This is a genomic window from Pseudomonas sp. S30_BP2TU TE3576, from assembly GCF_050436025.1.
GTDB lineage: Bacteria > Pseudomonadota > Gammaproteobacteria > Pseudomonadales > Pseudomonadaceae > Aquipseudomonas.
Window position 1 is genome coordinate 5280515 of the sequence record NZ_JBNDLK010000001.1, and the last position, 227137, is coordinate 5507651.

Here is a 227137-nt window from a genome sequence, read left to right on the forward strand (position 1 = left end):
GAAGTCTATATAGTTCGATTGCGGGCTCAATAATTGTTATAAAAAGTCAATTAACACCCTGGTCAAGTTGGTCTTCGCGCTAGCAGGTGTAATGTTATCTGGCAGAAGTTTTGGTCGTTAGAATACGTCCAGTACAAATATAAAATAAAGTGTAATGTAATAATTGGGAGTGTGTGTTTGTAGAAATAACTTCACAACGTGAAGAGGTATATGTGTTTGGATGCGTTTGATGATTTGATGCTTGGCTATGCACTAAAAAAATTGACCGACGTATTTGAAGAAATCGTGGAGGTTTCGAAAAACACCGCTTCGGACAAGGCGACGTGCTTGCTGGATATCAGACAATCCAAAACCGCAAAAAAAATCCCCGTCTGGCTGCGGCGTCTGCGAGGCAATACCCCATATCAAGTGACCCATGTCCTGATCGATCAGATGCACGCCTCTCGAAAACTCAAGCGCAACCAGCGTTTCGCGGCACAAGTTGCCTTGCTGGAAGCGCTGGTAGAGGACGGACTGGCAATGCACATCGCCAGTTATTCGGTGGTTGTCGTAGAGAATCGTCTGAAGTGCTTTGTTGATCAATGAGCGTTGTATCTACTGAACACGCACCCAGTGTCCATTGCACTGGAAAATTGCATGAGGCGGTGAGGAAGTAGATTGGAGTCAAAACTGTACATCGCTCAATACGCCGGAATCACCGTCATGCTTCCAGCGGCCATGGTCGTCGCAGGTTGGTTATGGTGCATGGCATCCAGAAAACTCGCCGTTCTTTGGCTAGGCGTACTGTTCGTAGCCTATTTCGTCGTAGGTCTCAGTAAAGTGCTGTTCAAGGGCTGGGGAATCGGCCTGGAAAGCCTGAATATCGCGGTCATCAGCGGCCACGCAATGAACGCCTGCCTGGTGTCGACCGTTGTACTGAGTTTGCTGTTTCGCCAACTGGATCATCGGCTTCGATGGCTGGCATTGGGGGCGGGGCTGCTGTCGACCTGGTGGTTCAGCATCCAGTATGTCGGGCAGACAATTCATCCTCTGCCGGAAGCCATTGCCGGAGCGGTTGTGGGCTCAGCCGCGGCGTGCGTATTTCTTTTCAGGCTGGAGAGAAAGGAAATCCGCAAAATTCCCCGGCAGGCGCTGGTGCTGGGGTTGGCGGTAATTCTAATGAGTACGAGCATTCCCAAGTACACCGCAGAGGGGGTCTTGAACTCGCTAGCGGTGACCCTGTCGGGGGCGGAAAAGGCTTTTATGCAGCCTCATTGGCGCACCTCTGACAGGGCGTCACGGTTATAGAGGTTGGCTTGATTTTGAGTCCTGGCAAGAATGCGGGGGCTAGGACTCACTACTGTTTTTCTCTTCAATCCGGGCCAACAACTCTGCAGTTTTCAACTGCATCAGGGCTACATCGCCGCGACTCTCAACGGTTAGCAGGATTTCAGATTCGGTCTCCGAAAGGTGGACTTTGAAACGCCACTCAGTGAACGTCAGGCTTAGGCCATTGCTCTCGTCCATGTCCAGTGCCTTACCGGCATACAGGGAACAGAGATGTTCTAGTACGTCAGTCGGATTGCGGACTGCACATCGAATTTCCCCGGAGGAGGGGAAGAGCCCAATGCGTTCCACCAGTAATCTGGGTTGAGTGGAGTTTGCGGAGGGTGCTCTTTCGTACGTCCGCAACCAGGCCATCAATCCACTGTTGCCCTCGGTGAACTTCTGCCCAAAAACCATATTGCCCGGTGCAAAAGGGTCCAGCGATGTATAGACAGAGTCGATAGGTGATCTGGAAGCGTTCATAGTGGTCTGCCTTGCAAAAGGTTTATGGCCGCTCAGAAATGCGGCACCCAAGCGCTAAAAAAATACCGATTACAGGCCTTGCTTATACAAACTCTCATAACAGAAATTGGTCGCAGCGATATAGCCTTCGGCGCCACCGCAGTCGAAACGCGTGCCCTGGAACTTATACGCCAGTACACAACCATTCTGGGCCTGCTTCATCAGCGCATCGGTGATCTGAATCTCGCCACCCTTGCCCGGCTCGGTATCCTCGATCAGGTCGAAGATATCCGCCGTCAGGATGTACCGGCCGATGATTGCCAGGTTGGACGGTGCATCTTCCGGCTGTGGCTTCTCGACCATGCTGTTAACACGGTAAATCCCTTCCCTAATCTGCTCGCCCGCAATAATCCCGTACTTGCTAGTCTGATCCATAGGCACTTCCTGGATCGCTACGATCGAGCACCGGAACTGCTTGTACAGCTTGATCATCTGGGTAAGCACACCATCGCCATCCAGGTTCAAGCACAAGTCGTCTGCCAGCACCACCGCGAACGGCTCATCGCCGATCAGCGAACGGCCGGAGAGAATCGCATGCCCCAACCCCTTCATCTCTACCTGGCGGGTATAGGAAAAGGTGCACGTATCCATCAACTCGCGGGTACCGTTGAGAAAGTTCTCCTTGTCGGTACCACGAATCTGATGCTCCAGTTCGTAGCTGATATCGAAATGGTCTTCCAGCGCCCGCTTGCCGCGCCCGGTGACGATCGCCATGTGCTGCAGGCCGGCATCCCGTGCTTCCTCAACTCCGTACTGGATCAACGGCTTGTTGACGATCGGCAGCATTTCCTTTGGCATCGACTTGGTAGCGGGCAGAAAGCGCGTGCCATAGCCGGCAGCAGGGAACAGACATTTACGGATCATAGAAGCGTCCTTTACTCCAATGTATAAGAGAAACCATCATTTACTGCGGACAGCACTAAGTTGTCCCCGCCAATGGGCAGTGCCTCCCAATTCTCGTTATGCTCACGGACGAAGCCATGGTCTTAAGTATCCGTGAGCTCAACGGATTGTTTGACTGGCTGCTTACAACGCCACACAATCAAACCGATCAACACACCGACAGTATTGGCCAAGGCGTCGTAAGGTGATGCCGTGCGCAGCGGCATCAGTGCTTGTGCATATTCGATCAGGATCCCCGTCAGCAGACAGCCCAAGGCGATCCAGCGCGCTTTGACCCGCAGGAAGGCCAACTGGCAACTAAAAGACAATGCGAAAAAACCAACCAGGTGATGCAGCTTGTCTTCCTGGGCAAAGGCTTCGGGAATCGGTTGCGCTCGCAAAGCGGCGGTCAGCAAGACCACACTGACGATGATGAAAAACAGCGTGCGTATCCATTGGGAAAGTTGTGTGACACCCAGGAGTAACGAACTCATTCGGTGATCTTCTCAAAGTTTTTATAGAACGCATCTTTGTCGCGGCCATTGGTCATTGTGTACAGCGAATACTGGCGGTTAAGACGCGCGCCACCATCGCGGGTCAACGGAGCCCAGACCAGATTGGCACGACGCATCGTGGAAACGCTCATCAACTCGTCGAAGGGGACCGAGATATAGATACCTTTGTCGAAGCTACCCTCGCCGAACTCTTCTGACGTGGCCGTGGTGCGGGTGACCCAGCCACCGAACTTCACGCCGTTACTGAACTCATGCGACAGATCGAACGTGGCACCCCAATCGCGCGCCAGGTAACGCCCGACACTGACCGCCGCCTGCAAATCGAAAGGCAGTTCGGTATAGGTGGTGATGTGACCGGTCGCGGTCTTGTAATCGCGCAGACCAAAACCCTGGTCAAATTCGCGCTGGCGTACATAGTTCAAGTCTGCACCCACGGCCCAGCGCTCGCCCATGGGGCGGTACAGCAATTCACCGCCGACCCCGGCGAACATTGACTCCAGATAACCGCCATACACCATGCCAAACAAGTCTTGATCCAGTTGCTTGGCATGGTTGAGCTGAAATGTCGGCATTGTTACATCAGAGGTGATGACGTACTTGCGCAAATCGGTCCGCACTCGGGGCAGGTTGCTCGGCGCGTCGTACTTGAACTTATCAAAGTTGTTCAGCAGATTGGTGCTTATGACCCCGCTCGTCCACGTACTGCGGGTAAAGCGGTATTCTGCGTCCACATCAGCAGTCAGTTGGTACAGCATGCCGTCGGGACCGCCAACGTTTTGCTTGTAACCCAAGCCAATACCATAGGTGAAACGATCGAGAGCCTGGGTGTACAGTGTGTTTTCAATGTGCGGCGTGGCCCGGTTCAATTCGGTGGTGCGGTGCAGGTCTGTAAGGTCTTGTTGGTTGTTCACCACGGCCCGGAAGGTTTCGCGCGGCACACTGGTTTCTTCCACAGGCATGTCGTAACGCTTGTTCACCATCGTGAACCAGTCGATTTCGTCATTCGCGCTGTTGTCCAGAATCCGGCTGGCCCGGCCCACGCCTTTGGCTGAGTAGAAATAGCGCGACTGCTCGCCATACACAATCAGCTCGGAATCGCGCTGAGCAATGCGCTCGACCTTATAACCTGCGTTGTTTTCCAGTCGTTTGGAAACCCCAGCCCAGTCGACCTGATCGAGCGGAGTCGTTGGCTCGTGTGCCGGCAGCGCTTCGACAGCGGGGTCGTAGCGCTTGGCCGGCGCCTTGCGGCTGGCGAAATTGGTATGAAAAGTGATGCCGAACAACGCGGTGTTGCCGCGCTCCCAACCGGCGGTCAAATCGACTGAGTCAGTTAGCTTGAACACCGCCCCGATGTTTATGGGCGTGTCCTGCTTCAGACTACTCTTTAGCGGCTCGTGCTTGTAGTCGTTACCGTCGAACTCGAGTTTCAAGCTCAGGGGCGACCAGGGCGTCTGATAGGCTACGCCGCCAAACAACGCGGGCGAGCCTCGAAAATACGAGCCGGTATTGACGTTGCCCGCGTCTGCGCCCGTGTTTACCGGGCGTGTATCAAAGCGCTCATCGAGGTACCCCAGCGGGTTTTCGAAATCCCCGCGGTTACCGATGTAGCCCCAAGCAACGCCCAGGCTGAAATCCAGATCGTAGTAACGTTTGTTTGCCACAAAGTATTCGCTGGAGAACAGGCCGGTGCCCCCGACATCCCGAAAGCCGAGCGCGACCTCGGGCAACCAGTGGCTTTCTTGCCAGAGGCGGGCTTTGACATCGACCGCCTTGTCTTTATAACTCTGGTCGCCACTGAATGATTCGGCCCCGTATTTACGGTTGCTGATAGCGGTATAACGAAAACTGCCTTCCAGCCAGTCAAGGGGCTGTATTGAAATGCTATAGCGAGAATATGGCTCTGTCCGGTTGGCGTTCAGGCTGAATTCGCCAGCAGGCGCCATCCGTGCGGTGGGGGTTTGCAACAAACCCACGCCACCGAAATCATTCTGGGTAAAACGCGGCTCAGCATGAGCCAAGCTGTAGGGCAACAACACTACGGCGGCAAAACGTAACTTCAAGGGGCCACCTCGGGCAGCGGTTGGGTGGCGAGAAACTGGGCAAGCTGCTCGTTCAAGTCGGGGGTGGGCAGGTCCGGATCATCGTTGCGCACGGGCACCAGAATTGTGCTGCCTGCGGCGACAAACACCCCATCTTCGCGGTTCCAGCCAGCGATACCGACTCGCTTGACCTGGCCGTCGGGATTAATCAGCCACACGTAATCAGCATCTGCGTCGGTCACTGGCAGACAGCTTTTGAGATATTCATGGGCTTGTTGCGGGGCGCGATACGGCAGCGTGCAGGACTTTTCCACTGCGCCCAGGACGGTGACCGTAGACGGGCGTCGGGGGTAGATCAGATGGTCGCCGTCATTGAGCGAGTAATTGAGGGCGAACGCGACTTCCAGCGCCACGGGGTCGAGCGCCGCGACTTTTCGGCCGGTGACGGGTAGTCGGCTGACCTCTTCAAACAGGCGCGCAGCCAGAGCTGCAAGGCTGTTGTTGTCTTCCAGCAGGGCGCCACGTTGAAGCAATTTCAGATCGAACAGCACCCCGGCTTTAAGGCGGGTTTGCTGCTCCATCAATGGCTGGTGCAGCCAGGCGGCGGCCAGCCAGTAACTTTCGGGGTTCGGACGTCCCTGGCTGACGGCATCGAGCAGGCGTGCACCTGGCACGAACGTGAAGGATCCGGCGTTTAGTACGTCACCCGTGACTGTGACAGCGGCCTGAGTCATCGCAGAACTTGCCAGCAACAGGCAAGCCGACAGCGTTTTCGAATATCTCACCGAGCCGTCTCCCGGTCAGGGCGCAATTGCACAATCTTCAAGAAAAGTTCCGGCGTGAGATGTTGTTCGCTCTGCAGGATCAAGCCATCGGCAGGCCTGACCCAAAAACGGTTGGTGGCCTTGAATCCCAGCTCGGGTATGTCGATGCGTTCGTCTATGCGCTGCAACGCATAGTCCTTGTCCAGGATGGTGACGGTTTCGATGGCCTCTCGACTGAATCGACTGTTAACCGCCAGTCCGACCCGCGGACCCTGATAGGTATCTATCCAGCGAGTACTGCTGTAACCATCGGGCAATCGCTGCAAGCCAAGCTTGAACGGCGACTCGCCGTTGAAGCGCGTGCCATCGAGATTAATGCCCAGGCCGACAGTGCGCACGACCAGACCATCTCGCATCAACAACACTTGCTTGCCGGAGGCGACCCAGAACTCCAGGTCGTCCTGCTGACGAAGCTTGGCCAACACACCTTCGCTGGCGTCCGTGGTGACCTTTATCTGCGCATAGGGCAGGGCCTCCACTTGCGCCGCAGTCACTTCCAGCGGCTGGACGCCCAGTGTGGAGGCTTTAAAGGTATCCAGGGACGCCTGCATCAAGGGATTACAGCCACACAGCAGTAAACCCACCGCCAGGCATGAGCTGTTACGCAAAGTTTTCAAAGCGGCTCAAACCTTATCGACTGCTGGCTTCACTGAGATTATTTTGAGCCGCTGCTCCGGTACCCAGGATAAGAGCCGAGGGCAGCAATTGACTGATCAAGCGGTTCCAGCGGGTCACGCCTGCAGGGCCGACGTAGACAATGTCCTGGGGTTGCAGATCGAAGCGGCTGGCGATAGCAAACGCGGTAGGCGATTCGGCGTCCAGTTGAAAGACTTTTGCCGGCTCGGTTTCAAGGTTCTCGGCACCTCGAATGACATACAGCGCATTGCCATTGGAGGTGGTCTGGTTCAGTCCACCGACCGTTCCGATCGCATCGGCCAGATTCATCCGATTGATTTTGAACGTGAGCGCCCGAGGCTGGCTGACCTCACCCATGACGTAGATCTTTTTCCGGTCGTTGTAGGGCAGGTACAACTGATCGCCGTCTTTCAAATAGACGTTATGCAACTGCGAGCCTTTGCTGTTAAGCGAGTCCAAGTCGAGCGGATACTCACGTCCGTCCCGGGTCAGTGTCAGGCCGGCAAGGTCGGCATTCAATGGATCGACAGTAGCAGTACCCATGGCTTCGACGACACTGAGCGGCGAAGTGGTAATGGGTTGTTGACCGGCTTTCAAAATAGCACCGGAAACAACTACTTTTTGACTGGCAAAGCGCAAAACACTCAAGTCAACCTGGGGGCTGTCGACGAATTGCGTCAGGCGCTCGGCAATAAAACCGCGTAGCTCCTCGATGGTTTTGCCGGCGGCATGAATATTGCCGATATAGGGATAAAACATGGTGCCGTCCGGGCGTACCAGACGGCCGTTCGCATCAATTTGCTGTTGTGCACCCGATGGTGCAGTCAACTCAGGATGGTCCCACACAGTGATGTACAACACATCATTGGCGCCAATCCGGTAAGCACCCGGCTTGTACGCCAGCAACTCGGCGGGCACCGAGGCTTGCATTTTTGTCGCCGCGTTCTGGGCAATCAGTTTGGGCGTTATCGGAATCAACTCGATCCGACTGCTTTCCGGTGAGCCATCACGGCCGACCTGGCTGGTATCCAGGTGTTGACCGGGCGAGAACATACAGCCTTGCAGGGCAACACCTGCAAGCACAGCGAGCGACAAACTACGAATCATGATTGAGGACACTTGTGGAGGGAACACATCAGAACGGAACCACCCGGATTGCTCCGGGTGGTAGAAGGCTATCGACCTCGCGGTGCGCTTAGCGTGTACCGGTGGTGCCTGTGGTGCCGGTAGTGCCGGTAGTGCCACCGTCATTGTTGTTTCCGCCACCACTGGATGACAGCGCTGCGGCTCCGGCTATAACCGCGGCGCCGATGCCGAGAGCAGTCCCTGTGGTCAGGCTGCCCACGAGAGGGGTGTTCAGACTCAAAGGAGCGTTTGCTGCGGGTTTTGCAGGTGTGCCTGGAGCAGAAGACGCTGCTGGAGGCTCAGCGGCCATAACAGAGGCACTCAAAGAAAGCATTAGAACGGAAGCAAGTAGTTTGGTCATGGTAGATTCCTTTTTGATGCATCGTCGGTATTGGCGGTGAAACGAAGAAGCGAGCGTGCAAGGCCAAAAACGCTGAGCGTCCAGTAACGTTAAGGATAGTATCGATTCGAACTCGATGAGAGTGGACCTTTGGGTCATTCCTCAGTGAGATTTATCTTGCGATTATTGCCTCAAGAATACCTGCGTAGGACGTCTAACGGGTCTGACGTTTTATAACGCGACCGCTGTTTCTAACAATTGTTATCGGGTATGTGGTGCAAATGTCGTGCTTCGCACCTGATTTCCACGCCATACAAGTGATGAGCAGTGGCACTGGCCATAGCGTTGTGGGTTAGCGGCTTGCCAGTGCGAAGTATCGGCCATCATTTTCGGCAAGCCACACGTGGTTTTCCAATCCAACTAATGGGCGACCTTTTTTGGGGCGACCCAGCATTACGCTAATGGTTTTCCAAACCGACTGATTTAGCTCTCGCCGCACAGTAAAAATAATCAACTACCGAAAAGCTGTGTGCGATTTTTGATTTTTCGGGAAGTCTTCGCTATTTTTCGTAAGCGCACAGTATTGAAAATTACGAATTCTAATTGCTGTTAAGTGATCTCTATACTCTAAGTCGCTAAAGTCATTGTTTTTGAACGCTCTATCATGCCCTAGATCCCTCGTCTGCATTGCAAGGTTTATAGACTGGCTGAGAAGCTCGGTATGATTATAGAGTGTTATAGTACGACTACTTCGGCCTCTAGGGAGATATTGAATTTCGATTTAATATCATGCTGTATTTGGCTCATAACATGCAGCACGTCCTCTCCGGTAGCACTTCCGGCATTTAATAAAACGACAGGACGTTTTGTATCGGTAAGTACGTTATTGGCTTTTTTTCCGGCCCAATTGGTGTTTTTCATAAGCCAGCAAGCCGATATTTTAACCGATTGTTTGTCGTGCTCAAACCATTCGATTTCTGGGAACTGATTTCTTAAGTCCTCAAACTCTGCATTAGGTAAAATAGGGCATTTAAAAAAACAACCGCAATTTCCTATTTTGTCAGGGTTGTGAAGGGTCTTGGTCCTAATAACACTTACAATCTTGCGCTTGATTTTAGCTGGGAGAATGCAAAGCGTTAAAATATCCCGAATGCAAGAGAAGCTAAATTTGATTTTTGGTCGAGGGGAAAATTTAAGCGTTATACTTTTAAAGGAGAGACGTATTAGGCGAAAGGTGTCCTTCAGAAATTCGAGCTTTGAATATTTTGTTGAGTTGATCAACTCTTTTACTGATAAGTTTGATTTGCATAGTCTAAAGGTAACATAGCAAATGAAAAGTTCAGGTTTGGATTTGAAATGACTAGTTCGATAGCCAAACTCGCATTCGTCTTTACTTAAATCACTGAAAATCCCAGTTTTTAAGTTGTAGCAATGAACCGTTTGAATGAATGTAGAAGCTTCCGCACCGTATGCACCAATATTTTGCACCGGTGCCGCGCCAACCGAACCTGGAATTAAGGATAGATTTTCCAACCCGAGATAGCCTTTGCTAACAGTAAAGCCTACAAGGTCATCCCAAACAACACCAGAGCCAACTTTAACTAGTACATGGCTGTTGTCGTCTTCAGTCGTTTCTATGGTGCTTAGATTGGACTGCACTACTAGGCCGTCTACAAAACTTCTAGGGATAATGTTATATCCACCACCTACGATTGAGGTCTTTGAAGTGAAAAGTCCACCTTTTCCTTTACTGACCAAGCTATCGACAGTGTGCACTTTAAAAATTTCAGTGCAATGTGATTTAACTTTGAATGAGTTTTGGATTTTATTACTCAGGTTCATAGTATTGACTTCGTGATCTAGATGGGCGGGTGGTTGATTTGAGTGAGTTATAAAGCAGAGCCTTGGAGGGGTAGTGCTTCTAGCTACTTCTGCTATGATTTAGTCTCTAGTTTCCTCTGAATTAACATTTTCAGGAAGGCAAAGTTTGACGTTAAATACCTTTTCCACATGCGTCGCGGCTCTTGATAAATCCTGAATGCCCATTCCAATCCGGAATTTTGCATCCATCTAGGAGCACGTTTAACTTTTCCAGAAACGACATCAAAACTACCACCGACGCCCATGACAAATTCGACGTTAAGTTTCGGAGCCCACTTGTAGATAAACATCTCTTTCTCAGGCGACTTGATACCTATAAAAAGCATATTCGCACCCGATGCATTGATCTGATCGACTATTTCAGCCTCCCTTCCCCAAAAATAGCCATCGTTATATCCTGCTATTTTGAGATTGGTTAATCGGCTCGAAACGTTTTCAATCATGTTCGCTAGTACTAGACTAGTAGCGCCGAGAAAATACACAGAGTACTTGTTTTTTTCTGCAACTTCTAATAGTTCAGTGAACAAATCTACACCAGCTACCCGTTCGGGAATTGCGAGTTTTAGTAGTTTCGCCCCCCATAACGCACCCATCCCGTCGATATTAATAAGATGAGAGCTGTTGACTGCCTTTAAAAGTATTGGATCTTTTTGGCAGTTTACAATAGTTGCAACGTTTAAGTCGCTTCGAACAAAACACTTTCGCCCGCTGTCTATAGATGCACAGATTTTTGAAATGGTCTCTGCTTTTGAATCAAGTTCGTAACGGAGGCCGAATAGATTGTTGTCGTTCATTTAGCATGCACCTTTAAAGCTGTTTTATATCTTGATAGCATTTCATCTACTGTAAAAAAGTCATGCCGCTTTGTGGAAGTGTTATTGTTGTCTAGCCATTTTTTTTGGTTCTTGTAACATGTGGTTATTTTTTCAACCAAGTCTATTAGATCATTGGGTGTGAAAAAATACACTCCTGCATCGTTATCCTTTTTTCGGAATACTGGGATGTTGGATGCTAACACCATATGTCGTCTTTCCAATGCCTCATAAAAAACCAGCCCAAAACCCTCGTATTGAGAAGGGACAACTAATAGATCTATATTTTTGAGTGTAGTAAATGGCGTTTCAGAATAACCATGAAGTACAATGGTTCCCTCCATTTGTTCTGATTGGATTTTTGCTAATAGTAATGACTCAAGCTCTCCTGAACCGACGATGTGTAGTTTGGTTTTAATATGACTATTTTGCTTTGAAAATATAATAAAGGCATCAAGTAGGATATCAATTCCTTTTTCAACACCCAGGCGTCCAATATATCCAACTTCAAATAGGTCGTTGTCTAGGTGCTCAAAGTTTTCTGATGGATTACTCGATACCCCATTAGAAATAGTCACGACATTGAGTTTTGGGTTTAAATCGAGCAGATAGTTTTTGACTTCGGGTGATACTGCAATGCATTTAGTATTGCTCAGGAGGCTGAATATATAATTTTTATTAGGAAAAATACTATGGCATACGAATATAACATTGATTCTTCTGGCAAGTATAAAGGGTAGAAGAAACATGCGGTGGTGAATAATAAATGTGTTGTTTGGGTTTTTGATTAATTCGATAGCAAATAATAAGAAGGCATAGAGAACGCTCGATCGCCGTTGACCATTTTTATCTAGGATATAGTCAAATGAAATGATTTTTGATTCTTCTGCGTTGTCGTCATAAAGAAGCTTTAATATTTTTTGCGCGCCTCCTAATTCCTTGGAAGAATGGTTAATTAAGTGGATTAGCATTCTGTTGTCCTCTGAATATTCCACATCTGATTACCATTAGGGGAATAAGGTACATGATAAAGCCGTAAATCGGATAGAATAAAGATGAGAGATATAAGCAAGCTACAAATATTGGTGGGGATAATGTTCTGGATTTTTTTCCTATGTTAAATAAATCATATGCGAAAATCGCAAAAGAAATTGCTCCCATCTCAAATAAATATACATATATTTCAGCGTTGTCACGTCTGGTTAGTGCTTGGTCAAAAGTGTAGTTACTCCTACTGAACTCTAAAATGTTGGAGTAGTAACCCCAGTTAGAGAGTCCGTGGCCAATCATTTTTGTGACTAGGTTATCGGTTAACCAAATGTTGATAATGTTTGCTGCGGTGTAGGTCCTGGCCATGGCCGACCTATCATCAAAGTCATTTACAGCTACGGAGAAATAAAAATAGATAATGGCGGCAGTAGCAACGATAGCGATTGGGATTATTCGTCGGAATGATTTTAAGTGCCGCTCAGCGTAAATGCTAAACACACAAATAGCTAAGAGTATGAAGATGGTTCTATTTTCACTCAGATACAGACAAAGGATTGATAAGGAAGCCAATCCATAATCAGTCCATTTTTTTTGTTGTTGATGATAATAGTATAAAAAAAGCCAAGAAAATAAAGCAAGTCCATACCAGTTAGGCTCTAAAAAAAAGCCTCGCATACGGGTCCCTAAATTTCCTTTGTTTGCGTAGTAGCTGGAGTCCAGTCCCCGGAGTTCTAATTGAATATTAAATACGTTAATAAAAAGATATTGTATGAGTCCCGTCGAAACCAATGTAACAACTGCAAGTTTAGAGAGTTTGCTCCAGTTAACGTAAGCGTACACATGGTTTATGAATATATACATCAGCGCATAGATGGCTAAATAAGACAGTATGGAAAAGTACACGTCTAAGTTCTTTGCCAAGGCTATGTGAGCTATTGAGTATATAAGTAAGATTGATGTGGGCTTGTCTAGAAGGTTTCTAGTCAGAAAGGGTTTATTTGAATTGATGTTGTTTAGAGTGATTAATAGTAATGTTAGTAGCCCAATAAGTATGCCGGGCTGCATAAATATTGGGCCGACAGGGATTTTAAGTACGCTGTCAAAACATAACAAAAAAACCATTGTGTATACAATATGACTCAGTTTGAGCTTCATTCTTATCCCTTGTGGATAATACCCTCCTTTATTCATGTCTGCGCCTAGGAATTATGGTCATGTTATTAGATAGTGTCGCGCCATCGGATAGTGATCTGCTAGTTCGGCTATACACGATTTTAATAAGCGCGATGGTCATCCTAATCATTGTAGTGCTCGGTCTAAAAAATTTTGAGAATATTTAATAAAGTCTAACAGTTTAGATTTGTCGTATTTCTGCCAAATGTTTCTACTCTTAAGCTCGTCGATATTGTCGTAAGCGACACAGCTTAAGTCTGTTTTATTTAGCAGGCTTAAAGGCCTAGCGTTTTTTTCATCCTCTAGGTGCGTTACAAATACTAATGGTTTCTCAAAGTTGAGCGATAGTGCGGTGCCGTGGAACGAGTTGGTGCAAACTAATGTTGCTGATTGAACTATGCCTACCCAGTCACTGGGTGAAATATCCAATAAACAATGATCTGCTGCATCGATGGGTTTGTCACCAATGTGGTATACAGGTAAACCCGTCATGTTCTTTAGGGCGATTATAAAATCATTTAGTTTGCTTCGGGTGCTCTCAGAACTGACCTCGTATGAAACTATATATTTCCCAACAGGGACACGCTTGTAGCTCGCAATACTGTCATATTTGCTAATTAGGAACGTTGGATCAATAACTAACTCAGGAGAGTGGTGGAGTTTATTTTCAAGAAGGTCTAGTTTGAGATGTTGTTCCCTAACTCCAATGCTATCAAACGACCTGGTATACTGGCTTAGTTGTGTATGGTCTTGTGATAGCGCGTTTCCACCTGCGCTTGCCGCATACGCTATTTTTCGTGCGTTGTTAGGTGCGAAGTTTAAAAAGAAAGCAGGGTCGTATTTTTTTCCTGTGATGAACTTATTCCATATTTGATCGCTACCGCAAACTACTGCAAAATAATTGTTAAGTTTGCGAAAGTCTTTTTGGCTCGTTACGCTATGCGTGGTTAGCGCTAGATGTTTTTTTGTGAATTGTCTGAATAAATACAATCTTTTGTACTTGAGGATTGTCTTGCCTATGCCTTTGGCTGGGCGAAGAATTTGGTAGGATAAGTACCATGGCTTGTAGTTGATAATTTCAGAATTAAATCCTTTGCTTAGAATGTAACTTTGAAGGGCGTAGGCTTGCAATACAGCACCATGATTTAATACCCCGTGAAATGTTAGGGTGTATACAGCTTTAGCGGTCATTGTTTACTGTCCTTGAGGAAAATTGCATCGCACTGTAGGTGCCATATGTATTTGTATTTTTTTATAAATATGTTGGAGGCGACATTGCTTAGTAGCATCGCTGAAAGCGTGGATATTGCTGCGCCTTCTATTCCCATTAATGGGATTAATATGAAATTTAGAGTGGCTCCTAAGATTAAGGCCATGATCGACTTGTAGAACACAATGCTTGAATTGTTATCGGCTATAATTATTTGCGAGCTGGCTGCCCCTAGAGCTATTACAAATGGAGTCAAGAAAGAAATTTTTAAAATGCTTTCGGCCTCCGCATATGCCTCGCCATAAAGTATGCTTATGATGTATTTGCTCGCACCTAATAAAATGAGTGACATTGCCAGCCCAAGAAATGCAATGTTACGTATGTATTTCATTCGCGTGTTTTGATATTCAATACTATCTTTCGTTAAGCGGAATATGGATGGGGAGTTGGTTTGGCTAATGAGCATTGGGGCTATAGAGAAAACAGTGATAATGTTGGCGGCAGAGCTGTAGATTCCAAGTTCGTAATTGCCAAGCATATACTTTATCATTATTTGGTCTATTCTCTGAAGAAGTATGACCACGAAGCCAGATAGTACAAGCGGCCCAGACTCTATGATGATTGATCGTATGCTAACGAGGTCTGGTTTTGTAAGCTTGAATCTATAAGCGACTTTGTACATGGTAAAGCCTAGTATAGAAACCATTGCTGCATCAAATATTCTTATGTATATATATGAGTTTATTGTTAGGTTTTCGTTAAAGAGCCAAAGAAAAAAGGCGAATGAAGCAATAAGAGAGATGGCCTCAACCGCACAGTTGGCTATGTTGTTTCTATTTGCTATGAACGCATACTTGAATACTTTTAGGCTGGAGGCGATAAATATAACGGAGTACAAAGCCAAGTAATTTTTCCAACTGATGTTGGTGTCTGTAACGCATGAAAAAAATGTTGTGATTAAAAAACCAGCTGTACTGAAAGAAAGGCAAATGGCTATGGCATTTATTATGATTTTATTTTCATTTTCTCCCATTGAGATTTTTTTTATCATCACGTCTTGAACTCTAAATTCAGTTATTACACCCATAACTGTTGCTACTGATATTATAAAAGAAAGAGTTCCGAAGTCTTCCGCACCTAACGACCTTGCACTAATAACATTAAGTATGAATATTTTACCTAGCTCAATGCCCTTCGATACTAAAGAACATAGTTGGTTAATTATTCGGTTGCCGATTAGCATGTGATGGCAGACTCTTCAATTTGATTTTTTGCGGCCGCCAAAGAGATAGTGTCCAGGTGGACGCAAAGGAATATTTTATTGCCCGACAACTGTTTACGGTTTGCTAGATGTCTTTTTTAAGTGAGATAACCGCTGAGCAAAGCAACAGCGGCTAAGCGGCTTAATGATTGAGCAGCGCTTCAAGAATGCGCTGGCAGGCATTCCCGTCTCCATAAGGATTATGGGCGTAACTCATGGTGCGGTAGGCGACCGTATCGGTGAGCAAGCGGTTCAGTTCGCGGGCGATATCCGCGGTTTCGGTGCCGACCAGTTTCACCGTGCCTGCGGCAACAGCCTCTGGGCGTTCTGTGGTATCGCGCATCACCAGCACGGGTTTGCCCAGGGACGGCGCTTCCTCCTGGATGCCACCGGAGTCGGTCAAGATGATGTGCGCACGGCTCATCATGTGGACGAAAGGCAGGTAGTCCAGGGGTTCGATCAGGTAGATGTTGTCAATGCCGGTCAGTAGTCGATTGACGGGCTCGCGCACATTGGGATTGAGGTGCACGGGATAGACGATATCAACCTCTGGGTGCTGCTGGGCAACCTCCATCAATGCCTGACAAATGCGTTCGAAGCCGTCACCGAAACTTTCCCGGCGATGGCCGGTAACGAGGATCAGTTTTCGAGCTGGGTTCAGGAAGGCCGCCGGTGCCGAGGCTTGGGCAAGCAGTGCCTGGTCCTGATCGAGACGCTTGACGACATCCAGCAGGGCATCGATCACTGTGTTGCCAGTGACGACGATAGTGTCCGGATTAATGCCCTCACGTAGCAGATTGGCTTTTGAAGTTTCGGTTGGCGCGAAGTGCAGGTTGGCCAACGCGCCCGTGAGTTTACGATTGCCTTCTTCCGGCCATGGAGAGTAGAGGTTACCCGTGCGCAAACCCGCTTCTACGTGTGCAACCGGAATCTGCTGGTAGTAGGCCGCGAGGCTGGCAGCAAAGGTGGTGGCGGTATCTCCGTGAACCAACACAATATCGGGTTTGAATTCTGCCAGGACTTTCTTCAGCCCTTGCAGGATGGCGCTGGTGACATCGGTCAGGTCCTGGCCGGGTTTCATGATGTTCAGGTCGAAGTCCGGCTCAATGGCAAACAACCCCAACACTTGATCGAGCATTTCACGGTGTTGGCCGGTGACGCAGACTTTCGCCTCAAAGCGTTCATCTGCCGCCAATGCCAACGCAAGTGGAGCCATTTTAATGGCCTCAGGACGGGTACCAAAAATGCATAGGGTCTTCATAGGGCGATCCATTGCTATGTTCGTAGCTGAAGGTGGAGGTTTGTTTGGCATGACATAACAAATGTCGTTTCAATCTATGCTGTATATAGGACCTGTAACTCGGCCTTTATTGATCCAGAGAAATACGCCGTATTAACGGAAACCATCGATGTGAGGCAGCACGAATTTGATTTTCCACGCTACCGCCCCAGGATTAATTGCCAGTCCCTGAAAGCCGTCTTATTTATTAATGTCTGCGTCTCTTTTCAGCTGCAGGTAGCAAGGCGGAATTGACGTTGCCACCGCCATGCACTTCTGCTCGGCGGTAGCGGGATATTCATAACATTTAGCGAACTAAACGCTTTCTGACTTATATTCGTAGTTGTAGTAACCATAATCGGCATAGCCATATTTGGCCGAGGCACGCTTTTCAACGCCATTGAAAATGGCGCCTTTCAAATCAATGCCATTTTGTGCAAAGCGGCGCATGGTTAATTCAATTTCACGAACCGGGTTAAGTGCAAAACGCGTCACAATCAAGCTGGTGCCCGACTGACGGCCGACAATTGCCGCATCCGTCACCGCCAGCAACGGTGGAGTATCCAGAATCACCAGGTCGTACTGGGCGCTGACTTGGTCCAGAAAGGCACTGAAGTTCGCGTGCATTAGTAGTTCTGAAGGGTTGGGCGGTATTTGCCCGCGGCCGATAACGTCAAGGTGCTCGAATTCAGTTTTATTGATCGCGGTTGCCAGGTCGCAGCGCTTGACCAGTAAATCTGAAAGCCCGTTTTCAGCGGGGGTTCCGAACACTTTATGCAAATACCCTTTGCGCATATCCACGTCGATCAGCAATACACGCTGGCCGGTCTGAGCGATGACGGCAGCGAGGTTGGCGGAAACGAAGGTTTTACCTACCTTGGGGCTCGGACCGGAAATCATCAGACGGTTATTGCTGGCTTCGAGCATGGCGAAGTGCAGACTGGTGCGCAGGCTGCGCAACGCTTCTATGGCCAGGTCGGTTGGGTGACTGCCGGCCAGTATAGGGGCGGCGTTGTTAGCGCGACCTCGGCCACTTCGCAGGGTTTTGCTTTCCTCGCCTTTTTGCAATGCACTGAAAGGAATGGATGCGTACACCGGCAACCCCAGCTGTTCAATTTGATCTGGATTTTCCACGCCGCGGTTAAGGGCTTTGCGAAACAATACCACTGCAATAGCGAGGGAAGCACCGAGCAGTGTGGCGATGATTACTATCAGGGGCTTCTTGGGTTTAACGGGCTTTTTCAGATCGACATCGGCAGTATCGATCAAGCGCACGTTGCCCACGGTGCCGGCGCGCATTACATCCAGTTCCTGGGATTTATTCAGGAGCTGGGTATAAATTTCGGTGCTGACTTTTACATCGCGGGTGAGGCTAAGCAGTTCTTGCTGTGTTGAAGGCAGGCCCTCGACTTTTTTGGCCAAGCCATCCTGCTTGGCTGTCAGCTCGCCTAATTGGCTGAGTAAGGCCCGATAGGCGGGATGCTGACGGGTAAACTTGCGATCCATTTCCGCTTGCTGCAATTTCAGTTCGGAGATGCTGGTATCAAGCGCCACGATCTGATCGAGAATGGCTTTGGCTTCCAGGCTGATATCGATGGATTTACTGCGAATTTGATACTTGTTCAGGGCGTTTTCGGCTTTTTCCAGGTCTTTACGGACCTGAGGCAGTTGATCCTTTAGAAACTCCAGGCTTTGAGCGGCTTCGGCCGATGTCCGCTCGACATTTTGCCGTACATAGAGCTTGGCGATTTCATTCAGGATTTGAATGGCTTTAGCCGGTTCCTCGCTCTCAAGAGCAAGCCCGATCATGCCGGATTCTTTACCACGCTCCGATACATCAAGTACCTTTTGGTACTTCAAAATACTGGTCAGGCGTGGGTCACGCACAATGCTGAACGTTGTGCCAGGGTTGGCCTGCAACACTTCGACCTGCAGTTTAATGCCGTCCTGGTCATAGGCTTGGCCCACTTGGCCTTCGACCAGGACATTATCGTCTTCATCCAGCAAAGTGAAGTGACCACTTTCGCCGCTGACGAGAGTTAGTTCCTCACCCAGAAGCTTTTGTGGGAGTTCGAACTGAAATATTTTCAGGGTTTCACCACCCCAGGCAAAACTGTTCATGCCAAACCAAGGCGTTGCAACCGTATTAATATCGTCCGGTTTGAAATGACGAGCAATAAACTCGCCGATCACTGGAAAACGGTTCGGCTCGACAGTGATATCCAGGGATAGATTGTCGACAACCTTGCCGATGATGGCACGCGATTTGATTAATTCGATTTCTGTGGTTGAAGGTGATTCTTTACCCAGCATGCTGTTGATATCGGAGAAGCCGAGCATGTCATTCTTTTTTGCCTCCACCTGTATCAAGGCCGTTGCCTGGTAAACAGGAGTGGCCAACAACGCATACGCCGTGCCAACGGCCATAGAGGCAGCAGTGATCCCGGCAATCAACCATTTATGATCGACCAGTGTCCCGAGTAGGCCCATCAAGTCGATTTCATCATCATCGTCATGTGAGGTTAATGCTGGAGTTTGCTGCATAAGTGGGTTCTTTTTTAACAGATATTCGAGGAGTGGTTTAGCGTGCGAGACGCCGTGCCCAGGCGGTTACTGCTTCTTCAATCAACGCATATGCATGCACAAAAGCAGGTTTGCCTTGACGGTAGGGGTCGCTGATTTCGCGGTTGTTCTGCCACTTGCCCAACAAGAAGACCTTGCCTCGCGCTTCAGGCGCGATTTTGAGAACACGGTCTATATGGGACTGTTCCATCACCAGGATCAGATCCGATTCGCTGATGGTGGCGTGGGTCAGTTGATTGGCTTTGTGCTCATTTGGCAGATGGCCATGCTCTTCCAGTACGGCCCGGGCGGTGGACTCGATAGGGTGGTCCTGTAGCGCACCAAGGCCCGCGGAGCTGACTTCGATGTCGGACCGGCCCAGTGCATCCCGCAACAAATGTTCTGCAGTGGGGCTTCGGCAAATGTTGCCAATGCAAACGATGAGAATCTTGTTAAACAAGGCAACCTCCCTGGAAATTCCACACTTGCGGTGATGGTGCAATTGGAAAGACTGAAATACTGTTTTTCTTCAATGGCACTTTTGTGACGGCTTGCAGCTATTGGGTGTGTGCCTCTTTCCGTGAGGAGTTACCGAGCTGGATGAAACTTTTCACTGCAAAGACTCTGGTCTGCTGGAATCTGGACCTGGAGCGTGCTTGACAGTTGCTATGCTAAAAATCATAACTGGCAACCCACGACAAACTCAACCATTAAATGCCACATGGTTATTCAGTGCGCGCGGAAAAAAAATATCAATATATAAAGTCAGATATTAAATAACATCACTAACTCTTAAAATAACACTTCTTGGTGTTGTCAGACAAATATTAACATTTTCGGCTTTTTTGTGTTGTTCAGGACTGGGCTGTGTTAAATAGCGTGAGGTGCAGTTTGATGATAAGTATAGGGAATTGCTTCGTGTAAAGCTTTCTCCGGCATTCGTTTATTGCCAATGAGTTTCGCGTGTTTTTAAAGAGCACAGTTTCCATGATCGGCTAGCTCCGTTTGCCAGCTGCGCTTCCAGCCTTGGGAGAAATCCGTCGCAAGGTCGAGGAGAGAGCCACGGAGCTACTTGACCACATAGGCAGAGAAGGGGCTGATTGTGTCCATCCATAGTGCTTCGGCTGTTCAAGCGAACTTGCCTGAGAGTCTCACCGCTAGCGCCTGGTATTTGGTTCAATGCAAGGCGAACCAGGACGAGCGCGCAGAGATCAATCTGGTTAACCAGGGGTATGCCTGTTTTCGCCCTACGCACCGGCGCGAACGTGATTTACAGGGGCGCAGGAGGATTGTTCGCGAATCGCTGTTTCCGGGTTATCTGTTTATCCAGCTAGGTTCGGGTGAGAGCTGGGCGCCTTTGCGTTCTACCCGCGGTGTATTGCGAGTTGTCAGCTTTGGGGGCAAGCCGTTGCCCGTGGGTGATGACTTGATCGCCCGACTTTATGAGCATGATAGCGGAGCCCCTGTGGAGGCTCGGTTTGCCTGTGGCGAGCGGGTACGTATCAATGAAGGGCCTTTTGTCGATGTGGAAGCGATCTTCCTGGCGATGGAGGGAGAGCAGCGTGTGTTGCTCCTGATGACACTGCTGCAACGTGAGCAAAGAATCAGCATCCCCCTGGTTAATATCAGTAAGCATTGACACGGCGCGTTGGTCCCGGCCCGCCAATCAACGAGCAGATACCATTCTGGCAACAAAATTGGTTGCTCTCGTCTTCGCTCCCCCCCCCCCTCAGTAGGCATTAAGCTTTTTTCGCAGCGCCGGGAAGGTAGCGGTCTCAGTCAGGACCGCATCTTTATGGCGTAGCTGACGTTCCGGCTCGCGAACAGATTTATGCCGTCACGTGATTGCCCGATATCCACTTTTTTGCGGTCAACTACCGCCGTTGCGCTTGCCTGATGATAAGTCCGGGCATGCCGATATTGCCCTGAATCTGCTCAGCAGGCTGTACGGTATCGAGCGGAGATTTAAAAGAAGTTGGCGATGAACATCGCCAGGAAAGTCGACAGCAGAACAACCTGTCGCTGCAGTTGCAGGCGTGGCTGGTGAAAGATCCAGCCACGAGTGACGAGGCTAACGCAGTGCGCAAATGGCTTGCTTCTCCTGGTTAGCCTGCAGATGCACCATCAATAAATGTCTTTCGACAGCAAGGTGAACGGCGTCTTCAGCAGGATTTTCACATCCAGCCACAACGACCAGTTATTGATGTACTTAAGGTCGATCTCGACGCGCTTCTGCATCTTGTCGATGGTGTCGGTCTCGCCGCGGCAACCGTTGATTTGAGCCAGCCCGGTGATCCCCGGTTTGATTCGGTGGCGCGCCATGTAGGCGAGAATCTTGCCGGAGTAGTAGTTATTGTGCGCAACGGCATGAGGGCGTGGCCCGACCAGCGCCATATGACCCTGCAAGACGTTGAACAATTGCGGCAACTCATCGATGGAAGTGCGACGGATAAAGCGCCCGATCGGGGTGATCCGCGAGTCGTTACGACTGGCTTGTTTGACCTCGTGATCGTCGTGCACGCGCATGGAGCGAAACTTCCAGACCTTGATGACCTTCCCGTTCCACCCGTGACGGTCCTGTTTGAAAAATACCGGACCATGGGAGGTGAGTTTGACGGCCAGGCCAATGATCAACAGTAGCGGGCTTAGAGCGATAATGGCCATCAGCGCCACGCTTTTATCGAGCAGGCTTTTGCTTAGTGCGGCAGTGGGTTGGCTGGTCAGCGGGCATTCAATCAAATGGATTGCCGGCATGCCATCCACATCGCTGACCGAGTGATTGAGCAGCGTCAGGCTGTTCAAGCCCGGGACCCAGACCACATCTACGTTGGCATCCAGCAAGTCGACATACATTTCTTCGATTTGTGCCGCTTCGCTCAGGGGGAGCGTGATGTACAGGCGTCGGATGTCATGAGTCTTGATCAGTTCGAGTAGTTCCTCTTGCGGGCCTACGACAGGTGGCGCGCCTGTCTCCAGCAAAGGGGGGGTGTCGGAGCTTACCAGGCCGACCAATGGGAAGTGTTCGAGAGCACGAAGCTTGTTAGCCAGTCCCAGCGCCAACTCGCCAGTACCAACAATCAGCGTTCTACGCTCAATTTGAAGCGTCCGTTGGTAGTACTTCGAAAAACCATGCAGCGGGATGTACAGCAGCGCCTGCCCGATGTAGCTGCAGACAGCCCATATCAGAATGATTTGACGAGAAAACAGCTCATTGGCCTTGCAGAGAAAGGCGACAATAGCTAACGCTGCCAGTGTCATTGACCAACCCATCAGGAGTCTTACTAAGCCCTCCAGGAAATTGTCTTTCTTTGCGTAGACACCACACCAGGAATAGGCTGGAACCGATGCAAGCACAGTAAGCGTTGCGCATACTCGATAATAGAACTCAACCGTACCCGTGTGGTAATAAACCAATATTAATAACAGGGCAACAACAAGGCCTTGGCCAAGTGCCCACTGTCCCCAGAAGGTCAGTCCTTTGAGGGTGGTATTTCGATTGATACGAAGATTGTTAACCATACGATATCCCCAAAATACGTCCATTCGTGTTTCGACAGACAAGAGCCAAAATTAATGCAGTAAGAGTTGTTTTTGATGTTAGATGGCGGAGCATTGATGATCGAAACGCCAAGAGGGCGGCGTCGTCATCAATGCATAGGTTAATTTATTAGTGCAAGCACTGTCTGACGACTTTTAACGAGTGGGTGGTGTATGGGGTTGATATATCTGGGCGAGAAGCGCGTTAGAAATAGTCTGGCTTCAGCTTTTTTAACGCAGCTTTATAGAGGGGGCGGTGAGGCAGATACGGGGGAGTAAAATGGCGTGCTTTTTTATTGTTGTATTGCACTGCCGGGGCGAACAATCTTAATTGCTCAGACTAGATTTTCACGCGTACGATTTTCTGTATCAGGCAGTACCCGCGATTCCTGACGGCACGAAAAAGACGCTCACCATTACTGGCATTTTTAAACTTTTCCTGTAATCGACTTAGACACATTTCGAGACCCCGATAATGTTCAGGTTCTCTGCCGATGCTGCGGATAAGGTCGTCCTTGCTGACCACGCGATCATCATGGTGCAGCATTTTTTTAAGCAACGCGGCCTCCAGGCCAGTCAAGACAATCTCCACGTCATCTTTGATCAGTGCGTCGCTGCCATCGCTCAGTCGCCAGGTTTCAGTCAGTGGCGTGTGCGGTATGGCCGTCTGAGGGGCGTATTCCTGGGTGTCTTCTCTGGAGTTGCCCACAGTTGATGTGAAGTGAGTGAATTTCGTTACGGATTGGGCAGCTTGCCATTCGGACTTGAACGTCGAAAGGATGCGCTGAGTATCATGCTTGATAACCGGCGGGACCATTCTGGCCACATGCGGGGAAATGAATTCCATTAGCTTGGGGGCAGAAGTGGGTGGCGCAACACCTTCAAAAAACATCTTTGCCTGTGACGTGCCATAAGTGTTATATCGCTTGCTGGACAGTAATGCCTCAAGTTCCAGTTGTAGTGCGGGGTTGTGAGTAACTACCACAAAGTATTTTCTGGGGAGGGTTGTGCTGCTATCCATGGCTCTCTCCTGTGTTGCACGTCTGGGTGTCGATTTAAAGGTTGTCGGCAGGGGAGTAATAACTCCCTTGGAAGTAATCAAAGGGCAGCGCGCGTGCCAGTATATGGCTGGCAGCATGCTCGACTCTGTCCGCTATAAAGGAGACTTTAGTGTTGTGACTGAGCATGGTCATACGTTCGTGGAGACGATTGAACAACTCTGGATTGCCACTGAGCTTGAGGCTCAAGTCTAGAGAGGAAATGGAAATCTTTATATAGTCGAATAGATTCATGGTTGTAAAGATTTCGATACGTTCATCGTCGATGTTGTAGTCGTCGAGTGCGATTTCTATACCGTGATCTTTCAATAGATATACGTTGTGAAGGATTTTCTTTTTTTCTGCGAAACTGATCGCCGAGAGGGGTAGCTCATTGAGTGCGATAACGAGTGTCTGGCCCAATTCGCGCAGAGTGGCGCCGGCCTGTATCAACTCTTCTGTGAGCGCAGTGTTGGCGAGATCTGACTGTCCTACGCAAACAAATCTACGGCTTAAGTATTTGTTTCCGTTAGTGGTGTTGCGATCTTTTAGCGAGAAGGCAATGAGCCTGGTTTGCATCAGTACTTCACTGTAGATCCCACTCATCTGATACGCCTCTGGCGCGCAGGACGCGGAAGTAGAGTCGTCAAAATGTATTCTGATCTCGCTGCCAAACGGGCAGTCATCCCGAGTGAGGATCAATTGTCGAGACAGGTAATGCTCAGCGTGATCGTAAAGTGGCACGCTCCCTGTTGCGTTCATAATACAGAAACTCCCTTCTACATTAAAAATCAGGTTGTCGAGATCAGACCCCTGATTAATCGATATCCATGCCCGCGAATACTTTGTATGGCGTTGGTGCCGTACATGCCTTTTATTTTGCCGCGAAGGCGGCTGATGGATTTTTCCAAGGCTCTTGGATCATAAAAATTAATATTGAGGCCCATGACGTTGGCGATTTCATCATGGCTTAATATATGGTTTTTTGTTTGCGAAAAAGCCTCAAGAATTCTCATTTCTGCAAACGATACGTCAAGTCTTTTATAGTCCCCAATAAGGCACATGCGAGTGGGGTCTAAAAACAGGCTGTTTTTCCTCTGCCATTCCGGACTGTCAAAAAACTCGGAAAGTACCTCGGCATTTTCGTCGGGGGTACTGTTGAGATTTATGCAGTAATCGGCTCCCGCAAGATAGTACTTCATCTTGTTGAAGGTGCCTGGGCCCATGATGGCTGCAGAAATTATTGACGCCAGATTGTCGGCACGAAGACCTTCGATCAAGGTGAGGCTTTCAGCAATCGCTTGAGGGCTGTCAATAACGATAAAGATCGCACGGTATGAACTAGGACTCTTGTTCCTATTGAATGAGTTGCTGTAGCACATTGCATCAACGGCAATATCCTTGCCTACGTGGCTTGCGACTAATTCCCTAAAGCCCTCAGCTAGCGTATGGGTTCGACCGATGGTGAGAATACCTGTCTCCTCCTTCACTTCGCTGTGGCCTGAAGTCGTTATTTTCCCTATAAGCATCATGCTTTGACTCGGATGGGTGCTGGCATTCGAATGTTAAAGCACCCATTCTCAATTGTGACTGACAATTGGTAACATTTCATCGGAATTTGAAGCGGTCGACACGTTTTTTCTAACATTGTTGATGAATCTGACGTGATCGCTTGCTCTTTCGCGGTATGGGCGGGGGAATGCCCGGGACACTTTGTGCCAGGTAGGGCATAGCATTATGCCATCTTTTGCGGCGGCGTCCCGATTTTTCGAGCCCATAGGCTGTACATGTGGTTGAAGGTTGTATCGCGTTTCGTTTCATATCCAGGGAGTATCAAGTCTTGAAAATTTCTTGATTGCCAGATGCACTCAAGCTTTTTTTGTGGGGATATATCAATTGATAACTGATCTATAACTTTTTTCGGGTCAGTGCTGGTGGTGGACATTTGATAACGACCGGTTTTAATGCGCGGCTTAATGCGTTTTAATCTCGTGTTGCCCAAATGGGTTTCATCAGGGCTAACTAACGTCAGGTCTGATATTTTTCTTATCTGGATGCGCATTGTTACGATGAAGTCCAAATGTTCGAACAGTCAACAGACCCTTCACACGAGTACTACAAGGGTCTAAACGGGGGATAAATGGATTTTTGGACAACCTTCACAGTGTTGATTTTAGGTATGGTCGAAGGGCTCACGGAGTTTCTGCCCATATCAAGTACCGGGCACCAGATCATTGTGGCGGACTTGCTCGACTTCGATGGCGAGCGGGCGATGGCCTTTAACATCATTATTCAACTGGGGGCGATTCTGGCGGTGGTCTGGGAGTTCCGACGCAAGATCCTCGAGATCGTCAGCGGTTTGCCAACCCAACGCAATGCACAACGTTTTACCTTGAATCTATTGATTGGCTTTATACCGGCCGTTGTCCTGGGTGTCCTGTTCGCCGACAAGATTCACGAGTACCTGTTCAACCCGATCACCGTGGCAATGGCACTGGTTGTGGGTGGCATCATCATGTTGTGGGCCGAGCGGCGTGAACATGTGGTGTACGTTGATCACGTCGACGATATGCGCTGGACGGACGCCCTCAAAGTCGGTTTCGCGCAGTGTCTGGCGATGATTCCCGGCACTTCACGCTCGGGATCGACCATTATCGGGGGGCTGTTGTTTGGTTTGTCGCGCAAGGCGGCGACCGAGTTTTCCTTCTTTCTGGCCATGCCGACCATGGTCGGCGCCGCGGTCTACTCGGGGTACAAGTACCGCGACCTGTTCCAGGCCAGCGACCTGCCGGTCTTTGCGCTGGGCTTCGTGACAGCATTCGTGTTCGCCATGATTGCCGTACGGGGTCTGCTCAAGTTCATCGCCAGCCACAGTTACGCTGTGTTCGCCTGGTATCGCATTGCCTTCGGTTTACTGATCCTGGCGACCTGGGTATTCGGTTGGGTCAACTGGACTGAAGCGGCGGCGCTCTGAACAACGGCACCAGGTTGCGTGGCTTGCAACTTGGTGCTTCATGCTGATGCTTCTTAATGTCCTTCCAGCAACTGCGCCGCCTGATCCAGCAAGGCCAACGGCTCCCTGGCTTTGTGGATATCCACCGACAACAACTGCCGAAATTTGCGTGCCCCCGGAAACCCGGTGCCCAGCCCAAGTACATGCCGGGTGATGTGGTGCATCGAACCACCTGTAGCGATATGCGCCGCTATATAAGGACGCAACTGCGCCAGCGCCTCAGCCCGGCTGATCACCGGCGCCGAACTGCCGAACAACTGCTGATCCACCTCGGCCATCACATAAGGGTTGTGATACGCCTCACGGCCCAGCATCACGCCATCGAATGTCTGCAAATGCTCATGGCAGGCTTCCAGTGTCTTGATCCCGCCGTTCAGAATAATCTCCAGCTCCGGAAAATCCGTCTTCAACCGCGCGGCCACGTCATAGCGCAGAGGCGGAATGTCGCGGTTTTCCTTCGGTGACAACCCTTCCAGAATCGCGATCCGCGCATGCACCGTAAAACTCGTGCACCCGGCATCCCGTACCGTGCCGACGAAATCACACAACTGCTCGTAACTGTCCCGGCCATTAATGCCGATCCGATGCTTGACCGTTACCGGAATCGACACCGCATCGCGCATCGCCTTCACGCAATCGGCCACCAACTGCGGATGCCCCATCAGGCACGCGCCGATCATATTGTTCTGCACCCGATCACTCGGGCAGCCGACATTCAGATTGACTTCATCGTATCCATGGTCTTGCGCCATGCGTGCGCAGGCAGCCAAGTCCAGTGGGACACTGCCGCCGAGTTGCAGGGCGAGCGGGTGTTCGGCTTCGTTGTGACGCAGGAAGCGGTCGTGGTCGCCGTTGAGCAGTGCACCGGTGGTGACCATTTCGGTGTAGAGCAGGGCGTTTTTCGACAATAGGCGCAGGAAAAAACGGCAGTGTCTATCGGTCCAATCCATCATGGGCGCGACGGAAAAACGGCGAGAGAGCGGGGCGGGTGTGGCGGTGGTTACGGGCATGGGGGATCTGGAATCGGTGAGGCTGGGAGGTGGGAGAGTTTATCAGGATTGGGGCTTGTGGGGTTTGAGTGAGTCCGGATACGCCAAAGTACACGCGCAACCTGAACCAATGCTGTTGCCTCGCAAAATTTCATGATGTCCGGCGCAGACGAGGCTTAGGATGAACACCTAAGGTCACATCACCGCGTCTCACTCCCACAGGAAGAAAAAAATGATCGCAAACCTCGTCAAAGTCTCGCTGATGGCCGGTGCTTTGTTGTTGAGCGCCTGTTCGGGTGTGAGCACCCATAGCGATTATTCGACCGACTCGGTGCAGCCGGTCGGCTTTGGTCCGGGGCCGACCAACAGCAGCCCCGACAAGATGAATTTCCATGGCAGCGCACTCGGCAATAGCTTCGGCGAATACGGTTCAGGTTTGCTGCACGACGATTGATACGCGGTCCGCAATGAAAAAGGGCGCTCCTTTGGGAGTAGTGCCAGTCAGTAAAGCAGTAATGCGATCTGTAGCAGCTGCCGAGGCTGCGAGGCTGCGTTCGGCTGCGAAGCAGTCGTGAGTCCAGCTGACGCGACCTGCCTGACGTACCGCAATGACTGATTTTACGACTGCTTCGCAGCCGAACGCAGCCTCGCGGGCTCGGCAGCTGCTACAAAGTATCTGACTGGCGTTACTCCTTTATTTCGTGTCAGGCACCGCCAGCCACTGCCGCAGAATCTTCTGGTAATTGCCCGTCGCCTTGGCCAGGTGCAGCCACTGGTCGACGTACTGTTGCCAGGTGATGTCGTCGCGGGGCAGCAGGTAAGCTTTTTCACCGTATTGCATGTAGTGCGTGGGGTTGACTGCGCACAGGCCCGGTTTGAGTTTCTGCTGATACAGCGCCTCCGATGCGTCGGTGATCATTACGTCAGCCTTTTTATCCAGCAGTTGCTGGAAGATGCTCACGTTATCGTGCAGTTGCAATTGCGCTTGGGGCAGGTAGGCGTGAACGAACGCTTCGTTGGTGCCGCCGGCGGGTTCGACCAGGCGAACCGAGGGCTGGTTGATCTGTTCGACGGTCTGGTACAGCGCCTGGTCTTCGCAACGCACCAGCGGGATTTTGCCGTCGACGTCCAGGATGCTGCTGAAGAAGGCTTTTTTCTGGCGTTCCAGGGTGACCGAGATGCCGCCCATGGCAATGTCGCACTTGCCGGCGAGCATGTCGGGCATCAGGGTTTTCCAGGTGGTGGGCACCCACTCGACCTTGACGCCAAGGCTGTCGGCCAGAGTGCGGGCCATGGCGATGTCGATGCCGGAATACTCGCCGTCCTCGGATTTGAACGTGTAGGGCTTGTAGTCACCGGTGGTGCACACGCGCAGTTGCCCCTGTTGCATGACGCTGTCCAGATGCGAAGGTTCTGCCTGGGCACCAAGGGAGAGTGCGAGCAAACCGCCGAGCATCATTGCTCTTTTGATTTTCTTCATTGTTATCGGGCTTTTGTACATAAGTGGTTTTGAAGCAGGGGAGTGTAGTGAAACATTCACCGCTGTGAAAAATGAATGCCCTCTAAAGATGGCTCATTTCCACTTCCGGACTCAACGTCCCCAACCACGCCACCAGCCCCACAATCACTACCGCAGCGGCCATTTCCAGCACCACGCTGCGCCGAAGTGCGTTAGCCGCCGCGCGATATTGGCCCACCCGCAACGCCCGCTCCAGCAAGGGCCCAAGATGAAAGCGGTTCAACGCCGCCAGCACCAGCATTCCGGCAAACAGCAGCACTTTGATAGCCAGTAAAGTTCCGTAAATGCTGAGTAATGCCTCGTCGAGTTTCGGCCCGACGATGAACAGGTAGTTCACGACTCCCGTCACGGTGATGATCACAACAATCACCGCACCGATAAGTTCGAATCGCTTAACAGCGTGAGCCAGCAAGCGTATGTGTGCTTCGGTTTGCTGCGCCATCAACGCAAACGCAAGCAGGGCGCCGAGCCAGGCCCCCGCCGCCAACAGGTGCAGGATGTCCGATGCAAAGTGCCAGTAACGGCGATTGCCTTCGTCCATGGCGCCATGTCCGCTCCAGGCCAGGCTGGCGAGGGCGATACCGCTGGCAGTGGCGGCGATCGACAGGCTGATGCCGGGTGCTCGTGGATTGAGCATCACCGCCAACCCCGCGACCGCCAACGCAATCATCCGCACAGCCCAGGCCAACCCCATTTCTGTCTCGAACAGCATCATCTCGAGGTGAGGACGCAACTCGGCAATGTCTGACTCACCGCTCATGGCGCGGACCATCAATACCATGCCAGCGATGGACAGCAGCGCGCCGAGCACGACTGTTCCCGTCAACAATCGGCGCAAAGGCAACACCGTCCCGGATAGCCGTTGCTGTCCCTTAAGGCTGTAAAGCCCGAACAGCGCTACGCCAAACAACAGCATCAAATCCACATACAACACTAACCGCAGAAAGACGTTGGCCGAGTCGCTCATCGATCATTTCACTTTGAACGTAACGTTGCCGGTGATCGGGTGGGTGTCCGACGACACCGCGCGCCATTCGACTTTGTAGGTGCCGGGAGTCAATGAGGCTGTCGGGGTGATGAACATGGTTTTCGGATCACTGCCGCCGCTGACCTTGGCCTTGACCGGCATCGGGGCGTGGGCCATGCCGGACATTTCGGTCATCAGCAGTTTTGCACCGGAAAACTGGGTGACGAGATTTTCGGAAAAGTGCAGTTCGATCTTGTCGGGTGGCGCGCCTGCTGCGCCTTCCGCTGGGGTGGAGGAGAGCAGTTTGGGGTGCGCTTGAGCGAGGGTGCTAATAAGCAGGCCGCTGAGCAACGCGATTGCGACGGCGGTGGGTTTGATGATGCGCATGCAAGGTCCTTTACCGCTTGAAGCGGTTGTTGTTGGTTTGAGGTAAGTCTGTTCAGAACCACAGCCGAACACCGAGCACGAGGCGTGCTTCGCTGCGGTCCTCGCCTTCGTCGTTGGCGTAGTCGGCGGTATTGCCGTAGGTGCGGTTCCAGGTCACACCGAGGTAGGGCGCGAATTCCCGGCGGATTTCGTAGCGCAGGCGCAGGCCGGCTTCGGTGTTGGACAGCCCCGCGCCGACGCCCCGTTGCGGGTCGTTTTTGCCGTAGGCGTTGAGTTCGATGGTCGGTTGCAGGATCAGCCGATTGGTCAGCAGGATGTCGTAGTCGCCTTCCAGGCGCACGGCGCTCTGGCCGCCTTCGCCAATGAAGGCCGTGGCTTCGGCTTCGAAGTTGTACAGCGCCATGCCTTGCACGCCGAACGCGGCCCAGGTTTGCGCGGCGCCGGGTTTGAAGTCCTGGCGCACGCCGCTGACCACGTCCCACCACGGGGAAATGGCGTGGCCCCACAGGGCCTGGATTTCCGCGTCCTCGGTCACGCCGTTGGTGCGCTCGCCTTCGGAGCGCAGCCACAGGCGATCGATGTCGCCGCCGACCCAGCCGGATAAATCCCAGGCCAGGGTGCTGCCGTCATCGGCGTCCTGCCACTCGAGTTTGTCGGCGAGGAAAAATGAATTGAGCGTGCTGTCGTGTACGTGGTGACCGGCGGGATCGGCATACACCGCAGCGCGATCGGCATCGGTCAGCATCGGGATCGGCGTGCGACTTTCGCTGGGTGCGGCAGGCTGCATCTGGCCTTCGTCCATGCTTTGCATCTGACTGTGGTCCATCTGGCTATGATCCATGCCTTGCATCTGGCCGTGGTCCATCTGGCTATGATCCATGCCTTGCATGTCATCGCTGGCGGCCATCGCCGTCGAAGTCACTAGTGCGAAAAAAAACGGGGTGAATCGAATCATGGGGTGCGCCTCATTCTTCCACGCGAACTTCACGGAACATGCCCATTTCCATGTGGTACAGGAGATGGCAGTGATAGGCCCAACGGCCGAGCGCATCGGCGGTGACCCGATAGCTGCGCCGGGAGCCGGGTGGCATATCGATGGTGTGTTTGCGCACCATGAATTGGCCGTTCTCGTCTTCGAGGTCGCTCCACATTCCGTGCAGGTGGATGGGGTGCATCATCATCGTGTCGTTGACCAAAACGATCCGCACGCGCTCGCCGTACTTGAGGCGCAGTGGTTGTGCATCAGAAAACTTCACGCCGTTGAACGACCAGGCGAATTTTTCCATGTGCCCGGTCAGGTGCAGTTCGAGGGTGCGGCCAGGTTCGCGGCCGTCCGGGTCTTCGAAGGTGCTGCGCAGGTCGGAATAGGTGAGCACGCGGCGCCCGTTGTGGCGCAGGCCCATGCCGGGGTCATCGAGTTTCGGTGAGGTAGACATGGCTTGCATGTCGACTAGCGGGTTGGCGGTTTCCGAGGCCGGGTGGGATTGCATGCCAGGCATGTCGCCCATGGCCATGTTGCTGTGATCCATGCCCGCCATGCTGCCGTGGTCCATGCCACCCATGCCCATGTCATCCATGGTCACCAGAGGGCGCGGGTCCAGTGGCGGCAGCGGCGCAACCCGTCCGGGCTTCACTGCGAGAGTGCCGCGTGCGTAACCGGTGCGATCCATCGCCTGGGCGAACAGGGTGTAGGCCTCTTCGGTCGGCTCGACGATAACGTCGAAGGTTTCCGCAACGGCAATGCGGAATTCGTCGACGCTCACCGGTTTGACATGCAGGCCATCGGCGGCGACCACGGTCATTTTCAGGCCGGGGATGCGCACGTCGAAGTAGGTCATGGCGGAACCGTTGATGAAGCGCAGCCGCAGCTTTTCCCCCGGGCGGAACACCCCGGTCCAGTTCATGTCCGGCGCCTGGCCGTTCAACAGGTAGGTGTAAGTGGCGCCACCGACGTCCGCCAGGTCGGTAGGGTTCATCTTCATTTCGGCCCACATCGTACGGTCGGCGACAGTCGGTCCCCAACCTTTCTCGCTGACGTCGTGGATGAAGTCGCCCACGGTGCGCTTGTGGAAGTTGTAGTAATCGGACTGCTTCTTCAGCGTCTTCATCAGGCCGGTCGGGTCTTCGTCGGTCCAGTCGCTGAGCATCACCACGTAGTCGCGATCGTACTGGAACGGCTCCGGGTCCTTGGCGTCGATCACCAGTGGCCCGTAGACGCCGGATTGCTCCTGAAAGCCCGAATGGCTGTGATACCAGTAGGTGCCGTGCTGCCGCACGGTGAACTGGTAGACGTACAAACCGCCCGGCTCGATGCCCTTGAAGCTCAGCCCCGGCACGCCGTCCATGTTGGCCGGCAGCAAGATGCCGTGCCAGTGAATGGAGGTGCTGTCCTTGAGTTTGTTGCGCACCCGCAGTGTCACCGTATCGCCTTCACGCCAGCGCAGCAGCGGGCCGGGAATGCCGCCGTTGATGGTCAGTGCGGTGCGCGGGGTGCCGGTGAAGTTGACCGGGGATTCGCCGATGAACAGGTCGAAATCTTTACCGGCCAGCACCTGCGGTTCACCGGGACTGCTGATCGCCCAGACAGGCGTGCGCCATAACCCGAGGCCGCCGAACAGCCCGCCGATGGCCAACCCTTTGACGAAGGTGCGTCTTGAAGTGTGGGAGTGCATGCCGTGTGTTCCGCCCGTCAGCCTGTTGAACTTGTCGACGAGGCTAGAGGGCGGTGCCTTTCAGCAGGCTGAGGTGGAGATTACAGTTTTGACAGGTGGGGGCGTTGCTTACTGGCGTGACGTGGACTTTTCCCTCGAGGCCACAGTATCGCTGCCGCAGTTGATGTAGGAAGACGACTTCAACCAGCGCTGGTCCGGGTAGTAGGAAAACAACAACTGGCCGTCCTTCATCGAATCGATCAGCCGATGGGCAATCGCCGGTCTGACGGCCGGGCAACCCAGGCTGCGGCCGATCCGGCCATTGGCGCGGGCCAGCACCGGGCTCACGTAGGGCGCGCCGTGAATGACGATGGCCCGGTCATAGGCGTTGTCGTTGAAACCGGGCTCCAGGCCTTCCATGCGCAATGAGTATCCGTTCTGGCCGCGGTAGCTTTCCTGAGTGCGGAACAGGCCAAGGCTGGTGGCGTAGCTTTCATTCTGGTTGGAGAACAGCGTCGCCATGTTTTCGCCGCTGTTGCGGCCATGGGCGACCAGTTCGTGAAACAGCAACTTGCGCCGTTTAAGATCGAAGACCCACAGACGTTGTTCGGTCGAGGGCAGGGAGTAATCGATCACCGCCAGTCTTTGGGCTGGGGCGATGCCTTGGGCGCGGCTGCATTGGGTGGCACGAACGGCCAGGGCAATCACTTTGGCGTCGGCGCCTGGTGCTGCTTTGATCAGCGCGTTTTCAAGCGAATCGGCGTAGGCTGACGTTACTGAAAGGCACGTCAGTAAAATGGCAAATAAAAGGCCAAAGCGGTTTAGCGCCATAGTCGGGTCTCATCATGATAATTTCGAGTCTAGCAGCGCGCGGGAAGCTAGCCGCTTGAAACGGGAGATTAAGGATTATCCATGGTGCAATTAACAAGGTCATTCGTCATAAGCCGCATCTTTTTTATGGGCTTTCTGATCAGTGGTGCAGCGTTTGCGCAAACTTCGCCGATCGAGCCGGTATCTGCTGTGAACAGCACCATTGATGCCGCGGCGCCCGATGATGCGGTTGGCCAGGCGATTCAGGCGACGCTGGAGCCGCTGCGAACGGCATTTCCACCGTTACTCACGTCCAGGCGCCATCAGCGTGTGGATGTCAGCCGGGTGGTGCTGGATTTCTATATGCATCGCAACTATCGCGCCGCATGGACCGATGATCGTGATGTAGCCCAGTTACTCAAGAGCCTCGAAGACACCCGGATCGACGGCTTGAATCCGGCGGATTTTCGCATCACCGAACTGGCACAGGCCCATGAATCGCTGGTAGCGGCCGCGCCTTCCACGGCGCAACGGGCGATGTTCGACATGGCGGCGACCCGCACGTTCATCACCGCGCTGCTGCAACTGCGACGGGGTAAAGTCGATCCGGCGCGGCTGGACATTCACTGGAATTTCAATCCTGCCAGCGGTGATGCCCGCGAGGACATGAACAACCTGTTTGCCGCCCTCGATGCCCACGACGTGGCGCGTGCATTCGCCGAGGCGCCTCCTCAGGAAGAGATTTACCGCAATTTGCGTGAGGGCCTGGCCCGGTTGCGCCAGGTCCGTGATGCGGGCGGCTGGCCGAAAGTCACTGAAGGGCAATCGCTCAAGCCCGGCATGGATGGGGTGGCGGTCGCACAATTGCGTGCGCGTCTGGTGGCGGGCGGTTACCTGGACCCGCGCCTGTCGAAAAAAGCCGGTTACGACGACAAGGTCATTGCCGCGGTGAAGAAGTATCAGGCCGAGCAATACCTGGGGGCCGATGGCGTGGCGGGGGCGGCGACGCTGGCGGCGCTGAACGTGCCTGTCGAGGCGCGGATCGATCAGGTGCGGGTCAACATGGAGCGCGCCCGGTGGCTGTTGTACAAACTTCAGGGCACGTTCGTGATCGTCGATATCGCCGGATATAAGGTGGCGATGTACCGCGACGGTCTGCCGATCTGGCGTTCACGGGTGCAAGTCGGTAAACCGGTGCGCAGTACGCCGGTGTTCCAGGCCGAAATCACCTACATCACGTTCAACCCCACCTGGACCGTGCCGCCGACCATCCTCAAACAGGACGTGATTCCAAAAATCCAGAACGATCCTGGCTATCTGGAGGCCAACCGGATTCGCGTGATTGATCGCGAAGGCAATGTGCTCGATCCGTCGAGCGTTGACTGGAGCAATCCGCGAGGCATCCACCTGCGTCAGGATGCCGGCCCCGACAGTTCGCTGGGGCAGGTGGTGATCCGCTTTCCCAACGACTATGCGATTTACCTGCATGACACGCCGCACCGCGAGTTGTTTGCCAAAACGGTTCGGGCCACCAGTTCAGGCTGCATCCGCGTAGAAAACCCGTTGCAACTGGTCGAGCTGTTGTTCAACGACCCGGTGCGCTGGAATAGCGCCGGCATTCAGAAGCAGTTGGCCAATGGCAAGACCGAGAACATCCTGTTGCCGGTGAAAGTGCCAGTGCTGTTGGCCTATTGGACCGTGGACCTGAGCAAAGACGGGCGGGTGACGTTCAAGCCCGACATTTATGATTACGATGCCAGGGTGCTGCAAGGCTTGAGTCAGCCTGTGAAGATGCCGGCTCTGGACTTGCGACGTGCAGAGATACCGCGGGTGGTGACGGGGCAGAACCAACTGTAACGAATAACACCGGGCATTGTGGGAGCGGGCTTGCTCGCGAAAGCGGTGTGTCAGCGCGCCCTGGGGCGATTGACACGACGCCTTCGCGAGCAAGCCCGCTCCCACAGGAATTGCGTTGGGTGCCCTTTTTACAGCGCCAACCCTTGTTGCACCACTGTCAGCAGATCGGTTTCCGTCAGCGCCACCGCGTCCAGTTGCGCTGTGGCCTGCTCGATCGTTTGTAGCCACCAGTGTGTTTCACCATGTTCGTCCACGGTGCGCAACAGGGCGAACTCGTTGCCCGGGGAGTGAATCGCTACGCGCCCCTCGCCATCTGCTGTGAAGCGCGCAACAGGATCAAAGGTGAGGCTGCGTTCATTGCCGGCGATCACCAACTGGTCAATGGCGTAATTGAAAGAATCACCATTGGGGTGACTCTCGATCACGTGGGTGGGGTTGCGCCGCAGGACCAGGCCGGCTTCGGTCAAGGGCTGCAGCCAGGCCTCTATGCGTTGATACAGTTCGTAGACCTGGCCCGGCCAGCTATCGATCGCCTGATCCGTGCCGGTATGCCGTGTTTGTTTCAGTTTTGCCGCGAGTTCGTCTGCCTTGCTCATGTCGATTCCCTGTATTGAGGTCAGACTAATCGTAGCTCGTTGACGCGGATGCCGCGGTTGTCCTGGGTCATGTTTGCAGCACCGGCAGGGTGCAGATGTTGTGCCCGGGCAGGACTACCGGGCGGGTGTAAGACCGCTGGGCAAGTGGCCACCCATTTGTCCTGGATAACCCCGTAAACTACGGCCCACAAAAATTGAGGGTTTTGGGTCGCTCCCCATGCCTTGCCCCGACAGGATGAACTTTTGCCCACACGCTTGAACGACCCGGACCATGCCCCAGGCGTCGCATTGAAACGCATACCGCTGCGCAAGGCTGCGGTACTGTTCATTGCCACGGTGTGTCTGTGCCTGTGCGGTTTGCTCTACCTGCAACTGGAACAGTCCCGTCGCCATGATCTGAGCCTGGCGCAAGTGGCGTCTTCGAACCTGACGCGGGCCATGGCGCAGCAAGCCGAAGACACCTTCATGAAGGCCGACCTGGTGCTGACCAGTCTGGTGGACTGGATTCAGGTCGACGGTTTCGGCCCGGATCAACGACCACGCTTGCAGGAGACCTTCGCCCGGCGGGTGCTGGCGCTGGATCAATTGCACGGCATCCTGCTGTTCGACCAGAAGGGCCAGTGGGTGGTGACCTCGTTTGAAAACCTGCCCCGGGGTGCCGGGGTGGCGGATCGTGAGTACTTCAAGTTTCACCAGCAGAACGTATCGTCGGTGGCGCATATCGGCGCGGCCATCCGCAGCCGGGAAAACGGCGAGTGGATCATCCCGATTTCCAAACGGGTCAACGACAAGAACGGCCATTTCCAGGGCGTGTTGCTGGCCGGCATCAAGATGTCGTACTTCGACCAGTTCTTCAAAAGCTTCAGCCTCGACGACAACGGCACGATGTTTCTCGGCCTGACCGATGGCACGTTGTTGGCGCGTCGACCTTTTGTAGAGGCGCAGATCGGCGCGTCGCTGGCCCAGGGCGAGATTTTCCAGAAGTCCCTGCCGCTGGCCACCTCCGGCAATGTGATGTTCACGTCGATCATCGATGGTGTGACGCGCATGTACGGTTACCGCCAGCTGGAGGCGTATCCGCTGGTGGTCGCTGCGGCGTCGTCCACGGAGTCCATTCTCGCGGGCTGGTACGACACGGCGTTTCGCTCCAGCCTCATCGTTGCCCTGGTGTTGCTGGGCGTAGGGTTGTTCGGTTGGGTGTTCATTCATCAAGTGCGTGTTGGCGAGCGGGTCGAGGCGGATTTGCGCAGGGCCCAGGAAGCGCTGGAGCTGATTGCCACCCACGACAGCCTGACCGGGCTGGCCAACCGCCGGTTGTTCGAGCGGGCGCTGGAAATCGAGTTCGGGCGCGGCGCCCGGCAGGCGAGCCCCTTGAGCCTGATCATGCTCGATATCGATTACTTCAAGCGCTACAACGACACCTACGGCCACGTGATGGGGGACCATTGCCTGGCCGAAGTAGCCCGTGCGCTGAAGAGTTGCTGCCACCGCAAGGCCGATCTGGCGGTGCGTTACGGCGGTGAAGAGTTTGCGGTGCTGCTGCCGGACACCGACATCCACGGCGCCATGACGATTGCCGAGCAGATCCGCCGTAGCGTCATCGACAAGCACATCAATCACACCGGCTCGCCCAACGGTTACGTGACGGTCAGTCTGGGTTGCTACTCGTTTGTGCCATCGGGACGTGACAGCATGGACGTGTTCGTTGAGCGGGCGGATGCGGCGCTGTATCAGGCCAAGCATTCGGGGCGAAACCGCGTGGCAACGTTGTCGATGGCTGGTGGTGTCGAAGCCTTGATGCGTTCCGATCGTTGAAGTGCTTTTCCTGCCGGTGGTCCATCTCTCGGCCCCGGCTGAATTGATCGTCTAGAGTTCCGTTAGCTCTGCCGAACCAGGCAGGCTTCCCTTCGCACGGACGATCGCCAACATGTTGATACCTCCAGCGTTGACAGCCGTTGCTCTGACCGTTGCAACCATTGTCGTTTTGCCGCTGACCAGCCAGGCACAATCGAAAATCACTGCCGAAGAAGCTCACGCGATCGGTGTGGATGCCGATCTGTATTTTTACCCACTGCCGAGCATGAACCTCACTCGCAAGCAATTCACCAGCAGCGAGCCGGGCAAGGAATTCGGCAAAGACCCGATGAACATGTTTGTGAGTGTGCCGCAGTACCCGCCCGCCGATTTCAATGAGGCAGTGCGCTCCAATTCCGACACGTTGTATTCGATTGCCTGGCTTGATTTGACCAACGAGCCGCTGGTGATCACCGCGCCGGATACAAAAGGGCGTTTCTACCTGTTACCGATGCTCGATATGTGGACTGACGTGTTCGCTTCGCCGGGCTGGCTCACCACGGACACCGAGGCCGGACAATTGCTGGTGACGCCGCCGGGGTGGACCGGCGCGGTGCCCGCCGGGATGGGGCACCTGCCGGCGTCAACCCCCTTTGTCTGGGTCATCGGCCAAACCAGGACTGACGGCGCGGCGGATTACGCGGCGGTGCACAAGATCCAGGCCGGTTACACGGTGACGCCACTGTCCCGGTCGGGCAAGGAACCTGAAGCCGTCACCGTGAGCGTCGACGCGGCAGTGGACAGGCAAATGCCGCCGAAGGTTCAGGTCGATTCCATGTCGGCTGTCACGGGCGTCTACGGCAACTACCACCTCAAGCGCGCCATCGTTACGCAGGTGGGGCACGGTACCAACCTGCCCAATGAGGCGATTTATCCATTGAACATCGGCGACAGCAACGGCAAGCCACTCGGCAGGACGCACTGATACGTGCTGCATTTCGGCAAGGGCAATGCCGATAGTTCGCTGTGCCTCTACCCCAGGCGACAATAAGCAGCCACTGACAGCCCGTCATCGGCTGCTTTTGCCAGTCCAGCTCCCCGTTCCGCCGCCAGCGCCCCCGGTTCCACCTCCGGGGGCGCCGGTCCCGCCACCCGCGCCACTGCCCGGACCATTGACGCCGGTGCTGCCGATTGACGAACTGGGGCCACGACCGCGGCCGTTGTCGCTCGAGGGGGCGCTGGGCCTGTTGTTGTCTGGCAGTACGGTTGAGTTGCGGCTTGCGCCCGATGTCGTACCCGTTGCGTCAGCGCCATTGCCGGACGCCGCAAGCGTGGCCAGGGGCATTGTCGACAACAATCCTGTCAGCAGCAGCGAAGTCATTCTGATGTTCATCATGGTCGTCTCCCGGGATGAGTCGTTACCTGATGTGGGTGTGAAGGGGCGCGCGGTGGGTGCCGGACGATTGAACAGTGGCACGGATTTGACCGTGACCGGCACTGGGCCGCAGAGGATCACCGATCCATGGTCAAGTGAGAACCCTGTGGGAGCAACTGTTTTCACCATGCCACTCGTCACCGCCACTCGGTGCCATCGCACAACATGGCATTCAGCTTGATCAGTAGGGCCTGCACAGGGCGATTGGCGAAATCAATTGTCGGCCGTACCGGTTCATCCCTTATACATAACGCCCATCGGCGGAGTGATCCGCAGCGAACGTGCAAAAGGATTGAACGATGAGCGAGCCACGCCTGACTGACCGTGCTTTGTACCTGCAACGCCTGGGCTTCGATGCACCTCCGGCGCCGACCCTGGAAACCCTGCGCCAACTGCAATTGCGCCACACTGGCGTTTTTCCGTTTGAAAACCTCACCACGTTATCCGGCGAACCGGTGTTGATCGATTTGCCGTCCATCGAGCAGAAAGTCTTGCACAGTGGTCGTGGCGGTTACTGCTACGAACTCAACAACCTGTTTCTGGCCCTGCTTCAAGAGTTGGGTTTCGACGCCCGTGCCATCAGCGGCCGGGTGGTAATGGGCCAGCCGGAGGGCGCCTGGACTGCCCGGACCCATCGCCTGAGCCTGGTCATCATCGATGACGTGCGCTACATCACCGACGTCGGCTTCGGCGGCATGGTGCCGACCGCGCCACTGTTGCTCGATTCCCGCGCCGAACAACTCACCCCGCACGAGTTGTATCGCATCGACCTGCACGTCGACGGTTTTACCCTGCGCGCCAACGTTGCGAGCGAGTGGCGAGCGATGTACATCTTCGACCTGCAACGCCAGGAAGATATCGATTTCGCTGTGGGTAACTGGTACGTCTCGACTCACCCCGAGTCGCCTTTCGCCATGCAATTGATGGTGGCGCGCACCGGGGAGGGGTGGCGTCGTACGCTCAACAATGGCAGCTTCGCGATTCACCGGATTGGCCACGACAGCGAGCGGCGGCAGGTGTCTGATGTTCAGGAGTTGATTGGCTTGCTGGACAGCGAGTTCGGCATTCACGTACCGGAACATGCGCAATTGGCGCGGACTCTGGAGCGATTGATCGCAGCACCGCAATAACTGGCGGATCGAAAACATCACAAAGGGCTGGTCTGATTGATCAGCCCTTTGTGTTTCAGGGCCGAACACCCGGCTCCATCACCCGTTGGATTTCGCGCAAGGCCTCCGCCAGTTTTTGCTCCAGGCCCTTGAGTTCGGCAGGGGTGAGTGTTGGTTTCAGTTGTGTGCTCTTGCCTTCGTTGAGCAGGGCCCGGCGCAACGTATTGTTGATCGCTGTCTGGTAGCCGTACCCCTCGCTTTCTGCCAGTGCCCGAGCGGCTTCGATGACGGCGTCATCGAGCATGATGGTGATGCGGGTCTTGCCTTTGGCGGGTGCCACGGCCCCGCGCCTGGCGTTACTGAAATCGTATTCGTCTTTCATCGGTCATGCCTCCAGATACTGACGGTGTTCGCTTTTGGTTGCGATGCGCGCGGAAATGATTCGAACGAAATTCGGATCGCAGAGTGTGTACGCGACGACCAGCAAACGGCCTTTGCCATCCAGCCCCAAGGTGACCCAGCGTTGTTCATCATGGTGGTTGTCCTCGATGGTCAGCGCTCGTTCGTCATGAAACGCCGGTTCGGTCTCGGCGAGGCTGATGCCCTGGTGCTTGAGTTTGTTGGCTGCGTTCTTTGCCTTGTGAAACTGAATTTCGAATGGCTTCATTATGCATACTTTATATGTATAAAAAAGAGGCGAGCCTTACCGATGGTCGCCAGGAATTCAAAAGACTAGTCAGCGCGAGAGGTTGGACAGGGAGGGATGTATTTCAAGGTTTTTGGCGGGGCCAGAAGGGTGAGTGGCAGGCGGGAATGGACAGGTATCCATTTTGTGACTGACAAGTTGTATACAACTCTATAGACATTTGTCCTGAGTCTTGCATACAGTGTGCGCATAACAAAAACCAGGGAACCCCCTAACATGAAAACGCCCCATGTTTCACACCAACGGCCCGAGGACGAAAACCTAGGGATCGGCGCGAATATGGCTTATGGCCTGCAACATGTTCTGACCATGTATGGCGGTATCGTCGCGGTACCATTGATCATCGGCCAGGCTGCCGGGCTTTCGCCGGCGGACATCGGTTTGTTGATTGCTGCTTCATTGTTTGCGGGGGGGCTGGCAACGCTGCTGCAAACCCTGGGTTTACCGTTTTTTGGTTGTCAATTGCCGCTGGTGCAGGGCGTGTCCTTCTCCGGCGTCGCGACCATGGTGGCGATTGTCAGCAGTGGTGGGGAGGGCGGGTTTCAGTCGGTGCTGGGCGCGGTAATAGCCGCGTCCCTGATCGGTTTGCTGATAACCCCGGTGTTCTCGCGTATCACCAGGTTCTTCCCGCCGCTGGTGACTGGCATCGTGATTACCACCATCGGCCTGACGCTGATGCCGGTAGCCGCACGTTGGGCCATGGGCGGCAACAGCCATGCGCCGGACTTCGGCAGCATGGCGAACATCGGCCTGGCGGCGGTGACGCTGGTACTGGTTTTACTGCTGAGTAAAATCGGCAGTGCGACCATCTCCCGCCTGTCGATTCTGCTGGCCATGGTCATCGGTACGATCATTGCGGTGTTCCTCGGCATGGCGGATTTTTCGTCCGTCACCCAAGGCCCGATGTTCGGCTTCCCGACGCCGTTCCACTTCGGCATGCCGACCTTCCACTTCGCGGCGATCCTGTCGATGTGCATCGTGGTGATGGTGACGCTGGTGGAAACTTCGGCGGACATTCTTGCCGTCGGTGAGATCATCGGCACCAAGGTTGATTCCAGGCGCCTGGGCAACGGTCTGCGTGCCGACATGTTGTCGAGCATGTTCGCGCCGATCTTCGGCTCCTTCACCCAAAGCGCCTTCGCCCAGAACGTCGGGCTGGTGGCGGTCACCGGCATCAAGAGCCGCTACGTGGTGGCCACCGGCGGTCTGTTCCTGGTGATCCTCGGCCTGCTGCCATTCATGGGCCGGGTCATCGCCGCCGTGCCGACCTCGGTTCTCGGCGGGGCCGGTATCGTGCTGTTCGGCACCGTCGCGGCCAGTGGCATTCGTACCTTGTCCAAGGTCGACTACCGCAACAACGTCAATCTGATAATCGTCGCTACCTCGATTGGCTTCGGCATGATCCCGATCGCTGCGCCGAGCTTCTACGACCACTTCCCAAGCTGGTTCGCGACTATTTTCCATTCGGGCATCAGTTCTTCCGCGATCATGGCTATCGTGCTGAACCTGACGTTCAACCATCTCACTGCCGGTAACTCCGATCAGCAATCGGTCTTTGCGGCTGGTACCGAGCGGGTACTGCGTTATCAGGATCTGGCGGCGTTGCGCGAAGGGGACTACTTCAGCGACGGCAAACTGCATGATTGCGACGGCAAAGAGATTCCGGTGCTGGAATCGGAACATGGCGTGGCAGAACCACGGGCGGCACACTTGAAAAGCAGTGAGCATGTCTGACGTTCACGACGACTGAAAAAAGGGCCGATCTGTTGAATAGACAGATCGGCCCTTTTCTTTTCAAGGGGCGGCTTTTCAATCGTGTCTGTATTTTAAGGACAGGTGTGTGACGTTCTAAGGTACTTACAGTACCGTTGAGACAACGCGAGCATCTGAGTCGTCTCGCTGCCAACCGCCGCCCAATGCTTTGAACGTGGCCACTGCAGCGCGAGCCGATTCAGTTTGTGCCTGGGCTCTGCCATCAGATGCCGCTAAAAGGTGTTCATCGGCATCCAGTACTTCGATCAGGCTGACCACGCCTTTTTCATAGGCGACAAACGACGTCGCTCGGGCTTTCGCATACGCCGACTCGCCCTGGGCGAGTTGTGTCGACTGTTGCTCGCGGTTGATGAGCGCCGAAAAAGCGCTTTCGACATCTTCGCAGGCCCGCAGAACGGACTGGCGGTAAGCGGCTAAGGCTTCGGCTTCTTGGCCTTTCGCCAAATCAATTTGAGCGTTGATGCGACCAAAATCGAACAGCCTCCAGCGTAATCCCAGTGCCGCCGAAGCCTGACTGGCGCCGTTGCTGAACAGGTTTGCGCTGGATACCGAGGTAGCACTGCCGAGCAGCGCCCCTACAGACAGTTTGGGGTAGTACTCGGACATGGCTTCGCCAATGCGTGCGTTGGATGCCGCAAGCCGGCGCTCAGCGACGATCAAGTCTGGGCGCCGACGCAGCAGGTCGGCCGGAGCGCCCATGTCCGAGAGGCCTGGCACATCAGGGATGGGCGCCGGTTTAGTCAACTGCGCGCTATAAGTGCCCGGCGCTTTGCCCAACATGACATCCAGCGCATTCATTGACGCGTCAAGGCCGGCTTGCAGTACCGGAACGTTAGCCTGCGCTTGATTCAGCGCGCCTTGGGTCTGGTTCAACTGCAGTTCAGCTGCCAGTCCTTTTGCATAGAGGTGTTCGATGGTGGTGAGCAGTTGTTGTCGCGTGTCTACTTGATGCCGGGCAATTTCCAGGCGTGCTTGAAGGCCACGGATGCTGATGTAAAGATCGGCTGTCTGCGCGACCACTGCCAGGCGTGTGGCAATCGCTCCGGCTTGCGAGGCCTGATAATCGGCCAAGGCGGCTTCTTTACCTCGGCGCAGCCCGCCAAACACATCCAGCTCCCAGCTGGCATTCAAATTCGCCTCATAGGCACTGCCGTAGCGATTATGGGAAGGGTCTGAATTGAGCACTTGGCCCAACGGAGTCTCCAATGACTGACGGGCTCGGGCCGCTTGAGCGTTGACGGTAGCCGACGGCAGGAGGGCTGCGTTAGCTGCACCCAAACCGGCACGAGCCTGCTCGATCCTTGCGCTTGCCTGGGCTAAATCGAGGTTCTGTTCAAGTGCTCGATTTATCAGCTGACTGAGTATTGGGTCATTAAATGCGTTCCACCAAGCGGCGAGATCGGCATTTGCGGCGCCCACTTGTCGTGCCTTGGACGTTTGCGCCGAGAAATGCTCGGGCAATTCCACACTGGGTTTTGAGTAGTCGGGGCCCACTGCGCAACCTGCAACCATACCCAAACACAGTAAGGCGGCGAAACGAGGAGAAGGGTGCATGCGATACCTGCGAAAGGGTCGGTTTGTGACGATATTACAATTTGGTCACAAGTTGTCAACCACCTTTGGGATGAGTAAGCTGCTCGCATGAATCAGCCATCAGTTTCTTCGCCCAGCGCCCGTGGCCCAGCCGATCACGACATTCGAGACCAGATTGTTGCGGCGGCCAACGAACATTTCAGTCAGTACGGTTATGGCAAAACAACGGTTTCTGACCTAGCCAAGGCCATTGGTTTTTCCAAGGCTTACATCTACAAATTCTTTGAATCCAAGCAGGCGATTGGTGAAGCAATCTGTACAAACTGCCTGACTGAAATCGTTGCAGCAGTGGAGCAAGCCATCAATGTAGACGGCATCTCGCCGACTGAACGTTTTCGGCGCCTGGTCAAAACCTTAATCGCTACAGGTGTGAGCCTGTTCTTTAACGACCGTAAACTCTACGACATCGCAGCGTTCGCCGCGTCGGAGCGGTGGCCCAGCTCACAAGTCTATGACGCTCGGATCAAGAGCTTCGTGTTGCAAATCGTGCGTGAGGGGCGAGAGCTCGGCGAGTTTGAACGCAAGACACCGCTGGATGAGACGGTAGAGGCGATTCATCTCGCTCTGCGGCCCTTCATCAATCCTCTGCTATTGCAGTACAACCTCGATTTTGTTGAAGAAGCCCCTTCTCTCATCTCCAATCTTGTTCTGCGCAGCCTGATGCCTTAAACCGTCCGCTGACGGATGCGCTGTGCATCCGTATCAGCGTGTGCGCCTGAAAAAACCAGATATCGAGCCTCTTTGCTTTGCTTTGCTCTGATCAAGTGGGTAATGTTCATTCGTCTCGGTGGTGACTATTGACAGAAATAGTCACTTGAATAAGCATGGTGCATCCGCTACCGAGAGGTCTTTATGATCCAGCGCCACCGCATGTCACCCATTTTCATTGTCTTGTTGCCGTTTGCCCTGGCGGCCTGCAACGAGGTCACGCCTGCCGATCCTCGCCTTCAAGTGCCCTTGGTGCGCATCGGCGTGGTTCAGCCCTCCACACCTGCGGCACGGGTATTCACCGGTATCGTCGCGGCTCGAGTTCAGAGCGATCTTGGTTTTCGGGTACCTGGGAAGGTCTTGGAGCGTTTGGTGGATGCGGGACAGAGTGTCAAGCGCGGGCAGCCCCTCATGCGCATCGATGCCAACGACCTGACGCTGACCGCGCGGGCACAGCAGGAAGCGGTACTGGCCGCCATGGCCCGAGCTCGGCAGGCCTCCGATGACGAGCTTCGCTACCGTGATCTGGTGTCCGTCGGAGCGGTATCTGCTTCAGCTTACGCAGGGATCAAAGCCGCCGCCGACTCGGCGAAAGCCCAACTCAACGCTGCCCAGGCCGAGGCTGATGTGGCGAAAAACGCGACCGGTTATTCGACGTTGCTGGCGGATGCAGACGGGGTGGTAGTGGATACCTTGGCGGAGCCGGGGCAGGTCGTTGGCGCAGGGCAGGTGGTGGTACGCGTTGCCCATTCAGGGCAGCGCGAGGCCGTGATCCAGTTACCCGAGACGTTACGTCCTGCGCTGGGCTCGGCGGCGACGGTTGAGCTATACGGCCAGCACCAGACAGCAGGTAAAGCGCGTTTACGCCAGTTGTCCGACTCTGCCGACCGACAGACCCGAACGTTTGAAGCGCGTTATGTGCTGGAGGGGGCGCTCTCCAACGCCACCCTGGGTTCGACGATCTCAGTGGTTATCGCTGACACGGATGTTGCTGATGCCAAGGAATTACAGGTGCCCATGGGGGCCCTCTACGACACCGGTAACGGCCCGGGGGTCTGGGTGGTGGGCGGGGAGCCTGAGCAGGTCGCATGGCGCCCGATCAAGGTTCGCGGCCTGAATAATGAGGCCAGCGTGCGCGTGACGGGTGATCTGCAGGTGGGTGATCGTGTTGTCGCATTGGGTGCTCACTTGCTGAGCGAGGGAGAGAAGGTCAGGACTGAACTCGCCGATGCTCCGCAAAATTCAGTGGTTGAGGTCAGTCGATGAGCGGCTTCAATCTTTCGGCGCTGGCTGTACGCGAGCGCTCAATCACCCTGTTTTTGATCTTGCTGATTGCTGTGGGTGGGTTGTACGCCTTCTTCAAACTGGGGCGTGCGGAAGACCCCGCATTCACCATTAAACAAATGACGGTGGTCACCGCGTGGCCAGGGGCGACGGCCCAGGAGATGCAAGACCAGGTGGTAGAAAAGCTGGAAAAACGCATGCAGGAACTGCGTTGGTACGATCGGACCGAGACCTTTACCCGGCCCGGCTTGGCATTCACAACGGTGTACCTGCTCGACAGCACGCCGCCCTCAGCCGTCCAGGAAGAGTTTTACCAGGCGCGCAAGAAAATTCTGGATGAGCAGAAGGGGTTGCCGCCTGGGGTGATCGGCCCGATGGTCAATGACGAGTATTCCGATGTCACCTTCGCGCTCTATGCGCTCAAGGCCAAGGGCGAGCCGCAACGTCTGTTGGTGCGCGAAGCCGAGAGCTTGCGCCAGCGTCTGCTGCATGTGGCGGGTGTGAAGAAGGTCAACATCATCGGTGAACAGGCCGAGCGCATTTTTGTCGAGCTGTCCTACGAGCGTTTGGCGACACTGGGCATTTCCGCACGCGACATCTTCAGTGCGTTGAACGCGCAAAACATGATAACCCCGGCAGGTTCGGTAGAAGCGAAGGGTCCACAGGTTTTCATCCGCCTGGATGGCGCGTTTGATGACCTGCAGAAGATTCGTAATACCCCACTGACGGTGCAGGGCAGAACCCTCAAGTTGTCCGATGTGGCTGAGGTCAAGCGCGGTTATGAGGACCCCGCGACGTTCCTGGTACGCAACAACGGCGAGCCGGCACTGTTGCTCGGCGTGGTCATGCGCGACGGCTGGAACGGCCTGGATTTGGGGAAGTCGCTGGACGCTGAGGCCACAGCGATCAACGAGCAGATGCCTTTGGGCATGAGCCTGACCAAGGTCACGGATCAGGCGGTGAATATTGGCGCCTCCGTCAACGAGTTCATGGTGAAATTCTTTGCTGCCTTGGGCGTGGTGCTGCTGGTGTGTTTTCTCAGCATGGGCTGGCGTGTCGGCGTTGTGGTTGCCGCGGCGGTGCCGCTGACCCTGGCGGCCGTGTTCATTGTCATGGCGGCCACGGGCAAGGACTTCGATCGAATTACCCTGGGCTCGTTGATTCTGGCGCTGGGGCTGCTGGTGGACGATGCAATCATTGCCATTGAAATGATGGTGGTGAAGATGGAGGAGGGCTACGACCGAATCAAGGCCTCCGCTTATGCCTGGAGCCACACGGCCGCGCCGATGTTGTCGGGAACGTTGGTGACGGCGATCGGCTTTATGCCCAACGGTTTTGCCAAGTCGACCGCTGGTGAGTACACCGCGAACATGTTCTGGATCGTTGGCATTGCGCTGATCACTTCCTGGGTGGTGGCCGTGGTGTTTACACCTTACCTGGGCGTCAAACTGCTACCGCAGATCAAGGTGCCTGAAGGCGGGCATATGGCGATTTACGGTACGCCGAACTACCAGCGTTTCAGGCGTCTGCTGGGCAGTGTGATCCGCCGCAAAGGCCTGGTGGCGACATCCGTCGCGGGCTTGTTTGTTGTTGCGATTCTGGGCATGGGCGTGGTCAACAAGCAGTTCTTCCCAACGTCCGACCGACCTGAGGTGCTGGTTGAGGTGCAGATGCCTTACGGCACCTCTATCGAACAGACTGATGTGGCGGCGGCCAAGGTCGAGGCGTGGTTGGCTCAGCAGCCGGAGGCCAAGATCGTCACCGCTTACATTGGCCAGGGCGCGCCGCGCTTCTACTTGGCGATGGCCCCTGAACTACCCGATCCATCCTTCGCAAAAATCGTCGTCCTGACCGCGAATCAGCAAGAGCGCGAGGCGCTCAAGCTCCGCCTCAGACAAGCCGCGGCCGATGGCTTGGCGCCTGAAGCTCGGGTGCGGGTGACGCAGTTGGTATTTGGTCCTTATTCACCGTATCCGGTGGCCTTCCGGGTGATGGGCGCCGACCCCGCGATGTTACGAGATATCGCCGCGCAGGTGCGTGCGGTCATGAGCGTCAGCCCCCTGATGAGGACCGTCAACACCGACTTGGGCGAGCGCACACCGGCGCTTCATCTCACGCTGGATCAGGATCGCCTGCAAGCATTCGGCTTGACCTCGACCGATGTCGCACAACAGCTGCAATTCCTGCTCACGGGGGTGCCTGTCACCGAGGTGCGTGAAGACATTCGTGCGGTTCAGGTGGTGGCTCGCTCCGCTGGGGAGACGCGTCTGGATCCATCGAAAATTGCCGCCTTCACGCTGACCGGCGCCCAAGGCCAGCGGGTGTCGCTGTCCCAGGTAGGGGCGGTGGATGTGCGCATGGAGGAGCCCATCCTGCGGCGTCGTGATCGGACGCCGACCATCACCGTGCGCGGTGACGTGGCTGAAGGTCTTCAGCCTCCCGATGTCTCCAGCGCCTTGATAACGCAGTTGCAGCCCATCATCGAAAAACTGCCGACGGGCTACCGGATTGAGATTGCCGGCGCGATCGAGGAGTCGGGTAAGGCGAACAAGGCATTGCTGCCGTTGTTCCCGATCATGATCGCGCTGATGTTGCTGACCATCATCATTCAGGTGCGCTCGATGTCGGCAATGATGATGGTGTTCGCCACCGCGCCTTTGGGCCTGATTGGTGTGGTGCCAATTCTGCTGCTGTTCCAGCAGCCGTTCGGGATCAACGCCTTGGTGGGATTGATTGCCTTGTCAGGGATTCTGATGCGCAACGCGCTGATCCTCATTGGCCAGATTCACTCCAATGAGCAAGCCGGCCTGTCGCCTTACAACGCCGTGGTCGAAGCCACCGTGCAGCGCGCGAGGCCCGTGATTCTCACGGCGTTGGCGGCGATGTTGGCGTTCATTCCGCTGACCCATTCGGTGTTCTGGGGAACGCTGGCCTACACCCTGATTGGCGGTACGTTTGCCGGCACCGTGCTGACCCTGGTGTTCCTGCCAGCGATGTACGCCCTCTGGTTCAAGATCAAGCCTGAGCCCCAGCCCCGGCATGAGCTTGCAGCGAACACTCATGTTGCTTGATATCTGCGTACCCGGGTCACCGGTGGGCGGGTGGAGGCTGCATTGGCTGACGAAACCAGTGCCGCGAGATTCTGAGTTGGGTGAAGGCAGGGATGCGATGACCGGGGCAAACGCTACCCTTAAAATGGCTGGCATCCACCGGAATCCGACGGAACGCCAAAACGAAAAAACCCGCCAGAAGGCGGGTTTTTCGGGGTTCTCAGAGATTTTTGAAGCCTTCTCTGGAACGTTGTATGGCTCCACGACCTGGACTCGAACCAGGGACCCAGTGATTAACAGTCACTTGCTCTACCAACTGAGCTATCGCGGAATGGCGCGTATCTTACTGATTCAAAAAGAGAAGTCAAGCATCGAATAACAATTGGAGCGAATTATCGGGGCGGGCGGTGGTTTAGCGGCGATTGGCGGTTACCAGGATCAGCCCAGAGGTCTACCATGGCCGCCCGGAAGTGGTGACACGCGCTGCCGGCCATTCGCCGAAAAGGTACGCGCCATGAATCATTCGACCCTCACACCTCGACACCACGGGGTGCGCCCATGAGCATCTCTCAGATCAGCCTGCCCAAGGGCGTCGGTCCCCATGCCGAAAAGTTGTTCGACGCCATCACTCAGGCCGGCACCGCTGAAGCATTGAACCGCGCGGGTGGCAAGGCCGAAGGTTTCGTCCTGGGGCTGGAAAGCACCAAGGCGATCAAGAGTCAGATCGCCGAATCGCTGTATGTCGCCTACGACGACGCTGCCAGCCAGCGTGCGACCGAACTGGCTTAACCGCCGAAGGTAATCGTGGCAACCATCAGTTTGGCGTAGAGCGCTGTGGCACCCAATTGCACCAGCCACAGGGCCAGGCCACCGAGGAATACACCGGCAGCGACTTGCATTACCAGGTTGTTGCCGCGTTTTGTCGGGGCGCGGGGGATGAAGTGATCCAGGTCGTCCAGGTCATCGCGGTCGGCGCGCAGGTCATCGTTTTTCATGTGGGTTCTCATCGGAATTACAGAGTGTACGCATAACCTGTGGGAGCGGGCTTGCTCGCGAAAGCGGTGGACCAGTTTATACAAGTACTGAATGTGCCGCCGTCTTCGCGAGCAAGCCCGCTCCCACATTTGTATTTGTGTGCAGTTTAGAGGGCTCAGTCGGCCCATCGGGAAATATCTGAGACAAATAAAAACGGGAAGCCCGAAGGCTTCCCGTTTTCATTTCAAGGTGTTATCAGATGACTTGGACAATCGCGTCCGTCACCACCTTGATGTTGCTCTGGTTCAGCGCGGCCACGCAGATGCGGCCAGTGTCCAGGGCATAGATGCCGAACTCGTTACGCAGACGGTGAACCTGCTCAACGCTCAGACCGGAGTACGAGAACATGCCGCACTGACGACCGACGAAGCTGAAATCGCGCTGAGGCGCTTTTTGAGCCAGCAGGTCGACCATCTGGGTCCGCATGCCACGAATGCGCAAGCGCATTTCGGCCAGTTCGGCTTCCCACTGGGCGCGCAGTTCCGGGCTGTTCAGCACTGCAGCGACAACGCTGGCACCGTGGGTCGGCGGGTTGGAGTAGTTGGTGCGGATCACGCGTTTGACTTGCGACAGCACGCGCGCGCTTTCTTCTTTCGATTCGCTGACGATCGACAGGGCACCCACGCGCTCGCCGTACAGCGAGAACGACTTGGAGAACGAGCTGGAAGCGAAGAAAGTCAGGCCCGACTCAGCGAACATGCGCACGGCAGCGGCGTCTTCATCGATGCCATCGCCGAAACCTTGATACGCCATGTCGAGGAATGGCACGTGGCCTTTGGCTTTAACGACTTCCAGGACGTTTTTCCAGTCCGCCGGGCTCAGGTCCACGCCGGTCGGGTTGTGGCAGCAGGCGTGCAGCACAATGATCGAACCGTTCGGCAGCGCGTTCAGGTCTTCCAGCATGCCGGTACGGTTCACGTCGTGGGTCGCGGCGTCGTAGTAACGGTAGTTCTGCACCGGGAAACCGGCGGTTTCGAACAGGGCACGGTGGTTTTCCCAGCTCGGGTCGCTGATCGCCACAACGGCGTTCGGCAGCAGTTGCTTGAGGAAGTCGGCACCGATTTTCAGTGCGCCAGTACCGCCAACGGCCTGGGTGGTGATTACACGGCCGGCAGCGATCAGCGGCGAATCATTGCCGAACAGCAGTTTTTGCACAGCCTGGTCGTAGGCGGCAATGCCGTCGATTGGCAGGTAGCCACGGGAAACGTGTTGAGCGGCGCGAATGGTTTCGGCTTCGACAACGGCGCGCAGGAGTGGAATTCGCCCCTCCTCGTTGCAGTAAACACCGACCCCCAGGTTGACTTTGTTGGTCCGGGTATCGGCGTTGAATGCTTCGTTGAGGCCCAGGATTGGATCGCGTGGTGCCATTTCGACAGCGGAGAACAGGCTCATTATTGCGGCGGCTCTGAATGGAGAGTGGAGGGACGTGTCGCGCTCCAGCCGAATGCACTAGAGCGGTGCACAAACGGGGAGCTAGTATAGAGGCCATCGGCGATTGCTGGCGACAGGCGAATCAGTATTTCGGGCAAGTTTTTCCGATTATTTCTCGACCGGTAGTCGAATGGCGTCGGCAAAGGTTTTGCGCGATGTAGGACGTTTACCTTGAAAGCGCTGGCAATCGGCTCCACATTGAGCACAATCCAGTTTTTTCCTCGGGCGACACCGGTCGTTTGCGGTCTTTCTCGTTCGTGTCGGTTTTACCGGCAAGAGTGATCCAGAGGTATTTCATGTCTGAATTCCAGCTAGTCACCCGTTTCGAGCCCGCCGGCGATCAGCCGGAAGCCATCCGCCTGATGGTCGAAGGTATCGAGGCCGGGCTGGCGCACCAGACGCTGCTTGGTGTGACCGGCTCGGGCAAGACGTTCAGCATCGCCAACGTGATCGCCCAAGTGCAGCGCCCGACGCTGGTGCTGGCACCGAACAAGACCCTGGCGGCGCAGTTGTACGGCGAGTTCAAGGCGTTTTTCCCGAACAACGCGGTGGAATATTTCGTTTCCTACTACGACTACTACCAGCCTGAAGCCTACGTGCCGTCCTCGGACACCTTCATCGAGAAAGACGCCTCGATCAACGATCACATCGAACAAATGCGATTGTCCGCGACCAAGGCGTTGCTCGAGCGCAAGGACGCGATCATCGTCACCACGGTGTCGTGCATCTACGGTCTGGGCAGCCCGGAAACCTATCTGAAGATGGTGTTGCACGTGGATCGCGGCGACCGGCTCGATCAGCGTGAATTGCTGCGACGCCTGGCCGACCTGCAATACACCCGCAACGACATGGATTTTGCCCGGGCGACCTTCCGCGTGCGTGGCGATGTGATCGATGTCCACCCGGCGGAATCCGATTTTGAAGCGATCCGCATCGAGCTTTTCGACGATGAAGTGGAAAGCCTGTCGGCGTTCGATCCGCTGACCGGCGAAGTCATTCGCAAACTGCCGCGCTTCACCTTCTACCCGAAAAGCCACTACGTGACGCCGCGGGAAACCCTGATGGGCGCGGTCGAAGGCATCAAGGTCGAGTTGCAGGAGCGCCTGGAGTACCTGCGCTCCAACAACAAACTGGTGGAAGCCCAGCGTCTTGAGCAGCGCACCCGTTTCGATCTGGAAATGATCCTCGAACTGGGTTACTGCAACGGCATCGAAAACTACTCACGCTATCTGTCCGGTCGCGAAGCCGGCGCGCCGCCGCCGACGCTTTACGACTATCTGCCGCCGGATGCCTTGCTGGTGATTGACGAATCCCACGTCAGCGTTCCTCAGGTTGGCGCCATGTACAAAGGCGACCGTTCGCGTAAAGAGACGCTGGTCGAGTATGGCTTCCGCCTGCCATCGGCCCTGGACAACCGGCCGATGCGTTTCGACGAGTGGGAAAGCATCAGCCCGCAGACGATTTTCGTTTCGGCGACGCCGGGCAACTATGAAGCCGAGCACGCGGGGCGCGTCATTGACATGGTGGTGCGCCCGACCGGGCTGGTGGACCCGCAAATCGAGATCCGCCCGGCACTGACCCAGGTCGACGACTTGCTGTCGGAAATCACCAAGCGTGTCGCTCTGGAAGAGCGAGTGCTGGTCACCACGTTGACCAAGCGCATGGCCGAGGATTTGACCGATTACCTGGCCGACCACGGCGTACGCGTACGATATCTGCACTCGGACATCGACACCGTGGAGCGGGTCGAAATCATCCGCGATCTGCGCCTCGGTACTTTCGATGTGCTGGTGGGGATCAACCTGTTGCGTGAAGGTCTGGACATGCCGGAAGTTTCGCTGGTAGCGATCCTCGATGCCGACAAAGAAGGCTTCCTGCGTTCCGAGCGTTCGCTGATCCAGACCATCGGCCGCGCGGCACGTAACCTCAATGGCCGGGCGATTCTGTACGCCGACCGCATCACAGGCTCCATGGAGCGCGCGATCGGCGAAACCGAGCGTCGTCGTGACAAGCAAATCGCGTTCAACCTGGCCAATGGCATCACGCCCAAAGGCGTGTTCAAGGACGTTGCCGACATCATGGAAGGCGCCACGGTGCCCGGTTCGCGCAGCAAGAAACGCAAAGGTATGGCCAAGGCGGCCGAAGAGAACGCCAGATACGAAGCCGAATTGCGCACGCCGGGTGAAATCGCCAAGCGTATCAAGGCCCTGGAAGAGAAGATGTATGCGTTGGCGCGTGATCTGGAGTTTGAAGCAGCGGCGCAGATGCGCGATGAGATTGGCAAATTGCGCGAGCGGTTGATCACTGTTTGAGATTTGCAGTGCTTGAACTGGCCTCATCGCGAGCAAGCTCGCTCCCACAGGGTTCAGTGTGATCCCTGTGGGAGCGAGCTTGCTCGCGATGAGGCCAGTCAGGGCGCAGTAAATATCAACTAGTGCGCTTCACCCGCCTTCAACCCCGCCGGCAACTTCTTGGTCAGCAACACCGCCAGCATGCTGATTCCCAGCGCAATCCCGACAAAATGAAACGCATCGTTGAAGGCCATGATTGACGCCTGTTGGTGGGCAATTTCGCTGAGTTTGCCCAGTGCCGCCGTTTCGTTGCCCAGTCGATCGGTCAGCGAGGCCATCCGCTCGGCCACCTGTGGATTACTCGGCACGATAGATTCACGCAAGTAATCAAAATAAACCTTGGTCCGCGCATCCAGCAGCGTGGCGAGCAGGGCGATGCCGATCGCGCCGCCGAGGTTGCGCAGGATGTTGAACAGGCTCGATGCCGATCCCGCATCCTGGGGCAGGATATAAGCGGTAGCGATCAGCGAGATGGTCACCATGATCAGTGGCTGCCCCAAGGCGCGGATGATCTGGATCTGATTGAACTGCGGCCCGGCAAAATCCGGGTTCAGCACACCCGATGAGAAACTCGCCAACCCGAACAGCCCGAAGCCCAGCGTGCACAGCCATTTCGGCGAGACGAACTTCATCAACTTGGGCACCAGCGGAATCAGAAACAGCTGCGGCACGCCCATCCACATGATCACTTCGCCAATCTGCAGGGCGTTGTAGTTCTGGATCTGCGCCAGGTACAGCGGCAACAAGTAGATCGAACCATACAACCCGACCCCCATTCCGACGCTGGAAATACTGGATAAGCCGAAGTTGCGGTTGCCGAGGATGCCAAGATTGATCAGTGGATTGGGTTTGGAGAACTGCACGATCACAAAGGTGATCAGACTGACCAGCGCGATGCTGCCCAGGGTTACGATCAGGTTCGACTCCAGCCAGTCCTTGCGATGGCCTTCCTCCAGAAATACCTGCAAACAACCGAGCCCGACGCCAAGGGTGAGAATGCCGGCGTAGTCGGTGCTTTTCAGCAATTCCCAGTGGGCTTCTTTCTTCTCCAGGCCGTACATCAGGCCGGCAATCATGATCAGGCCGGGCGGGATGTTGATGTAGAAAATGTATTCCCAGCCCCAGTTTTCCGTCAGCCAGCCGCCAAGGGTGGGACCGATGGAGGGCGCGAAGGTGGCGGTCATGGCGAACATGGCCATGCCTTTGGCACGGTGATGCTCCGGGAGTTTGATCAGGGTCAGGGTGAACGCCAGCGGAATCAGCGCGCCACCGGTAAACCCCTGCAAGGCGCGGAACACGATCATGCTTTCCAGGCTCCAGGCCATGGAGCAGAGCAGGGATGCGAACAGGAATCCGAGGGACACCCACACCGCCAGGCGCCGGGCTGACAACAACTGCACGAGCCAGGCGGTGAGCGGGATCATGATGATTTCCGCCACCAGGTACGAGGTGGAAATCCACGAACCTTCTTCCAGCGTGGCTGACAGCGCGCCTTGGATATCCTTGAGCGATGAGTTGGTGATCTGGATGTCCAGCACGGCCATGAACGCACCGAGCATCACGCTCATCACCGCAATCCAGTCCCGCCGGGTCGGTTCGCCGGCCGGGCGGATCAGTTGATCACCGGCCATCGTCAGGGGTGTCTTTGTTGCTCACTTTAGGGGTGACATCTTCAGGGCCGTCCTTGATGTTCACCTTGGCGGTGACCGACATGCCCGGACGAATCTTGCCGCGCAACGGGTTGTCCGCAGCGAAAGTCAGTTTTACCGGAATCCGTTGTACGACTTTGGTGAAGTTGCCCGTGGCATTGTCTGGCGGTAACAGGCTGAACTGCGCGCCCGAGGCCGCAAACAGGCTGTCGACCCGGGCCTTGATCGGGGTGTCGCTGTAGGCGTCGAAGGTCAGTTCGGCTTCCTGGCCGGGCTGCATGTGGCCAATCTGGGTTTCCTTGAAATTGGCCTGAATCCAGATGTCTTCGTCCGGCACGATCGACAACAGGTAAGCGCCGGCCTGCACGTATTGACCCTCGCGGGCAGCACGCTGGCCGATCAGGCCGCTGATGGGCGCGTGGATTGCGCTGCGGGTCAGGTTCAGTTCGGCTTGGGCGAGATCGGTCCTGGCGTTGGCGATTTGCGCGTCAAGGCGTTTGATCTCGGCGGTGAGTGCATTGACTTGCTGGCGCTGACTTTGCGCGTCGGCCTGGGCCTTGGCCACTTGCGAGCGGGCAATGTGGTTGTCGGCGGAAAGGGTGGTCACCCGTTCTTCCGATACGTAACCGGGTTTACGCAAGGTTTCGGCGCGGGTCAGGTCGATCTGCGAGCGACCCAGGCTCGCCTGGCTGGACGCGACTTGTGCCTCGCTGGCGGCAATCAGGCTGGCTTGCTGGGTCAGTTTGCTCTGGGCTTGCAGGCGCTCGGCCTGGCGGGTGGCCAAAACAGCATTGGCGCGGTCGACAGCGAGGCGGAAGTCGTCGCCTTCGAGTTTGATCAGCAACTGGCCTTTCTCGACATGCTGGTTGTCCTGCACCAACACTTGATCGATGCGCGCCCCCAGCTGGCTCGACACGCGGGTGATCTCACCCTGGACGTAGGCGTTGTCGGTGCTTTCATAAAAGCGCCCCTTGAAGAACCAATGGGCAAGCAGGCCCCCGGCGATCAATAGGACAACCAGCAGGAATGTGAAGAGGCGACGCTTGATTTGGGCAGGCATGAGGCAAACTGTAGTCGAGAAATTGTAAGGGGAGTTATCAGCAGGCAAATCTGGCATACACCCGATAAACGGTAAATGCCATCGGCTGATATTCGGCCATTCGCCGCACCATACGGGTGTTACAGACGCAACCTTGGCTTAAATGCCCTGTTCACTGGAGCGTGGCCTGTGTCGCCTGTTACCATTCGGCTCTTGTTTGAAGTTCGCTTTGAACTTCGCTTTTTATCTTTTCGAGACATGCCATGACCACCGTCCGCACTCGCATCGCGCCATCGCCTACCGGGGATCCCCACGTAGGTACCGCCTACATCGCCTTGTTCAACTACTGCTTTGCCAAGCAGCACGGCGGTGAGTTCATCCTGCGGATCGAAGACACCGACCAACTGCGTTCGACCCGCGAGTCCGAACAGCAGATTTTCGACGCCTTGCGCTGGCTGGGGATCGACTGGAGCGAAGGCCCGGACGTCGGCGGCCCGCACGGTCCGTATCGTCAGAGCGAGCGCGGCGATATTTATCAGAAGTACTGCCAGCAACTGGTCGACATGGGCCATGCCTTCCCGTGCTTCTGCACCGCGGAAGAGCTGGACCAGATGCGCGCCGAGCAGATGGCCCGTGGCGAAACCCCGCGCTACGACGGCCGTGCGCTGCTGCTGTCCAAGGAAGAAGTTGCCCGTCGTCTGGCGGCCGGCGAGCCCCATGTTATCCGCATGAAAGTACCGAGCGAAGGCGTCTGCGTGGTGCCGGACATGCTGCGTGGTGACGTTGAGATCCCGTGGGACCGTATGGACATGCAAGTCCTGATGAAGACCGACGGCCTGCCGACATACTTCCTGGCCAACGTGGTCGACGATCACCTGATGGGCATCACCCACGTGCTGCGTGGCGAAGAATGGCTGCCGTCGGCACCGAAGTTGATCCTGTTGTACGAGTATTTCGGCTGGGAACAACCGGAACTGTGCTACATGCCGCTGCTGCGTAACCCGGACAAGAGCAAGCTGTCCAAGCGCAAGAACCCGACTTCGGTAACGTTCTACGAGCGCATGGGCTTCATGCCGGAAGCGATGCTCAACTACCTGGGGCGCATGGGCTGGTCGATGCCGGACGAGCGCGAGAAGTTCTCGTTGCAGGAAATGGTCGATAACTTCGATCTGAAGCGCGTGTCCCTCGGCGGGCCGATCTTCGACATCGAGAAACTGTCGTGGCTCAACGGCCAATGGCTGCGTGACCTGCCGGTGGAGGAGTTTGCCGCTCGCGTGCAGAAGTGGGCGTTCAACTCCGAATACATGATGAAGATCGCTCCGCATGTGCAGGGCCGGGTCGAGACCTTCAGCCAGGTTGCACCGCTGGCCGGGTTCTTCTTTGCCGGTGGCGTCAATCCGGATGCCCGGCTGTTCGAATCCAAGAAGCTCTCGGGCGATCAGGTCCGGCAGTTGATGCAGTTGATTCTGTGGAAGCTCGAAAGCCTGCGTCAGTGGGAGAAAGACAGCATTACCGCCACCATCCAGGCCGTGGTCGAATCCCTGGAACTGAAGCTGCGTGATGCCATGCCGCTGATGTTCGCCGCGATTACTGGCCAGGCCAGCTCGGTGTCGGTGCTCGACGCGATGGAAATTCTCGGTCCGGACCTGACCCGTTTCCGTCTGCGCCAGGCCATCGACCTGCTGGGCGGTGTGTCGAAGAAAGAAAACAAAGAGTGGGAAAAGCTGTTGGGCGCTATCGCCTGATACCCGCCGTTACCCTGTAGCAGCTGCCGCAGGCTGCGTTGGGCTGCGAAGCGGCCCCGATGGCCTTGACGCAATCTGTCTGAAACGACGGAGTGTCCGAATCACGAGCGCTGCGGCAGCTGCTACAGGGACGGATATGCCTCGGATTTCCGGGGGGAGGGTGGTAAGTGATTGTTATGCCGACAAAAAATTTTAAATTTTTTGAAAAATAAGTTTGACAGGCTTTCGATACACCCTTAAGATTCGCCCCGTCCTCAGCGATGACATCAACGATGAGGGGCTATAGCTCAGCTGGGAGAGCGCTTGCATGGCATGCAAGAGGTCGACGGTTCGATCCCGTCTAGCTCCACCAATTTACACTTCAAGGTCTGGCCACACCGGCCTTGAAGCGATCAACACTCAGCGTTGATCAGTTGTATAGAAGGGTTTGCGTCCCCTTCGTCTAGTGGCCTAGGACACCGCCCTTTCACGGCGGTAACAGGGGTTCGAGTCCCCTAGGGGACGCCAGTTTTACAGAAGCGATGTTGCAAGATGTCGCTCCGCCGCGAGGCGAAAAATCCGGGGCTATAGCTCAGCTGGGAGAGCGCCTGCATGGCATGCAGGAGGTCAGCGGTTCGATCCCGCTTAGCTCCACCAATTTTACAGTTCAAGGTCTGGCCACACCGGCCTTGAATCGATCAGCTCTCAGCACTGATCAGTTGTATAGAAGGGTTTGTGTCCCCTTCGTCTAGTGGCCTAGGACACCGCCCTTTCACGGCGGTAACAGGGGTTCGAGTCCCCTAGGGGACGCCACGATTACCCGCTCTGCGGGATTTTATAAGGGTCATTCAATTATTGAATGGCCCTTTTGTTTGTCTGGCGTTTGGCCAAATTCCTCCTTTTCCAAAAAAACTGTTCTTCAGACCAGCGGTCACACTCATGACTTGCTAAAATTTATTATGAGAATAATATTTCAGTCGTAATATTCGGAGGCAACGATGAACGATAAAAAAGCTCAAACCCGCGAACGCATCCTCAAGGCTGCCAGCGCAGCGCTGATTCAGCGCGGCCCGGCCGAGCCAAGCGTGGGTGAAGTGATGGGGGCGGCAGGCCTGACAGTCGGCGGCTTCTACGCACACTTCGAAAGCAAGGACGCGATGATGCTCGAGGCCTTCAAGCAATTGCTCAGTCATCGCCGCGACCTGATTGCCGACATGGATGCGCAGTTGACCGGCGAAGAGCGTCGCGCCTTGGTGGCAGCGTTTTACCTGTCGCGCAAGCATCGTGACTCCTCCGAATCGGCATGTCCTATCCCGGCATCGGTTGGCGAGCTGGGGCGGTTGCCGGAAGCGTTTCGTGTCGCTCTGAATGAGCATATGGAAATGATGGTCGCGCAGTTGGCGGCCAGTCCTGAAGAAACCGATAAAGCCCTGGCCGATATGGCCTTGATGGTGGGTGGGCTGGCTCTGGCGCGGGCGCTGGGGCCGGGAGAGTTATCCGATCGATTACTGCGCGCGGCCAAGTCGGCAGTGCGTTGACCTGAAGGCTGCGGCCTGAGGAGAATGCGATGAGCGCGTTAAAGTGGGTTCGTGGCGTTAATGGCACCTTGGGCTGGTTTGCCCCGAAACTGGTCGCAAGCAAAATGCGACTGGCCTTCATGACGCCGCGGGATCTGCCGCCCCGTGACTGGGAGCTGCCGCTGTTGGCGAGGTCCGAGCGCATTACCCTGCGGTTTGGTCTTTCGGCCCTGCGCTGGGGGCAAGGCCCGGCAGTGATGCTGATGCATGGCTGGGAAGGTCGGCCGACACAGTTTGCCAGTCTCATCACCGCGCTGGTTGATAGCGGTTATTCCGTCATCGCCCTGGATGGTCCAGCTCATGGCCGCTCACCGGGCAGCGAGGCCAATGTGGTGTTGTTTGCTCGTGCCATGCTTGAAGCTGCTGCCGAATTGCCACCTTTGCAAGCGGTCATCGGACACTCCATGGGCGGTGCCAGTGCCATGCTCGCGGTCCAGTTGGGCCTGCGTACAGAGACCCTGGTCAGCATTGCCGCCCCGGCGCGGATTCTCGGCGTGCTGCGCGGTTTCGCCCGTTATGTGGGGCTGCCGCCGAAGGCTCGCTCGGCGTTCATTCGCCAGGTGGAGAAGGATGTCGGCATGCGCGCCGCGATGCTGGATGTTGCGCACTATCAACTCGACATGCCAGGCCTGATCGTTCACGCCGAAGATGACAACTTCGTCCCGGTCAGCGAATCGGAATTGATCCACGAAGCGTGGTTCGACAGCCGCTTGTTGCGCTTGAAGGACGGCGGCCATCAGCGAGTACTGGCTGACCCTCGGATGATTGATGGCGTGTTATCACTGCTGGCCGGGCGCAGTCTGCAATCACGCCAATCCGCCTGAGCTTCCGTTACACTGCCCCGGTCGAAATTATCTGACCGGGGAGTCGGGCATGGGCTGGGATCGGGAAACGCCATTTATCATTGATCTGCAAGTGGGCGCCGAGGACATTGACGGCTTGGGGCACGCGAACAACGCAGTCTACGTGACCTGGCTCGAACGCTGCGCCTGGCGCCACTCCCAACGCCTTGGCCTGGACCTAGTCGAGTATCGGCGGCTGGACCGGGCGATGGCGGTGGTGCGGCATGAGATCGATTACCTGGCGGCAGCCTATGAGGATGATGAGTTGCAATTGGCCACCTGGATCGTTGATTGGGACCAGCGCCTGAAAATGACCCGGCACTTCCAGTTGAAGCGCCCCAGCGACAATGCGACGTTGCTGCGTGCGCAAACCACGTTCGTCTGCATCGAGCTGTCCACCGGCAAGCCCAAGCGCATGCCGGCAGAATTCATCGAAGGCTATGGCCCGGCGATCCAGGTGCAGGAGTTGGTGCAACCCTGATTCCATGTGGGAACGGGCTTGCTCGCGAAAGCGTCGTGTCAGCCAACATTTAATTTGCTGACACAATGCATTCGCGAGCAAGCCCGCTCCCACACTGGATTTGCGATGGTCTGCAGATTTTCCCTGAAACCCAGTAAACTGCCGCACGTTTTTCCTTGAGTGTGTTTTTCATGCAAATTGCTTTGGCGCCCATGGAGGGGTTGGTCGACGACATCCTGCGCGATGTGCTGACCCGCGTGGGTGGTATCGACTGGTGCGTGACCGAGTTCATTCGGGTCAACGACCAGTTGCTGACACCTGCCTATTTCCACAAGTTCGGCCCGGAGTTGCTCAACGGTGCCCGGACTGCCTCCGGTGTGCCGCTGCGTGTGCAATTGCTCGGTTCCGATCCAGTGTGCCTGGCAGAAAATGCCGCGCTGGCTTGCGAGCTGGGTTCCGAAGTGATCGACCTGAACTTCGGCTGTCCGGCCAAGACCGTCAACAAATCCCGTGGGGGCGCAGTACTGCTCAAGGAACCCGAGCTGCTCAACCAGATCGTCGAGCATGTCCGTCGCGCCGTCCCCGCGCACATTCCGGTCACCGCCAAGATGCGCCTGGGCTTCGATAGCCCGGACGGTTCGCTGGTGTGTGCAACGGCCCTGGCCGAAGGTGGTGCGCAACATATCGTGGTGCATGCGCGGACCAAGGTCGACGGCTACAAGCCGCCGGCGCACTGGGAGTGGATCCCGCGTGTGCAGGAAGTGGTCAAGGTGCCGGTGTTCGCCAACGGTGATATCTGGAGCGTCGAAGACTGGCGCCGTTGCCGCGAGATCAGCGGCGTGGAAGACATCATGCTCGGTCGCGGCCTGGTTTCGCGTCCGGATCTGGCCCGGCAAATCGCCGCAGCGCGGGCCGGCGAAGAGGTCGTCGAGATGACCTGGGCCGAGTTGCTGCCACTGATCCAGGACTTCTGGTTGCAGGCCAAGGCACAGATGACAGCTCGTCAATCGCCGGGTCGCCTGAAGCAATGGCTGGCGATGCTGACGCGTAATTATCCCGAGGCGGTGGAGCTGTTCACCGTGCTGCGTCGTGAGACCGAGCTGGATAACGTCTCGCGTTTGCTGGGTCTGCCGGTGGCGGAAGCGGCCTGAAACTCTTTTTTAAAAAACAGCAAATAATCTCTTGAAATGTAATCAGCGGTCCCTATCTAAGGATTACGCGATGCCGAATTCGGGTCGCGGAGACAAAAAACCTTGCTGATTGTTTTCAGGAGATTTGAATCATGGCTACTACATTTTCCCTGGCCCCACTGTTCCGTTCCTCGGTAGGTTTCGACCGTTTCAACGATCTGTTCGAGACCGCCCTGCGCAACGAGCCAGGCAGCAGCTATCCACCCTATAACGTGGAAAAACACGGCGACGACCAGTACCGTATTGTCATCGCAGCGGCTGGTTTCCAGGAAGAAGACCTGGAGCTCGAAGTCGAGAAAGGTGTGCTGACCATCAGTGGCGGTAAACGCGACGCGAACGAAGACGTCACTTATCTGTATCAGGGCATTGCGCAACGTGCCTTCAAACTGTCCTTCCGTCTGGCGGACCACATCGAAATCAAGGCTGCCGGCCTGAGCAACGGTCTGTTGAGTATCGACCTGCTGCGGGTGGTACCGGAAGAGGCGAAAGCCAAGCGCATCCCGATCAACGGCACGCAAAAGAAGGCTCTGCAACACTAAGCCAGAGCAACGAAAAGGGCGCCCTTGCGGCGCCCTTTTTTATTTTACGCATGCCCTGTAGCAGCTGGCGAAGCCTGCGTTCGGCTGCGAAGCAGTCGTAAAACTTGTGTGCCAAATGCTCCTGAAACACCGCGGAGTCTGGCTTGGCGACTGCTTCGCAGCCGAACGCAGGCTTCGCCAGCTGCTACCGGGGTGGGTTATTTCAGGAGTTTTTGAAACTCTTCCACCGGCAACGGCTGACTGTGCAGATAGCCCTGATAAAAGTGGCACTCCAACCCCTGCAAGAACTCCAGTTGCTCCGCTGTTTCCACCCCTTCGGCAATCACCTTCAAGTCGAGGCTGCGGGCCATGGCGACGATGGCGCGAATGATCTCGGCGTCGTTCGGGTCGCTGGTGGCATCGCGGATGAACGACTGGTCGATTTTCAGGGTGTCGACCGGCAAGCGCTTGAGGTAGGTCAGCGAGGAGTAGCCGGTACCGAAGTCGTCCATGGCGAAGCTCACGCCGAGTTTTTTCAGGCGGCGCATTTTGCTGATGGTGTCTTCCAGGTTCTGGATGACGATGCCTTCAGTGATTTCCAGCTTCAACAGGGAGCAGGGCAGGCCATAGCTGGCCAAGCTGTTTTCAACGCGTTCGACGAAATCGTTCTGGCGGAACTGGCGAGGGCTGATGTTCACGCACAGGCTGAATTTGTACGGGTTCACCAGACCTCGGTCGATCAATTGCTTGAACGCCTGGCAGGCTTCGTCGAGGATCCAGGTGCCGACCTCCAGAATCAACCCGCTGTCTTCCAGCACCTTGATGAACTCGGTGGGGGACTGCGCACCCAGCTCCGGATGATTCCAGCGCACCAGTGCCTCGGCTCCGACGATGCGATCGCCGCGGGCGTCGACCTGGGGTTGGTAATGCACGCGAAACTCGCCCCGGGACAGAGCCAGGCGCAAGTCGGTTTCCATGCGCAGACGTTCGCTCGCGGCCTTCTGCATGGTGTTGTGGTACATCTGCGCGGTATTGCGCCCCGAGTCCTTGGCGCGATAGAGCGCGATGTCGGCACGCTTGAGCAGGTCGGTCGGGGTCGAGCCGTGATCGGGTATCAGTGCAATGCCGATACTTGGTGTCACTTGCAGGCGCTGGCCGTCGAGGAACATCGGTTCGGACAACAGCTCGCGGATGGTGTCGGCCAGTTCGCGTACCTGATTGCTGACCTCGCTGCGTGAACCTTCGAGGCCGCTGAGCAGCACCACGAATTCGTCGCCGCCCAGGCGCGCGACGGTGTCCTCCATGCGCACGCTGGCCTCCAGGCGCGCGGTGATGATTTTCAGCACGGTATCGCCCACCGGGTGCCCGAGGGAGTCGTTGATGTGCTTGAAGTGGTCGAGGTCGAGGAACATTAGCGCACCACGTAAATTGTGGCGTTTGAGCAGCGCAATTTGCTGGCTCAGGCGGTCCATCAGCAGGGCGCGGTTGGGCAGGTTGGTCAGTGGGTCGTGGTAGGCCAGGTGGCGGATCTGTGCTTCGGCGTTTTTCAGCAGGCTGACGTCTCGCGCGGTCAGCAGCAGGCAGGCGGTTTCGTTAAGGGTGATAGGTTCCACCGAGACTTCGACGGTGAGCAGTTCGCCGCGCTTGTTGCGCCCGAGCATTTCCTGGTGATGAACCCGACCCTTGATCTGCAATTCGGCGAGCAGCGCCGAGCGTTGTTTTTCTTCAGCCCATATCCCGACCTGATACACCGTGCGGCCCACCACTTCCTCGGCGCGATAACCGGTCAGGCGGCAGAAGCCGTCGTTGACCTCCAGATAGCGTCCGGTATCGCGCTCGGTGATGGTGATGGCGTCGGGGCTGGAGTGAAAGGCCTTGGCGAATTTTTCTTCACTGGCCTTGAGTGCCGCTTCCGAGCGCTGTTGCTGGGTGATATCGCGTAGCGTGGTGACGATGCAGGGCTGGTCGCCGACGCTGATCTGGCGGCTGGAAATCACGCAAGTCAGGACCTGTCCGTCCTTGTGCTGGACGAGAATGGCCACGTTGTTCAGGCCTTGTTCGCGGATGACTTGTTCGATCCGTCGCAGGCTTTTCGCCGAGGCGTCCCACAGGCCGATTTCGTCGGCGCTGCGGCCGATCACATCGGCGGTGCTCCAGCCGAAGGTCTGGGTGAAGCTGGAGTTGATTTCAATGAACTGGCCGCTGTCCTGATGGGTGACGCAGATCGGATCGGGGCTGACCTGGAACAGCGTGGCGAATTTTTCCTCGGAGGCCACCAGTTGTTGTTCGCGCTCCACCTGGTCAGTGATGTCGAGCAGGGTGCCGGCCATGCGCACCGGCACACCGTTTTCATCGCGGTAGAGGCGGGCGCGGCTTTCCAGGTAACGCGAGCTGCCGTCGGGCAATTGCACGCGGTAGGTCAATTGATAGTTGCCGGCCGGGCCTTCACGCAGGCTGCGGTAAGCGTCGCGCATGGTGTCGCGTTCTTCCCCGGGCACGCCTTCGAAAAACTCGTCGAAGGACTCGTGAAAGGGTTTGGCGTCCAGGCCGTGCAATTGAGCGGCCCGTGCCGACCCGTAGAGCATGCCGCTGGGAATGTGCCAGTCCCAGGTGCCGAGTTGCGCCGAGTCCAGGGCCAGGTCGAGGCGTTCCTGGCTGTCCTTGAGGGCTTGTTCGGCGATTTTGCGTTCGGTGGTGTCAAGGAAGGTGCTCAATAGATAGGGCTGGCCTTCGAGCTCGACTTTTTGCGCACTGAGGATGCCGTCGTGGATCTGGCCATTGCTGGCGCGAAACTGCACTTCCATGCTGACCAGTTCACCTTTGGCTTTGGTGGCCTTGACCAGTTCAGCCCGCTGCTCGGGGTGCACCCACAGCCCAAGTTCCAGGGTGGTGCGGCCGATGGCGTTTTGCACCGGCCAGCCGAAGAGGCTTTCGAAGTATTGGTTGGCTTCGCTAATCAGGCCGTCCTCCTGGCGGGTCAGCAGGACCATGTTCGGGCACAGGTGAAACAGGGTGGCGAAGCGTTTTTCCGAGCTGCTCAACGCCTGTTCGCGTTGGCGCTGGTGGGTAATCTCGCGGATTACGCCGATCATCCGTGGCCTGCCGTGCTTGTCCGGCAACAGGCTGCCGTTGATTTCCAGCCAGTGCAGGCTGCCATCGGGCCAGCGGATGCGGTGATGCATCGCTTGCTCCAGTGGCGCGCCAGCGATGACCGCGTGAAACGCGCGAAGGGTTTTCGCGCGATCTTCCGGCGGCAGCAGGTCGAGGTACTCCAGATCCGACGGCAAGGGTTGCCGGGGATCGAAGCCGAACAGCGCCTGCGTGCCTCGGGACCAGCTGATCTGCCCGCGCTCGATGTCCCAATACCAGGCGCCCAGGCGCGCGCCGTTGAGCGCGGCCAACAATTGCGGGGCACTTTCCCAGCTCTGTTCGGAGCTTTTCGGGTCAAGTGCCTGTATGCGCGGCATTGGTGGAATACGGTCAACAGATTTGGGCATTGGCAAGCCTTAGGCTGAATGGGCGTTTGGTACAGGTATTCGCGGCTCTATAGGAGTAGCACAAGTTAGCCTCGATTCCCTGGCAGATCGAGTTGAGCATCCAGCAAGGCCATGAAGGCCCGTGCAGCATTCGACAGTGTCCTTTCCGTGTGCAGGATATAGCCTAGCTGGCGAGTGAGTTGTATGCCCGGCAAAGGTATGCGCGCCACTTGGTCGTCGAGCATGGTGCGCGGCAAAACACTCCAGGCCAGACCGATCGAGACCATCATCTTGATAGTCTCCAGGTAGTTGGTGCTCATAGCGATATTTGGCGTCAGGCCCTGGGCTTCGAACAGCCGCTGCACGATATGGTGGGTAAAAGTATTGCCGCCAGGGAATACCGCCGGGTGTCGGGCGATGTCCGACAGGCTGACTTTGCCATTGTTGAGCAGTGAATGTTCCGGGGCGACCACGAAATCCAGCGGATCGTCCCAAACCGGGGTGGCCTTGACCAGTGCATGGGGTTCCGGCGCGAGGGTGATGACCGCCAGTTCGGCACGGCCATGGAGAATTTCCTCGTAGGCCACTTCTGAATCGAGGAACTGAATGTCCAGCGCCACTTGTGGGTAGCGTCGGGTGAATTCCCTTAATAAGGGCGGCAAACGGTGCAGGCCGATATGGTGACTGGTAGCCAGGGTCAGACGGCCGGTCACTTCACCTGTGAGGTTGGTCAGGGCGCGGCGCGTATCATCAAGCACATTCAGAATCTGATAGGCGCGCGGCAACAAGGCGCGGCCAGCCTCGGTCAGGCTGACTTCCCGGCCCAGGCGATCAAACAATCGCACCTTCAATTGCTGCTCAAGCCCGGCGATGCGTTTGCTGATCGCCGGTTGGGTCAGGTGCAGCCGTTCGCCCGCGCCAGAGAAGCTCCCGGTCTCGGCGATGGCTATAAAGGCATTGAGGTTGGCGAGGTCCATGGTTGTATTCCAGTCGGTTATCCAAAGCATAAAAAATATGAATTTGAGTTATTTAATGTAACCCCATAGGATCAGCCTCACAAGCCAAGGGGTTATTGAATCGCTCAAGACCCAGGGCATAGAAACAAGCTGATGAGGAAACCGTCTGATGGCCGGCAAAACGCTCTACGACAAGCTCTGGGATTCGCATTTGGTCAAGCAGCGCGACGATGGCTCTGCGCTGATCTACATCGATCGTCACATCATCCACGAAGTGACCTCGCCGCAAGCCTTCGAAGGCCTGCGTCTGGCCGGGCGCAAGCCATGGCGCATCGATGCCAACATCGCGACCCCGGACCACAACGTACCGACCACGCCGGAGCGCAAGGGCGGCATCGACGCCATCGTTGACCAGGTCTCGCGTCTGCAAGTCCAGACTCTCGATGACAACTGCGATGAATACGGCATCGTCGAGTTCAAGATGAACGACGTTCGCCAGGGCATCGTCCACGTCATTGGTCCGGAGCAGGGCGCTACCTTGCCGGGCATGACCGTGGTCTGCGGCGACTCCCACACCTCGACTCACGGCGCATTCGGTGCCTTGGCTCACGGTATCGGCACTTCCGAGGTCGAGCATGTGCTCGCCACCCAGTGCCTGGTCGCCAAGAAAATGAAAAATATGCTGGTACGCGTCGAAGGGCAATTGCCGTTCGGTGTGACCGCCAAGGACATCGTCCTCGCCGTGATCGGCAAGATCGGCACCGCCGGCGGTAACGGCCACGCTATCGAATTCGCCGGCAGCGCGATTCGCGACCTGTCCGTCGAAGGCCGCATGACCATCTGCAACATGTCCATCGAGGCCGGCGCTCGCGTAGGTCTGGTAGCGGCTGACGAAAAGACCGTGGCCTACGTGAAGGGCCGTCCATTTGCTCCGAAAGGTGCGGAATGGGATCTGGCTGTCGAAGCCTGGAAAGACCTGGTGTCCGACACCGATGCAGTGTTCGACACGGTTGTCGAGCTGGACGCGACCCAGATCAAGCCGCAAGTCAGCTGGGGCACCTCGCCGGAAATGGTCCTGGCGGTCGACCAGAACGTACCGGATCCTGCGAAGGAAATGGATCTGGTCAAGCGTGATTCCATTGTCCGAGCCTTGAAATACATGGGTTTGACCGCTAATCAGGCGATTACCGACATTCAACTCGACCGTGTGTTCATCGGTTCCTGCACCAATTCGCGGATCGAAGACCTGCGTGCTGCGGCCGTGATCGCCAAGGGCCGCAAAGTGGCCTCGACCATCAAACAGGCCATCGTGGTACCAGGCTCGGGTCTGGTGAAGGCGCAGGCCGAGTCGGAAGGCCTGGACAAGATTTTCCTCGAAGCCGGTTTCGAGTGGCGTGAGCCGGGCTGCTCGATGTGCCTGGCGATGAACCCGGACCGTTTGGAGTCCGGTGAGCATTGTGCATCGACCTCCAACCGTAACTTCGAAGGCCGTCAGGGCGCCGGTGGCCGTACTCACCTCGTCAGCCCGGCCATGGCCGCGGCCGCCGCCGTAAACGGTCGTTTCGTCGACGTCCGTGAAATGATCCAGGGAGCGCAGTAATCATGAGAGCATTTACCCGGCACACTGGACTTGTCGCACCTTTGGATCGTGCCAATGTCGACACCGACCAGATCATTCCCAAGCAATTTTTGAAGTCGATCAAGCGCACGGGGTTCGGCCCGAACCTGTTCGATGAATGGCGTTACCTGGATGTGGGGCAACCTTATCAGGACAACTCCAAGCGTCCGCTGAACAAGGACTTCGTCCTCAACGCCGAACGTTACCAAGGCGCCAGCGTTTTGCTGGCCCGCGAAAACTTCGGTTGCGGCTCCAGCCGTGAACACGCGCCGTGGGCGCTGGAAGAGTACGGTTTCCGCAGCATCATCGCGCCGAGCTACGCCGACATCTTCTTCAACAACAGCTTCAAGAACGGCTTGCTGCCGATCATCCTTAGCGATGCCGAAGTCGATGAGCTGTTCCAGCAGGTCGAGGCCAATCCGGGCTACCAATTGCAGGTTGATCTGCAAGCCCAGACCGTGACCCGTCCTGACGGCAAGGTTTTGAGCTTCGAAATCGATGCCTTCCGTAAGCACTGCCTGCTTAACGGCCTGGACGATATTGGCCTGACCTTGCAGGACGGCGATGCAATTGCGGCGTTTGAGGCCAAACACCGTGCCAGCCAGCCCTGGTTGTTTCGCGACGCTTGATTGATCCGAGATTGATGTAGTCAGGGCCGGCCTCTTCGCGAGCAAGCCCGCTCCCACATTGGCTTTGTGGCGTATACAAAACCCCTGTGGGAGCGGGCTTGCTCGCGAAGACGGCAGTTCAGACGACACCAGCCTAAACCCCAAAAGGAAGTCCCCCATGACCAGCACCGCCCAGCACAGCCAGGTAGTCCAAAAGCAATTCGGTGAACAGGCTTCGGCCTACCTGAGCAGCGCCGTTCACGCTCAAGGCACTGAATTCGCACTGCTACAGGCTGAACTGGCGGGGCAGGGCGAGGCGCGGGTTCTGGATCTGGGTTGCGGCGCCGGTCACGTGAGCTTTCATGTGGCGTCCCTGGTGAAAGAAGTGGTGGCCTACGACCTGTCGCAGCAGATGCTCGACGTGGTGACCGCCGCTGCTGCCGAGCGTGGTTTGGCAAACGTGTCCACGGTCAACGGTGCCGCCGAGCGCCTGCCGTTCGCCGATGGCGAGTTCGATTTCGTCTTCAGCCGCTATTCGGCGCACCATTGGAGCGATCTCGGCGTGGCCCTGCGGGAGGTGCGCCGGGTACTGAAGCCGGGCGGTGTGGCGGCGTTCATCGACGTGTTGTCACCGGGCAGCCCGTTGTTCGACACTTACCTGCAAAGCGTCGAAGTGCTGCGCGACACCAGCCATGTGCGCGATTACTCCGCCGGCGAGTGGTTGCGCCAGGTCAGCGAGGCGGGTCTGCATACGCGCAGTACCACCCGTCAGCGTTTGCGCCTGGAGTACAACAGTTGGGTCGAGCGCATGCGCACACCTGAAGTGATGCGCGCGGCGATCCGCGAGTTGCAGCAGTCGATGGGCAACGAAGTACGCGAATATTTTGAGATTGAGGCCGATGGTTCGTTCAGTACAGATGTACTGGTGCTGATGGCCGAACGATAAGCGCAGAACGATAAGCATTTTTCCGGGCGTGCCGTCTGATGGCGCACCGACTGAAGACATGAGGAAAGCATGAGCAAGCAGATTCTGATTCTCCCAGGTGACGGTATTGGCCCGGAAATCATGGCCGAAGCGGTCAAGGTTCTGGAATTGGCCAGCGACAAGTTCGCCCTGGGCTTCGAGCTGAGCCACGACGTGATCGGCGGCGCGGCCATCGACAAGCACGGCGTGCCGCTGGCCGACGAGACCCTGGAACGTGCCCGTGCGGCCGACGCCGTACTGCTGGGCGCCGTTGGCGGCCCGAAGTGGGATGCCATCGAACGTGATATCCGCCCTGAGCGCGGCCTGTTGAAGATCCGTGCGCAACTGGGCCTGTTCGGCAACCTGCGTCCGGCGATCCTGTACCCGCAACTGGCCGAGGCTTCCAGCCTGAAACCGGAAATCGTTTCCGGGCTGGACATCCTGATCGTTCGCGAACTGACCGGCGGTATCTACTTCGGCGCACCACGCGGTACCCGTACCCTGGAAAACGGCGAGCGTCAGTCCTACGACACCCTGCCGTACAGCGAAAGTGAAATCCGCCGCATCGCCCGCGTCGGCTTCGATATGGCCATGGTGCGCGGCAAGAAGCTGTGCTCGGTGGACAAAGCCAACGTATTGGCTTCCAGCCAGTTGTGGCGCGAAGTGGTCGAGCAGGTGGCCAAGGATTATCCTGAAGTCGAACTGAGCCACATGTACGTCGACAACGCCGCCATGCAGCTGGTGCGCGCACCAAAACAGTTCGACGTGATCGTCACCGACAACATGTTCGGCGACATCCTGTCCGATCAGGCCTCGATGCTCACCGGTTCCATCGGCATGCTGCCGTCGGCGTCCCTGGACACCCACAACAAGGGCATGTACGAGCCGTGCCACGGCTCGGCGCCGGACATCGCGGGCAAAGGCATTGCCAACCCGTTGGCGACCATTTTGTCGGTGTCGATGATGCTGCGTTACAGCTTCAACCAGCAGGCCGCGGCCGATGCCATCGAGAAAGCCGTCAGCCTGGTGCTGGATCAGGGCTTGCGTACCGGTGACATCTGGTCGGCCGGTTGTACTAAAGTCGGTACGCAGGAAATGGGTGACGCAGTAGTCGCCGCGCTGCGGAATCTGTAATCTCTCGGGCCCGCTGCCAAATTCAAGACAAGGCAGCGGCCCACATTTCAAGAAGGTGTAGTTGCGATGAAACGTGTAGGTCTGATCGGTTGGCGCGGTATGGTCGGTTCCGTGCTCATGCAGCGGATGCTGGAAGAGCAGGATTTCGATCTTATCGAGCCGGTGTTTTTCACCACTTCCAATGTCGGTGGCCAAGGCCCGTCCGTGGGCAAGGACATTGCTCCGCTCAAGGACGCGTACAGCATTGAAGAGCTGAAAACCCTCGACGTGATTCTGACCTGTCAGGGCGGCGACTACACCAGCGAAGTGTTCCCCAAGCTGCGCGAAGCCGGCTGGCAGGGTTACTGGATTGACGCCGCTTCCAGCCTGCGCATGCAGGATGACGCGGTGATCGTTCTGGATCCGGTGAACCGCAAGGTCATCGACCAGCAACTGGATGCGGGCACCAAGAATTACATCGGCGGCAACTGCACCGTCAGCCTGATGCTGATGGGCCTCGGTGGCCTGTTCGAAGCCGGCCTGGTGGAGTGGATGAGCGCCATGACCTATCAGGCGGCGTCCGGTGCCGGCGCGCAGAACATGCGTGAACTGATCAAGCAGATGGGTGCGACCCACGCCGCTGTCGCCGATCAACTGGCCGATCCGGCCAGCGCGATCCTCGATATCGACCGTCGTGTTGCCGAAGCCATGCGCAGCGACGCGTACCCGACCGAAAACTTCGGCGTACCGCTGGCCGGCAGCCTGATCCCGTGGATCGACAAGGAACTGCCAAACGGCCAGAGCCGCGAAGAGTGGAAGGCCCAGGCCGAGACCAACAAGATCCTCGGTCGTTTCAAGAGCCCGATCCCGGTGGATGGCATCTGCGTGCGCATCGGCGCCATGCGCTGCCACAGCCAGGCGCTGACCATCAAGCTGAACAAAGACGTGCCGATTGCCGATATCGAAGGGTTGATCAGCCAGCACAACCCTTGGGTCAAGCTGGTACCGAACAACCGTGAGACCAGCATTCAGGAGCTGAGCCCGAACAAGGTCACCGGCACCCTGAACATTCCGGTTGGCCGTCTGCGCAAGCTGAACATGGGTTCGCAATTTGTCGGCGCGTTTACCGTCGGCGACCAACTGCTGTGGGGCGCGGCCGAACCGCTGCGTCGCATGCTGCGGATCCTGCTCGAGCGTTGATTGGCTGAAGCAATGAAAGAACCCGCGCCTTGAAAGAGGTGCGGGTTTTTTTATCCCTGACTGTCTGGCGTTTATGGGTTGCCCATGCCGGCCTCTTCGCGGGCAAGCCCGCTCCCACAGGGTTTAGCGCGATCCTTGTGGGAGCGGGCTTGCTCGCGAATGGGCCATCACAGGCACCACAAGGCCTGGCAGAATTGCCTGCATGCCAGTCACCCGGTAAAGTGCCGCTCCCCCCGTTTCGCCAGAGGTACAACCATGAGCCAGTCCTTTGATATTGCCGTGATCGGCGCCACCGGTACTGTCGGCGAAACGCTCGTGCAGATTCTTGAAGAGCGCGACTTTCCGGTCGGCAATCTGCATCTGTTGGCCAGCAGCGAGTCGGCCGGCAGTTCCGTGCCGTTTCGCGGCAAGAATGTGCGGGTACGGGAAGTTGATGAGTTCGACTTCAGCAAGGTGCAGTTGGCATTTTTTGCCGCTGGCGCCGCTGTTTCCTTGAGTTTTGCGTCCCGTGCGACCGATGCCGGTTGCTCGGTGATCGATCTCTCTGGCGCTTTGCCAGCCGAAAAGGCGCCGCAGGTCGTGCCTGAGGCCAACGCTCAGGTGTTGGCCGGTTTGAAAAAACCGTTTCAGGTCAGCAGCCCAAGTCCGTCGGCCACCACGCTGGCAGTGGTGCTTGCGCCGCTGATGGAGTTGCTCGATTTGCAACGCGTCAGCCTGACCGCCAGCCTGGCGGTATCGGCCCAGGGCCGCGAAGCCGTGAGTGAGCTGGCCCGGCAAACCGCCGAACTGCTGAATGTGCGGCCGCTGGAGCCGAAATTCTTTGATCGGCAGATGGCCTTCAACCTGTTGGCTCAGGTCGGCAAAGCGGATGAGCAAGGTCATACGCTGCTGGAAAAACGCCTGGTCCGTGAGCTGCGCCAGGTCATGGCGCGACCTTCACTGAAGATTTCCGTCACTTGCATTCAAGCGCCGGTGTTTTTTGGCGATAGCTTTAGCGTGACCCTGCAGTCCGCGAGTGAAATTGACCTGGCGAAAATCAATGCCGCCCTGGAAGACGCACCCGGTATCGAGCTGGTGGAAGCCGGCGATTACCCGACCCCGGTGGGCGATGCGGTAGGGCAGGATGTGGTCTACGTAGGTCGGGTGCGCCATGGTATCGACGACCTGTCGGAACTTAATTTGTGGCTAACGTCAGATAACGTACGCAAAGGCGCCGCGCTCAACGCCGTGCAGCTGGCCGAGTTGTTGATAAAAGACCTGCTGTAAAAGATACTTTGCAACAATTTGTCGAATGATTCCGGGCGAGCCGCTCTGCGGGGGCTTTGCGGGGCATCAACGAAATGACCGCGCGCGACGACCCTCGCCGTTGCGCGCAATGCCTTACGGCAGCGACTATCAATACCTTCTCGCTGGCCGAGGAATGTTCAAACTAAGGATGAGCTAATGGTTCAAGTTCGCAAACTGGTGTTAGCAATAGCGGCCGCCTCGGCGCTGTCCTCCGGTATGGCGCATGCCCTCGGGCTCGGGGAGCTGACCCTGAAATCGACGCTCAACCAGCCGCTGGTAGCGGAAATCGAGCTGCTCGATGTCAAGGATCTCACCGCCGCCGAAGTGGTGCCGAGCCTGGCTTCACCAGACGATTTCGCCAAGGCCGGTGTCGACCGCCAGGCGTTTCTCAATGACTTGACCTTCACCCCGGTGCTCAACGCCAGCGGTAAAAGCATCCTGCGCGTGACCTCCAGCAAGCCACTCTCCGAACCCATGGTGAAGTTCCTGGTTCAGGTCATGTGGCCGAACGGCCGTTTGCTGCGCGACTACAGTGTGCTGCTTGATCCATCGAAATTTTCCCCGCAAACCGCCGAGGCGGCTGCCCAGCCTGTACCGACTCAATCCGTCGCCGCGCCGGTTACCGGTGCGACTAAAGCGTCCCAATACACCACCACGCCGCGCGATACCCTGTGGGAAATCGCCGCGAAGGCGCGTAACGGCGGTTCGATCCAGCAAACCATGCTGGCCATCCAGGCGCTGAACCCGGACGCCTTCATCGACGGCAACATCAACCGCTTGAAAACCGGCCAGGTGCTGCGCCTGCCGGACCCGGCGCAGAGCACCAGCCTGCCGCAGCCCAAGGCCATTGCCGAAGTGGCCGCACAGAACACGGCCTGGCGCCAGGGTCGTCGTTATGTGGCGAAGCCCGGGGCAGGGCAGCAGCAACTCGACGCCACCAAGCGTCCGCGGGCTGAAGGGGGGGCGACGCAAGCCGCGACTGACAAGCTGAGCCTGGTTTCTGCCGAGTCCGGCAAGAACCGTGGCAAAGGGGCTGCCGGAGATGCCAGGGCCCTCAGCAACAAGCTGGCGGTGACCCAGGAAAGCCTCGATACCAGTCGTCGTGATAACGCTGAGCTGAAAAGCCGCATGGCCGATCTGCAAAGCCAGGTGGACAAGCTGCAGCGCCTGATCGAGCTGAAGAACAATCAACTGGCCAAGTTGCAGGCCGAGGGCGGTGCGGGTGCGGCTGCAACGGCTCCGGCGATGTCGGCCGAGCTGGCTCCCAACCCGGCGGCGGCACCTGCTCCGGCAGACACTGCAGCGGTTGCTCCTGTGCCAGCCCCCGAGGCAACTCCCGCGCCGGCCGAGAAACCCGTTGAGGCGACTCCGGCGGCAGCCGACGATCAGAAATTCAATGAGTTGCTGACCAACCCGGTGCTGCTGGGCCTGGTGGGTGGCGGTGCGGTGGTGTTGTTGCTTCTGCTGCTGTTGCTGGCACGCCGACGCAAGGCCCAGCAAGAAGCCGAGAAGCATATGCGCATGGCGCGTGCCCTGGCCGAAGAGCAGCAATTCTCAGCCGATCTCGACCTGCCGGAAAGCAGCTTTGAAGGTCTGGAAATTCCGTCGCCGAGCGTGAAGCTGGCGACTGCACCGACGCCTGCTCCTGCGCCAGCGCCGGTCATTGCGCCAGTCGTGATGACCACGCCGATCGCCGCGCCTTTGGTGGCTCCGGCTGGCGAGCGTTCCGACGACGTGCTGGGCCAGGCTCAGTCGCACATCAATGCCGGTCGTCTGAACCAGGCTGCCGCGTTGCTGGAGGACGGCGTCAAGCAGGAGCCTCAGCGCAGCGACTTGCGCTTGAAGTTGATGGAAGTCTACGGCCAGCAAGGCGACCGCGATGCGTTCGTCGGCCAGGAGCGTCAGTTGGTGGCCAATGGCGACAACTTCGCCAAGGTTGAAAAGCTCAAAAGCCGCTTCCCTGCGATGGCGCTGGTTGCTGCCGGTGGCATCGCCGCAGCCGCCGTTGCTGCCGAACTGGACGCGCAATACGTTAAGGATCTGTTGCTCGATGAGCCGCAAGCACCCGCGCCAGAGCCTGCGCCGCTCGAGGATGACCTCGACAGCGCCTTCGACCTGAGCCTGGATGATCTGGACGCGATTACGCCTGTGGCGCCTGCACCGGCGGCGGAGCCCGAAGTGGCGGCGCTGGCAGATCTGGACGAATTCCCGTTGGACGACGATTTGAGTTTTGAATCGGTGTTGCAGCAGCAGACTGAAATCAAGGAAAGCCTTGACGACCTGTCGGACTTCGACCTGGACCTGGATCTCGGCGCGCAACCGTCGCCGGCGATGCTTGCAGAAGACGATTTCCTGCTGGACCTGGACGAAGGCGTGAAAGATTTCCCGGTTGCCGAAACCCCGACTGTTCCTGAGGTTGCACTGGGCGATCTGGAATTGCCGGCCGATTTCGATCTGTCGCTGGCCGACGAAATGGACGTGCCGGATGCGTTCGCAGCGGAGCTGGATGATGTCAATGCCGAGCTGGAGAGCTTGTCCAGCAGCATCGGCGAACCGACGTTTACCGAAGCTGATGCTGCGCTGGGTGGCGATGATGACTTCGATTTCCTCTCGGGTACTGACGAAGCCGCGACCAAGCTCGATCTGGCTCAGGCCTATATCGACATGGGAGACAGCGACGGTGCGCGCGACATCCTCAATGAGGTGGTAAGCGAAGGCAGTGCCGAGCAGAAGAGCGAAGCCAGGGAGATGCTTTCGCGTCTGGCTTGAGTGATCGGTAGGTTGTAAACAAAGCGGCAGCCCATTGAGGCTGCCGTTTTTGTTTGGCCGATGAATTGATGTCGTTTGCTGAGGCCTCTTCGCGAGCAAGCCCGCTCCCACAGGTACAGTGTGATCCTGTGGGAGTGGGCTTGCCCGCGAAGAGGCCATTACATTCACTACAGCATCATCGGTTGTACTGGCATCCCCTCCAGTCGGCCTTATAATGCCCGCCTTTGCGTACATCAGCAGGCTGTCCCTCCTTGGCAAATATAGATAACCCGGCCGCCGAAATGGCAGCCGACGGCTTTTTCCGGATCGCGCTGGGCGTTGAATACAAAGGCTCGCGCTATCGCGGCTGGCAGCGCCAGGCGTCCGGGGTGCTCACTGTGCAGGAAACCCTCGAAAACGCCTTGTCCAAAGTCGCCGACTCACCCGTTTCGCTGATGTGCGCGGGGCGTACCGACGCCGGTGTGCATGCCTGCGGACAAGTGGTGCATTTCGACACCCAGGTCGAGCGTTCGATGAAGGCCTGGACCATGGGCGCCAACATCAACTTGCCCCATGACGTCAGTGTCAGTTGGGCCAAGGTCATGCCGGCGCATTTCCATGCGCGGTTCAAGGCCATCGCCCGGCGTTATCGCTACGTGATCTACAACGATCAGATCCGCCCGGCGCATCTGAACGAAGAAGTGACCTGGAATCACCGTCCGCTGGATGTCGAGCGCATGGCGGAGGCTGCTCAATACCTGCTGGGTACCCATGATTTCAGTGCTTTTCGCGCCGGTCAGTGCCAAGCCAAGTCGCCGATCAAGGAGCTGCATCACCTGCGTGTCACTCGTCATGGCAAGATGATCGTGCTGGATATTCGCGCCAGCGCCTTCCTGCATCACATGGTGCGCAACATTGCCGGTGTGCTGATGACCATTGGCGCCGGTGAGCGTCCGGTGGAGTGGATGAAAGAGGTGCTGGAGAGCCGGATTCGACGTTCCGGTGGCGTGACGGCGCATCCATTCGGCCTGTATCTGGTGCAGGTCGAGTACCGTGACGAATTCGAATTGCCCGAGCGCTACATCGGTCCGCACTTCCTGACCGGCTTCTCGGAACTTGGCGGCTGACGCCCTCGAACGCTTTTGTTACCATCCGGGACTTTCCCGGATTTGTCTTGGAGTTGTATCGACATGTCAGCCGTTCGCAGCAAGATCTGTGGGATTACCCGCATGGAAGATGCGTTGGCAGCCGTCGAGGCCGGGGCTGATGCCATCGGATTCGTGTTCTACGCCAAAAGCCCCCGTGCGGTGACGTTCCAGCAGGCGCGCTCGATCATCCAGGCGCTGCCGCCGTTCGTGACCACCGTGGGTTTGTTCGTCAATGCGAGCCGTTGCGAGTTGGGTGAGATTCTCGATGCGGTGCCCCTGGACTTGCTGCAATTTCACGGCGATGAAAGCGCGGCGGATTGCGAGGGGTGGCACCGTCCGTACATCAAAGCGCTGCGGGTCAAGGCGGGTGATGACATCGCCGCGGCCTGTGATGCGTATGCCAGTGCCAGCGGAGTCCTGCTCGATACCTATGTCGAAGGCGTTCCCGGAGGAACCGGTGAGGCGTTTGACTGGTCACTGATACCGCAAGGCTTGAGCAAGCCGATCATTCTGGCGGGCGGTCTGACGCCGGATAACGTCGCCGAAGCGATTGCCCGCGTCCGGCCTTATGCCGTGGATGTCAGCGGCGGGGTAGAGGCGAGCAAGGGCATCAAGGATCACGCAAAGATTCAGGCATTTATCAAAGCGGTACGCGGTAGCACCTGTTGATGTGACGGCTGGCAGACTGCCGCCGTCCACTGCACTGTACAAAGCGGATGCACTGCATGCAGCAGGCAAATCCGAGGGTTTCTGGTTGCACGCAGGTCATGTTTCGCGCTGACCGCGACAGTCCATCGACCCTCTCCGCACACATGAATTTAGCGCTAGGGCATACACGGGGTCGCGAACCAGAGCGTTCGGGCCGCCGGTACTGGAGAAAGAAAGCATGAGCAACTGGTTAGTAGACAAACTGATCCCTTCGATCATGCGTTCCGAGGTCAAGAAGAGCTCGGTGCCTGAAGGTCTTTGGCACAAATGCCCGTCTTGCGAGGCTGTGCTGTATCGTCCGGAGTTGGAAAAGACCCTGGACGTTTGCCCCAAGTGCAACCATCACATGCGTATCGGCGCCCGCGCCCGTATCGACATCTTCCTCGACGTTGAAGGCCGTACCGAACTGGGTGCAGACCTGGAGCCGGTTGACCGTCTGAAATTCCGCGACGGCAAGAAGTACAAGGACCGCCTGACCGCTGCACAAAAGCAGACCGGCGAAAAAGACGCACTGATTTCCATGAGCGGTACTTTGCTGGGCATGCCGGTCGTGGTTTCGGCGTTCGAATTTTCCTTCATGGGGGGGTCGATGGGCGCCATCGTCGGTGAGCGTTTCGTTCGTGCCGCCAACTACGCCCTGGAAAAACGTTGCCCGATGGTCTGCTTCGCGGCTTCCGGCGGTGCGCGGATGCAGGAAGCGCTGATTTCCCTGATGCAGATGGCCAAGACCTCCGCGGTACTGGCACGCCTGCGTGAAGAGGGTATCCCGTTCATCTCGGTGTTGACCGATCCGGTCTACGGTGGCGTTTCCGCCAGTCTGGCGATGCTGGGCGACGTGATTGTCGGCGAGCCGAAGGCGTTGATCGGTTTTGCCGGTCCGCGTGTGATCGAGCAAACGGTGCGTGAAAAACTGCCGGAAGGCTTCCAGCGCAGCGAGTTCCTGCTGGAGCACGGTGCCATCGACATGATCATCGACCGTCAGGAGCTGCGTCCGCGCCTGGGCAATTTGCTGGCGCAAATGATGGGCCTGCCGACGCCGAAGTTCGTTGCTGCCCCCATCGAGCCGATCGTGGTTCCGCCGGTGCCAGCCAGCCTATGATCGAACGTACCCTTGGCGAATGGCTCGCCTACCTTGAGCAGTTGCACCCTTCAGCCATCGATATGGGATTGGAGCGGTCGCAGCAGGTAGCGTCCCGCATGGGACTGGGCAAGCCGGCGCCTCGGGTGATTACGGTCACCGGGACCAACGGCAAGGGTTCCACCTGTGCGTTTGTGGCTTCCTTGCTGCGGGCTCAGGGCTTGAAAGTGGGGGTTTACAACTCCCCGCACCTGCTGCGTTACAACGAGCGGGTACAGGTCAATGGCGTCGAAGCCACGGATGCCGAGCTGTGCGAGGCCTTTGCTGCGGTAGAGGCCGGGCGTGGCGACACTTCGCTCACCTACTTCGAAATGGGCACCCTGGCGGCATTCTGGTTGTTCCAGCGCTCCGGGCTCGATGCGGTGGTGCTGGAAGTCGGCCTGGGCGGTCGTCTGGATACGGTCAACGTGGTGGACGCCGACGTGGCGCTGGTCACCAGTATTGGCGTCGATCATGCGGATTACCTGGGTGATACCCGAGAGTCCGTGGCCTTCGAAAAGGCCGGTATTTTTCGTCAAGGCGCACCTGCGCTCTGCGGCGATCTGAATCCTCCACAACCTCTGCTGGACAAGGCGCGCGAGCTCAATTGCCCGTTTTACCTGCGTGGCCGCGATTTTGATCTCGGTATGACCGATCACAACTGGCAATGGCGCGGCGTCGATGCGCAGGGGCGTGCGGTTGAGCTGCACGACCTGCCGTTGCTCGATCTGCCGATGGAAAACGCGGCGTTGGCGTTGCAGGCTTACTTGTTGCTCGGCTTGCCTTGGGTGGCTGCGCAGATTAGCGAAGCGCTGCGGGCAACGAAGGTGGTCGGTCGTCTGGATCGCCGCGAGTTCGAGTGGCAAGGCAAGCGCTTGAATCTATTGCTGGATGTGGGGCATAACCCCCATGCGGCGGAGTATTTGGCCCGTCGTCTGGCCAGTCGCCCGCCGGTCGGCAGGCGTCTGGCGGTGTTCGGGCTGCTGGCGGACAAAGACCTGGGTGGTGTTGTCGGCGAATTGAGTGCTAGTGTCCAGCACTGGGCTGTCGCACCTCTGGATTCGCCTCGGGCGCGTTCGGTGGCGGATTTGCACGACGCGTTGCAGGGTCTTGGTGCTTCGGTCACGTCATACGAAAGTGTGGCGGCCGCCCTGGAAGGGCAGTGCGCGCAGGCCACCAGCGACGACGAAATCCTGTTGTTCGGATCATTTTATTGTGTCGCCGAGGCCCTTGAGTGGCTGGCCCGGCGCTCCACGGAGGACGCGGCAAATGGCATTGCTGGATAAGGCATACAAACAGCGCATGGTTGGCGCCCTGGTGTTGGTCGCGCTGGCGGTTATTTTTCTGCCGATGCTGTTTTCCCGCCAGGACGAACAGCGCCAGGTGACGGTCGAAGCGCCAGCGGCTCCTCAAGCGCCTGCGCTGCCTCAGGTACAGGTCGAGCCAGTGGTGGTGCCTGAGCCGCAAGCCTTGCCTCAGGAACCCGTGCCGAGCGATGACGAAATCGCCCAGCAGGAAGCGGCGGTGCCAACTGCGCCGGTGGCTCCAGCGCCTGCTGCCAAACCGGCTGCACCAGCGCCGGCCCCGGCCCCGGCTCTGGCGGCTAAACCCGCGACCGCGCCTGCCCAGCCCATCACGGCCGCACCGGGCAAGCCGGACACCACGCAAAGCCGCGTCGATGCCAATGGTTTGTCGGTCAGCTGGTCGGTGCAACTGGCCAGCCTGTCGAGTCGTGAAAGCGCAGAAAAACTTCAGAAAACCTTGCGCAGCCAGGGTTACAACGCCTATATCCGTAGCGCCGATGGCAAAAATCGTGTGTTTGTCGGGCCGCTGATCGAGCGCGCTGAGGCTGACCGGCTGCGTGACTTGCTGAACCGCCAGCAGAACCTCAAGGGGTTTGTCGTGCGTTTTCAGCCAGAACGTGGCTAAAACTATCGCCCCGATTTGAAATGCACTGACAATCGCAGCTTACCGATAAGCATGGGCTCTGCTAAAATGCGCCGCCTTATCCGTCTGTAGGCTGCACTGTGCCATTTACCTGGGTTGACTGGGCGATCGTAGCAATCGTCGCCATCTCCGCATTGATCAGTCTGAGCCGCGGCTTCGTCAAAGAGGCGCTGTCGCTGCTGACCTGGATCATCGCAGGAGTCGTAGCCTGGATGTTCGGTGGCTCACTGTCCGAGTACCTCGGCGGGTACATTCAAACGCCGTCGGCCCGTATAATCACGGGCTGTGCCATCATGTTTGTCGCCACTTTAATCGTAGGCGCAATGATCAATTATCTTATCGGCGAACTGGTTCGCGTCACCGGGCTCTCCGGGACCGACCGATTCCTCGGCATGGCCTTCGGCGCCGCGCGTGGCGGGTTGCTGGTGGTCATTGCCGTCGGGCTGTTGAGCCTGGGGCCGGTACAGCAGGACGGGTGGTGGAAAGAGTCACAGCTCGTGCCAAAATTTCTATTGGTCGCAGACTGGTCCAAAAACCTGATTCTTGGGTGGAGCAGTCAGTGGCTTGCCAGCGGAATCAGCGTACCCGCTGATATTCCGTTCAAGGAGCAACTCTTGCCGATGGCCAAAACGCCTCAGTAAGTAGTGCTCAGTTCAGATCCATTAAGTAGGGGTTGCGTCGCATGTGTGGCATCGTCGGTATCGTCGGTAAGTCGAACGTCAATCAGGCGCTGTATGACGCGCTAACCGTGCTCCAGCACCGCGGCCAGGACGCTGCCGGTATCGTGACCAGCCATGATGGCCGGTTATTCCTGCGCAAGGACAACGGCCTGGTGCGTGACGTGTTCCAGCAGCGTCACATGCAGCGTCTGGTCGGTCACATGGGCATTGGCCATGTGCGTTATCCAACCGCGGGCAGCTCGACATCGGCCGAAGCTCAACCGTTTTACGTCAACTCGCCTTACGGCATCACCCTGGCGCACAACGGTAACCTGACCAACGTTGAACAACTGGCCAAGGAGATTTACGAATCTGACCTGCGCCATGTCAACACCAGTTCCGACTCGGAAGTGCTGCTCAACGTGTTCGCGCACGAGCTGGCCCAGCGCGGCAAGTTGCAGCCGACCGAAGAGGACGTTTTTGCCGCCGTCACTGACGTGCACAACCGTTGCGTCGGTGGTTATGCCGTCGTGGCGATGATCACCGGCTACGGCATCGTCGGTTTCCGCGACCCGCACGGCATCCGCCCGATCGTTTTCGGCCAGCGTCACACCGACGAAGGCGTTGAGTACATGATCGCCTCGGAAAGCGTTTCCCTGGACGTGCTCGGCTTCACCCTGATTCGCGACCTGGCACCAGGCGAAGCGGTCTACATCACTGAAGAGGGCAAGCTGTACACCCGTCAGTGCGCGACCAACCCGTCCCTGACCCCGTGCATCTTCGAACACGTCTACCTGGCGCGTCCGGATTCGATCATCGATGGCGTGTCGGTCTACAAGGCCCGTCTGCGCATGGGTGAGAAGCTGGCCGAGAAGATTCTGCGCGAGCGTCCGGATCACGACATCGACGTGGTCATCCCGATTCCGGACACCAGCCGCACCGCGGCGCTGGAACTGGCGAACCACCTGGGCGTGAAGTTCCGCGAAGGCTTCGTGAAGAACCGCTACATCGGCCGGACCTTCATCATGCCGGGCCAGGCTGCGCGGAAAAAATCCGTACGCCAGAAGCTCAACGCCATCGAGCTGGAATTCCGCGGCAAGAACGTGATGCTGGTGGATGACTCCATCGTTCGCGGTACCACTTGCAAGCAGATCATCCAGATGGCCCGTGAGGCCGGCGCCAAGAACGTTTACTTCTGTTCCGCGGCGCCAGCGGTTCGCTACCCGAACGTCTACGGCATCGACATGCCGAGCGCTCACGAACTGATCGCCCACAACCGTTCGACCCAGGACGTGGCTGACCTGATCGGCGCCGACTGGCTGATCTATCAGGACCTGCCTGACTTGATCGAAGCGGTCGGTGGCGGCAAGATCAAGATCGACAAGTTCGATTGCGCGGTGTTCGATGGCCAGTACGTCACCGGCGACGTCGACGAGGCTTACCTGAACAAGATCGAGCAGGCACGCAACGATGCCTCCAAGGTCAAGACGCAGGCAGTCAGTGCGATCATCGATCTGTACAACAACTGAGTTTCTACCGGCCCTGAGGGGCCGGTTTTGTATCTGGCAAAAAGACTTTTATCTATCAAGAGCAGGGCAAGGAGTGACAGCATGAGTCAGGAATGGGATGCCGGTCGGCTGGACAGCGACCTCGAAGGTGTAGCGTTCGATACCCTGGCCGTACGCGCCGGTCAGCACCGTACGCCGGAAGGCGAACACGGTGATCCGATGTTCTTCACCTCCAGCTATGTATTCCGTACTGCCGCCGACGCTGCTGCGCGCTTCGCCGGCGAAGTACCGGGCAACGTTTACTCGCGCTACACCAACCCGACCGTGCGTGCGTTCGAAGAGCGCATCGCCGCTCTGGAAAGTGCCGAGCAAGCCGTGGCCACGGCCACCGGCATGGCGGCCATCATGGCCGTGGTGATGAGCCTGTGCAGCGCCGGTGATCATGTGCTGGTGTCGCGCAGCGTATTCGGCTCGACCATCAGCCTGTTCGAAAAGTACTTCAAGCGCTTCGGCATCGAAGTCGACTACGTTGCCCTGGCGGATTTGTCCGGCTGGGACGCGGCGATCAAGCCCAACACCAAACTGCTGTTCGTCGAGTCGCCGTCCAACCCGCTGGCCGAGTTGGTCGACATCGCCGAACTGGCGAAAATCGCCCACGCCAAAGGCGCGATGCTGGTGGTCGACAACTGCTTCTGCACCCCGGCCTTGCAGCAACCGCTGAAAATGGGCGCGGACATCGTCGTGCACTCGGCCACCAAGTTCATCGATGGCCAGGGTCGTTGCATGGGCGGCGTGGTCGCCGGTCGCAGCGAGCAGATGAAAGAAGTGGTTGGCTTCCTGCGTACCGCCGGGCCGACCTTGAGCCCGTTCAACGCCTGGATCTTCCTCAAGGGTCTGGAAACCCTGAACCTGCGCATGAAGGCCCATTGTGCCAACGCCCAACAACTGGCCGAGTGGCTGGAGCAGCAGGAAGGTATCGAGAAAGTCCATTACGCCGGCCTCAAGAGCCATCCGCAGCACGACCTGGCGCTGCGCCAGCAGAAAGGTTTCGGTGCTGTGGTCAGTTTTGAGGTGAGGGGTGGCAAAGAGGGCGCCTGGCGCTTTATCGATGCCACGCGCCTGATTTCGATTACTGCGAACCTGGGCGACAGCAAAACCACCATCACGCATCCGAGCACCACGTCCCATGGTCGTCTGGCGCCGCAAGAGCGTGAAGCGGCGGGCATTCGTGACAGCCTGATCCGCATTGCGGTCGGCCTGGAAGACGTTGCCGACCTGCAAGCCGATCTGGCGCGCGGCCTGGCTGCGTTGTGATCGAGTTGTCTGCGCCAAACACGGGCTCCAATGGCCGCGTAGCGCTGGTGACCGGTGCTGCGCGGGGCATAGGCCTGGGGATTTCGGCCTGGCTGATCAGCGAAGGCTGGCAAGTCGTGCTGACGGATCTGGACCGGGAGCGCGGTTCGAAAGTGGCGAAAGTGCTGGGCGACAACGCCTGGTTCATCGCCATGGATGTCGCCAACGAGGGGCAAGTTGCGCTGGGCGTGGCCGAGGTGCTCGGCCAGTTCGGGCGCCTGGATGCGCTGGTATGCAATGCGGCGGTTGCCGATCCGCATAACATCACCCTGGAAAGCCTCGATCTGGCTCACTGGAATCGGGTGTTGGCGGTGAACCTCAGTGGGCCGATGTTGCTGGCCAAGCACTGTGCGCCGTACCTGCGTGCTCACAGCGGCGCCATCGTCAATCTGGCCTCGACCCGCGCCGCGCAATCGGAGCCCGACACAGAGGCCTATGCGGCGAGCAAGGGTGGCTTGTTGGCCCTGACTCATGCGTTAGCCATTAGCCTGGGGCCGGAAATCAGGGTCAATGCCGTCAGCCCTGGCTGGATCGATGCGCGCGACCCATCGGCGCGGCGTGCCGAACCATTGACCGAGGCCGATCATGCCCAGCATCCGGCGGGCAGGGTGGGGACGGTTGAGGATGTCGCGGCGATGGTGGCCTGGCTGCTGTCGAGGAATGCCGGTTTTGTCACCGGGCAGGAATTCGTGGTTGATGGCGGCATGACCAAGAAGATGATTTACAGCGAGTAAGCTCCGGGATTGATGTTGAATGTTCCGCCGCTTTCGCGAGCAAGCCCGCTCCCACATTTGGAATGCATTCCCCTGTGGGAGCGGGCTTGCTCGCGAAAGCGATCCTGCTGCTATACACAATTTTGTCTTTTTTAGAAAAACTTCAAGCAGGGTATTGACTTAGGTTCTCTACCTGCGTAAATTTCGCGGCCTCGGAGATGCAAACGGGTGATTAGCTCAGCTGGGAGAGCGTCTGCCTTACAAGCAGAATGTCGGCGGTTCGATCCCGTCATCACCCACCACTCCCGAGATACTTGCGAAAGCAAGAGGTAGGCTGAAATGCCTCCACCGACGCGCAGCGGTAGTTCAGTCGGTTAGAATACCGGCCTGTCACGCCGGGGGTCGCGGGTTCGAGTCCCGTCCGCTGCGCCATATTTTCCGAGTCAGATTCATCTGGTTCGAGATTGAAAAGCTACTGAGTTTTCAATCAGACGAGTTACTTGAGCATCTGCTCAAAGCGATACGCAGCGGTAGTTCAGTCGGTTAGAATACCGGCCTGTCACGCCGGGGGTCGCGGGTTCGAGTCCCGTCCGCTGCGCCATATCTGCTCCGAGGCCAACTGAACGCCTTGGAGCTACGAAGAAAACCGCTGGTTTACTTCGAGTCGATAGCAAAAACCCTGGTCGAAAGACCGGGGTTTTTTGTTTCCGGAATTCAGGTTTTCTCCTCTCGCCTTGTTCCTGGTGGACCTTTCTGCATGCCTCGTTGCCGCAATGGCCTATCGGACGCTGACGACGTCGTCGTCCAGCGGCACCCCTCCAGCCTCACGCTACCGAAATTCACGGCTACTCTTAACGTGCTGCGTCGAATAGTCGCGTTTTTTTGATTTGCTGGTCAGTTTTTAGTTTTCCGTCAGGCCGTAAGCCTATAAACTTAACCTTTCGGTCAGCTTTGCACTGTCAACAACAGCCCTTTGCATCGTCGAAAGGGGCCTCTGCAAGACTCGAGATTTCCAGAACATAACCAGAAGGGCGGGCCCCATAACCGCCCAGAGGATGATCCATGTCCAACCGTGATATATCCCGGCGCTCGTTCCTTCAGGGCGGGCTGGTAGCGGGCGTGAGCGTGACGCTTACGCCATTGAGCAGCCAGGCGCTGGCAGCCTTGATGGAAAACAGCGTGACCGTGCCGTCCGAGCAGTGGCTCGGCAACAATGGCAAGGCGCGCGCCCGTAACGATGCCTTGTCCAAAGTCTGCGGCAGTAAAGTCTTTGCCCGTGACATCCGCGCCAAGGACATGCCGGGCTGGCCGCAGCAGCAAGGCCACGCCATGCTGCTCAAAACCATCAAGGCCGACCACATCTTCGCAGGCATCGACCTGTCGTGGCTGGGCGCCGGGTTGCAGCCGGACCGCATCGTCACCGCCGAAGACCTGGTCAAGGACGGTATCGTGTTCCCTGAGGAGCACGCGCCGGATCCATTGTTGCCGGCCGGCAAGGTGCCGATGTTCATCGGGCACCCGGTGGCGATCCTGATCTGGAACGACTTCGAGCGTTTCCGTCAGGCCAAGAACCAGCTCAAATTCAATGACAAGGCGATTCGTTACGGTGCCCAGGTGCCGTTCTACGAAGGCGATCCTTACGGCAGCTTCCGCTATGTGCGCGTCGGCGGTGCGACCTCGGCCGACGAAGACGAGTTCGCCAGCCTCAAGGATTCGATCCTGTTCCCGATGCTGAAAAACCGTCGTCCGGTGTGGAACTCCCAGCCGAACCTGCACGGCAACCTGACCGAGCGCGGGTTGTTCTACGCCGACCGCATGAAGCAGCAGATCGATACGCCGCCGGATAACTGGCTGGTGTTCGACGAGCGCTACAAGACGCCATCGATCGAGCCGGCCGCCCTTGAGCCGGACAACGGCAACGGCTGGTACGACCCGATCACCAAGACCCTGCATTTCGTCGTCGCTACCCAATGTCCACTGGAAGCGGCGACCGAGACTGCGAAGATGATCGCGCCGTCGCGTTTCGGCCTGGCCAACCTGAACATGCACCCGGGTTACACCGTCGGTTACGGCTCCAAAGACCACAACATTTTCGTCTACTACGCAGCGCTGGCCGCGTTGTACGGCGCCGGTGTGCCGGTGCGCCTGGCCAACGACCGCTACGAGCAGTTCCAGAGCGGCATCAAGCGTCACCCGTTCGACATTCGCTACCAGTTGGCGGTGGACAAGAACGACCACAGCTTCAAGATCTTCCGCGCTGAAATGAGCGTCGACGGTGGCGGGCGAATCAACTACAGCCCGTCGGTGGCGGCGGTGGGCGCCACTGCCGCGCAATCGATCTATTACATGCCGCAGAACGACCTGCAGGTCACGGCTTACCATTCCCGCGCGGTAGAAGCTGGGTCGATGCGTGGCTACGGCACCCTGCAGAGCATGGCGTCGACCGAAATGATGGTCGACGAAATCGCCGGTCGCCTGGGTGTCGATGCCATTGAGCTGCGCCGCAAGAACGCGCTGCGCTCGGGCATGAAAAACACCCAGGGCGCGATCCCGGCCGGTGCCTTGCGCCTGCACGAGATTCTCGACAAGGCGGCTGTCCACGAAGTCTGGAAAAACCGCGACGCGATCAAGAAGCAGCGCGAAGCCACCGATCCGGACAACTGGTACGGCGTTGGTTTCGCCATTTGCCAGAAAGACTTCGGCACCGGTTCCGAAGCGCCGATGGCCAGCATTGAATTCACCGCCGAAGGTCGCATCAGCCTGCGCCACATCGGTATTGAAATCGGCACCGGCATGTCGACCTCGCAGGCCATGGTCGTGGCCGATTTCCTCGGTATTCCGGCGCACGAAGTGAAGACCGGCGAAACCGAATGGAAAGAGTTGCAGCTGATCAGCAGCGGCAACCCGTACATCATGAGCCAGGCCGAACAGGATAATGTCCTGCGCAACCCGCGTTGGGTCGGCAAGGTGGCTTCGGCATCGTCGGCCACCAACTCAGCGTACTACTTCAGCCACGCCACCCGTGAAGCGGCGCGCGTGCTGTTCAACCACGGCCTGTGGCCGGCGGCGCTGGAGATCTGGCGCCAAGGCCCTTACGGAGGCCAGGCCAACCCTTATGTGGTGCGCCGCGAAGACGCCCATTGGGTTGACGGCAAACTCACGGCCAACGGCATGGAGCCGCTCCCCTTCGCAATGCTCGCCAAGCGCGTTCACGAGCGTGGTCTGGTGAGCGGTGCCACGGTGCACGGTTTCAACCGCTGGAGCTGGGCCGAGGCCGAGTTCAGCATCGACGGCGTGCGTGAGCGTTTGCCGCTCGATGGTCTGGCGGTCAAGTACGGCGACGGTGCACCGAAAGCGAAGAAGGCGCAGATGAACAGCGCCGGTTTCCATCTGCTGGACCGGCAGAACATCGCCTACCCGGCAACCCAGCTGAACAACGCGGCGGTGACGTACTACAGCCCGGTGGCGACGCTGGTGGAAGTGAAGGTCAACAAGGGTTCGAACGAAGTGTCGGTACTCAACCATCACTCGTGGGTCGAGTGCGGTCGCGTGCTGGTGCCGGAACTGGTCAAGGGCCAGCTCGAAGGCGGCATCGCCATGGGCATCGGCCATGCGCTGATGGAAGAAATGCCGTTGTACGAAGGCGGGCCGGGGGAGGGTGACTGGAACTTCAACCGTTACCGCCTGCCAATGGCGCGGCATGTTGCGGTGTGGAAGCAGACAGCGGACATCTTGCCACCACTGTCGCCAAGCGACCCGTCCAAGGGCATCGCCGAAGTGGTGATGATTCCGGTGGTCGGCGCCATCGGCAACGCCGTGGCCCATGCCATCGGTAAACGTGTCCGCGACCTGCCTATCACTTCTGCACGCATCAAGGAGGCCCTCAATGGCTAACCGTCCGCTTCAACTGACCCTCAACGGTCAATCCGTCGGCCCGGTGGACATCCCTGATGACCTGCCGATGATCGACTACCTGCACGAATACAAGAACCTCACCGGTTCGCGCCTTGGCTGCGGCCAGGGCATCTGCCACGCCTGCGTGGTGATCGTCGACAACCCCGACGGCACCAGCGAAGAAGTGCGCACCTGCATCACCGGCGCGCACTATTTCGAAGGCAAGAAAGTACGGACCATCGAAGGCCATGCCACCCGCGACGAGCAGGGCAAGGTCACCGAGCTGAACCCGATCCAGCAGCGCTTCGTCGATGAATTCGCCTTCCAGTGCAGCTACTGCGCGCCGGGTTTCGTGAATGCCGCGACCGTACTGGTGGAAAAGCTGCAGCGTCAGCCCATTGTTAAAAGCCAGCTGGAAAAAGTCATCGAGGACAGCCTCGGTCATCACATCTGCCGTTGCACCGGCTACGTGCGTTACTACAGTGCCACGCGCAATGTGCTGACGGATCTCGGCCTGGTCAAGGAGGGTTAAGCATGAAGCTTCTACTTAGCCGTCTGGCATTGGCGGTTGGTCTGGCTGCGCCTGTGTTGCTGGCCCACGCCGATGAGGCGCAGGTCAAGCAAGGCCAATACCTTGCCCGCGCCGCCGATTGCATGGCGTGTCACACCGCACCGGGTGGCGCGCCGTATGCGGGCGGTCTGCCGATCGTTTCGCCGTTCGGTACCATCTACGGCACCAACATCACCCCGAGTAAAGAGCACGGCATTGGCCTGTACAGCGATGACGAGTTCTTTGCCGCGCTGACCGAAGGTAAGCGCCGCGATGGCGCGAACCTGTATCCGGCGATGCCCTACACCTCGTATCACCTGATGCCGCGCGCCGATTCCGACGCGATTCATGCCTACCTGAAAACCGTCGAGCCGATCGAGCGCGCCGCGCCAGTCACCAACCTGAGCTTCCCGTTCAACGTGCGCCTGGGCCTGATGGGCTGGAACATGATGTACGGCAAGGACGTGAAGCTGGAACCGGCCGAAGGCAAAAGCGACGCCTGGAAGCGCGGCCAATACATGGTCGATGTGCTGGGTCACTGTGGCGAGTGTCATACGCCGCGGGGCTTGCCCGGTGCGATGCAGCAGGACAAGCGCATGACCGGCGGCCTGCTCAACGGTTATCTGGCGCCAAGCCTGCTGGCTAACGACCTGGCGGCACGTGGCTGGAACCATCAGGACCTGAGCTCGTTCCTCAAGCACGGCATGAGCGCCCAGGGCACGATGTTCAACGAGATGTTCCCGGTGTTCCATAACAGCACCCAGGGCCTTAGCGATCCGGATCTGGCGGCGATGGCTACCTTCTTGCTCGGCGATCAGCCGCCGGCGGCGAAGGTGCTCATCGAAGTGTCTTTGGACAAACTCAGCTCAAGTGCGCAGCGTGGCCGTCAGGAATATTTGAACGTCTGCGCCGGTTGCCATGCGCCGGGTGGCGAGGGCAAGCCGCACATCGCCGTGGCCATGCGTGGCAACACCACGTTGCGCCTGGAAGATCCGCGCAACCTGGTGCGGGTGATCGACGACGGTATCGGTGAGCAGAAGTTCTCCGGGTTCGAGCACATGCAGCCGATGCCGGGGTTCGCTCAGAAGTTGAGCGACGGGCAACTCACGGATCTATTGAACTACCTGCGTCAGGGCTGGGGCGGTCAGCCCAATGATCTGGCGGTGAATGACGTGCAGAAGTTGCGGGCCGATGCGCCGCCGCTCGAGCACAAGGCGCACTGATATGCAGCATCTCGATCTGCAGGTGATACGTCGGGCGCTGGAATGGTCGACGGCCGGTCAGCGCATCTGGCTGTGTACGGTGCTGGCCACTTACGGTTCGGCACCGCGCGCACCGGGGGCGCTATTGGCGGTGAACACTGATGGGCAATGGATTGGCTCGTTGTCTGGTGGCTGTGTCGAGGAAGACTTTCTCGAGCGAGTCGCCGACGGTGCGTTTCTGGAGCCGGTCAACGTTGTTCGTTACGGCGAAGGCGACGATCCACGCTCCCGCGTCAGCCTGCCGTGTGGCGGGGTGCTGGATGTGCTGGTCGAGAAGCTTGAAGCCGATTGCGAGGTGCAAGCGCATCTGCGGGAGCTGGAGTCGGCGCTGTTGGGCCGGCGTCGACTGATCCGCGAAGTTGATCTGCTCAGCGGTGCGCGCAGTCTGTTCGATGATCGTGAGCAGGGTGTGCGTATCGAGCGTGAAATCGACCGGGTGCGTGTGCGCGTCGGCGCGGCTCAGCGCTTGCTGCTCGCCGGTTACTCCAGTGTCGCTCAGGCCTGTGCAGAGTTTGCCGTCGGCCTGGGTTTCGAGGTGATTCTGTGTGACCCGCGGGACGACGTGCTGGAAGGCGTCGTGCTGGAAAACGTAGAGATTCGCCGCCAACTGCCTTCGGTGTTCATTGCCGACGGCGGTTGCCACAGCGATACGGCAGTGGTGGCATTGACTCACGATCCGCGCATTGATGACCTGGCGATGATGGAGGCGGTGCGCACCGAAGCGTTCTATATCGGTGTGATGGGCTCGATGCAGACCTCGCACAAACGCTTCGAGCGCCTGCGCCGCATCGGCGGTCTGGGTGATGTCGAGTTGGGACGGATCCATGCGCCAATCGGGTTAAACCTGGGCAGCAAGACCCCGGCAGAAATCGCTCTGGCGGTGTTGGCTGACATCTTGCGAATCCGCAGCGGAATCGCACGGGATCGTCTCTAACCCAAAACCCCTGTGGGAGCGGGTGTACGCAACATCTGCGGGTATCCAAAAAACATTGTGGGAGCGAGCTTGCTCGCGATGAGGCCGGCACATTCAACACGGATGTCGCTTGCCAGTCCGCCATCGCGAGCAAGCTCGCTCGCACAATGTATTGCGTGCAGCTTAGTAGCCGAACTTGTCCCGCAATCCGTAATACCACGCACCCAATGCCGCAAACGGTGTACGCAGCATTTGTCCGCCAGGGAATGGGTAGTGGGGCAGGTCGGCAAACGCGTCAAAACGCTCGGCCTGGCCGCGCAGCGCTTCGGCCAGCACCTTGCCCGCCAGGTGTGTGTAGGTCACGCCGTGGCCGCTGCAGCCCTGGGAATAGTAAATATTGTCGCCCAGGCGACCGACCTGAGGCAGGCGCGACAGGGTCAGCAGGAAGTTGCCCGTCCACGCGTAATCGATCTTCACGTTCTTGAGCTGCGGAAATGCCTTGAGCATTTTCGGCCGAATGATCGCTTCGATGTTCGCCGGGTCCCGCGCGCCGTACACCACGCCGCCACCGAAAATCAGGCGCTTGTCGCCGCTGAGGCGGTAGTAGTCGAGTAAGTAATTGCAGTCTTCGACACAGTAATCCTGAGGCAGCAGGGTCTTCGCCAGTTCTTCGCCCAGTGGCTCCGTGGTAATCACTTGAGTGCCGCAAGGCATCGACTTGGCGGCCAGTTCCGGCACCAGATTGCCGAGGTACGCGTTGCCGGCGACGATGATGAACCTGGCCCTGACCTTGCCCTGTGGCGTGTGCACAACCGGGTTGGCGCCGCGTACGATGCGTACGGCCGGCGACTGCTCATAAATTGTCCCGCTCAGGGACTCGACCGCTGCCGCTTCTCCCAGCGCCAGGTTAAGCGGATGAATGTGGCCTCCACTCATGTCCAGCATGCCGCCGACATACTGATCACACGCCACCACTTCGCGGATGCGGCGTTGATCCATCAGCTCGAGCTGGGTGTGCCCGAAACGCTCCCACAGGCGCTTCTGCGACTCGAGATGCCCCATCTGCTTGGCGGTCATCGCGGCGAACACGCCACCGTCCTTCAGATCGCACTGGATGTTGTACCTGGCGACCCGCTCACGAATGATCCGGCCACCTTCGAACGCCATCTGCCCCAGCAGTTGAGCCTGTTTGGGGCCGACCGTGCGCTCGATGACATCGATATCGCGGCTATAGCTGTTAACGATCTGCCCGCCATTACGCCCGGACGCCCCGAAACCCACCTTGGCGGCTTCGAGCACCGTGACCTTGAAGCCGTTTTCCAGCAGGAACAGGGCAGAGGACAGCCCCGTATAACCGGCGCCAATCACACAAACATCGGTCTCGACGTCATCCTGCAACGCCGGGCGCGGCGGAACCGCATTGGCCGATGCGGCGTAATAGGATTCTGGGTAGGGGGTGTTAGCCATCCTGCAGCCTCTGTTTAATATATTTTACGAGTGCGTTGATCCTACCCGAGTTGAAAATCGGCCGCCAGCCACCCGGAAAATCTTCTTTGTACCCGCAAAATTAAATATTTTGCATATTCATAGGGTTAGCTCGAAAAAAGGTGTTGACACCCCTCCGGAATTCCGTAGAATGCCGCCTCACAGCAGGCACGTAGCTCAGTTGGTTAGAGCACCACCTTGACATGGTGGGGGTCGTTGGTTCGAGTCCAATCGCGCCTACCAAACAAAATCCGCTCTGCTGGGCGGTCTAGAAGGGTTCACCGAAAGGTGGGCCCTTTTTTGTTGGTGGAAGCCCATCCAAATACCGACCGGTTGGGACAGCGACGGCGACAAACCCATCAGCTCGAAGCCCCCAGATAATGCTCAGGAAGAGCAAGACACACATGGGGCAGGTACCACCGCTGTAGAACACGCGCAGCACGGTCATGCACAACGACAGAAATGCTGCCCAAATGGTCTGCGAAAAGAGGCGAGTTCTTCTGATGGAATCAGTTTTTTTCTAGCCGCTTGCGCTCGTCGATCTCTTTCTGCAGGGCGGCGCTGGCCAGTTTGAGTGCTTGGGTGCGCTGCTCCACCAGTTCTTCCAGTTGGCTAATCTGTAATTGGGCCCTAGAGGTCATTTCCCATATTGTGGTGAGGGTGTTGGCCATCTGCTGGACTTCGATATTGTCGAAGGGTTTTTTCAGAATCAGCAGACGGTCATGGCCGTTCAGGCGATCGAGCAGCTCGTTCCAGGAGTAGTCGGTGTAGGCGGTACATGCCACTACCTGTAGCAACCGGTCGTGTTTCCACAGCTCTTCGATGGTCTGCGCACCATCCCAGCCATCGGGCATGCGCATGTCGACGAAGGCCAAAGCGTAGGGCTGTTCCTTACCCGCGGCTTCCAGCAGTTTGCCCAGGCCCTCCTGGCCGCCATAAGCCGAGGTCAGTTCGAACACCGTAGCCGGGGTCTTCGGTACGCTGCCAAACAGCGTGCTTTCCACGGTGTCCAGGTCGGTGCTGTCGCCGGTCCCGGGTGTCAGGATCTTACGAAAGTCATCGTGGATCGCAGGTGTATCATCGATCAGCAATATGCGTCGGTTTATGGGGAGGGGCATGGCTCACCTTCGGCGGCTATCAGGGGAATCTGCAGAACGAACAGCGCGCCTTTGCCCGGCCCGTCACTGTAGGCGTTCAAGTGGCCGTTCATCTCGATGGCCGCCAGCGCACAGCTATGCAAGCCAAACCCATGGCCTTCCTTACGGGTGGTAAAACCATGGGCAAAGATGCGGGTCATATCCTGCGGGGAAATTCCTTCACCTTCGTCGCGCACACTAATCTGCAATGTCTGACCGTCGACGATGGTCGCGCCCAAGGTCAAGATCCGCTCGTGATTGGACACATTGGACAAGGCGTACTTGGCGTTGCTGATCAGGTTGATCAGGATAAGCAGCAAACGGTGCTTGTCGCCCATGATCAGAGGGACATCGGCGTACTCCTTGAGCACCGTCACATTGTGGCGGGTGAGGGCGCCGAGATTCATGCGCAACGCGTCTTCGAGCAATTCGCTGATCGACAAGGGTTCCAAGAGACTGTTGACGCCTGCGTAGGATTGCTGGGTGGCGACAATGTCTTTGATGTGATCGACGCTTTTGCTCAGTTGTGTCAGCTCCTCTGCCATGCCTTGCTGTTCATGATCGATAGCCTCGACTAGTTGGTTCAAGTAACCGGGTAGCAATTTTCCTTTTTCATCCTCGGTGAGAAAGCTGCCCAGATCTTGCTGACGTTGGTTGATCAGCTGCATCGCTTTACCCAACCCTTGGGCTTTGCTGTTTCGCAACTTGCGGCTGACCAGGTCGGCGGAGATATTCACGCTGTTGAGAACGTTCCCGACGTTGTGCAAGACATTGGTAGCAATTTCTGCCATGCCGGCCCGGCGGGCGGTGTCGAGCAGTTTGCCCTGGGTGTCTTTGAGTTGGCGAGTGCGCTCTTCGACCCGTCGTTCGAGTTCGTCGTTGGCGGCCACCAGGGCTTGGTTCATTCGATTGATTTCGGCAAAGCTGCGGATCAGGTGAATGGCCAGCCAGATGAGTATTAACACCAGCAACGCTGAAAACAGCAGCAGGAAAAGATGGTACTTCCGGTCGATGGCCTCGGCTTGCTGCTGGTCGCGGTTGAGCATGTTGGTGATGTCATCCAGGCGCTCGGCAATTGGTATCACATCTATCTCGTCAAGCAGGCTGTTGACTTTGGGTTGTTCGCGCAGGATCAGTGCAATGTGGTTGCTGAGAATGTCGATAGGCTCATGAAGTTCCGGCGGCAGTCGTTCCTTGTCCACTTGAAGCTTGTTCAGACCCACCAGAATGTCGGCGGCACGGTCTGTGGAGGTGACCTGTGTGAACTCCATGCTGCTGAGCAACAGGTCGTAGATGTCGGTGACGATATTCTGCACTTGCAGTTTGTCGGCGTCGGCCATTCGCGCCAGGTTCGCCTGAATGTCATCTTCAGCGGTAGGAAGGAAGGCCAGGGAGTTGCGTAGCACGGCATTGCGGGATTTGAACAGTTCCACAGCCCGGGTCTTTTCCTTCATGGCGATCAGATAGGCGTCCAGTGTGTCACGCCAGATTGACGATTGATTGAGCCTGTTCTGCGACTCCAGCGAGTCGAAGGTCCGCCACAGTTTCGTCATTTCGATCAGGGGGGACACCAGCGGATCGTAGTTGTGGCTGATAGCAACCCGCGCCTTGAGGATTTCGCTTTCCCACTGCGCGTTCTGTTGCATGATCTGGCGGATCAGGTTTCGGGACTCTGCGTAGGTGGCGGTCTGTTCCGATCTCGAGCTGAGATACAGAAACAATAGAGTCGATGCCAACACTAGGGCCACACCTGCCAGCATTACCAGGCTGGTGCGACGGGATACGTTCATAGCGGCTTGCCCTCCCATTCGCCGGTCAGCGTCTTGAGGAATTTGACGAGCAGCTCATTGTCTTTCTTGGATGGAGTGCGCCCCAACTGGTACTTGAACATTACCGCCACGGCTCCCTCAAGGGTCTGTTCCGAGCCATCGTGGAAGTACGGTGCAGTGACGGCTACGTTACGCAGGCTTGGCACCTTGAACACATTGCGGTCCTCTTCCTCTCCCGTGACGTTGAACCGCCCCTGATCGGCCTCGGTAGGGTTGCCCCGGGTCTTGAAGTAATCGCCAAACACACCGAACTTCTGGAACATATTGCCGCCGATGTTCACCCCCTGGTGGCAAGCGATACAGCCGTACTCCTGGAAACGTTGATAACCGTATTTTTCCTCTAAGGTCAGGATTTCGGTGTTTCCCGCCAGGTACTGGTCGAAGCGCGAGTTGGTGCTGAGCAGGGTGCGTTCATAATCGGCGAGAGCGTTCTGGATGTTGGCCTCGGTCACGGCGTCGGGGTAGGCATCGGCGAATGCCGTGCGATAAGCCGGATCGCTGGCGATACGCTGCACCACTGTGCTCCAGTCGCTGCCCATTTCCGTGGGGCTCTGCACTACGCTGTGTATCTGTTCTTCCAGGGTTGCGACCCGACCGTCCCAGAACTGACGGAAGTTTAAACTGGCATTGAACACGCTCGGCGTATTGATCTGCAGGGGCTTGCCGTCAAAGCCTGATGACAGTGGTTTGTTGTCGCTACCACCAAGGTTCAAGTGATGGCAGCTCGCGCAGGACAGGCTGTTGTTCACTGACAAGCGCGGGTCGTTGAACAGTTGGCGTCCCAGTTCGACCCGTTTACTGTTTAGCATCGGCACCGCGGGTAGAGGCTTGAACGGCCCTTCCAGTGGTGCTGCTTCGGCACCCGCAGTGAGCAGCAGGCCGACTGAAACGAACAATGCGAGCGGTGACATGGTCGGTATCCTTACCAAGGACAACTTCATGAGCGGGGCTGATGACGTGGTAGAGAGTCGGCCAGGAAGCGGATAAATGCCTCGGGTTCCAAGGCTTTGCTGAAGTAGAAGCCTTGGCCTTCCTCGCAGCGATGGAGCTTGAGGAAGTCGAGTTGTTCGGCCGTCTCCACACCTTCGGCGATGATGCTCAGGTTCAGGCTCTTTCCGAGGTCGATGATGCTGCTGACCAGTTTCGCGTTGTTGCTGTTGGTATTCAGGTCGCGCACGAACGACTGATCGATCTTCAACACGTCAACCGGAAACTTCTGCAGATAACTCAAGCTCGAGTAGCCGGTTCCAAAGTCGTCGATGGCCAGTCGTATTCCCAGCTGCTTGATCGCCTGGAGCGTGGCGATGGTGGCTTCGACGTTCTGCATCAGCACGTTTTCGGTAATTTCCAGCTCGAGTAGCGTTGGGTCGAGCCCGGTCTCAGCCAAAGTGCGGGTGACACGTTCGACGAAGTCGCGTTGACGAAAGTCGATGGCCGACACGTTCACCGACATGCAGATGGGAGGCAAACCCTGCTTCTGCCAGGCCTGCGATTGCAGGCAGGCACGGCTTAATACCCATTGACTCAGCGCGACAATCAGTCCGCATTCTTCGGCCATCGTGATGAAGTCCGAAGGGTGTACCCAACCGTGGCCGGGCCGGTTCCAGCGTATCAGTGCTTCGGCTCCGACCACCGTGCCCCGGGCCAGGTCCAGTTTGGGTTGATAGTGCAGGACGAACTCCTCGCGTTGCAACGCCAGACGCAGGTCGGTTTCCAGGGTCTGCTGCTGCCGGGCGCGCAGGTTCATGTCTTCGATGAAAAAACTGAAGTCGTTGGAGCCGCAATCCTTGACATTGCGCATGGCGGTCTCGGCGTTTTTGATCAGCGTTACGGCATCGAAGCCGTCGTCGGGGTAGACGCTGATGCCCAGGCTGGCGGTAACCGTCAGGTCGTGACCTGCCACGGAATGCGGCGTGTTGATGGCCGTCAGCAGTTTTTTGGCAATGACTCTGGTTTGCTGTGGATGGAGGATGTCGCCCAGAATCACCACGAACTCATCCGAGCCGTAGCGAAACACCGAGTCGGACTCGCGCACGGCGGTTGCCAGGCTGTGTGCGACGTGCTGGAGCATCGTGTCTCCCGCCGGGTGCCCGAGTGCATTGTTGATGCGTTTGAAACGGTCCAGGCCGATGAATATCACTGCGACCTTTCGGTCGTGGCGACGGGACTGGGATAGACTCTGGGCCAAGCGATCGCCCAGCAACGTACTGTTGGGTAGTTTGGTCAGCACATCGTAATGCAGTAGCCGTGACACACTCAGCAGCTCCTGAACCCGTTCTTCGATGGTCTGTTCCAGGCTATGCATCTTTCTGGCCGCGTCCTGCGCCAATTGCCATTTGCAGGTCAGGGCACTGGCCATCTGGCGGATCTCCAGACTGTCGAATGGCTTTTTCAGGATTAACAACTGATCACCGAATTCGATGCGTTCAGTCATGGCCTCCCAAGAGTAATCGGAGAATGCCGTGCATAAAGCGATCTGCAGTTGAGGGTCGGTTTTCCAGAGATGTTCGATAGTCTGCAGGCCGTCCCAGCCCGGTGGCATACGCATGTCGATAAAAGCCAGTGCATACGGCCTGCCTTCCGCCTGAGCCCGTCTGACCAGTTCCACGGCTTCTTCACCCTGATAGGCGGAGTCAAGCTGAAAGCCCTGATGGGGTATACGGGGAGCCTCGAACAGTAGGGTTTCTATGCTGCTTAGACTCCCTTCATCTTCGGGGCTGAGAATCTTTCGAAAGTCCTGATGGATAGCAGGCGTGTCGTCGATAATCAGAATGCGTCGATTGGTTGCTACGGAAAGGGGATTCACCTGAAGTTCTCCGACGTTGAATCCGCAGACAACGCGCTGTCGTCCACAGCAGCAGACTTGACCTTGAGTAGTTCGCCAGCCTGGTCGCTGTTGACTGCCATACTGACGGAGTGCACCAGCTGTAAACCGCTGGACATCAGGGTGTCGCGCTGTTCTTGGGTTTCCACTCCTTCAGCAGTGACCCCGATACCCGCTTCGCTGGCGAAATTGAGAATGGCTCGCAGTGTCATGGCGTTGTCTGAGTTGCTGCTGGCGCTGTCGAGAAGACGCTGGGTTAGCTTCAGATGGTTGACCCTGTAGGTCTTGAGATAATCGAACGATGAATACTCGGTACCGAAGTCGTCGATGGCGATCTTCACACCCAGCTCGCAAAGCCGAGGCAGGATATCGTTGTGGGTCCACTTGGTCTGGGCAAGTGTGCCTTCGGTCACGTCGAATCTCAGGTCCCACGGACACAGATTCCAGCGCGCGGTGGTGCGCAATACATCGTAAATCAGTTCCGGGCCGGTCTTGAGCTGGACCAGGGACAAGTGGATCGCAATCAGTGGCGGCGCCATGTTCTGGTCGCGCCAGGCGCGCATCTGCTGGCAGGCCTGGTCCAGCTGCCAGCGCCCGAGGGCAACGACGATTCCGGTCTTCTCGGCAGCGGGCACAAAGTCTTTGGCCTCGAGCCAGCCGCGCTGGGGGTGGAGCCAACGCAACTGGGTGGCCATACCGAGGATCCTGCCGGTACCGAGGTCGACCTCGGGGAGGTAATGCAGGTGTAGTTCATTACGCTCCAAGGCCTGTTTCAGGTCATTGGTCAGGGTCACTCGCTCCGTCACTTCCTGGTCAATCTCCTCGTTGTGGAAGTGGAACTGATTACGCCCTTTGTCTTTGGAGCGATATAGCGCCATGTCCGACTGCGTCAGCAGGCTGTTGGCACTCAAAGTCTGTGGGCTGTAGAGGCTGATGCCGATGCTCACTGAGATCCGCATCTCGTTGCCTTCCAGCGAGAAGGGGAGCATCAAAGTGTCGAGAATTTTCACCGCCAGCGCAGCGCAATTCGTAGCCTCGCCGACCTCCAGTTGCAGGATCGCGAATTCATCGCCGCCCAGGCGCGCGACCACGTCGTTTTCCCGGGTGCAGGAACTGATACGTCGGGCCACTTCCAGCAACAATAAGTCGCCGATAGGATGTCCGAGGGTGTCGTTGATGCGTTTGAAGTGGTCTAGGTCCAGGTAAAACATTGCAAAGGGTGCAGCTCCTCTCCGGGCCGCGGCGAAGGCCTGGTGCAGGCGTTCGATCAGGGTTGCTCGGTTAGCCAGCCCGGTCAGTCCGTCTGTGCGTGCCAGCAGAGCGATTTTTTCTTCGGCCAGTCTGCGTTCAGTGATATCAAGGATGATCCCTTCCACTTCGACCAGTTGGCCCTGGTCATTGCGTACGGGGACATAGCGATTTTCCACCCAACGAAAGGTGCCATCACCGGTGCGCATGCGGAACTCGATCGACGCTCCAGCGATATCGCGATCCAGGGCGCGGAGCATGGCACTCTCGACCTTGCTCTGGTCGTCCGGGTGTATCAGTGTCTGGGCCCAGTCGGCCGAGGCCACCAGTTGTGCAGCCACATGGCCGAACTTGGTGATGTTGTGGGAAATGTACATCAGTGCGAACGACGGCTCGCCCCGCAGGCGATAGAGGATGGTGGGGCTGTTCTGGACGATGATGTTGGCGTCGGCCAGCTCTCGGGTACGCTCCTCGACCGCCTTTTCTAGCTGGTCCATCTTCAGCGCTGCGTCTTCGGTCATTTGCCATTTGACGGTCAGCGCACTGGCCATTTGTCGAATTTCGATGGCGTCGAAAGGTTTTTTCAATATCAGCAGGCGGTCGCTCAGTTCCAAGCGCTCGGCGATATCCTCCCAGGAATAGTCGGAATGGGCTGTGCAAAGCGCGATTTGCAGTTTGGGGGCGATCTGCCACAGCCGTTCAATAGTTTCCAGACCGTCCCAGCCGGGAGGCATGCGCATGTCGATGAAGGCCATGGCATAGGGCCGTTCGCGATCCTGCGCGGCTTGCACCTTGTCTAGCGCTTCCTGGCCTTGGAATGCCGAGTCCAGGACAAAATATTCCAGCGAGGAACTTACAGAGGTACCGAACAGGGTGGCTTCGGCACAGCTGAGGCTATATTCGGTTTTCTCTCTGGGCGCAAGAATCTTGCGGAAGTCTTCGTGGATCGCCGCAGTGTCGTCAACAATTAGAATTCGCCGGTTAGTGCGGTCTGTAGACAGCGTCACTGCCGTACTCCAGCCCAACGCGAGGATTTAAAACACAGCTTCATTTGGTTTCCCTTCCTGCCTATCGGCCAGGCAATCCATTTAGGGCTGAGCATAGTCAGGCTCTGCTATAAGCGCTAACCGATTGGTGTCGAACTCATGCCGGAACACTGCAAGTCATTGCGGAGTAGGAGGTGGGATGCATCTGGCTGTGCGGCTATCTACTTGTTGGTAGAGCAATGTGCTACGTACAGAGGGGCTGCACTGAGTGCTAACTTCAGGAACCTTGACCGACTGGAAGTAAGCCAGTCGACTATTGATCGACTTCGGTAGGTATTTAAGGCCCAAGTAGGTGATATCAAAGGCCATCTCGCCGCCCAGTCGGCCCAAGCTGATTGTGCCTGGATAGCCTTAACGGCACGGCCGAGCGACTTTTGGCCCAGGCTGTAAAAATGCAGACACTGTTTTAAAGTCCTCGCTTCTACGTTAAATCTGCAAGCATCCGATTTTAGTCAGCAGGCCTGGATTTTGCGCAGGAGCGTGTTTTTCGCTCCGATTTTGATTGCTGCACCAGCCCGAAAGTGTTTTTACACAGCCTCGACCCATTGCAGCCACTCTCCCCACGACTGTGATCGGGGCAAAGCTACCTGCCGAAAACGGTACCAAACGCAGACTGACCGGTCGTCACCAATTGGATCAAAGCCAATAGAGCAGCGCAATGGTATACAGCCAGCCGATGCAGAGGGTGACAGTCAGGTAGATCACCACGAGCATCAGAGCGTGATTCCACATGACACTAACCTCCCATAACCACGGTTTGAGGCGCGTTAGGGGCGTCTGATAAACCGAATAAACTCAGGTCAAGCCCGTACCGCAGCATCCGTGCTGCTTCTGAATCGGTGGGCACTTCACTGTGTCAAACGAACAGAACACACAGCAGTCACCGCGGTTCGGGCGTAGCAGGGTTTTGCAACTGCCACACTCGTAGAGGAACTGGCAGGCATCCGTGGGCATGGCCTCCTGCTTGGCGAGGTCAACACGGATTCGAGGATGACGGCGCTCATGGCTGCCTCACTTGTGCACGGTGGAGGGAGAACCCGCCTTCGTCGTCTTCTCCATTGAATCGATCTAACCTAGAGTCACTTTACACTCCGTACCCAGGTACAGAATCAAGGGGCGTGTGATGGTGACAGGGCTGAGTATCGGCATGTTGGCGGAAGCTGCCGGGGTGAACGTCGAGACTATTCACGATTACCAGCGACGTGGCTTGCTGGATGAGCCGCCAAAGCCGTTCAGCGGTTATCGATGCTATCTACCGGAGCAGGTCAAACGGCTGCGCTTCATTAAGAGGGCACAGGCGCTGGGATTCACGCTGGATGAGGTGGGCGCATTGCTGACACTGGATGCGGCCTGCACTTGTAGCGAGACTCGGGCACTGGCCGTGCGCAAGCTGGCCCTGATCGAGCAAAAGATGGTCGACCTTGCCGCCATGCGGCAGGTGCTGGGCGGTCTGGAAGGGCTCACCGAAAGGTGGGCCCTTTTTTGTTGCCCTGGATTTACTGCAGAACGTTCACAAAGTATCGGGTTCGTTCACACATGGGCAATGAGAATGCCGATTCAGGCTCAAAGTCTGGAAAGGGTTGGGGCGCAGTAGTGCGATAAATCACTTTTGCAAGCACAGGCCGGGAAGGAAACGCGTCAGTGCCTAGTGCGGATGCGGAATTCGCAGAGCCAGTTATACCGGCACCCGGCGCGCAACCTTATGTAATGCTCAAGCAAACAAATTGCACATCGAAGGCCTACGGCCAGGTAGTGAGCACCAACGGCTATTAACGTGCTCAGCAGAATCATCATGAAGGCAAGGATGGTGGCAGCAGTTGCACTGGTTGGAATGCTGGCGAGTGGTGCAATTCTGGCAGATGGGAACAAGCTTTTAGAGGTGTGTCAGCAAGCTGTCCGGTGTGGTGTTCAAGTAAGCGTACCCTTGTGAGTGACACTGACGGTGCCAGACAAGATATCTCTGTGGTGAGAATGCCAACTCCTCGGTCCGCAGGAACTTAATAAGTATTATTCAGTTGCAACTTGCAGGTGGGTGTCGGTAAGTCGAGAAGTTTTCAGGTGTCACCAAATCTACGTTTGAATCCGCTTGCTGTAATAACGTTTTTCAGGCGCCAAATATTTGAACTTTTGAAGTTGCGCGAAAGGTAATTGGCCTTAGCGCGATTTATTCATACGCGCCATTACAATCTCAGCCATAAGTAAGAAAACCCCAACTAGAACAAGCGGCGAGGAGTAGTGCAGCCCGACAAATGACAAAATACTGACAACAAAAAACAGTCACATTCTCCCAATTAAGTCGGTGATATATCATGATCAAGATCATGGCCTACTTTTTAATTGGAGCTGTAACTGCAGGATGCAACGGCATCGTAAAACCCGACTTTTCGGGATCTGCCAATGATTCATACTTTTCAGTCTACTCGGGCTTTCCTGCACCGTACCTATACATGGCCTCGGCCGTGCAATGGAACGATGACTATGCGGTAACCACCCGCCACACTCCGTTCATCCCTAACGTGAAGTACAGCTGCAGCACAGGCTGCGATCTCGTCTTCATCCAGCACAAGGCCAGCGGCCGCTACCCATCATGGCGCGCACCGCGTGTGGGCGAGAGCATAACGGCCGTTGGGGCGAGTCCTTACCTCATGACCGCTAGCGGGAAAGGCACGGTGTATCAAACGCCATTCATCAATGCCGATGAACACAGCGGTGATCTCTATGCCATCCATGATGCCCCGTTGATCAAGGGCATGTCGGGTGGGCCGGTCCTTACCAGTGACGGCTGTATTGTCGGCATCAATATCGGTTTCTACTCAACCACTCTGAACGATGTGAGCACTCAGGCCGGCGTAAAGGGGGCTGAGAGGATCAGCATTTTTATTCCTTACTCGATCATTCAGCGCGAGTGGGGGATATTGCAGGCAAAACTCAACGATCCGCACGGCGCCAGGTATGTCGCGAAGTAACTTTTTCCGAATCTAACAAACAAAACTCGCTTTGTTAGGCTGACTGGAAGAGCTCACCGAAAGGTGGGCCCTTTTTGTAGTTCTTTACGGATTGCCGGGAAAGACATTTCTTGATGTTCATGGAAAAGAACTCGCAATGTCGATTCCTGCGTGCCGTCGTTGTCCCGGATACTCATGTTATGACGGCTGTCCTTGAACAGGAACAGCTTCGGTGCCGAACTATCCGCTCGCGTTGTTCCGCCCGAGTGAGCAGAAGCTGATTGACGGGTTGCTGGTCAGAAAGGGGGATGTGCAGTACAGGGAGATCAAGAGGTTGAGTACTCGAGATACAGTTTTTCGAGGGCTTCCTGATACTTGTCCCCCGATAAGGATTTTTTCAGCGCTGCCAGGACTTCGAGTGCTGAAGCTGCCGCCATCGCCTCGTTTTCTCCCCGGTATGCTGCGCGCAGCCTTGCTGCGGCAATTATCGATTCTTCGGTCGTTGGCATGTTGCTGCGCTCGAAGGATTGAGGCCTTACTGATAGCCGCAACCCGAAACTATTTCAAGCATCAGGTGACCCATGGACGGGCCGAATCCTCCAGCGTCACGGCTTGATCTATCGAAGTTGTCCGGCTTCGGTATCCGCCTGACTCCAGCGCCTGAGGCATGGGGGTGGCTGAGTGCTGAGATCCTTGCTGACACCGGCAGTATTCACAACGAAGCCCGACGATGCCCACCTGCTGGATGCGGACATCCGGGGCAGGTGGGTATTGTCGGGCTTCGAAATACAGGGTGCCGAGTGTTCAGTTAAACCGGCACTAGCAGCACCTTGGGTGCTGCATTTGAGGCTCGAGGCCGCACACTTCTGCCAGCTTGGGGACGCGCTACAGCGATCAGCCGTTGATGTGATCGGTCGCCTTGGCTTTGCTTACAGCTACAGCGGCTTCAGCCTTCTGTTTCTGTGCAACCTGGAAGGCTTTCATCGAGACTGTCCGGGCCGACTCCATGCGTGCGAAGGTCCGATCACCGCCACCGGTGGCCATCGCCAGAGAAGAAGCAGTCAGAGTGGCAACTACGAAGAGAGCTTTCATGGATTTCATTTGGATATCCTCAAGTGAGATTTTGTTAACGGCTAGCAGTGGGGGGTGTTGGCTACAGCTGAACGTCCTTGTTCAACTTGGCCTCACCATCCAGCCAGGGCGGCGTTACTTGCGGTCCAGGAGCCTTGCTCCATGCGCCCTTCGGCGTCTTTGTTTTTTGCCCAGGCCGTGAGCAGTACCATCATTCCGAATCCACCGACGATGAGAACCGGATAGGCTGCCAGCAACTCGACCAGCGAGTACTTCCAGGCCAGCGGACGACCAACCCCCAGCATGGCGGCATAGAACCACGACACGCCAGAGAGTGCGCCCGAGAACAGCGCCAGCATGCGCAGGCTGAAGGAGAGGTTCAGTAACGAACCGGCTTTTTTCAGCGCCGGCAATACAGCGCTGTGCAACAGGAAGCCGTTAAAGGTCAACAGCACAACGATGCCGATTTTGGCTTGCAGTTTTGGATTGAGGAAATACTCCATCCCCTTGCCGGCATAATCGATCCCGATAATACCGATGCCCGTAATCCAAAGAGCCACAAGTGCAAGCGATACGGTTTTTTGAAGACTTTCCATATGCGCGTCATCATGGTGACCTGACGCATCCCCATTCAGGAGTTGCTTGACCATTGCAATGTCACTGGTCAAGACCAGCCCGATTGCCACGCAGCAGGCGATAAGGTGGAAATATACAACGCCCAAACGCAAATATTCCACGGTGGACGAAGAAAGCATACTAAGTTCCATGGTTACCTCTTTTTTGAACAGTGAATCAAAGACAGTCTTAGCGCGGCTTAAATAAAGTTTGCCGTTGCCGACTGCAGTTAGGATCCAGCTGTTTCTATTGATTAATCTTGCGGCGTTACGCTGCCAAGATAATAGCGATTTATTCGAATGAGTTTTTAATCATTCGATCGTGTCCATTTTCAGGTAATAAAAAACCTCATTCGCACCTGGTGCAATATGAGGTTTAACTTCCGCTTCTGGGGTCAGGTGAGGGGCAGAGCCCGTGTTACCTGCTGCGTATTCTGAACGAAAAAATCCGATTCCGTTCATTTTTTGATCAGTTCTGCCGACCAACGGCAGTGTCATGGCTGGCGGCACATTGCCATCTTTTGTAGCGCGGCCTGCACCATTACTGGCTTTCCGGCGAGTCGGGAGGCAGATGAGGGCTCCGTCGATTTTTTCGTCTTTTTTTCAAATTCCATGGGGAAAATCGGGGGGGACAAGCAAATCAGCCGTAAAAAAGGCCTTGCTCGGGTTAACAATCCAGGTCAAAGCACTGCCATTTGCTCCTCGAAAAAAAGCCCATTCGCGGCATTGCCATGGGGGAGCCCCTAACTAAAAAGTTGTCTCTTCGATTGATTCCTCAGCGAAACGAGCCTCAACGTTCCTTCTCGCTGCGTTCCTGCTGTTTCGTGGCCAGCGGTCTTTGGTGGAGGCCGCGACCGGTTAAGTCCACAGCCAAAATTTAAGCTGATATCATTCAGAAACTTAAAGGCCGAGTAGAAAAGTATGAACCGTCGTAAAAAAATAAAGCAGTTGTTAAAGGCTCACGCCAAAAAGGCCAGTGCCAAATTGGCACCGCAAAACAAGTCTAAATACATTAGTAAGGCTGACCGATTGAAGCTGGCTGCTGAATCCAGTCACGACTCAATCATTTCCTCTGAGACGATTGCTGAGCGGGTGCCAGGCAACAAGTGATTGCCGAGGAAATTGTACAGATCGTCGCCTGCCTCATAAAAGCTCAGAGTGCGAAACCCGCTGCATGAGCAAGATGCCCCTCCTGCGCTCCAGCGATCAGGTGCAATGGGATGTTTTGCGGTACTTCAATGGACGGTACCTCGATGCTTCCTACGATCTGGAGGTGTCGCTGGCTCAGTTCGGTTGACTCTTCTGCATTTTTCTTAGCCATTCTCGCGTGGTTCATTGCGATTTCATTGAGCGTTGACACGTTACATCTCCCGGTGACTGACCAAGCGTATCGCTGGAGTCCTTAAGCATTGATTGAATGGCTGCTGCGCCAGGATTATGTCGTTCCCGCGCTGCTACGCGCGTTCTGTGCAATCCTCAAGCCACGGATACGCGGGAATTCCTCGTCGGGGTTTCATAAGCGACGAGTGGCGGGCTACTCCAGGTAATTGCCCGGATTCTTTGCCATTCAGGCGTAAACTAGTGGTGCTGCCTCACCAAAAGGAGCCGCCTATGAACGTCGAGCAAATCAGCAAGCAGGCATCTGTGGACAAGGCTGTTTGGGATCAATTCTTCTGCGCTGCATTGATTGCCGAAAGCAATTTGACTGCCCCGGTTGTTGGCGGGGCTACTCACGAAGACAGGCAGAACCTGTTGATCGAGAGGGCCAGAACCCTTGCTGACAAAATGATGGAAAGCCGGAAGTAACCAGAGCCCAGCCGTCGCGCTGGGCTCTTTACATATGGGGGAATGCACCGATGCTGGCGATGTGCGCAACGCGGGTCAAGCGATCAGCTCTACCTTGCCGGTTGCCAGGCGATAAACAGCTCCCACGATCTTCAGCGTGCCTTTGCTCTGTGCATCAGTCAGCAATGGCGAAGCATGTTTCAGGCTGTTGACCGAGTTTTTGACGTTCTGCGCAGTGGCGTTTTCCATCAGGCTCCCGGGCTGTTTGAGTACTGTCTCGATTGCTGATTTGAGTGCGTCAGTCAGCTTCGGGATATGGCCGGGGAAAATTGTCTGATCCTTGATGGCTTTGATACCTGCCTCGATGGCGCCGCAGCTCTCATGTCCAAGTACGAGAATCAGTGGGGCGCCAAGAACGGCAACCCCGTATTCAAGGCTGGCCAAACCTTCCGGGGTAACGAAGTTGCCCGCGACGCGGATGGCGAAAAGATCGCCTCGCGCAGTGTCAAAAGCATATTCCGGAGCGATGCGTGAGTCGGAGCAACTCAGTACGGCCACGAACGGATTTTGACCGGACACCAAGGCTTCTCGCTCGGCCTTGAAATCGTGAGTCGTGGAATTACCGCTTACATATCGTTCATTGCCCTCTATCAGTCTTTTCAAAGCCATTTCGGGACTGATTACGTTTTGAGGTTTTGGCGGGGTCGACGCTTTTTCAGCAGCCTGGATAATCTTGCCGGGCAGTGTGCCGGTCAGCAGCAGGGCGCCTGCGCTCAGTCCGGCAAATTGAAGAAAGCGACGACGACCCGTTGTGTTTGAAGCAGAGCCTGAATCACATGATTCACACATGATTTTGTTTACTCAGTTCAATGCGGTGAGAGTGAGTTGTTGTTGGGGCTGGTACTGCCACGGACGCTCAATGCCAACGCAGTGGAGTCTAGTTGGTCTGTCATATTGTGTTCCGGGCATTGTCCGAAGATGCCGTGCAAGCAGCCATTTCATGGGCTACTACTGACAGGCTTATCCAACTTCGACCTGGCAGGAGTTTTTCGATGCTGACTCACTGGTTTCTAGCGGCGGTTCATCTTTTGGCGGTTGTCTTGGGATTGTGGGCGGTGCTGACTCGAGGCACGGCTTTGCGGCGTTTGGCCGACGGGGCAGGAGAGGTGCGTAGTGTTCTGGTTGCGGACAATATCTGGGGTGTTTCTGCTGTCGTCTTATTGATCAGCGGGGGGATGCGCGCCTTTGGCGGGTACGAAAAAGGCACGGACTATTACCTGCATCAGCCGCTGTTCCATCTGAAGATGACGCTGTTCGTCCTGATCTTGCTGCTGGAAATTGCACCCATGGTGACGTTGATCAAATGGCGGATCGCGCTGGGCCGCAAAGTCGCTGTCGATACCGGCCGTGCGAAGCTGTTTGCACGGATCAGTCATGTCGAGGCGCTGCTGGTGCTGTTGATGGTGGTGGCGGCGACGGGTATGGCGCGTGGTGTGATGTTCGGTTAACCACGGGGCGAATGCGTCCTTCCTTGGGGCAAACCAGAAACGTCTGACAGCCAGAGCATTGAGCTTGCCGCTAGTATCGATCCCTGGAGGTTTGGTTAAGCAAGCGGAGGCGAAGCGATGCCGAATCTTTAGCCAGCCGTGATTCCGGACTGAACGGGCTGGCTACTGACTGCAGCAGAATTCAGGATTGCGGCTTTTCGGGGGCGGTCAGGCCGGCCTGAATACGCTGATAAATTTCTTCACGATGCACTGCAACGTCCTTCGGAGCGTTGATGCCGATCCTGACTTGCTGGCCGCTTACGCCCAGGATGGTGATCGTAATGTCATCACCAATATTTATGCTTTCACCGACTTTGCGGGTGAGTATCAGCATGGTCTTCTCCTTGATTGCTTAGTGGGGCACCTGTTTCGGACAGTGCAGAGGTCGGTGGTATGTATAGATTAGTGCGAAGTCTCACGGTTTGGGTGCCTCTTTCTGACGTGCAGATGTGGCATTAATTCCCAAGGCGTAACTATACAGAGGCCGCCACCATCATTCTCGTTGTTTTGAGCCCATTTTACGGCACTCGTGAAGTATTCATGGATGTTAAAATCACCGCTTTAGGCATTTAGAGGGAAACGGCGTGCGCAAAATGGTTTTGGTAATCGCAGTATTGGCGCTGGCGGGATGTGGCGAGGGCAACAGTGTGGATGCGCCGAAGCCTAAACCGGCCGTGGCTGCCGCGCCTGCGCCAGTGTCCGGCCCGCAGTGGGATCTCGAAGTGCGAGGTGAAACCCCTCAAGCGGTCAGCGATCTCAGTGGCTGGCTGATCGAGCACAGCTTCATGTCCAGCGTCGTCAAGGAAAATGGCAATACCCGAATCCTGATGGGGCCGTTCAATTCAAAAGCCGAGGCCGAAGCCAAGCAGGATGAAGTCCGTGCAGCGCTCACTCGCTCGAAGAAACAGAATATCGAATTACTGGTGCTTGAGCGTCCGGCCGCTTAATAACGTTCTGTAGCGCAGACGTTGAATGAAGAAACAAAAAAGCCTCGGGTGTTTAGCCCCGAGGTCTTTTTTGTTTCAAGTGTTGCCTTGGTTCAGCCGCAGGCCTTCATGTCTACCGGGCCGACAAACTCGTTGCCGTGCCCCATGACGCACCCCACGCTCTGGTTGCGTTGACGCTCCCAGGCCTGTACCGGATAGGTTTTGTCCCAGGCTTCGTACAGTTGCCGATCCTGTTTCGACAGGCGCAAGCCATACTGCTTGCTCATGTAGAAGTAGGTCCGGGCGATCATGCCGCGAATGGAAGGGCGGGGCATGACTTTCTTTGCCTTGAAGTCGATCTGGGTCAGGCACGAACCATATTGCCCCGACTGCTCGGGCAGCCAGCCAAAGCTGAAGTTGCTGCGATCGCCATTGACCTCGCCAATGCTGGGCACCAGGTTGTGCAGATCGGCCTCGGCCTTCTGGTATATCGGGTCGTAGCGGGTGCAATTCTTGCGACCACCTTCTTGCCAGCACTGGCGCTGATGGCCGATCTGCCAGGCCGGAACGATATGCTCCCATTCGATGCGGGAGGCGCGCTTGGCATTTTTACGTGGTACATAACCGCAGGCAGCAAGGTTCACCCGGTTGCCGGTGTACTTGCAGCCGCAGTAAAACTCGGTGGACTGAGGTGCATACAGCTTCCACGCAACCTTCTTCGCTTCGGTAAAGGTGCGGGGGGCGTCGGCTTGCGCGCCCATGACAAAAAACAGAAACAACAAAGCAAACCAGCGGACACTCATCGACTCAATCTTCCTTCGGCAAAACCCAGAAAATCTGCACGCCGCCATCGTCGCGATAGGCGAGGGTGACGTTGTCGTTCTCGTCGATTTCTTCCAGCAAGCGTTCCCATTCATCCACCGGCTCGTCAGGAAGGCGGAAGATCAGCGCTGCCCTGGCCTTTTGTGCAGTGGGAGAGTTGATGATTTTCTGAACGCGCAGGCCCATGCGTACATAGGTGTCGGGAGAGGCAGAGGTGGTATCCACGGGATTATCCTTATTAAGCTGTACGTGCATACAGTATTTAACTGTAGGACATTTCGCAACTGCTTAAAAAACAAGAAAATCCTCTGACAGCGGTTTGTTGCATTTGGTGTAAGGCGAAGGGAGTTTTTTTGTCAGATCAAGCGGCAGCCACTCGCCAGGAATGGTGAGTGGCATGCGTGGTGCCCGACCGGACCCGGTCGGGCGAGGGTGAATCAGTATTCCCAGAACATCCGTTGCAGCTCTTTGCTGTCATTGGTTTTGGTCAGTGCGACCATCGCCAGGATCCGGGCCTTTTGCGGGTTCAGGTCATGGGCCACGACCCAGTCGTATTTATCGTCAGGCTGTTCGGCATTGCGCAATACAAAGCCGCCGGCGTTGACATGGGAAGAGCGAATGATCTGCACGCCATCCTTGCGCAAGGCTTGCAGGGTTGGCACTACCCGCGACGATACCGAGCCATTGCCGGTGCCTGCGTGGATGATGGCTTTCGCGCCTGACTGAACCAGGGCCTTGTAGGCGGTATCGCTGACGTTGCCGTAGGAGTAGGCGATCTCGACGTCAGGCAGGCTCTTGATGGTTTTGATGTCGAATTCGGAATCCATGGTGTGGCGCTTGGCCGGCAAGCGGAACCAGTAGGATTTGCCTTCTACCACCATGCCCAGCGGTCCCCAGGCACTTTTAAACGCTTCGGTCTTGATGTTGATCATTTTGCTGACATCGCGACCCGACTGGATTTCATCGTTCATGGTCACCAGCACGCCTTTGCCCCGCGCATCTTTGCTGCTGGCCACGGCCACCGCGTTGTACAGGTTCAGCATGCCATCGGCGGACATCGCGGTGCCTGGGCGCATGGAGCCCACGACGATGATCGGCTTCTCGGTTTTTTCCACCAGGTTCAGGAAGTACGCCGTTTCTTCCAGGGTGTCAGTGCCGTGGGTGATCACGATGCCATCAACGTCTTTGCTGTCTGCCAACTCGGCTACGCGGCGGCCCAGTTGCAGCAGGTTTTCGTTGGTGATGCTCTCGGAGGCAATTTGCATGACCTGTTCGCCGCGAACGTTAGCCAATTGGCTCAGTTCCGGAACGCCGGCGATCAACTGTTCAATGCCGACTTTCGCTGCTTGATAGGTCGCGCTGTTGGCGGCGCTGGCGCCCGCGCCGGCGATGGTGCCGCCGGTGGCCAGGATCACCACGTTGGACAGTTTCTGTTGGGTTTCGGCTTCTTTGGCCTGAAGGGCGGTGGGCAGAAGCAGCAGGAGGGCCAAGGCGCCCGGAATAAAGGTCTTGAGTGCAGATGTCATTATTTTTCTCTTCTAGTTGTGAGACGGTGCCGATGCAAGTTCATCTAGATACCCCCCGGGCGAATCTGAACGCCTGGGGTGCGAGGGGAAGAGCAGGATCCGTACCAGTAATACTCTGAATCGAAAAACACGCTTAACTTAATGATTTGTAACGGTATTGCTGTTTGTGTCGGGGCGACTTCGGGGCCGGGGCATCCGGATTTCCGAACATGTTTAACTTTTGCGTTCGGCTAACCGAAATGGATTGCAGCCATGTTTGATATTTCAACGCGTCAAAGCCTCAGTAACGACTAAAGAAACGCGCCCGTCGGTCGATGCTCCTTCAAGGGATCTTTTCTTCAGGAGTTCACATGTCGTTATCCGTTGGTTTTCCAAATGCCGCGGGCATCACCATCGGTGGCAAATCGGCCACTGCCATTCGTGCCTTGAGCGACGCGACAGCTGATGCCACTACTCAATCGCCGGCTGCACAGGAAAGCGACGGTACCCAGCTCAAAACGGGCCCGGTAGGACTGGGAGAAAGTGCCGGCGCACAGGCCGAATCGGAAACCAGTGATAACACCAGCGTTGCAGTGAAGGTCTTGCTCAAGCGTCTGAAGGAGCTGCAACAGCAATTGCGCGAGCAACAGCAGCAACTGGCGCAAGCCCAGGCGGCGTCCTATCCGACTCCGGAAGCCAAGACCACCGCGGTAGCGGCCATTCAGGGGCAGGTTGCCGAAACAAACGGCGCCATCCTGCAAGTGAGCGCGAGTCTGATCAAAGAGCTGACCAAGGGTTCTGGCACGGGATCGGTGGTCAACACCACGGCATGAATTGAATGCCGTTTTATCGCCCGGCATCTCTGAAAGCGTTTTTTCGGTCGTTGACAAATACCGGCAGGATTCGCATAGTTTGGCTCTCGCAAACGTTTGCGCGGTTCTAGTGATGACTCTTCATCGCAGGGCCGTGAAGCTTACGTCAGCGCAAGCGTTGCTCACAATAATCATAAGATCGGAGTGAACCCATGAAGCTGCCATTCGCTGGACGTCTTCTCGCTGTCGCTATGCTGGCTGCCGCATCCGCCGTACTGCCTGTCTCTTCGGCCTTTGCTGAAAGCGCTGAAAAACCGAAAGTCGCACTGGTCATGAAATCCCTGGCCAACGAGTTCTTCCTGACAATGGAAGACGGCGCCAAGGCCTACCAGAAAGAACACTCCGGTGAATTCGACCTCATCTCCAACGGCATCAAGGATGAAACCGACACCGCAGGCCAGACACGCATCGTCGAGCAGATGATCCTGGCCAAGGTCAATGCACTGGTGATTGCACCGGCAGACTCCAAGGCCATGGTGCCGGTGATCAAGAAAGCCATCGATGCCGGTATCACCGTGATCAACATCGACAATCAATTGGACCCCGCCGTCGTCAAAAGCAAAAACATCAATGTTCCGTTCGTAGGCCCGGACAACCGCAAGGGCGCACGGCTGGTCGGCGACTACCTGGCCAAGCAGCTGAAGGCGGGTGATGAAGTCGGCATCATAGAAGGTGTGTCCACCACCACCAATGCCCAGCAGCGGACTGCGGGTTTCAAGGATGCGATGGAGGCGGCGCAGATCAAGGTCGTGTCCCTGCAATCCGGTGACTGGGAGATCGACAAAGGCAACAAGGTGGCCGCGTCGATTCTCAGTGAATACCCGCAAACCAAGGCCTTGTTGGCCGGCAACGACAGCATGGCGGTCGGCGCAGTGTCTGCGGTGCGCGCCGCGGGCAAGGCCGGCAAGGTGCAAGTGGTCGGCTACGACAATATCAACGCCATCCAGCCGATGCTCAAGGATGGTCGGGTGCTCGCCACTGCTGACCAGTTTGCAGCCAGGCAGGCGGTGTTCGGCATCGAGACGGCATTGAAGATTCTCAAGGGCGAGAAGGTCGAAGGCGGCGCCAATGGCGTGATCGAAACGCCGGTAGAGTTGGTCACCAAAGAGCCGGTCACACAGTAACCTTCTGGCGACGCAACGGCGCTCGTCCAGCTGGACGGGCGCGTGGAGATTTTTTATGTCCGCTTGCGCTACGAACGCTGTCCTCTCGGTCAGCGGTATCGGCAAGACCTACGCCCAACCGGTGTTGACCGGCATCGACCTGACGCTCATGCGCGGTGAAGTGCTGGCGCTGACCGGCGAGAACGGCGCAGGCAAAAGCACGCTTTCGAAAATCATTGGCGGGCTGGTCGCGCCGACCACCGGCCAGATGCAGTTTCAGGGGCAGGACTATCGCCCGGGTAGCCGGTCTCAGGCTGAAGACCTGGGTATCCGCATGGTCATGCAGGAACTCAATCTGCTGCCGACCCTGTCGGTGGCGGAAAACCTGTTTCTTCACAATCTGCCCAACAGCGGTGGCTGGATCAGTCGCAAGCAGTTGCGCATGGCTGCCATCGAGGCCATGGCTCAGGTTGGGCTCGACGCCATTGACCCGGACACCCTGGTTGGCGAATTGGGCATCGGCCACCAGCAAATGGTCGAGATCGCCCGCAACCTGATTGGCGATTGTCATGTGCTGATTCTCGATGAGCCGACCGCGATGCTCACTGCGCGCGAAGTCGAAATGCTGTTCGAGCAAATCACTCGCCTGCAGGCTCGCGGCGTATCGATCATCTACATCTCCCATCGCCTCGAAGAGCTGGCGCGGGTCGCGCAGCGCATTGCCGTGCTGCGCGATGGCAACCTGGTTTGTGTCGAGCCGATGGTCAACTACAGCAGCGAGCAACTGGTTAACTTGATGGTTGGGCGCGAGCTCGGCGAACACATCGATATGGGGGCGCGCAAGATCGGCGCTCCGATGTTGACGGTCAAGGGGCTGACCCGTTCCGACAAGGTTCGCGACGTGTCGTTCGAAGTCCGTGCCGGCGAGATTTTCGGGATTTCCGGTTTGATCGGTGCGGGGCGCACCGAGTTGTTGCGTCTGGTCTTCGGTGCTGATCTCGCCGACAGCGGCACGATTGCCCTGGGCTCGCCAGCGCAGGTCGTCAGCATCCGTTCGCCGGTGGATGCGGTGGGGCATGGCATCGCGTTGATCACTGAAGATCGCAAGGGCGAAGGCCTTTTGTTGACGCAGTCGATCGGCGCCAATATCGCCTTGGGCAATATGCCCGGCATCTCCAGCGCTGGCTTTGTCGACAATGATGGCGAAAACGCCCTGGCCCAGCGTCAGATCGACGCCATGCGTATTCGCAGCTCCGGTCCGGCACAGTTGGTGTCCGAGCTGTCCGGCGGTAATCAGCAAAAAGTTGTCATCGGGCGCTGGCTGGAGCGTGATTGCTCGGTACTGCTGTTCGACGAGCCAACCCGTGGCATCGACGTCGGCGCCAAGTTCGATATCTACAACCTGCTCGGTGAATTGACCCGCAAGGGCAAGGCGCTGGTGGTGGTTTCCAGCGACTTGCGCGAGCTGATGCTGATCTGCGACCGGATCGGTGTGCTGTCGGCAGGAAGCCTGATCGATACATTTGATCGCGATAGCTGGACCCAGGATGAATTGCTCGCCGCGGCTTTCGCCGGCTACCAAAAACGTGATGCGCAGCTCTTTGAAGCCGCGCCTAGGGATCTTCCATGAAAACCGCTTCTTTCGCCGGCACACGCAATGGCAACTTCTACGGCCTGGGCACCTATCTGGGCCTGGCAGGTGCCTTGTTGGCGATGATCGTGCTGTTCTCGGTGCTGAGCAGTCATTTCCTGTCCTACGACACGTTCAGTACCCTGGCCAACCAGATTCCGGACCTGATGGTGTTGGCGGTCGGCATGACCTTTGTGTTGATCATCGGTGGCATCGACCTGTCGGTAGGCTCGGTGCTGGCGCTGGCGGCCTCGACCGTCAGTGTGGCGATTCTTGGCTGGGGCTGGGGCGTTCTGCCTGCGGCGCTGCTCGGTATGGCCGTCGCGGCGCTCGCAGGTACCATCACCGGTTCGATCACGGTGGCGTGGCGGATACCGTCGTTCATCGTGTCCCTGGGGGTGCTGGAAATGGCTCGCGGGGTGGCGTACCAGATGACCGGTTCGCGTACGGCCTACATCGGCGATGCGTTCGCCTGGTTATCCAACCCGATCGTCTTCGGCATTTCACCCTCCTTTATCATTGCGGTGCTGATCATTTTCATCGCCCAGGCCGTGTTGACCCGCACGGTGTTCGGGCGCTACCTGATCGGTATCGGCACCAATGAAGAGGCTGTGCGGCTGGCGGGGATCAATCCGAAGCCCTACAAAATCCTGGTCTTCAGCCTGATGGGATTGTTGGCCGGTATTGCCGCGTTGTTCCAGATTTCTCGCCTGGAGGCCGCGGACCCGAATGCCGGTTCCGGTCTTGAGTTGCAAGTGATCGCGGCCGTCGTGATCGGCGGGACCAGCCTGATGGGCGGGCGCGGTTCGGTGATCAGCACGTTTTTTGGCGTCTTGATTATTTCCGTACTGGCCGCGGGGCTGGCGCAAATCGGGGCAACCGAGCCGACCAAGCGCATCATTACCGGCGCGGTGATCGTGGTCGCGGTGGTGCTGGATACTTATCGCAGTCAACGCGCAAGCCGGCGGACCTGAGTCATGGCGACTATCAAAGATGTGGCAGCCCTTGCCGGCATTTCCTACACCACGGTTTCCCATGTGGTGAACAGGACTCGTCCGGTCAGTGACGAAGTCCGGATCAAGGTCGAGGCGGCGATCAAAACCCTCGACTATGTCCCCAGTGCCGTGGCTCGCTCACTCAAGGCCAAAACCACGGCGACCATCGGCCTGTTGGTACCCAACAGCCTCAACCCGTATTTCGCCGAATTGGCCCGGGGTATCGAGGACTACTGCGAGCGAAACGGTTACTGCGTCATCCTGTGCAACTCCGACGACAATCCGGACAAGCAGCGCAGCTATCTGCGTGTGCTGCTGGAAAAACGCATCGACGGCCTGATTGTCGCCTCGGCCGGTGGCGACAGTAGCCTGGCACAAGGCCTGAAAGGCGTCCGCACACCCATGGTGATCGTCGACCGTGGACTGGACGGTGTCGATGCGGACCTGGTGCGCATCGACCATGAATACGGTGCGTATCTGGCGACCCGGCACCTGTTGGAGTTGGGGCACCGGGATATCGCCACGATCAGCGGGCCGGAAAACACCAGCGTGGCGCAGATGCGTCTGGCGGGATATTGCCGGGCCTTGAAAGAGGCGGGCGTCGAGGTCTCTCCCGAGCGCATGTTGGCAAGTGATTTCACCAGCACCGGCGGTTACAGCGCTGCCGCGGTTTTACTGGAACGCAACCCGCCTAGCGCCATTTTTGCGGCCAACGACATGATCGGCATCGGCGTGCTACGGGCCGCCGCCGAGCGCAATATTCGCGTGCCGAGCGAGTTGTCGGTGATCGGCTTCGACGATATCCAGATGAGTCGGTATGTCTACCCATCGTTGACCACGGTCGGGCAATCGATCCTGCAACTCGGCGAAATGGCCGCCGAAGTGCTTTTACGGCGAATCGCCACGCCAGGCCTGATGACTGATCAGCGAATCGTGACGCCGAGTATCGTGATACGTGAATCGACGGCGCCGCTGGCCGGCGTGTTTGCCCGGTTCCGTTGAAAATAGAGAGCCGTTGAAAACAGAGAACCGTTGAAAGTAGAAAGCTGCTAAACCCACAGCACCGCCGAAACAGAATCGATGAGTAGCAATGTATGCCAGCAAAAGTAGTAGTGATAGGCAGTTTGAACATGGACCTGGTGACCCGGGCGCCGCGCTTGCCCAAGGGCGGTGAAACGTTGATCGGCGAGTCGTTTGCCACCGTCTCCGGCGGCAAGGGCGCCAATCAGGCCGTGGCTGCGGCGCGGCTGGGAGCACAGGTGTCGATGATCGGGTGCGTGGGCAATGACGCTTATGGTGAGGCACTGCGCGGGGCGCTGCTGGCCGAGCAGATCGATTGCCAGGCGGTCAGCACCGTCGAGGGTTCCAGCGGCGTGGCGTTGATTGTGGTCGACGACAACAGTCAGAACGCGATCGTGATCGTCCCCGGTGCCAACGGTACATTGAGCGCTGAAGCCATCGACTGTTTTGATTCGGTGATACAAGCGGCGGACGTGCTCATCTGTCAGCTGGAAGTGCCCGATGCCTCTGTTGGTCATGCACTCAAGCGCGGTCGCGAACTGGGCAAGACGGTCATTCTCAACCCGGCACCGGCCAGCCGTCCGCTGCCATCGGACTGGTATGCGTCTATCGATTACCTGATTCCCAATGAGAGTGAAGCATCGGCCCTGAGCGGTATGGTGGTGGACTCCCTGAAAACCGCACAAGCTGCTGCGACCCGGCTGATTGCCATGGGCGCCGGCAAGGTGATCATCACCCTCGGTGCGCAAGGCTCGCTGTTTGCCAATGGCCAACGCTTCGAACATTTCCCCGCGCCTGCCGTAAAAGCTGTCGATACCACGGCGGCCGGCGATACGTTCGTGGGCGGTTTCGCGGCGGCGCTGGCCGCGGGTCAAGATGAGGCGCAGGCGATCCGCTTCGGGCAGGTGGCTGCGGCGCTGTCGGTCACCCGTGCCGGCGCGCAACCCTCGATTCCCGCCTTGAGCGATGTACAGGCGTTTAAAGTCCCATGAAAAAAACACCACTGCTCAACATTGCGCTGTCGCGACTGATCGCCTCATTGGGGCATGGCGACATGGTCGTCATCGGGGATGCCGGCTTGCCGGTTCCTCCAGGCGTTGAGTTGATTGACCTGGCCCTGACCCATGGCATTCCGGATTTTGTCAGCACCTTGAAGGTCGTGCTCAGCGAGATGCAGGTTGAAAGCCATGTGCTGGCTCAGGAGATTTTCGATAAAAAGCCGTCGGCCCTGATCGCACTGAATGAGCTGGACGGCGAAGGCGCCTTGGGTCGGCGTGAGTTGCTCACGCATGACCAGTTCAAAGTCCTGAGCCGTCAGGCAAGGGCGATTGTTCGTACGGGCGAGTGCCAGCCGTACTGCAACATTGTGCTGGTCGCCGGGGTTACGTTTTGACTGGCGATCCACGTTTTGATTGCCCATGCACAAGGAGTGCGCCAAGTATCGCTATGCTTAGAAATTGCACCAACTGCTCGGGAGTCCGCTGCTTTTGTCCCTGATTACCGCAACGACTGCCCAGGCGGCGGAAAAGATCGACTTGATCATCGACACCGATCCGGGGGCTGACGACGTCGTTGCCCTGTTGTTCGCCCTGGCGTCGCCGGACAAGCTGAATGTCCGGGCATTGACCACCGTTGCGGGCAACGTCCGCCTGGACAAGACCTCACGCAATGCACGATTGGCTCGTGAGTGGGCAGGGCGCGAAGAGGTTCCGGTGTATGCGGGGGCGCCGAAGCCCTTGATGCGCACACCCGTCTACGCCGAGGACATTCATGGCAAGGAAGGGTTGTCGGGTATTGCCGTGCATGAGCCCAGAGAAGGCCTGGCCAAGGGCAGCGCCATCACTTATCTGATCGAAACCCTGAAATCGGCCAAGCCCCACAGCATAACCATCGCCATGCTTGGCCCGCAGACCAATCTGGCCCTGGCGCTGATCCAGGAGCCGGATATCGTTCGGGGCATCAAGGAGGTGGTGGTCATGGGCGGTGCACACTTCAATGGCGGCAACATTACGCCGGTGGCCGAGTTCAACCTGTTCGCCGATCCGCAAGCTGCTGAAGTGGTACTCAAGAGTGGCGTGAAGCTGACCTACCTGCCGCTGGATGTGACCCACAAGATCCTCACCAGTGAGGCGCGCCTGAAACAAATTGCTGCACTGAACAACAATGCCAGCCGTCTGGTGGGCGACATTCTCAATGAATACATCAAGGGCGACATGGAGCACTACGGCATTCCGGGCGGCCCGGTGCATGACGCCACGGTGGTCGCTTATCTACTCAAGCCGCAGTTGTTCAGCGGTCGCTCGGTCAACGTGGTGGTCGATAGCCGCGAAGGCCCGACCTTTGGACAGACCATCGTCGACTGGTATGACGGCTTGAAAGCGCCAAAGAATGCCTTCTGGGTTGAAAGCGGTGATGCCCAAGGCTTTTTCGATCTGCTGACCGAGCGTCTGGCCCGTCTGAAATAAGCGTCATGTCCCGCAGGTGCCTGTCTGCGGGTTTCACTCCCGTGCGCTAAGCGCTTCGGCCTTCTGGTCTGACAAATGTTTCTCGAAAATCTGCTCGATGAAAGATTGGGCGGCTTCGGTTCCAAGATCCCTGACCAGAAGGTCGATACCGATGATGGCGAGCTCTTCCGTGCTGCCTGGGCTGTAGGAGCTGTGGCCGTCTTGCCACTTGGCCTTGATGTCAGCGTCGATGCTTACGGTGGTCATGATGGCACTCGTGAAGTCGGGGAAGTCTGAGTGCCGAGTTAACCATTTTGCGGGGCTTTTGACACGTCGATTTAGGCATGAAAAGAGGGCTGTGCGACACTTGGTCTCTGTCGAATTTTCAAGGAGCACGCTGTGCAGATCGATTTGAATTCCCCGAATGGCCTGACCCTTGAGGCCGTGCGTCAGTTGCTGGCGGGTGCCAGTGACGATGAGCACACCCAGTTGCGGGTCACCAAAGGAGGCATTGCCTATATCTCCTCGGGGGTCGTGGGCGGTACCGATATCGACGGGTTGTTGTTCCGGCTCGAAACCTGGGCCAAGGGCTCCGGTTATGTCGGGCGGGTCGCGGCCAGCGATGAAGTCTGGGTCATGCAAATCTTTAATGCCTTGAAGGAGAACTGGCCAAATCCTCCTTACGACTACATCGACGTCTATTGAGCGTCGTTCATATTCAGTCACGATTGAGTGGTTAAGGGGTGGGCGATGCTCAGGCAAAATCGCGGCTCGTCCGGATTGCGGGCAGGGTGCTAGCACCGCCTGCCTGTGAAACCAAACGCCAGTCTGGTTGTCGCACGATCTCAGCTTAATCATTGAAATAAGGAGGCTTCATGCCTTGGAAGCTCGCGTCATTGGGTACTTTGTTGGCCGTTGCCGCGCTGGCCGGTTGCAGCACTACCTCTACGGAGTCGGCAACAGCTGATGTTGCGACGTCTGACACGGGTCACAGCCGCTGTGAAGCGAAGGCTGCCGAGTTCACCATCGGCAAACAGGCATCGCCGCAACTGCTTGAGCAGGCGCGTACCCGCGCAGGGGCACAGAGCGCACGGTTCCTGCTGCCAACCGATATGGTGACGCTGGAGTACCGCTCCGATCGCCTGAACCTGAACACCGATGCCAGCCGGGTGGTCACCCGCGTCAATTGCGGCTGATCGTTCGGCATTTGTTTCACCCATAAAAAACCCCGTCACATGGACGGGGTTTTTTTAGTGCGCCTGGAAATTACTCTGGGCGAACTTGAGCAGCTTGCATACCCTTTTGGCCTTTCTCAGCCACGAAGGAAACAGTCTGGCCTTCTTTCAGGCTTTTGAAACCGTCGCTTTCGATAGCTTTGAAGTGTACGAACAGGTCGTCACCGCCACCTTGAGGAGTGATGAAGCCGAAGCCTTTTTCATCGTTGAACCATTTAACGGTGCCGGTTTGGCGATTAGACATGGTGTATCTCCAAGAAACATATATTTTCAGTAGTACTGTGCTGCTCAGGCCAACTGGGCACACCCGAGTATCATAGTCGAAATGTTCGGTTTGGGAGCCCCCCAGACGCGTTGTTTGCTTTCATATTGCACGTCTTTAACCGCCATGAATGGCTGTGAGCCCCGGTTTCAGAGGGTTTGCGCTGCAAAATAGGGGGTTAAAAAAACCCGTAAAAGCTGCGTAAATTATGTGAATCAGCCGATATTTGGCTGTTTTAGGCCCCCGGATTACTCAAAAAACGTCCTGCGCGGCTCTATTTCTGGACTCTGCACACCGAGATTTCTTTCAGGGCGCGCTGGCTCAATTCAGGGCCAGGTGGATTGTTTTTGTCCATCAACTGCGCGATTTCTTGAGTGGTGAATTTCTTTTCCAGCACGTCGGCGCCACATGCACAGTGCTTTTTCGCTTCGGCCGGGTTAATACTTTGGCTGGCAGCTGTTGTGCAGTCGCCCATGTACTGCGCTTTCACGCCCGCTGGCCAGGCAGCGTGGGCGCTCAGGGGCAGCAGCAAGGCTAGCGGGGCAGCGATAGCAAAAAGACGGATAAGGCGCATGACAGGAACTCCTTGGGGTCGATATCTGGGGCGATTCTCAGTCAATTTGAGGCGGCTCGTATATCTCAAGTTCACTCTGTGCCATAAAAGTGAGGAAATCTTCACTGTCTGAATGCATGCAAGTCGACAACCGTTCATCTGTGCTAGCATGCCCCGCTCGGGCGTTTGCGGGCTCCGACGGACCTTCAGTCCCGGTAGCGGCAAATGCACGATTAACCCTGATTTGAATCCCAGTCACTCTGGTTCGGTTTCCCGGTTGGCCGCAAGGCTCCTGCCGCTGTAAGGCAGGCGTTCGTCATTGAATGGCCTGGACCGGATCTTGTACTGGCTCATCCCAACCCACGTGACCTTTGGTAGGGGTCACCACTAGGAGAGGAGGCGCCATGCCAACTATTACTCTTCCCGACGGCAGTCAACGTTCATTCGATCACCCGGTTTCCGTAGCCGAGGTCGCCGCATCCATCGGTGCAGGCCTGGCCAAGGCCACCGTTGCCGGCAAGGTCAATGGCAAGCTGGTCGACGCCAGCGACATCATTGACAGCGACGCATCGCTGCAAATCATCACGCCAAAGGATGAAGAGGGGCTGGAGATCATTCGCCACTCTTGCGCCCACCTGGTTGGCCACGCGGTCAAGCAGTTGTACCCGACCGCCAAAATGGTCATCGGCCCGGTCATCGACGAAGGTTTCTATTACGACATCGCCTTCGAACGTCCTTTCACCCCGGACGACCTGGCCGCCATCGAGCAGCGCATGCAGCAGCTGATCGAGAAAGATTACGACGTGATCAAGAAAGTCACTCCGCGCGCCGAAGTGATCGAAGTGTTCAAGGCTCGTGGCGAAGACTACAAGTTGCGCCTGGTCGAAGACATGCCGAACGAGCAGGCCATGGGTCTGTACTATCACGAAGAATACGTCGACATGTGCCGCGGTCCGCACGTGCCGAACACGCGCTTCCTGAAATCCTTCAAGTTGACCAAGCTGTCCGGCGCCTACTGGCGCGGTGATGCCAAGAACGAGCAATTGCAGCGCGTTTACGGCACCGCATGGGCGGACAAGAAGCAGCTGGCGGCTTATATCCAGCGCATTGAAGAAGCCGAAAAGCGCGATCACCGCAAGATCGGCAAGCGCCTGGGCCTGTTCCACACCCAGGAAGAGTCGCCGGGCATGGTGTTCTGGCACCCGAATGGCTGGACTTTGTACCAGGTGCTCGAGCAGTACATGCGCAAGGTTCAGCGTGACAACGGCTATCTCGAAATCAAGACGCCGCAAGTCGTTGACCGCAGCCTGTGGGAGAAATCCGGGCACTGGGCCAACTACGCCGACAACATGTTCACCACACAGTCGGAAAACCGCGACTACGCAATCAAGCCAATGAACTGCCCTTGCCACGTGCAGGTGTTCAACCAGGGCCTGAAAAGCTACCGCGAGTTGCCGATGCGTCTGGCCGAGTTTGGTGCATGCCACCGTAACGAGCCATCGGGTGCCTTGCACGGCATCATGCGCGTGCGCGCATTCACCCAGGACGACGCCCACATCTTCTGCACCGAAGAGCAGATGCAGGCCGAGTCCGCTGCGTTTATCAAGCTGACCATGGACGTCTACGCCGATTTCGGCTTTAAAGATGTCGAAATGAAGCTGTCCACTCGTCCGGAAAAACGCGTCGGTTCCGACGAGCTTTGGGATCGCGCCGAAGCAGCACTGGCCGCGGCCCTTGATAGCGCGGGCCTGCCGTACGATCTGCAGCCGGGTGAGGGGGCGTTCTACGGTCCGAAGATCGAGTTCTCGCTGAAAGATTGCCTCGGTCGCGTCTGGCAGTGTGGTACCCTGCAGCTCGATTTTAACCTGCCTGTCCGTCTGGGAGCCGAATATGTCTCCGAAGACAACAGCCGCAAGCACCCGGTGATGTTGCACCGGGCGATCCTGGGGTCCTTCGAGCGTTTCGTCGGAATCCTGATCGAGCACTACGAGGGAGCATTCCCGGCGTGGCTGGCTCCGACCCAGGCAGTGGTGATGAATATCACTGATAAACAGGCTGATTTTGCCGCCGAAGTGGAAAAAACTCTCAACGAAAGCGGGTTTCGTGCCAAGTCTGACTTGAGAAATGAAAAGATCGGCTTTAAAATCCGCGAGCATACTTTGCTCAAGGTTCCTTATCTCTTGGTTATCGGAGATCGGGAAGTCGAGATGCAGACTGTCGCTGTGCGTACTCGTGAAGGTGCTGACCTGGGCTCGATGCCCGTCGCCCAGTTCGCTGAGTTCCTCGCCCAAGCGGTTTCCCGGCGTGGTCGCCAAGATTCGGAGTAATTATTATTAAGCGTGAAATGAGACAAGATAAACGAACTGCACCGAAAGCCCCGATCAACGAGAATATCTCGGCACGCGAGGTTCGGTTAATTGGGGCTGAAGGTGAACAGCTCGGGATTGTGTCAATCGAAGACGCGCTTCTTAAGGCTGAAGAGGCCAAGCTGGATCTGGTGGAGATTTCCGCCGATGCAGTACCACCTGTTTGCAAACTGATGGACTACGGCAAATCGATCTTCGAAAAGAAGAAACAGATTGCTGCGGCCAAGAAAAACCAGAAGCAGATTCAGGTTAAAGAAATCAAGTTTCGTCCAGGGACGGAGGAAGGGGATTACCAGGTAAAACTGCGCAACCTGGTACGTTTCCTGAGTGACGGGGACAGGGCCAAGGTATCCTTGCGATTCCGCGGCCGTGAGATGGCCCACCAGGAGCTGGGGATGGAACTCCTCAAGCGAGTTGAAGGTGACTTGCTCGAGTACGGTTCGGTCGAACAGCATCCTAAGATGGAAGGACGCCAGCTGATCATGGTCATCGCCCCGAAAAAGAAGAAGTAATCAACAGGGCACGGCAGGCCTTCTGATTATGTTTATCAACTGAATGCGGAGTATCCGAACATGCCAAAAATGAAGACCAAAAGTGGTGCTGCTAAGCGGTTTCTGAAAACTGCTAACGGTATCAAGCACAAGCACGCTTTCAAGAGCCACATCCTGACCAAAATGTCGACCAAGCGTAAGCGTCAACTGCGCGGTAGCAGCTTGCTGCATCCGTCTGACGTGGCAAAAGTCGAGCGCATGCTGCGCCTTCGTTAATTTTAGTCAAGAATAGAGGAAGTAACTCATGGCTCGTGTAAAGCGTGGCGTCATTGCCCGTAAGCGTCACAAAAAAATTCTGAAACTTGCTAAAGGCTACTACGGCGCACGCTCCCGCGTATTCCGTGTTGCCAAGCAAGCGGTAATCAAGGCAGGCCAATACGCCTACCGTGACCGTCGTCAGAAAAAACGTCAGTTCCGCGCTCTGTGGATCGCTCGTATCAACGCTGGTGCTCGTATCAACGGTCTGTCCTACAGCCGTTTCATCGCCGGCCTGAAAAAAGCGTCCATCGAGATCGACCGTAAGGTTCTGGCTGATCTGGCAGTGAACGAAAAAGCGGCGTTTGCTGCGATTGTCGAGAAAGCTAAAGCCACCTTGGCTTAAGTACCCCCGACAGTCACCCGGCCTCGCATCTGTGGGGTCAGGTGTTAAACGTCATAAATAGGGGAAGAGCCTTCAAGCTCTTCCCCTATTTTGTATCTGGAGTCTGTACATGGAAAACCTGGATGCGCTCGTCTCTCAAGCACTAGAGGCTGTGCAAAGCGCTGAAGATATCAATGCCCTGGAGCAAATCCGGGTTCACTACCTTGGCAAGAAGGGTGAATTGACTCAGGTGATGAAGACCCTGGGGAATTTGCCGGCAGAAGAGCGCCCGCAGGTCGGTGCGCTGATCAACGTTGCCAAGGAGCGTGTCACAGAGGTCCTTAATGCGCGCAAGGCATTGTTTGAAGAAGCCGATCTGGCTGCCAAACTCTCTGCCGAGTCCATTGACGTGACCCTGCCTGGCCGTGGTCAGACCTCCGGTGGTCTGCATCCGGTTACCCGCACTCTGGAACGCGTCGAACAATTCTTCACCCGTATTGGCTACGGCATCGCCGAAGGCCCTGAGGTCGAAGACGATTATCACAACTTCGAAGCGCTCAACATCCCAGGCCATCACCCGGCCCGGTCGATGCATGACACCTTCTATTTCAATGCGAACATGTTGTTGCGCACCCATACCTCGCCGGTACAGGTCCGCACCATGGAGTCGAAACAGCCGCCGATCCGCATCGTCTGCCCGGGCCGTGTTTACCGTAGCGACTCCGATATCACCCACTCGCCGATGTTCCACCAGGTCGAAGGCCTGCTGGTCGATCGCGACATCAATTTCGCCGACCTCAAAGGCACCATCGAAGAGTTCCTGCGGGTGTTCTTCGAAAAAGAGCTGGCCGTGCGTTTCCGTCCTTCGTACTTCCCGTTCACTGAGCCATCCGCCGAAGTCGACATGGAATGCGTGATGTGCAGCGGTAAAGGCTGCCGCGTCTGCAAGCAGACCGGCTGGCTGGAAGTGATGGGCTGCGGCATGGTTCACCCGAACGTGCTGCGCATGTCCGGCATCGACCCGGAAGAGTTCTCGGGCTTTGCCTTCGGCATGGGCGTTGAGCGTCTGGCCATGCTGCGTTACGGCGTGAACGACTTGCGTCTGTTCTTCGACAACGACTTGCGGTTCCTCGCGCAATTTCGCTAGTCGTAACGAATTCTTAGGAGAGCAGGATGAAATTCAGTGAACAATGGCTGCGTGGCTGGGTTAGCCCGCAGGTAAGTCGCGACGAGTTGGTTGCTCGTCTGTCGATGGCCGGTCTTGAGGTCGATAGCGTTACGCCGGCCGCCGGTGTTTTCAGTGGCGTGGTCGTTGGCGAGGTGCTGAGCACCGAGCAGCATCCGGACGCCGACAAGCTGCGCGTGTGCCAGGTCAGCAACGGTTCGGAAACCTTCCAGGTTGTTTGCGGCGCGCCAAACGTGCGCCCGGGCCTGAAGATTCCTTTCGCCATGATTGGTGCCGAGCTGCCAGGCGACTTCAAGATCAAGAAAGCCAAGCTGCGTGGTGTTGAGTCCAACGGCATGCTGTGCTCGCAATCCGAGCTGCAGGTCGGTGAAGGTAATGACGGTCTGATGGAGCTGCCGGCCGATGCGCCGGTGGGTGAAGATTTCCGCGTTTATCTGGATCTGGAAGACGCCAGCATCGAGGTCGACCTGACCCCGAACCGCGGTGACTGCCTGTCCCTGGCCGGTCTGGCCCGTGAAGTCGGCGCACTGTATGCCGCTCCGGTTACCCGTCCGGTAGTGGCTTCGGTTCCTGCTGCGCACGACGAAGTGCGTTCGGTAGAAGTACTGGCGCCGGCCGCGTGCCCACGTTATCTGGGTCGTGTGATCCGTAACGTCGACCTGTCCAGGCCTACGCCGCTGTGGATGGTCGAGCGTCTGCGTCGTGCAGAGGTGCGCAGCATCGATGCTGCCGTCGACATCACCAACTACGTGATGCTGGAGCTGGGTCAGCCGCTGCACGCCTTCGATCTCGCCGAGATCAACGGCGGCATCCGTGTGCGCATGGCCGAAGAGGGCGAGAAGCTGGTTCTGCTCGACGGTCAGGAAGTCAGCCTGCGTAGCGATACGCTGGTGATTGCCGACCATTCCCGAGCGCTGGCAATTGCCGGTGTCATGGGTGGCGAGCACAGCGGTGTGTCCGCGACCACGCGTGATGTGTTCCTTGAAAGTGCCTTCTTCGACCAGATCGCCGTAGCAGGCAAGGCTCGTTCCTATGGCCTGCACACCGATGCATCGCATCGCTATGAACGTGGTGTGGATTGGCAACTGGCCCGTGAGGCCATGGAGCGCGCGACTGGCTTGCTGCTGGAAATCACCGGTGGTGAAGCGGGTCCGATCATCGAGACCGTCAGCGAGCAGCATCTGCCGAAAATTGCTCCGATTACCCTGCGTGCCCAGCGCATTACCCAAATGCTGGGTATGGAAATGGATTCGGCTGAAGTGGAGCGTCTGCTCAATGCTTTGGGCCTGACCATTACTGCCGACGGGGCAGGGCAGTGGCGTGTAGAAGTGCCAAGCCATCGCTTCGATATCAGCCTGGAAGTCGACCTGATCGAAGAACTCGCACGCCTGTACGGCTACAACCGTTTGCCGGTTCGTTATCCGCAAGCGCGGTTGGCGCCGCAAGCCAAAGCAGAGGCGCGTAGCGATCTGCCTGAGCTGCGTCGCCTGCTGGTTGCTCGTGGTTATCAGGAAGCAATTACCTACAGCTTCATCGATCCGAAACAGTTCGAGCTGTTTAATCCGGGTGTAGAGCCGTTGCTACTCGCCAATCCGATCTCCAATGACATGGCTGCGATGCGTTCGTCCTTGTGGCCAGGCCTGGTCAAGGCGCTTCAGCACAACCTGAATCGTCAGCAGGACCGCGTGCGCCTGTTCGAAAGCGGCCTGCGTTTCGTTGGCCAGCTTGAGGGTCTGAAGCAAGAGCCGATGTTGGCGGGTGTCGTTTGCGGTAGTCGTTTGCCGGAAGGTTGGGCGCAAGGTCGCGATACCGTCGACTTCTTCGACGTCAAGGCCGACGTCGAAGCGGTGCTGGGTTTTGCCGGTGCACTGGATTCCTTCACGTTCGTGCCGGGCAAGCACCCAGCGCTGCACCCGGGTCAAACTGCGCGCATCGAGCGTGACGGTCGTCTGGTCGGCTTCATCGGCGCTATCCATCCTGAATTGTCGAAAACCCTCGGTCTCGACCGACCGGTCTTCGTCTTCGAACTGGTTCTGGCGGAAGTGGCAGCGGGCAAAATGCCTGAATTCCACGAGTTATCGCGCTTTCCTGAAGTGCGTCGTGACCTTGCACTGATCGCGGACAAAGACGTTGCAGCCACGGCTGTACTGGATGTAATCCGTGAAAATGCAGGCGAATGGCTGACAGACCTCAGGCTATTTGACGTGTATCAGGGTAAAGGCATTGATCCTGATAGAAAAAGCCTCGCAGTCGGCTTGACCTGGCAGCATCCATCGCGCACTCTTAATGACGATGAGGTGAATACCGCAACGCAAAACATCCTCACCTCGCTCGAACAAAGGTTGAACGCCACGTTAAGGAAGTGACGTATGGGGGCTCTGACGAAAGCTGAGATGGCGGAACGTCTGTATGAAGAGCTGGGCCTGAACAAACGGGAGGCCAAGGAATTGGTCGAACTGTTTTTTGAAGAAATCAGGCACGCTCTTGAAGACAACGAACAAGTCAAATTGTCCGGTTTCGGCAATTTCGACCTTCGGGACAAACGCCAGCGGCCCGGCCGCAATCCGAAAACGGGGGAAGAAATCCCGATCACGGCTCGCCGTGTGGTCACCTTTCGTCCAGGGCAGAAGTTGAAGGCCCGAGTTGAGGCTTATGCTGGAACCAAGTCATAACGACGAGCTACCCGTCATCCCGGGCAAACGCTACTTCACCATTGGTGAAGTCAGCGAGCTGTGTGCGGTAAAACCACACGTGCTGCGCTATTGGGAGCAGGAGTTTCCTCAACTCAACCCTGTCAAACGCCGCGGAAACCGCCGGTATTATCAGCGCCAGGACGTGCTGATGATCCGGCAGATCCGCGCGCTTCTTTATGATCAGGGGTTCACCATCGGCGGGGCGCGCCTGCGCTTGTCCGGCGATGAAGCCAAAGACGACACCACCCAATACAAGCAAATGATCCGCCAGATGATCGCCGAACTCGAAGATGTTCTGGTGGTGCTCAAGAAATAAATTCGTGCTTTTAAATACTTCCAGTTTTCAAAAGCTTGCGATATATTCTTAAGCGTTCCTCGAGATGAGGAACAGGTTTCACGCCTAGTCGGGGCGTAGCGCAGTCCGGTAGCGCACTAGCATGGGGTGCTAGGGGTCGAGTGTTCGAATCACTCCGTCCCGACCATTATTCCTGAGTAAAATCAGACACTTGAGCCGATCAACTAGATCGGCTTTTTTGTGCCTGCGCAAAACTGGCGCAAAACTACCCGGTGATTTCGCTGATATTCAGGTCCGGAATTGCCTCGGACCAGATGACTTCCTCGTGGTCGCGCTGGTAGTTTTTGGTCATGCCTTCGCTCGCAGGCCCAGCGATTTTCTGGCCATCCTTTCCGGCTTTCTTGTGCAGGTGCAGTGACAGTGCTCGCACTTCGTGGAAGCCCGGCATCTCTTCTTCCTTCCATCCTGCGTAACAGTTCGCCGCCTCCCTGGCCTTGGCTGTTTTCTTCTGTACCACATACAGAAATCCCTCTCGAACGCCATCGAAGCGCATGTCGAGAATGTCGGTGCGGCGTTGGGCTGTGATCAATGCCAAGTCAATCGCGTTCTGAAGCCAGGCAGGTGCTTTTTCCCTGATCGCCTTCAGACCTTCTACGGTGTGACGCCGGCGCTGCTTCTTCTCGATGCGATTGATGGTGCTGGCGGCCGGGTTGTCTGGGCATAGCCCCTTGGCTGCGGCATGGTTAAAGATGTCAATCAGCAAGGCACGGCACTGGTTGGCGGTGCGCGGGGTGAGAGCGTCCAGCATTTCCGCGATCATACGGATCGTGACCTGGTCGACGGCCTTACCCTCGAACTGCTTGCGAAAGCGCCGGAAGTGCACCGCGTACAACCCCAGTGTGCCCTTGGCCAACTCGCGAGGTGGCAGAACGTCGCGCTCGTAGGTGTCGAGGAATCCTGTGAATGTTTCTGTGGCGTTATTCATCACGGCGCCAACCAGGTCAACATCCAGGCTGGCCACCGTCCGTGCAGATTGTCCCTGCAAGTCCCGCCAAGGCTCCTGCTCTGTGCACAAAGCAGAGCGAGCCTGGCGCCTGTTTATTTATACAGTAAAGGTCTTGCTATCCATGTCTTCACCCATCATTCCTTGGATGGGCGGCAAACGCCGTCTGGCCGATCGCCTTATCCCGCTGTTTCCACCGTTTCCACCGCATGAGTGCTACGTTGAAGTCTTTGCCGGCGGTACCGCGTTGTACTTCATGCGGCCCCAGGCGGCGCCCGTTGAAGTCCTCAACGACATCAATGGCGACCTGGTGACGCTGTACCGCGTGGTGCAAAACCACCTATTTGAATGCCTTGAGGAAGCGTGGTTCACCGCTCCTCAAGAACCTCGATTTTGGTTGACTGACTTCCTCAGGGCGTGAAGCTGCCCGTCAGCAATGGCAGAGGTCGGCCATTAGCTGCCTGTCGTGTCCAGCTTCAAACCCTTTTGCACGTCAACCAGGCACCCCAGAACAGGCTGCTGAAGAAACGCGTAGCGTCCCCGAACCCGGCGTCGTTCAACAGTTTTTGAACCGCCGCCTCAGAATGTGGCGGGTCAGCGCCCTGGAGGATTTTTCCCAGCTTGACCTTCACTTCATCCGGGCTGGCTCCGTGCTGCCGCCACCGTTGGCCCCAGGCAGCCAGCAATAGCGGTTGGCTGGCATACGCGTACTGATTTCCGGCGACAATCAGTGGCGCACCGGGTTTCAGACGAGCCCTAATGGAACGTAAAAGCTGGTGCTTGGCATCATCACCCTCGAGATGATGCAGGACACCGATCAAGGTGGCTGCGTCGTAGGACTGGTCTGCTGCCAGGTCTTCAACATGCCCAAGATACAGGTCAGTTCTTTCAAGCAAGTCGTTGGCCTCCAACTGGTGCTTCGCAGCCTCCAGCATGGGCGCGGATGGATCAACGGCAGTGAAGCGCCAGGCAGGCTCCAGCGTTGCCATCGCAACAATTTCCTGTGCAGTGCCGCCAGCGCCAACCACCAGTACTTTCGCCGAATTTGTATCGCCGAGGCTTGCCGCCAGCATGCACGCAACAAGATCGTGGCAGGCGTCATAGCCTGCTAATGCGATACGACTCTGTCTTCCGTACTCATTGGCCCGATGGGTATCAAATTTTTCAGCTGAGTTGAGCGGTAATGATTTCAAGGCGCTTCTCCATGTCCTTGAATCAAGTTAGGTCATACAGGGCGATAATAAAAATTCATTAATTTTATGCAATACATTCCTGCTGGGAATGTATCTTTGGCTCTGAGTTTGCTTGGTCGACCGTCAGCTTTGGTCGATTGCTGGCCGTCGCGACGGGCAGATATCGGCCAAAAGCGGTCGGTGGACAGATGAGTCCAACTTCCCGACCCCGCGCCACAACAACGGGAGGGCTCCGGCTTTTGTGAACGACTGGGATTGATTGCTTACCCACCCAGTTCCGCCCCCATTGCCGCCATCCTCGTCAGTGTTTCGACATGTGCGACAGATTTCAAAAAAAATCGCAAACCCCACGACGCTTCAGGGCTTGCGACTCATTGGCGATACGCCCCTCAAGTTCCCGGGACGTTTTCTACGGCCAGGCCTGCCGTGTTCATTACGGAACGTGCTGGCCTAGTTGTGTACCTCAACCGCGTCGATATCCGGAGCGTCTGGGGCGTCTGGGGCGTCCGCCACATCCTCTCGGGCATCTTTCGCCTCAGCTTTGGCAGCCTCTCGGGCATCTTTCGCCTCAACTTTGGCAGCCTCTCTGGCTGCTTTCGCGTCAGCTTTGGCGGCGTCCCTGGCTGCATCTGCGTCTGCCTTGGCGGCGTCCCTGGCTGCATCCGCAGCGGCCCTGGCAGCATCTCTGGTTGCATCTGCGCCTGCTACGCCAGCAGCTTTTGCGGCGTCTCTGGCTGCATCCGCCTTAGCTCTGGCGGCGTCTCTGGTTGCATTTGCAGTAGCTTTTGCCGCATCCCGGGCTGCATCTGCGTCGTTTTTGGCAGCATCCCGGGCTGCATCTGCGGCATTGTTGTCAGCGTTATTGTCGTTGTCGTTGTCGTTGTCGTTGTCGTTGTCGTTGTCATGCGCATTGCCCGGGCCTCTGTTCCCGGCCATACCACCATGGTCAGCGTCGCCGCGCCCCGGGCCCCCATGACCGTCACCGCCATGGCCTGCTGCACCATGATCGCCACCCTCTCCATGGCCGCCGCCACCGTGACCGCCACTACCGTGGTCACCGCCACCCTCTCCATGGCCGCCACCACCGCTGCCGCCACCGCCGTCACCACCTCCGGAGCCACCGTGACCACCACCGCCTCCGCCGCTACCGCCACCACCGCCGCTGCCACCATCTTTGGCATACACGCTGGAGAAACTACCGATGTAATCGGGCACCAGGACAGTCGATGCCGACAGGACTCCGCCAATTGCCAGAGCCAACAAACATTTTTTGAGCTGCATGTTGCAACCTCCGTTTGGAGTTGCGTCGTCATCTCCGTATCGAACGCAATGTCCAGTGAGTTCCCGGCCGCCCATTGGAGCGGCCAGCCAACCGGCACGGTCATCAATCTGCAGTATTAACGAGCAACTGCGGTTTCCGCACGATCCTTCAAAGCCAGTCAGTATCGTTGCGCGGGAAATTTTCCCACGTTTATGTTGGAGGAGTGCTTTCAGCCAGAGTTCAACAAATGAGTATCAGGACCAAAGCATGCGTTGAGCAAAAACTTCAACTTGACGTATTGGAATCGCCCCTTAGCCGATCGGCTGGTTGAATGAGATGAGTTTTTTCAATGGGATAGACCAGGAGTCTGGCATTCGGATTTACCTAGGGAACCAGGGTCGAATCAAAGAACCAGTCATGGCGCTGGCATAGAGCGGCTGATCGTGGCCGACTTCTGCCTCTGACCAACGATAGCTTTGGGTTTGCGGCCTTCGCGACAGGTAGCAATCGGCCATAAACGGTCATTCACAGCTGGTGTACCCCCCGAATGTCGAGGCCAATCACTGCGAAAAGGCTAAGTTTTAAGGGGTCTTGCGCGAGTCGTGTCTATAATTTTCCGGATATCGGCCCCATTGGTCAGTGAATACAAATGCACGCAGATGACGATTCGCAGCCCGGTTCTGAAATTCTCTTCGATGAAGCTGATTGTGGTTTGCTGCTTACCGCGGAAAATGGCCAGATCACACAGGTCAACCTCACCTTCTGCCGCTGGATTGGCTACCGCAGGAACGAGCTGATCGGTCGTCACATCCAAGACCTGATGAGTACTGAAGGGAGGACGTTTCATCGGACCTACTGGACGCCCCTCATGCAAATCCAGGGCGTAATCGCTGATGTTAAGTTCGATCTTGTTCACTACAACGGACATTCAATTCCGATGATGCTCAGCGCCATCCGTTGTGATAGTTCTGTTGGTGTATTTTTTGAAATGACGCTGTTCAAGACCGAAGATCGGCAAAGGTACGAGCGCGAGTTGCTCAATGCCCGAATGCTCGCCGAAAGACATTTGGCAAAACACCTCAAGGATCAACGGGTAATGGATATTACCCAAGACAAGCTGCGCATCACTTACACCGCGGCTGAAGACAGAGCTCTGTTCGCCGAGCAGCTTATCGGGATTGTCAGTCACGATCTGCGCAACCCATTGTCGGCGATAAAAATGGCGGCGGAACTGCTGGGCCGCAGGGAGATGGATGCTAAACAAGCACAAATACTTGGCCACATCACCCACTCGGTCGAGCGCGCACAGCGTCTGGTGGCCGATCTGCTGGATTTCACCTTGACGCAAGTCGGGCGAGGTATCGCAGTCCTGCCCAAACCAATCGATCTACACGAACTGGTCGCCGACTGCCTGGACGAGTTGGGTCTGGCTTTCCCCGGACATGAGTTGATCCACTTGCGTTATGGGCAAGGTGACTTTACTGCTGACAGTGATCGACTCTATCAGCTCATCGGCAACCTGGTCGCCAATGCAGTCGCCTACGGCGCCGCCGATAGCGAAGTCACCGTTTCTACACGCGTTGAAGATCAAGCGGTCATTATTACCGTGCACAATTTTGGTAGCCCAATACCTGAGGTGTTGCTTGGGGACTTGTTCGAACCGATGATCCGTGGCAGCCATGATAATGCCGCACTCAGAAGTGTCGGGTTGGGTCTGTTCATCGTTCGGGAGATTGTAAGGGCGCACTACGGCGAAGTGGCTGTAACTTCTACTCTCACCACCGGTACAACATTCACTGCAACCTTTCCTCGCACCTTAAATTAGCTTGGATTGCCCCTCACTCAGCCCCATCGCCCCTCCATTACTAGCCGACGATAGCCTGGCGTGACTGGCCACTGTGGGTCGATTTCTGCCCCTAGCCAGAGGCAGCAGTCGGCCAGAAACGGACCTTCGGCTATCGCTTCAACCCAAACATGGGCCAGAGCGCCCAAACCGCGCATCCTGACGGTCTGACCGGAGGAATTCGACCTGCCGCCCACTCACGAATGCGCAGTGTCGTCCAACTCAGCGATTCTTCAGCATACTGCTAGGGCAAAGCGTCGCGCTTGGCGAAGATGCTTGCCATTTTCGCCGCGTTCTCGGTTCCCCAGGTGCACAGCGGCACAATCGCTTCAGCCAGGCTGCGACCGAGCGGGGTCAGCGCGTAGTCCACGCGAGGTGGCACTTCCTTGTAGTCGGTCCGCGTCAGCACGTGATCGGCTTCCAGATCCTTCAATTGCTGGATCAGCACCTTGTCGCTGACGCCTGGGATCAAACGCTTGAGCTCGCCGTAGCGCTTCGGGCCGTCGCGCAGGAAAAACAAGACGGCACTTGGGACATCGCCTTGAACGTCGATATCGGCTGAATCGCCGATACCTGTCAGGTCCATTGCGTCGCGATCTGAAGTGAGAGCAACGGAGAGATTTCTATGACCGTGCAAGAGAATGTTCAGATTGTGAAGGATGCGTTTGCAGCAATCGGTCGCGGCGATATGCAAGGTCTGCTGGCGTTGTCTGCCGAAGATATTGAGTGGATCATTCCGGGCGAGAACTGGCCGCTGGCCGGCGCGCGCCTCCGAGATGGATGCGGGCTCCAGGCCCTGACTCATCGAGCCCACCCGAAACAATTCGCAAAGACAGCGAATATGTTGAACAGGAAGCAGAAAGGGGACAGATTTATTTCCCGCGACGTGACAGTCCGCTTTTGGTCGATAGTGACCAATGGAGAAGAAACCCATCAGCGCCAAGCGGACTGATCGACCCTGGCCGGGGTCGATCAGGGAAGTTTCTTAGAAACTCCATTCCTCAGCCTGAACGACTCGGCAGAATGGCCCCGCCAAGGTTGCATTGTGGTGGGCAACGATGGCCTCTGCTTTGAGCGTTGGAGTATCAGAGCAGGTATGTCCGTCGGCTATGAGCACAGCATCGAATCCGCAATCGCGGGCAGCACGGCAAGTACTATCTACGCAGTATTGAGTTTTCATTCCTGTAACGACGATGCCTTCACAGCCGCGTTCGCGTAGCTGACCGGCCAGCTCAGTCTGAGCAAAGGCGTTGGGACGTTTCTTCTCAAAAATCACCTCGTTACCCCTTAGCTGCAACTCCTGGACAAGCTCTGTGAGCGGACTACCCTGCTCGATAGGAGACCCGACCGGACCTATGTGACGTGCGAGAAAGATGGGGGCGCCAGTCTCCCGTGCACTTCTCATCAGCCTATTCAATGTATCGAGAAGCGCTTCAGTGCCCCAAGGTCTATCCGGGCCGTGAACAAGCCCTACCTGCATGTCGAGAATCAGAAGTGCATACATGTGCGTTTCCTTACGTTTGTGCCAATAAAACCGGGGCAAAAAAAAGACCCGGCCCATTACTGGCGGGTCTTTGGGGTTATGCGTTGTTTTAACTCACACAACCTCCCACGACCCGCCTGTGGCGGTCGTGAAGGTTGTGCTCGATTCGATGCATGGCGCAGTCATGACACAGACCTTAACTTTGGCGCGTCGGTCATGCAAGTGAACATGCCCGGGATGAAAGTCATTTCATGTGGATGAGACTCAACGACCGCTATTGGATTCGGATCGTGGCGGGAAGAGCTTGATGCGTCGCTATCGGCGGCGCTGTCTTGACCGGAATGAAGGCAGTTTGCAGTGCCAAATTTTTCTGCGCATGCACGCGAATCCATTTATGGACGAGATTGGCATCGAGGTTGTGGGTCAATGCGACATTGGCAATCGAGGTGTCAGGCTGCGCACATTCGGCAATGACCTGGGCCTTGAAGGATTTGGAATAGGAACGGCGTTCTTGTGGCATGGGCGTCCGCTTAAAAAAGGCTAAAAATGGTGTCCACTTAAATTCAGGTGGACACCATCGCCTCAAGCGACAGTGTCAGGAAGGTGTGTTGCCCGGACGGTTACGGACTCTAGTCAGAGTATTGAGACATGCATGGGAATCATGACCGAACGTCACCTTCGTCATCTGCCGGTTGTAGAAAACGAAAAGCTACTTGGTTTGCTGTCGATTGGTGATCTGGTCAAGACTGCAATTACAGAACAAGCAGACCTGATTCTGCAACTCGAACAGTATATTCGCGGTCACTAATTACCTGTCCGACGATTTACACAAACAAAAACGCCCCGACGAGTCGGGGCGTTCTGTGTACCGCAGAGGGTTAGTCGACGGCTTTGACCATGTCTTCGATGACTTTCTTCGCGTCGCCGAACACCATCATGGTTTTGTCCAGGTAGAACAGTTCGTTGTCCAGGCCGGCATAGCCGCTGGCCATCGAGCGCTTGTTGACGATGATGGTCTTGGCCTTGAACGCTTCGAGGATCGGCATGCCGGCAATCGGCGATTTCGGATCGTTCTTCGCGGCCGGGTTGACCACGTCGTTGGCACCCAGCACCAGCACCACGTCGGCCTGACCGAACTCGGAGTTGATGTCGTCCATCTCGAACACCTGGTCGTAAGGCACTTCGGCCTCGGCCAGCAACACGTTCATGTGCCCCGGCATCCGGCCGGCAACCGGGTGGATCGCGTACTTCACGGTCACGCCGCGATGGGTCAGCTTCTCGGTCAACTCCTTCAGTGCATGTTGCGCCCGGGCTACCGCCAGGCCGTAGCCTGGAACGATGATCACGGTGTCGGCGTTGGTCAGCAGGAAGGTCGCATCGTCAGCCGAGCCGGATTTCACCGGACGCGCTTCTTTCGAACCCGCCGGGCCGGCCGCATCCGCGGTGTTGCCGAAACCGCCGAGCAGTACATTAAAGAAGGAGCGGTTCATCGCCTTGCACATGATGTACGAGAGGATCGCACCGGACGAGCCCACCAGGGAACCGGCGATGATCAGCATCGAGTTGTTCAGCGAGAAGCCGATACCCGCCGCCGCCCAGCCGGAGTAGCTGTTGAGCATCGACACCACCACCGGCATGTCGGCGCCACCGATCGGGATGATGATCAGCACGCCGAGCACGAAGGCCAGCGCCAGCATCACGCCGAAAGCGGTGTAGTCGCCGGTGAGCATGAAGGTCACGCCCAGCGCCAGTGTGGCCAGGCCCAGCAGCAGGTTCAGCTTGTGCTGACCGCCAAACTGTACCGGTGCGCCCTGGAACAGGCGGAACTTGTACTTGCCAGCCAGTTTGCCGAACGCAATGACCGAGCCGGAGAAGGTGATCGCACCGATGGCGGCACCGAGGAACAGTTCCAGGCGGTTACCGGCCGGAATCGCGTCTCCGAGTTGCTGGACGATGCCCAGCGACTGCGGCTCGACCACGGCGGCCACGGCGATGAACACCGCTGCCAGGCCGATCATGCTGTGCATGAAGGCGACCAGCTCGGGCATCTTGGTCATTTCAACGCGTTTGGCCATGATCGAACCGGCAGTGCCGCCGACCAGCAGGCCGACGATCACGTAGACGATACCGTCATGCGCCAGCTCGGCACCGAGTTTGTAGATCAGGCCGACCGTGGTGAGGATCGCCAGGCCCATGCCGAGCATGCCGAACAGGTTGCCGCGGCGCGAGGTGGTGGGATGCGAGAGCCCCTTGAGCGCCTGGATGAAGCAGACCGAGGCGATCAAATACAGGGAAGTAACCAGGTTCATGCTCATGCTTGCTGCACCTCAGCCTTGACTGCGTCGGCCTTGGCGGCCGGCGCTTTTGCTGGAGCCGCTTTTTTCTTGAACATTTCCAGCATGCGCCGGGTCACCAGAAAGCCACCAAACACGTTGACCGCGGCCAGGGCCACGGCCAGGGTGCCCATGGTCTTGCCCAGCGGGGTCACGGTGAGGGCGGCAGCGAGCATGGCGCCGACGATGACGATGGCCGAGATGGCGTTGGTCACGGCCATCAGCGGCGTGTGCAGGGCAGGTGTCACGTTCCAGACCACGTGGTAGCCGACATAAATCGCCAGCACGAAGATGATCAGGTTGTAGATACCGTGAGAGATCAGCATGTCTTCCATTGTTTTTATCCTCAGCCGTTCTTGCGCACGATCTGGCCGTCGCGGCACATCAGGCACGCGGCGACGATATCGTCTTCAAGGTTGATCACCAGTTGTCCTTCTTTATCGAACAACAGTTTCATGAAGTCCAGCAGGTTGCGGGCATACAGTGCCGAGGCATCGGCACTCACCGCGGCTGCCAGGTTGGTCGGGCCGACAATGGTCACGCCATTCTCGACGACCACCTGATCGGCGACGGTCAGCGGGCAGTTGCCGCCCTGGGCTGCGGCAAGGTCGATGACCACCGAACCGGGTTTCATCTGCGCCACGGTTTCCGCGCTCAGCAGTGTCGGTGCCTTGCGGCCCGGAATCAGTGCGGTGGTGATGACGATATCAGCCTGCTTGGCGCGCTCGTGCACGGCCACGGCCTGACGTTGCATCCAGCTCGCCGGCATTGGCCGGGCGTAGCCACCGACACCGACGGCGCATTCGCGCTCTTCATCGGTCTCGTAGGGCACGTCGACGAACTTGGCGCCGAGGGATTCGATCTGCTCTTTCACCGCCGGGCGCACGTCAGACGCTTCGATCACTGCACCCAGGCGTTTCGCCGTGGCGATGGCCTGCAAACCGGCCACACCGGCCCCGAGAATCAGCACGCGCGCCGCTTTCACCGTGCCCGCAGCGGTCATCAGCATCGGCATGAAGCGCGGATAGTAGTGCGCGGCCAGCAACACGGCTTTATACCCGGCGATGTTGGCTTGCGAGGACAGCACATCCAGGCTTTGGGCGCGGGAGGTGCGAGGCGCTGCCTCCAGGGCAAAGGCGGTAATGCCGCACTCGGCCAGCTTGGCGATGGTTTCGTTGCTGAACGGGTTGAGCATCCCCACCACAACGGTGCCGTTTTTAATCAGCGTCAGCTCGCTGTCGCTGGGGGCGACCACCTTCAAAATCAGCTCTGCACCAAACGCGTCATTGGCGCTGCCAATGCTTGCGCCTGCCGCTGCATAGGCACTGTCGACAACGCTGGCATTAATACCGGCGCCGCTTTGTACAGTGACCTTATGACCCTGGCTGATCAGCTTCTTGATGGTTTCCGGGGTTGCAGCAACCCGTGTTTCACCGGTCTGGGTTTCGAGAGGAACACCAATGTGCACGTCAAATCTCCTGCGTGATCTTATTGAGTAAACCCATGCACTGCGGATGAATGGGGTGGCAGGGACGTCCTATCAGCACGATTCCGCCAAATCAGAACGTTCAATCATCCGAACGCTGGCAAAAGTCGATTCGTTTCGTGCTTGGTCGAGCGCTGTCAGCGGTCTAGTCGATGACTGCTGCGTAGTCGCAAGCATTGCCGGTATGCGACTCATTTCAGAGCCGGAACGCTCGTCGCTTGGTGGAACACCAAAGTACTCGCGATAGCATTTGGAAAAGTGGGGTGTGGACACGAATCCGCATACATACGCCAACTCTATGATCGACAATGATGTTTGCTTAAGCAGTTGGCGCGCTCGAATCAGACGTAACCTTAAGTAGTAGCGTGACGGCGTACAGTGAAGGTATTTCTGAAATAGCCGCTCTAGCTGTCGACGTGACAGATCAACGTATTCTGCAAGCTTATCCAGGTCGATCGGTTCCTCGAGATTGGCCTCCATCAACGCGACGATCTCCTGCAGCTTGGGCTGATGAGTTCCCAGCACATGCCTAAGCGGAACGCGCTGATGGTCCTGTTCGTTGCGTATGCGCTCGTAAACAAACATCTCAGAGATGGCGGCGGATAATTCACGACCATGATCGCGGCCAATCAGGTGCAACATCATGTCCATGGGCGCCGTTCCGCCGGAGCTGGTGAACCGGTTCCGGTCGAGGGTAAAGAGGCTCGCACTGATGCTGACTCGTGGAAAAGCTTCCTGCATGGCCGCCAAACATTCCCAATGCACACTGCACTCGTACCCGTCGAGCAGGCCCGCTTTGGCCAGTGCCCAGCTACCGGTGCACACCGCTCCCAACCGCCTGGATTGACGTGCCAAAGCTTGTAGCCAGGTAATGTGCTCGCGAGTGATTACGCTCTGGATTCCAACACCACCGCACACGATTACAGTGTCCGCCACTAATGGATTGTTCCACGAAGCATCCGGAGTGATCGGCATGCCGTCACTGGCCCAGACAGGCTCGCCACCGGGGCTGAACGTATGCCAGCGATACAGCTCTCGCCCCGACAACTGATTGGCCATGCGCAATGGCTCTACGGCTGAGGCCAGGGAAATCAGCGTGAATTGATCCAGCAACAGAAAACCGACCGATCGGGTTGCCGTACCGACGGATACGCTGGAGCTCGATGACATTGTGGTCATGTCCTCACAAAGAGAGTTGGCGGCCCGAGGCACGGTAGCGTGTAACGCCCCTGCCTCGGGTACGCGCAAGTATCAGGTTCTCGCAGGTATCTCTCTTGTGTTATCCCACTGACGTCGCCCTTGCGGATTGCGCAGGTTGACGCGATGTGACCAGGCCAATAAAGGAAATCGCCAGCGCCAGGCCAATGGTCGTGCTCACTTCGGTACGGTGTTCAGGGGTGACCATCATCACCGCCAGCGCTGCGCAAATGAACGCGATCACCAGCCACGTGAGCCACGGAAACAGCCACATGTGAAAGGTCAGCTCGACGTTCTGTCGGCGCAGCATCCGGCGCATGCGCAGCTGCGACACTGCAATGGCCAGGTACACCAGCAAGGCAATCGCACCGGAACTGGCCAGCAGGAAGTCAAACAGTCCGGCGGGCATGAAGTAGCTCCACACGGTGATCGCCGCGCCCAACACGGTGCTGGCGATGACTGCTGCCCGCGGCACGCCTTCGGAGGAGGTCGCCTTGAGCGCCTTCGGCGCATCGCCACGACGGCCCAGCGAGTACAGCATGCGCGAGGCAATGTAGATCGAGGAGTTCATGCAACTGGCCACGGCGATCAGCACCACCACGTCCACCATGAACTTGGCGTGGGGAATGTTCATGATTTCCAGTGCGCGCTGGTAGGAACCTACCGAAGCCAACAGCGGATCGTTCCAGGGCACCACGGAGATGACCACGAAAATCGACAGCAGGTAAAACACCCCGATGCGCCAGATCACCGAACGGGTTGCCTTGGCAATGTTCTGCGAAGGGTTGTCGGATTCGGCGGCGGCGATGGTGACCGCCTCGGTACCGATGAAGCTGAACATGATGGTGATGAAGGCGCCGACTACCGCCGACAGCCCGTTGGGAGCAAACCCGCCGTGCTCGGCCATCAGGCCGCTCAATCCGCTGACTTCCCGGTCGGGAACCCAGCCCATCAACACGGCAAAACCTACGGCGATGAAACCAATGATCGCTACGACCTTGGCCATGGCGAACCAGAACTCGAACTCGCCGTACTTGGACACACTGAACAGGTTGGTCACCACCAGTGCAATGATCGACACCAGGGCAAACAGCCAGGCATCGATCTGGGGAAACCACTGGTTCAACACATGGCCGGCGGCCAGCGCTTCGATAGGAATCACCAGCACCCAGAACCACCAGTACAGCCAACCGATGGTGAAGCCCGCCCAACGGCCGATTGCCTGATCGGCATAGGTGGAGAACGAGCCGGTGTCCGGGTTGGCCACCGCCATTTCACCGAGCATCCGCATGACCAGAACGACCAGCAGGCCAGAGAATAGATAGGCCAGCAGGACGGCCGGGCCAGCCGCCGCAATGGCATGTCCTGAACCAACGAATAAACCTGCGCCGATAATCCCGGCGATAGACAACATGGTGACGTGACGAGGCTTGAAGCCCTGCGCCAATTGGCCACTCGAATCCTTGGAGCTCGGGCTAATCATTGGTTTTTTTTCTCTGCTGATCGACATTTGAGCGAATTGACAGGGGCAACAGATCATCATTGTTGCCTGCTGGGCTTCCTGAAAGAGGGACCCTTCAAACGCGGCTGTTCTTGTCAAACCCATCATCGCGATGTGGTTATTTCGATAAAAAGATGCGCCACCTTACCCGGCTTGTCCGATGATTCAGTTACCTGATCACGCCACCTCCGTGTCTGATATCGACACATGAATACATGGTGTTCACGGCGAAAACCAGTTAGTCACTAAGTAGCCAAAGGTAATCATCTCGGTTCGTTGAGCGTTTTTTAATAAAGTAGCGTCGACCTTGGTGTTGATGCCGATGTCGAATACACCCAGTTGCCGAGATGTCACTGACCCAGTCTGATGCCTCACAAGCCTTTGTCTGTGCTGGATCGGGCTGATTTGGAGGTGGGTCGGTCTTGCGTCGGCACGTGGTTCAATTGGGCATCGACGTCAACACTCGCCGATCACCATTCAACGTCGCCGTCGGGCTGCGGCGCCTGGGTATCTTCGGCAGTTCTTCGGTCGGAATGATTTTCACCGGTATACGCGCGACTTTCTCAGCACCGCGCAATTTTATGTCGGTTTCAACCTTGCCCGGCCCAGTGGCAATGTGTCGGGGCTCCACCATCGGTCTCCATCCTTCAAGGGTATGCCCTCAAACGTCAGGCAAGCGCCGGGCCACCCCGTGCAAGGCCCATTGGCAGGGGCGAGAGAGAATGGGACGTGGCTGTTGTAACGCCTTGCAGCTGTAAAGGCCTTTACACCGCTGCTGACAACGGCGGGAGTGACTACTATTCAAATCAATGGGTTAGTTTGTGGCATTGGGCGTGCAGTAGGGAATGTGTCAGCACAAAGCTGGCGAATCTCGTACAACAACAAGTGAGAACCTCATGACCCACAAGAACAACCTGAATGGCACTCTGCCGGGAATGCGAGGCATGCAGCATATCGGCATCACGGTGCCGAACCTGTCTGAAGCTGTTGCCTTCTTCGTCGAGGTGCTTGGCTGCGAGCCATACTTCACCTTTGGCGAGTTCCGTTTTGAAGACGACTGGATGGAGCGGCACCTCAATGTGCATCCGCGCGCGTATATTCGCGACTTCCAGATGGTCCGATGTGGCAACGGCACCAACCTGGAAATATTCGAGTACACAGCTCCGGACCAGAATCGTCGGTTGCCCCGCAACAGCGACGTCGGCGGGCACCACTTGGCGTTCTATGTGGACGACATGGAGGCGGCGGTGGAGTACCTGCAGTCTCGTGGCGTGCAGGTACTGGATACGCCATCGACCTTCACTGATGGCCCAGCCAAGGGCCTGACCTGGGTGTACTTCCTGGCGCCCTGGGGGCTGCAGCTGGAGCTGGTGAGTTTCCCGGACGGGATGGGCTACGAGAAAGGCGTGACGCGCCTTCTCTGGGACCCGCGCACACCTGAGCACTGATTCGACTTAAAAGCCCGGCCGACCCGGCTCGGGTCGGTTACGGGCATTTAAAACTATTGGTTTAGCTGTCTAGAGCGTTGGGAGGAACGATGTTGTGAAGCTTCATCCAGCGATATAGGGTCGGGCGCGACATGCTGAGCTCGCGTGCCGCGGCGCTGACATTCCAGCGCTGCCTGCGCAAGCAGTCCTCGATTTCGCGTGCGTGGGATGTCTGTTGTTCCTGTACGGGAGCCGAACTCCTGGCTTGTCTTTGATTGACGCTTGGCAGGCATTCTTCGGGCAGGTCGTTCACAGTGATTTCATCCGTCTCCGCGGTGGCCAGCGCGTACTGCAACGCATTGCGCAGCTCGCGGATATTACCTGGCCAAGCGTAGCCGAGGAGAGCACTCATGGCGTCGCCCCGGATTCGTGCAGGACGTTGGCGCTGTTCACAGAGCTCTCTGAAAATACGTTCTATCAGGTAGTTCTTGTCGGCCCGTTCGCGCAGCGCCGGCAGGCGCAGGATCGCGCCATTGAGACGGTAGTAGAGGTCTTCGCGGAACTCGTTTCGTTCAATCAACTGCCGCAGGTCGCGGTGACTGGCCGCGATGACGCGGATATTGACCTTGATCGGTTTTTCGCTGCCCAGTGGCATCACTTCCTGCTCGGCAAGCACGCGCAGCAGCCGCGTCTGCAGATGCAGCGGCATGTCACCGATTTCATCGAGGAAGAGTGTGCCGCCATCGGCCTGCTGGATCAGCCCTCGCATACCCTTGCTGCGTGCCCCGGTGAAGGTGCCTGGCTGATAGCCGAAGAGTTCGCTCTCTATTAATGACTCAGGCATTGCCGCGCAGTTGATGGCGACGAAGGGGGCCTTGTGCCTGTTGCTGCTGTCGTGCAAAGCGCGGGCAAGGCGTTCTTTGCCGGTACCGGTTTCGCCATTGAGCAGCACGTTCAGCGGCTCGCTGCACAGTCGTTTGGCACGAGCGAGCATCTTGCGCATAGCGGGGTCATCGTCGGAGAGCTCATCCAGCGGGCAGCGTTCCTCACTCGAACGTTGAGCTTGAGGGGCAACGGGCGTTCGGCTGGGCTCCATCAACGCGGCAAAAAACAGGGCATTTTGACGGTGGGTACGGAAAGCGCGTACCTGGTCGGGGCTGGCGCGGGGGATGCTGAAGATGTCTTCAGGCTCGCAGTCGAACAGATCCTGGATACCGATCCGACGCGCCAGTGCCGAAGGCCGCTCCGGCAGCTGCAAGCCACATTCGGCGAGCAGTACACGGGCCGCAGTATTCGCCGCCAGGAGACTGCCATCCCCGGCAATCGCCAGCAGGTACTGGCGATTGATCAGGACGAACTCGCGGGAACGGTCGAAGCAGAGGATATGAGCTTCACGGTAGCGGCGCAGGAAGTAGGCATCCTCGATCATTCGCGCGTACTGCTTGACCAGTTGCAGGGCGAATTGCTGGGAGTCCTTGGAAGGTGGTGAATTCAATGCCGAGATATCCAGCACGGCCAGCAACTGCCCGTGGGGATTGAAAATGGGCACTGCGGTGCAGGTCAGGGCGATGTGATGGGCGCTGAAATGGTCATGGTGGTGGCAGGTTAGCGGCAGTTGCTCCTTGATACAGGTCCCCACCGCGCAGGTTCCTGCGTGGTTCTCGCTCCAGTCGGCGCCGAGGTACAGGCCAGTCTTGCGATGCGCCGCCTCATCCAGTGGATCGCCGAGGAACTGCACGGTGATCCCCCGGCTATCGGTGAGGAGAATGACGTACCCCAGCTCGGCGATGTGGCGGTACAACTGCTCGACGCCTGCACGGGCCACGTTGATCAGTTCGTCCGCGTGGTCCTGGTGTTCCCGCAGTACCTGACGCGGAACAAACCGCGGTGGCGCAGGCTTGGCCGGATCCAGACCGTAATCCTGGATACAACGCTTCCAGGAACGGGTGATGATGGATTCGTGCCCAGCGTTATCGCTGGCGTAGGACAGCACAGTGTCGATATGCAGGCTGGGGGTCGAAATGGTGCTCATGCGGCCTCCCGGACACGGGATGGGGCCCGTGACGATCTTGTTCTTGTTTGGCAACAGCACGTGGGGGGCGGGCTGGCACGGTTGCAATCACATTACGAGTTTAGCCCTGCGCTGTCACTTCCCTCGTTGATCGCGGCTGGACCACCGCCAAAAGACAGGTAAATGGTCCCCCTTATGTGCTGGCGGTGCCCGGCAATGCCGCCGCTCCGATCTTGCGCTCAGTTCAGGTATCGCCAGCCTTTACGTATGTAAAAACGCTTGGACGGATGCTTACAGGTGTAAAGCCTTCGCTTTACAGATCATGCATCGCAAGATGCTTTTTTTAATTCTGAAAAATCATTTAAAAACATAGGGTTAAGATTTATTTTTGGCATTGGCACACAAGTTGCCCCTTCACTACCGAAGGGGCCGAAAAGGCACCCGGACTAATAACAATAACGTCGGCCACACCTGTTCCCACCTTACAGACGTGCCCGCAAAAGCCTGGAGCTCTGCCATGCATGACTCTTCACCCCTGAGTGGCCCTCTGAGCCGCCGGCGCTTCCTTAGTCTTTCGGGGCAATCGGCCCTGTTCATCGGCGCTACCGCCGTTATCAGCCAGCTCATTCCCGTCACCGTCATCGCCGACGACGTGTTGCCCCAATTGCCCGCCGGGCTGCTGCAGATGGGGCGCGATATCTATCCCCATGACCGGCTCGGCGATGCACCGTATGCCAAGTCGCTGGTCGAGCTGCTCGGTAAACACTCGGACCTGGTTAACGATGGCTTGAAGGCCCTGCAGGGGCGCGCCCGCACCACACATGGTCGGCCTTTCGAAGAAATCGTCAGTGAGGACGATCGTGTCGCCCTGCTTCGCGAGATCGAGACCACGCCGTTCTTCCGCGAAACCCGCAGCGCGCTGATGTTTGGAATCTACGACAACAAGACGCTGTTCCCACTGTTTGGCTACGAGGGCTCGTCGGTGGAGAAAGGTGGCTATATCGCGCGTGGCTTCAACGACCTCGACTGGCTCTGATCTGCCTTCTCTTCGCGGCTCCATCCATTCCAACAATGAGGTTAACCCCATGGCAGCGAAATACTCCCAGGACGACAGCGATGTCGTCGTCATCATTGGCTCGGGCGCCGGCGGCGGGACCCTGGCTCACGCCTTGGCCAGGCAAGGAATCCGTACCGTGGTGCTGGAAGCCGGCAAGCGTTACGAGATGTCCGACATCGAAAACGATGAGTGGGCCATGTTCAACAAGATTTCCTGGCTCGACAAACGCATCGCCACCGGCAGTTGGGACGTGGCGCGCAACCACCCGAACCTGCCGGCCTGGATCGTCAAAGCGGTGGGCGGCAGTTCCGTGCACTGGGCCGGCGTGGCCCTGCGCTTTCGCGACTTCGAGTTTCGCATGCGCACCGAGAACGGCGATATCAAGGGCGCCAATATGCTGGACTGGCCAATCAGCTATGAGGAACTGGAGCCCTGGTACGTCAAGGCTGAGAAACACATGGGGGTGACCGGTCCAAGCACCGGAATGCCTTATCACCAATGGCACAACTCCTTCAAGGTCCTGGCCACAGGCGCCCAACGCATTGGCTACAAAGAAATCCAGTCCGGCCCCATGGCGATCAACACACAGCCCTATGACAGTCGTCCTGGTTGCATGCAGATCGGCTTCTGCATGCAGGGCTGCCGCATCGGCGCCAAGTGGTCGACTCTCTACACCGATATCCCCCGCGCCGAGGCTACCGGCAACTGTGAGGTGCGTCCGCAGAGCATGGCGCTTCGCATCGAACATGATGCCCGCGGCCGAGTCACCGGGGTGGTTTACGCCGACGCCGAGGGCCACCAGCAGCGCCAGAAGGCCAGAGTGGTGTGCGTGGCCGGTAACTCCATCGAGTCACCGCGCCTGTTGCTTAACTCCGAGTCCTCGATGTTCAAGGACGGCCTGGCCAACTCCTCCGGTCAGGTTGGACGCAACTACATGTGTCACACCACCGCGGGCATCTACGCAACGCTGCCCAAGCCGATTCACATGTATCGGGGCACCACCTGTGCTGGAATCATTTCCGACGAGTCCCACAACAACACTTCGCGGGGTTTCGTCGGTGGCTACCGGCTGGAAATCCTGTCCCTTGGCCTGCCGTTCATGTCCGCCTTCCTCGATCCGACCCCGCAGGGCTGGGGCCGTGCCTTTGCTTCGCGGATGGAGCGCTACGACCATATGTCCGGCGTGTGGTTGTGCGGTGAGGACCTGCCTATGGAGAGTAACCGCATCACCCTCCACGGTGCCGAGAAGGACCAGTACGGCCTGCCCATCCCGGTGGTGCACAAGGACGACCATGCCTTCGACACCGCCATGCGTAATCACGGCGTGGAGCAGACCCGCAAGTGCTACGAGGCGGTCGGTGCCACCGAGGTGATCCGCCTGCCGTCTTACCCGGCCAGTCACAACATGGGCACCAACCGCATGAGCGCCAAAGATTCCGACGGCGTGGTGAACAAATGGGGCCAAAGCCACGACATCCCCAATCTATTCGTCTCTGACGGTAGCCAGTTCACCACCAGCGGCGGGCAGAACCCGACCCTGACCATTGTCGCCCTGGCCTTGCGCCAGGCCGAGCACATCGGCGCATTGATGAACCAGCGCGCCCTCTGAGGAGCCAATCCCATGATCACGCCCAGCAAAACCCAGCGACTCTGGATGCTCGAGCAGATGCTCGTCAGCCGTTACCTGGAAGAGTCTATCGAACGAATCTACATGGAAGGCAAGACGCCTGTATTCAACATGGCCAATGGGCCAATTCCCGGTGAGATGCACCTGTCCAACGGTCAGGAGCCTTGCGCCGTCGGTGTCTGCGCCCACCTCGCGGTGGAGGACATCGTCACCGCCACCCACCGCCCACACCACATCGCCGTGGCCAAGGGCGTAGACCTGGACGAGATGGTCGCCGAGATCTTCGGCAAAAAGACCGGCCTGTCTGGCGGCCGCGGCGGCCATATGCACCTGTTCGACGCACGAGTGAACTTCTCCTGCTCCGGCATCATCGCCCAAGGCATGGGCCCTGCGGTGGGTGCTGCGTTATCGCGCCAACTACAGGGTAAGTCCGGAGTCGCCGTGGCCTACCTGGGTGAAGGCGCAGCGAACCAGGGAGCCTTCCACGAAACCCTGAATCTGGCCGCGCTGTGGAAGCTACCGGTGGTCTTCGTCATCGAGGACAACGCCTGGGGCATCTCGGTGGCCAAGGCCTCTTCGACTGCCATCGAGCGCAACTACCTGCGTGCCGCCGCTTATGGCATGCCCGGCGTGTTCGTCCCGGGGAACGACGCCGACGCCATCTTCGCCGCGGCCGGTGAGGCCATTGCTCGGGCCCGTGCCGGTGAAGGGCCGAGCCTGATCGAGATCGAAACTCACCGCCTGGCCGGCCATTTCATGGGTGACGGCGAAACCTACCGTCCTGCCGGCGAGAAGCAAGCCTTGCTGGCAAAGGACCCGATTCCGGCTTACCGCCAACGCCTGTTGGATCTGGGCGTGCTGGACGAGGTCGGCGCCGCCGCCATTGAAGAACGTGCCCGGGGACGCGTCGACGCTGCGGTGCAGTTCGCCCGCGACAGTGCCTATCCGGCACCGCAAGAAGCTCTGGAAATGGTGTTCGTGTGAACGGAGCCCGCCACAACAACGACAAGAAGGAGACTGACATGTACCGACAACCGACAATGAAGGCCGCAGTTTGGCATGGCCGACGCGACATCCGCCTGCAGGACGTTGCCTGCCCGCCGCAACCTCAGGCGGGTTGGGTGCAAATCCGTGTGCAATGGTGCGGCATCTGTGGCTCGGACCTGCACGAATACCTGGCCGGGCCGGTATTCATTCCCACTGATACTGCCCATCCACTCACTGGCCTCAAAGGGCAGTGCATTCTCGGCCACGAGTTCTGCGGTGAGATTGTCTCCGTGGGGGAGGGGGTTCAGAACTTTGCAGTAGGTGAGCGTGTAGCCGCCGATGCTTGCCAGCATTGCGGCAAATGCTGGTTCTGCCAGCAGGGCCAATACAACCTGTGCGAGAACCTCGCCTTCACCGGATTGATGAACAACGGTGCGTTCGCTGAACTGGTCAACATCCCGGCAAATCTGCTGTATCGCCTACCGGAAGGTTTCCCTGCAGAGGCCGGCGCGCTGATCGAACCTCTGGCAGTTGGCATGCACGCGGTGAAGAAGGCCGGCAACCTCCTCGGCCAGACAGTGGTGGTAGTCGGCGCTGGAACCATCGGTCTGTGCACCATCATGTGCGCCCGTGCCGCGGGTGCGGCCCGGATCATCGCTCTCGAAATGTCCACGGCGCGCAAGGCGAAGGCGCTTGAGGTGGGGGCCACCGAGGTGCTTGACCCCAGCCAGTGCGATGCCATTGCTTCGGTGCGCGAACTGACCGATGGATATGGTGCCGCGGTTTCCTTCGAGTGCATCGGCCACAAGACCACTGCCAAGTTGGCTATCGATGTCATTCGCAAGGGCGGGCGCTGCGTGATGGTGGGCATCTTCGAGGAGCCCAGCGAATTCAACTTCTTCGAAATCGTCGCCACCGAAAAGCAGGTTATTGGCGCCTTGGCCTACAACGGTGAGTTCGCCGATGTCATCGCTCTGATCGCCGACGGCCGCCTGGACGTCACTCCGCTGATCACCGGGCGGATCGAGCTGGAACACATCCTCGAGCAGGGCTTCGAGGAGCTGGTTAACAACAAGGATCAGAACGTGAAGATCATCGTCAGGCCGTCCGCGCCTGCCGCTGCCCGTCACTGATCCCATCGACGGAGGAAATCAGACATGTCCGCAACAATCAAAGAACGCAAACTCACCATCGCCCGCGCCATGGCCGAGGCGATGGCCCAGGAAATGCGCCTCGACCCACGTGTCTTCGTGATGGGCGAGGACATTGGCCAACTCGGCGGGGTGTTCGGCAACACCCGTGGCCTGCATGAAGAATTCGGCAGCGCGCGCATTCGTGATACGCCTATCTCGGAAACCGCCTTCATCGGCGCTGCCGTGGGTGCGGCCTCTGACGGCATGCGTCCGATTGTCGAACTGATGTTCGTCGACTTCTTCGGCGTCTGTATGGACGCGATCTACAACCTGATGGCGAAGAACACCTACTTCTCCGGCGGCAAGGTCAGCGTGCCCATGGTGCTGATGGCATCCACCGGTGCCGGCTACTCCGACGCCGGGCAGCATTCGCAGTGCCTTTACGGCACCTTCGCTCACCTGCCAGGCATGAAGGTGGTGGTGCCGAGCAACGCCTACGACGCCAAGGGCCTGATGACCGCCGCCATTCGCGATGACAACCCGGTCATCTACCTGTTCCACAAGTCGCTGCAGGGCATGGGCTGGCTGGGTACCGAGAAGGGCGCCACGGTGGCTGTACCGGAGGAACCCTATACCGTGGAGATCGGCAAGGCGAAGACGGTCCGCGAAGGCAGTGATGTCAGTATCGTCAGCCTGGGCGCCGGCGTGCATCACGCGCTGCGCGCTGCCCAGCAGTTGGAGCAGCAGGGTGTCAGCGCCGAAGTAGTGGACCTGCGCAGTCTGGTGCCGCTGGACCGTAAGCACGTCATCGCCTCTGTGCGCAAGACCGGCCGACTCATCGTTGTCGACGAGGACTACCACAGCTTCGGTGTGAGCGGCGAAATCATCGCTAGCGTCGTCGAACACGACATCGGGATGCTCAAGGCGCGCCCGCAGCGGGTGGCTTTCCCCGACATTCCGATTCCTTTCACGCCGCCTATGGAGCAATGGGCGCTGCCTTGCGCAGCAAAGATCGTTGCGGCCTACCAGAACCTGAAGAACGAGGAATAACAACATGTCCAATCCAATCCTGATTTCCGCCGACCTCTGGGAAGGCGACGCCGAAGCCGTAATCACTTCCTGGCTGGTCAGTGATGGCGCCGAAGTTAGCCAAGGCGACCTGGTGGCAGAAATCATGTCTGAAAAGGCCCAGTTTGAGATCGAGGCGCCGGCTTCCGGCGTGCTGAAAATCCTCGAAGAAGAAGACGCGGTGGTCGTCAAAGGCGCGACCATCGGGTTAGTGGAGTGAACCATGGGGCTCATACAGAATCCTGCTGCCGGTTCCGGTAGCACCGTGCCCTTGAAAGGCATGCGAAAAATGATCGCTGCGAAGATGAGCGAAAGCCTGCAGACTGCAGCGCAACTAACTCACCATGCTGAATGCGAGTTGACCCTCCTGCAGGCGAAACGGGCGGAACTAAAGGCTGCGGGTAGCCAGGTATCGCTCCAGGACCTGCTGCTGTTCGAGATCGTATGTTCCCTGAAGAACCATCCGGGACTCAATGCAACCCTGCAGGATAACCAAATCACGCGGCATGGTTCGGTGCATCTCGGTCTGGCGATCCCGCTGCCGGACGATCTGCTGGTGGCGCCCGCACTGTTCGATGCCGACCAACTGGATGCGCAGGGCTTGGCACTGGCACGCCGGGCCCTGGTGGACAAGTCACTGTCCGGGAAGCTCTCGGTGAAGGAGCTTACGGGGGCCACGGTGACCGTCACCAACCTGGGGCTGTCGCGGGTGCGTTTCTTCACGCCCATCCTCAATGTCCCTCAGGTGGCCATTATCGGGCTGGGAGGCATCCAGCGTCGCCTGCAACGAGGCGCCGATGGTGCGTTGTCAGAGCGCGACTTCATGGGCCTTTCGCTGACCTTTGATCACCGGGCCGTGAACGGTGCTCCTGCCGCAGACTTCCTCGATGATCTGTGCAAGCGAATCGAAGGGGTAGGTGACCGTCTGTAGACCAAGTACACCCGCCGCTAGCCCGGCAGCCATGACGATTGAAAGCGCCCAGGCTGCCTGTTTTCCGGAACGCATTCTGCGGCGGCGAAACGAAACGTCAGCTGCAGCGTGCCGATTATCAATGAACACTAACGACCGCGCTTCCCCTTACGATATCCAGGCGCCGGTACCGGCGCACGTCATCGATAAGGGCCTGCCGACAGCGGGTCTGCTAACCCACGTCATGATGACCAGGTTCGCCGACCATCTGCCGCTGTATCGCCAAGACGGTTTACTCGGATGACGATGGAAGCAGTGCTGCATTTAACAGGCATCTCTGCCGACCAGTTGGCGTCTCTTACACACCGCCGTACTGATACACGGTCGCACTCCAATACTGGCTGCCGTTACGTTTTTGGCGAGCCCATCCATCGGCCACCAGTTGATTGGCGATCATTCGATTCATAAAGCCATGACCGAGCAGCAGAACCGGTCCATCGCTGGCAAGGGACTGCAATCGTTTAGCTGCCGTACTCGCGCGCATCCTCGCAGTGCTGGCGGATTCGACATTGCGTGAGTAACCGCACAACCATAAGACTCGAAGGATAAATGCCCAGGTAAACGGCGACAGCCGTGGCAGTTTCCAATGACCACAAGGTAGTTGTGCTTCGCAGAAAAGTGCGTCGACCAGTGCAGGCTTCAGGCCGAGCGCTTGGACGGAGGTCAGCGCACGAGGTGCGCTGCTTGAAACAATCACCGTGGCGGTTGCGGCGAGTCGCATACTGGCATGCGGGACCGGGTGGTGGGTAATTTCGGATCGGTTGTATTGCTCGATCCAGTCTTTCATCTCGAGCGCTGAGATTTTGTCGGTTGCGGCCAGCTTTGGCTGGCCGTGGCGCATCAGGATTATTTTTTTGCTCACTGTCTGTTTACGTCCTTGTCCTGGTGTGTTTCAAACCAGCCGTGATCGCGGTACCACGCCACAGTGTCGGTGATTGTTTGCTCCAGTGTCCGGAAATTCAGGTCAAGCTCTCGTTCACTCTTGCTGTGGTTGAAACAGGTGCGGTCCTTTTCTCGTACCAACAGGCGCAACGTGGCCATGCTCAGCAGAATGGGCTTGCCAGTGAGGCGCGCATAGATCTCCTGCACAACCGCCAAGGTGTATAGAAAGGGCAGCGGTAGTTGTCGAACGGGTGTCTTGACGCCCGCTATACGTCCTAGAACCGGGACCAGCTGACGCATCGTCATATGCCGGCCCGCCGCGAGATAGCGCTCACCTCGTCGGCCATGTCTGGCGGCAGCAATCAGCGCCCATGCCACATCACGGGCATCGACAACGGAGAAGCTGCCAGGGATCAGCCCGGGCAACTTGCCGTTCACGACATCGTTAACCAACTGTCCCGAGGAGGTCGGGCCAATGTCGGCAGGCCCCCACATCCAACCGGGCAGGACCATACAGGCATGCATCTCGGGATGCGCTTCCAGGAACGACAAGACGACACGGTCGGCGAGGATCTTGCTGCGGTAGTAGTCATCCGCGTCGGCGTCGGCCCGCAGACATGTCTCATCGATGGACGAGCCAGGTGCGCCGTCGAGCACGGCAATGGAAGACGTATGGATGAACCGTCGTATACCGGCGCGGTAGGCCTGGTTTAGCAGGTGCCGCGTACCAGACACATTAATCTTTTCGAGTTCCTTCCAGTGGCTGCCGCCCTTGTAGTTGTCGCGAAAGAACGCCGCGGTGTGAAACACCGTATCGCAACCTTGCAGCGATGCTGCGAATGCGTCGACATCGGCCATGTCACCAACGACCAGCTCCACACCCGGCAGATTCTTGAACTGCTGTTCACCTTTAGCTTTTGAGCGGACCAAGCCTTTGACCGCGTAGCCACGAGCGACCAATTCACGCACCAGGTTGTTGCCCAGCAAGCCAGTTGCCCCAGTAACAAATGCGCTGCGCATGGCTCAACCCTCACGCTGTTCGGCTAACGGCATCAACACCGCACTGTCGAAGAAGGTCTCTTCACGGATGGCCAGCCCGTTTCTGAAGGTGAAGTGTGCGGCATAGTGCACGGTAATATGGCGTCCATGGGGTGCAATCACCCGGCCTGGCAGCACCAAGGGTGCGGCGAAGGTGCCGGTCAGTAAGGCAGTCAGCGCCAAAAGATCGTCAGCGACCATGAATGGGGTGAAGGTCACTTGGGCATCAGGGAACGCTTCGAACAGCGCAGTTTCTCGTTTGCGCATGGCTTCGCGACCGGTTTGAATCCCCATACCATCGAGGTAGATGAAGTCTTCGCAAACCAACGCAAGCATCGCCTCCACATCACGGCGATTGAAGGCTCTTGCGGCGCGTTCCGCATAGTCGTTGGGGCCAGTAGTCATACAAACCATTCCATTCGTTTCGAGGGCCTGTAGATATACCTTTGAGGCCTCTCCCGAAAAACAGCGACTACTGCATAATGGATTTGCACATATGCAGACCAGGGAGGACAGGACGCATGGCGTTGCAAGAAAATTGGGACGATCTTCGCCTGCTGTTGGCAGTCTCGCGGCGTGGCAGCTTCCTTCAGGCTGGCCAGATGCTGGGTATCGCGGCGTCTACCGTGTCCCGCCGCCTGACCCAACTTGAGGTCGCACTGGGCGAGCCACTCGTCGAGCGGGGCGTTGAAGGATGCTGGTTGACCTCGCGGGGCCAATCCCTCGTGGAGGTTGCACTGGCTGCGGAAGCTGGCTTGAGGCGTCAAACTGCTGCTGGCATATCCGGGCTACACACAGAGCTATCTGGCAGTGTCCTGGTCAGCGCAGGAGAGGGGTTCTCGTCTTGTGTGCTGGAGGCCGCGAGTCGCTTCACTGCTCAGCACCCGAGTTGCTCGGTGGAGCTGATGGTAACAGCCGACTTTCACAAGATCGTCCGCGGGGTGGCAGACATTGCTGTACGTACAGCTCATCTGGGTGAGCCGTCGCTGATTTATCGACCAATAGGCCGGCTCGCCTACGGTGTCTTCGCTGATGCAGGTTATCTGAAGCGGTTTCCAGGGGTGACCCCGGCTACTGCGGTCAATGTTGCCTTGCTTCCCCCGCTGGACATGTTGTCGCAAATGCGTGCGGCAAAGGCCGGTGGTCTGGACCGCGCGCAGATCAGCGTGAATTCGTTCGCCGTGCAGCTCGAATCGGTGAGGCGAGGTATGGGGGTGGCCGTACTGCCCCGTATATTGGCGAAGGATCTTATCGGAGTGTTCCCGGATCTCTACCTTCCAGATATGGAGGTCTATCTGGTGACCCGGCCTCAGGCATTAAAGCAGGCCCACATCAAATGTTTTTTTGCCATCCTGGAGCAGGTGCTGCTCGAAGCCCTATCCATAGAAAATGTCGAAGGTTACCTCTTGGGGGGGGACCCGTGAGCATCGGAAGAATAACGATCTCTACCACGCATGGGCCACCGTGCTCGGGCATCTATGGCAATTCGAACGAACACGCAATTCCACTCAAAGGATGAACACATGAGCCGTACCGGCCATATCTGCCTGATGGCGACCTATAACAAATGGATGAACGAAAAGATCTATGGAGCAGCCAGGTGCTTGTCCGATGATGAGCTCTCAGCTGATAGAAAAGCGTTCTTCAGGTCGATTCTCGGGACGCTAAACCACGTGGTAGCCGGAGACACTGTGTGGCTAAAGCGATTCGCCAAACATCCAGCGAACCACTCGGCATTGGAGCCGGTGAGGCGACTTTCTGATCCGAAAAACCTTGACCAGGCGTTGTTCTCTACTATTCGAGAACTCTCAGCATATCGAGAGAGGCTTGATCAGATAATCGTCGAATGGGCTAACTCTATTACAGAGTCCGATCTAGACCACACCCTCAATTACGCCAGCTTGAAGGGTGTAGTGTCCGACAAGGATTTTTACGGCCTGGTGATGCATTTCTTCAACCATCAGACCCATCACCGTGGCCAGGTTACTACGCTGCTTTCACAGGCTGGTGTCGACATAGGTGATACAGATTTAGTCGTCCTTATCCCATCCCGATCCAGCGTATGAAGAAAAGCTGGATACCAGTATTGAGAATTCACAGCCAAAGAGGGCATTCCGATTCGGATCGCACTGATTGCATCGCTATTGCCCTGGCATAATCCATGACGAACACCTTCGCACCGCTGGTGGTGAACGAGCGCTCTCCCAGGGCGTCGTTGCCCACCTGATAGCTATCGGTGCCGCCGCCGGCAGCGTGGTTCATGGAGGAGCGCGCACCGGACTTGACCCAGCGTATGCTCAACGAATTATCGGGATCATAGACACAGGCGACCAAGGATTGATCGCCTTGGCGGCTTGCCAAGCCTATGCCAAAGAAGTCTCAACACCGAAGTAAAAAAGCGAGCGGCCGGGGGGGGGGGGGGGCGTCAACATCCAACCCGGCCGCCGGCCCTTCAGACTGTCCCTGCAAGTCCAGTCACGGCTCTCGCTTCGTGCGCAAGAGTGTCTTCATGAAGCGCCTCATCCATGGCCGGGTTGCTCTGCGAGAATCAGTTTTGCAGCAGATGAATACGCAGCATAGAGGTAACACTGTATCGAAAAGATCAGGTATTGCACTCACCTGCCTTTCAGCTAAACCGAGCGCGGAACTTCGACAGCGGTAGCATGGCGGCGCGTTCTTTATCCGTAACGCAGGCGGTTACTTTCAATAGTCCCGTACCGCACACCACAACGGGCAATCCATCCTCAACAAATATCACCTTCCCCGCAGTTCGATTCTCGATTTGGACATCATCTTGGTCTTCAGCCGCAAGGATGCGCGCCGGGACGCCGTCTACATGGCAGAGTGCACCTTTGTATGGGTTGCCGACCGCATCGATCATACGTCGAATCCTTTTTGCTGACTGGCTCCAGTCAATCTTATAATCCCCATCGTCACGCCACAGGCTATATGTAGCCTGTTTGTGGTCCTGCGCCTTGGCTAGCAGCGGCTCGCCGCGGGCTAATGTTTGCAGGACAGCCAAGCCCGAACTCAGGTAGCAATCACCGATAGCCTTAATGGCGTCTGCAATGGTGATCGGATACCTAATCGGTACCGACGTCTGATGGATGATGTCGCCTCGATCATATTCACTAGCCCCCAATATCGCCGATACACCGACCCGGCTTTCACCGTTGATCAGCGCGTTGACTAATGGGGCGAAACCTCGGTACTTCGGCAGCTCCGAGTCATGGAAAACAATCAGTTTTTCCGGCGCATGATTGATCAGCCAGCGCCAGGATATGGCCATTGCGTATTCAGTGGTAATTTCGGAAAAATCTTTCCGGTATCTAAACTTAACGCCAGCAGAATCACACAAGGCAGAGATTTGGTCGGAGTAGTCGTTTAGTACAGCGGCGTCTTGGCCGATGACTACTTCGGCAATGATGTCTTTGAAATGAGTGACTGCCTGTTCGACAAAAACTAGCCCTTTTTCTGTCATCACAAATAGAGTTAATAGATTCGATCTGCTCACGTTATCGTTTTCCGCGTGTGGTAGATGGGGCTTATTTAAGACGTTTGTTATTCTTTCTATGTTCTTGGCCGGCGATAAGCAGTGCAGCATGCGCCTCGGCAAGCAGTTGAACTGAATAGGCAGGGTCGGCAGCGATGAACTGTTTTAACCAGCTCCGCAGCTCGCTTTCTTGAAACTCGAACTCGAGCAGATAGGTGCCGTTCAATTTGATGTTGTCGATCTTGCCGATCGCAGATTTCTGGCTGTTCCACTCGACAGGGCCGTTCTGAATGTTGAGGGTGTCGCCATAGACAGCGACAGCCTGGACAGTAAGGGTCTCAGCCTGCTCTGACGACTCCCAGCGTTTACAGGTGATCTTCATTTGGGTTCTTGTAGCGAGTAATATTGACAGTGATCTGAAATGGGTCTCTGAGTCCTGCTGATGGTAGTCATGTATTTATTGTCAGCCATGCGTTTCACACCTTCTGGTAAGGGTGAGCAGTCTATGGCCAGGAGTTTTGCTTATCTGTAGGAACTTTCTGAAATGTACGAGCCCAGTGCGGCGCAAAGAGTTGCAGGACGGGTTCGAATTTCTTCTTCGACCCTGAGTGTTTGTCGAGACTGGTGAGGGTGGAGCGACGAGCTGTAGGATTTGGGGGGGATGTACGGTCGGCAGGACGCCGGAGGAGGTTTGTCCGCAAAACCACCGCTGGAGGCCACGGTTTCTCGTTTGCATAAGCACAAAAGTACGGATATTTTGGCCGTTCGTGCCTCCCACCGAAATCAGCCGGAATCAGAAATACGCTGGTGCCGAGCTCAGGTACCGCAATCTCCCAATCCCACCTTAGTTTGCAGACTTTCTGCTCCCGCGTGCCGGTGTTCACCTAGAACAGCGCCATCGTTTGCAGGTGAGCGGGCAATTCCGCAAATAGAATCGACTGCTCCTGCCAAGCCTTCTACACCACCGCGCTGAAGGTGCTGGCATGACTTCCATCTGGCTACGCATCCTTCCTTATATAGCTGCGGTGCTGATCGGCACCACAGGTGCCTGGATGTGGCAGGCCAACAGCTACGGAACGATCATCGCCAACAATGAGGCAGCCAGTGGACCTCACTGAGATCGCGAACGCTGGTGCTGAGCAGCAGAGAAGCAGCAGGCCGCCGAGCAGGCACTTGCTGATCTGGACCAGAAAGCCCAGAAGGAAAAGACTGATGGCCTTGCCGAAAATGAAACATTGCGTCGCGTTGTTGCTGACTCTGCTCGCCGGCTGCGCATCACGGGAAGTTGTCGTGCCAGTAGTGGGGACGTACTCAGTTCCACCAGCCCAGCCAGCCTGGGCGATGCAGGAACCGTCGAACTCTCTTCAGCTTCTGGATCAACTGTTTTCGATATCCGGGCCGGGATCATTGCCGATCAAACAGCCTTGAAGGCGTTTCAAAGTTATGTGCGCAATGTGTGTGGTATGCGCTAGTAAATCAGCCTGATACTTTTGCTATTGCTGTCTCCAGCAGGGCTGTCACTGCCGCGGGGGAGGTGGCGGATTTGCTCTGCACCTACATAGTCAAACGTTCGAGGCTGAGCGACTATTAATAGCTGTCACGAGAGGCGTCGACGTGTCCGGCGAGAGACGCATTGGTTCGCTTTGACATACCAGTGATTTTTCAACCCTGCGCCGCTCACGCTGGCGAAAGGCTCTGATTGCCGGAACTGCCAGGAAAAGGGAAAAAGGCCAGAGCACCAAGGCATTCAGGATGACCATGGCGCAGGTGAAACGGTCAAAACTGCTCGCACCAACGAACACCAGCACTTTTTCAAGAACTATGTTCGGTTCGACCGGCGAAGGGGTGTCGTTGATCCAATCATGACACCACTGCTTGACTTGGACACATAGCCCAACGAATAACGCAAAAATCCAGACCGTCCCCAAAGAAAAACCAATCAGCAACGTGGTTATGATGATTCCCATACCAGACCTATCCCTTTGAGAACTGATCAAGGTGCAAAGTTACTCTGGAGTTATGACAGCCGCAAGTGGTCTATGGACGGCCAGGATGACCGGCTGACGTGCTCAAACTTGCTGACCAACGAGCGGGCGATCTGGCTGCAACTGCTGACCAAGCCCGAGCTCGTGGATTGACCTGCGAGCACCATTCTGCTGGCTTTCGATCTGGATGGCGAAGTCCTGCTTGTCGACGATGGTCCAAGTGTCGGTCCGGTCGAAGGGGGGGATGCTGGCGCAAGCCGGGCTGGCAGCTGCACCTTGCATGAACTGGTTCAGCGCAGCCTTCATGCTTGTCAGGTCAGGTCAGGTCAGGTCAGGTCAGGTCAGGTCATGGGTATGCGGAAGGCAAAAGTAGTGCAGATACACCTTTAGAGCGCCATTCGAAGCCGGGGCCCGCTTTATCTTTAATTGCTCCAACAGCAGTTAGGATAATGATCAATAGCAATGTCAAATAGATCGCGACCTGATTCAGCGTGACTTGGCGATTCGGTAGCTCGTGTTTTGTTTTGATGATTAAAATTTCTTGTTCTCATGCTGAGTTTTCGCGAAAAACGAAGTACTTGCATGTGAAGAATCCAAAAAACGCTACCGCGATTATCGCCAGAATCTGAATTATCTGATGAGGGTATTGAAGCGTGTCGACAAAGATGTACAGGAGCATAAAATTAATCAGGTACCCGGTTATATGCATCTGTATATAACGGATCAGTGCTCCTCGATTTTCTCTCTGAGAAAATGTCCATTTGTAGTTTGCGATATATCCGATGGCGACGCCTGTTAAGTACATCAGCGTCATTGAGAGCTTTTCACCACTGCCGGAATAGACAATCAATAGATATCCGAGATAAAGCAAGGAGTTGTTAACTAGGCCGACGATGCCGTAGCGGATTAATTGGCCAAAAGCAGGAGTGGTGAAAAAACTCATTCGGTAAACTACCTTCTATCTTCTTCGACGGGAAACGCTGACTGCGGGCTACGTACAGCTATGTCTTGTGTCTCTCGTCGCGATTCGTAGGTTTTCTGACCTATGATGTACAAGGGGCGCCGCTTGGTTTGGTCAAATGTCTTTCCGACATATATTCCAACGATGCCTTGTATCGATATCACAATACCGCCAATGAAGAATGTCGACACCATGAGACTGGTCCAGCCTTGCACTACCGCGCCATGGAGCATGGTGGTAAATATGAGGTAGGCTCCGTAAAGGAACGACAGTAGCGCCATGGAGAACCCAAGTTTTACCGCAAGTCGAAGTGGCTTGTCTGAGTATGCAATTATTGTCTCCATAGCCAAATTCCAAAGCTTTGAAAATGTATAAGTGCTTTTCCCATCCAGGCGTTCCGCGTGCTCGATCTCAATTCCTGTACTGGCAAAGCCTGTCCAATGAACCAGTGCGCCAAAAAAGCGGAGCTGCTCTCGCATTTGACAGACGTTATCCACAACTTTTCGAGAAATGATGCGGAAGTTGCCGCTGTCGCCATTGTATTCAAAGTCTGCCAAGTAGCTGAACGTCTTATAGAACAGCCAGGAGGTTGCTCGCTTGAGTGGGGGGTCGCTTCGTTTTCCTCGCAAGGCTAGAACAATGTCATAGCCTTCTTGGGCTTTGGCATAGAGGCGTGGAATTTCTTCAGGACGGTCTTGAAGATCGCAATCCATTACGACAGCCCATTGCCCTCGGCAAGCGTCCAAACCGGCGGTAATTCCATAGTGCTGGCCGAAGTTGCGACTTAGCTGAATGCCACGAACTCGCGGGTCAGCCTTGGCGAGACGCTCTATTATCTGCCATGAGCGATCGCCTCCGCAGTCTTCCACCAACAAAATCTCAAAATCGATTGAAATCTCTTCGAGGGACTTTCTTAATCTTGAGTAAAGTTCGTCAAGTGAGTTCTCGGCTTTGTAAACCGGAACAATGACTGAAATATGTGGCCCGGCCGCTTTTGGTATCATAGTGTCTTATATCTTATTAAATTGTGGGCTCGACTGGTTTTTTACCAAAATTTCGCATTAAAAAGAAGCTCCTGCCTGTAAAAAAACACTCCGAATGCTGCGTGCAAAAAGAATAGTGCCAGGCAAAGAGTGTATTTTATTTTGTCTATTTTCTTCTTGGTGAGAGCTTTTGTGTTTTTAAACAAGAAAGCGACAGAAAACAGGAATACTAGGTAAAGCCCCATTTGCCCGCTCCACCAGAAGTTCCCGTCGTACATTCGGTATCCGCTTTCTGCGAAGAAGTACGTAAGAACCAATCCCATGAAAAGGCAGCAGGAAGAAAAAATAATAGCTCTGTCTTGTGTGAAACTTCTTGGGTAGCACAGAAAAACCAGCAGTGGAAATGCTATTGATAGAATGAATTTCGGAAGCAGAAAGTTGGAGTAGTGAGCCATTGTCTCAAAAGGCATAACCACGATGTGGCTTTCCGTATTGCTGGTAGCTTGTGAAAGGTCTTGGAAGAAGAACGTTTGGAAAAATTGCAGGCCAAGCACTGTGCAGATTGGAAGAAAAAATGAAAAATATATGTATTTTCTCGTCAGCGCTGGCTTCAGTCTATGGGTAGCCAAGAGGAATAGCACGAAGGCAGGCAGCACAATCATTAAGAAGTTTGGCTTTGAAATTCCGCAAAAAAACAAAGATAGGGCAAGTGCTATGCCACTGGATAAGCCGTTGTTCGATGTACCGTTTGCTGATTTGAGCGCATAGCAGAAAGCAAGGAGGGAGAGAGGCTTTAGAAGCAGCATGGTAGGGCTGTGATAAATGCTGATTCCGATGTAGCCGAAATAGAGGTGCTGGTCTATAGGGAAGAATAGTTGCAGTGGAGTAACAAGGAGGAGGCAGACTGAGAACGGTATGGCGATGATTGCAGGCGCGTTCTCTGCCAGTATTTTATAGTTTAAGACTGAAAGAAAAAATATTGACAGCACTATTACGATAGTTGACGACTGTGCGTAGCTAATAAAAAATATTTTCTTTGAGAGAATGGTCAGGAGGTGATAGAGCGGGTGTGGAAGTATCAGCTTTTGGCCTTCTTCCATTTCGCTTGCCCACCTCAAGTGAACAACGTAGTCATATGCGTTCGCTGATAGCGTGCTTATCAGTGGTTCAAATATGGCTATGCAAATTGCCAGTAGTGCGACATAGGCCATTAAGTTGGTCATACGTTTCGACTTTGCATTAGAAATGGTGTCGAATTTGTTTGTGGCGTGCTCCCGTCTATCGTTGCTGATGGGCTCAGCAGGTTTAAGAGACGTCATTATTGTTCTTCCCTCTATATTACGTTCTTGCACGAGTGGTGAGATGGAAAATTTCTTGAAGGCAGCGAGTATACCCGCTGGACGTTGGTGCTGCTCCTTTCGGTGACATCGCACTCCATGAGCTTCCGACTCAATGGTACGTATCGTGGTTGGGCCCAAGCTTGCCGCTGTTGGATGCTCGTCTGTCAGGGGGAGATGCCAGTGCTTTCACGCAGGGCGGTGTGTGGGTTAGTGGGTTAAGCTGGAAAGCAAGCAACGTGAGCGTGCAAACGGCCTCTCATCATGGATGAATCAAAATGAAGTTGATTTTGGTTGTGCTTGTTGTTTGTCTGTTGGTTTGGAAGCTTTCCCCTGAGTTGCAGTCTTGGGCTGAGGCTCAGCTGTCGAATCCCAAAGGAATTTCTACGGTCGTGACTGTGCTGAAACCTGTTTCGGCTCCTGTCAAATGTGATGGGCGCAAACGTTGTTCGCAGATGATCTCGTGCGCAGAGGCCAAGAGTTTTCTGCAAAACTGTCCAGGAATGGAAATGGACGGAGACCACGACGGGATACCTTGTGAGACACAGTGGTGCCGGTGACTATTCGACGTTCACTGACAGGTTCAATGTTAATTTTGTTCAGGGTTGTGTTCGGGACACCCGACACTGCACTGGGTAAAGTCCTAAGCGCTTGCCCGGCCTGGTGTGTTTCAGATGGATTACTGAATGGCCAGCAACTGGTCAGGGTGGGCACCAATTCAGACAGGGTGCAGGCGACAGGTGCCGGCGAGTTACGGGTGCATAGGTTTATTGCCGGCAGACCGGTTGGCCAACTGGATTTGTCGTTTTGTCGCGGCACCCGAAGCCTTCGATTTGCTGGCACAACAAGTGGATGTCACGGCCATTAAGTTTGTAGCGTTCGAGGCGTTGGCAAGCTGAGCCAGTTCGGAACACTACGCTAACCTTAGCGTCGATCCAGCCAAACCGTTTGTGCATTACAGAACTCACGCACCCCGAAATGCGAGAGTTCCCGGCCAAAGCCACTCTTCTTCACGCCACCAAATGTGACACGCGGATCGCTGGCGCTATAGCCGTTGATGAACACGCCGCCGGTTTCAAGTTCGCCGGCCATCTGGCGGGCGAGTTCGACATTGCGTGTGTAGAGGGTGGCGGTGAGGCCGAACTCACTGTCATTGGCCAACTCCAGCGCATGGGCTGCGTCTCGGGCCGTGATGATTGAAGCCACAGGGCCAAACAATTCCTGTTTGAATGAGGTCATCTGATCGGTCACGTTGCCGAGAACAGTGGGCTCATAGTAATTGCCGGGGCCTTCAACCTTCTTACCACCCATTAGCAGCGTCGCGCCTTCTTCCAATGTATCGCGCACCTGTTGATCCAGTTCATCGCGTAGATCGAAGCGAGCCATCGGGCCGATGTAGGTGGTGGTGGCTAGTGGATCACCCACGACCAGTTGTTGGGTGGCCTCGACGAACTTGCGGGTAAATTCCCGGGCAATGCCTTGCTCGACAATCAGGCGTTTGGCTGCGGCGCAGACTTGTCCGGAGTTTTGATAGCGCCCGATCACGGCGGCTTTCACCGCCTCATCAAGGTCCGCGTCGTCGAGCACAATAAATGGGTCGGAGCCGCCCAATTCCAATACGCACTTCTTCAGCGCGGCTCCAGCCTGAGCGCCGATGGCCATGCCGGCACGCACGCTACCGGTGAGGGTGACCGCTGCAATGCGTGGATCGGCGATCGCCTTGGATACTCCCTCTGGCGTGACATTGATGACCTCGAAAACACCTTCAGGAAAGCCCGCTTGCCTGAAGACTTCCAGTAGCAAATAGGCGCTGCCCATAACGTTTGGCGCGTGCTTGAGCACGTAGGTATTGCCTGCGAGCAACGTGGGGACCGCGCCGCGCAGGACTTGCCAGATGGGGAAGTTCCACGGCATGACGGCGAGAATCGGGCCGAGCGGGCGATATTCAATGCGTGCTTTGCCGCCTTCAACCTGGGTCGGTTCCGAGCTCAACATGGCGGGGCCGTGTTCGGCGTACCACTCGCAGAGCTGCGCACATTTTTCAATTTCACCGCGAGCCTGGGCAATCGGCTTACCCATTTCCAGGGTGATCATGTTCGCCATGGCCCCTGAATTGTTGCGCAAGGCCTGGCCGAGGTTGATCAAAAGCTGCGTGCGTTGTTCAACCGGTTGGCTGCGCCAGGCACGAAACCCGGTAGCGGCCCGCGTCAGCGCGGCCTGTAATGCTGAATCGGACTCGAAAGGGTAATGGCCGATCTGTTCGCCAGTAGTCGGGTTGATCGAAATGGCATGGGTAAGGCTGGAAACATTGGTCATGGCACCGTCCTGCGAGGTAGGAATGTGCTCAGGTTATGGGGGTATATGTTTTCTGAAAACTGAATAATACTGAGCATAACGTTCACGTTTGGAGAATTACTTGGATCTGGTTCAGCTCGAAATTTTCAAGGCTGTCGCCGAGCACGGCAGCATTAGCGTTGCCGCCCAGCATATTCACCGGGTGCCATCAAATCTGACGACCAGAATCAAGCAGCTTGAGATGGACTTGGGTGTGGACCTGTTTATCCGCGAGAAGAGTCGTCTGCGCTTGTCACCAGCCGGCTGGAGTTTTCTGGATTACGCGCGACGTATTCTCGATCTGGTTCAGGAGGCGCGCGCCACAGTGGCGGGTGAAGAACCGCAAGGTGCATTCGCGTTGGGTTCGCTGGAGAGCACCGCCGCGGTACGTATTCCCGAGCTATTGGCAGCCTATAACCAGAAACACGCCAAGGTCGAACTGGACCTGTCCACCGGCCCCTCCGGGACCATGATCGATGGGGTGCTGTCGGGGCGGCTCGCCGCGGCATTTGTCGATGGTCCGGTGCTGCATCCGGCGCTGGAGGGCGTACCGGCATTCGAGGAGGAAATGGTCTTGATCGCACCGCTCAACCATGAACCGATTCATCGGGCGAAGGATGTGAATGGCGAAAACATCTATGCCTTCCGCTCCAACTGCTCCTATCGCCATCACTTCGAAAGCTGGTTCGCCAATGGCGCGGCGGTACCCGGCAAGATTTTCGAAATGGAGTCCTATCACGGCATGCTGGCCTGCGTCAGCGCTGGTGCCGGCCTGGCGCTGATGCCCCGCAGCATGCTCGAAAGCATGCCTGGATGCTCGACGGTCAGCGTCTGGCCATTGTCGGAGTCTTTCCGCTATTTACGCACCTGGCTGGTGTGGCGCAGGGGGACGGTGTCGCAGTGCCTCACGATGTTTGTGCGCTTGCTTGAGGAGCGTGGAGTCGTGTTGATCGATAAATAGTGGAAAGTTAACGGTCTGCGCTGAAAAACCGGATAATGGCGGCCAAATCGTTTAGCTCGTTATTCTGGTAATCGCACATGGAAATCAAGGTCAATTTTCTCGACAACCTTCGACTTGAGGCCAAGTTCGACGACTTCACGGTGATTGCCGATCAACCCATTCGCTACAAGGGCGATGGTTCGGCGCCGGGGCCGTTCGATTACTTCCTGGCTTCGTCGGCGTTGTGTGCGGCGTACTTCGTGAAGTTGTATTGCGAAACTCGCAATATCCCCACCGAAAATATCCGCCTGTCGCAGAACAATATTGTTGACCCGGAAAACCGCTACAACCAGATTTTCAAGATTCAGGTTGAATTGCCGGCCGACATTTCCGCCAAGGACCGTCAGGGGATCTTGCGCTCCATTGACCGTTGCACGGTAAAGAAGGTGGTGCAAACCGGGCCTGAGTTTGTGATTGAAGAGGTCGAAAACCTCGACGCCGATGCCCAGGCGTTGCTGATGCCGCACTCGACGAGCGAAGCGGGCACCTACATTGTGGGCAAGGACCTGCCGCTGGAGCAAACCATCGCCAACATGTCGGGCATCCTGGCCGACCTGGGCATGAAGATTGAAATCGCTTCGTGGCGCAATATCGTTCCCAATGTCTGGTCGCTGCATATTCGCGATGCGCACTCGCCGATGTGTTTTACCAATGGCAAGGGTGCGACCAAAGAAGGCGCGCTGGCATCGGCGTTGGGCGAGTTTATCGAGCGGCTCAACTGCAACTTCTTCTATAACGATCAGTTCTGGGGGGAGGACATCGCCAACGCGGCGTTTGTGCATTACCCGGACGAGCGCTGGTTCAAGCCTGGCCCGAAGGACGAACTGCCATCTGAAATCCTCGACGAGTACTGCCTGAAGATTTACGACCGGGATGGCGAGCTGCGTGGTTCGCATCTGTACGACACCAACTCCGGCAACACCCAGCGCGGCATTTGTTCGCTACCGTTTGTACGTCAGTCGGACAATGAGGTGGTGTACTTCCCGTCCAACCTGATCGAAAACCTGTTCCTGAGTAATGGCATGAGCGCAGGCAATACGCTGGCCGAAGCGCAGGTGCAGTGTCTGTCGGAAATCTTCGAGCGCGCGGTCAAGCGCGAAATCCTCGAAGGCGAAATGGCCCTGCCGGATGTGCCGCAGGAAGTGTTGGCGAAGTACCCGGGGATTCTGGCCGGCATCCAGGGCCTGGAAGAGCAGGGCTTCCCGGTGCTGGTCAAGGACGCGTCGCTGGGCGGGGAGTTCCCGGTGATGTGTGTCACCTTGATGAACCCGCGTACCGGTGGCGTATTTGCCTCGTTCGGCGCGCACCCAAGCCTGGAAGTGGCGCTGGAGCGCAGCCTGACGGAACTGCTGCAAGGCCGCAGTTTCGAAGGTTTGAATGATTTGCCTCAGCCGACTTTCGAAGGTCAGGCGGTGACTGAGCCGAATAACTTCGTCGAGCACTTTATCGATTCCAGCGGTGTGGTCTCGTGGCGCTTCTTCAGCGCCAGGCCGGATTTCGAATTCGTTGAGTGGGATTTCTCCGGTCAAGGCGAAAACTCGAATGTCGAAGAGGCCGCGACCTTGTTCGGCATTCTCGAAGACATGGGCAAAGAAGTGTACATGGCGGTCTATGAGCACATCGGCGCCAAGGCCTGCCGCATTCTGGTGCCGGATTACTCAGAGATCTATCCGGTAGAAGATTTGATCTGGGATAACACCAACAAAGCGCTGCAGTTCCGCGCCGACATCCTCAACCTGCACAGCCTGAGCAAAGTCGGTCTGAGAACGCTGGCCAAAGGTTTGGAAAACAGTGAGCTGGATGATTACACCGACATCACCACCTTGATCGGCATCGAGTTCGACGACAACACACCTTGGGGCAAATTGACGATCCTGGAGCTGCGGCTGCTGATTTATCTCGCCTTGCAGAAGTTTGATCAGGCGAAAGATCTGGTGGAAGCCTTCTTGCAATACAACGACAACACCGTGGAGCGCGGGTTGTTTTATCAGGCCGTGAACGTCGTGCTGGAAATGCAACTGGACGATGATCTGGAACTGAGCGACTACGAGGTCAACTTCCGCCGGATGTTTGGCGACGAGCGGATGGACGCGGCGATAGGGTCGGTGGATGGCAGCGTACGTTTCTATGGTCTGACGCCGACGAGCATGAAGCTGGAAGGGCTCGACAGGCACCTTCGGCTGATCGACAGCTACAAAAAGCTGCACATGGCGCGGGCAAGGGTGGCGGCTTTGTACAGCTGATAGAGATAACAAAAAAGTACCTTGGGTGCTTTTTTGTTTTTTGGCGGCAGGCTAATCGCCTGTACGCGGTGGTCTCGTTTTTTGGCTCTGTCATAGGCTGTTGCTGCCTATGAGGAGGTCCTTCTATATAGAAGGGCGTTTGGGCTCTTCTATATAGGCGTCCTTTGGTGCGTTTTGCTGCATTCTGCAGGTTATTGATAGAAATCCTGAATCAGTGCTTGACGGCAGATCTCAGGTGTCTATAATTCGCCCCACTTCCGGCGCAGTCGAAACGGAAAACTCCTTGGTAGACAAAGAGTTACGCAGTTTTCGGCAGTGGGTTGCTTCAGGTTATCGAAGCCGAAAGGAAGTTGAAAAAGAGGTGTTGACAGCAGCGAGTAACGCTGTAGAATTCGCCTCCCGCTGACGAGAGATCGGAAGCGCAAGTGGTTGAAGTTACAAAGGAAACTTTGAAAACTTCGGAAAATAATCACTTGACAGCAAATGAGGCTGCTGTAGAATGCGCGCCTCGGTTGAGACGAAAAGCTCTTGACCAACCGCTCTTTAACAACTGAATCAAGCAATTCGTGTGGGTGCTTGTGGGGTCAGGCTGCTAGTCAACAGATTATCAGCATCACAAGTTACTCCGCGAGAAATCAAAGATGTAACCAACGATTGCTGAGCCAAGTTTAGGGTTTTCTCAAAACCCAAAGATGTTTGAACTGAAGAGTTTGATCATGGCTCAGATTGAACGCTGGCGGCAGGCCTAACACATGCAAGTCGAGCGGATGAGAGGAGCTTGCTCCTTAATTCAGCGGCGGACGGGTGAGTAATGCCTAGGAATCTGCCTGGTAGTGGGGGGCAACGTTTCGAAAGGAACGCTAATACCGCATACGTCCTACGGGAGAAAGCAGGGGACCTTCGGGCCTTGCGCTATCAGATGAGCCTAGGTCGGATTAGCTAGTTGGTGAGGTAATGGCTCACCAAGGCGACGATCCGTAACTGGTCTGAGAGGATGATCAGTCACACTGGAACTGAGACACGGTCCAGACTCCTACGGGAGGCAGCAGTGGGGAATATTGGACAATGGGCGAAAGCCTGATCCAGCCATGCCGCGTGTGTGAAGAAGGTCTTCGGATTGTAAAGCACTTTAAGTTGGGAGGAAGGGCATTAACCTAATACGTTAGTGTTTTGACGTTACCGACAGAATAAGCACCGGCTAACTCTGTGCCAGCAGCCGCGGTAATACAGAGGGTGCAAGCGTTAATCGGAATTACTGGGCGTAAAGCGCGCGTAGGTGGTTTGTTAAGTTGGATGTGAAAGCCCCGGGCTCAACCTGGGAACTGCATTCAAAACTGACAAGCTAGAGTATGGTAGAGGGTGGTGGAATTTCCTGTGTAGCGGTGAAATGCGTAGATATAGGAAGGAACACCAGTGGCGAAGGCGACCACCTGGACTGATACTGACACTGAGGTGCGAAAGCGTGGGGAGCAAACAGGATTAGATACCCTGGTAGTCCACGCCGTAAACGATGTCAACTAGCCGTTGGGAGCCTTGAGCTCTTAGTGGCGCAGCTAACGCATTAAGTTGACCGCCTGGGGAGTACGGCCGCAAGGTTAAAACTCAAATGAATTGACGGGGGCCCGCACAAGCGGTGGAGCATGTGGTTTAATTCGAAGCAACGCGAAGAACCTTACCAGGCCTTGACATCCAATGAACTTTCCAGAGATGGATCGGTGCCTTCGGGAACATTGAGACAGGTGCTGCATGGCTGTCGTCAGCTCGTGTCGTGAGATGTTGGGTTAAGTCCCGTAACGAGCGCAACCCTTGTCCTTAGTTACCAGCACGTAATGGTGGGCACTCTAAGGAGACTGCCGGTGACAAACCGGAGGAAGGTGGGGATGACGTCAAGTCATCATGGCCCTTACGGCCTGGGCTACACACGTGCTACAATGGTCGGTACAGAGGGTTGCCAAGCCGCGAGGTGGAGCTAATCCCACAAAACCGATCGTAGTCCGGATCGCAGTCTGCAACTCGACTGCGTGAAGTCGGAATCGCTAGTAATCGCGAATCAGAATGTCGCGGTGAATACGTTCCCGGGCCTTGTACACACCGCCCGTCACACCATGGGAGTGGGTTGCACCAGAAGTAGCTAGTCTAACCTTCGGGAGGACGGTTACCACGGTGTGATTCATGACTGGGGTGAAGTCGTAACAAGGTAGCCGTAGGGGAACCTGCGGCTGGATCACCTCCTTAATCGACGACTCAGCTGCTCCATGAGCTCCCACACGAATTGCTTGATTCATTGAAGAAGACGATAAGAAGCAGCCCGAAATTGGGTCTGTAGCTCAGTTGGTTAGAGCGCACCCCTGATAAGGGTGAGGTCGGCAGTTCGAATCTGCCCAGACCCACCAATTTTGTGTGGGAAACGCCTGTAGAAATACGGGGCCATAGCTCAGCTGGGAGAGCGCCTGCCTTGCACGCAGGAGGTCAACGGTTCGATCCCGTTTGGCTCCACCACTACTGCTTCTGTTGTAAAAGCTTAGAAATGAGCATTCCATCGAGACGATGATGAATGTTGATTTCTAGTCTTTGACTAGTTCGTTCTTTAAAAATTTGGGTATGTGATAGAAAGATAGACTGAACGTTACTTTCACTGGTAACGGATCAGGCTAAGGTAAAATTTGTGAGTTGCTCTTTAGAGCACAATCGAATTTTCGGCGAATGTCGTCTTCACAGTATAACCAGATTGCTTGGGGTTATATGGTCAAGTGAAGAAGCGCATACGGTGGATGCCTTGGCAGTCAGAGGCGATGAAAGACGTGGTAGCCTGCGAAAAGCTTCGGGGAGTCGGCAAACAGACTTTGATCCGGAGATGTCTGAATGGGGGAACCCAGCCATCATAAGATGGTTATCTTGTACTGAATACATAGGTGCAAGAGGCGAACCAGGGGAACTGAAACATCTAAGTACCCTGAGGAAAAGAAATCAACCGAGATTCCCTTAGTAGTGGCGAGCGAACGGGGACTAGCCCTTAAGTGGCTTTGAGATTAGCGGAACGCTCTGGAAAGTGCGGCCATAGTGGGTGATAGCCCTGTACGCGAAAATCTCTTGGTCATGAAATCGAGTAGGACGGAGCACGAGAAACTTTGTCTGAATATGGGGGGACCATCCTCCAAGGCTAAATACTACTGACTGACCGATAGTGAACTAGTACCGTGAGGGAAAGGCGAAAAGAACCCCGGAGAGGGGAGTGAAATAGATCCTGAAACCGTATGCGTACAAGCAGTGGGAGCCCACTTTGTTGGGTGACTGCGTACCTTTTGTATAATGGGTCAGCGACTTATTTTCAGTGGCGAGCTTAACCGAATAGGGGAGGCGTAGCGAAAGCGAGTCTTAATAGGGCGTCTAGTCGCTGGGAATAGACCCGAAACCGGGCGATCTATCCATGGGCAGGTTGAAGGTTAGGTAACACTGACTGGAGGACCGAACCGACTACCGTTGAAAAGTTAGCGGATGACCTGTGGATCGGAGTGAAAGGCTAATCAAGCTCGGAGATAGCTGGTTCTCCTCGAAAGCTATTTAGGTAGCGCCTCATGTATCACTGTAGGGGGTAGAGCACTGTTTCGGCTAGGGGGTCATCCCGACTTACCAAACCGATGCAAACTCCGAATACCTACAAGTGCCGAGCATGGGAGACACACGGCGGGTGCTAACGTCCGTCGTGAAAAGGGAAACAACCCAGACCGTCAGCTAAGGTCCCAAAGTTATGGTTAAGTGGGAAACGATGTGGGAAGGCTTAGACAGCTAGGAGGTTGGCTTAGAAGCAGCCACCCTTTAAAGAAAGCGTAATAGCTCACTAGTCGAGTCGGCCTGCGCGGAAGATGTAACGGGGCTCAAACCATACACCGAAGCTACGGGTATCATCTTCGGATGATGCGGTAGAGGAGCGTTCTGTAAGCCTGTGAAGGTGAGTTGAGAAGCTTGCTGGAGGTATCAGAAGTGCGAATGCTGACATGAGTAACGACAATGGGTGTGAAAAACACCCACGCCGAAAGACCAAGGTTTCCTGCGCAACGTTAATCGACGCAGGGTTAGTCGGTCCCTAAGGCGAGGCTGAAAAGCGTAGTCGATGGAAAACAGGTTAATATTCCTGTACTTCTGGTTATTGCGATGGAGGGACGGAGAAGGCTAGGCCAGCTTGGCGTTGGTTGTCCAAGTTTAAGGTGGTAGGCTGGAATCTTAGGTAAATCCGGGATTCTAAGGCCGAGAGCTGATGACGAGTTACCCTTTGGGTGACGAAGTGGTTGATGCCATGCTTCCAAGAAAAGCTTCTAAGCTTCAGGTAACCAGGAACCGTACCCCAAACCGACACAGGTGGTTGGGTAGAGAATACCAAGGCGCTTGAGAGAACTCGGGTGAAGGAACTAGGCAAAATGGCACCGTAACTTCGGGAGAAGGTGCGCCGGTGAGGGTGAAGCATTTACTGCGTAAGCCCACGCCGGTCGAAGATACCAGGCCGCTGCGACTGTTTATTAAAAACACAGCACTCTGCAAACACGAAAGTGGACGTATAGGGTGTGACGCCTGCCCGGTGCCGGAAGGTTAATTGATGGGGTTAGCTAACGCGAAGCTCTTGATCGAAGCCCCGGTAAACGGCGGCCGTAACTATAACGGTCCTAAGGTAGCGAAATTCCTTGTCGGGTAAGTTCCGACCTGCACGAATGGCGTAACGATGGCGGCGCTGTCTCCACCCGAGACTCAGTGAAATTGAAATCGCTGTGAAGATGCAGTGTATCCGCGGCTAGACGGAAAGACCCCGTGAACCTTTACTATAGCTTTGCACTGGACTTTGAATTTGCTTGTGTAGGATAGGTGGGAGGCTTTGAAGCGTGGACGCCAGTTCGCGTGGAGCCATCCTTGAAATACCACCCTGGCAACTTTGAGGTTCTAACTCAGGTCCGTTATCCGGATCGAGGACAGTGTATGGTGGGTAGTTTGACTGGGGCGGTCTCCTCCTAAAGAGTAACGGAGGAGTACGAAGGTGCGCTCAGACCGGTCGGAAATCGGTCGTAGAGTATAAAGGCAAAAGCGCGCTTGACTGCGAGACAGACACGTCGAGCAGGTACGAAAGTAGGTCTTAGTGATCCGGTGGTTCTGTATGGAAGGGCCATCGCTCAACGGATAAAAGGTACTCCGGGGATAACAGGCTGATACCGCCCAAGAGTTCATATCGACGGCGGTGTTTGGCACCTCGATGTCGGCTCATCACATCCTGGGGCTGAAGCCGGTCCCAAGGGTATGGCTGTTCGCCATTTAAAGTGGTACGCGAGCTGGGTTTAGAACGTCGTGAGACAGTTCGGTCCCTATCTGCCGTGGACGTTTGAGATTTGAGAGGGGCTGCTCCTAGTACGAGAGGACCGGAGTGGACGAACCTCTGGTGTTCCGGTTGTCACGCCAGTGGCATTGCCGGGTAGCTATGTTCGGGAAAGATAACCGCTGAAAGCATCTAAGCGGGAAACTTGCCTCAAGATGAGATCTCACTGGAACCTTGAGTTCCCTGAAGGGCCGTCGAAGACTACGACGTTGATAGGTTGGGTGTGTAAGCGCTGTGAGGCGTTGAGCTAACCAATACTAATTGCCCGTGAGGCTTGACCATATAACACCCAAGCAATTTGATGCTCCTCGTTGAAAAGACGAAAGAGACCAGATTGCGGTGTGTGAAGACGCAATGAACCGAAAGTTCGAGATGCTCACAAAACACCAAACTATCACCTACCCAATTTGCTGAAGCGAGGCCCGCCGGTCACGACTCAGTACCCGAATTTCTTGACGACCATAGAGCATTGGAACCACCTGATCCCATCCCGAACTCAGCAGTGAAACGATGCATCGCCGATGGTAGTGTGGGGTTTCCCCATGTGAGAGTAGGTCATCGTCAAGATTAAATTCCGAAACCCCTATCTGCGTACGCAGGTAGGGGTTTTGTTTTTGTCCGCAGAAAAAGCCGGCATAGAGGATGTGGCTGGTTGACGGTAGCAGACAGACCGGTAGTTGCCAGAGCGCCCAACCCTTTCAGGTTGGGCTTTTTTGTGCCTTGAAGACTGTCGATCGATAAAGGTCTTTCAGTGATCTTTTTCGCAGTTAACCATCCACGACACACCAAAACGGTCGACCAGCATGCCAAAGCGCGCCGCCCAAAACGTGGTTTCCAGGGGCATTTGCACACTGCCGCCCTCCGCCAGCGCATTAAAGACCCGCTCGGCCTCGGCAATGCTGTCGACGTTGAGTGAAATCGAACAGGCACTCATTTTGTCCACGCGGCGATCCGGTGTGGTGTCCGACCCCATGATCGCCTGATCGCCCACGATCAGGCGGGTATGGATGATCAGGTTGTGCAGATCTTTGGGGAAATGCTCACCAGCCGGCGTTTCGCCGAAGGTCAACATGGCTTCGATCTGGCCTTGCAGGCACTGCGCGTAGAACGTGAAGGCCGTTTTGCAGTCGCCGTTGAAGATAAGGTAGGGATTGATTTTCATGGTCGGCTCCAGATGCTCGAGTACATACATCGGTTTGGACGCCGGTTTTTTCGGCGAATTCCGATTGTGTCGAGCCGACAAGCAAAGCGCTAAATCTTTGTCGAAGCTTGTGTTTCTTTAGATGTTTTTTCGATAGGACGCGCGAGGCTTATCGCCTCCGGCACACGCCGTGGCGCAAGCACACGTTCGATGGCGCCGCTGACCATGCTCTCGAGCAGCTCTTCACGTTCCTGCTCGTCCAGCACATGTGGCGTCAGCCAGCTGGGCGCACTGTTGAGCAGCGCGCCAATGGCATGCCCGGCGGCCAGCAGGCCTTGCTCGCTGAAACGGGACTTCGCGCCCAGCATCTTCAGTAGTGTGCGTTCGTATTGCTCGCGCAATTGCCGGACCCGAGCCTGTTGCTCTTCGTTCAGGCAACCGCTGTCGCGCTCCACCAGTCGGAAATGCCAGGGCATCTCCCGATGCAGATTCAGATGGGCGCGGATCAGGCTGTTGAGTTTGTCGCGCTTGCCCGGAGCTTTTTGCTGGATACGCCCCAGGGTAGCCAACAGCTCCTCGTAGAACTCCTCGATCAGGTCGAGCAGCAGATGCTGTTTGCTGGGGTAATGGTGGTACAGCGAGCCTGGGGAGAGCCCCAGGCACGTTGCGAGCTCACGCATGCCGACCTGGCCGAACCCCTTGCAGGCAAACAGCTCCAGGACCTTGTCCCGGTACTCGGCAAAGCGCGAGCAACGCTCAGGCATAGGCATGGAAGCCGCGCCCCGTTTTGCGCCCCAGGTAACCGGCAGCGACCATTTCCTTGAGCAGTGGTGCCGGGCGGTATTTGCTGTCGTTGAAGCCGTCATAGAAGGCTTCAAGGATCGACAACAATGTATCCAGACCAATCAGGTCCGCCAGGGCCAATGGGCCGATCGGCTGATTGCAGCCCAGGCGCATGCCGGCATCGATGTCTTCGGCGCTGGCCAGGCCTTCCTGGAACACCAGGATCGCTTCGTTGATCATCGGTACCAGAATCCGGTTGACCACGAAGCCCGGGCGGTTACCGGCGGTGATCGCGGTTTTGCCGAGGGTGGTCGCCATGTCCAGCGCCAGTTTGTGGGTCGCCTCACTGGTTTGCAGGCCGCGGATGACTTCGATCAGGCCCATCACCGGAACCGGGTTGAAAAAATGCAGGCCAATGAAGCGCTCAGGCTGGCTGACACTGGCGGCGAGCTGGGTGATCGACAGCGACGAGGTATTGGAGGCAATGACGCATTCGCTGCTGACCTGCGCGGCAATCTGTTGCAGCACACGCAGTTTCAGGTCGAGATTTTCAGTGGCCGCTTCGATGACCAGTTGCGCGTTATGCAGGCTGCTGTAATCGGTGCTGGTGCGGATTTTGTCGAGGGTGGCCTGTTTCTGCTCCGGCGTCAGGGTTTCCTTGGCGATCTGCCGGTCAAGGTTTTTACCGACCGTAGCGACGGCTCTTTGCAAAGCGCTTTCGGAAATATCGAGCAAGGTCACGTTGAAACCGGCCATGGCGCAGACTTGTGCAATGCCGTTGCCCATGGTGCCCGCACCGATTACCCCGATGTTTTGCAGATTCATGTTCCCATCCTTCGATCAAACCCTGCGATACCTTGGCCGCGAGTGCGGCCGAAGGCGTACTATTGCCGCGAGTCTAGAGCCGGCAGGGCGGTTGTCCTATGCCAAAACTGTTCAACGGCACTGATGTTTTTTGCCATTCGGGTGATGAGAGAGAAGCGTACCAATGCGGGAAAAGGACTCGGTTGCCGCCTATTTCGTACAGGCAATGATCCATGGGCTGAAGGATGATCCGCAGCGCGTGACGGCAGTGCTTGAACAGGCGGGCATTGATCCTGCGGTCATTCAACAACCCACGGCGCGGGTGCCGGCCAATGCGTTTGCGGCGTTGTGGCTGATCCAGATCCGCGAGCTCGACGATGAGTTTTTCGGGCTCGATTCCCATGGCATGCCACCGGGCAGTTTCGCCCTGATTTGCCGGGCCTTGATTCAGGAGCCCGATTTGCACAAGGCCATGCGTCAGTGCCTGGCCAACTTCGGGTTGTTCCTGCGCGACTTTCGCGGTTCGCTGGCAGTGCGTGGCAAGCGTGCGGTTATCAGCCTGGAAACCCGTTCGACAGACAATGATGCCAGCCGGTTTGGTGAAGAAACCTTTCTGGTGTTGATGATCAGTCTGCTGTGCTGGCTGGGTGGCCGGCGCATTCCCATCGACCGCGCGGACTTTCGCCATGCGCGCTTGTCGCTTGGCGACGATCGCCTGCTCTGGGGGCCCAACCTGACCTTTGGTGCCGAGCGCACCGAAATCGAATTTGCCAGCCACTACCTGCGCTTGCCGGTGGTTCAGGATCTGGCGTCGCTGAAAGTGTTTTTGCGTACCGCGCCGCAATGGCTGGTGATCCGCTTCCGTAACCAGCACGGCCTGGCATCACAGGTTCATCAGCGCTTGCGCGGCAGTCATTACAGTGAGTGGCCGACGTTGCAGGCCTTTGCCCTGGAGCAGCACCTGAGCCCCAGCACTTTCCGCCGCAAACTGGAGCGTGAAGGTTGCTCCTACCAGGAGATCAAGGACGAAGTACGGCGGGGCGTGGCCTTTGAGCAATTGCGTCAGAGCGACGCGAGCATCAGCGATATCGCCGAGCAACTGGGTTTCCAGGAACCCAGCGCCTTCCATCGGGCGTTCAAGAAGTGGACCGGGGAAAGTCCGGGGCGCTATCGGGCCCGTTATCAGGGGGAACAGGGCGCAGGGGTCGCCCCCCTTAAGGAGTCCTGCGAACCCTGAACTACCGCCTGCGCGGCCACTTCATGGGAGCTTGCCTTCAACCATAGAATCTCCCACAGGGATTTATCATGGCATTTCCGGCAGTTCCTGTGGGCGCAGGTCGAATACCAATACTTCGGCATCCGCACCGTTGCTCAAGGTCAGCGCCTGTTCTTCGCGGACCCGCACACCGTCGCCTTCCTGCAACAACAATCCGTTGAGTTCAACGCTGCCCCGGGCCACGTGCACATAGGCGTAGCGGTTGGCGGCGAGTTCCAGGGTGGCGCTTTCCTTGCCGTCGATCAGGCCGGCATAGACCCGCGCATCCTGGCGCACCTTCAGCGAACCCTTGGCGCCGTCCGGCGAAATGATCAGTTGCAGGCGCCCGCGTTTCTTCTGGGGGCTGAAGTGCTCTTGCTGATAGCGCGGTTTGGCGCCGCTGACATCGGGCACGATCCAGATTTGCAGAAAGTGCACCGGCCGGGTGCTGGAGTGGTTGAACTCACTGTGGGCCACGCCACTGCCTGCGCTCATCAACTGTACGTCGCCGGGGCGGATCACCGAACCGGTGCCCAGGGTGTCCTTGTGTTCCAGAGCCCCTTCAAGCACGTAGGAGAAAATCTCCATGTCGCGGTGCGGGTGCTGGCCGAAGCCTTTACCGGCGGCGACGCGGTCATCGTTGATCACCAACAGGTCAGAAAAACCCTGCTCTTTTGGATTGCGATAGTTGGCGAAGGAAAAGGTATGGAACGACTTCAACCAGCCGTGATTGGCCAGGCCACGATCCGAGGCTTTGCGAAGAGTCAGCATGATGAAATCTCCTGTGGGGACGTGAATTCGTCCGACTGAGGAGAAGGTTAATGTTTACTCGTAGATGCAATAAGTAGATGAAAACTGAAATACTGTCTCTTTAAAGTTGACAGTTGGTGCGCGCGAATCGGCTATTCTTTTCCGACCTTTGCGTCGTACTTAGCCATAATGCACGGCAAGAATCCTGTGGGAGCGGGCTTGCTCGCGAAGGCGTCGTGTCAGGCTACATGATGGTGAATGACACACTGCCTTCGCGAGCAAGCCCGCTCCCACAAGGATTGGTGTGCCGACCCTATTGATCCCAGTGAATTGCAATCCATGAAAACCGTGGCAATGGTGCTGTTTCCCGACTTTCTCCTGCTCGACATGGCCGGACCCATGGAAGTATTTTCCATCGCCAATCGTTATCTGAAACCTGACGATCATTATGTGCTGACGACCATCGGCACCGAGCCCGGCGCACTGCGGGCATCCAATGGCGTGAGTGTGCACGCCGACCGGCACATCGATCAGGCTTGCGAAGGTTTTGATTTGCTGCTGGTGCCCGGTGGCCCCGGAGCCTACAACGAAAGGCATCCGCCATTGCTCGACTGGCTCAGGCACAACGTCAGCCGGTCCGCCGCTTATGGCTCGATCTGCACCGGGGCGTTCGTGCTGGGGCATGCGGGTTTGCTCGATGGCTATCGCGTCACCACCCACTGGCACTACACCGAGCGATTGATCAGGGGCTTTCCGAAAGCGACCGTCGAGACCGATCAGATCTTTGTCCAGGACCGCAACCTGATCACCTCCGGCGGGGTGACTGCCGGGATCGACCTGGCGCTGTCGGTGGTGGCACAGGACCATGGCAAAAAAGTCGCCCAGGACGTGGCCAAGGTGTTGCTGGTGGTCATGAAACGTCAGGGCGGGCAGGCGCAGTTCAGCCCGCTGATGGCGGCGGTGGCGCCTCAGGAAACCGCGATTACCCGTGTGCAGAACCATGTGCTCGAACACCTCGATGAACCCTACAGCGTTGAGTGCATGGCGAGCCTGGCCAACATGAGCCCGCGGCATTTCGCCAGGGTATTCGCCCGGGACGTGAACATGACGCCGATGGAGTTTCTGCAAAGCGCACGCATCGATTGCGCCAGGAACCTGCTGGAAACCACCGAGCTGCCGCTCAAGACTGTGGCATTCAAAAGTGGCTTTGGCAGCGTGCGGCACATGCGTTTTCTATTCAGTGAAAAGCTTGGCCTGACCCCGACTCAATACCGCGAGCAGTTCAGCTAGAACGCGTGTGTCCGTTGTGCGCACCGCAATGGCCGTGACGCTCCCCCCGCGGCAGTTGTACCGTCACCGAGGCCTGCCAAGATACCAGTGAACTCATTGCAAGGAAGGTGCGGGGCCTGGGATGGACTCGCGTACCGAGCCAGGCTTCCAGCGGGTGACAGCGCATGAACAGCCTCAGAGATGTAAGCAGCGAAGTGGTGTTGAGATTTGGTCCCTATGCCTTCCACCTCAGTCAGCGACTGGTGTTGGAGGGCGATCGACCGCTGCGTCTGGGCGGCCGCGCCCTTGATGTGTTGCAGGTATTGGTCGAGCACGCGGGCTCGGTGGTCAGCAAGGAGGAGTTGATTGCGCAGGTCTGGCCGCGCTCGGTGGTCGAGGAGATCAACCTGCGGGTGCACATCGCCGCCCTGCGTCGTGCCTTGGGCGACGGGCAGAACGGCCAGTGTTACATCGTCAACATTCCCCAGCGCGGCTACAGTTTTGTCGCCCCGGTGCAGCATTCGCCGGAGCCCGTATCGTTCCCGAGCGAGACCGTACACAAGCCCCTGCACAACCTGCCGGCGCGGCTCACGCCGATCACCGGGCGCGATGCTGTTGTCGGCAGCCTGGTGCGGCAGTTGCCGGTGCGGCGATTCATGACCGTGGTCGGGCCTTGCGGGATCGGCAAGACCACTGTGGCGCTGCACGTGGCCGAACTGTTGTTGCAGCACTATCGGCACGGCGTGTGGCTGGTGGACCTGGCGGTGATCGATGATCCGGCGCAAGTGACCGATCACCTCACACGAACCCTCGAATTGAAGATCGGCACCACATTGGACGCGCTGGCGCAGCGACATGCCTTGTTGGTGCTGGACAATTGCGAGCACCTGCTCGAACGCTGCCAGACGTTGGTCGAGACACTGCTGCATTCGATGCCGCGGCTGTCGATTCTCGCCACCAGCCGCGAGCCGCTCAAGGCGACGGGCGAAACCGTATTGCGCCTGCCACCGCTGGCGGTGCCGCCGGCGTCAGGACTGTGCAGTGTCGCCGAGGTCATGGGCTATTCGGCGGTGCAGTTGTTCGTCAACCGTGCCCGAGCCCGTCAGCAAGGGTTCACCTTGCGCGAGCAAGACCTCAAGACCGTGCGCGAAATCTGCCGGCGCCTCGACGGCCTGCCATTGGCGATTGAACTGGCCGCGGCGCAAATCGATGCGTTGGCGCTGGTGGGGTTGCAGGCGCAACTCGATAACTGTTTTCAGCTGCTGACCCAGGGCCGCCGCACAGCCGCTCCCCGGCATCAGACGCTCAAAGCTGCGCTGGACTGGAGCTACGAACGCTTGACTGCCGTGGAGCAAACCGTGTTGCAGCGTCTGGCCGTGTTCAAAATGGCTTTTACCCAGGACGCAGCGATTGGCGTTATCAGCTGCGACAGGTTACCTCCCGCCAGGCTGGTCAAGGTGATGGAAAGCCTGGCACTCAAGTCGCTACTGTCCCTGGAGCAGGGCGGCGCAGTGACCCGTTATCGCTTCCTCAATACCACCCGCACCTATGCGCTGGAAAAACTCGAACTCAGTGGTGATTTGCGCGCCCTTGAAATGCGTTATGCCGGCTACATCAGTCAGACACGCTGGACTTCAGGCCGGCAGGTGGCATTGCAACTCACCAAGTAAGCGGCGGACCGTCATCAGGTCAGGCGTGGCAAAACCTTCGGTGAAGCGCTGGTAGATCGGTGCCAACAATCCATGTGCCTGTCGGTGGCGGCCCTGATGTTGCCACAGTTGCGCCAGCGAGGTGGCGCTGCGCAATTCCCAGGCGAGCGCACCCTGAGCCCTGGCCACGTTGAGAGCCCTGAGCAACACGGTTTCTGCCGTTGCGGTTTTGGCCGGACAATCCATTGCCAGCAGCGTCTGGGCCCTGGCGCGCAGAATCTCCGCCGTGCTCCAGCCTGACGCACCGTTTTCTGCGCGTTCGAGCAAGGCGTCATCGACGCAGGTCGAGTCCAGCGTGACCATGATGTCTTTGATTAACCCGACACTTCGCTGCCTGGCGGGCGGGACCTGGGTGCCGCCGATCACCTGCGCGTAGTGTTGCGCCCAGTGATAGAACAGTTGAACCGAGTGTTTCTGCGCCTGTTCCAGCAGCAGCCGCAGGAGTTCGCGGGCGCTGCGGGTGTCGCCGTTGTAGTAAGCGATCAGGCAGCCGGAGAGCGCCAGGGTGTAGCAGATTGATGTGCCGTGGTTGATCTGCAACGCTATGTCCAGCGCCTGCCGGGCTGTGCGCCAGGCTTGTTCCGGTTGGCCCTGCAACCAGAGGATGCGCGCCTGAATGGTCAGTGCCGCGACGCTCTGGTCGTACTGCACGCCAAAGCCGTGAGTGAAGCGGTTGAGGTAACCGCTGTGGGCCATGCGTTGCAGCACTTGCTCGGCATCTTCCCGCGCCTGTAACTGATCGCCGGAAAAATGCAGGGCCAGCACCCGCAATCGGTGCATGCTCAGTGACATCAGGGCGTCGTCATGCAGCCCCAGTTGATCGAACTGCCGACTCTGTTCCAGGGCCATTTGATAATGACCGCAGCTGAGGTTGACTGCCAGGTGCCCGGAAATCGCCCGCAATTGACCGGCTACATCGTTGCACTGTCGAGCCAGGGCTCCAGCGCTGACAAAGGCTCCAACGGCTTCGGCGGTACCGCCCTGCACGTGATAACAGGCGCTGCCCAGGGCCAGCGTGAGGGCCATCTGCAAACGCGGGCAAGGCTCGGGTGACTGGTCGAGCAAGGCCAGCGCCTTGCGCACATAACCGCCGTGTTCCTTGAGCAGTGACAGTTCCTGCCACAGGGGAGTGGACGTCGCGGCCAGGCGTATCGCCAGTGCCTGCGGCCCTTGCGCGTGCAAACCCCAGTCGAGGGCGGCGCGGATATCATCCAGGGCTCGACCATAGCGTTCGAGCCACAGGCCGGTCGTCGTTTTCTCCCAGTCGTCCTGCGCCTGTTGCATCAGCGCCAGGCAGCGCTCGGCATGCCGTTCCCGCGTGCCTGGCAGGTCGGTGGTTTGTGTGAGTTTTTCCAGGGCGTAACGGCGGGTGGTGTCGAGCAGGCGGTAGTACACGTCTTCGTCGCCCACCTCCACATTCAACAGGGACTTGGCGACCAGTTGGGTGATCGAGCCGAATACTTCGCGAGGTTCGATGTGTTCGCCGACAATCACTGCCGCTGCCGACTCCAGGGTGAAGCCGCCGCGGAATACACTCAGTCGGCGCAGGCAGGTCTTTTCGCAGGCATTGAGCAGTTCGAAGCTCCAGTCCAGTGTCGCGCGCAGGGTCTGATGGCGTGCCAGGGGCGCCTGGCCGGGCTGAGTCAGCACCCGGAAGCTGCTTTGCAACTGCGCCAGCAAGCCGTGCAATCCGAAGTGGCCGACTTGCGCCGCTGCCAGTTCGATGGCCAGCGGGATGCCATCCAGCCGGTGGCAGATCTCTATCAGCAGCGGCAGTTCACCCTCCGTCAGTTCAAAGCTGTCGTGGCTGGCCATGGCCCGTTCAACGAACAGTTGCAGGGCGGAAAAGGTCATGGCCTGGGCGTGGTCGAGGACGGCGATGGGCGGCGGGCAGTCGAGTGATTCCAGACGCTGGACGAACTCCCCTTCGGCCCGCAGGGTCTCGCGGCTGGTGGCGAGAATGTGCACGTGCGGCGCACTGCGCAGAATGTTTTCGCAGAGCTGGGCAATGGCGTCGACCAGGTGTTCGCAGTTGTCGATGACCAGCAGCATTTGCCTGTCGCGCAGGAAGGTTGCGAGGCAGTCCGTTGGGTCGTCGTCGTGCAGGGCCAGTTCGAGCAACGTTGCCAGGTGGCCGTTGATCATCAGCGGGCAGTTGATCGGGGCCAGGTCCAGCAGGCGAATGCCGTCCGGGTAGCGACCGATCATTTGTTCGGCGACCCGCAAGGCCACGGTGGTTTTGCCGATGCCTCCGGGACCGACGAGCGTGATGAAGCGCTGGCGTGGCAGTTGCACCATCAGACGATCGACCAGCGTCTGCCGGCCGATCATGCGCGTGTGGCGCACCGGCAGGTTATGCCGGCTCGGTGCAGCGGTCGCCGGTGCCGGTGGTTGCCCGGCCTGTTCCAGTGAGTGCGGTGCAACGAAGCTGTATCCGCGCTGGGCCACAGTGACGATGTAGCGCTGGCCGGCCTGACCGTCGCCGAGCGCCTTGCGCAACGCCGCCATGTGCACCCGCAGGTTAATGTCTTCGACCACGCTGTTGGGCCAGACCCGGGCGATCAATTGTTGCTTGCTGACCACGTTGCCGGCGTGTTCCAGCAGGATCAACAGGATATCCATGGCGCGCCGGCCCAGGCGCAAGGGCTGGTTGGCCTCCATCACCAGGCGTTGTCCGGGGTAGACCCGGTAGGGGCCGAAATGCACAGCCTGTTCGGGGGAAAGGGTCAACGAGTCGCTCCTGCTGCATCCGTCTAGTTCGCGGTTTTCGAGCATATTCCTCAGGTTTTTTACGTAGCGCAATGCACCGCCCGGGTGACTGTCGGGTGCAGGCGTTGACTGTAGCGTATCGGCCAGTGGCTGTGGGTCCCGAGAACATTGGGCGCGACAGATGGACAGGGCTTGCCGGGGCTTTTTGCGCACCATGGAAAATTAACAACGTTTAACTCGTCGCGCGCCCGGTCTGCGCACAAAACTCTTTTCCCGTAGGAGCAAGCTGGCTCCTGCAAGGGAATTCAACCCATCGCAAGGACAGAGCAATGAGCAACGTGGTGGTGGTCTATCACAGTGGCTACGGGCACACCCGGGTCATGGCCGAAGCCGTGGCCGCGGGCGTGGAACGGCACCTGGGCAGCACCTGCCAGTTGATTCCGGTCGAGGAAGTGGACGAGCACTGGGCGCGGCTGCACAACGCCGACGCCATCATCTTTGGCGCGCCGACCTATATGGGCAGTGCCTCTGCGGCCTTCAAGGGCTTTATGGAGGCCACGGCGGCGTTCTACCTGGCTCAGCCCTGGCGCGACAAGCTTGCGGCCGGCTTCACCAATTCCGGCTGCCTGTGCGGCGACAAGCTCAACACCTTGCTGCAGATGGCGGTGTTCGCCGCCCAACACTCGATGATCTGGGTCGGCCTTGACCTGCTGCCGGCGCGTTCCAGTACTGGCGCGTTCAACGGACAACTGAACCGATTGGGCAGCTCACTGGGCGCCATGGCCCAGTCGAATGTCGAGCAATCCCCCGACGATGCCCCGCCGCCCGAGGATCGCTGCACCGCCGCGCACCTGGGCGAACGTGTGGCGCGACTGGCGGATCGCATGAACCAACTTCCGGTTTGATTCACCCCTCACACTCGTTAAGGAGACATCACCCATGAGTACCTTTACTACCCGCGACGGCGTCGAGATTTACTACAAGGACTGGGGCACCGGCCAGCCGATTGTCTTCAGCCATGGCTGGCCGCTGAACGCCGACAGCTGGGAATCGCAGATGATTTTCCTGGCCTCCAAGGGCTACCGGGTCATCGCTCACGACCGTCGGGGTCATGGGCGTTCCAGCCAGCCCTGGTCGGGCAATGACATGGATCATTACGCCGACGATCTGGCGCAATTGATCGAGCTGCTCGACCTGCAAAACGCCGTGCTGTTCGGTTTCTCCACCGGCGGTGGCGAGGTGGCGCGTTACATCGGTCGCCATGGCACCGGTCGCGTGGCCAAGGCCGGGCTGATTTCCGCGGTGCCGCCGCTGATGCTCAAGACCGAAGCCAACCCCGTCGGCCTGCCACTGGAAGTGTTCGATGGCATCCGCCAGGCCTCGCTGGCCGACCGTTCGCAGCTGTACATCGACCTCGCCAGCGGCCCGTTTTTCGGCTTCAACAAACCTGATGCGAAACCGTCCCAGGGCATGATCGACTGGTTCTGGATGCAAGGCATGATGGCCGGCCACAAGAACGCCTATGACTGCATCAAGGCGTTCTCGGAAACCGACTTCACCGAAGACCTGAAGAAGTTCGACGTGCCGACCCTGGTGGTGCATGGCGACGCGGATCAGGTCGTACCGTACGAAGCGGCGGGTGTCTCCTCGGCCAGACTGGTGAAGGGCTCGACCCTGAAGATTTACCCGGGCGCCCCTCACGGTTTGACGGACACCCACAAGGATCAGCTCAACGCGGATCTGTTGGCATTCCTCAAGGGTTGATGTCGTTGTAAAAGCAGGATCAAAAGATCGCCGCCTTCGCCAGCGCCTACACGGATGTGTGCATATCCGTAGGTGTTGGCGAAGGCTGTGATCTTTTGCCGTTGAGGGCGGTGCCGCGGACAAACTGACAGCGCCAGGCAAACGGATTGATGCCTTCGCTTCGGGTGAAGATGTGGCAGAAGTGCGCCTGATCGCAGAAGCCGCATTCGAGGCTGATTTGCGTCAGGCTCATGTCGGTGTACTGGATCAACTGTTTGGCCAGGGCAACGCGTTGCTGGCGAATCCATTCTTGCGGCGAGAGGCCGGTGCTGCACTTGAACGCGCGAGAAAAGTGACTGCGCGAGAGCGCGCAGGCCTGTGCCAGTTCGGTGACTTCCAGGCTGTCGCCGAGGCGTTCGAGGATCAATTGTTTAACCTGTTTTTCGCGCTGCGGGCTGAGGCCACCGGTGTTGGTCTTGCGGGGTTCGCTGGCAGGTGCGCGGGCGGTGGTGTGCTGTGGGTAAGCCATGGCCATTGTCCGGTCGGGGGAGGAAAAGCGCTGACGCCCGGTTCGAGCGATCAGCACCGTTACTCTGGAAAAAAACAGTTCTGCGCTGAGGGCTTCATTGTTGGAGGCGGCCCGAGTGGCTGACGAGTTAAACGTTGTTAATTCCATGCCCGAGGGTGTGAACAGAGCACACCGTTGCAAGTGCAAGTAACGACGATTGGCACAAGATGCGCAGCGTGGAGCGGGCCAAAACGGACCGCCGGTTGGCTTGAAAAGGTAAGCAGATGAAACGGACATGGCAGGGAACGCTGGGCGCCATCGGCCTGGTTCTGATATCCGCCAGCGCACTGGCCCAGGCGCCCGCGCAGGTGGGCACGCAAGTACCCGGTTACTTCCGGCTGGCGCTGGGGGATTACGAAGTGACGGCGCTGTTCGACGGCTACAACGACCTGTCGCCGAAGCTGTTGCAAGGTATGAGCCAGAGCCAGATCCGCGCACTGCTGGCCCGTCGTTCGATTGAAACCCCGGGTGTGCAGACCGCCTTCAACGCGTTTGTGGTTAACACCGGTCAACAACTGATCCTGATCGACACCGGGGCAGGGCAGTGCATCGGTCCTACCGCCGGCCAGCTGCCGGCCAACCTGCAAGCGGCCGGCTACAAACCGGAGCAGGTGGACGCCATCCTGATCACTCACCTGCACCTGGATCACGTCTGCGGTCTGGTGGACGGTCAGCGGCAACCGGTGTTCGCCAACGCTACGGTGTACGCGGCCAAGGCCGAAGCCGACTACTGGCTCGACCCGCAGGCACTGGCCAAGGCACCGGAAGCGGCCAAGGGCTTCTTCAAGGTGGCCCAGGACTCCACCGCGCCTTACGTTGCCGCTGGCCGTTTCAAGACCTTCACCCCCGGCCAGTCACCGCTGCCGGGTGTGGTCGAGGCGCAACTGGAAGCCGGGCACACGCCGGGCAGCACCACGTACCGTTTCACGTCTCAAGGGCAAAGCATCCTGTTCATGGGCGACCTGGTACACAACCTCGCCGTGCAGTTCCTGCACCCTGAGGTATCGATCGGTTTCGACGTCGACAGCCGGCAAGCGATCAACAGTCGCAACCAGGTGTTCAGTGCCGCGGCCGCCAGCAAGACCTGGGTGACGGCTGCGCACCTGCCATTCCCCGGCATCGGACATATCACCGCCCAAGGCAAGCATTTCGAGTGGGTGCCGGTGGAGTACGGCCCGTACAAACGAGCGGCAAACGTGCCGTTGATCGAGTAAAGTCCATAGCACTCGCGCCTGGCCGAACATACAAGGAACCCGTGCCTATGAACCGAAATGATCTGCGTCGCGTCGACATGAACCTGCTGGTGATTTTCGAAGCCCTGATGTTCGAAAAGAACCTGACCCGTGTCGCGGAAAAACTGTTCATGGGCCAACCGGCGGTGAGCGCCGCGCTGGGGCGATTGCGCGATCTGTTCGACGATCCGTTGCTGTTGCGCAACGGTCGCGGCATGGAGCCGACGGCGCGGGCGCTGGCGATTCTCAAGGAATTGCAGCCGGCGATGGACACCATTTCCGGTGCGGTCAGCCGGGCCAAGGAGTTCGATCCGGCGACCAGTTGCGATGTGTTTCGCATTGGTCTGTCGGACGATGCCGAGTTCGGTTTGTTTCCACCGTTGCTGCGTCAGTTGCAGGAAGAGGCACCGGGGATTGTCGTGGTCGTGCGGCGGGCCAATTATCTGTTGATGCCGGCGCTGCTGGCGTCGGGGGAAATCTCGGTGGGCGTGAGTTACACCACGGATCTGCCGGCCAATGCCAAGCGTAAGAAGCTGCGTGATATTCCCTGCAAAGTGCTGCGCGGCGATACCCGGCCGGGGACGTTGACCCTGGATGAGTACTGTGAGCGACCCCATGCGATGGTGTCGTTCTCCGGTGACTTGAGCGGCAATATCGATCTGGATCTGGCGAAGGTTGGGCGTAGTCGTCGTGTGGTGCTGGGGGTGCCGCAGTTCAGTGGGTTGCGGGCGTTGCTCGCGGGGACCGAGATGATTGCCACCGTGCCGGATTATGCGGCGTGTGCGTTGGTTGAGGGGTGTGGGTTGCGGGCCGAGGATCCGCCGTTCGAGATTGAGGCGGCGCAGTTGTCGATGGCCTGGAGCGGGGTGCATGACAATGATCCGGCGGAGCGCTGGTTGCGCTCACGGATCAGTCAGTTCATGTCTGTGGCTTTGGATGTTTCTTAGGGGTTGACCTTGGCGGCCTCTGGGCCGACCAGGTTCTGGGTTGATTGAGTACATATCCGTTTCTGCGGTAACGGCGGCTTATGGTTCCGCTCTTACAGCGGGTCACTTTTGGCAAACGCCCCAAAAGTAACCAAAAGGTCTCGCCCCTTACGTGCGGCCCCTCGCTGAGGCTCGGGGTTCCTTCGCTCCGGCCTTCATCCGGGGGCATCGCCTCCGGTCGGCTTCGCTTCGACCTCCTCTCGATGTGTTCGGCTTCGCCGAACGGCGCTACGCGCCCACCCCCGGATGAACGCCTCCCCTCAGCCTGCCGAGGGGGCGGGTGGATCAAGATCAAGAGCTGCAGGCGAGCTAACGCTCGGCCTGATGAGTGGTGAGAAGCGACGCGGTGGTGTGGGCTGCTCTGCTGTTGCTTTTCTGTGGGAGCGGGCTTGCTCGCGAAGGCGGCGTGTCAGCCGATCAATTTCCATCGAATGTACTCGGTCCAATTGTAGGAGTGAGCCTGCTCGCGATGGCGGCCTGTCAGCCGACCAATTACTCACAGGTATACCCAATCCCCCTGTGGGAGCGGGCTTGCTCGCGAAGGCGGCGTGTCAGGCAACATTGATGTTGGATGTGCCGGCCTCTTCGCAGGCAAGCCAGCTCCCACAGTTTTTGTGGTGACCCCGGCATTTGCAAACACCCCCAATCCCCCTGTGGGAGCGGCTTGCTCGCGATAGCAGTGGGCCAGTCAACACCCATGCTGGATGTAATGCCGTCATCGCGAGCAAGCTCGCTCCCACAGGGAATGTGCAGTGTTTCGGCAGCTCTGTTTAAAAGTTGTCAGCCTTGTTTCCTGAAAGCCACACCGTCTTGCGTCGTTGCCTACAACTACGCCAGAATCCGCCGGCTTGTGAGTCTTGACCCTGGTCTCTATCGTTTCCGCATCGCTGTCCATTCAGCGATCGGGTTTAGCAGCTCGGTAAATTTCAAGGCTCGCCAGTGTCAACTTCAGATCAGTCCGGTCTGCAATTTGGTGGCTGTGCGTGGGGCACTTCGGTGCGCCGGGTTCCTTGATCCCTGGTCTGCTAACCCGCGTACAGCCGCCACCCATACCGTTTAGCAGCGACGTGTGGCGGCTCCATTGATCAAGGAGCTTGACCATGTTCAAACCAACCCCGAATCCCCCGCCAGCCGACGACGTTTCCCCCTACGAATCCCCCAGTTCCAAAAAGCTCCACGAAGCCGCCGATCGCGCACTGGATCACTACCTCAATCCCCCGAAAGACCCGGCAACACCGCGCAATCCCAGCACGATGTTTGTCATCGCCCCCGACATCAACACCGAAACGCTATTGGCCCACGCGTGCGAATCTCTGGCCTCGGCCAGCATCATGACCAGTGACCTTGCGGGATTTCTGGAAAGCCCTCATCGCAACGCGTTGCTGGGGATTGCGCAGATCATCATGTTGGGTGAGCTGGCGGTGAATCGGGCGCTGGATAACCTCGACCCGCAGGAATAGCGGTTGAGCGGTTTTGTCTGGTAGAGCAAAAACCAACAGGCAATCACTATCCAGTGTGGGAGCGGGCTTGCTCGCGAAGGCGTCATGACAGTCAGCATTGATGTTGACTGACCCACCGCCTTCGCGAGCAAGCCCGCTCCCACAGGATTTTGTGTGATTTGCAGAGCGCCGGCGTGCTCGCAAACAGAGCACGTACATTCAATTTTTCCTTCCCCTGTCCCGGCACTATCGAATCCAGTCCCGGCGCATGGGCGCCGGTGGTTTTTCATTTGTGCGGGTGGGCCATGGACGCTTCGCGACGCGATGATCGGGCGCAAGACTGGGGGTTGCTGTTCCTGCGGGTCAGCGGCGGGTTGTTTCTGTTGTGGGTGCACGGTTTGCCAAAGCTGCTTCACTACAGTGCCGAGTTGCAAAACATCGAAGACCCTTTCCACCTGGGGGCGAACCTGACGCTGATGCTGGCGATATTCGCCGAGGTGGTGTGCCCGCTGCTGATCGTCGTCGGGTTGCTGGTGCGTCTGGCGTGTTTGCCTATTCTGTTTTTGCTATGGGTGTCGATGTTGATCGTGCATCCGCAGTGGACCCTCTTCGAAGGCCAGTTCGGCTGGCTGTTGCTGATTGTGTTCACCAGCATTCTCATCGCCGGGCCGGGACGGCTGGCGCTCAATGTCCGTTTCGCCGGAGCCTTGCGTTATGTCTGATCTCAATCGCCGTGAACCGGCAAGTCCCGGGCCTGATGAGGTGGTGACCTTGATCGTCAAGCACCGGGTCAAGGCCGGTTTTGAAGTGCCTTATGAAGCCTGGCTGCGCAACATCGTCAAGGTGGCCGCGCAGAGCGTCGGGCATTTGGGCGTGGATGTGGTGCGCGGCAAGAACGCCGGCCTCGACACCTACACCTGCGTGCTGCGTTTTTGCTCGACTGAGGCGATGCAGCGCTGGCTCGATTCGCCGCAGCGCCAGAAGCTGGTCGACGAAGCCGCGCCGATGCTGGCCGATGGCGACCAGACCGAGGTCAATCCGGTCAACGAGTTCTGGTTCTCGCCCCAGGCCGAAGCCGGTACGCCACCGCCGCGCTGGAAGCAGGCCGTGGTGACGTTGCTGGTGATCCTGCCGCACACCTTGCTGGTGCCGCTGCTGTGGGGGCCGCTGCTACGGCTCAACGCCTTGCTCTCCAACTACGTGGTGGCCACGTTCCTGATCACCCTGACCATCGTGCTCTCGGTGGTTTACATCTTCATGCCCATGGCGACGCGTCTGTTCGCGCCCTGGCTGTCTCCCGCCACTTTGCACGAGGAACCGTGATGAACGCCGATCTGATTTTGTTCAATGGTCAATTTCATACCGTTGACCGCGAAAAACCGCTCGCCAGCGCCGTGGCGATCAGCGACGGTCGCTTTGTCGCAGTGGGCAGCGATGCCGAGGCCATGGCCCTGCGTGGCTCGAACACCCAAGTGATCGACCTCAAGGGCCGCTGCGTGATTCCAGGGCTCAATGACTCGCACTTGCACCTGATCCGCGGCGGCTTGAACTACAACCTGGAACTGCGCTGGGAAGGTGTGCCGTCCCTGGCCGATGCCTTGCGCATGCTCAAGGATCAGGCCGACCGCACGCCGACGCCGCAGTGGGTGCGGGTGGTCGGTGGCTGGAACGAATTCCAGTTCGCCGAAAAGCGCATGCCGACCCTGGCGGAGCTCAACCAGGCGGCACCGGACACGCCGGTGTTTGTCCTGCACCTGTACGACCGCGCCTTGCTCAACCGCGCTGCGTTGCGCGTAGCCGGTTACACCCGCGACACGCCGAACCCGCCAGGTGGCGAGATTGTGCGCGACGCCAATGGCGAGCCGACCGGCATGCTGGTGGCGCGACCGAACGCGATGATTCTGTACTCGACCCTGGCCAAGGGGCCGAAGCTGCCGCTGGAGTATCAGGTCAACTCGACCCGTCAGTTCATGCGCGAACTCAATCGCCTGGGCCTGACCAGCGCTATCGATGCCGGCGGTGGTTTCCAGAATTATCCGGACGATTACCAGGTGATCGAACAGTTGGCGAAGGACGAGCAACTGACGGTGCGCATCGCCTACAACCTGTTCACCCAAAAGCCCAAGGAAGAGTTGACCGACTTCAAGAACTGGACCGGCAGCGTGAAGCTGCACCAGGGTGACGACTACTTGCGGCACAACGGCGCCGGGGAGATGTTGGTGTTCTCGGCGGCGGACTTCGAAGACTTCCTCGAACCGCGCCCGGACCTGCCGCAAACCATGGAAGCCGAACTGGAGCCGGTGGTGCGGCATCTGGTCGAGCATCGCTGGCCGTTCCGTTTGCACGCCACTTACAACGAGTCCATCAGCCGCATGCTCGACGTGTTCGAGAAGGTCAACCGTGACATTCCGTTCAACGGCTTGCCGTGGTTTTTCGACCATGCCGAAACCATCACCCCGCAGAACATCGAGCGGGTGAGGGCGCTCGGTGGCGGCATTGCGATTCAGGATCGCATGGCGTTCCAGGGCGAGTACTTCGTCGAGCGGTACGGCGCGAAAGCCGCCGAAGCCACGCCACCGATCAAGCGCATGCTGGCCGAGGGCGTACCGGTCGGTGCCGGTACCGACGCCACGCGGGTATCGAGTTACAACCCGTGGACTTCGCTGTACTGGATGGTCAGCGGCCGCACCGTCGGCGGCATGGAGTTGCACGCCGAAGGCCTGTCGCGCCTGACAGCGCTGGAACTGTTCACCCACGGCAGCGCCTGGTTCTCGTCGGAGCAGGGCAAAAAGGGCCAGATCAAGGTCGGGCAACTGGCCGACGTCGCGGCCCTCAGTGCGGATTTTTTCAGTGTCGATGAAGAGGCGATCAAGTGGATCGAATCGGTGTTGACCGTGGTCGGCGGCAAGGTGGTGTACGGCGCCGGTGACTTCGAGAAGCTCGGGCCGGCCAGCGTGCCGGTGCTGCCGGACTGGTCGCCGGTGGTGAAGGTGCCGGGCCACTGGCGCCCGACGTCGCCGATGCAGGCCCAGGTTCACCATTGCAGCGGGCCGTGCGCGGTGCATTCCCACAGCCATGAGCGGGCGCGCCTGTCGAACGCACCGGTCAGTGATTTCGCCGGTTTCTGGGGCGCCTTTGGCTGTTCGTGTTTTGCCTTCTGACGAATTCAAAAAAGCGCCGACCCAACAGGGCGGCGCGGTATGCAACAACCATCCATCAAGGAGCTTCCAATGAGCAACGTTCCGTACAAACGCCTGAACAAAGACGATGCCGTGGTATTGCTGGTCGACCACCAGACCGGTCTGATCTCGCTGGTGCAGGATTTCTCGCCCAACGAGTTCAAGAACAACGTGCTGGCGCTGGGCGACATCGCCAAGTTTTTCAAATTGCCGACCATCCTCACTACCAGTTTCGACAGCGGTCCGAACGGGCCGATCGTGCCAGAGCTCAAGGCGCAGTTCCCGGACGCGCCGTTCATTGCCCGCCCAGGTCAGATCAACGCCTGGGACAACGAAGACTTCGTCAAGGCGATCAAGGCCACCGGTCGCAAGCAACTGATCATCGCCGGTGTGGTGACCGACGTGTGCGTGGCGTTCCCGACCCTGTCGGCCATTGCTGAAGGCTTTGAAGTGTTTGTGGTGACCGACGCTTCCGGCACTTTCAACACCACTGTGCAACAAGCGGCCTGGGCGCGCATGTCGGCCGCTGGTGCACATTTGCTGAACTGGTTCTCCGTGGCCTGCGAGCTGCAAGGCGACTGGCGCAATGACATGGAAGGCCTGGCCAACCTGCTGTCGGAACGCCTGCCGAACTATCGCAACCTGATCAACAGCTACATGAAGTTCACTGCGAAGTAAGACGTACCCCTGTGGGAGCGAGCTTGCTCGCGATGGCGGCGTATCAGTCGACACATATGTTGACTGACAGAGAGCTATCGCGAGCAAGCCCGCTCCCACAAGGTTTTGTGTGATCTGCTGATCAGCGACTCTGCAACCATCCCAAAAAACCACCTTTCCTGACCACCACCGGTTTGGCCATCAACGCCATCCGGCTGTTCTGCTGGCGCACCGCTTGCAGCTTGTTCAACGCCCGGTCGACTTCCCGTCGTTGCGTCATGCAGTTGCGGGTCAGGGATTTGTCGAGACGGTAGATGATGCTTGAGGTCATGGCGGTGAACCGTGCCTGGGATGGCGTATCGGCGAGGATGCTTTGTTCGCCCATGACTTCACTCGGCCCCATGCGCCCGGCTTCGATCTGCGTGCTGCCGTCGGGGACGGTGGCGCTGACCACGCCGGTGGCGATAACGAACAGGCTGTCCGGTACCTCATCCAGATCCACCACCACCTCACCGGCCGCGTATTGCTGCGCCACCATGTTCTGGGCCAGGCGATCCCGCTCCTCGGCGCTCAGGGAACGGAAGATTTTCACTTCATCGAGCAAGGCCCGTGCGCGGGTCGACGGCTCGATCACGCCATCGGGTTGCCGGGAAATGCCTGCCGCTTCGAGGTGCCGATGAGCCAGGTCGAACAGTTGATTACGCACTTCACCCTTTTTGCCCAATTCGGCGATGAAGCCGCTGGCCACGTATTCGGACATGGTTTCGCCGGCCTCCTTGAGCACGGCTTTCGGCGCAGGATCGAGCAGCAGACTGCTACTGCCCTGAAGGGTACGGTCCAGGGCATCGAGTACCCGACGCGGGCGAATGTGATTGGGCACCTGAATGCTGATCGACACGCCGTGCAGGTTGGTCGGGCGGCTGAGGTTGATGATCTTCGCCTTGGCCGCCACCGAGTTCGGCACCACCGCCGTGCTGCCGGCGCTGGTCAGCAGATGCGTGGCGCGCCAGTCGATATCCAGCACTTTGCCTTCAGCACCGTCGATGGAAACCCAGTCATCGACCTGGTACGGCTTGGTGGTGTTGAGCACGATGCCGGAGAACACGTCGCTCAAGGTGCTCTGCAATGCCAGACCCACCACGATGGCGACGACGCCGGAGGTCGCCAGCAAACCTTTCACTGGCAGTTCCAGCACGTAGCCGGCGGCCGCCACTACGGCAATCAGGAACACCAGTGCGCCGATGACATCCTGCAACAGCCGGCCGCTATGGCCGATGCGTCGCATCAGGGCCAGGCCGATCACTTCGGTCAGCACCCGTGCGGCGTACAGCCACCAGAGAATCCCCAGTGCCGTAGCCCCCAGTTGCACCACCCGATCGTCGACCAACAGCGGTGCCTGCAAGGGGCTGACGCCGGCGTTGATGATCACTGTGCTGAACAGCAGAAACAGCACCAGACGCACACCGACCCGGCTCACCCGATGCTTGAATGGCGCGAGGTGCCAGAGCAGGGCGTCGATGGCCAGCAGCAGGGTGCTCAGAGAGAGCAGGTGACCGAGGAGAAAGGACATGGGGATGCTCCGGTAGAAATGAGGTCGTGCAGGTGGAGAGCGCTTTTCTGTGGGAGCGGGCTTGCTCGCGAAGACGGAGTATCAGTGACATTAGTGTTGCCTGACCCACCCCTTTCGCGAGCAAGCCCGCTCCCACAGAAAAGCCCTTCACCACACAACCAGTGTGCGGTGAAGGGCAGGGGCTCAGTTCAAATGCGTCTTGAGCTCCAGCGCAGCCTGACGCACCGCTACTTTCACTTGCGGTATCTGGCTCAGCGGATTGAGCAGGCCGAAGTCGTGGATCATGCCGTTGTAGCGTACCGAGGTCACCGGCACGCCCGCCGCATCGAGGTGGCGGGCATAACCTTCGCCTTCGTCGCGCAGCACGTCGAACTCGGCGGTCTGCACCAATGCGGCCGGCAAGCCTTTGAGCTGTTCAGTGCTGGCGTTGAGCGGCGAGGCATGAATTTGCGCACGCTCGCTGGCGTCGGTGGTGTAGTTGTCCCAGAACCACTTCATCATGTTTTGCGTCAGGAAGTGGCCTTCGGCAAATTGCTGGTACGAAGCGTTATCGAACTGTGCGTTGGTCACTGGCCACATCAGCAGTTGAAAACGCAGGGCCGGGGTTTTTTGTTCCTTGGCCATCAAAGCCACGACTGCCGCCATGTTGCCGCCGACGCTGTTGCCGGCCACGGCCAGGCGCTTGCCGTCGACGCCGATCTCCTGGCCGTGTTCGGCCACCCAGCGGGTAGCGGCATAGGCCTGGTTGATCGCGGTCGGGTAATGCGCTTGCGGCGAGGGCGTGTAGTCGACGTACACCGCGACCGCGCCGGAACCCACCACCAGGTCGCGAATCAGGCGCTGGTGAGTCGGGAAATCGCCCAGCACCCAACCGCCACCGTGGAAGAACATGAACACCGGCAACTCACCTTTGACCTTGGCTGGACGCACCACTTTGAGGTGAATGGTCTGCCCGTCGACCTTGATCGCTTTGTTGCTGACGTCGACGCCGGACAGGTCAACCTTCACCGACGTCTGGGCGCCGGTCAGCACCGCACGGGCATCTTTCGGGCTCAGTTGTTCAAGCGGTTTGCCACCGCCGGCGGCGAGGGCCTCGAGAAAGGCCTGGGTGTTGTGTTCGACACCCGGGCTGCCTGCGGCAAAAGCGTTGCCGACGGCGAGGGCTAGGAGGGACGCGGTCAGGGTTTTCTGAACGAGGTTCATGGGTAAATCCTTTTTAACCGATTGAATTGAGTGTCTTGGGATGAGGTCGCTGCCGGCTCCGGGATTCAGGCTTCAGCAACACCGTGAGCACAGATTAATGGGGTGCCTGGAAGGGAAAAAGCGTCTATAAAGTGTTTGACTGTCAACCGGGAAGTGACAATGAACCCCTTCGAAGATATGCGTATTTTTTGCCAGGTCATGGACTCCGGCAGCTTCACCGCTGCCGCCGATCAATTGGGCCTGTCCAAGCAGTTTGTCAGCCGCCGCTTGATGCAACTCGAAGAACGCCTGGGCGTGCGTTTGCTCAATCGCTCAACCCGGCGCCTGGATGTCACGCCCCTGGGGCAGAGTTATTACGAGTCAGCCCTGCGCCTGCTCAGCGAAGTCGAACAAGTGGAACAGGGCATCGCCGGCCAGACCACCGAGCCACGCGGGACCATTCGTGTGAGTGCGCCGCTGTCGTTCGCACTGGCGCATCTGGGGTGCCTGTTGCCGGTGTTTTTGCAGCGCTATCGCGAGGTGACGGTGGAGGTGGATTTGAGCGATCGTCCCGTGGATTTGCTCGGTGAAGGTTACGACCTGGCTCTGCGCATTGGCACACTGGAAGACTCGACGCTGATCGCCCGCCGCATTGCCTCCATTGAACGGGTGTACTGCGCAAGCCCCGCGTACCTGGCCGAACGCGGCATACCGCGCAAACCTGAAGATTTGCACGGCCACGACTGCCTGCCGTACGGTCATGGTCGCCAGGTGCAATGGCGATTTGCGGGGCAGGGCAAGCCATTGAGCGTCAATGTCAGCGGGCGGATGCGGGTCAACAACGGTGAATTGCTCAAGGACGCGGCGATCGCCGGCCTGGGGATCACGTATTTGCCGACATTCATTGTCGGTTCGGCGTTGAAGGACGGACGGCTGGTGGAGGTGCTGGAGGATTTTTGCCCCGGACCGCTGACGTTATCGGCGGTGTATCCACAGCATCGTCAAAGTTCGCGGCCGGTGCAGGCGCTGGTCGGGTTCTTGCGCGAGGAGCTGGATCAGTCTGAGGGTGGGTTGTAAGGAGATGGGTCACACAATCTATCGTGGGAGCGGGCTTGCTCGCGAAGGCGGTGGGTCATGGGACATTGATGTCGACTGACATACCGCCTTCGCGAGCAAGCCCGCTCCCACAGGGTTTTGTGTTGTATGGATTTCAGTGGGAATCAGGTCCTTTTGTCATCACCAGGTTGGGCATGGATGCCACGGTCATCGCCGGGCTCGCCATTGGCATGGACGCCACGGTCATCGCCGGGCTCGCCATTGGCATGGACGCCACGGTCATCGCCGGGCTCGCCATTGGCATGGACGCCACGGTCATCGCCGGGCTCGCCGTTGGCATGGACGCCGCGGTCATCGCCGGGTTCGCCATTGGCGTGGACGCCACGGTCATCGCCGGGTTCATCATGAGTACCGCTGCGTCCTGAGGACGAGGCCGATCCGGAGTGGCCCGAACCGCTGTTGGCACTGCCATGGCCACTGTTGCTGCCATGGTCGCCACTATGGCCACTGCCGCCTCCACCACCGCTACCACCGCCGCCGCCACCGCCACTGCCGCCGCCTCCACCACCGCTACCGCCGCCGCCTCCACCACCACTTCCGCCACCACCACCGCCACTACCCCCTTCCTTGGCCTGAGCACTGGAAACTCCGGACAGGTTGTCCGGAATCAATACGGTAGACGCCGACAGAACCGCGCCAATAGCTACTGCCAGTAAAAGCTTATTGATGTGCATGTCGTTCTCCGTCTTCTTATTCAGAATGGAACGTTGATTAACATTGCAATGTGCTGCTTTTTTTCCCGTAGGAACTTTGTAAACATTCCAACGCATCGATTTATTCGGCTGGAACGTTGAAAAAGAATTCAACTTACAGCCGGGCCCTCTTCCCAAGGGTCAGTGAATGCTTGAGGCCAGTTCGAAAATCGGGATGTACATCAGGATCACGATCACCCCGATCAACAGGCCAATGAAGGTCATGAGCAAGGGTTCGAACAGCCGCACGAACCATTCGATCCAGCGGCTGATTTCTTCGTCGTAGAAGTCGGCGCTGCGCTCCATCATCTGCCCGAGGTTGCCGGACTGTTCGCCGGCGCGCAGCAGGCGCAGGGACACGGGGGTCACCAGGTGATTGAGTTCCAGCGCGGCAGAGAGCGATTGCCCCTCGCGCACCCGCTCGCAGGCCTGGTCCAGACGTGCGCGGGAGGCGACGGAGAGCAAGCCGCGGACCATGCCCATGGCGGTGACCAGGGGAATGCCGCCTTGCAGCAGAATCCCCAGCGAACGGTAGAAACGCGCCAGTTCATACATGAAGATGCGCTGATGTACCGCCGGGAGTTTTTCGATCAGGCGGTCCAGTCCCCGACGAAAGGCCGGTTGGCGCTGGAGCAGGGCGAGGGCGACGATAACGGCCAGCAAGCCACCGAAGAATTCGCCCTGGTGGGCGTGAAGGAACATGCCGCTGCTCATCAGGATCTGCGACAACCATGGCAGGTTCGACCCCAGCCCTTCAAACACCAGGCTGAAGCGCGGTACGACATAACCCATCAAAAACAACACCACGCCACCACCCACCACCAGCAATAGCATGGGGTAGATCGAAGCGCTGACGATCTTCTGGCGAACCTCGTCCATGCGCTGGCGATAGCTGACATAGCGGCCCAGGGCATCGCCCACGGCACCGGTCTTTTCGCTGGACTGCACCAGTGCAACATACAGCGGGGGGAACACGGCCGACAGCTGGCTCAATGCCTGGGAAAACGATTTGCCCTCGTAAAGCAAGCGAACCAGTTCGCTCAAGGTTTTGCGGGCTTGTGGTGCGCTTTCCTTTTCCGCCAGGCTTTCCAGCGCATCGATCAACGGCAGGCCGGCGTTGAGCAAGGTGGTCAGTTCCTGGCTGAACAACACCAGGTTGAAGGTCTCGCGTTGCCTGAGACGCAATGCGCGCCAATGCCGCTCGGCGTGCAGGCTGACCACCCGCAGGCCCTGGTCTTCGGCGATGCGCCTGGCTTCGCTTTGCCCCTGTGCCTCGACGGTCATGGCTACGACACCGGCCTTGCCGACGGCTTTGAGATGAAAGCGCATGGTTGCTATTCCCGTCAGTTCCAGTTGGTGACTTCGGCGTTCTCGCCTTCGCCACCGGGCTGCCCGTCCTTGCCCATGGACAACAGGTCGTACTCGCTGTTTTCACCGGGATAGCGATAGGTGTAGTTGTGGCCCCAAGGGTCTTGCGGGAGTTTTTTCTGCAGGTACGGGCCGGTCCAGTGCGGTTCGTCGGCAGGGGCAGTGACCAGCGCCTGCAAGCCCTGTTCGGTCGACGGGTAATGGCCGACCTCCAGGCGGTAAAGGTCCAGGGCCTTGCTCAAGCCCTCTATTTGCGCCTTGGCCACTTTCACTTCGGAACGACCGAGTTGGGCGAAATACTTCGGCGCCACGATGCCGGCCAACAACCCCAGCACCACCAGCACCACCAGCAGTTCGAGCAGGGTGAACCCGCTTTGGGTTCGCCGGGCATAACGCAGTCGCTGTTTCATGATGACCTCATAACTGTCTGTAGCAGAGTTGCCATGTAGTTGCTCTATGTAGTCGCTATGTAGTTGCTATGAAACTGCATGCAATTGCCATGCTCACGGTTGATGACCCTTCTGTACCCCTCGTAATACGTGCCTTCTCACTTACGGCACAGTGCTTGCGTATGGCTGTTTCACGACTGGCCATTGGGGCAATTCCCCCAATTTTCGGGGCCGGGAAGGGGAGTTATAACCATGAAATCACTCACCACCGGGTTGCTGGGTCTTCTTGTGTTGACCGGCGCCGCACAGGCCGATGTGTTCGTTTCCTTGGACGCCAAAGGCAACTATGTTCTGTCCAATGTCCACCGCCCCGGACGCCACTATGAACGGGTGATCCATGAGCCCGATGCGAGGGTCGTCAGCCTCGACCAACAACCGCAGATGATCGCCGCGCAACCCTATGCCGAGCTGGTGTCGGCGGCGGCCACGGCCAACGAACTGCCGGCAGCGCTGCTGCACGCGGTGATCAAGACCGAATCCAGATACAACGCCCGTGCTACCTCGCCCAAGGGCGCTCGCGGTCTGATGCAGCTGATGCCCGCCATCGCCCGCGAAATGGGGGTGACCAACGTCTACGACCCCAAGGCTAACATCCAGGGCGGCGCCCGCTATCTCAAACGCCTGATGACGATGTTCGACAACGATATCCGCCTCGCCCTGGCGGCCTATCACGCCGGCCCGCAAGCGGTGCTCAGTCGGGGCAACGTGGTCCCGCCGTTCGCTGAAACCCAGCGTTATGTGCCCAGTGTGCTGAACCAGTATCGGCTTTTGCAGGGGTTGTCCGCAGACGAGCCGCTGTGATCGAAACCCCGGGGTAGTTTTCCCCCAATAGTGGGGAAAAGTGGCCCCGGAGAGAAAGTGGGGGGATTGGGTGGGGAATATCCCCCGGCTTATCAAGTCGTGAATATAACAGGCTGATTAATAACGTATTTTTTTGTGGCACGCGGATTGCTCCAGACGAATTGTCGAGAAGCATTCCCTGATAACCCGAAGCGAGGCCCGAGTTCATGATCGGCATTTCCCACGCTCCGTCCTTGATCAATTTGCTTCGGGTAGCTGCCGGTGATTGCCTGACCTTCAAGCTGCAGAGCCTGCTGGCCTTCCTCCCTCTGTGGGAGTGAGCTTGCTCCGGGCGGCGTTCCGACGACAGCGGACTGACAGCCGACATCGCTGGCGACTGCAAAGCAGCCATCGCGAGCAAGCTCGCTCCCACAGGGGGCGGGCAAGGCAGGAACAGATCGGTAAAGAGGAATGTTGTTATGGACAGGACCATCACAATCGCTGGCAGCGCGCTGATTCTTGGAGTGGCGTTGATCGGGTTCGGGGTATGGCGGACCAAGCCCCCGATTGTGCTCAGCGAAGTCGCCTTGCCCGACACCTGGAGCAACCAGACGCTGGAGCGTGACGGGGTTTCGGTGGCCCGTGATGTAAAGCCCCCGGCCAAGGTCGGTGTACTGCGTGAGGGTGGCGTTACCGATGTGCAATTTCGTGTGACGGACAAAGCCTCCGGCCAACCCTTGTCCGGCATTGCGCCAGGTGTTCGGGTCATGCCCGGTGATACCCCCTGAGAGGAAGCTGACATGAACCGATTCGCACATCGATGCCTGCTGACGTTCTGCCTGTTGGCCATCTGTATCGGCCAGGCGCTGGCTCACTCGGCGGACGAGCACGGCGGGCACGACATGTCGACCAGTACCGCCAGCCCGGAGACCGCCCGGATCAAGTTTGCCGACGTGACCCTGCTGGACCAGAACGGCCAGGTCGTCAGCCTGGAAAAAGACCTGGTAAGAAACAAGATCGTGGTCATGGGCTTCATCTACACCAGCTGCATCACGGTCTGCCCGGTGGTGTCCTCGATCATGGGCAAGGTGCAGAAACAGTTGGGGGCGCGGGTCGGCACCGAAGTGCAACTGGTGTCGATCAGCATCGACCCGCTGCGCGATGATCCCCAACGCCTGAACGACTACGCCCGCACCTTCCAAACGGGGCCGGGCTGGAGCTGGCTGACCGGTTCGCCGCAGTCGGTCGATGCCACCCTCAAGGGCCTGGGTGCCTACAGCGGTAAATTCAAGAACCACTCGCCGCTGATTCTGGTGGGGGATGGCAACAGCCGTTTCTGGACCCGCTACTACGGTTTCACCGACCCGACGGAGCTGGCCCGTGCAGTCGAGAAGCTCAGTGGTGAACGCAACACCCACGCCAAGCACACCGCCATCGCCATGGAGCATCAGCCATGAGAGCCATCGGCGGGGTCGCCCTGAGCATCTGTTTTAACGATGCCTGCCCGCTGATTATCCGCAAGCTCAAAGAAGTGCGTGAGGTGCTGGGCGACAACGCCGACGGCATCACCTTTATCTCCCTTACCAGTGATCCGCTGCGGGACACCCCGGCGGTACTCAAGGCTTGCACCTTGAAACAGGGCGTCAATGAGCCCCACTGGTTTTTTCTTCCCGGCGACAAGGTGCAAATGGACCTTGTATTGGGCCGCATCGACCAGATCGTGCCGCCTCCCGAGCAGCACTCCACCCCGTTGATCGTCGCAGATGTGGCGAACAAGCGCTGGGGCAAAATCCGTCCCGATGTCCCGGCCGCCGCCATTGCCCAGCACTTGCAGTTGCTGACAATGCCGGTCGCCGAGTCACGGCCATGAATACTGCCCTGGTCCTTGGCCTGCTCCTCTTCGGCGGCATCACGCTCACCGCCCAGGCGTTGCCGCTGAGTCTCAGTGAAAGTGCCGGTAAGCGCTTGTACCGCGAAGGTGTGTCGGCCAGCGGCGAACCGATCATGGCCCGGGTCGGTGCAACGGACAGGGTGTTGCCGGCAACCAGCCTGCCGTGTGCCGGTTGTCACGGCGAAGATGGCCTCGGGCACCCGGAGGGCGGGGTGCGACCGCCGGACCTGAGGTGGTCGCGGTTGACCGGCAGCCATGGTCAGCAACACATCAACGGCCGCAGTTATCCGGCCTACAGCGACAGTACCCTGGCGCGGGCGGTGCAGGAGGGGCGCGACCCCGGTAACAATCGGCTCGATCCGGCGATGCCACGGTTCATGTTATCGATGAACGATCAACGCAACCTCACGGCGTACCTCAAGCGCCTCACCGAAGACCGCGACCCGGGCCTGATGCCCGACATCCTGCACCTGGGCACGTTGTTGCCGGGCACCGGGCCATTGAGCGACGAGGGCGTCACGGTGGCGGCGGTACTCAACGGCTGCGTGGCGCGTATCAATGAGGCTGGCGGAATTCATGGCCGGCAGTTGCGCCTGACCATCCTCGACCCCGGCGGCGATCGCGCCAGTGCCCAGAAGGCGCTGGACCGATTGATCGATGAAGAGCAGGTGTTTGCCCTGATTGCACCGCTGGCGCCGGCATTGGACGTTGACTTCGCCGAGCGCCTGGAACAGGCCGGCATTCCCCTGATCGGGCCGCTGTCGTTGCAGGGCACGCTCCACGCCAGTCCGCAGATTTTCGAACCGCTACCGGGGCTTCGCGAGCAATTGATTGCCCTGGCCGACTACGCCGGTGCCAGCTTGCGGGTGCTTCAGGGGCCGACGCTGATCGCCTACCCGGCAGAATCGGGCCAACGGCTGGTGGCGCAGGAACTCAGCCAGTACTTGCAGGGGCACGCCTGGCAAAAGGTGCGCCTGCAAGCCTACGACTCGACCAGGGATGATTTTCCCTTGGGGTCGCGCTCGGTGTTTTATCTGGGCAGCAGCAGCGGCTTCAGTCGTCTGGCCGAGCGCTTGCAAACGGCGGGGCAGGTGCCTTACCTGTTCGCCGCCTCGAACCAGGTGGCGGGCAATCTGATGCAGGTGCCCAGCGGATTTTCCCGGCGGGTGTTCCTGGCCTATCCGTTCGTACCAAGCGACTGGACCCTGGCCGGGCGCCAGGCCTTGACCCAGTTGCGCGAACACCAGGGCCTCGGCGGCCAGCACGCGGTGCTGCAAGTGGGGGCGTTCAGTTCGATGATGCTGCTCAGCGAAGGCATGAGGCAGGCCGGGCGGGATGCCAGTCGCGAAAAACTGGTCAGTGCCCTGGAAGGCCTGCATGACTTCGATACCGGGCTGACGCCGCTGATCAGCTTTGGTCCGGGGCGGCGCCTGGGCTTGCGCGGTGCCCATATCGTCACGGTGGATCTGCCGGCCCAGCGTTTCTATCTGGTCGCCCCCTATAAACCCATTGCTGCCACGCCCTGACCGGAGGCCGATCATGAAATTCAACACCTTACTGGTCCTGCTGACGCTGTGGGTGCCCGTGGCTTGGTGCCGCAATGGCCCGGCATATCCTGATCAAGGCAGCGCCCGGTGCAGACGCTTCCACTCTCGAAACCGCGCGGCTACGCTTAACCGTAATGAGGGTATTGGCGCCATTGCGGTCGCGCTATCGTATCGAGCGAGTTGACGACGAATAGGGGGGTTCCCCAACAGTGGGGAAAAAACTTCAATACCCATCCAATCGCTTTCCCCGTTTTTGGGGGATTGGATTTCTGTACGAAAAGGCATTGTTTTTAAATTCAAGGACATGAAGACCTAAAATTACCGGCGCCGAGCCTGGCATGAAGTGTGCGTTAGTCCTGTCAGGGCGCGCACTCCGTCAGGTTCGAAACCCGGACCTGCGGTTTCAAGGAGTCCACCTTGTTGAACAAAATACTGGTTGTTGATGACGAACAGTTGCTGGCGGAAAACCTTCAGGGTTACCTGCAGGCGCAAGCACTGGAAGTCCGGATTGCTCACGACGGTGCGCAAGGAATCGCTGAAGCAGACGATTTCGCACCCGATGTGATGGTGTTCGATTACCGGTTGCCCGATATGGAAGGTTTTCAGGTGCTCGATGCCGTCCGCCGGAACAGGAAGTGTCATTTTGTGCTGATCACCGGGCACCCCACCGCAGAGGTCTGCGAGCGGGCCCGGCAACTGGGGGTCAGCCATATCCTGTTCAAACCGTTCCCATTGGTGGAACTGGCCCGTGCAGTGCTTGATCTTCTGGGCAGACAGCGCGAACCCAAAACAGGTGTGAGCACTTGCGAGGGCTTCGTCGAACGACGCCAAAGCAAGACCGAGAGTTTCCCGCTGCAGTTGTACGACGGTAGTTGGGTGCTTGCAGATCGCCGAAAAAGTTCATCGGCCTCTATGGCGCCAGACGACGAACAAATGCTCACCGGGGAGTAGTGGCGCGACAAGATGTTCCGGCCCCCGCCGAAATTGCTCGCCGCGCCGACAGGGCTTAACGCCCCGTGCGTTGGAGAGCAAGCCATGGACCGTCTATCCCTTGCCGTAGAACCGGCGCAACTGGAATGTGTACCGACTCGTTTTACCAGTGAGCAATTGGCCCAGGCCCGAGCCCTGGCCACCAGTTCCGGCGAACGGATGCTGGACGCCCTCGCCGGGCTGTGTGAGCTGGCTCCGATGCCTTTCATTCAATGCCTCGGCGTGACCCTGCACTACCCGGTACTCGACACCGACAGCCTGTTCAAATCCACCCCGGTGTTCGACCGGGTGACCCTGGCCCAATGCCTCAAGCGCGAATTCATCCTGCTGCGTCATGACGATGCGGTCATCGGTGTGTTCGCCGACCCCTTCGACAGCGCACGCCTGGCCTGGATCGATGAATGCCTGCACGGTGCGCCGCTGTACCTGGTGCATGCCGATGACCTGAAGGCCTATCTGGCGCGCCACGAAGAAAGCTTCCATGCGGTGGAGTCGCTCAACGCCCAGAGCGACGCCGGCGCCGAAATCGATAACCTGCAAAGCCTGTCCCTGACCAGCATCAGCGAAGACTCCAGCGTTGTGGTCAAACTGGTCAACTCGACCCTGTATGACGCGCTGAAAATGCACGCCAGCGACATCCACCTCGGCACCACCGGTAACGGCCTGGTGATCAAGTACCGGATCGATGGCGTGCTCAACAACATCAGCAAGATCCAGGGCAGCGAGTTCGCCGAGCAAGTGATTTCCCGGGTCAAGGTCATGGCCGAACTGGACATCGGCGAAAAACGCGTGCCGCAGGATGGGCGCTTCAAGATCGGCATCAGCGGCCGGCAGATCGACTTCCGGGTGTCGATCATGCCGAGCATCTTCGGAGAAGACGCGGTGCTGCGGGTACTCGACAAACAAGACCTCGCCGACAAAGTCTGTGGCGTGCAACTGCAGGCCCTGGGCTTTGAAGAGGAAACCCTGCGCCAGTTGCGTCGGCTGGCCGCCGAACCCTACGGCATGGTGCTGGTGACCGGTCCTACCGGTAGCGGCAAAACCACCACGCTGTACGCGATGATCACCGAGATCAATCACGGCGTGGACAAGATCATCACCATTGAAGACCCGGTGGAGTATCAACTGCCGGGCGTGCTGCAAATCCCCGTCAACGAGAAGAAAGGCCTGACCTTCGCCCGAGGCCTGCGCTCGATCCTGCGTCATGACCCGGACAAGATCATGGTCGGTGAAATCCGCGACCCGGACACTGCACAGATCGCGGTGCAATCGGCGCTTACCGGTCACCTGGTGTTCACCACCATTCACGCCAACAACGTGTTCGACGTGATTGGCCGTTTCACCCAGATGGAAATCGATCCCTACAGCCTGGTCTCGGCACTCAATGCCGTGTTGGCCCAGCGTTTGATCCGCCTGGTTTGTACCAGCTGCAGCAGCCCTTACAGCCCGACAGAGGAAGAGCTGGAGGTCTCGGGGCTTGATCGGCAAAAGGTCGCTCACTACCAGTTTGTCCACGGCAAGGGCTGCGGGCATTGCCGGGGCACCGGTTATCGCGGACGTAGCGCGATCGCCGAGCTGCTGCACCTGGACGACGAACTGCGGCAAATGATCGTCGAGCGCCAACCCATCTCGAAGATCAAGGCCCTTGCCTGCAAACGTGGCTTGCGCCTGTTGCGCGAGTCGGCGCTGGAAATGGTGGAACAAGGCCGGACCACGCTCGAGGAGATCAATCGTGTCACTTTTATCTCGTGAGCAGTTTGTCGCCGTGCTCGGTGCCAGTGGTGTTGGCCTGGGGCGACGGCAAGGCGGTGCAATCCACTGGCTGGGCAGCGTCGGCTACATCGACGAAGGCTTCCAGGCCTGGACGGTGGCCCTCGATACCCTCGACCGTTTGCTGGCCGAACACACCGTTGCCAGGGCAGAACTGACCGTGGTGATCTCCGGGCATTTCAGCCGCTATTGTCTGGTGCCCTGGAGCGAGCAGATCAGCAGCCCGGCCGAATTGCTCAGCTTCGCCCAACTGTGTTTCGAAGACCTCTACGGTGCCCCGAATCAACCCTGGAGCCTGGTGCTCTCGCCCGAACCCGCCGGTTACGACCGCATCGCCACCGCGCTGCCACAGGACTTGCTCGAACGCCTGCGCGCCGTGGTCAGCGCTCGCGGGTTGCGCCTGCGTTCGGTGCAACCCTACCTGATGGCGGCGTTCAACCATTTCGATAAAAGCTTTGATGCCGGGGACTTCCTGTTCGTGGTCGCCGAACCGGTACGCAGCGTGTTGCTGCTGGCCCGGGAAGGGCGCTGGACCTCGGTGCGTTCGGTCGGCAGCAGCGACAGCGATGCGGCGCTGACCGCGCTGATCGGCCGTGAAAACCAGTTGCAGGCTTCCACCAGCGAACGGCCGTTGAATGTCTACCTGCATGCACCGGCGCGCATCGATTCGCACCCGGACGTGCCCGGTGTGCATCTGCGCACCTTCGACGAAGACCGGACAGCCGTACGCGATTGCCTGTACGTCATGTCTCGGGCGGTGGCCTGACATGCGCCCCCTGATGCTCGACTTTCAGCCGCGCCGTCGTTCCAGTCCTCTGGGCTGGAGCCTGCTGGCCGGTGGTGTGGTGCTGACACTGACTTGCCTTGTGGTGCAACAGCACCTGAATAACGAGGCCAAGCAACAGCAAGGCCACCTGCAAACCACCCAGCGGGTGCTCACCGGCGATACCGGCACCAAGCTCAGCCTGACACCGGCGCAAATCCGCGAGCAGGCGCAGAACCTGGCCGAAATGCGCAAGGTCTCCCAGCAATTGCGCCGCCCTTGGGAGCGCCTGTTCGCCACCCTCGAAGCCATGCCGCGGGACAACATTGCCCTGCTGACCCTGACCCCGGACGCTCGCAAGGGCCAGGTGCGGATCAGCGGCGAGGCGCTGGACCTGGACGCCATGCTCGATTTCCACCGCCGCCTCGAAGCCAGCGACGAGCTGTCCGACGTGTCGCTGCTGAGCCACGAAATAGTCGCCAACGTGCCGGAACACCCGGTGCAGTTCAGCCTGTCGGCTACCTGGGAGATCGGCGATGCAAATCCCTAAATTGATCGTCCACGAATACCTGCAAGGCCTGGGCGTTCCGGGGCTGGCAGGGCTGGGCATGCTGGTGCTGGCGCTGGGCTATGGCCTGGTCGGGTTGCTGCCGGACTGGGAGTCATTGCAGAGCCTCAGCCAGCAGACTCGCGAAGCCACCGAGTATCTGGCCAAGGTCGAAGACGGCACCGTGGCTGCGCCGGTGGTGCCGCAGCGTCAGCTCGACGACTTCCGCAGCAAGTTGCCGTCCCAGCCTCAGGCCACCGAGGCCATCGACAAGATCTACGCCCTGGCCGCTCAGGAGCGCATCACCTTGTCCCGGGGTGAATACTCCCTGGGCGTGGACCCCAAGACGCACCTGGCCCGTTATCAGATTCTGCTGCCGGTACGTGGCAGCTATCCGCAACTGCGGCGCTTCCTGCACGCCTTGCTCGGCCAGTTGCCGGCGGTGGTGCTGGAGGATGTGGAGTTTCAACGCAAGAAAATCGCCGATACCGACCTGACCGGGCGAATCCGCATGACCCTTTATCTGTCGAGGTCATGATGAATACCAAACGAGTGGCGGGTTGGGTGGCGTTCTTGGGTGTAGCGGCAGCGCTCGCCTGGTTCCCCGAATATTTCAAACAGGCTGACGACAGCGACCCTGCGGTGGCCGTCGTGGCCACGCCAGCCAAGGGCAAGACGCCAGGCACATCGGCGCCTGCATCGACCGCCGCAGCAGTGGCGCCGATCAAGGACCTGAGCCCGGCAGGCGACCTGTTCGCCGCCCACAGCTGGAAAGCGGAGCCGGCCCTCGGCACCGTCACTGAACAACCGGTAGTCGTTACTCCGGTGGTGCAAGTCCCCACTGCACCGCCGTTGCCTTTCCAGTTTGTCGGCAGGCTGGATGACCGTTCCGGTCTGCAGGTGTTTTTGCAGAACGGCGAAAAAATATACGTCGTGCGCAAAGGGGATGTCATCGACGAAACCTGGCGGATCGAGCGGATTTCCGATGAGGAATTGAGCCTGGTCTACCTGCCGCTGCATTTATCTCAGACCTTGTCTGTGGGGAGTACGGAATGAACAAATCCCGTTTGCTGATGAGCCTGTGTCTCTGTGCCGGGCTGGCCGCGTGCAGTTCAGCGCAGGTTGCCAGGGATGAAGCTTCCGCCCTGATCGAATCGGGCCAGTACGAAGCCGGCCTGGCCCGCATCGAAGAGGGATTGCGTGAAAACCCTCGCGATACCGATCTGCACATGGCCCTCAACAACGGTCGGACCCTCGCCGTGAAGGCGTTGCTGGCCCAGGCGGACATGGACCGGGCCCAGCGTAATTTCGCCGGGGCCCGCATGACTTACAGCCGGCTTTTGAACATCGAACCGAACAACCGTCGTGCCCAGGATTCCCTGCGCCAGCTCGACTACCTGCGCAGCATGGATGAGAAACTCGAACTGGCCCGTGGCGACCTGCGTCGCGGTGACATCTACGGTGCCGACCGCCAGGTCAAACAGATCCTGGAACTGGACCCGAAGAACGAGGGTGCCCTGGAACTACAGGACAGCATCCGCCTGGTGCAGAGCCGCAATGTGGTGCCGTACCCGCAGCTGCGCACGCGCCTGGACCGGCCGGTGACCCTGGAATTTCGCGAAGCCAACCTCAAAACCATTTTCGAAGTGCTGTCCCAGGTCGCCGGCCTGAACTTCATCTTCGACAAGGATCTGCGCCCGGACATGAAAGCCACGATCTTCGTACGTGACGTACGTATCGAAGACGCCGTGGAGCTGTTGCTGCAACAGAACCAGCTGCATCAGAAAGTGGTGAATGAAAACACCTTGCTGATCTACCCGGACTCGCCGCAGAAGCTCAAGGATTACCAGGAGCTGGTGATGCGCACCTTCTACCTGACCAGCATCGATGCCAACACGGCGCTGAACATGATCAAGACCATGCTCAAGACCCGCGACGTGTTTGTTGATGAACGCCTCAACACCCTGACCATGCGCGATACCGGGGATGCGGTGCGCATGGCGGAAAAACTCCTGCAATCCCAGGATCAGTCCAACCCGGAAGTGGTGCTGGAAGTGGAAGTGATGGAAGTCGCCCGCCAACGCATTCTCGACCTTGGCCTGCAATGGCCCAACACCTTCGGCGTGGTCAACAGCGACGGCTCGGCGGTGACCATTCTTGATCAACTCAAAGGCATCGACTCCAGCCGGATTACCATCTCGCCATCGCCCCAGGCCAAGATCAATGCCCAGGACAAGGACATCAATACCCTGGCCAGCCCGGTGATTCGGGTCAGCAACCGTGAGCAGGCGCGCATCCACATCGGTCAGCGCGTGCCGATCATCAGCGCCACCTCGGTGCCTTCGACCCAGGGCCCGGTGATCACCGAAAGCGTGACCTACCTCGACGTCGGTCTGAAGCTCGAAGTGCAACCCATCGTGCACCTGAACAACGAAGTGGCGATCAAGATCGCGCTGGAAGTCAGTAACGCCACGCCGCTGACGCCGACCGCTCAGGGCACCATTCCGGTCCAGGTCGATACCCGCAACGCCCAGACCACCCTGCGCCTGCATGATGGAGAAACCCAGATCCTCGCAGGGCTCGTGCGCAACGACCACGGCGCCACCGGCAACAAGATTCCCGGCCTTGGCGACATTCCCGGCCTGGGTCGCCTATTCGGCAGCAACAAGGACGACGTCAGCAAATCCGAACTGGTGCTGTCGATCACCCCGCGGATCGTGCGCAACCTCCCGTACCAGAGCCCGTCGGACATGGAATTCCCGACCGGTACCGAAACCAGCATGCACATCCAGGCACCGGACCGCTCGATGAGCACGACGGTTCAGACCAACCCCATGAGCGCACCGATCGCCACCACCGTTACTGTCGGGAAGCCTTGATCATGAACGCCTCGCAACGCGGTTTTAGCCTGATAGAAGTCGTGGTGACGCTCGCCCTGGTCGGCCTGCTGGCCGGCATGGCCGCACCGCTGACCGAGACGGTGGTGCGCCGGGGCAAGGAGCAGGATTTGCGGACCGCGCTGTACGAAATCCGCGATGCCATCGACGCCTACAAACAGGCCTTCGACGCCGGCTACATCGAGAAGTCGATCGACAGCAGCGGCTACCCGCCGAACCTGAAAGTGCTGGTCGATGGTGTGCGTGACACGCGCAGTGCCAAGGGCGCCAAGTTCTACTTCCTGCGACGCATTCCCCGTGACCCGCTGGCAACCGTCAAGCGTGACGACGAGGGCGGCTGGGGCCTGCGTTCCTATGACAGTTCGGCTGAGAACCCGCAGGAGGGCCAGGACGTCTTTGACGTTTACTCCAAGGCCCGGGGCAAGGGTCTCAACGGTATCGCCTACCGAGAGTGGTGAGCATATGCGACGGCAAAAAGGTTTTACCCTGATTGAACTGATGGTGGTCTTGGCAATCATCGCGACCCTGATGACGATCGCCTTGCCACGCTACTTCAACAGCCTGGAGGCCTCCAAAGAGACCACTTTGCACCAGAGCCTGTCGTCCATGCGCGAGGCGCTGGATCATTACTATGGAGACACCGGGCGTTATCCCGATTCCATCGAACAGCTGGTCGAACTGCGTTACCTGCGAAGCCAGCCGCTGGACCCGATTGCCGAGCGCAAGGACACTTGGGTCATAGTCGCGCCACCGGATGGCGTGGCGGGCGGGGTGGCCGATATCAAGAGTGGAGCCAGCGGGAGGGCGCGTGATGGCAGCCTGTATTCCGAATGGTAAACCTTCGGGCCAGGACGGCTTCACCTATCTGGGTGTGCTGTTTCTGATCGTCGTGATGGGCCTGGGCCTGGCCAGTGCCGGCGAGTTGTGGGCCACCGCTTCGCGCCGGGATCGCGAACACCAGTTGCTCTGGGCCGGTACGCAATATGCCCAGGCGCTGCGCAGCTATTACCGCAGTTCGCCCGGTGTGGCGCAGTACCCGAAAGAACTCGCGGACCTGTTGCAGGACGAGCGTTTCCCGACGGCCAAACACCATATCCGCCGGTTGTACCCGGAGCCGATGACCGGGGGCGAATGGGAGCTGATACGCGGTATCGACGGCCGGATCAGCGGTGTGTACTGCCCCTCCACGGAGAAGCCGCTCAAGCAGGTGAATTTTCCCAGCCAGTGGTCGGACTTCAATGGCATGGCCAGTTACAAGGACTGGCAGTTCGTGGCCGAGAAAGTTGTCATCGATGGCGCCGACGGACCGCCAAAAGCGCAGTCCACCGGGCCCCAGGCGTTGCAGCCTTGAACCGCTGGAGCGAGCTTGCTCGCGAAGGCGGCCTGACAGCCGACCTGTCTTTTGTTGACTGTGTACATATCCGTTGCTGCGGTCACGGCGGCTTATGGTTTCGCCCTTACGGCGAGTCCCTTTTGGCAAACGCCCCAAAAGGAACCAAAAGGTCTCGCCCCTTACGTACGGCCCCTCGCTGAGGCTCGGCGTTCCTTCGCTCCGGCATTCCTCCGGGGGCATCGCCTCCGGTCGGCTTCGCTTCGACCTCCTCTCGATGTGTTCGGCTTCGCCGAACGGCGCTGCGCGCCTACCCCCCCGGATGAACGCCGGAACGAGGCCTCCCGAGGGGGCGGGTGGATCAAAATCAAAAGCTGCAGGCGAGCTAACGCTCGGCCTGATGAGTGGTGAAGAGCGCGGGTGTACGCCGCTCGGCCTTTGTTCTTCTGTAGGAGTGAGCCTGCTCGCGATGACGGCCTGCCAGCCGACCAATTTCTTGCTGATGCCCACCGATCAAATTGTGGGAGCGAGCTTGCTCGCGAAGGCGGTTGATCATTCAACATCTCTGTTGGCTGACACTCCGCTTTCGCGAGCAAGCCCGCTCCCACAGTTGACCAGTGTCAGGCGCAAAATCCATGTACATCCCCGCCCTCCTGTGGGAGCGAGCTTGCTCGCGATGGCGGCCTTACAGCCAACGACAATTCTCTGGCTCACATCAGAAATGTGGCGAGGGATTGATCACCAGCAGTCTGGCGGATTGGCGCTGGCGCATTTTTTCTTTCCATAGAGTGCCGCGAACCGCAGCTTTCACTGCGGCTCGCGACGGTAAAGCTCACATCGGTGTCGTTACACCGATCTTATTACGCAACCACCCGATAGCACGGCACATACGCCGCGCCGCCCGGCAGTTTCATGCGGTGCTGGGCGACGAAGGCTTTGAGCAGCAGGTCCAGCGGTTGCATGATCGCCGCGTCGCCACGGATCTGGTAGGGCCCGTGCTCTTCGATCAGGCGGATGCCCTTGTCCTTGACGTTGCCGGCGACGATGCCGGAGAACGCGCGGCGCAGGTTGGCCGCCAGTTCGTGGGACGGCAGGTCGAGGCTCAGTTTCAGGTTGGCCATGTTTTCGTGGGTCGGGTCGAAGGGGCGCTGGAAGCCTTCATCGATTTTCAGCAGCCAGTTGAAGTGAAACGCATCGTTGCGCTCGCGGCGGAACTGCTTGACCGCTTTGAGGCCCAGGGTCATCTGGCGCGCCACTTCGGCCGGGTCATCGATGATGATCTGGTAGTGCTGCTTGGCCGCGTCACCCAGGGTGGCGCCGACGAACGCGTCCAGTTGTTCCAGGTACGGCGCGGCATGTTTCGGCCCGGTGAGGATGACCGGGAAGGGCAGGCCTTCATTGCCCGGGTGCATCAGGATGCCGAGCAGGTACAGGAATTCTTCGGCCGTACCGGCGCCGCCCGGGAAGATGATGATGCCGTGGCCGACGCGGACGAAGGCTTCCAGGCGTTTTTCGATGTCCGGCAGGATCACCAGTTCGTTGACGATCGGGTTCGGCGCTTCGGCGGCGATGATCCCGGGCTCGGTCAGGCCCAGGTAGCGGCCGCCGTGGATGCGTTGCTTGGCGTGGGCGATGGTGGCGCCTTTCATCGGGCCTTTCATCACACCGGGGCCGCAACCGGTGCAGATGTCCAGGCTGCGCAGGCCCAGTTCGTGGCCGACTTTCTTGGTGTATTTGTATTCTTCGGTATTGATCGAATGTCCGCCCCAGCACACCACGATCTTCGGCTCGACGCCGGGGCGCAGGGTGCGGGCGTTGCGCAGCAGGTGGAACACGTAGTCGCTGATACCCTGGGAGTTGCTCAGGTCGATGCGTTGGCTGTCGAGTTCGTTTTCGGTGTAGACGATGTCACGCAGGGCGCTGAACAGCATTTCCCGGGTGCTGGCGATCATTTCGCCATCGACGAAGGCGTCGGCGGGAGCGTTCAGCAGTTCCAGGCGTACGCCGCGGTCCTGCTGGTGAATACGGATTTCAAAATCTTTATAGGCTTCAAGGATGGTCTTGGCGTTGTCGACATGGGTGCCGGTATTGAGGATGGCCAGGGCGCACTGGCGGAAGAGGGTGTAGGTGCTGCCGGAACCGGCTTCGCTCAATTGCTGGACTTCCCGTTGCGAGAGCGTTTCCAGGCTGCCCTTGGGACTGACGGAGGCGTTGATAACTTGGCGTTGGGTCATTCAATGATCCTTAAAACGATGTCATTCACACGGCAACAACGAATGGCATCCGAATAATGTGTATTCATGAAAGAAGATGGCACGAACTGCGCGGTCTCGCCATGTCCCCCCGCTTGACGATGAAAAGATGAAAAGGAGCCCCAGCATAGCTAAATCCCTCGCAGAGGCGATAATGGCCCGCTGTCTTTTTGCCTCAGCCCCCTTTTTACCATTGAAGCTCAGGAAACCCGACGTAATGTTCGAAATCCAGCCGATGAACGCCGACACTTACCGGCAACAGACACGGCGCAGCACGCTCATCATCGCCCTGATCTTTCTGGCACTGGCGATGGTGCTGTCCACGGCGGCGGTAGCGCTGTTCGGTACACCGGGGGGCGACAATCTGCGCTTCAATGTCGGTGGCGTGTTTGTTGCCGTGCTGGCGATGGCGGCGCTGATGCGCAAGGTGTTCTGGCGCCAGGCGTGGATGGCTCCGGCGGTCTACAGTTGGCAGCTCAAGCGCAGCCTGATGAGTGTTACCAATGTCATGCATCATGTAACGACGGCCGTGGAGGCGGGCAACCCGGTTGCGATGAAGCTGTTGCGTTTCTACCATTTGGGGTTGAACCAGATGCATCAGCTCGATGGCAACTCCAGCGACCACAGCCAACTGATCCGCGAAATGGATCAGCACATGGAACGAATGCAAGCGCTGGGCATCGATACCGAACAGACGCGGCTGGATCCGGCGTGGCTGGAGGCGGTAAAGCAGGCGTCGCGCTAACATCGTTGCGAGCCTGGATCAGGCATAGTGGGCAACACAACGGCGATCAGGAAGGTTCGTCCGGTCACAGGCACTCAGGGAGCACCATGGGACATCCGTCGATCAACGATCATATTGAAATGCTCCGGCCAGCCGTGACCCGCCTCAAGGTCCGTTCGGCGGTGATCCTGCTGGTCGCGGTGTGTCTGTCGATGACAGCGATCGTGATCTGGCAAGCCTGGAACTCGCGCCAGCACCAGCTGCATGACAAGGAAGTGGCGATGTCCAACCTTGCGCAGACCCTGGCATCGCAAGCACAGGCAACAATCAAGCAGGCCGACACGCTGCTGTTCACCCTGGTCGATCGTCTGGAACACGATGGTGTGGATCCATCCCGGCTGCCGCAGTTGCTCAACGTCCAGCGCAGTGAGTTGAGCCAGCTCCATGGCTTGTTCGTGTTCGACGAAAAAGGGCAGTGGATCGCCAATTCCAATGGTGCTGGCCAAACCGGCGTCAACAATTCCGACCGCGAATACTTCATCTTCCATCGCGATAACCCCAGCCGTGGGCCGCACATCGGGCCGTCGATCAAGAGCCGTTCGAGCGGTGAATGGATCATGACGGTTTCGCGCCGGGTCAATCATCCCGATGGCAGCTTTGCCGGCGTGGCGCTGGCGACGATTTACCTCAGCCATTTCCTGCAGCTCTACGACAGCATCGACTTGGGCAGTAACGGCGTGATCAACCTGATCGCCGACAATGCCACCATTGTCATTCGCAGACCCTTCAAAGAGACGGATATCGGCACCAGCCTCGCCAAGAGCCCATTGTTCACCCGGTTGTTGCCCAAGGGCGATGCGGGTACAGCCACGATCACGTCGATCATCGACGGTGTCGAGCGGGTGACGGCGTATCGCCGCGTCGAGGGTTATCCGCTGATCGTTTTTACCGCACTGAACAAGGATGAAGTGCTCGGCAGCTGGCGCATGGAGACGCTGCTCAGCGCCGGCATCGTCACGCTGTTACTGAGTATTCTCGGGATGCTGGGGCTGCGGCTCATCAAGTTGATGAAGCAACAGAACCTGGTGCAGGTCGAGTTGCTGGACACCCAGGAGAAACTCCTGGAGGTCAATCGCAACCTCGAGGGCTTGGCCCTCAAGGATGCGCTGACGGGGCTGGCCAACCGGCGTCAGCTCGACGCTTTCATCGATGTGGAGCTGGGCCGTGCCCGGCGCAGCCTGACCGATCTGGCGCTGCTGATGATTGACGTCGATCATTTCAAGGCGTTCAACGACCGTTATGGCCACCTTGCCGGTGACGAGTGTTTACGCAAGGTCAGTGCGATCATCACGGACAACATCAAGCGCCCCGGTGGCCTGGCCGCCCGCTATGGTGGCGAAGAGTTCGCCGTGGTGCTGCCCGGCACCGACTATGTGGGGGCATTCCTGGTGGCGGAGAAAATCCGCCGCGCGGTGCTGCAGGCCGGTATTGCCCACAGCGACAGCGCCGAAGGCACGGTGACCGTCAGCGTCGGCGTGGGTGCCAGCAATGCCACTGCCCAGGTCCGGCCCGAAGAGCTGATTGATGCGGCAGACAAGGCGCTGTACGTGGCCAAGGCCAGCGGACGGAACATGAGCGTGATTGCCAACTGAGCGTCGGGCGTCAGGCAATCCGGTCCGTTCCCTGAACCAGTCGGGTGGCCAGGTTGGGTTTTTCAAGCTGCTCCAGCCACCAGCCCAGGGCGCGACCGTCATGATCGCCACGCCAGCCTGCGTACAGGATGTTCGGCTCGCGCGGGTCAGCCATGTGTTTTTCAACCAGCGTGCCGTTTTTCAGCAGCGAGCCAACCCGGTGCCGCGGTAGCCAGCCCACCCCCAGCGCATTGCACTGGGCAAGGATTTTCGCGCGCATGGTCGGCACGGCCAGCACCGTTTGCCCCCCGGTGACGCCGTAGGTGCTGCCCTCGGAGACTCTGGACGAGTCGGCCACCACAATCGCCCGGTGTTGCGCGACCATGGCCCGGGTAATCGGGCCTTTGGCCTTGGCCAGCGGGTGCCGGGGTGACACCGCAAACACCCATTCCATTTCTCCCAGTTGCCTCCAGCGCAAATTCGCAATGGCCGGCGGTTCATTGGTGGCGCCGATGACCAGATCCGCGCGGCCTTCGCGCAGGGCTTCCCAGACGCCTTTGAGCACTTCCTGGGTGATGCGCAGCGGCACGCCGGATTGCAGCGCATCGAATTCGTGGATCACCGGGATCAAGGTTTCGAATTCCAGCAGTTCGTCGGTCACGATCCACAAACGGCTCTCCCAGCCGTTGGCGACTTGCCGGACCCGTTGCGTCAGGCGCGAAACGTCCTGCATCAGCCGCGCCGCTTCGTTGACCAGCAATTCGCCCGCCGGGGTCAGTTGCAAACGGTAGCGGCGACGGTCGAACAGCAACGCATCGAAGCGCTCTTCCAGTTGCCGCGCCGCATAGGACACGGTCGATGGCGCCTTGCCCAGGTGCGCCGCCGCCCGCGACAGGCTGCCGGTTTGGCGGATGGCCTCGAGCAGCGCCAGGTCTTCTGTCGACAACATGTTTTCGTGTCCTTGACGGGTGAATGACTTTTCAGGTGGCCCATCGCTTGATCAAACGAAGATAGACCAGCACGTTGATCACCAACACCACGCTGCCCAATCCAAGCTGAATGCCGGGTGTCAGGCCGGCGGGATAGATGACCGGCCAGAGGTAATGCTCGATGAATCCACCCCCATAGCCGGTTTGCCCGGCCCCATGGCGCATGCGGTTTTCCCAGTCGGTCAGCGGGCAGGGCAGGTGGAAGAACTCCACCGCCATACCCCACAACGCGGCGGGCGGATGCCACCAGATCAGGGGGCGCCATTTGAGCACCAGCAAGCCGCCGAACAACACAAACACAATGAACAGCAAGTGCAACAGCATCAGCCCATCGGCGGCGATTCGGTACAGCATGTCGGTGCCCCTGAGCGGGTAAACGAATCGCTCCATGGTACTCGGGCTGGTGGCGGGCGCTCTATCGAATGTCGCGGCCCAATGCGCTGAGTACGTCTTGCAAACGCTCGGTCATCGATTCACTGCTGCGTTGCATCGGTGCGCGCAGTTCATCACGAATCAAGCCTTGCAGGGCCAGCGCGGTTTTCACCGGGGCCGGGTTGGGTTCCAGGAACAGACTGTTGATCAGCGGCAGCAAACGGAAAAACGTGGCGCGGCCATCAGCCAACCGGTTGTCGCGGATCTGCCGGTGCAACTGCACGAACAGTTCGGGATGGACATGCGCCGACGCGGCAATCGCGCCTTTGGCGCCCAGGCACAGGGCATTGAAGATCTGGTTGTCTTCGCCGCACAGCACATCGACATGGCCGCTATTGAGCAAGGCGAGGGTGTTTGAAAAATTACCGCCGCAATCCTTGATGGCGACAATCCGTTCGTGGGCGACGATATTGAGCAGGGTCGCCTGTTCGAAGGCCACGCCGGTACGGTAAGGGATGTCATAGAGGATCAGCGGAACGCTGGAGGCATCGGCGACCGCGCGGAAAAACGCTTCGAGGCCGGCCTGGGAAGGGCGGATGTAATACGGCGCCGGCACCAGCAGGCCAGCCACCGGGCGCTTGAGAATCTCGCTCTGGAACTGCAACAACTCGGTCAGGTTGTTCCCGGCCAGGCCCATGACCACCCGTTGTGCCGGCACCAGCTCCAGCACAGCATCAAGCACCGCCAGTTGCTCATGCTTGCCCATCGCCGCCGGCTCGCCGGTGGTGCCACAAACGACGAGGCCGTCGACGCCTTTTTCCAGCAGATGGCTGACCAGCCGGCGCAAGCCGACGAAATCGATGGCGCCGTTGTGGAACGGTGTGACCAGTGGAACCCAGATACCTTGAAACGCTGACATGCACTTTCTCCTGATGGTTGACCGATTTCGTCACCGTCAGGAGCGTAGAAGGAGAGTAAGCAAGGGGAGGGTGGTCCGTCGCGCTCAATGTCCTGTCAGCTCATCTGACGGGACAGCGCGCCCCGGTCACATGAGCGACTGTTTCTTCGATTTGAGGGCGTGCGCAACGCAACCTTGCGCCTTGGCAATCAAGCCAATGACGGAAGTGTTGAGGTTGAAGGTTGCGGACATACTTGCTTACACCCTGAGTGAGGCGCCCAGTTTTAAAAGCCGGCGCGCCGTTTGTCAATCACGAAAATCAGCGAACTCGGCGCGCATCCGCCCATTGTGCTTGGCTTTGTAGAGCAACTGGTCGACCTGGTCGACGTACTCCAGCGCCGTGGCATGCAGCGAAGCACCGGTGGTGCCGAGTGAAAATGCAGCGCCATCATGTTGCCGCCACTGTGGCGAATCAAGCAGACAGCCGATGAATGGCACGCAGTCATATCAGTGAGCAAGATTGTTCAAGCCATTGGCCGCCACAGCTGGCAAAGTCTGGGGTCTTTCCCTGTCTGTAGAACGTTATGTCCAACTCAATCATGCCGCGCAGTGCCTTTCTGCGCGGAGCTGCGGCGATCATGCCGTTGTCCCTGGCCACCGCGCCCTGGGGTTTGCTGGCCGGTTCCATGGCCATCGAAGCCAATCTCACACCCCTGCAAGGCCAGGGCCTGTCGAGCATTGTGTTTGCTGGTGCGGCGCAGTTGGTGGCGATCGGCATGCTCAAGGGCGGCGCCGGGATTTTTTCGATCCTGCTGACCACGCTGCTGCTGACATCCCAGCATTTGCTTTACGGCATGAGCATGCGTTCGGTGATTTCGCCACTGCCGGGACGCTGGCGCGCGGGCCTGGGTTTTTTGCTCACCGACGAGTTGTTCGCCCTGACCAGCCAGCACGACAAACAGCAGTTCAACCGCTGGTACGCCCTGGGCGTGGGCTTGACGTTCTACATCGCCTGGAACCTGTTCACCCTGGCGGGCATTGTGCTCGGCAGCAGCATTCCCGGTCTTGAACACCTGGGCCTGGATTTCTCCATCGCGGCGACCTTCATTGCCCTGATCACGCCGGTGGTGCGCAACGTGCCGACCGTGGTTTGCGTGGCGGTGTCGCTGTTTTGCTCGGTGTTGTTCAGCTATTGGCAATGGGGCTCGGCGCTGGTGCTGTCGGGGCTGGCGGGCATGACTGCCGGGTTTGTCTGCAACAAATTCTACGGTGGACGCACATGATGGTTTGGGCAGTGATTGTCGGAATGGGCGTGTTGGTGTTCCTCAACCGCTATGTTTTTCTGGAACCGCGACTGCCGGTACGCCTGAGCAGCAATGCCCGGCAGTTCCTGGGGTTTGCAGTACCGGGCATGTTGACCGCCATCTGCGGACCGATTGTGTTCATGCCGGAAAAACAGCTGAATCTGCACTGGGACAATCCCTATCTGATCAGCTCGCTGGTGGCGGTCGGGTTGGTGCTTTACACGCGCAATACATTACTCAGCATGCTGCTGAGTATGGGGTTCTTCTTTTTACTGCGCTGGTGGCTCTGAGCGGGGCACGGGGATCTGTTCTACGCTTAAAATTGATGACCGATGCCTTCAGTAGGAGAGGTGAACATGGCCAATGAACCCAAGCGTCCGGACCTGGAAGAAGACGAGGATGAGCCTACGGAAGAAGAGATTGAGCAGCAAAAGCGTTCGGTACCGGACTGGAAGCATCCTGACGATGGTAAAGAACTGTCAGAGCCTGACCGCAAGTTCTGATCAGCCAATACGACAAAGCCCCCGCCTTCAAGCGTAATGCTGCCCACTTATGGACGAACACTGTATCTGTGGCGAGGGAGCGAGCCTTATGGCGCGGCAGATTGAAGGCAAGGTGCGCTGAAGGATGACGACCGCTGCGCGGCCGAACGCAGGCTTCGCCAGCTGCTACAGGCCCAAGTCGTCTGTAGCAGTTGCCGAAGGCGACGTCCGGCTGCGAAGCCGTCACAGACCTGTCAGCTCGGTACATCAGAGCCAACACGCATCCCACAGTGGGTAATCATGAACTCGGTCAACCAGTCCCGCCCGAATTGGATTGGCAATCACATATCGAGCAAGATTTTTTACATCGTCCTCTCGGCGAACCGCTCGATCATGGTAACCCTTCTGCCACAAGCGCCCGTGCCGTTCCAGCGCTTGATTGACGGCCAGGCTACTGCGGGATTTGATTCGGCACATCAGCTCGGCCAATGTTTTATCCCGCAGTTGTACCAGGCAATGCATATGATCTGGCATCACGACCCACGCCAGAAAATCAACCCAACCTTCTTCTTGTGTATGGCTCAACTCCTGGACTACCAGCCTACCCATTCGCCAATCGGTAAAAACCGACTGCCGTTGATGAACCACCGTGGTTATCAGATAAATGCGTCCTGGCTCTGAAAAGCGACCAATGCGCAGATGACCGGCATTCGAACTGACAGGCATTCCATTACCCCTTATCTGCTGAAAAGAGGCTTGGAATCTACCGCGTTGCAACCCGGTTTGGTTGACGCCTATCGCAACCGGATATGACTGCGCACGACCGGCTTTTCGTAGCAGCTGGCGAAGCCTGCGTTCGGCCGCGCAGCGGTCGTTATTTGGGTTTCCAGCAGGCACGTTGCGACATCAGGATTGCGACGGCTGCGCCGCCGAACGCCGCCTTCGGCAGCTGCTACACGACCTGCGCACAACCGGCTTTTCGTAGCAGCTGGCGAAGCCTGCGTTCGGCAGCTGCTACAGGGCCTGCGCACGACCGGCTTTTTGTAGCAGCTGGCGAAGCCTGCGTTCGGCCGCGCAGCGGTCGTTATTTGGTCATTCAGCAGGCACGTTGCGACACCAGGATTGCGACGGCTTCGCCGCCGAACGCCGCCTTCGGCAGCTGCTACAGGGCCCGCGCACGACCGGTTTTTTGTAGCAGCTGGCGAAGCCTGCGTTCGGCCGCGCAGCGGTCGTTATTTGGGTTTCCAGCAGGCACGTTGCGACATCAGGATTGCGACGGCTGCGCCGCCGAACGCCGCCTTCGGCAGCTGCTACACGACCTGCGCACAACCGGCTTTTTGTAGCAGCTGGCGAAGCCTGCGTTCGGCCGCGCAGCGGTCGTCATTCGGTCATTCGGGTTTCCAGCAGGCACGTTGCGACATCAGGATTGCGACGGCTGCGCCGCCGAACGCCGCCTTCGGCAGCTGCTACAGGGCCTGCGCACAACCGGCTTTTTGTAGCAGCTGGCGAAGCCTGCGTTCGGCCGCGCAGCGGTCGTTATTTGGTCATTCGGGTTTTCAGCAGGCATGTTGCGAGGCCTTCGCCAGCTGCTACAGGAGGCCGTGTGCAACTTGTTTTGTAACCTGCGTTTAACTCACTGAGTGTTTAGTTTTGTTGGCTGAAGCGCATTAAGTAAACGCGAAAAGTCAGACTGTTTTCACACAGAAAAATTTACTTTTATTTAATAATCAAATTGTCGATTGTCGGACAATTTCTTTCGCGCATTAACTTTCAAAATAATACTTTCAGAGCACACCTATTGTTTCCGGGCACTTGCTGGAATCTCACATTTTGACGTCAAAAAAATAGTGGACATTTGATTTCAAGTTGTGTCAGTTTTC

General features: G+C 57.5%; 210 protein-coding genes, 12 tRNA genes, 3 rRNA genes and 13 pseudogenes. 136 read left to right on the plus strand and 102 right to left on the minus strand.

What is annotated here, in order from left to right; translation table 11 throughout:
* Window positions 1-210 precede the first annotated feature (210 nt).
* Both ABIA48_RS24030 and ABIA48_RS24035 read left to right on the plus strand, forming a co-directional pair.
* Complete coding sequence (locus tag ABIA48_RS24030) at window positions 211-585, plus strand: hypothetical protein (RefSeq protein ID WP_429491845.1); 375 nt, start codon at window positions 211-213, stop codon at window positions 583-585.
* Window positions 586-657: 72 nt separating this feature from the next.
* Window positions 658-1287: a hypothetical protein gene (locus ABIA48_RS24035; RefSeq protein WP_429491847.1), complete on the plus strand. Its 630-nt coding sequence runs from the start codon at window positions 658-660 to the stop codon at window positions 1285-1287.
* 39 nt (window positions 1288-1326) lie between these two features.
* On the opposite strand, the gene ABIA48_RS24040 is transcribed toward ABIA48_RS24035, so the two are convergent.
* From ABIA48_RS24040 to ABIA48_RS24120, 17 genes are all read right to left on the minus strand, one after another.
* A complete protein-coding gene (locus ABIA48_RS24040) occupies window positions 1327-1788 on the minus strand; it encodes a mannose-1-phosphate guanylyltransferase (RefSeq protein WP_429491849.1) in 462 nt (153 codons plus the stop codon).
* 69 nt (window positions 1789-1857) lie between these two features.
* Window positions 1858-2691 (minus strand): UTP--glucose-1-phosphate uridylyltransferase GalU, encoded by an 834-nt coding sequence (gene galU / locus ABIA48_RS24045; protein WP_310062149.1) that lies wholly within the window; start codon window positions 2689-2691, stop codon window positions 1858-1860.
* Window positions 2692-2813: 122 nt separating this feature from the next.
* Entirely contained in the window at window positions 2814-3203 is a 390-nt protein-coding gene (locus ABIA48_RS24050) for a VanZ family protein (RefSeq protein ID WP_429491851.1), read from the minus strand.
* Window positions 3200-5284: a YjbH domain-containing protein gene (locus ABIA48_RS24055; protein ID WP_429491852.1), complete on the minus strand. Its 2085-nt coding sequence runs from the start codon at window positions 5282-5284 to the stop codon at window positions 3200-3202. The genes ABIA48_RS24050 and ABIA48_RS24055 overlap by 4 nt, the downstream gene beginning before the upstream one ends.
* On the minus strand, window positions 5281-6048 hold the full coding sequence (locus ABIA48_RS24060) for a capsule biosynthesis GfcC family protein (RefSeq protein ID WP_429491854.1): 768 nt from the start codon (window positions 6046-6048) through the stop codon (window positions 5281-5283). Before ABIA48_RS24060 ends, ABIA48_RS24055 begins: the two co-directional genes overlap by 4 nt.
* Entirely contained in the window at window positions 6045-6704 is a 660-nt protein-coding gene (locus ABIA48_RS24065; RefSeq protein WP_429491856.1) for a YjbF family lipoprotein, read from the minus strand. Before ABIA48_RS24065 ends, ABIA48_RS24060 begins: the two co-directional genes overlap by 4 nt.
* Window positions 6705-6717: 13 nt before the next feature.
* A complete protein-coding gene (locus ABIA48_RS24070) occupies window positions 6718-7830 on the minus strand; it encodes a polysaccharide biosynthesis/export family protein (protein ID WP_429491858.1) in 1113 nt (370 codons plus the stop codon).
* Between the two features lie 88 nt (window positions 7831-7918).
* Complete coding sequence (locus ABIA48_RS24075; protein WP_429491860.1) at window positions 7919-8209, minus strand: hypothetical protein; 291 nt, start codon at window positions 8207-8209, stop codon at window positions 7919-7921.
* Window positions 8210-8923: 714 nt separating this feature from the next.
* On the minus strand, window positions 8924-10030 hold the full coding sequence (gene murB / locus ABIA48_RS24080; RefSeq protein ID WP_429491862.1) for a UDP-N-acetylmuramate dehydrogenase: 1107 nt from the start codon (window positions 10028-10030) through the stop codon (window positions 8924-8926).
* 92 nt (window positions 10031-10122) lie between these two features.
* A complete protein-coding gene (locus ABIA48_RS24085; protein WP_429491864.1) occupies window positions 10123-10863 on the minus strand; it encodes a WecB/TagA/CpsF family glycosyltransferase in 741 nt (246 codons plus the stop codon).
* The gene (locus tag ABIA48_RS24090; protein WP_429491866.1) at window positions 10860-11852 is read right to left on the minus strand and encodes a glycosyltransferase; all 993 of its coding nucleotides are present in this window, start codon (window positions 11850-11852) and stop codon (window positions 10860-10862) included. The genes ABIA48_RS24085 and ABIA48_RS24090 overlap by 4 nt, the downstream gene beginning before the upstream one ends.
* Window positions 11833-12774, minus strand: coding sequence for a hypothetical protein (locus ABIA48_RS24095; RefSeq protein WP_429491868.1), 942 nt, complete (start codon window positions 12772-12774; stop codon window positions 11833-11835). The genes ABIA48_RS24090 and ABIA48_RS24095 overlap by 20 nt, the downstream gene beginning before the upstream one ends.
* 396 nt (window positions 12775-13170) lie before the next feature.
* Window positions 13171-14235: a polysaccharide pyruvyl transferase family protein gene (locus tag ABIA48_RS24100; RefSeq protein ID WP_007984337.1), complete on the minus strand. Its 1065-nt coding sequence runs from the start codon at window positions 14233-14235 to the stop codon at window positions 13171-13173.
* Window positions 14232-15497, minus strand: coding sequence for an oligosaccharide flippase family protein (locus ABIA48_RS24105; protein ID WP_429491870.1), 1266 nt, complete (start codon window positions 15495-15497; stop codon window positions 14232-14234). The genes ABIA48_RS24100 and ABIA48_RS24105 overlap by 4 nt, the downstream gene beginning before the upstream one ends.
* Window positions 15498-15657: 160 nt before the next feature.
* A complete protein-coding gene (wecB, locus tag ABIA48_RS24110) occupies window positions 15658-16776 on the minus strand; it encodes a non-hydrolyzing UDP-N-acetylglucosamine 2-epimerase (RefSeq protein WP_429491872.1) in 1119 nt (372 codons plus the stop codon).
* A gap of 333 nt (window positions 16777-17109) precedes the next feature.
* Entirely contained in the window at window positions 17110-19338 is a 2229-nt protein-coding gene (locus tag ABIA48_RS24115) for a polysaccharide biosynthesis tyrosine autokinase (protein WP_429491874.1), read from the minus strand.
* A gap of 37 nt (window positions 19339-19375) precedes the next feature.
* A complete protein-coding gene (locus tag ABIA48_RS24120) occupies window positions 19376-19816 on the minus strand; it encodes a low molecular weight protein-tyrosine-phosphatase (protein ID WP_429491876.1) in 441 nt (146 codons plus the stop codon).
* Between the two features lie 648 nt (window positions 19817-20464).
* Here ABIA48_RS24120 and rfaH point away from each other — a divergent pair.
* On the plus strand, window positions 20465-20995 hold the full coding sequence (rfaH, locus tag ABIA48_RS24125; RefSeq protein ID WP_429492927.1) for a transcription/translation regulatory transformer protein RfaH: 531 nt from the start codon (window positions 20465-20467) through the stop codon (window positions 20993-20995).
* A 485-nt stretch (window positions 20996-21480) separates the two neighbouring features.
* On the opposite strand, the gene ABIA48_RS24130 is transcribed toward rfaH, so the two are convergent.
* From ABIA48_RS24130 to ABIA48_RS24150, 5 genes are all read right to left on the minus strand, one after another.
* Entirely contained in the window at window positions 21481-22875 is a 1395-nt protein-coding gene (locus ABIA48_RS24130) for an undecaprenyl-phosphate glucose phosphotransferase (RefSeq protein ID WP_429491877.1), read from the minus strand.
* A 358-nt stretch (window positions 22876-23233) separates the two neighbouring features.
* Complete coding sequence (locus tag ABIA48_RS24135; protein WP_429491879.1) at window positions 23234-23914, minus strand: winged helix-turn-helix domain-containing protein; 681 nt, start codon at window positions 23912-23914, stop codon at window positions 23234-23236.
* A 34-nt stretch (window positions 23915-23948) separates the two neighbouring features.
* Window positions 23949-24692, minus strand: a complete 744-nt coding sequence (locus ABIA48_RS24140; protein ID WP_429491881.1) for an EAL domain-containing protein — start codon at window positions 24690-24692, stop codon at window positions 23949-23951.
* 29 nt (window positions 24693-24721) lie between these two features.
* The gene (locus tag ABIA48_RS24145) at window positions 24722-25462 is read right to left on the minus strand and encodes a winged helix-turn-helix domain-containing protein (RefSeq protein ID WP_429491883.1); all 741 of its coding nucleotides are present in this window, start codon (window positions 25460-25462) and stop codon (window positions 24722-24724) included.
* Between the two features lie 203 nt (window positions 25463-25665).
* Window positions 25666-25992, minus strand: a complete 327-nt coding sequence (locus ABIA48_RS24150) for a hypothetical protein (RefSeq protein WP_429491884.1) — start codon at window positions 25990-25992, stop codon at window positions 25666-25668.
* 78 nt (window positions 25993-26070) lie between these two features.
* On the opposite strand from ABIA48_RS24150, the gene ABIA48_RS24155 reads away from it, so the two are divergent.
* Window positions 26071-26904, plus strand: a complete 834-nt coding sequence (locus tag ABIA48_RS24155) for an undecaprenyl-diphosphate phosphatase (protein WP_310062209.1) — start codon at window positions 26071-26073, stop codon at window positions 26902-26904.
* A gap of 53 nt (window positions 26905-26957) precedes the next feature.
* On the opposite strand, the gene dusA is transcribed toward ABIA48_RS24155, so the two are convergent.
* Window positions 26958-27953, minus strand: a complete 996-nt coding sequence (gene dusA / locus ABIA48_RS24160) for a tRNA dihydrouridine(20/20a) synthase DusA (protein WP_429491886.1) — start codon at window positions 27951-27953, stop codon at window positions 26958-26960.
* A gap of 211 nt (window positions 27954-28164) precedes the next feature.
* Here dusA and ABIA48_RS24165 point away from each other — a divergent pair, with 211 nt between their 5' ends.
* A complete protein-coding gene (locus ABIA48_RS24165) occupies window positions 28165-28386 on the plus strand; it encodes a hypothetical protein (protein WP_429491888.1) in 222 nt (73 codons plus the stop codon).
* 240 nt (window positions 28387-28626) lie between these two features.
* On the opposite strand, the gene ABIA48_RS24170 is transcribed toward ABIA48_RS24165, so the two are convergent.
* The 6 genes from ABIA48_RS24170 to ABIA48_RS24195 all read right to left on the minus strand — a co-directional run bounded on the left by ABIA48_RS24170 (window position 28627) and on the right by ABIA48_RS24195 (window position 34287).
* On the minus strand, window positions 28627-29388 hold the full coding sequence (locus ABIA48_RS24170) for a transporter substrate-binding domain-containing protein (protein ID WP_429492929.1): 762 nt from the start codon (window positions 29386-29388) through the stop codon (window positions 28627-28629).
* A gap of 106 nt (window positions 29389-29494) precedes the next feature.
* Window positions 29495-30418: a copper homeostasis membrane protein CopD gene (gene copD, locus ABIA48_RS24175; RefSeq protein ID WP_429491890.1), complete on the minus strand. Its 924-nt coding sequence runs from the start codon at window positions 30416-30418 to the stop codon at window positions 29495-29497.
* A 3-nt stretch (window positions 30419-30421) separates the two neighbouring features.
* Window positions 30422-30805 (minus strand): copper homeostasis periplasmic binding protein CopC, encoded by a 384-nt coding sequence (copC, locus tag ABIA48_RS24180; protein WP_007984371.1) that lies wholly within the window; start codon window positions 30803-30805, stop codon window positions 30422-30424.
* Window positions 30806-30857: 52 nt separating this feature from the next.
* Window positions 30858-31760, minus strand: a complete 903-nt coding sequence (locus ABIA48_RS24185) for a copper resistance protein B (RefSeq protein ID WP_429491892.1) — start codon at window positions 31758-31760, stop codon at window positions 30858-30860.
* Between the two features lie 10 nt (window positions 31761-31770).
* Window positions 31771-33477, minus strand: a complete 1707-nt coding sequence (locus ABIA48_RS24190) for a copper resistance system multicopper oxidase (protein WP_429491894.1) — start codon at window positions 33475-33477, stop codon at window positions 31771-31773.
* A 108-nt stretch (window positions 33478-33585) separates the two neighbouring features.
* Window positions 33586-34287: a murein L,D-transpeptidase catalytic domain family protein gene (locus ABIA48_RS24195; protein WP_429491896.1), complete on the minus strand. Its 702-nt coding sequence runs from the start codon at window positions 34285-34287 to the stop codon at window positions 33586-33588.
* An 81-nt stretch (window positions 34288-34368) separates the two neighbouring features.
* On the opposite strand from ABIA48_RS24195, the gene ABIA48_RS24200 reads away from it, so the two are divergent.
* Window positions 34369-36123, plus strand: coding sequence for a L,D-transpeptidase family protein (locus tag ABIA48_RS24200; protein WP_429491897.1), 1755 nt, complete (start codon window positions 34369-34371; stop codon window positions 36121-36123).
* A gap of 128 nt (window positions 36124-36251) precedes the next feature.
* On the opposite strand, the gene ABIA48_RS24205 is transcribed toward ABIA48_RS24200, so the two are convergent.
* Complete coding sequence (locus ABIA48_RS24205) at window positions 36252-36719, minus strand: hypothetical protein (RefSeq protein WP_429491899.1); 468 nt, start codon at window positions 36717-36719, stop codon at window positions 36252-36254.
* 243 nt (window positions 36720-36962) lie between these two features.
* Between ABIA48_RS24205 and ABIA48_RS24210 the strand changes: the two genes are divergently transcribed.
* Window positions 36963-38534 carry a sensor domain-containing diguanylate cyclase gene (locus tag ABIA48_RS24210; protein ID WP_429491901.1) on the plus strand — a complete coding sequence of 524 codons (1572 nt, stop codon included), beginning with the start codon at window positions 36963-36965 and terminating at the stop codon, window positions 38532-38534.
* Window positions 38535-38646: 112 nt separating this feature from the next.
* Window positions 38647-39495, plus strand: a pseudogene (locus ABIA48_RS24215) (DUF1254 domain-containing protein); the annotation flags it as partial.
* An 87-nt stretch (window positions 39496-39582) separates the two neighbouring features.
* Here the strand turns inward: ABIA48_RS24215 and ABIA48_RS24220 are convergent.
* Window positions 39583-39909, minus strand: a complete 327-nt coding sequence (locus tag ABIA48_RS24220) for a hypothetical protein (protein WP_429491903.1) — start codon at window positions 39907-39909, stop codon at window positions 39583-39585.
* A gap of 338 nt (window positions 39910-40247) precedes the next feature.
* Between ABIA48_RS24220 and ABIA48_RS24225 the strand changes: the two genes are divergently transcribed.
* The gene (locus ABIA48_RS24225) at window positions 40248-41078 is read left to right on the plus strand and encodes an arylamine N-acetyltransferase family protein (RefSeq protein ID WP_429491905.1); all 831 of its coding nucleotides are present in this window, start codon (window positions 40248-40250) and stop codon (window positions 41076-41078) included.
* Window positions 41079-41133: 55 nt separating this feature from the next.
* Here ABIA48_RS24225 and ABIA48_RS24230 read toward each other — a convergent pair whose 3' ends face one another.
* Window positions 41134-41439 carry a BrnA antitoxin family protein gene (locus ABIA48_RS24230; RefSeq protein ID WP_429491907.1) on the minus strand — a complete coding sequence of 102 codons (306 nt, stop codon included), beginning with the start codon at window positions 41437-41439 and terminating at the stop codon, window positions 41134-41136.
* A 3-nt stretch (window positions 41440-41442) separates the two neighbouring features.
* The gene (locus ABIA48_RS24235) at window positions 41443-41724 is read right to left on the minus strand and encodes a BrnT family toxin (RefSeq protein ID WP_429491909.1); all 282 of its coding nucleotides are present in this window, start codon (window positions 41722-41724) and stop codon (window positions 41443-41445) included.
* Window positions 41725-41979: 255 nt separating this feature from the next.
* Between ABIA48_RS24235 and ABIA48_RS24240 the strand changes: the two genes are divergently transcribed.
* Complete coding sequence (locus ABIA48_RS24240; RefSeq protein WP_429491911.1) at window positions 41980-43497, plus strand: nucleobase:cation symporter-2 family protein; 1518 nt, start codon at window positions 41980-41982, stop codon at window positions 43495-43497.
* Window positions 43498-43620: 123 nt separating this feature from the next.
* Here ABIA48_RS24240 and ABIA48_RS24245 read toward each other — a convergent pair whose 3' ends face one another.
* Window positions 43621-45090 carry an efflux transporter outer membrane subunit gene (locus tag ABIA48_RS24245; RefSeq protein WP_429491913.1) on the minus strand — a complete coding sequence of 490 codons (1470 nt, stop codon included), beginning with the start codon at window positions 45088-45090 and terminating at the stop codon, window positions 43621-43623.
* An 87-nt stretch (window positions 45091-45177) separates the two neighbouring features.
* Between ABIA48_RS24245 and ABIA48_RS24250 the strand changes: the two genes are divergently transcribed.
* The 3 genes from ABIA48_RS24250 (at window position 45178) to ABIA48_RS24260 (ending at window position 50192) form a co-directional block, all read left to right on the plus strand.
* Window positions 45178-45798, plus strand: a complete 621-nt coding sequence (locus ABIA48_RS24250) for a TetR/AcrR family transcriptional regulator (RefSeq protein WP_429491915.1) — start codon at window positions 45178-45180, stop codon at window positions 45796-45798.
* 183 nt (window positions 45799-45981) lie between these two features.
* Window positions 45982-47103 carry an efflux RND transporter periplasmic adaptor subunit gene (locus tag ABIA48_RS24255; RefSeq protein ID WP_429491917.1) on the plus strand — a complete coding sequence of 374 codons (1122 nt, stop codon included), beginning with the start codon at window positions 45982-45984 and terminating at the stop codon, window positions 47101-47103.
* Window positions 47100-50192: an efflux RND transporter permease subunit gene (locus tag ABIA48_RS24260; RefSeq protein WP_429491919.1), complete on the plus strand. Its 3093-nt coding sequence runs from the start codon at window positions 47100-47102 to the stop codon at window positions 50190-50192. Before ABIA48_RS24255 ends, ABIA48_RS24260 begins: the two co-directional genes overlap by 4 nt.
* Window positions 50193-50426: 234 nt before the next feature.
* On the opposite strand, the gene ABIA48_RS24265 is transcribed toward ABIA48_RS24260, so the two are convergent.
* A tRNA-Asn gene (locus ABIA48_RS24265) sits at window positions 50427-50502 on the minus strand.
* 227 nt (window positions 50503-50729) lie between these two features.
* On the opposite strand from ABIA48_RS24265, the gene ABIA48_RS24270 reads away from it, so the two are divergent.
* Complete coding sequence (locus tag ABIA48_RS24270; RefSeq protein WP_429491921.1) at window positions 50730-50960, plus strand: hypothetical protein; 231 nt, start codon at window positions 50730-50732, stop codon at window positions 50958-50960.
* On the opposite strand, the gene ABIA48_RS24275 is transcribed toward ABIA48_RS24270, so the two are convergent.
* Window positions 50957-51166 (minus strand): hypothetical protein, encoded by a 210-nt coding sequence (locus tag ABIA48_RS24275; protein ID WP_057396152.1) that lies wholly within the window; start codon window positions 51164-51166, stop codon window positions 50957-50959. The genes ABIA48_RS24270 and ABIA48_RS24275 overlap by 4 nt on opposite strands.
* Before the next feature lie 235 nt (window positions 51167-51401).
* Entirely contained in the window at window positions 51402-52598 is a 1197-nt protein-coding gene (locus ABIA48_RS24280) for an amino acid aminotransferase (RefSeq protein WP_429491923.1), read from the minus strand.
* A 335-nt stretch (window positions 52599-52933) separates the two neighbouring features.
* On the opposite strand from ABIA48_RS24280, the gene uvrB reads away from it, so the two are divergent.
* The gene (uvrB, locus tag ABIA48_RS24285; protein ID WP_429491925.1) at window positions 52934-54949 is read left to right on the plus strand and encodes an excinuclease ABC subunit UvrB; all 2016 of its coding nucleotides are present in this window, start codon (window positions 52934-52936) and stop codon (window positions 54947-54949) included.
* Between the two features lie 119 nt (window positions 54950-55068).
* On the opposite strand, the gene ABIA48_RS24290 is transcribed toward uvrB, so the two are convergent.
* Window positions 55069-56559 (minus strand): MDR family MFS transporter, encoded by a 1491-nt coding sequence (locus ABIA48_RS24290; protein ID WP_310062461.1) that lies wholly within the window; start codon window positions 56557-56559, stop codon window positions 55069-55071.
* A 49-nt stretch (window positions 56560-56608) separates the two neighbouring features.
* On the minus strand, window positions 56609-57697 hold the full coding sequence (locus ABIA48_RS24295) for an HlyD family secretion protein (protein ID WP_429491927.1): 1089 nt from the start codon (window positions 57695-57697) through the stop codon (window positions 56609-56611).
* Window positions 57698-57939: 242 nt separating this feature from the next.
* Between ABIA48_RS24295 and gltX the strand changes: the two genes are divergently transcribed.
* From gltX to ABIA48_RS24345, 10 genes are all read left to right on the plus strand, one after another.
* Window positions 57940-59421 carry a glutamate--tRNA ligase gene (gene gltX, locus ABIA48_RS24300; protein ID WP_090318693.1) on the plus strand — a complete coding sequence of 494 codons (1482 nt, stop codon included), beginning with the start codon at window positions 57940-57942 and terminating at the stop codon, window positions 59419-59421.
* Between the two features lie 276 nt (window positions 59422-59697).
* A tRNA-Ala gene (locus ABIA48_RS24305) sits at window positions 59698-59773 on the plus strand.
* A gap of 79 nt (window positions 59774-59852) precedes the next feature.
* A tRNA-Glu gene (locus ABIA48_RS24310) sits at window positions 59853-59928 on the plus strand.
* A 53-nt stretch (window positions 59929-59981) separates the two neighbouring features.
* Window positions 59982-60057, plus strand: a tRNA-Ala gene (locus ABIA48_RS24315).
* A gap of 80 nt (window positions 60058-60137) precedes the next feature.
* A tRNA-Glu gene (locus ABIA48_RS24320) sits at window positions 60138-60213 on the plus strand.
* Window positions 60214-60398: 185 nt separating this feature from the next.
* A complete protein-coding gene (locus ABIA48_RS24325; protein WP_277536467.1) occupies window positions 60399-60938 on the plus strand; it encodes a TetR/AcrR family transcriptional regulator in 540 nt (179 codons plus the stop codon).
* A 29-nt stretch (window positions 60939-60967) separates the two neighbouring features.
* Window positions 60968-61801 carry an alpha/beta fold hydrolase gene (locus ABIA48_RS24330; protein WP_277536469.1) on the plus strand — a complete coding sequence of 278 codons (834 nt, stop codon included), beginning with the start codon at window positions 60968-60970 and terminating at the stop codon, window positions 61799-61801.
* Between the two features lie 49 nt (window positions 61802-61850).
* Window positions 61851-62300, plus strand: a complete 450-nt coding sequence (locus tag ABIA48_RS24335) for an acyl-CoA thioesterase (protein ID WP_277536471.1) — start codon at window positions 61851-61853, stop codon at window positions 62298-62300.
* Between the two features lie 170 nt (window positions 62301-62470).
* Window positions 62471-63430 carry a tRNA dihydrouridine synthase gene (locus ABIA48_RS24340; RefSeq protein WP_429491930.1) on the plus strand — a complete coding sequence of 320 codons (960 nt, stop codon included), beginning with the start codon at window positions 62471-62473 and terminating at the stop codon, window positions 63428-63430.
* 131 nt (window positions 63431-63561) lie between these two features.
* Window positions 63562-64008 (plus strand): Hsp20 family protein, encoded by a 447-nt coding sequence (locus ABIA48_RS24345; RefSeq protein ID WP_429491932.1) that lies wholly within the window; start codon window positions 63562-63564, stop codon window positions 64006-64008.
* Between the two features lie 197 nt (window positions 64009-64205).
* Here ABIA48_RS24345 and ABIA48_RS24350 read toward each other — a convergent pair whose 3' ends face one another.
* Together ABIA48_RS24350 and ABIA48_RS24355 are read right to left on the minus strand one after the other, a co-directional pair.
* Window positions 64206-67484 carry a PAS domain S-box protein gene (locus tag ABIA48_RS24350; protein WP_429491934.1) on the minus strand — a complete coding sequence of 1093 codons (3279 nt, stop codon included), beginning with the start codon at window positions 67482-67484 and terminating at the stop codon, window positions 64206-64208.
* Between the two features lie 65 nt (window positions 67485-67549).
* A complete protein-coding gene (locus ABIA48_RS24355) occupies window positions 67550-68440 on the minus strand; it encodes a LysR family transcriptional regulator (RefSeq protein ID WP_204933607.1) in 891 nt (296 codons plus the stop codon).
* A gap of 148 nt (window positions 68441-68588) precedes the next feature.
* On the opposite strand from ABIA48_RS24355, the gene leuC reads away from it, so the two are divergent.
* The 23 genes from leuC (at window position 68589) to ABIA48_RS24470 (ending at window position 93750) form a co-directional block, all read left to right on the plus strand.
* Window positions 68589-70019: a 3-isopropylmalate dehydratase large subunit gene (gene leuC, locus ABIA48_RS24360; protein WP_310062291.1), complete on the plus strand. Its 1431-nt coding sequence runs from the start codon at window positions 68589-68591 to the stop codon at window positions 70017-70019.
* A 2-nt stretch (window positions 70020-70021) separates the two neighbouring features.
* Entirely contained in the window at window positions 70022-70666 is a 645-nt protein-coding gene (leuD, locus tag ABIA48_RS24365) for a 3-isopropylmalate dehydratase small subunit (RefSeq protein ID WP_277536485.1), read from the plus strand.
* Window positions 70667-70823: 157 nt separating this feature from the next.
* On the plus strand, window positions 70824-71591 hold the full coding sequence (locus ABIA48_RS24370) for a class I SAM-dependent methyltransferase (RefSeq protein ID WP_429491937.1): 768 nt from the start codon (window positions 70824-70826) through the stop codon (window positions 71589-71591).
* 69 nt (window positions 71592-71660) lie between these two features.
* Window positions 71661-72743: a 3-isopropylmalate dehydrogenase gene (gene leuB, locus ABIA48_RS24375; protein ID WP_108217787.1), complete on the plus strand. Its 1083-nt coding sequence runs from the start codon at window positions 71661-71663 to the stop codon at window positions 72741-72743.
* Between the two features lie 66 nt (window positions 72744-72809).
* Complete coding sequence (gene asd, locus ABIA48_RS24380) at window positions 72810-73922, plus strand: aspartate-semialdehyde dehydrogenase (RefSeq protein ID WP_057715575.1); 1113 nt, start codon at window positions 72810-72812, stop codon at window positions 73920-73922.
* A gap of 255 nt (window positions 73923-74177) precedes the next feature.
* The gene (locus tag ABIA48_RS24385; RefSeq protein WP_429491940.1) at window positions 74178-75188 is read left to right on the plus strand and encodes an aspartate-semialdehyde dehydrogenase; all 1011 of its coding nucleotides are present in this window, start codon (window positions 74178-74180) and stop codon (window positions 75186-75188) included.
* A 177-nt stretch (window positions 75189-75365) separates the two neighbouring features.
* Window positions 75366-77978, plus strand: coding sequence for a FimV/HubP family polar landmark protein (locus ABIA48_RS24390; RefSeq protein ID WP_429491942.1), 2613 nt, complete (start codon window positions 75366-75368; stop codon window positions 77976-77978).
* Window positions 77979-78259: 281 nt separating this feature from the next.
* Window positions 78260-79084, plus strand: a complete 825-nt coding sequence (gene truA / locus ABIA48_RS24395) for a tRNA pseudouridine(38-40) synthase TruA (RefSeq protein ID WP_033063335.1) — start codon at window positions 78260-78262, stop codon at window positions 79082-79084.
* Between the two features lie 63 nt (window positions 79085-79147).
* Window positions 79148-79774, plus strand: coding sequence for a phosphoribosylanthranilate isomerase (locus ABIA48_RS24400; protein WP_429491944.1), 627 nt, complete (start codon window positions 79148-79150; stop codon window positions 79772-79774).
* Between the two features lie 217 nt (window positions 79775-79991).
* Window positions 79992-80912, plus strand: coding sequence for an acetyl-CoA carboxylase, carboxyltransferase subunit beta (accD, locus tag ABIA48_RS24405; RefSeq protein ID WP_429491946.1), 921 nt, complete (start codon window positions 79992-79994; stop codon window positions 80910-80912).
* A complete protein-coding gene (folC, locus tag ABIA48_RS24410; protein ID WP_429491948.1) occupies window positions 80909-82216 on the plus strand; it encodes a bifunctional tetrahydrofolate synthase/dihydrofolate synthase in 1308 nt (435 codons plus the stop codon). Before accD ends, folC begins: the two co-directional genes overlap by 4 nt.
* Window positions 82200-82859 carry an SPOR domain-containing protein gene (locus ABIA48_RS24415; protein ID WP_429491950.1) on the plus strand — a complete coding sequence of 220 codons (660 nt, stop codon included), beginning with the start codon at window positions 82200-82202 and terminating at the stop codon, window positions 82857-82859. Before folC ends, ABIA48_RS24415 begins: the two co-directional genes overlap by 17 nt.
* A gap of 98 nt (window positions 82860-82957) precedes the next feature.
* Window positions 82958-83518, plus strand: a complete 561-nt coding sequence (locus ABIA48_RS24420) for a CvpA family protein (protein WP_007975669.1) — start codon at window positions 82958-82960, stop codon at window positions 83516-83518.
* Between the two features lie 41 nt (window positions 83519-83559).
* The gene (purF, locus tag ABIA48_RS24425; protein WP_007975670.1) at window positions 83560-85065 is read left to right on the plus strand and encodes an amidophosphoribosyltransferase; all 1506 of its coding nucleotides are present in this window, start codon (window positions 83560-83562) and stop codon (window positions 85063-85065) included.
* Between the two features lie 81 nt (window positions 85066-85146).
* Window positions 85147-86358, plus strand: coding sequence for an O-succinylhomoserine sulfhydrylase (locus ABIA48_RS24430; RefSeq protein ID WP_429491953.1), 1212 nt, complete (start codon window positions 85147-85149; stop codon window positions 86356-86358).
* Window positions 86355-87131, plus strand: coding sequence for an SDR family oxidoreductase (locus ABIA48_RS24435; RefSeq protein ID WP_007986973.1), 777 nt, complete (start codon window positions 86355-86357; stop codon window positions 87129-87131). The genes ABIA48_RS24430 and ABIA48_RS24435 overlap by 4 nt, the downstream gene beginning before the upstream one ends.
* Window positions 87132-87336: 205 nt before the next feature.
* Window positions 87337-87412 (plus strand) — tRNA-Val (locus ABIA48_RS24440).
* A gap of 53 nt (window positions 87413-87465) precedes the next feature.
* Window positions 87466-87542: transfer RNA gene (locus ABIA48_RS24445), tRNA-Asp, on the plus strand.
* A 92-nt stretch (window positions 87543-87634) separates the two neighbouring features.
* A tRNA-Asp gene (locus tag ABIA48_RS24450) sits at window positions 87635-87711 on the plus strand.
* A gap of 461 nt (window positions 87712-88172) precedes the next feature.
* Entirely contained in the window at window positions 88173-91004 is a 2832-nt protein-coding gene (locus tag ABIA48_RS24455; RefSeq protein ID WP_429491955.1) for a xanthine dehydrogenase family protein molybdopterin-binding subunit, read from the plus strand.
* Window positions 90997-91536, plus strand: coding sequence for a (2Fe-2S)-binding protein (locus tag ABIA48_RS24460; protein ID WP_007982256.1), 540 nt, complete (start codon window positions 90997-90999; stop codon window positions 91534-91536). The genes ABIA48_RS24455 and ABIA48_RS24460 overlap by 8 nt, the downstream gene beginning before the upstream one ends.
* Before the next feature lie 2 nt (window positions 91537-91538).
* The gene (locus tag ABIA48_RS24465) at window positions 91539-92777 is read left to right on the plus strand and encodes a c-type cytochrome (protein ID WP_429491958.1); all 1239 of its coding nucleotides are present in this window, start codon (window positions 91539-91541) and stop codon (window positions 92775-92777) included.
* Between the two features lies 1 nt (window position 92778).
* On the plus strand, window positions 92779-93750 hold the full coding sequence (locus ABIA48_RS24470; protein WP_429491960.1) for an XdhC family protein: 972 nt from the start codon (window positions 92779-92781) through the stop codon (window positions 93748-93750).
* Between the two features lie 162 nt (window positions 93751-93912).
* On the opposite strand, the gene ABIA48_RS24475 is transcribed toward ABIA48_RS24470, so the two are convergent.
* The gene (locus ABIA48_RS24475; RefSeq protein ID WP_429491962.1) at window positions 93913-95196 is read right to left on the minus strand and encodes an NAD(P)/FAD-dependent oxidoreductase; all 1284 of its coding nucleotides are present in this window, start codon (window positions 95194-95196) and stop codon (window positions 93913-93915) included.
* A 184-nt stretch (window positions 95197-95380) separates the two neighbouring features.
* Here ABIA48_RS24475 and ABIA48_RS24480 point away from each other — a divergent pair.
* Window positions 95381-95457: transfer RNA gene (locus ABIA48_RS24480), tRNA-Val, on the plus strand.
* A gap of 243 nt (window positions 95458-95700) precedes the next feature.
* Here the strand turns inward: ABIA48_RS24480 and ABIA48_RS24485 are convergent.
* The 6 genes and pseudogenes from ABIA48_RS24485 to ABIA48_RS24510 form a co-directional block, all read right to left on the minus strand.
* Window positions 95701-96332 (minus strand): annotated as a pseudogene (locus ABIA48_RS24485) (response regulator); the annotation flags it as partial.
* Window positions 96317-98140, minus strand: coding sequence for a DAHL domain-containing protein (locus tag ABIA48_RS24490; RefSeq protein WP_429491964.1), 1824 nt, complete (start codon window positions 98138-98140; stop codon window positions 96317-96319). The pseudogene ABIA48_RS24485 and the gene ABIA48_RS24490, both read right to left, overlap by 16 nt.
* Entirely contained in the window at window positions 98137-99090 is a 954-nt protein-coding gene (locus tag ABIA48_RS24495) for a cytochrome-c peroxidase (RefSeq protein WP_429491966.1), read from the minus strand. The genes ABIA48_RS24490 and ABIA48_RS24495 overlap by 4 nt, the downstream gene beginning before the upstream one ends.
* Before the next feature lie 26 nt (window positions 99091-99116).
* Window positions 99117-100985 (minus strand): putative bifunctional diguanylate cyclase/phosphodiesterase, encoded by a 1869-nt coding sequence (locus ABIA48_RS24500; protein ID WP_429491968.1) that lies wholly within the window; start codon window positions 100983-100985, stop codon window positions 99117-99119.
* Window positions 100982-103258: a GGDEF/EAL domain-containing response regulator gene (locus ABIA48_RS24505; RefSeq protein WP_429491970.1), complete on the minus strand. Its 2277-nt coding sequence runs from the start codon at window positions 103256-103258 to the stop codon at window positions 100982-100984. The genes ABIA48_RS24500 and ABIA48_RS24505 overlap by 4 nt, the downstream gene beginning before the upstream one ends.
* A gap of 834 nt (window positions 103259-104092) precedes the next feature.
* Window positions 104093-104301, minus strand: a pseudogene (locus tag ABIA48_RS24510) (GDCCVxC domain-containing (seleno)protein).
* Window positions 104302-104420: 119 nt separating this feature from the next.
* Between ABIA48_RS24510 and ABIA48_RS24515 the strand changes: the two are divergent.
* Window positions 104421-104891, plus strand: a complete 471-nt coding sequence (locus ABIA48_RS24515; RefSeq protein WP_429491972.1) for a MerR family transcriptional regulator — start codon at window positions 104421-104423, stop codon at window positions 104889-104891.
* 715 nt (window positions 104892-105606) lie between these two features.
* Complete coding sequence (locus ABIA48_RS24520; RefSeq protein WP_429491974.1) at window positions 105607-106263, plus strand: trypsin-like peptidase domain-containing protein; 657 nt, start codon at window positions 105607-105609, stop codon at window positions 106261-106263.
* A gap of 305 nt (window positions 106264-106568) precedes the next feature.
* Here the strand turns inward: ABIA48_RS24520 and ABIA48_RS24525 are convergent, their stop codons facing one another.
* Window positions 106569-106751, minus strand: coding sequence for a hypothetical protein (locus ABIA48_RS24525; RefSeq protein WP_204933589.1), 183 nt, complete (start codon window positions 106749-106751; stop codon window positions 106569-106571).
* Window positions 106752-106823: 72 nt separating this feature from the next.
* Between ABIA48_RS24525 and ABIA48_RS24530 the strand changes: the two are divergent.
* Window positions 106824-107037: pseudogene (locus ABIA48_RS24530) on the plus strand (putative metallopeptidase); the annotation flags it as partial.
* Between the two features lie 99 nt (window positions 107038-107136).
* Here ABIA48_RS24530 and ABIA48_RS24535 read toward each other — a convergent pair.
* From ABIA48_RS24535 to ABIA48_RS24545, 3 genes are all read right to left on the minus strand, one after another.
* Entirely contained in the window at window positions 107137-107343 is a 207-nt protein-coding gene (locus ABIA48_RS24535) for a co-regulatory protein PtrA N-terminal domain-containing protein (RefSeq protein WP_429491976.1), read from the minus strand.
* Window positions 107344-107426: 83 nt separating this feature from the next.
* Window positions 107427-108080: a hypothetical protein gene (locus ABIA48_RS24540; RefSeq protein WP_429491978.1), complete on the minus strand. Its 654-nt coding sequence runs from the start codon at window positions 108078-108080 to the stop codon at window positions 107427-107429.
* A 159-nt stretch (window positions 108081-108239) separates the two neighbouring features.
* Window positions 108240-108425: a hypothetical protein gene (locus tag ABIA48_RS24545; protein ID WP_429491980.1), complete on the minus strand. Its 186-nt coding sequence runs from the start codon at window positions 108423-108425 to the stop codon at window positions 108240-108242.
* A 423-nt stretch (window positions 108426-108848) separates the two neighbouring features.
* On the opposite strand from ABIA48_RS24545, the gene ABIA48_RS24550 reads away from it, so the two are divergent.
* On the plus strand, window positions 108849-109037 hold the full coding sequence (locus tag ABIA48_RS24550) for a DUF2986 domain-containing protein (RefSeq protein ID WP_310062351.1): 189 nt from the start codon (window positions 108849-108851) through the stop codon (window positions 109035-109037).
* A 43-nt stretch (window positions 109038-109080) separates the two neighbouring features.
* Here ABIA48_RS24550 and ABIA48_RS24555 read toward each other — a convergent pair whose 3' ends face one another.
* Window positions 109081-109287, minus strand: coding sequence for a hypothetical protein (locus ABIA48_RS24555; RefSeq protein ID WP_310062355.1), 207 nt, complete (start codon window positions 109285-109287; stop codon window positions 109081-109083).
* Between the two features lie 251 nt (window positions 109288-109538).
* Here ABIA48_RS24555 and ABIA48_RS24560 point away from each other — a divergent pair, with 251 nt between their 5' ends.
* Window positions 109539-109733 carry a hypothetical protein gene (locus tag ABIA48_RS24560; RefSeq protein ID WP_429491982.1) on the plus strand — a complete coding sequence of 65 codons (195 nt, stop codon included), beginning with the start codon at window positions 109539-109541 and terminating at the stop codon, window positions 109731-109733.
* A 75-nt stretch (window positions 109734-109808) separates the two neighbouring features.
* Here ABIA48_RS24560 and ABIA48_RS24565 read toward each other — a convergent pair whose 3' ends face one another.
* On the minus strand, window positions 109809-110561 hold the full coding sequence (locus tag ABIA48_RS24565; protein ID WP_429491984.1) for a carbonic anhydrase: 753 nt from the start codon (window positions 110559-110561) through the stop codon (window positions 109809-109811).
* 203 nt (window positions 110562-110764) lie between these two features.
* On the opposite strand from ABIA48_RS24565, the gene ABIA48_RS24570 reads away from it, so the two are divergent.
* The gene (locus ABIA48_RS24570; protein ID WP_429491986.1) at window positions 110765-111220 is read left to right on the plus strand and encodes a DUF2214 family protein; all 456 of its coding nucleotides are present in this window, start codon (window positions 110765-110767) and stop codon (window positions 111218-111220) included.
* 181 nt (window positions 111221-111401) lie between these two features.
* Here the strand turns inward: ABIA48_RS24570 and csrA are convergent, their stop codons facing one another.
* A complete protein-coding gene (gene csrA, locus ABIA48_RS24575; RefSeq protein WP_007975691.1) occupies window positions 111402-111593 on the minus strand; it encodes a carbon storage regulator CsrA in 192 nt (63 codons plus the stop codon).
* A gap of 250 nt (window positions 111594-111843) precedes the next feature.
* Here csrA and ABIA48_RS24580 point away from each other — a divergent pair, with 250 nt between their 5' ends.
* Window positions 111844-112206: an SPOR domain-containing protein gene (locus ABIA48_RS24580; RefSeq protein ID WP_204933582.1), complete on the plus strand. Its 363-nt coding sequence runs from the start codon at window positions 111844-111846 to the stop codon at window positions 112204-112206.
* A 92-nt stretch (window positions 112207-112298) separates the two neighbouring features.
* Here ABIA48_RS24580 and ABIA48_RS24585 read toward each other — a convergent pair whose 3' ends face one another.
* The 3 genes from ABIA48_RS24585 to ABIA48_RS24595 form a co-directional block, all read right to left on the minus strand.
* On the minus strand, window positions 112299-112988 hold the full coding sequence (locus ABIA48_RS24585; RefSeq protein ID WP_429491989.1) for an endonuclease: 690 nt from the start codon (window positions 112986-112988) through the stop codon (window positions 112299-112301).
* A 4-nt stretch (window positions 112989-112992) separates the two neighbouring features.
* Window positions 112993-113262, minus strand: coding sequence for a DUF1654 domain-containing protein (locus ABIA48_RS24590; RefSeq protein ID WP_108229956.1), 270 nt, complete (start codon window positions 113260-113262; stop codon window positions 112993-112995).
* 182 nt (window positions 113263-113444) lie between these two features.
* Window positions 113445-114533: an asparaginase gene (locus ABIA48_RS24595; protein ID WP_429491991.1), complete on the minus strand. Its 1089-nt coding sequence runs from the start codon at window positions 114531-114533 to the stop codon at window positions 113445-113447.
* A gap of 350 nt (window positions 114534-114883) precedes the next feature.
* Here ABIA48_RS24595 and ABIA48_RS24600 point away from each other — a divergent pair, with 350 nt between their 5' ends.
* From ABIA48_RS24600 to ABIA48_RS24635, 8 genes are all read left to right on the plus strand, one after another.
* Complete coding sequence (locus tag ABIA48_RS24600) at window positions 114884-115345, plus strand: hypothetical protein (RefSeq protein ID WP_429491992.1); 462 nt, start codon at window positions 114884-114886, stop codon at window positions 115343-115345.
* A gap of 191 nt (window positions 115346-115536) precedes the next feature.
* Window positions 115537-116508: a sugar ABC transporter substrate-binding protein gene (locus ABIA48_RS24605; RefSeq protein ID WP_429491994.1), complete on the plus strand. Its 972-nt coding sequence runs from the start codon at window positions 115537-115539 to the stop codon at window positions 116506-116508.
* Window positions 116509-116563: 55 nt separating this feature from the next.
* Entirely contained in the window at window positions 116564-118117 is a 1554-nt protein-coding gene (locus ABIA48_RS24610; RefSeq protein ID WP_429491996.1) for a sugar ABC transporter ATP-binding protein, read from the plus strand.
* Complete coding sequence (locus ABIA48_RS24615) at window positions 118114-119091, plus strand: ABC transporter permease (protein WP_429491998.1); 978 nt, start codon at window positions 118114-118116, stop codon at window positions 119089-119091. The genes ABIA48_RS24610 and ABIA48_RS24615 overlap by 4 nt, the downstream gene beginning before the upstream one ends.
* Before the next feature lie 3 nt (window positions 119092-119094).
* Window positions 119095-120114: a LacI family DNA-binding transcriptional regulator gene (locus ABIA48_RS24620; protein ID WP_429492000.1), complete on the plus strand. Its 1020-nt coding sequence runs from the start codon at window positions 119095-119097 to the stop codon at window positions 120112-120114.
* Window positions 120115-120206: 92 nt separating this feature from the next.
* A complete protein-coding gene (gene rbsK, locus ABIA48_RS24625) occupies window positions 120207-121124 on the plus strand; it encodes a ribokinase (protein ID WP_429492002.1) in 918 nt (305 codons plus the stop codon).
* On the plus strand, window positions 121121-121525 hold the full coding sequence (gene rbsD, locus ABIA48_RS24630) for a D-ribose pyranase (protein ID WP_310062391.1): 405 nt from the start codon (window positions 121121-121123) through the stop codon (window positions 121523-121525). Before rbsK ends, rbsD begins: the two co-directional genes overlap by 4 nt.
* A 94-nt stretch (window positions 121526-121619) precedes the next feature.
* Window positions 121620-122597 carry a nucleoside hydrolase gene (locus ABIA48_RS24635; RefSeq protein ID WP_429492005.1) on the plus strand — a complete coding sequence of 326 codons (978 nt, stop codon included), beginning with the start codon at window positions 121620-121622 and terminating at the stop codon, window positions 122595-122597.
* 33 nt (window positions 122598-122630) lie between these two features.
* On the opposite strand, the gene ABIA48_RS24640 is transcribed toward ABIA48_RS24635, so the two are convergent.
* Window positions 122631-122843: a hypothetical protein gene (locus tag ABIA48_RS24640; RefSeq protein ID WP_007992467.1), complete on the minus strand. Its 213-nt coding sequence runs from the start codon at window positions 122841-122843 to the stop codon at window positions 122631-122633.
* Window positions 122844-122975: 132 nt separating this feature from the next.
* Between ABIA48_RS24640 and ABIA48_RS24645 the strand changes: the two genes are divergently transcribed.
* Both ABIA48_RS24645 and ABIA48_RS24650 read left to right on the plus strand, forming a co-directional pair.
* Window positions 122976-123281: a hypothetical protein gene (locus ABIA48_RS24645; protein ID WP_116582006.1), complete on the plus strand. Its 306-nt coding sequence runs from the start codon at window positions 122976-122978 to the stop codon at window positions 123279-123281.
* A 170-nt stretch (window positions 123282-123451) separates the two neighbouring features.
* Window positions 123452-123772: an I78 family peptidase inhibitor gene (locus tag ABIA48_RS24650; RefSeq protein ID WP_429492007.1), complete on the plus strand. Its 321-nt coding sequence runs from the start codon at window positions 123452-123454 to the stop codon at window positions 123770-123772.
* A 70-nt stretch (window positions 123773-123842) separates the two neighbouring features.
* Here ABIA48_RS24650 and ABIA48_RS24655 read toward each other — a convergent pair whose 3' ends face one another.
* Together ABIA48_RS24655 and ABIA48_RS24660 are read right to left on the minus strand one after the other, a co-directional pair.
* The gene (locus ABIA48_RS24655) at window positions 123843-124055 is read right to left on the minus strand and encodes a cold-shock protein (protein WP_003179963.1); all 213 of its coding nucleotides are present in this window, start codon (window positions 124053-124055) and stop codon (window positions 123843-123845) included.
* 292 nt (window positions 124056-124347) lie between these two features.
* A complete protein-coding gene (locus ABIA48_RS24660; protein ID WP_204933570.1) occupies window positions 124348-124647 on the minus strand; it encodes a hypothetical protein in 300 nt (99 codons plus the stop codon).
* A 383-nt stretch (window positions 124648-125030) separates the two neighbouring features.
* Here ABIA48_RS24660 and thrS point away from each other — a divergent pair, with 383 nt between their 5' ends.
* The 9 genes from thrS (at window position 125031) to ABIA48_RS24705 (ending at window position 132484) form a co-directional block, all read left to right on the plus strand.
* Window positions 125031-126953, plus strand: coding sequence for a threonine--tRNA ligase (gene thrS / locus ABIA48_RS24665; protein ID WP_007992473.1), 1923 nt, complete (start codon window positions 125031-125033; stop codon window positions 126951-126953).
* A complete protein-coding gene (gene infC, locus ABIA48_RS24670; protein ID WP_172435703.1) occupies window positions 126953-127504 on the plus strand; it encodes a translation initiation factor IF-3 in 552 nt (183 codons plus the stop codon). Before thrS ends, infC begins: the two co-directional genes overlap by 1 nt.
* 60 nt (window positions 127505-127564) lie before the next feature.
* Window positions 127565-127759, plus strand: a complete 195-nt coding sequence (gene rpmI, locus ABIA48_RS24675; RefSeq protein WP_002553160.1) for a 50S ribosomal protein L35 — start codon at window positions 127565-127567, stop codon at window positions 127757-127759.
* A 28-nt stretch (window positions 127760-127787) separates the two neighbouring features.
* Window positions 127788-128144, plus strand: a complete 357-nt coding sequence (gene rplT / locus ABIA48_RS24680; protein WP_007905879.1) for a 50S ribosomal protein L20 — start codon at window positions 127788-127790, stop codon at window positions 128142-128144.
* Window positions 128145-128253: 109 nt separating this feature from the next.
* Window positions 128254-129270, plus strand: a complete 1017-nt coding sequence (gene pheS / locus ABIA48_RS24685; protein WP_007992477.1) for a phenylalanine--tRNA ligase subunit alpha — start codon at window positions 128254-128256, stop codon at window positions 129268-129270.
* 26 nt (window positions 129271-129296) lie between these two features.
* On the plus strand, window positions 129297-131675 hold the full coding sequence (pheT, locus tag ABIA48_RS24690; RefSeq protein WP_429492010.1) for a phenylalanine--tRNA ligase subunit beta: 2379 nt from the start codon (window positions 129297-129299) through the stop codon (window positions 131673-131675).
* A 3-nt stretch (window positions 131676-131678) separates the two neighbouring features.
* On the plus strand, window positions 131679-131981 hold the full coding sequence (gene ihfA / locus ABIA48_RS24695) for an integration host factor subunit alpha (protein WP_002553164.1): 303 nt from the start codon (window positions 131679-131681) through the stop codon (window positions 131979-131981).
* Complete coding sequence (locus ABIA48_RS24700) at window positions 131962-132318, plus strand: MerR family transcriptional regulator (RefSeq protein WP_003179985.1); 357 nt, start codon at window positions 131962-131964, stop codon at window positions 132316-132318. Before ihfA ends, ABIA48_RS24700 begins: the two co-directional genes overlap by 20 nt.
* 89 nt (window positions 132319-132407) lie before the next feature.
* A tRNA-Pro gene (locus ABIA48_RS24705) sits at window positions 132408-132484 on the plus strand.
* A gap of 78 nt (window positions 132485-132562) precedes the next feature.
* On the opposite strand, the gene ABIA48_RS24710 is transcribed toward ABIA48_RS24705, so the two are convergent.
* On the minus strand, window positions 132563-133282 hold the full coding sequence (locus ABIA48_RS24710) for a hypothetical protein (protein WP_429492932.1): 720 nt from the start codon (window positions 133280-133282) through the stop codon (window positions 132563-132565).
* Window positions 133283-133424: 142 nt separating this feature from the next.
* Between ABIA48_RS24710 and ABIA48_RS24715 the strand changes: the two are divergent.
* Window positions 133425-133650: pseudogene (locus ABIA48_RS24715) on the plus strand (DNA adenine methylase); the annotation flags it as partial.
* 126 nt (window positions 133651-133776) lie between these two features.
* Here ABIA48_RS24715 and ABIA48_RS24720 read toward each other — a convergent pair.
* Entirely contained in the window at window positions 133777-134493 is a 717-nt protein-coding gene (locus ABIA48_RS24720) for a class I SAM-dependent methyltransferase (RefSeq protein WP_429492012.1), read from the minus strand.
* 426 nt (window positions 134494-134919) lie between these two features.
* Between ABIA48_RS24720 and ABIA48_RS24725 the strand changes: the two genes are divergently transcribed.
* Both ABIA48_RS24725 and ABIA48_RS24730 read left to right on the plus strand, forming a co-directional pair.
* A complete protein-coding gene (locus tag ABIA48_RS24725; protein ID WP_429492014.1) occupies window positions 134920-135894 on the plus strand; it encodes a hypothetical protein in 975 nt (324 codons plus the stop codon).
* A 509-nt stretch (window positions 135895-136403) separates the two neighbouring features.
* Window positions 136404-137579 carry a PAS domain-containing sensor histidine kinase gene (locus tag ABIA48_RS24730; RefSeq protein WP_429492016.1) on the plus strand — a complete coding sequence of 392 codons (1176 nt, stop codon included), beginning with the start codon at window positions 136404-136406 and terminating at the stop codon, window positions 137577-137579.
* Between the two features lie 262 nt (window positions 137580-137841).
* On the opposite strand, the gene ABIA48_RS24735 is transcribed toward ABIA48_RS24730, so the two are convergent.
* The 3 genes from ABIA48_RS24735 to ABIA48_RS24745 form a co-directional block, all read right to left on the minus strand.
* Window positions 137842-138183: a winged helix-turn-helix transcriptional regulator gene (locus ABIA48_RS24735; RefSeq protein WP_429492934.1), complete on the minus strand. Its 342-nt coding sequence runs from the start codon at window positions 138181-138183 to the stop codon at window positions 137842-137844.
* Between the two features lie 399 nt (window positions 138184-138582).
* Window positions 138583-139101: a cysteine hydrolase family protein gene (locus ABIA48_RS24740; protein WP_429492018.1), complete on the minus strand. Its 519-nt coding sequence runs from the start codon at window positions 139099-139101 to the stop codon at window positions 138583-138585.
* Between the two features lie 253 nt (window positions 139102-139354).
* Complete coding sequence (locus ABIA48_RS24745; protein WP_429492020.1) at window positions 139355-139600, minus strand: transposase; 246 nt, start codon at window positions 139598-139600, stop codon at window positions 139355-139357.
* A 105-nt stretch (window positions 139601-139705) separates the two neighbouring features.
* On the opposite strand from ABIA48_RS24745, the pseudogene ABIA48_RS24750 reads away from it, so the two are divergent.
* Window positions 139706-139888 (plus strand): annotated as a pseudogene (locus tag ABIA48_RS24750) (CBS domain-containing protein); the annotation flags it as partial.
* A 70-nt stretch (window positions 139889-139958) separates the two neighbouring features.
* On the opposite strand, the gene ABIA48_RS24755 reads toward ABIA48_RS24750, so the two are convergent.
* The 6 genes and pseudogenes from ABIA48_RS24755 to ABIA48_RS24780 form a co-directional block, all read right to left on the minus strand.
* Entirely contained in the window at window positions 139959-141395 is a 1437-nt protein-coding gene (locus ABIA48_RS24755; protein WP_007992880.1) for an NAD(P)(+) transhydrogenase (Re/Si-specific) subunit beta, read from the minus strand.
* Window positions 141392-141748: an NAD(P) transhydrogenase subunit alpha gene (locus ABIA48_RS24760; RefSeq protein WP_007969747.1), complete on the minus strand. Its 357-nt coding sequence runs from the start codon at window positions 141746-141748 to the stop codon at window positions 141392-141394. Before ABIA48_RS24760 ends, ABIA48_RS24755 begins: the two co-directional genes overlap by 4 nt.
* Window positions 141749-141759: 11 nt before the next feature.
* Window positions 141760-142881: a Re/Si-specific NAD(P)(+) transhydrogenase subunit alpha gene (locus ABIA48_RS24765; RefSeq protein ID WP_429492022.1), complete on the minus strand. Its 1122-nt coding sequence runs from the start codon at window positions 142879-142881 to the stop codon at window positions 141760-141762.
* 72 nt (window positions 142882-142953) lie between these two features.
* Window positions 142954-144069, minus strand: coding sequence for a GlxA family transcriptional regulator (locus tag ABIA48_RS24770; protein ID WP_429492024.1), 1116 nt, complete (start codon window positions 144067-144069; stop codon window positions 142954-142956).
* Between the two features lie 109 nt (window positions 144070-144178).
* Window positions 144179-145579, minus strand: a complete 1401-nt coding sequence (gene gabP / locus ABIA48_RS24775; RefSeq protein WP_429492026.1) for a GABA permease — start codon at window positions 145577-145579, stop codon at window positions 144179-144181.
* A gap of 523 nt (window positions 145580-146102) precedes the next feature.
* Window positions 146103-146231: pseudogene (locus ABIA48_RS24780) on the minus strand (lipoyl synthase); the annotation flags it as partial.
* Between the two features lie 262 nt (window positions 146232-146493).
* On the opposite strand from ABIA48_RS24780, the gene ABIA48_RS24785 reads away from it, so the two are divergent.
* A complete protein-coding gene (locus ABIA48_RS24785) occupies window positions 146494-147045 on the plus strand; it encodes a VOC family protein (RefSeq protein ID WP_429492028.1) in 552 nt (183 codons plus the stop codon).
* 61 nt (window positions 147046-147106) lie between these two features.
* Here ABIA48_RS24785 and ABIA48_RS24790 read toward each other — a convergent pair whose 3' ends face one another.
* A complete protein-coding gene (locus tag ABIA48_RS24790; protein ID WP_108232319.1) occupies window positions 147107-149056 on the minus strand; it encodes a sigma-54-dependent Fis family transcriptional regulator in 1950 nt (649 codons plus the stop codon).
* A 496-nt stretch (window positions 149057-149552) separates the two neighbouring features.
* Between ABIA48_RS24790 and ABIA48_RS24795 the strand changes: the two genes are divergently transcribed.
* The 8 genes and pseudogenes from ABIA48_RS24795 to ABIA48_RS24830 all read left to right on the plus strand — a co-directional run.
* Entirely contained in the window at window positions 149553-150071 is a 519-nt protein-coding gene (locus tag ABIA48_RS24795) for a transcriptional initiation protein Tat (protein ID WP_429492030.1), read from the plus strand.
* A 49-nt stretch (window positions 150072-150120) separates the two neighbouring features.
* Window positions 150121-151701 (plus strand): GMC family oxidoreductase, encoded by a 1581-nt coding sequence (locus ABIA48_RS24800; protein WP_429492032.1) that lies wholly within the window; start codon window positions 150121-150123, stop codon window positions 151699-151701.
* Between the two features lie 12 nt (window positions 151702-151713).
* Complete coding sequence (locus ABIA48_RS24805; protein WP_429492034.1) at window positions 151714-152703, plus strand: thiamine pyrophosphate-dependent dehydrogenase E1 component subunit alpha; 990 nt, start codon at window positions 151714-151716, stop codon at window positions 152701-152703.
* A 56-nt stretch (window positions 152704-152759) separates the two neighbouring features.
* On the plus strand, window positions 152760-153839 hold the full coding sequence (locus ABIA48_RS24810) for a 2,3-butanediol dehydrogenase (protein WP_429492936.1): 1080 nt from the start codon (window positions 152760-152762) through the stop codon (window positions 153837-153839).
* Window positions 153840-153863: 24 nt separating this feature from the next.
* Window positions 153864-154889 (plus strand): alpha-ketoacid dehydrogenase subunit beta, encoded by a 1026-nt coding sequence (locus tag ABIA48_RS24815; RefSeq protein ID WP_108232315.1) that lies wholly within the window; start codon window positions 153864-153866, stop codon window positions 154887-154889.
* Between the two features lie 4 nt (window positions 154890-154893).
* A complete protein-coding gene (locus ABIA48_RS24820; RefSeq protein ID WP_429492036.1) occupies window positions 154894-155127 on the plus strand; it encodes a lipoyl domain-containing protein in 234 nt (77 codons plus the stop codon).
* Between the two features lie 3 nt (window positions 155128-155130).
* On the plus strand, window positions 155131-155838 hold the full coding sequence (locus ABIA48_RS24825) for a 2-oxo acid dehydrogenase subunit E2 (protein WP_429492038.1): 708 nt from the start codon (window positions 155131-155133) through the stop codon (window positions 155836-155838).
* A 154-nt stretch (window positions 155839-155992) separates the two neighbouring features.
* Window positions 155993-156118 (plus strand): annotated as a pseudogene (locus tag ABIA48_RS24830) (IS66 family transposase); the annotation flags it as partial.
* Between the two features lie 57 nt (window positions 156119-156175).
* Here ABIA48_RS24830 and ABIA48_RS24835 read toward each other — a convergent pair.
* From ABIA48_RS24835 to ABIA48_RS24845, 3 genes are read right to left on the minus strand one after another with little or no spacing between them, the layout of a single operon-like run.
* Window positions 156176-156718, minus strand: coding sequence for a histidine phosphatase family protein (locus tag ABIA48_RS24835; protein WP_429492938.1), 543 nt, complete (start codon window positions 156716-156718; stop codon window positions 156176-156178).
* 17 nt (window positions 156719-156735) lie between these two features.
* Window positions 156736-157779, minus strand: a complete 1044-nt coding sequence (locus ABIA48_RS24840; protein WP_429492040.1) for an SDR family oxidoreductase — start codon at window positions 157777-157779, stop codon at window positions 156736-156738.
* A gap of 3 nt (window positions 157780-157782) precedes the next feature.
* Entirely contained in the window at window positions 157783-158202 is a 420-nt protein-coding gene (locus ABIA48_RS24845) for a nuclear transport factor 2 family protein (protein ID WP_429492042.1), read from the minus strand.
* A gap of 116 nt (window positions 158203-158318) precedes the next feature.
* Between ABIA48_RS24845 and ABIA48_RS24850 the strand changes: the two genes are divergently transcribed.
* Both ABIA48_RS24850 and ABIA48_RS24855 read left to right on the plus strand, forming a co-directional pair.
* Entirely contained in the window at window positions 158319-159221 is a 903-nt protein-coding gene (locus tag ABIA48_RS24850; RefSeq protein WP_429492044.1) for a LysR family transcriptional regulator, read from the plus strand.
* Window positions 159222-159320: 99 nt separating this feature from the next.
* Window positions 159321-159863 (plus strand): DinB family protein, encoded by a 543-nt coding sequence (locus tag ABIA48_RS24855; RefSeq protein ID WP_429492046.1) that lies wholly within the window; start codon window positions 159321-159323, stop codon window positions 159861-159863.
* A gap of 28 nt (window positions 159864-159891) precedes the next feature.
* On the opposite strand, the gene ABIA48_RS24860 is transcribed toward ABIA48_RS24855, so the two are convergent.
* Window positions 159892-160098 carry a hypothetical protein gene (locus ABIA48_RS24860; protein WP_429492985.1) on the minus strand — a complete coding sequence of 69 codons (207 nt, stop codon included), beginning with the start codon at window positions 160096-160098 and terminating at the stop codon, window positions 159892-159894.
* Here ABIA48_RS24860 and ABIA48_RS24865 point away from each other — a divergent pair.
* Window positions 160045-160191, plus strand: a pseudogene (locus ABIA48_RS24865) (lysis protein); the annotation flags it as partial. The gene ABIA48_RS24860 and the pseudogene ABIA48_RS24865 sit on opposite strands and share 54 nt — an antisense overlap.
* A gap of 232 nt (window positions 160192-160423) precedes the next feature.
* On the opposite strand, the gene ABIA48_RS24870 reads toward ABIA48_RS24865, so the two are convergent.
* The 3 genes and pseudogenes from ABIA48_RS24870 to ABIA48_RS24880 form a co-directional block, all read right to left on the minus strand.
* Entirely contained in the window at window positions 160424-161311 is an 888-nt protein-coding gene (locus ABIA48_RS24870) for a methionyl-tRNA formyltransferase (protein WP_429492048.1), read from the minus strand.
* A gap of 31 nt (window positions 161312-161342) precedes the next feature.
* Window positions 161343-161672 carry a hypothetical protein gene (locus ABIA48_RS24875; RefSeq protein WP_429492049.1) on the minus strand — a complete coding sequence of 110 codons (330 nt, stop codon included), beginning with the start codon at window positions 161670-161672 and terminating at the stop codon, window positions 161343-161345.
* Window positions 161673-162051: 379 nt separating this feature from the next.
* Window positions 162052-162243 (minus strand): annotated as a pseudogene (locus tag ABIA48_RS24880) (tyrosine-type recombinase/integrase); the annotation flags it as partial.
* A 30-nt stretch (window positions 162244-162273) separates the two neighbouring features.
* Here ABIA48_RS24880 and ABIA48_RS24885 point away from each other — a divergent pair.
* Window positions 162274-162408 carry a hypothetical protein gene (locus tag ABIA48_RS24885; RefSeq protein WP_429492050.1) on the plus strand — a complete coding sequence of 45 codons (135 nt, stop codon included), beginning with the start codon at window positions 162274-162276 and terminating at the stop codon, window positions 162406-162408.
* A gap of 109 nt (window positions 162409-162517) precedes the next feature.
* Complete coding sequence (locus ABIA48_RS24890; RefSeq protein WP_429492940.1) at window positions 162518-162718, plus strand: Rz1 family lipoprotein; 201 nt, start codon at window positions 162518-162520, stop codon at window positions 162716-162718.
* 134 nt (window positions 162719-162852) lie between these two features.
* On the opposite strand, the gene ABIA48_RS24895 is transcribed toward ABIA48_RS24890, so the two are convergent.
* Complete coding sequence (locus tag ABIA48_RS24895) at window positions 162853-163257, minus strand: hypothetical protein (RefSeq protein WP_429492052.1); 405 nt, start codon at window positions 163255-163257, stop codon at window positions 162853-162855.
* Between the two features lie 92 nt (window positions 163258-163349).
* On the opposite strand from ABIA48_RS24895, the pseudogene ABIA48_RS24900 reads away from it, so the two are divergent.
* Window positions 163350-163436 (plus strand): annotated as a pseudogene (locus ABIA48_RS24900) (DUF2514 family protein); the annotation flags it as partial.
* A gap of 386 nt (window positions 163437-163822) precedes the next feature.
* Here the strand turns inward: ABIA48_RS24900 and ABIA48_RS24905 are convergent.
* The 3 genes from ABIA48_RS24905 to ABIA48_RS24915 are packed head-to-tail and all read right to left on the minus strand — an operon-like array spanning window position 163823 to window position 166538.
* Window positions 163823-164218, minus strand: coding sequence for a GtrA family protein (locus tag ABIA48_RS24905; protein ID WP_429492054.1), 396 nt, complete (start codon window positions 164216-164218; stop codon window positions 163823-163825).
* 8 nt (window positions 164219-164226) lie between these two features.
* A complete protein-coding gene (locus ABIA48_RS24910) occupies window positions 164227-165240 on the minus strand; it encodes a glycosyltransferase family 2 protein (RefSeq protein ID WP_429492056.1) in 1014 nt (337 codons plus the stop codon).
* A gap of 41 nt (window positions 165241-165281) precedes the next feature.
* Window positions 165282-166538 carry a hypothetical protein gene (locus tag ABIA48_RS24915; RefSeq protein ID WP_429492058.1) on the minus strand — a complete coding sequence of 419 codons (1257 nt, stop codon included), beginning with the start codon at window positions 166536-166538 and terminating at the stop codon, window positions 165282-165284.
* Window positions 166539-166834: 296 nt separating this feature from the next.
* Between ABIA48_RS24915 and ABIA48_RS24920 the strand changes: the two genes are divergently transcribed.
* Both ABIA48_RS24920 and ABIA48_RS24925 read left to right on the plus strand, forming a co-directional pair.
* Window positions 166835-167116, plus strand: a complete 282-nt coding sequence (locus tag ABIA48_RS24920; protein ID WP_429492060.1) for an excalibur calcium-binding domain-containing protein — start codon at window positions 166835-166837, stop codon at window positions 167114-167116.
* A gap of 126 nt (window positions 167117-167242) precedes the next feature.
* Window positions 167243-167455, plus strand: coding sequence for a hypothetical protein (locus tag ABIA48_RS24925; protein WP_429492062.1), 213 nt, complete (start codon window positions 167243-167245; stop codon window positions 167453-167455).
* Window positions 167456-167480: 25 nt separating this feature from the next.
* On the opposite strand, the gene ABIA48_RS24930 is transcribed toward ABIA48_RS24925, so the two are convergent.
* Window positions 167481-168872, minus strand: a complete 1392-nt coding sequence (locus tag ABIA48_RS24930; protein WP_429492064.1) for an aldehyde dehydrogenase family protein — start codon at window positions 168870-168872, stop codon at window positions 167481-167483.
* Window positions 168873-168972: 100 nt separating this feature from the next.
* Here ABIA48_RS24930 and ptrR point away from each other — a divergent pair, with 100 nt between their 5' ends.
* The 7 genes from ptrR to rrf all read left to right on the plus strand — a co-directional run bounded on the left by ptrR (window position 168973) and on the right by rrf (window position 178056).
* Window positions 168973-169851, plus strand: coding sequence for a putrescine utilization regulator PtrR (ptrR, locus tag ABIA48_RS24935; RefSeq protein WP_429492066.1), 879 nt, complete (start codon window positions 168973-168975; stop codon window positions 169849-169851).
* 77 nt (window positions 169852-169928) lie between these two features.
* The gene (locus tag ABIA48_RS24940; protein ID WP_429492068.1) at window positions 169929-172133 is read left to right on the plus strand and encodes an OsmC domain/YcaO domain-containing protein; all 2205 of its coding nucleotides are present in this window, start codon (window positions 169929-169931) and stop codon (window positions 172131-172133) included.
* A gap of 698 nt (window positions 172134-172831) precedes the next feature.
* Window positions 172832-174368: ribosomal RNA gene (locus ABIA48_RS24945) — 16S ribosomal RNA — on the plus strand.
* Between the two features lie 81 nt (window positions 174369-174449).
* Window positions 174450-174526, plus strand: a tRNA-Ile gene (locus tag ABIA48_RS24950).
* Window positions 174527-174556: 30 nt separating this feature from the next.
* Window positions 174557-174632 (plus strand) — tRNA-Ala (locus ABIA48_RS24955).
* Between the two features lie 245 nt (window positions 174633-174877).
* Window positions 174878-177771, plus strand: a 23S ribosomal RNA gene (locus ABIA48_RS24960).
* Window positions 177772-177940: 169 nt separating this feature from the next.
* Window positions 177941-178056, plus strand: a 5S ribosomal RNA gene (rrf, locus tag ABIA48_RS24965).
* The 16S, 23S and 5S rRNA genes sit together here with 2 tRNA genes alongside, the layout of an rRNA operon.
* Window positions 178057-178237: 181 nt before the next feature.
* Here the strand turns inward: rrf and ABIA48_RS24970 are convergent.
* The 3 genes from ABIA48_RS24970 to ABIA48_RS24980 form a co-directional block, all read right to left on the minus strand.
* A complete protein-coding gene (locus ABIA48_RS24970; RefSeq protein ID WP_429492069.1) occupies window positions 178238-178651 on the minus strand; it encodes a VOC family protein in 414 nt (137 codons plus the stop codon).
* Window positions 178652-178740: 89 nt separating this feature from the next.
* On the minus strand, window positions 178741-179400 hold the full coding sequence (locus ABIA48_RS24975) for a TetR/AcrR family transcriptional regulator (RefSeq protein ID WP_429492070.1): 660 nt from the start codon (window positions 179398-179400) through the stop codon (window positions 178741-178743).
* On the minus strand, window positions 179387-180238 hold the full coding sequence (locus ABIA48_RS24980) for a 3-hydroxybutyryl-CoA dehydrogenase (protein ID WP_429492071.1): 852 nt from the start codon (window positions 180236-180238) through the stop codon (window positions 179387-179389). The genes ABIA48_RS24975 and ABIA48_RS24980 overlap by 14 nt, the downstream gene beginning before the upstream one ends.
* Before the next feature lie 163 nt (window positions 180239-180401).
* On the opposite strand from ABIA48_RS24980, the gene ABIA48_RS24985 reads away from it, so the two are divergent.
* Window positions 180402-181454 (plus strand): AraC family transcriptional regulator, encoded by a 1053-nt coding sequence (locus tag ABIA48_RS24985; RefSeq protein WP_429492072.1) that lies wholly within the window; start codon window positions 180402-180404, stop codon window positions 181452-181454.
* Window positions 181455-181520: 66 nt separating this feature from the next.
* On the opposite strand, the gene ABIA48_RS24990 is transcribed toward ABIA48_RS24985, so the two are convergent.
* The gene (locus ABIA48_RS24990; RefSeq protein ID WP_429492073.1) at window positions 181521-182243 is read right to left on the minus strand and encodes a pirin family protein; all 723 of its coding nucleotides are present in this window, start codon (window positions 182241-182243) and stop codon (window positions 181521-181523) included.
* 318 nt (window positions 182244-182561) lie between these two features.
* Here ABIA48_RS24990 and ABIA48_RS24995 point away from each other — a divergent pair, with 318 nt between their 5' ends.
* Window positions 182562-183512 (plus strand): GlxA family transcriptional regulator, encoded by a 951-nt coding sequence (locus tag ABIA48_RS24995; protein WP_429492074.1) that lies wholly within the window; start codon window positions 182562-182564, stop codon window positions 183510-183512.
* A 164-nt stretch (window positions 183513-183676) separates the two neighbouring features.
* Window positions 183677-185161 (plus strand): ATP-binding protein, encoded by a 1485-nt coding sequence (locus ABIA48_RS25000; RefSeq protein WP_429492075.1) that lies wholly within the window; start codon window positions 183677-183679, stop codon window positions 185159-185161.
* Here ABIA48_RS25000 and ABIA48_RS25005 read toward each other — a convergent pair.
* Window positions 185126-187930, minus strand: a complete 2805-nt coding sequence (locus tag ABIA48_RS25005; RefSeq protein ID WP_429492076.1) for an ATP-binding protein — start codon at window positions 187928-187930, stop codon at window positions 185126-185128. The two genes, ABIA48_RS25000 and ABIA48_RS25005, sit on opposite strands and share 36 nt — an antisense overlap.
* Window positions 187931-188238: 308 nt before the next feature.
* Between ABIA48_RS25005 and ABIA48_RS25010 the strand changes: the two genes are divergently transcribed.
* Window positions 188239-188814: a flavodoxin family protein gene (locus ABIA48_RS25010; RefSeq protein WP_007992923.1), complete on the plus strand. Its 576-nt coding sequence runs from the start codon at window positions 188239-188241 to the stop codon at window positions 188812-188814.
* A 34-nt stretch (window positions 188815-188848) separates the two neighbouring features.
* Window positions 188849-189673: an alpha/beta fold hydrolase gene (locus ABIA48_RS25015; RefSeq protein ID WP_429492077.1), complete on the plus strand. Its 825-nt coding sequence runs from the start codon at window positions 188849-188851 to the stop codon at window positions 189671-189673.
* Window positions 189674-189719: 46 nt separating this feature from the next.
* Here the strand turns inward: ABIA48_RS25015 and ABIA48_RS25020 are convergent, their stop codons facing one another.
* Window positions 189720-190181, minus strand: a complete 462-nt coding sequence (locus ABIA48_RS25020; RefSeq protein WP_429492078.1) for a helix-turn-helix domain-containing protein — start codon at window positions 190179-190181, stop codon at window positions 189720-189722.
* A gap of 263 nt (window positions 190182-190444) precedes the next feature.
* Between ABIA48_RS25020 and ABIA48_RS25025 the strand changes: the two genes are divergently transcribed.
* The 7 genes from ABIA48_RS25025 (at window position 190445) to ycaC (ending at window position 197734) form a co-directional block, all read left to right on the plus strand.
* The gene (locus tag ABIA48_RS25025; RefSeq protein ID WP_429492079.1) at window positions 190445-191434 is read left to right on the plus strand and encodes an MBL fold metallo-hydrolase; all 990 of its coding nucleotides are present in this window, start codon (window positions 190445-190447) and stop codon (window positions 191432-191434) included.
* Between the two features lie 47 nt (window positions 191435-191481).
* Window positions 191482-192399, plus strand: coding sequence for a LysR family transcriptional regulator (locus ABIA48_RS25030; RefSeq protein WP_204933986.1), 918 nt, complete (start codon window positions 191482-191484; stop codon window positions 192397-192399).
* Between the two features lie 1139 nt (window positions 192400-193538).
* Window positions 193539-193898 carry a DUF6124 family protein gene (locus ABIA48_RS25035; protein ID WP_310065035.1) on the plus strand — a complete coding sequence of 120 codons (360 nt, stop codon included), beginning with the start codon at window positions 193539-193541 and terminating at the stop codon, window positions 193896-193898.
* Between the two features lie 284 nt (window positions 193899-194182).
* Window positions 194183-194599, plus strand: a complete 417-nt coding sequence (locus ABIA48_RS25040) for a DoxX family protein (protein WP_429492080.1) — start codon at window positions 194183-194185, stop codon at window positions 194597-194599.
* Complete coding sequence (locus ABIA48_RS25045) at window positions 194592-195200, plus strand: antibiotic biosynthesis monooxygenase (RefSeq protein WP_429492081.1); 609 nt, start codon at window positions 194592-194594, stop codon at window positions 195198-195200. The genes ABIA48_RS25040 and ABIA48_RS25045 overlap by 8 nt, the downstream gene beginning before the upstream one ends.
* Window positions 195200-197038 (plus strand): amidohydrolase, encoded by a 1839-nt coding sequence (locus tag ABIA48_RS25050; RefSeq protein ID WP_429492082.1) that lies wholly within the window; start codon window positions 195200-195202, stop codon window positions 197036-197038. The genes ABIA48_RS25045 and ABIA48_RS25050 overlap by 1 nt, the downstream gene beginning before the upstream one ends.
* Window positions 197039-197107: 69 nt before the next feature.
* Complete coding sequence (ycaC, locus tag ABIA48_RS25055; RefSeq protein WP_007977200.1) at window positions 197108-197734, plus strand: isochorismate family cysteine hydrolase YcaC; 627 nt, start codon at window positions 197108-197110, stop codon at window positions 197732-197734.
* Between the two features lie 121 nt (window positions 197735-197855).
* Here ycaC and ABIA48_RS25060 read toward each other — a convergent pair whose 3' ends face one another.
* Window positions 197856-199283 carry a mechanosensitive ion channel domain-containing protein gene (locus ABIA48_RS25060; protein WP_429492083.1) on the minus strand — a complete coding sequence of 476 codons (1428 nt, stop codon included), beginning with the start codon at window positions 199281-199283 and terminating at the stop codon, window positions 197856-197858.
* A 183-nt stretch (window positions 199284-199466) separates the two neighbouring features.
* Complete coding sequence (locus ABIA48_RS25065) at window positions 199467-200486, minus strand: alpha/beta hydrolase (RefSeq protein WP_429492084.1); 1020 nt, start codon at window positions 200484-200486, stop codon at window positions 199467-199469.
* A 159-nt stretch (window positions 200487-200645) separates the two neighbouring features.
* Here ABIA48_RS25065 and ABIA48_RS25070 point away from each other — a divergent pair, with 159 nt between their 5' ends.
* Window positions 200646-201542 (plus strand): LysR family transcriptional regulator, encoded by an 897-nt coding sequence (locus ABIA48_RS25070; RefSeq protein ID WP_429492085.1) that lies wholly within the window; start codon window positions 200646-200648, stop codon window positions 201540-201542.
* Window positions 201543-201685: 143 nt separating this feature from the next.
* Here ABIA48_RS25070 and ABIA48_RS25075 read toward each other — a convergent pair whose 3' ends face one another.
* From ABIA48_RS25075 to gspG, 3 genes are all read right to left on the minus strand, one after another.
* Complete coding sequence (locus ABIA48_RS25075; RefSeq protein ID WP_429492086.1) at window positions 201686-202255, minus strand: hypothetical protein; 570 nt, start codon at window positions 202253-202255, stop codon at window positions 201686-201688.
* A 159-nt stretch (window positions 202256-202414) separates the two neighbouring features.
* A complete protein-coding gene (locus ABIA48_RS25080; protein WP_007991438.1) occupies window positions 202415-203602 on the minus strand; it encodes a type II secretion system F family protein in 1188 nt (395 codons plus the stop codon).
* A gap of 14 nt (window positions 203603-203616) precedes the next feature.
* On the minus strand, window positions 203617-204051 hold the full coding sequence (gene gspG / locus ABIA48_RS25085) for a type II secretion system major pseudopilin GspG (protein WP_429492087.1): 435 nt from the start codon (window positions 204049-204051) through the stop codon (window positions 203617-203619).
* A gap of 231 nt (window positions 204052-204282) precedes the next feature.
* Here gspG and ABIA48_RS25090 point away from each other — a divergent pair, with 231 nt between their 5' ends.
* The 15 genes and pseudogenes from ABIA48_RS25090 to ABIA48_RS25160 all read left to right on the plus strand — a co-directional run bounded on the left by ABIA48_RS25090 (window position 204283) and on the right by ABIA48_RS25160 (window position 216626).
* Entirely contained in the window at window positions 204283-204891 is a 609-nt protein-coding gene (locus ABIA48_RS25090) for a lytic transglycosylase domain-containing protein (RefSeq protein WP_429492088.1), read from the plus strand.
* A 458-nt stretch (window positions 204892-205349) separates the two neighbouring features.
* Window positions 205350-205658, plus strand: a complete 309-nt coding sequence (locus tag ABIA48_RS25095) for a hypothetical protein (RefSeq protein WP_429492089.1) — start codon at window positions 205350-205352, stop codon at window positions 205656-205658.
* A gap of 12 nt (window positions 205659-205670) precedes the next feature.
* Complete coding sequence (locus ABIA48_RS25100) at window positions 205671-206327, plus strand: SCO family protein (protein WP_429492091.1); 657 nt, start codon at window positions 205671-205673, stop codon at window positions 206325-206327.
* Window positions 206328-206362: 35 nt separating this feature from the next.
* Window positions 206363-206740, plus strand: a pseudogene (locus ABIA48_RS25105) (SCO family protein); the annotation flags it as partial.
* Window positions 206737-208287, plus strand: coding sequence for an ABC transporter substrate-binding protein (locus tag ABIA48_RS25110; protein ID WP_429492093.1), 1551 nt, complete (start codon window positions 206737-206739; stop codon window positions 208285-208287). The pseudogene ABIA48_RS25105 and the gene ABIA48_RS25110, both read left to right, overlap by 4 nt.
* A gap of 438 nt (window positions 208288-208725) precedes the next feature.
* Window positions 208726-209259, plus strand: coding sequence for a response regulator (locus tag ABIA48_RS25115; protein WP_007991446.1), 534 nt, complete (start codon window positions 208726-208728; stop codon window positions 209257-209259).
* Window positions 209260-209343: 84 nt separating this feature from the next.
* Complete coding sequence (locus ABIA48_RS25120; protein WP_429492095.1) at window positions 209344-211050, plus strand: GspE/PulE family protein; 1707 nt, start codon at window positions 209344-209346, stop codon at window positions 211048-211050.
* Entirely contained in the window at window positions 211031-211834 is an 804-nt protein-coding gene (locus ABIA48_RS25125) for a hypothetical protein (protein ID WP_429492097.1), read from the plus strand. The genes ABIA48_RS25120 and ABIA48_RS25125 overlap by 20 nt, the downstream gene beginning before the upstream one ends.
* Before the next feature lies 1 nt (window position 211835).
* Window positions 211836-212381, plus strand: a complete 546-nt coding sequence (locus ABIA48_RS25130) for a PilN domain-containing protein (RefSeq protein ID WP_429492098.1) — start codon at window positions 211836-211838, stop codon at window positions 212379-212381.
* On the plus strand, window positions 212368-212916 hold the full coding sequence (locus ABIA48_RS25135) for a type 4a pilus biogenesis protein PilO (protein WP_007991453.1): 549 nt from the start codon (window positions 212368-212370) through the stop codon (window positions 212914-212916). Before ABIA48_RS25130 ends, ABIA48_RS25135 begins: the two co-directional genes overlap by 14 nt.
* Window positions 212916-213434 (plus strand): hypothetical protein, encoded by a 519-nt coding sequence (locus ABIA48_RS25140; protein WP_429492100.1) that lies wholly within the window; start codon window positions 212916-212918, stop codon window positions 213432-213434. Before ABIA48_RS25135 ends, ABIA48_RS25140 begins: the two co-directional genes overlap by 1 nt.
* Window positions 213431-215257, plus strand: a complete 1827-nt coding sequence (locus ABIA48_RS25145) for a secretin N-terminal domain-containing protein (RefSeq protein ID WP_429492102.1) — start codon at window positions 213431-213433, stop codon at window positions 215255-215257. The genes ABIA48_RS25140 and ABIA48_RS25145 overlap by 4 nt, the downstream gene beginning before the upstream one ends.
* A gap of 2 nt (window positions 215258-215259) precedes the next feature.
* Window positions 215260-215733 carry a type II secretion system protein gene (locus ABIA48_RS25150; RefSeq protein WP_007991459.1) on the plus strand — a complete coding sequence of 158 codons (474 nt, stop codon included), beginning with the start codon at window positions 215260-215262 and terminating at the stop codon, window positions 215731-215733.
* A 4-nt stretch (window positions 215734-215737) separates the two neighbouring features.
* On the plus strand, window positions 215738-216112 hold the full coding sequence (locus ABIA48_RS25155; RefSeq protein WP_116263577.1) for a type II secretion system protein: 375 nt from the start codon (window positions 215738-215740) through the stop codon (window positions 216110-216112).
* On the plus strand, window positions 216087-216626 hold the full coding sequence (locus tag ABIA48_RS25160) for a type II secretion system protein (RefSeq protein WP_429492105.1): 540 nt from the start codon (window positions 216087-216089) through the stop codon (window positions 216624-216626). The genes ABIA48_RS25155 and ABIA48_RS25160 overlap by 26 nt, the downstream gene beginning before the upstream one ends.
* Before the next feature lie 839 nt (window positions 216627-217465).
* Here the strand turns inward: ABIA48_RS25160 and ppnN are convergent.
* Window positions 217466-218839, minus strand: coding sequence for a nucleotide 5'-monophosphate nucleosidase PpnN (gene ppnN / locus ABIA48_RS25165; RefSeq protein ID WP_429492107.1), 1374 nt, complete (start codon window positions 218837-218839; stop codon window positions 217466-217468).
* A gap of 235 nt (window positions 218840-219074) precedes the next feature.
* Between ppnN and ABIA48_RS25170 the strand changes: the two genes are divergently transcribed.
* Complete coding sequence (locus ABIA48_RS25170; protein ID WP_429492109.1) at window positions 219075-219602, plus strand: DUF3087 family protein; 528 nt, start codon at window positions 219075-219077, stop codon at window positions 219600-219602.
* Between the two features lie 86 nt (window positions 219603-219688).
* A complete protein-coding gene (locus tag ABIA48_RS25175) occupies window positions 219689-221233 on the plus strand; it encodes a sensor domain-containing diguanylate cyclase (protein ID WP_429492111.1) in 1545 nt (514 codons plus the stop codon).
* 10 nt (window positions 221234-221243) lie between these two features.
* On the opposite strand, the gene ABIA48_RS25180 is transcribed toward ABIA48_RS25175, so the two are convergent.
* From ABIA48_RS25180 to ABIA48_RS25195, 4 genes and pseudogenes are all read right to left on the minus strand, one after another.
* A complete protein-coding gene (locus tag ABIA48_RS25180; protein ID WP_429492113.1) occupies window positions 221244-222161 on the minus strand; it encodes a LysR family transcriptional regulator in 918 nt (305 codons plus the stop codon).
* A 31-nt stretch (window positions 222162-222192) separates the two neighbouring features.
* Window positions 222193-222555 (minus strand): DUF2784 domain-containing protein, encoded by a 363-nt coding sequence (locus ABIA48_RS25185; RefSeq protein ID WP_310064923.1) that lies wholly within the window; start codon window positions 222553-222555, stop codon window positions 222193-222195.
* A gap of 61 nt (window positions 222556-222616) precedes the next feature.
* The gene (dapA, locus tag ABIA48_RS25190) at window positions 222617-223492 is read right to left on the minus strand and encodes a 4-hydroxy-tetrahydrodipicolinate synthase (protein WP_429492116.1); all 876 of its coding nucleotides are present in this window, start codon (window positions 223490-223492) and stop codon (window positions 222617-222619) included.
* A gap of 285 nt (window positions 223493-223777) precedes the next feature.
* Window positions 223778-223912 (minus strand): annotated as a pseudogene (locus ABIA48_RS25195) (sensor domain-containing diguanylate cyclase); the annotation flags it as partial.
* Window positions 223913-224055: 143 nt separating this feature from the next.
* Between ABIA48_RS25195 and ABIA48_RS25200 the strand changes: the two are divergent.
* The 3 genes from ABIA48_RS25200 (at window position 224056) to ABIA48_RS25210 (ending at window position 225278) form a co-directional block, all read left to right on the plus strand.
* Complete coding sequence (locus tag ABIA48_RS25200; protein WP_007978998.1) at window positions 224056-224754, plus strand: AzlC family ABC transporter permease; 699 nt, start codon at window positions 224056-224058, stop codon at window positions 224752-224754.
* Window positions 224754-225065 (plus strand): AzlD domain-containing protein, encoded by a 312-nt coding sequence (locus ABIA48_RS25205; protein ID WP_015095729.1) that lies wholly within the window; start codon window positions 224754-224756, stop codon window positions 225063-225065. Before ABIA48_RS25200 ends, ABIA48_RS25205 begins: the two co-directional genes overlap by 1 nt.
* A 66-nt stretch (window positions 225066-225131) precedes the next feature.
* Complete coding sequence (locus ABIA48_RS25210; protein ID WP_204933955.1) at window positions 225132-225278, plus strand: hypothetical protein; 147 nt, start codon at window positions 225132-225134, stop codon at window positions 225276-225278.
* Between the two features lie 246 nt (window positions 225279-225524).
* Here ABIA48_RS25210 and ABIA48_RS25215 read toward each other — a convergent pair whose 3' ends face one another.
* Entirely contained in the window at window positions 225525-225983 is a 459-nt protein-coding gene (locus ABIA48_RS25215; protein WP_429492118.1) for an REP-associated tyrosine transposase, read from the minus strand.
* Window positions 225984-227137: the final 1154 nt, after the last annotated feature.

Coding starts and splice junctions, on each gene's coding strand:
- ABIA48_RS24030 (WP_429491845.1), top strand. CDS start 211: ATGTGTTTGGATGCGTTTGATGATTTGATGCTTGGCTATGCACTAAAA.
- ABIA48_RS24040 (WP_429491849.1), bottom strand. CDS start 1,788: ATGAACGCTTCCAGATCACCTATCGACTCTGTCTATACATCGCTGGAC.
- galU (WP_310062149.1), bottom strand. CDS start 2,691: ATGATCCGTAAATGTCTGTTCCCTGCTGCCGGCTATGGCACGCGCTTT.
- ABIA48_RS24050 (WP_429491851.1), bottom strand. CDS start 3,203: ATGAGTTCGTTACTCCTGGGTGTCACACAACTTTCCCAATGGATACGC.
- ABIA48_RS24070 (WP_429491858.1), bottom strand. CDS start 7,830: ATGATTCGTAGTTTGTCGCTCGCTGTGCTTGCAGGTGTTGCCCTGCAA.
- ABIA48_RS24075 (WP_429491860.1), bottom strand. CDS start 8,209: ATGACCAAACTACTTGCTTCCGTTCTAATGCTTTCTTTGAGTGCCTCT.
- murB (WP_429491862.1), bottom strand. CDS start 10,030: ATGAACCTGAGTAATAAAATCCAAAACTCATTCAAAGTTAAATCACAT.
- ABIA48_RS24085 (WP_429491864.1), bottom strand. CDS start 10,863: ATGAACGACAACAATCTATTCGGCCTCCGTTACGAACTTGATTCAAAA.
- ABIA48_RS24090 (WP_429491866.1), bottom strand. CDS start 11,852: ATGCTAATCCACTTAATTAACCATTCTTCCAAGGAATTAGGAGGCGCG.
- ABIA48_RS24100 (WP_007984337.1), bottom strand. CDS start 14,235: ATGACCGCTAAAGCTGTATACACCCTAACATTTCACGGGGTATTAAAT.
- ABIA48_RS24105 (WP_429491870.1), bottom strand. CDS start 15,497: ATGCTAATCGGCAACCGAATAATTAACCAACTATGTTCTTTAGTATCG.
- wecB (WP_429491872.1), bottom strand. CDS start 16,776: ATGAAGACCCTATGCATTTTTGGTACCCGTCCTGAGGCCATTAAAATG.
- ABIA48_RS24115 (WP_429491874.1), bottom strand. CDS start 19,338: ATGCAGCAAACTCCAGCATTAACCTCACATGACGATGATGATGAAATC.
- ABIA48_RS24130 (WP_429491877.1), bottom strand. CDS start 22,875: ATGGTTAACAATCTTCGTATCAATCGAAATACCACCCTCAAAGGACTG.
- ABIA48_RS24135 (WP_429491879.1), bottom strand. CDS start 23,914: ATGGATAGCAGCACAACCCTCCCCAGAAAATACTTTGTGGTAGTTACT.
- ABIA48_RS24140 (WP_429491881.1), bottom strand. CDS start 24,692: ATGAACGCAACAGGGAGCGTGCCACTTTACGATCACGCTGAGCATTAC.
- ABIA48_RS24145 (WP_429491883.1), bottom strand. CDS start 25,462: ATGATGCTTATAGGGAAAATAACGACTTCAGGCCACAGCGAAGTGAAG.
- ABIA48_RS24150 (WP_429491884.1), bottom strand. CDS start 25,992: ATGCGCATCCAGATAAGAAAAATATCAGACCTGACGTTAGTTAGCCCT.
- ABIA48_RS24155 (WP_310062209.1), top strand. CDS start 26,071: ATGGATTTTTGGACAACCTTCACAGTGTTGATTTTAGGTATGGTCGAA.
- dusA (WP_429491886.1), bottom strand. CDS start 27,953: ATGCCCGTAACCACCGCCACACCCGCCCCGCTCTCTCGCCGTTTTTCC.
- ABIA48_RS24165 (WP_429491888.1), top strand. CDS start 28,165: ATGATCGCAAACCTCGTCAAAGTCTCGCTGATGGCCGGTGCTTTGTTG.
- ABIA48_RS24170 (WP_429492929.1), bottom strand. CDS start 29,388: ATGCTCGGCGGTTTGCTCGCACTCTCCCTTGGTGCCCAGGCAGAACCT.
- copD (WP_429491890.1), bottom strand. CDS start 30,418: ATGAGCGACTCGGCCAACGTCTTTCTGCGGTTAGTGTTGTATGTGGAT.
- copC (WP_007984371.1), bottom strand. CDS start 30,805: ATGCGCATCATCAAACCCACCGCCGTCGCAATCGCGTTGCTCAGCGGC.
- ABIA48_RS24185 (WP_429491892.1), bottom strand. CDS start 31,760: ATGATTCGATTCACCCCGTTTTTTTTCGCACTAGTGACTTCGACGGCG.
- ABIA48_RS24190 (WP_429491894.1), bottom strand. CDS start 33,477: ATGCACTCCCACACTTCAAGACGCACCTTCGTCAAAGGGTTGGCCATC.
- ABIA48_RS24195 (WP_429491896.1), bottom strand. CDS start 34,287: ATGGCGCTAAACCGCTTTGGCCTTTTATTTGCCATTTTACTGACGTGC.
- ABIA48_RS24200 (WP_429491897.1), top strand. CDS start 34,369: ATGGTGCAATTAACAAGGTCATTCGTCATAAGCCGCATCTTTTTTATG.
- ABIA48_RS24205 (WP_429491899.1), bottom strand. CDS start 36,719: ATGAGCAAGGCAGACGAACTCGCGGCAAAACTGAAACAAACACGGCAT.
- ABIA48_RS24220 (WP_429491903.1), bottom strand. CDS start 39,909: ATGATGAACATCAGAATGACTTCGCTGCTGCTGACAGGATTGTTGTCG.
- ABIA48_RS24225 (WP_429491905.1), top strand. CDS start 40,248: ATGAGCGAGCCACGCCTGACTGACCGTGCTTTGTACCTGCAACGCCTG.
- ABIA48_RS24230 (WP_429491907.1), bottom strand. CDS start 41,439: ATGAAAGACGAATACGATTTCAGTAACGCCAGGCGCGGGGCCGTGGCA.
- ABIA48_RS24235 (WP_429491909.1), bottom strand. CDS start 41,724: ATGAAGCCATTCGAAATTCAGTTTCACAAGGCAAAGAACGCAGCCAAC.
- ABIA48_RS24240 (WP_429491911.1), top strand. CDS start 41,980: ATGAAAACGCCCCATGTTTCACACCAACGGCCCGAGGACGAAAACCTA.
- ABIA48_RS24245 (WP_429491913.1), bottom strand. CDS start 45,090: ATGCACCCTTCTCCTCGTTTCGCCGCCTTACTGTGTTTGGGTATGGTT.
- ABIA48_RS24250 (WP_429491915.1), top strand. CDS start 45,178: ATGAATCAGCCATCAGTTTCTTCGCCCAGCGCCCGTGGCCCAGCCGAT.
- ABIA48_RS24255 (WP_429491917.1), top strand. CDS start 45,982: ATGATCCAGCGCCACCGCATGTCACCCATTTTCATTGTCTTGTTGCCG.
- ABIA48_RS24260 (WP_429491919.1), top strand. CDS start 47,100: ATGAGCGGCTTCAATCTTTCGGCGCTGGCTGTACGCGAGCGCTCAATC.
- ABIA48_RS24270 (WP_429491921.1), top strand. CDS start 50,730: ATGAGCATCTCTCAGATCAGCCTGCCCAAGGGCGTCGGTCCCCATGCC.
- ABIA48_RS24275 (WP_057396152.1), bottom strand. CDS start 51,166: ATGAAAAACGATGACCTGCGCGCCGACCGCGATGACCTGGACGACCTG.
- ABIA48_RS24280 (WP_429491923.1), bottom strand. CDS start 52,598: ATGAGCCTGTTCTCCGCTGTCGAAATGGCACCACGCGATCCAATCCTG.
- uvrB (WP_429491925.1), top strand. CDS start 52,934: ATGTCTGAATTCCAGCTAGTCACCCGTTTCGAGCCCGCCGGCGATCAG.
- ABIA48_RS24295 (WP_429491927.1), bottom strand. CDS start 57,697: ATGCCTGCCCAAATCAAGCGTCGCCTCTTCACATTCCTGCTGGTTGTC.
- gltX (WP_090318693.1), top strand. CDS start 57,940: ATGACCACCGTCCGCACTCGCATCGCGCCATCGCCTACCGGGGATCCC.
- ABIA48_RS24325 (WP_277536467.1), top strand. CDS start 60,399: ATGAACGATAAAAAAGCTCAAACCCGCGAACGCATCCTCAAGGCTGCC.
- ABIA48_RS24330 (WP_277536469.1), top strand. CDS start 60,968: ATGAGCGCGTTAAAGTGGGTTCGTGGCGTTAATGGCACCTTGGGCTGG.
- ABIA48_RS24335 (WP_277536471.1), top strand. CDS start 61,851: ATGGGCTGGGATCGGGAAACGCCATTTATCATTGATCTGCAAGTGGGC.
- ABIA48_RS24340 (WP_429491930.1), top strand. CDS start 62,471: ATGCAAATTGCTTTGGCGCCCATGGAGGGGTTGGTCGACGACATCCTG.
- ABIA48_RS24345 (WP_429491932.1), top strand. CDS start 63,562: ATGGCTACTACATTTTCCCTGGCCCCACTGTTCCGTTCCTCGGTAGGT.
- ABIA48_RS24350 (WP_429491934.1), bottom strand. CDS start 67,484: ATGCCCAAATCTGTTGACCGTATTCCACCAATGCCGCGCATACAGGCA.
- ABIA48_RS24355 (WP_204933607.1), bottom strand. CDS start 68,440: ATGGACCTCGCCAACCTCAATGCCTTTATAGCCATCGCCGAGACCGGG.
- leuC (WP_310062291.1), top strand. CDS start 68,589: ATGGCCGGCAAAACGCTCTACGACAAGCTCTGGGATTCGCATTTGGTC.
- leuD (WP_277536485.1), top strand. CDS start 70,022: ATGAGAGCATTTACCCGGCACACTGGACTTGTCGCACCTTTGGATCGT.
- ABIA48_RS24370 (WP_429491937.1), top strand. CDS start 70,824: ATGACCAGCACCGCCCAGCACAGCCAGGTAGTCCAAAAGCAATTCGGT.
- leuB (WP_108217787.1), top strand. CDS start 71,661: ATGAGCAAGCAGATTCTGATTCTCCCAGGTGACGGTATTGGCCCGGAA.
- asd (WP_057715575.1), top strand. CDS start 72,810: ATGAAACGTGTAGGTCTGATCGGTTGGCGCGGTATGGTCGGTTCCGTG.
- ABIA48_RS24385 (WP_429491940.1), top strand. CDS start 74,178: ATGAGCCAGTCCTTTGATATTGCCGTGATCGGCGCCACCGGTACTGTC.
- ABIA48_RS24390 (WP_429491942.1), top strand. CDS start 75,366: ATGGTTCAAGTTCGCAAACTGGTGTTAGCAATAGCGGCCGCCTCGGCG.
- truA (WP_033063335.1), top strand. CDS start 78,260: ATGGCAGCCGACGGCTTTTTCCGGATCGCGCTGGGCGTTGAATACAAA.
- ABIA48_RS24400 (WP_429491944.1), top strand. CDS start 79,148: ATGTCAGCCGTTCGCAGCAAGATCTGTGGGATTACCCGCATGGAAGAT.
- accD (WP_429491946.1), top strand. CDS start 79,992: ATGAGCAACTGGTTAGTAGACAAACTGATCCCTTCGATCATGCGTTCC.
- folC (WP_429491948.1), top strand. CDS start 80,909: ATGATCGAACGTACCCTTGGCGAATGGCTCGCCTACCTTGAGCAGTTG.
- ABIA48_RS24415 (WP_429491950.1), top strand. CDS start 82,200: ATGGCATTGCTGGATAAGGCATACAAACAGCGCATGGTTGGCGCCCTG.
- purF (WP_007975670.1), top strand. CDS start 83,560: ATGTGTGGCATCGTCGGTATCGTCGGTAAGTCGAACGTCAATCAGGCG.
- ABIA48_RS24430 (WP_429491953.1), top strand. CDS start 85,147: ATGAGTCAGGAATGGGATGCCGGTCGGCTGGACAGCGACCTCGAAGGT.
- ABIA48_RS24455 (WP_429491955.1), top strand. CDS start 88,173: ATGTCCAACCGTGATATATCCCGGCGCTCGTTCCTTCAGGGCGGGCTG.
- ABIA48_RS24460 (WP_007982256.1), top strand. CDS start 90,997: ATGGCTAACCGTCCGCTTCAACTGACCCTCAACGGTCAATCCGTCGGC.
- ABIA48_RS24465 (WP_429491958.1), top strand. CDS start 91,539: ATGAAGCTTCTACTTAGCCGTCTGGCATTGGCGGTTGGTCTGGCTGCG.
- ABIA48_RS24470 (WP_429491960.1), top strand. CDS start 92,779: ATGCAGCATCTCGATCTGCAGGTGATACGTCGGGCGCTGGAATGGTCG.
- ABIA48_RS24475 (WP_429491962.1), bottom strand. CDS start 95,196: ATGGCTAACACCCCCTACCCAGAATCCTATTACGCCGCATCGGCCAAT.
- ABIA48_RS24490 (WP_429491964.1), bottom strand. CDS start 98,140: ATGAACGTATCCCGTCGCACCAGCCTGGTAATGCTGGCAGGTGTGGCC.
- ABIA48_RS24495 (WP_429491966.1), bottom strand. CDS start 99,090: ATGTCACCGCTCGCATTGTTCGTTTCAGTCGGCCTGCTGCTCACTGCG.
- ABIA48_RS24515 (WP_429491972.1), top strand. CDS start 104,421: ATGGTGACAGGGCTGAGTATCGGCATGTTGGCGGAAGCTGCCGGGGTG.
- ABIA48_RS24520 (WP_429491974.1), top strand. CDS start 105,607: ATGATCAAGATCATGGCCTACTTTTTAATTGGAGCTGTAACTGCAGGA.
- ABIA48_RS24525 (WP_204933589.1), bottom strand. CDS start 106,751: ATGCCAACGACCGAAGAATCGATAATTGCCGCAGCAAGGCTGCGCGCA.
- ABIA48_RS24535 (WP_429491976.1), bottom strand. CDS start 107,343: ATGAAATCCATGAAAGCTCTCTTCGTAGTTGCCACTCTGACTGCTTCT.
- ABIA48_RS24540 (WP_429491978.1), bottom strand. CDS start 108,080: ATGGAACTTAGTATGCTTTCTTCGTCCACCGTGGAATATTTGCGTTTG.
- ABIA48_RS24545 (WP_429491980.1), bottom strand. CDS start 108,425: ATGACACTGCCGTTGGTCGGCAGAACTGATCAAAAAATGAACGGAATC.
- ABIA48_RS24550 (WP_310062351.1), top strand. CDS start 108,849: ATGAACCGTCGTAAAAAAATAAAGCAGTTGTTAAAGGCTCACGCCAAA.
- ABIA48_RS24560 (WP_429491982.1), top strand. CDS start 109,539: ATGAACGTCGAGCAAATCAGCAAGCAGGCATCTGTGGACAAGGCTGTT.
- ABIA48_RS24565 (WP_429491984.1), bottom strand. CDS start 110,561: ATGTGTGAATCATGTGATTCAGGCTCTGCTTCAAACACAACGGGTCGT.
- ABIA48_RS24570 (WP_429491986.1), top strand. CDS start 110,765: ATGCTGACTCACTGGTTTCTAGCGGCGGTTCATCTTTTGGCGGTTGTC.
- csrA (WP_007975691.1), bottom strand. CDS start 111,593: ATGCTGATACTCACCCGCAAAGTCGGTGAAAGCATAAATATTGGTGAT.
- ABIA48_RS24585 (WP_429491989.1), bottom strand. CDS start 112,988: ATGAGTGTCCGCTGGTTTGCTTTGTTGTTTCTGTTTTTTGTCATGGGC.
- ABIA48_RS24590 (WP_108229956.1), bottom strand. CDS start 113,262: ATGCACGTACAGCTTAATAAGGATAATCCCGTGGATACCACCTCTGCC.
- ABIA48_RS24595 (WP_429491991.1), bottom strand. CDS start 114,533: ATGACATCTGCACTCAAGACCTTTATTCCGGGCGCCTTGGCCCTCCTG.
- ABIA48_RS24600 (WP_429491992.1), top strand. CDS start 114,884: ATGTCGTTATCCGTTGGTTTTCCAAATGCCGCGGGCATCACCATCGGT.
- ABIA48_RS24605 (WP_429491994.1), top strand. CDS start 115,537: ATGAAGCTGCCATTCGCTGGACGTCTTCTCGCTGTCGCTATGCTGGCT.
- ABIA48_RS24610 (WP_429491996.1), top strand. CDS start 116,564: ATGTCCGCTTGCGCTACGAACGCTGTCCTCTCGGTCAGCGGTATCGGC.
- ABIA48_RS24615 (WP_429491998.1), top strand. CDS start 118,114: ATGAAAACCGCTTCTTTCGCCGGCACACGCAATGGCAACTTCTACGGC.
- ABIA48_RS24620 (WP_429492000.1), top strand. CDS start 119,095: ATGGCGACTATCAAAGATGTGGCAGCCCTTGCCGGCATTTCCTACACC.
- rbsK (WP_429492002.1), top strand. CDS start 120,207: ATGCCAGCAAAAGTAGTAGTGATAGGCAGTTTGAACATGGACCTGGTG.
- rbsD (WP_310062391.1), top strand. CDS start 121,121: ATGAAAAAAACACCACTGCTCAACATTGCGCTGTCGCGACTGATCGCC.
- ABIA48_RS24640 (WP_007992467.1), bottom strand. CDS start 122,843: ATGACCACCGTAAGCATCGACGCTGACATCAAGGCCAAGTGGCAAGAC.
- ABIA48_RS24650 (WP_429492007.1), top strand. CDS start 123,452: ATGCCTTGGAAGCTCGCGTCATTGGGTACTTTGTTGGCCGTTGCCGCG.
- ABIA48_RS24655 (WP_003179963.1), bottom strand. CDS start 124,055: ATGTCTAATCGCCAAACCGGCACCGTTAAATGGTTCAACGATGAAAAA.
- ABIA48_RS24660 (WP_204933570.1), bottom strand. CDS start 124,647: ATGCGCCTTATCCGTCTTTTTGCTATCGCTGCCCCGCTAGCCTTGCTG.
- thrS (WP_007992473.1), top strand. CDS start 125,031: ATGCCAACTATTACTCTTCCCGACGGCAGTCAACGTTCATTCGATCAC.
- rpmI (WP_002553160.1), top strand. CDS start 127,565: ATGCCAAAAATGAAGACCAAAAGTGGTGCTGCTAAGCGGTTTCTGAAA.
- rplT (WP_007905879.1), top strand. CDS start 127,788: ATGGCTCGTGTAAAGCGTGGCGTCATTGCCCGTAAGCGTCACAAAAAA.
- pheS (WP_007992477.1), top strand. CDS start 128,254: ATGGAAAACCTGGATGCGCTCGTCTCTCAAGCACTAGAGGCTGTGCAA.
- pheT (WP_429492010.1), top strand. CDS start 129,297: ATGAAATTCAGTGAACAATGGCTGCGTGGCTGGGTTAGCCCGCAGGTA.
- ihfA (WP_002553164.1), top strand. CDS start 131,679: ATGGGGGCTCTGACGAAAGCTGAGATGGCGGAACGTCTGTATGAAGAG.
- ABIA48_RS24700 (WP_003179985.1), top strand. CDS start 131,962: ATGCTGGAACCAAGTCATAACGACGAGCTACCCGTCATCCCGGGCAAA.
- ABIA48_RS24710 (WP_429492932.1), bottom strand. CDS start 133,282: ATGAATAACGCCACAGAAACATTCACAGGATTCCTCGACACCTACGAG.
- ABIA48_RS24730 (WP_429492016.1), top strand. CDS start 136,404: ATGCACGCAGATGACGATTCGCAGCCCGGTTCTGAAATTCTCTTCGAT.
- ABIA48_RS24735 (WP_429492934.1), bottom strand. CDS start 138,183: ATGGACCTGACAGGTATCGGCGATTCAGCCGATATCGACGTTCAAGGC.
- ABIA48_RS24740 (WP_429492018.1), bottom strand. CDS start 139,101: ATGTATGCACTTCTGATTCTCGACATGCAGGTAGGGCTTGTTCACGGC.
- ABIA48_RS24745 (WP_429492020.1), bottom strand. CDS start 139,600: ATGCCACAAGAACGCCGTTCCTATTCCAAATCCTTCAAGGCCCAGGTC.
- ABIA48_RS24755 (WP_007992880.1), bottom strand. CDS start 141,395: ATGAGCATGAACCTGGTTACTTCCCTGTATTTGATCGCCTCGGTCTGC.
- ABIA48_RS24760 (WP_007969747.1), bottom strand. CDS start 141,748: ATGGAAGACATGCTGATCTCTCACGGTATCTACAACCTGATCATCTTC.
- ABIA48_RS24770 (WP_429492024.1), bottom strand. CDS start 144,069: ATGTCATCGAGCTCCAGCGTATCCGTCGGTACGGCAACCCGATCGGTC.
- gabP (WP_429492026.1), bottom strand. CDS start 145,579: ATGATTAGCCCGAGCTCCAAGGATTCGAGTGGCCAATTGGCGCAGGGC.
- ABIA48_RS24785 (WP_429492028.1), top strand. CDS start 146,494: ATGACCCACAAGAACAACCTGAATGGCACTCTGCCGGGAATGCGAGGC.
- ABIA48_RS24790 (WP_108232319.1), bottom strand. CDS start 149,056: ATGAGCACCATTTCGACCCCCAGCCTGCATATCGACACTGTGCTGTCC.
- ABIA48_RS24795 (WP_429492030.1), top strand. CDS start 149,553: ATGCATGACTCTTCACCCCTGAGTGGCCCTCTGAGCCGCCGGCGCTTC.
- ABIA48_RS24800 (WP_429492032.1), top strand. CDS start 150,121: ATGGCAGCGAAATACTCCCAGGACGACAGCGATGTCGTCGTCATCATT.
- ABIA48_RS24805 (WP_429492034.1), top strand. CDS start 151,714: ATGATCACGCCCAGCAAAACCCAGCGACTCTGGATGCTCGAGCAGATG.
- ABIA48_RS24810 (WP_429492936.1), top strand. CDS start 152,760: ATGAAGGCCGCAGTTTGGCATGGCCGACGCGACATCCGCCTGCAGGAC.
- ABIA48_RS24815 (WP_108232315.1), top strand. CDS start 153,864: ATGTCCGCAACAATCAAAGAACGCAAACTCACCATCGCCCGCGCCATG.
- ABIA48_RS24820 (WP_429492036.1), top strand. CDS start 154,894: ATGTCCAATCCAATCCTGATTTCCGCCGACCTCTGGGAAGGCGACGCC.
- ABIA48_RS24825 (WP_429492038.1), top strand. CDS start 155,131: ATGGGGCTCATACAGAATCCTGCTGCCGGTTCCGGTAGCACCGTGCCC.
- ABIA48_RS24835 (WP_429492938.1), bottom strand. CDS start 156,718: ATGCGCCACGGCCAGCCAAAGCTGGCCGCAACCGACAAAATCTCAGCG.
- ABIA48_RS24840 (WP_429492040.1), bottom strand. CDS start 157,779: ATGCGCAGCGCATTTGTTACTGGGGCAACTGGCTTGCTGGGCAACAAC.
- ABIA48_RS24845 (WP_429492042.1), bottom strand. CDS start 158,202: ATGACTACTGGCCCCAACGACTATGCGGAACGCGCCGCAAGAGCCTTC.
- ABIA48_RS24850 (WP_429492044.1), top strand. CDS start 158,319: ATGGCGTTGCAAGAAAATTGGGACGATCTTCGCCTGCTGTTGGCAGTC.
- ABIA48_RS24855 (WP_429492046.1), top strand. CDS start 159,321: ATGAGCCGTACCGGCCATATCTGCCTGATGGCGACCTATAACAAATGG.
- ABIA48_RS24875 (WP_429492049.1), bottom strand. CDS start 161,672: ATGAAGATCACCTGTAAACGCTGGGAGTCGTCAGAGCAGGCTGAGACC.
- ABIA48_RS24885 (WP_429492050.1), top strand. CDS start 162,274: ATGACTTCCATCTGGCTACGCATCCTTCCTTATATAGCTGCGGTGCTG.
- ABIA48_RS24890 (WP_429492940.1), top strand. CDS start 162,518: ATGAAACATTGCGTCGCGTTGTTGCTGACTCTGCTCGCCGGCTGCGCA.
- ABIA48_RS24895 (WP_429492052.1), bottom strand. CDS start 163,257: ATGGGAATCATCATAACCACGTTGCTGATTGGTTTTTCTTTGGGGACG.
- ABIA48_RS24905 (WP_429492054.1), bottom strand. CDS start 164,218: ATGAGTTTTTTCACCACTCCTGCTTTTGGCCAATTAATCCGCTACGGC.
- ABIA48_RS24910 (WP_429492056.1), bottom strand. CDS start 165,240: ATGATACCAAAAGCGGCCGGGCCACATATTTCAGTCATTGTTCCGGTT.
- ABIA48_RS24915 (WP_429492058.1), bottom strand. CDS start 166,538: ATGACGTCTCTTAAACCTGCTGAGCCCATCAGCAACGATAGACGGGAG.
- ABIA48_RS24920 (WP_429492060.1), top strand. CDS start 166,835: ATGAAGTTGATTTTGGTTGTGCTTGTTGTTTGTCTGTTGGTTTGGAAG.
- ABIA48_RS24925 (WP_429492062.1), top strand. CDS start 167,243: ATGGCCAGCAACTGGTCAGGGTGGGCACCAATTCAGACAGGGTGCAGG.
- ABIA48_RS24930 (WP_429492064.1), bottom strand. CDS start 168,872: ATGACCAATGTTTCCAGCCTTACCCATGCCATTTCGATCAACCCGACT.
- ABIA48_RS24940 (WP_429492068.1), top strand. CDS start 169,929: ATGGAAATCAAGGTCAATTTTCTCGACAACCTTCGACTTGAGGCCAAG.
- ABIA48_RS24970 (WP_429492069.1), bottom strand. CDS start 178,651: ATGAAAATCAATCCCTACCTTATCTTCAACGGCGACTGCAAAACGGCC.
- ABIA48_RS24975 (WP_429492070.1), bottom strand. CDS start 179,400: ATGCCTATGCCTGAGCGTTGCTCGCGCTTTGCCGAGTACCGGGACAAG.
- ABIA48_RS24980 (WP_429492071.1), bottom strand. CDS start 180,238: ATGAATCTGCAAAACATCGGGGTAATCGGTGCGGGCACCATGGGCAAC.
- ABIA48_RS24985 (WP_429492072.1), top strand. CDS start 180,402: ATGCGGGAAAAGGACTCGGTTGCCGCCTATTTCGTACAGGCAATGATC.
- ABIA48_RS24990 (WP_429492073.1), bottom strand. CDS start 182,243: ATGCTGACTCTTCGCAAAGCCTCGGATCGTGGCCTGGCCAATCACGGC.
- ABIA48_RS24995 (WP_429492074.1), top strand. CDS start 182,562: ATGAAAACCGTGGCAATGGTGCTGTTTCCCGACTTTCTCCTGCTCGAC.
- ABIA48_RS25000 (WP_429492075.1), top strand. CDS start 183,677: ATGAACAGCCTCAGAGATGTAAGCAGCGAAGTGGTGTTGAGATTTGGT.
- ABIA48_RS25010 (WP_007992923.1), top strand. CDS start 188,239: ATGAGCAACGTGGTGGTGGTCTATCACAGTGGCTACGGGCACACCCGG.
- ABIA48_RS25015 (WP_429492077.1), top strand. CDS start 188,849: ATGAGTACCTTTACTACCCGCGACGGCGTCGAGATTTACTACAAGGAC.
- ABIA48_RS25020 (WP_429492078.1), bottom strand. CDS start 190,181: ATGGCTTACCCACAGCACACCACCGCCCGCGCACCTGCCAGCGAACCC.
- ABIA48_RS25025 (WP_429492079.1), top strand. CDS start 190,445: ATGAAACGGACATGGCAGGGAACGCTGGGCGCCATCGGCCTGGTTCTG.
- ABIA48_RS25030 (WP_204933986.1), top strand. CDS start 191,482: ATGAACCGAAATGATCTGCGTCGCGTCGACATGAACCTGCTGGTGATT.
- ABIA48_RS25035 (WP_310065035.1), top strand. CDS start 193,539: ATGTTCAAACCAACCCCGAATCCCCCGCCAGCCGACGACGTTTCCCCC.
- ABIA48_RS25040 (WP_429492080.1), top strand. CDS start 194,183: ATGGACGCTTCGCGACGCGATGATCGGGCGCAAGACTGGGGGTTGCTG.
- ABIA48_RS25045 (WP_429492081.1), top strand. CDS start 194,592: ATGTCTGATCTCAATCGCCGTGAACCGGCAAGTCCCGGGCCTGATGAG.
- ABIA48_RS25050 (WP_429492082.1), top strand. CDS start 195,200: ATGAACGCCGATCTGATTTTGTTCAATGGTCAATTTCATACCGTTGAC.
- ycaC (WP_007977200.1), top strand. CDS start 197,108: ATGAGCAACGTTCCGTACAAACGCCTGAACAAAGACGATGCCGTGGTA.
- ABIA48_RS25060 (WP_429492083.1), bottom strand. CDS start 199,283: ATGTCCTTTCTCCTCGGTCACCTGCTCTCTCTGAGCACCCTGCTGCTG.
- ABIA48_RS25065 (WP_429492084.1), bottom strand. CDS start 200,486: ATGAACCTCGTTCAGAAAACCCTGACCGCGTCCCTCCTAGCCCTCGCC.
- ABIA48_RS25070 (WP_429492085.1), top strand. CDS start 200,646: ATGAACCCCTTCGAAGATATGCGTATTTTTTGCCAGGTCATGGACTCC.
- ABIA48_RS25075 (WP_429492086.1), bottom strand. CDS start 202,255: ATGCACATCAATAAGCTTTTACTGGCAGTAGCTATTGGCGCGGTTCTG.
- ABIA48_RS25080 (WP_007991438.1), bottom strand. CDS start 203,602: ATGCGCTTTCATCTCAAAGCCGTCGGCAAGGCCGGTGTCGTAGCCATG.
- gspG (WP_429492087.1), bottom strand. CDS start 204,051: ATGAAACAGCGACTGCGTTATGCCCGGCGAACCCAAAGCGGGTTCACC.
- ABIA48_RS25090 (WP_429492088.1), top strand. CDS start 204,283: ATGAAATCACTCACCACCGGGTTGCTGGGTCTTCTTGTGTTGACCGGC.
- ABIA48_RS25095 (WP_429492089.1), top strand. CDS start 205,350: ATGGACAGGACCATCACAATCGCTGGCAGCGCGCTGATTCTTGGAGTG.
- ABIA48_RS25100 (WP_429492091.1), top strand. CDS start 205,671: ATGAACCGATTCGCACATCGATGCCTGCTGACGTTCTGCCTGTTGGCC.
- ABIA48_RS25110 (WP_429492093.1), top strand. CDS start 206,737: ATGAATACTGCCCTGGTCCTTGGCCTGCTCCTCTTCGGCGGCATCACG.
- ABIA48_RS25120 (WP_429492095.1), top strand. CDS start 209,344: ATGGACCGTCTATCCCTTGCCGTAGAACCGGCGCAACTGGAATGTGTA.
- ABIA48_RS25130 (WP_429492098.1), top strand. CDS start 211,836: ATGCGCCCCCTGATGCTCGACTTTCAGCCGCGCCGTCGTTCCAGTCCT.
- ABIA48_RS25135 (WP_007991453.1), top strand. CDS start 212,368: ATGCAAATCCCTAAATTGATCGTCCACGAATACCTGCAAGGCCTGGGC.
- ABIA48_RS25140 (WP_429492100.1), top strand. CDS start 212,916: ATGAATACCAAACGAGTGGCGGGTTGGGTGGCGTTCTTGGGTGTAGCG.
- ABIA48_RS25145 (WP_429492102.1), top strand. CDS start 213,431: ATGAACAAATCCCGTTTGCTGATGAGCCTGTGTCTCTGTGCCGGGCTG.
- ABIA48_RS25150 (WP_007991459.1), top strand. CDS start 215,260: ATGAACGCCTCGCAACGCGGTTTTAGCCTGATAGAAGTCGTGGTGACG.
- ABIA48_RS25155 (WP_116263577.1), top strand. CDS start 215,738: ATGCGACGGCAAAAAGGTTTTACCCTGATTGAACTGATGGTGGTCTTG.
- ABIA48_RS25160 (WP_429492105.1), top strand. CDS start 216,087: ATGGCAGCCTGTATTCCGAATGGTAAACCTTCGGGCCAGGACGGCTTC.
- ppnN (WP_429492107.1), bottom strand. CDS start 218,839: ATGACCCAACGCCAAGTTATCAACGCCTCCGTCAGTCCCAAGGGCAGC.
- ABIA48_RS25170 (WP_429492109.1), top strand. CDS start 219,075: ATGTTCGAAATCCAGCCGATGAACGCCGACACTTACCGGCAACAGACA.
- ABIA48_RS25175 (WP_429492111.1), top strand. CDS start 219,689: ATGGGACATCCGTCGATCAACGATCATATTGAAATGCTCCGGCCAGCC.
- ABIA48_RS25180 (WP_429492113.1), bottom strand. CDS start 222,161: ATGTTGTCGACAGAAGACCTGGCGCTGCTCGAGGCCATCCGCCAAACC.
- ABIA48_RS25185 (WP_310064923.1), bottom strand. CDS start 222,555: ATGCTGTACCGAATCGCCGCCGATGGGCTGATGCTGTTGCACTTGCTG.
- dapA (WP_429492116.1), bottom strand. CDS start 223,492: ATGTCAGCGTTTCAAGGTATCTGGGTTCCACTGGTCACACCGTTCCAC.
- ABIA48_RS25200 (WP_007978998.1), top strand. CDS start 224,056: ATGTCCAACTCAATCATGCCGCGCAGTGCCTTTCTGCGCGGAGCTGCG.
- ABIA48_RS25205 (WP_015095729.1), top strand. CDS start 224,754: ATGGTTTGGGCAGTGATTGTCGGAATGGGCGTGTTGGTGTTCCTCAAC.
- ABIA48_RS25210 (WP_204933955.1), top strand. CDS start 225,132: ATGGCCAATGAACCCAAGCGTCCGGACCTGGAAGAAGACGAGGATGAG.
- ABIA48_RS25215 (WP_429492118.1), bottom strand. CDS start 225,983: ATGCCTGTCAGTTCGAATGCCGGTCATCTGCGCATTGGTCGCTTTTCA.